The sequence below is a fragment of the Streptomyces sp. NBC_00510 genome, from assembly GCA_036013505.1.
GTDB lineage: Bacteria > Actinomycetota > Actinomycetes > Streptomycetales > Streptomycetaceae > Actinacidiphila.
In genome coordinates this window covers 7240001-7468282 of record CP107851.1, presented here as the reverse complement: position 1 = coordinate 7468282, position 228282 = coordinate 7240001, and the positions used below count along the sequence as shown (strand labels likewise).

The window sequence follows — 228282 nt, the reverse complement described above, 5'->3', positions numbered from 1 at the left end:
GAGGCGTACGGCGACCTGGCCGGGATCATGGCCGCCGCCCACGACCCCGCCTCCAAGGTCACCCCCGCGCAGCGCAAGCGGCTGCAGGAGGCCCGGGAGTACGTGGCGGTCGCGCCGAAGGTGGTGCGGGTGGCCTCCGACGTGCCGCTGCCGGAGTTCACCCCGCAGCTGCCGCGGGAGCCGCGCCGGCCCCAGGAGCTGGCCGCGCTGGCCGAGCGCTGGGGGCTGGGCGGCTCGCTGCAGCGGCTGCTCAGCGTGCTGGGGCCGGAACGGGCCGGGTGACGGCGAGGACGTCCCGGTCGGGCTGGAGGGTGAGGCCGACGGTGGGGCGGATCTCCTGGTCGCCGGTGTCCAGGTGGAAGCGGCTGCCGAGGGTGGCCAGCACGATCACCGCCTCGACCATCGCGAAGCGCGCCCCGAGGCAGGCCCGGGTGCCCCCGCCGAAGGGGAACCAGGTGTGGTCGGTGACCGGGTCGGGCGCCCCGTCCAGCCAGCGCTCCGGGCGGAACTCCTCGGGCTCCGGCCACCAGCGGGGGTCGCGGTGGGTGGCCCAGGGGCTGATCCAGACCTGGGTGCCCGCCGGGACGGGCGCACCGCCCAGGGCGGCGCCCTCCTCGGCGACGGCCAGGTTGAGCCAGACCGTGGGCCGCACGCGCAGGGTCTCCTTCACGACGGCCTCGGTCCAGCGCAGTTCCGCGTAGTCGTCGAAGCCGGGGGTGCGGCCGCCGAGCACCCGGTCCAGCTCCTCGGTGAGCGCCTCACGCGCCTGCGGGTTGCGGGACAGCAGGTGCCAGGCCCAGGTCAGGGTGGTGGCGGTGGTCTCGTGGCCCGCGTTGTAGAGGGTGACGGTCTCGTCCCTGATCTCCCTGTCGGTGAGCGGGACGCCGTGTTCGTCGACGGCGGCCAGCAACCGGCTGAGCAGGTCGTCGCGTTCGCCGCCGGTCTCACGGCGGACGGCGACGATCCGGGCGACCTCGGCGTCGAGGGTGTCGACGGCGGCCTTGAAGCGGATCCGCCCCGGGGTGCGGACCCAGTCGGGCAGCATCGCGCCCAGTCCCCGGAACTCGGCGCCCATCTGCTGCTGGGCGGCGTCCATGCAGCGGCCGATGACCTCCTCGCGGACGGCGGCGTCGGTGCCGAACACGGTCCGTACGGCGATGCGCTGGGTCAGCCCGGTCATCTCGCGGCGTACGTCGATCCGTTCGCCGCCGTTCCAGCGGTCGGCGACCTCCCGTGCGCAGTCGGCCATGGTCGCCGCGTACGCGCGCACCTGCTTGGGCCGTACCGAGGGCTGGACGAGGGAGCGCTTGCGGCGCCAGTCGGCGCCCTTGGCCACCACGACCCCCTCGCCCATCAGGTAGCGGAAGGACCAGCCGAGGTCGGGCAGGGAGAAGGTGGACTCGCGGGCCGAGAGCAGTTCCCCGATGAGCGCGGGATCATTGAGGAAGCGCGCGGGGGTGCGGCCCATGGCCCAGGTGACCTGCCCGGCCCCGCACTCGCGGAGCGCGGTGAAGAAGGCGAGCGGGTCCTTGGCGAACTGCGGGAGGTTCCCCAGCAGCGGCACCCCGCGCGGTCCTGCGGTGATCGCGGTGGCGGTGTCGGAACCCATGTGCGCCGGCCTCCCCGGTAGCGTCTGATCGCGTCCGTCCCATCAAAATCGGAGAACGGCGGATCGGAACCGGTGTTCGAAGATCTCGTGATCTTTCCGAGACCGGCTGCACGGGACGGGCCTGATGGGTTAGGCTTGCCTAACTTAGTGCGAGGAGTGTGCTCATGGCAGACCGTCCGGTGCGCAGGAAGCCGCAGCTCAACCGCGCGCGGGTGCAGCACGTGGAACGGCTGACCCCGCACATGATCCGCGTGGTGCTCGGCGGTGAGGGCCTGGCGGGATTCCCCGTGGGCGAGTACAGCGACCACTACATCAAGCTGCTGTTCCCGGTCGAGGGCGTGCGCTACCCCGAGCCGTTCGACATCCAGCAGGTCCGCGCCGAGTTCCCCCGCGACCAGTGGCCGCGCATCCGGACGTACACCGTGCGCCGGTGGAACGCACAGGCGCGCGAGCTGACGGTCGACTTCGTGTACCACGGCGACGAGGGCCTGGCCGGCCCGTGGGCCGCGCGCGTCCAGCCCGGCGAGGAGGTGCTCTTCCTCGGCCCCGGCGGCGCCTACGCGCCCGGCTCCGCGGCCGACTGGCATCTGCTCGTGGGCGACGAGAGCGCGCTGCCGGCGATCGCCGCCTCGCTGGAGCGGCTGCCCGAGGGCGCTCCCGCCCGGGTGTTCGTCGAGGTCTCCGGCCCGGAGGAGGAGCAGAAGCTCCCCACGCCCGGCGACGCCGAGGTCACCTGGGTGCACCGCGGCTCCCGGCCGGTGGGCGAGGCCCTGCTCCACGTCGTGTCCGGGCTGGAGTTCCCGCCGGGTGACGTGCAGGCCTTCGTCCACGGCGAGGCGGGCTTCGTCAAGCAGCTGCGCCGTCTGCTGCGCGTCGAGCTGGGCGTGCCGCGTGAACGGCTGTCGATCTCGGGGTACTGGCGCACCGGCCACGACGAGGACGGCTGGCAGGCCTCCAAGCCCGAGTGGAACCGCCGCATCGAGGAGGAGCAGGAGCCGCCGCGGGCGCTCGCTTCCTGACGTCGCGTACGCACGAGGCGTGACCCCGCCGTGGGGTCACGCCTGGTCGTCATACCGGCCGGGTCTCAGACGGACTTCTGGTACGAGCGGAAGGTGCGGGTCGACAGCCCGACCGCGGCGACCGCCACCACCAGCAGCGCGCCGCCGCGGGTGAGCACGTCACCCCAGTCGGGGCTGTCGGCCATCGCGGAACGGCCCGCGACGAGCGCCCAGTTCATCGGGTTGACGTCGGCGACGTGCCGCATCCAGGACGGCATCAGCGCGGGCGCCATGAAGGCGGAGGACAGGAAGGTCAGCGGCAGCAGCAGGAAGGTGTTGATGCCGATGATGCTCTCGCGCTGCCGTACCAGCATGCCCATGGCGTTGGAGAACGCCCCGACCAGCGTGCCCAGCAGGACCGACGCCAGGACGAGCACCGGCAGCCCGACGGCCCCGCCGGGGTAGTCGGCGCCGCCGAGCTTGCCGAGGGCGACGATGACGACGGACTGCAGGGCGGTGCTGAGCCCCTGGGAGACGACGTTGCCGTTGATGAGCGCGGCGCGGCTGACCGGGGTGGTGAGGAAGCGGTTGAGGGTGCCGCGCTCGATCTCCTCCAGCGTGCCCATGCCGGCCCACATGCTGGAGGACAGCGCGCTCATCACGACCACGCCCGGGACGAGGTAGTCCAGGTACGATCCGCCGCCGAAGCCGGGCAGCTCCACCACGCGGCGGAAGAGCGCGCCGAACAGGAAGAGCCAGATCACCGGCTGCACCAGGGTGATGAGCAGGTACGCGGGCTGGCGCCAGAACGCCATAAGCTGACGCTGCGTCATGTACCAGGTCTGGGTGAGCGCGACGCTCATCGGGCACCTCCGGCGGGCGCGGGGACGGTCGCGGACCCGGCCGCGGGGGTGGCGGTGTCGGCGTCTTCGAACCGGCGCCCGGCGTAGCGGAGGTACACGTCGTCCAGCGAGGGCCGGGCGACGGTGACGGAGGCGACGGCGGCACCCTCGCGCTCCAGGACGGCGAGCACCTGCGGCACGGCCGCGGCGCCGTCGTCGGCACGGGCGCTGAGCCGGCGGCCGTCCAGCCGGGCCTCGCGGACGCCCGCGAACTCGCCGAGCGCCGTCTCCAGGAGGTGGGCGTCGACCGGGCCGGCCGGCTCGCGCAGCTCCACGTGCACGGCGTCGCCGCGCAGTTCGCCCTTGAGCCCGTCGGGGGTGCCCTCGGCGACGACCCGGCCGCGGTCGACGATCGCGATGCGTTCGGCGAGCCGGTCGGCCTCCTCCAGGTAGTGCGTGGTGAGCAGGATGGTCAGGCCGTCGTCGCCCGCCAGGCGCGCGATCTCCTCCCACATCGCGGTGCGCGCCTCGGGGTCGAGGCCGGTGGTCGGCTCGTCGAGGAAGAGCACCTCGGGGCGGTGGACCAGGCCGAGCGCGACGTCCAGGCGCCGCTGCATGCCGCCGGAGTAGGTCTTCACCGGCCGCCCCGCCGCGTCGGCCAGGTCGAAGCGGGTGAGGAGCTCCCCGACGCGGCCGTCGAGCGCGGCGCCGCGCAGCCCGTACAGCCGGCCCTGCAGCCGCAGGTTCTCCGCGCCGGTGGCGACCGGGTCGGCGCCCGACCTCTGGGCGACGACACCGATGGCCCGGCGCACCCGGTCGGGGTGGCGCAGGGCGTCGTGACCCGCGACGAGGGCGGTACCGGAGTCGGGACGGGCCAGGGTGGTCAGGATCTTCACCGTGGTGGACTTCCCGGCGCCGTTGGGGCCGAGCAGCCCGAAGACGGTGCCGGGCTCCACGGTGACGCCCATCCCGTCGAGGGCGCGCACGTCCCCGGGATAGGTCTTGACGAGGTCGTGCGCCACGATCGCGGGCGCGCGTGTGCTCATGACAGATTCCTCCGCCTGCCAAGGGGGCCGTGCCTGCACGGCCCGGTGATCGGTCGGTTCGCGGGCCCGTGCCGGGCCGCGCGGTGGCCCTGGTGAACGGGCCTTCCACGAACGGCCGGACCGATCGGCGGGGGGACTGCCGGGCTATCCTGGGTGTGCCGCACCTCGATCGCCTGGCGACTGTTCCCGCAGCCGTCCGGTCCGGGGTCACCGCCCCCGGCGCGCGCTGTTCCCGCAGCGAGCGCCGGGGGCGTTCCTCATGTCGGTGTCGCGTCGGGGCCGGTCCGCCTCCGCTGCTCCTCCCTGAAGCGCCGTGCGGTGGCCGATTCCTCGGCCCCCTCCTCGGACTCCGTCCAGGCTTCGGGCATCTCACCGGTCTCATGCCAGCGCCGCCACTCGGCGGCGCCGGAGACGGTCCCCTTCCCGAGTTCGCCGAGGAAGCCGCGGATCCACTCCGCCTCGGCCTCGAGCATGTGGACCTGGTACTCGGTCTCGATCAGGAACATCCGCGGCAGGTCGTGCCGGAGCCTGGCGAGCACGCCGTGGACGCCGGCGGCCTGCACCTCCAGCTTCGCGACCCGCTCGGTGAGCAGGTCGACCACTTCGTCGGCGGGCAGCACGAGCAGCAGCGACAGCGCCGCCTCGAAGGCCGGGTACTCGCGCACCGGGACGGCGACCAGGTCGGCGAGCCAGTCGTGCAGCTCCTCCCGGCCGGCCTCGGTCAGCCCGTACAGCGTGCGCTCGGGGCGGTTGCCCTGCCGCTGCACGCCGGTGACCTCCACGAAGCCGTGCTTCTCGAGGTTCTGCACGACGGTGTAGAGCGAGCCGTAATTGATCTTGATGCTCTGCTCCTTGCCCCGCTGCCGCAGCACCTGGGCGATCTCGTACGGATGCATGGGGCGTTCCCCGAGCGTCGCCATGACGGCCAGGGCCAGCGGATTGCCGAGCTTGCGGCGCTTGGCCATGCCCGTGCACCTCCCCGCACTCGCACCCGTATATCCGTGACCGAACATATCGCGAGTCATCCACTCTGACAAGCGCGATACATCGCGAATCGCGAGGAGGGTCGCGCGCCCTGACGGCGGTGAGCACCTTGGAGCGTTGCGGACATGAACGTGACACGCGGGCGAAATGGACCACCCCTAATTTCTGTCACCCGACAGGAATCCAGCGACAGGGGTCCGCCATGACCACCACCGCACCGTCCGCGCCCTCCGCTCCCCCGCCGCCCCCGCCGGCCTCCGACGACGGCACCCTCGCCGGCTTCGGCTACCGCCAGGAACTGCACCGCAGCATGGGGCGCTACGCCTCCTTCGCCGCGGGCTTCTCCTTCATCTCCGTCCTGACGACGGTCTTCCAGTTCTTCGCCTTCGGCTTCTCCTCCGGCGGCGCCGCCTTCTTCTGGACCTGGCCCGCGGTGCTCGCCGGGCAGCTGCTGGTCGCCGCCTGCTTCGCCGAACTCGCCGCCCGCTACCCACTGTCCGGGGCGATCTACCAGTGGTCGACCCGGCTCAGCACACCGACGTGGGGCTGGTTCGCCGGATGGATCATGGTGATCGGCCAGGTGGTGGTCGTGGCGGCCGCCGCGCTCGCGCTGCAGGTCGTCCTGCCCGCGATCTGGCCGGGCTTCCAGGTCCTCGGCGGCGATCCGGCACCCACCACCGCGACCGGGGCGGCCAACGCGGCGCTGCTCGGCGTGGTGCTGCTGGCCCTCACGACCGTGGTCAACACGCTCGACAACCGGGTCATGTCGGCCGTCAACCGCGTCGGCGTCACCGCGGAGATCATCGGCGCGGGCCTCATCGTCATCCTGCTGTTCACGCACGCCGAGCGCGGCCCCGGCGTCACCCTCCACACCGGGGGCCAGGGCGGCGCCGTCGGCGCGCTCCTCGTCGGCTCCTTCACCGCCGCGTACGTCCTCATCGGCTTCGACAGCGCCGGCGAGATGAGCGAGGAGACCCGCGCGCCGCGCCGCACCGCCCCGCGCACCATCCTCACCGCCCTCGCCGCGGCCGGTGCCCTCGGCGGACTGCTCCTCCTCGGCGGACTGCTCGCCGCCCCGAGCCTCACCGACGGGCGGCTCGGGACGGAGGGCCTGAGCTACGTCCTCACCAGCAGCCTCGGCGCGGGTGTCGGGAAGGCCCTGCTCGCCGACGTCGCCGTCGCCATCGCCGTGGCCACGCTCGCCATCCAGACCGCCGGCACCCGGATGCTCTTCTCCATGGCCCGCGACGGTGTCCTCCCGTTCTCCGCCCGCCTGTCCCGGGTCTCGCCCCGTACCGGCATGCCCGTCGCGCCCGCGCTCGTCGTCGGCGTCGCGGCGGCCGCGCTCTGCCTGCTCAACCTCCTCTCCCCGGACGCCTTCCTGGCCATCGGCACCACCTGCATCGCCATGCTGTACCTGGCCTACGCCATGGTCACCGGCCCGATGCTGCTGCGCCGACTGCGCGGCGACCGCTTCGGCGCCGGCGGGACGGACGAGCGGGGCCGCCCGCTGTTCTCCCTCGGCCGCTGGGGCCTGCCCGTCAACGCGCTGGCCCTGCTCTACGGGCTGGCCATGACGGTCAACCTCGCCTGGCCACGGGCCGCGGTCTACGACCCGGCGGGCGGCCACTGGTACTTCCAGTGGTTCACCGTGCTGTTCCTGCTGGGCAGCGTGGGTGCGGGGGTCGCGTGGCGGCTGCTGAGGGCGCGTCCGGGGCGCTCGGCGGAGAACGCCCGCCTCGCCGAGGCCCTCCCGGAACCGACCCGATAACCACGGCGGTTCGACGGCACGACGCCCCTCCCCGTCTCGACCTCGGGGAGGGGCGTGCGGCACCAGTGTGGCACCGGCCACCGACAGCGGCCGGGGGCCGGCGCTGCCACACTGGCCGTATGGCCGTACCCGCACCCGAGCCGTCACCCCTGCCCGGCCTGTCGCCCGACGGGCAGCCGGCGCAGGAGCGCCCGACCGTCCTCTGCGCCGACTGCCACCGGCCCCTCACCACGCACGACGCCCGGCTCTGGGGCCGGGGCCGCGGCTGCCGGCGCAAACACGGACTCGGCACGGCACCACGGATCGGGCGCTTCGACGTCGAGCAGGAGCAGCTGCCGGGGACGTGAACACGTGCCCGGACTAAGCCGCGGGAACGAACGGCTTCTTGCACACGAGGCAGATCATCTTCCGCTGCCACTCCTCGTTCGCGCGCTTCGCGGCTTCCACCCTGGCCCGTTCCCGCAGACTCCACACGACGCCGACGACGGCCACCAGCAGCCCGGCGAGGATCGCGCCCGACACGAGCAGCGCCACCCCCAACAGGAGCAGACCCAATGGCCATGCGAAGGCACGCTCGGCCTTCGGCGGCCGTCCGAGATCAGCCTTCAACGACGAACCCGGCTCGACCGTCGCCTCGAACAACTGCAGGCTCTGCACCCGCGTCGACCCGCACGACTCGTTCGTGCACCGCAACTCCGCCATCAACGCCCCCGATCCCACAGGCAGATGACGAAAGCGTGCGGCTCACCGGCCCATGGTCACCATCCGTCGGGCGTGGGATGTGAGGCGACTCACTATTCGTCGACAAACCGACAAGGTGCCTCCCTCGCCCGGGCGCCGGGCGCTCGCGGCCCCGGGCATGTCCGCGGCCGACCCGATGCCCCGCCTGCCGTGGTGGGCGCGTACGGTACAGCCGTGGAATCCGCGCACTGGACCGCCGCCGCCGTGGTCCTGGCCCTCGCCGCGCTCGGCGTCGTCGTCGCCGCCGTCGCCGTCGCCGTCAATGTCGCCGAGGGCGATCACGCCCCGGTCGTCATCCCCTCACTGCCCATCACGGTGCTCCTGTCCGTCGGCCTCGGGCTCGGAGCCCGCCTCGCGTGGCGGAGGGCGACCGGGCGCGGCGCGCCGTCCGTCGGCGTGGAACACCAGGCATGGCCGTCGCGCGGGCTGACAAGTGACGCACCGTAAGGAACGCGCTGCGGGCGCGATCGTCGGATCGGCCGTCGGCGACGCGCTCGGCGCGCCCTTCGAGTTCGGCCCGGCGGGCGCGTTCAGCGCCCGCTTCCCCGCGCCGGGCACGGGTGACGAGATGTGCGGTGGCGGTGGCTGGGACCCCGGTGAGGCCACCGACGACACGCAGATGGCAGTGCTCGTGGCCGACTCCCTGCTGGAATCGGGCAGGCTCGACCTCCCCGACGTCTTCGCGCGATTCGTGCGGTGGGCGGCCGCCGACCCCAAGGACATCGGCTTGCAGACCGAGGCCGTCCTGACCTCCGGCGACCCCTGGGACCTGGCCGCGGCGGTGCACTTCCAGACGCATCACCGGGCGGCGGGCAACGGCGCCCTGATGCGGGCCGCCCCCGCCGCCGTCCACTTCGCCGGACACGGACGCGCGGCCTCCCTCGACGCCGCACGCAGGATCGCCGCCCTCACCCACGGCGACCGCGCCGCCTGGGAGGGCAGCGCGATCCTCCACGACCTGGTACGCGTGGCCCTCGACGGCGGCGACCCGGTCGCCCCCGCGGCCGTGGCCGATGCGCTGGCGCAGGTCCCCGAGCCCTTCCACCAGCGGTGGGCCGCCGTCCTCGCGCCCGGCTGGCACCCCGGTCTGGCCACGGAGTTCAACGGCGCCGTCTGGCCCTGCCTCGGCTCCGCGGTCTGGGCCGTGCGGACCACCGGCGGCTTCGAGGCCGCGCTGCGCGCGGCGGTCGACCTGGGCGGCGACACCGACACCGTCGCCGCCGTCACGGGGACCCTCGCCGGCGCGGTGTACGGCCTCGCGGCCGTACCCGAGCGCTGGACGGCTCACCTGCACGTGCCGGTACCGGGCTCGCCCGGCCGCGTCCTGCGCGTCGCCGACCTGATCGTTCTGGCGGCCCGGCTGACCGGGGACTGACCTCCCGGGGCCGCGTCACACCGCCAGCAGGGCCTCGCCCTCGCGGTGCAGGGCGGCCAGGCCGCCGTCCGGGCAGCCGGCGACGCGCAGCGCCGCGTCGGCGGTCGCGGAGGCGAAGGCCGGCCCGTCGGGGATCGGGCTGTCGCGCCGGATGAGGATGACGCCCTCGATGAGGCCGAAGACGAGGTCGGCGCGGACCTCGAGATCGGCGGCGCGGAGCGCGGCGCCCGGCACCGTCGCGGCCAGCAGGGCCGCGTAGGCGGCCTTCAACTCGTCCCGGGCGGCGCGGAAACCGGCGAAGCGCTCGGCACGGACCTCGGGGAGCAGGTAGAGCGCGCCGAGGTTGTGCGGCCCCCCGCACAGCAGGGCGACGTCCGCCCGGCACAGTGCCCACAGCCGGGCCTCGGCAGGCGCGTCCGTGCGGGCGACGAGCGAGTGCGCGAGGTCCAGGGACGGGCGGACGGTGCCCTCCAGGAGCGCGGCGAGGAGGTCCTCCTTGCCGCCGAAGTAGTGGTACATCGAGGCCTGCCGCATCCCGGCGCGCTCGGCGACGGCGCGGGTCGTGGTGGCCGCGTAGCCCTGTGTGCTGAACAGTTCGGCCGCGGCGGCGAGGAGTTCCTCGCGGGCGGTCAGGCCGCTGTCCGGCCGCGCCTGCGCGCGCGGCCGCCCGACGCGCCGTCCCGTGGTGCTCACGCCTCGATCCTCGCACAGCCGCCCGACCCCCCGGGGTGCCCGGCCCCCGCACGCGGGGCGGCACACGGTACGGGTGCCCCGGAGCACCGGACCGCCGCACGGCTCCGCAGCGAGCCCCGAAGTGACCGGTGCCGCCCGGCGTCCGGGCGACGCCCCGGCACACCGGGCTCCGGTCCGGCGCCACCGGGATCACGGGCCGTGCGGGCGTGAGCACCCGGTAACCGTCAGGAAACGCACGGGCAATGGCGCCGAATCCACCGCCGCCTAATTTCTGTCGGACGACAGAAATTGGAGGTGGAACGCCGTGTCGACAGGGACGCCTCACGGAGCCCGGGACCACGCCCGCGCGCAGGAGGGGACGCGGGTGGACGCCATGCCCGTGCTGCCCGCCGCGCACTGGCCGGAGCGGCCGCCGCCCGGTGTCGAGCCGCGGGACCTGGTCTGGGCGGAGACCGTGGCGGCGGGCGCGTACACGCACAAGGTGCTGGCCCGCGGCACCGAACTGCGGCTCACCGACCTGGCGGGCGACGCCTGCGCCCACCTGCTGCTGTACGTCGCCGACCGCCCCTGGGAGCGGCTCAACACCGCCGACACGGTGAAGGTGCTGTGGAACGCCTACCTCGGCGCGGGCCACCTGCTCCTGTCCGACCAGGGCCGGGTGCTCGCCTCGGTCGTGGCCGACACCGGCGGCCGGCACGACGCGCTCTGCGGCACCTCGACCGCCGTCCGCAACACCGCCCTGTACGGGGACGGTTCGGCGCACGGCCCCTCCCCCGCGGGCCGCGAGCTGCTGAAGCTGGCCGCGCTGAAGAACGGCCTCGAGCCGCGCGACCTGCCGCCGTCGGTCTCCTTCTTCCAGGGCGTCCGCGTCGTCGCCGACGGCAAGCTGGAGTTCACCGGCTCCGCGGGCCCCGGGGCGTCCGTCACCCTGCGCGCCGAGCAGCCGCTGACCGTGCTGATCGCGAACGTGCCGCACCCGCTGGACCCGCGGCCGGAGTACGTCTGCACACCACTGGAGGTGCTGGCCTGGCGCGCCGCGCCGACCGCGCCCGGGGACCCGTTGTGGGACGCCACTCCCGAGGGCCGCCGCGCCTTCCTCAACACCGCCGACCACCTCGCCGCCAGGGGGCTGCAGTGACCAGCGAGACCGCTCTCGTCCCCGCCCGCGCGCCCTGGTCCGCGGTCGTCCGCGCCGGGGAGCACCTGACCGTCACCGACCTCGGCGGCAACCAGGCCGTGGACTTCCTGGTGTACGACGCCCACGACACGGCCATCCGCTACAGCGCGCCGGACACCCTCCAGGCCCAGGGCGGCATCTTCCTGACCACCGGCAGCGTGCTGCTCTCCAACGAGCACACCCCGCTGATGACCGTCGTGGAGGACACCTGCGGCCGCCACGACACCATCGGCGGCGCCTGCTCCAAGGAGTCCAACACCCTGCGCTACGGCCACCACACCTGGTCGCAGCACGCCTGCGTGGAGAACTTCCTCGCCGAGGGCGCCAGGTACGGCCTCGGCAAGCGGGACCTGGTGGGCAACGTCAACTGGTACATGAACGTGCCCGTCGAGCCCGACGGCACCCTCGGCATCGTCGACGGCATCTCCGCCCCCGGGCTCCGGATCGTGCTGCGGGCCGAGACCGACGTCCTCGTCCTGGTCTCCAACTGCCCGCAGATCAACAACCCCTGCAACGGCTTCGACCCGACCCCGGTCGAGATGACGGTCTCCGGCGGCCGCGCATGACCCACGCCGTGAGCCACGCCGCCTTCGACACCCTCCTCGTCGCCAACCGCGGCGAGATCGCCGTCCGCGTCATCCGCACCGCCCGGCGCATGGGCCTGCGCACGGTCGCCGTCTTCTCCGACCCCGACCGCTCCGCCCCGCACGTGCGCCTCGCCGACCACGCCGTACGGCTCGGCCCGGCCCCGGCCAAGGCCAGCTACCTGGACGCCGACGCCGTCCTGGCCGCCGCCCGCGCCACCGGGGCGGGGGCGGTCCACCCCGGCTACGGGTTCCTCTCCGAGGACGCCGACTTCGCGCGCCGCTGCGAGGCCGCCGGCCTGGTCTTCGTCGGGCCGACGCCGGAGCAGCTGGCGCTCTTCGGCACCAAGCACACCGCGCGCGCCGCCGCCGAGGCCTCCGGGGTGCCCCTGCTGCCGGGCACCGGGCTGCTGGCGGACCTCGACGCCGCCCTGGAGGCGGCGCGGGCCCTCGGCTACCCGGTGATGCTCAAGGCCACCGGCGGAGGCGGCGGCATCGGCATGCGGGCCTGCCGCTCCGCCACCGAGCTGACCGGGGCCTGGGAGGGCGTGCGGCGCGTGGCCGCGGCCTCCTTCTCCTCCGCGGGCGTGTTCCTGGAACGCCTGGTGGAGCGGGCCCGCCACGTCGAGGTGCAGGTCTTCGGCGACGGGCGGGGCCGGGTCGTCGACTTCGGCGACCGCGACTGCTCCCTGCAGCGCCGCAACCAGAAGGTCCTGGAGGAGGCCCCGGCCCCCGGTCTGCCGGACGCCGTGCGCCGCCGCCTCGCCGGCAGCGCCCGCGACCTGTGCGCCTCCGTCGGCTACCGCTCGGCGGGGACGGTGGAGTACGTGTACGACGCCGCCCGCGACGAGGCGTACTTCCTGGAGGTCAACACGCGCCTGCAGGTGGAGCACCCGGTGACGGAGGAGGTGTACGGCGTCGACCTCGTCGCGTGGATGCTGCGCCTCGCGCAGGGCGACACCGGCGTGGTCACGGAGCCGGGCCCGCCGCGCGGTCACGCCGTGGAGGCCCGCGTCTACGCCGAGGACCCCAGCCGCGGGCACCGGCCCGGCGCGGGCGTGCTGACCGAGGTCGCGTTCCCCGAGGGCGTCCGCGTGGACGCCTGGGTCGAGACCGGGACCGAGGTGACCACCGCGTACGACCCGATGCTGGCCAAGGTCATCGCCCACGGCACCGACCGCGAGGACGCCCTCGACCGGCTCGCCCGCGCGCTCACCGCGACCCGGGTGGGCGGCATCGAGACCAACCTCGGCCTGCTGCGCGCCGCCGTCGCCGAGCCCGCGCTGCGCGCGGCCGCGCACACCACGGCGACCCTGGAGGGCGTCGCCGACCCGACGCCACGCGTCGAGGTGCTGCGGCCGGGCACGCTGACCACCGTCCAGGACTGGCCCGGCCGCACCGGGCTCTGGCACGTCGGCGTGCCGCCCTGCGGGCCCATGGACGACCTGTCCTTCCGGCTCGGCAACGAGGCGCTGGGCAACGACGAGGGTGCCCCCGGCCTGGAGTGCACCCTGCTCGGCCCGCGGCTGCGCTTCACGCACGCCACGACCGTCTGCGTCACCGGCGCGCCCGTCGCCGTGACCGTGGACGGCCGGCCGGTGCCGCAGTGGGAGCCGGTCACCGTACCGGCCGGCGGCGAGCTGGACGTACCGGCTCCGCAGGGGCCGGGGCTGCGGACGTACGTGCTGTTCGGCGACGGCGGGCTCGACGTCCCCGCGTACCTGGGCAGCGCGGCCACCTTCACCCTGGGGCGGTTCGGCGGCCACGGCGGCCGGGCGCTGCGCTCCGGGGACGTGCTCCACGGGGGCGGGGCCTGCGGCGGTACCACCGTGCCCGTGGACCGGCGACCGGACTTCACCACCGCGTGGCACGTCGCCGCCGTCGAAGGACCGCACGCAGCGCCCGAGTTCTTCACCGAGGACGACGTCCGCGACTTCTACGCGGCGCAGTGGAAGGTGCACTTCAACTCCGCGCGGACCGGCGTCCGCCTGGTCGGCCCGAAGCCGCGCTGGGCCCGCGCCGACGGCGGTGAAGCCGGGCTGCACCCCTCCAACATCCACGACACCCCGTACGCGGTCGGCGCCGTCGACTACACCGGCGACATGCCCGTGCTGCTCGGCCCGGACGGGCCCTCGCTGGGCGGCTTCGTGTGCCCGGCGACCGTCGTCACCGGGCAGCGCTGGAAGCTGGGGCAGCTCCGTCCCGGTGACACCGTGCGGTTCGTGCCGGTCACCGAGGACACGGCGGCCGCCCTGCGGCGCTCCCCCGCCGTCGCGCCGCGCGCCTCCCGGCCCGAGCTCGGCGACGGCGGGGTCCTCGGGCGCCTTCCGGAGGGCGAGGGCCGCCCGTCGGTGACGTACCGGCGCAGCGGCGACGACAACCTGCTCGTCGAGTACGGGCCGATGCAGCTCGACCTCGCCCTGCGGATGCGCGTCCACGCCCTCGCGGAGCACCTGGCCGCCGCCGGACCGCCGGGGGTCGTCGACCTCACGCCGGGCATCCGCTCGCTGCAGGTGCACGTCGACCCGGACGTGCTGTCCACGGCCAAGCTGCTGGACTGCGTGCGCGAGGCGGAGGGGCACCTGCCGCCCGCCGAGCGGCTGGTGGTGCCCAGCCGCACCGTCCACCTGCCGCTGTCCTGGGACGACCCCGCCACGCGCGAGGCCGTCGCCCGCTACATGGCGGGGGTGCGGGACGACGCGCCCTGGTGCCCCTGGAACATCGAGTTCATCCGCCGTGTCAACGGGCTGGAGTCGGTGGAGGACGTCCGGCGCACCGTCTTCGACGCGGAGTACCTGGTGCTGGGGCTCGGTGACGTCTACCTGGGCGCGCCCGTCGCGACCCCGCTCGACCCACGGCACCGGCTGGTGACCACGAAGTACAACCCGGCGCGGACCTGGACCGCCGAGAACTCCGTCGGCATCGGCGGCGCCTACCTGTGCGTGTACGGCATGGAGGGACCCGGCGGCTACCAGTTCGTGGGCCGCACCGTCCAGGTCTGGGGGCGGGGCGCGACGGCCGGGCGGCGGCCGTGGCTGCTGCGGTTCTTCGACCGCATCAGGTGGTTCCCGGTCGAGGCCGGCGAACTGCTGGAGATGCGCGCCGACATGGCCGCAGGGCGCCTGGAACTCCGGGTCGAGGAGGGCGAGTTCGCCCTCGCCGGACACCAGGCCTTCCTCGACGCCAACGCCGCATCCATCGGCGCCTTCCGGGCCCGGCAGGCGGCCGCGTTCGCCGCCGAGCGGGACGCGTGGGAGGCGGCCGGGGAGTTCGCCCGTGCGGAGGCGGCCGCGTCCCCGGTGGCGGGCGCGGGCACGACGGGCGTCACGGTGCCCGAGGGCGGCAGCGCGGTCGAGGCGGAGTTCCCGGCGTCGGTGTGGCAGGTCGCGGTCCGTCCGGGTGACCGGGTACGGGCCGGGCAGCGGCTGCTGGCACTGGAGGCGATGAAGATGGAGTCCCCGGTCGAGGCCCCCGTGGACGGCGTCGTGGACGCGGTCCTGGTCACCCCGGGGGACCAGGTCGACGCCGGCACGGTGCTGCTCACGCTGCGCCCCCTGTAGCCCGCCCCTGCTGCGCCTGCCTCCGGTGCTCGACGCCCGGACGTCCCGCCTTTCCCACCGGTCGCGGCCGGCCCCCGCGACCGGGGCACCCGACCGCCCGGCCGGACACCACCCCGCCGCCATCCGACCGACCGCACCCACCTCACCCACCTCACCCCGGGCGCCACACCCACGCCCTGATCGGCGCCGGTGCGGCGATCGCGGCGCCGTCCCGGGTAGGGGGGTGGCCGGGCGGGAAGACACCCGTGAAGGAGAACCCGACATGCCCACTCCGACCCCCTCCGGCACCCCCGCCCTGGACCGCGTCCGGGCCGCGTACGCGCGCATCGCCGAAGTGGACCGCCCCGAGGTGTGGATCACGCTGCGGCCGCAGGCCGAGGTGGAGGCGGAGGCCGCCGCCCTGGACGCCGCTGACCCGCTGCCGCTGGCCGGGACGGTGGTCGCCGTCAAGGGGAACATCGACGTCGCGGGGCTGCCCACGACCGCCGGCTGCCCCTCCTACGCGTACCGGCCGGACGCCGACGCACCCGCCGTGGCCCGGCTGCGCGCCGCCGGCGCGGTGGTGCTGGGGACGACCAACCTGGACCAGTTCGCGACGGGGCTGGTCGGCACCAGGAGCCCGTACGGGGCGGTGCGCAACGCGTACGACCCGGCGCGGGTCAGCGGCGGTTCGAGTGCGGGCTCGGCGGTCGCCGTGGCGCTCGGGATCGTGGACGTCGCCCTCGGCACGGACACGGCAGGTTCGGGGCGGGTGCCCGCCGCGTTCAACGGGATCGTGGGGATCAAGCCGACCCGGGGGCTGGTGCCGACGGAGGGCGTGGTGCCCGCCTGCGCGAGCCTGGACTGCGTCACGGTGTTCGCCCGCACGCTCCCGGAGGCGCAGCGGGCGCTGGGTGTCGTCGCCGACGTGCCGCAGGCTCCGCCGCCCGCCCGCCGTCCGGGGCCGTGGCGCGTGGCGGTGCCGCCCCTGGAGCAGCTCGGGGAGCTCGACCCGGGGTGGGCGGAGGCCTTTTCGTGGACGGCCGGACGCCTGGCCGCCGCGGGCGTGGAGGTGCGCCCGGTGGACCTGACGCCGTTCTCCGCCGCGGCGGCGCTGCTCTACGAGGGCGCCTTCGTGGCGGAGCGCTACACCGCCGTGGGTGGCTTCATCGACGAACACACCGGGAGCCCGGACCTGGACCCGACCGTCGCGCGCATCATCACCGCCGCACGCGACATCCCCGCGCACCGCCTCCTCGCCGACCGTGAGCGGCTGGCCGCGCTCACGGACCGCGCCATGGCCGCACTCGGCGACGCCGACGCGCTGCTGCTGCCGACGGCCCCCGGGCACCCCACGCTCGCCGAGGTCGCCGCCGACCCGGTCGGGGCCAACGCCCGCCTGGGCCGGTTCACCAACTCCGCCAACCTCCTGGACATGTGCGGGGTCGCGGTACCCGCCGGCGAGGTCGGCGGCCTGCCGTTCGGGGTGATGCTGCTGGGCCGCGCCCGCACCGAGGAGCGCCAGAGCGCCATCGCGGGCCTGCTGCGCCCCACCGTCCCCTTCTCGGTCGTCGGCGCGCACCTGTCGGGCCAGCCGCTCAACGGCGAACTGCGGTCCCTGGGCGCCCGGTTGCTCCGTACGACCACGACCGCCGCCGAGTACCGGCTGTACGCCCTGGCGACCACGCCGCCCAAGCCGGGCCTGGTGCGCGTGCCACCGGACGAGGGCGCGACCGTGGAGTGCGAGGTGTGGGAACTCCCCGCCGAGGGCCTCGGCCGGCTCCTGGCCGCGCTCCCCCACCCGATGGCCCTCGGCCCGGTCCGTCTCGCGGACGGCACCACCGTCCCGGGCTTCCTGTGCGAGCCGGCCGCCGTCACGGGCGCCGCCGACATCACCGCGTACGGCGGCTGGCGGGCGTACCTCTCGGCATAGGGGGCCGCCGACCCGGCCGGGCGCGCCGCGCGGAGGCGGCGCGCCGCGGTCGTCAGCCCACCGAGGAGTACGCCACGACGCCGCGCAGGAGTCCGTCGACGGCCTTGCGGGCGTTGCGCCGCACCGGGCTGCCCTCGGGGGCGGCGTCGGCGATCTGGCCGAGGACGTCGATGAGCTGCTTCGTCCAGCGCACGAAGTCGCCCGCCGGCATGTCGGCGTCGCGCAGCACCGCGTCCAGGCCGTGCCCGGAGGCCCAGCGGTGGGCGGCCCAGGCGAAGCCGAGGTCGGGTTCGCGCTGCCCGACGCCCTCGGCCTGGTTGATGCGGTGGTCCTCCTCCAGGGCGTCGAGGCGGCCCCAGATACGGACCATCTCGCCGAGTGCCTGCTTGGCGCTGCCGGAGGGCAGCCGCGGCGGCAGGGCGTCGTCCGCGGAGCGGGACTCGTAGACCAGCGCGGAGGCGCAAGCGGCGAGGTCGGCGGGGCCGAGGCCGTCCCAGACCCCGTCACGGAGGCACTCGCTGGCCAGGAGGTCGAGCTCGCCGTAGAGCCGGGCCAGCCGGCGGCCGTCGGCGGTGACCTTCTCGGCCTCGAGGTAGCCGAGGTCGGTGAGCAGGGCGCAGATCCGGTCGAAGGTGCGGGCGATGGTGTTGGTGCGGCCTTCGATGCGGCGCTCGAGCTGCTTGGTGTCGCGCTGGAGCCGCTGGTAGCGCTCGGCCCAGCGGGCGTGGTCCTCGCGCTCATCGCAGCCGTGGCAGGGGTGCGCGCGGATCTCGGTCCGCAGCCGGGCGATCTCGTTGTCGTCCGCGGCGGCCGAGCGCTGGCGGCGCTGCCGCTGCGGCGCTATGCCGGCCGTACCGGCCTTGGAGCGCATGGCGGAGGCCAGGTCGCGCCGGGACTGGGGGCTGCGCGGGTTGAAGGACTTGGGGATGCGCATCCGGTCCAGCGCCTCGACCGGCACCGGGAAGTCGATCTGCGCGAGCCGCTTGACCTGCCGCTCCGCGGTGAGCACCAGCGGGCGCGGGCCGTCGTGCTGGAACTGGTCGTGCCGGTTGTGGTGGCCGGGGCTGCGGCCGGCGGGCACGCCCGGGTCGAGGACCAGGGCCAGCCCCGCGAACTTCCCTGCCGGGACGTGGATGATGTCGCCCGGGCGGAGCTTCTCCAGCGCGTCCGCCACGGCCACCCGGCGCTGGTTCGCGCCCTGCCGGGACAGCTCGGCCTCGCGGTCCTTCAGCTGCCGGCGCAGCGACATGTACTCGTCGAAGTCACCGAGGTGGCAGGTCATGGAGGACCGGTAGCCTTCCAGGCCCTCCTCGTTGCGCTGCACCTGGCGGGAGATGCCGACCACCGAGCGGTCGGCCTGGAACTGCGCGAACGAGGTCTCCAGCAGCTCACGGGAGCGGTGCCGCCCGAACTGGCCGACGAGGTTGACGGCCATGTTGTACGAGGGCTTGAAGGAGGAGCGCAGCGGATAGGTGCGCGTGCCGGCCAGACCCGCCAGGTGGACGGGGTCGAAGGCGCGCTGCCACAGCACGACCGCGTGGCCCTCGACGTCGATGCCACGGCGTCCGGCACGGCCGGTGAGCTGCGTGTACTCGCCGGGGGTGACGTCGGCGTGGGTCTCGCCGTTCCACTTGACGAGCTTCTCCAGGACCACGGAGCGGGCGGGCATGTTGATGCCCAGCGCCAGCGTCTCGGTGGCGAAGACGGCCTTGACCAGGCCCTTCACGAAGAGCTCCTCGACGACCTCCTTGAAGGTCGGCAGCATGCCGGCGTGGTGCGCGGCGATGCCCCGCTCCAGGCCCTCCAGCCACTCGAAGTAGCCGAGGACGTTCAGGTCCTCGTCGGGGATGGACTTGGTGCGCTCCTCGACGATGGCCCGGACCTTCGCCCGGTTCTCCTCGCTGTTGAGCCGCAGGCCCGCGTGGAGGCACTGCTGCACCGCCGACTCGCAGCCGGCGCGGCTGAAGATGAACGTGATCGCGGGCAGCAGCCCCTCCGCGTCCAGCCGCTCGATGACCTCGACCCGGCTGGGCGTCCAGATCCTGCGCTGCTGGCGCCGCTCGCGCTCGCGGTCGGCCTCGCGCATCCTGCCGCCGCGCCGGTCGCGGCCGTTGAAGGCGCGCTGGTTCTCCGTGCGGGCCAGCCGCACCAGGTCGGGGTTGACGGCGGCGCGCTGCCCGCCCGTGCCGGTGCCCTGCTCCTCCTCGAACAGGTCGTACATCCGGCGGCCCGCCAGGACGTGCTGCCACAGCGGCACCGGGCGGTGCTCGGAGACGATGACCTGCGTGTCACCGCGGACGGTGTCCAGCCAGTCGCCGAACTCCTCGGCGTTGGAGACGGTCGCGGAGAGCGACACCAGGGTCACGGACTGCGGGAGGTGGATGATGACCTCCTCCCAGACCGCGCCGCGGAAGCGGTCGGAGAGGTAGTGCACCTCGTCCATGACCACGTAGCCGAGGCCGTCGAGGGCCTGGGAGCCCGCGTACAGCATGTTGCGGAGCACCTCGGTGGTCATGACCACGATCGGCGCGTCCCCGTTGACGCTGTTGTCGCCGGTCAGCAGGCCGACCCGCTCGGCGCCGTAGCGCTTGACGAGGTCGGTGAACTTCTGGTTCGACAGCGCCTTGATGGGGGTGGTGTAGAAGCACTTGCGGCCCTCGCGGAGGGCCAGGTGGACCGCGAACTCGCCCACGATGGTCTTTCCGGAGCCGGTGGGTGCCGCCACCAGCACGCCCTTGCCGGCCTCGAGGGCCTGACAGGCCTCGATCTGGAAGGGGTCCAGGCCGAACTCGTACAGCTCGCGGAAGCCCGCGAGTGCGGTGGCCTGCTCGGCGGCGCGGAGCCGGGAAGCGGCGTACCGCTCGGCGGGAGACATCTCGTCGTTCATCTTGAAAACGAGACTACCGGGCCGCACTGACAGCCGACATGATCTTTTTGCCGAAGCAAAACCCGAGGCGCGGAGGCCGGGCGTGTCGCGCCCGCCCCACCCCCGCGCCTCGCGCCCGGGAAACTCAGATGGTGGTGAGGTACTGCTCCACCAGCGGGACCTTGAAGGCGTCCTTCACCCCGGCCAGACCGCCGGGCACGCCCCGGTCCGGCTTGACGATGTAGCTCTGGGTGGCGCTGGGCCGCCACGGGTCGGAGAAGTCCAGGGCCGGACCCAGCCCGGGGTCGAACCCCTTCTGCCGGCGGTGCGCCGCGATGATGCCCTCCCTGCTCAGGTCCTCCGCCTCGCAGGCCGACTTCAGGTCCTGGACGGCGACGGCCATCGTGTTGTGCCCGGTCTCCAGTCCCTGGTCCAGCGGGTCCCCCGGGTAGCGGCGCTTGTAGTCCGCGACGAGCTTCCTGACCTCGGGGGTGTCGCTGGTCATCGCCGGGGTGGGGGCGACGAGCTGCAGCATCTTCAGCAGTGCCGGCGCCGCGGGGGTCTTCAGCAGCTGAGGGTCGTAGCCGACGGCGCTGCCGAGGAACGGCACGTCGAGCCCGCCCGCGGCGGCGGCGCCGACCGCCGCGGCGGTCTGCGCGGGGCTGGTGCTGATCAGGACGGCCTTCACGCCGGCCTCGCCGAGCTCGCGCACCTCCTCGGACAGGTCCTTGCGCGTCGGCCCGACCTTCTTCTCGACGAGGGTCATGCCGCGCTTGTCGGCGACGAACCTGGCCCCGCGCCGCGCGTTGCTCCCGTAGTCGCCCTCGAGGTAGATGTAGCCGACCCGGTCGCCCGGCCCGAGGCCCTGGGTGTCCGCCAGGTACTCGAAGCCGTTGATCATGTCGACGTCGTAGGTGGCGTTGATGGTCGTCAGGGTGGGCTGGCCGAGCAGGGCCGAGGAGTAGCCGAGGGACGTCGTCATGACGTCGTCGACCTCGATGCTGTCGAGCAGGGCGTTGATGATCGTCGAGCCGAGGAGGCCCGGCATCGCGGCGATCTTCGGCTCCATCTCGCCGTAGTGGACGACGGCCGTGTCGACGTCGTAGCCGTGGTCGCGGACGAGCAGCTTGAGCTTGCGGCCGCACACGCCGCCCTTGGCGTTGACCTGGTCGACGTAGAGCTTCTCCGCCTGCAGCACCGAGCGGCCCAGCGGGCCGTACGGGCCGGACAGGTCGGTGAGGACGCCCAGGGTGATGGTGGAATCGGTGATGCCGGGCCCCGTCTTCACACCGTTCGCGTCGACCGGACCGTCGTCCGCGGCGGTGCCCTTGTCCCCGCCGCAGGCCGTGAGGACGCAGGTGAGGGCGGCGGTGAGGACGACGGAGGACCTGAGGCGCTGTTTCCGGGTCACGGTGTGCTTGCTCCTGGAGGGGTGGGCCGCGGGGGGCCGCCGCGGGCGCGGCCGGGGGGCCGGCGTCCGGGGCCGGTGATGCGGGAGCTCCATGGGAAGAGATGGCGGGCGGTTCGGCGAGGGGCGGGGGCGTTTCTGGTCGCGGTTCCCAACGGCGGCGGGGCCCGGCTGTGCAGCGGCACCGCCCGAGCCGTCCCGTACGACCGCGTGTTCGGTGATGTGTGGGTTCTGTCCGGATGTCGGTCACGTTTGCGTCACCTGTCTTCCGGGGCCGGACTACCAGCCGGTAGGAATGCCGTGCGGGTGCCCGCCCACCCGGGCTCCGCGCCCGCAGAGCCGAGAGGAAGATCGGATGGCCACGCCCGCCACGACGCGTCCGATGTGCACCGCGGGCATCGCGGGCGCCCCCGGGCGGGAGCACCGCGAGATGCTGAGAGCCGCCGCGATGCAGGTGCGCGCGCAGGTCGGGCCGGTGGCGGCGGACATCGTCGAGCGGATCCGGGACCGGCACCCCGCCTACAGGGAGCCCGCTCTGGCACCGTCCGGGCTGCTGGCGGAGACCGAGGGTTCGGTCGCCGCCGTCCTCGACTCGCTCGCCGACCCGGGGCGCTCCGCGGTGTCCGCCGCGTACCTGTCGTGGGTGGGGGAGCGCCGCGCGTGGCAGGGGTTCCCCCTGGAGCCGATGATGGGCGCCTGCCGTACGGCCGGTGACGCGCTGTGGCTGGCGCTGGTCCGGGCCGGGGAGGGCCGGGGGCCCGAGGGGACGCAGCTGATCGCCCGCGCCGCCGCCGAGGTCTGGGACCTGTTCGAGCGGGACAGCCGCCTGATGGCCGACGCCTATCTGCGGGCCCGCGGCGAGGTGACGTTCCACCGGCAGCGCGGCCGCAGGGCGCTGGAGGGGCTCCTCGCCGGCCGGGTGGACGCCCCGGGCCTCGCCGAGGCCGCGGACGCCCTCGGCCTGCCCGAGCGCGGCCGCTTCACGGTCGCCGTCGTGCGCGGCACGACGGGGGCCTCGCTGCCCGTACGGCCGCGGGCCGGGGTGCCCGCCGGGGTGCGGGTGCACCGGGCGTTCCCGGTCGGCGGCGAGGTGCTCCTGGCCGACCTTGGCGACCTGACGCTCGGCGACTTCGCGGCCGCGCTGGAGGTGCCCACCGGGACGCGGGCGGGCCTGAGCCCGGAGGTGGACCGGCTGGGCGCCGTCGGGCACGCCAGGGAGCTCGCCGAGCTCGCGCTGCGCACCTGCACCCGGGACGGCGAGGTGGCCGTCCTCGACCGCCGCTACCCGGCCGGGCTGCTCGCCCGCCGCCCGGACGTCGCGAGCGAGGTCGCCGCCGGCGTCCTGGGCGGGCTGCGGGACGTGGAGGCCACGGAGGCCACCGTGCTCCTGGAGACCCTGGGGGCGTGGCTGGACACCGACGGTTCCGTCGAGAAGGCCGCGACCGCCCTGTTCTGCCACGCCAACACGGTGCGCAGGCGGCTGCGGCGGCTGGAGGAGCTCACCGGACGCTCCGTGTCGCGACCGCGCGACGTGGTGCACCTGGCGCTCGCCCTGGACGCCGAGCGGATCTCCGCGGCGCACGGTCCGGGAGCGCCCCGGTGACGGCGCGTCCGCAGCCGCAGGACGAGGCGGCCCGGGAGCTGCTGCGGACGGCGGCGCTGCGGATGAAGGAGCGGACCGGCGAGCTGTCGGAGCGGGTCATGGCCCGGCTGCACACCGAGGTCCCCGGCTTCGTGGACCACGCCGACGACCCCGACTGCTCCCTCGACGGCTTCGCGACGATGATCACCATGCACCTGGACCGGCTCGTCGACCCGGAGCGCGACGCGGACGCGGCCCGGCACATGCGGGAGGCCGGCCGCCGCCAGGCCGAGCGGGGCATGCCGCTGGAGCTGCTGGCGCACGTCTTCGGGGTGGGCGGCGCGGTCGTGTGGCAGGACCTCGTCGACACCGTCGCCGCGCACCATCCCCGCGACATCCCGCTCATGGTGCACATCGCCCCGCGGATGTGGGGGTTCCGCCGGCGCACGACCGCGATCCTGGCCGACGCCTACCGCGAGACGCCGGGCGACGGCGGGGCCGGCGGCAGCAGGCGGGCCGCCCGCGTGCTGGGCGCCCTGCTCGAAGGACGCACCGAGAGCCTCGGCGTGGGCGCCGCCGCCCAGGCCCTGGGCGTACCGGGCGACGGCCGTTTCGTGGTCGCGGTGACCAGCGTGCGGGCCTCGGCCTCCGGCACGCCCGGCGACGACGCCTTCCCGGTGGGCGCCGGCAGCCGGGTACTGCGGGCACCTCGGGGCACGGGCGAGGTCCTGGTCGTCCTGCTCGGCGACCGGTCCCCCGAGGCGCTCGCCGCGCTCCTGGGCGCCGTCCCCGGGCTACGGGCGGGGGTCAGCCCGGTCGTCCGCGGCCTGGCCCAACTGCACCGGGCCCTGACGCTCGCCGAACTGGCGCTGCCCACGTGCGCCTCCGACGGCGAGGTGGCGCTGTGGGAGGAGCGGATGCCGACGGTCGTGGCCGCCTCGGACCGGCGGCTCGCCGGCGAACTGGCCGAGCGTGTCCTCGGCCCGCTGCGGGAGCTCGCCGACGAGGAACGCGAGTCCCTGCTGGGCACCTTCGCCACGTGGATGGAGTGCGACGGCTCCCCCCGGGCCGCCGCCGAGCGCATGGACTGCCACCGCAACACGGTCCTCAACCGCCTGCGCCGCCTGGAACTCCTCACCGGCCGCCGCCTCGCCCACCCCCGCGAACTCGTCGACCTCACCCTGGCCGTCGACACCCTCCGCTCCACCCCCGCCGCCTGAGCGCCCACGACACCGTCCCCACCGTTCCTGACCACGGGTGGGGTCGCCTCCGCCGAGCCGGGCGACCGACCGCACTCGAAGGGCCCCCCGGACGCGGGCGGACACGCGCTGCGTACAGGTCACCGGACGGCCGCCGACCGCGCATGCCCGGTACGCCCGGGCCACGGCAGGCCCCGGGCCGAACCGGCCCTGCCGCGCCGCGCACGACGGTGGACACGCAACGCTCGACGCGCGCTACTGCGGCGCCAGCAGGCGCAGCGCCCGCGGTACGGTGCGCGCGGTCAGGGGCAGGGGGCCCAGCGGCTCACCGTCGGCGTAGCCGGTGATGCCGTCGGCGGCGAGGGTGATCGCGGCCGCGCGGTGCACCGTCACCACGGGGTGGCCGAGGTGGGTGCCGCGGTAGACCCTCGGGAAGACGCGCAGCAGCGTGCCGCGGCTGCACGGCCCGACCACGCACACGTCGAAGCGCCCGTCGTCGAGTTCGGCTCCGGCGCAGATCCGCATGCCGCCGCCGTACGAGGTGCCGTTGCCGACGGCCACGAGGGTCGCCTCGATCTGCATCTCGGCGCCGTCGTCGAGGGTGATCCGGTACGGGATGGGGCGCAGCGCGGCCAGTTCCGCCAGCATCGCCACGTCGTAGCGGAGCCGACCGCTGGGCCAGCGCAGCCGGTTGCCGCGGTCGTTGACCCGGGAGTCGAAGCCGGAGGCGAGGACCGTGCCGAACCACCGTTCGCCGGCGCGGCCGAGGTCGATCTCGCGGACGGTCTGCTCCTTCAGCGCCCGCGCGATGGCCTCCCCGGCCGCGGCGGGCTCGCGTATCGGCAGTCCCGTCGCCCGCGCGAAGTCGTTGCCCGTGCCGACCGCGACGACGCCGAGCGGCGTGCCGGTCCCGGCCACGGCCTGCAGGGCCAGCGACACCATGCCGTCGCCACCGACCGCGACCAGCGCGTCCGTGCCGTCCGCGACGGCCTCGCGGGCCCGCGCCAGGGCGTCGGCCGCGTCGGTGCCGACGACGGTGCGCACGCCGAAGCCCGCGCGGCGCAGTGCGTCCGCGGCCGGTCCGGCGGCGCGGGCGCCCCGGCCACGCCCCGCGGTGGGGTTGGCGATGAGGGTGATCTCGCTGGTCACGCGCGGACCCTACCGTGCGGTAGCCCACCCGTCGAGATCACCGGCACCCCTTCTTCCGGAGGCGTCGTGATCACCTCAGGGCCTGGTGCGGAACATGCCCATGACCTTCGCCGCGTCGAAGGGCGACCACTGCCGACGGCCACCTGCGCCCCATGACGACGGGGCCCCGCCCGGATGGTCCGGGCGAGGCCCCGTCGGGGGTCACGCGGCGTCAGGTCGCGTCGTCGAAGTCGCCGGAGCGGCGTCCGTCCTCGACGGGCCCGGCCTGCTCGGGCACGGAGGCCGTGACGCGCTCGCCGGTGCCGATCGACTCCGGGGTGAGGTCCAGCTCGGAGGCCTCGTCGTCGGAGAGTTCCGCGTCGGGGTTGCGCCAGCGCCGACGCCGGTCGTTGACCAGGCTGAAGGCGACCGCGCCGAAGTAGAGGACGACGATCGGACCGGACAGGGCGATCATGCTGACCGGGTCGGTGGTCGGCGTCGCGACGGCGCCGAAGACGAAGACGCCCATGACCACGGCCCGCCACCAGCCCGCCATGCGGCGGCCGCTGACCATGCCGACCAGGTTGAGCATGACCAGGAGCAGCGGCAGTTCGAAGGCGAGACCGAAGACCAGCACCATGCGGATGGTGAAGTCCAGCACCCCGTCGAGCTTCAGGAGGTTGGACGAGCCCTCGGGCGTGAAGCTGATCAGCACCTTGATGCTGACAGGCATGATCTTGTACGCGAGGAGGGCGCCGCCCAGGAAGAGCGGGAGCGCCGCGCCCACGAACATGTACGTGTACTTGCGCTCGTTCCGGTGCAGGCCGGGGGCGATGAAGGCCCACAGCTGGTACAGCCAGACCGGACTGGCGCCGATGACGCCGGCCATGAAGCAGACCTGCATCGTGAGCGCGAACGGCGCCGTCAGCGAGTCGAACGTGACGATGGCGCAGTTGCCGCCGCTGCTGACGACCCCGGGGCCGCACTTGGGTACCGGGGAGGCCAGGAACTCCAGGAGTTGCTGGCTGTAGAAGGCGGCCACGATCGCCACGACGACGATCGCGAGCACGCTCTTGGCGAGCCGGTTGCGCAGCTCACGCAGGTGCTCCACGAGGGGCATGCGCCCCTCGGGGTCCTTCGTCGGCTTACTGCGGGCAGACTTGAGCAACCCAGGTCCTCATCTCAAGCGGTGGCCGGCATCCCCGCCGGCGGCCCGTACCTGTGTCGTCGTGTCAGCTCTGCGTCTGGCGGGGCTGCTGGGTCTCGGAGACCGGGCGGGCGCTGGCGACGTCACCGGGCGCGGCCTGGATGGTCTTCGGCGCGGCCTGGGCGTCGGCGGGCGCGTCTGCCGGCGCCTGCGGGGCCGTCGCGTCGTCCGACTTCATCGCCTTCGCCTCGCTCTTCAGGATGCGCATCGACTTCCCAAGGCCGCGGGCCATGTCCGGGAGGCGCTTGGCCCCGAACAGCAGCAGAACGACGACAAGGATGAGGATGATCTCAGGGGCGCCGAGCCTGCCGAACATAAGCTTTACCTTCTCACCGAGGCGGCATGGGTTCTTGAGCAGCGGGCTCCGGGTCCGTGGACACGGTGTCCGCTCTGCCAGCGATCGTAACCTGCGGGGGTAAACGCCTGGCAATCCCCCGGCGTCCTTGCCGTTGCCGCCCCCGCCGCGCTCTCCCGGGGCCGCTTCAGCAGCGTACCTTCCTGGAGGGGGGAGGACGAGGGTGCCGCGGAGGGCGCCGACCCGGCGTCCGCGGGCACGGCCGGCGGGACGGCGTCGTCAGCGCGAGAGTTCGCCGGCGCCGCGCGCCAGCGGCTCCGCGGCCCGCCGCAGGTCCTCGGAGGCCTGTCGCAGGCGGTCGCTGCTGCGCCCCACCTGCCGGGCGAGGCCGCGCACCTCGGCGTACACACGCAGAGCGAGGACACCGAGCACGAGCAGGCCGGCGGTCGCGAGGCCGACGTACAGGTAGAGCCACCACATGGCAGCCGAGCGTAGCGGCTCAGCCGGTGTGCAGCCGCATCGTGCGGACGCCGCCGTCGGTGAGGAGCTCCACGATGCGGTCGCCCGCCGGCTTGCGGACGGAGGAGCCGCAGTCGGGGCAGGTGAAGGAGTAGAAGGTGGTCCGGTGGCTGCCGCCGATGGCCAGCCGCAGGGCGTCGGCCGACAGCTCGAAGCTGGTCCGGCACTCCGGGCAGGAGGCCCTGAAGATCACCCCGGGCAGGGTCGTGCCGGGGTCGCCGACGGTACCGAGGGTGTCGAGGGTGTCGAGGTCGTCCATGCCGGCGCTCCCCTCACTCGCCGTAGGCCGCGAGGGCCTGGGCGGCGGCGTCGCGGGCGCTGCCGGCGAGTCCGGCCGGGGAGACGATCCGCCCGTCGCGGCCGAGCCGCAGCGCGAGACGGCGCAGCGAGCCCGGGTCGGGGGTGCGCAGGGTGACCCGCAGGCCGCCGTCGGGGAGTTCCTCGGCGAGGTCGTGCGGGTAGTACTCGGCGACCCAGCGGCCGCCGGGGCCGACCTCGATCACGACCTCCGGGTCGTCGCCGGCCGGCTGCACCAGCCCCTGGGACAGGTCGCGCGGCTCGACGCGCGGCGGGTCGCTGGGCGTGTCCAGCAGCCGGATCTCGGCGACCCGGTCCAGCCGGAAGGTGCGCCGGTCCTCCGACAGGTAGCACCAGCCCTCGAAGTAGGTGTGGCCGACCGCGAACAGCCGGATCGGGTCGACCTCGCGCTCGGTGAGCTCGTCCCGGGACGGCGAGTAATAGCGGATCCACAGCCGGCGCCGTTCGGCGATGGCGCGGTCGACGTCGGCGAAGACGCTGCCCTCGGACTCGAAGGTGACCGACAGCCGGGAGGACGCGCCTGCGGCCTCGCCGGCGGCGCCCTCGATCTTGGCGGTGGCGCGCAGCAGCGCCTGCCGGTCGCTCTCCCGCAGCCCGGGCAGGTTGGCGACGGCACGGGCGGCGACCAGCAGCGCGGCGGCCTCGTCGGCGGCCAGCCGCAGCGGCTGCGCGACGTCGTCCACGTTGTGCCACCAGATCCGCTCGCCGTCGGTGTCGATGTCGAGCAGGTCGCCGCCCCTGAAGCTCGTGCCGCACAGCGGCAGCACGTTCAGGTCGCCGATCAGCTCGGCCTCGGTGACCCCGAACGCGCGGGCAACGTCGCTCACGCGGGCGCCGGGGCGCTCGCGCAGATACGTCACCAGGGACAACATCCGGCGCGTCTGGTCGATCGCGTTGGCCATCTCTCCGTACTCCCCCGCTCAGCCCTTGGCGACGGCGCGCAGCCGGTCCACGACGTCGGCCCGCAGCTCGTCGGGCCCCAGTACGACCACGTCCGGGCCGAACTCCACCAGCCAGGCGTCCAGTCCGTGCCCGTACGGGATCTCCAGCTCGTCCCAGTCGGCGTCGACCGGCAGTATCTCCACCGCGCGGGCCCGCAGCGGGTACCCGGAGTCGCGGCGCAGCCGGATCCTGGCGGTCGCGGTCGCGCCCTCCCCGGCCCAGCTGGCGACGGCGGCGCGCACGTCGACGTGGTCGGGCACCTCGGTGGTGAAGGCGCCGCCGCGGGTGCGGACCCGGCCGGTGATCCGGGAGAGCCGGAAGACGCGTACGGCGGACCGGTCGCGGTCCCAGCCGGCCAGGTACCAGTGGCCGCGCCAGCACTCCAGCGCCCAGGGCTCGACCTGGCGGGGCTCCGGGCGCACGGCGTTGGCCTTGCGGTAGTCGAAGGAGACGGGGCGGCGCTCACGGGTGGCGACCATCAGCGGCTCGAACGCCGGCTCGGGGGTGGGGATGCGGGGCTCCAGGGCACTGTGCCCGGCGGCCTCCCGCGCGCCGTCGTCGCCCTCGTCGTGGAAGGGCACGCCCGCGGCCCGCAGCTTCTGCAGGGCTCCGCTGGCGGCCTCGGCGAAGCGCGCCTGCTGCCAGACCTTCGCGGCCAGGCTCAGCGCGGCGGCCTCCTCGGCGTCCAGGGCGATCTCGGGGAGGCGGTTGCGGTCACGGCGGGCGAGGTAGCCGATCTCACCGTCGAGGCTCTCCACCGTCTCGATGACCATGCCGAGCTCGCGCAGGTCGTCCTTGTCGCGCTCGAACATGCGGTTGAACGCCTCGTCGGAGCCGATCTCGTGGTACGCCTCGATGGACGCGCGCAGCTCCCGCTTGCTGACCGGGCGCCGGGTGTTCATCAGGCACAGCGCCAGGTTCATCAGCCGCTCGGCCTTGGCAATCGCCACTCGAAGCAACCTTCTTCCGTGTTCAGCTCTCCGTCGAGACCCTATCGCGACCGGGCCGCGTGGCTGAAGCGAAGGCCGGTTCCGGTGACCGCCCCTGCCGGCCCACCGCACGACGGAGCCCCCGCCGGGCCGGCGGTGCCGGTCGGCGGGGGCTCCGGGCCGTGGTCGGGCCGGACGCCGCTCAGACGGACAGCAGGTCCACCACGAAGATCAGCGTCTCACCCGGCTTGATGAGCGGGCTCGGGCTCTGGTTGCCGTAGGCCAGGTGCGCGGGGATGGTCAGCTCACGACGGCCGCCGACCTTCATGCCCTGCACGCCCTGGTCCCAGCCCTTGATGACCCGGCCGCCGCCCAGCGGGAAGCTGAAGGGAGAGTTGCGGTTCCAGCTGGCGTCGAACTCCTCGCCGGTGCTGAAGGCCACGCCGACGTAGTGGACGGTGACGTTCTGACCCGCCTTCGCCTCGGCGCCCTCGCCCTCCCAGATGTCCCTGATCACCAGTTCGGCCGGCGGCTCACCGCCGGGGAAGTCGATCTCGGGCTTCTCGATGCTCACGTACGTGCTCCTAAAGAGGTGCGGACAACCTGCTTAGTCTTACATCACCGCGAGGATGTCGAGGCTGAACACCAGCGTGGACTTGGCCGGGATGCCCGGCTGCGCCTTGTCGCCGTAGCCCAGGTCCGGCGGCACCACGAGCATGACGCGGCTGCCGACCTTCTTGCCCACCAGGCCCTCCTGCCAGCCCTTGATCAGCTGCTGCAGCGGGAACTGGGCCAACTGGCCGTTCTTGTAGCTGGAGTCGAACTCCTTGCCGCCGTCCCACACCACGCCCTTGTACTGCAGCAGCAGGGTGTCGGTGGGCTTGACCGCCGCGCCGTCGCCCTCCAGCACGTAGTTGGCGACCAGCTTGGCCGGCGCGGCCGTCTTGGGGACCTCGATGGAGGGAGCCTGGCCGTCGGTGTTGGTGCCGACCTTGGGCAGCTTGGCGTCGTTCTGCGGGACGGCCTTGCCCTGGGCGGAGCTCTTGCCGTTGAAGGTGTCCACCACGTCGACGACGAAGACCAGCGTGTCGGTGCCCTTGATCCCGGCGTCCGGCTGCCCCTGCTCGCCGTAGCCCAGGTTCGGGGGGATCGCCAGCTCGACCCGGTCGCCGACCTTCTTGCCCACCAGGGCCTTGTCCCAGCCCTGGATGACCCGCCCGACGCCGATCGGGAAGATGGCCGGCGCGCCCCGGTCCCAGGAGTTGTCGAAGACCTTGGCCGTGTCCCAGATCTGCCCGAGGTAGTTCGCCTGGAGGTAGTCACCCGAGGCGACGGTGGTGCCGTTGCCCTGGATCACCGTCTTGACGGCCAGGTCCTTGCTCGGCTGGCCCGGGCCCTTGGCGACCGTCGGCTTCTCGCCGAACTTCGTACCGGCGGTGATGTCCGGCAGCGGGCCGTCCACGATCTTCACCGGCGCGGACGCGGACGCGGAACCCGACGGGCTGGCGCTGGTCGCGGACTTGCCGGACTTGTCGTCACCGCAGCCGGCGAGGGTGAGCAGGCCGGCAGGGACGGCGAGGAGAAGAGAGCGTCGGCGCACGGGGATCCCCATCAGGTCGATCTTGCGTTGTCTGGCGTGCGCGCCACTCTACGGCGTGGGCGGGGCCCCGTACGAACACGTACGGGGCCCCGCGTCGCCTGTGCCACCGCCGCTACATACCGGCGATGAGCTTCTCCACCCGGTCGTCCACCGACCGGAACGGGTCCTTGCACAGCACCGTGCGCTGCGCCTGGTCGTTGAGCTTCAGGTGCACCCAGTCGACGGTGAAGTCGCGCCGCTGCTCCTGGGCACGGCGGATGAAGTCGCCGCGCAGCCGCGCCCGCGTCGTCTGCGGGGGCACGGACTTGGCCTCGAAGATCTTCAGGTCGTTGCAGATCCGCTTGGCCTGACCCCGCTTCTCCAGCAGGTAGTACAACCCGCGGCGGCGGTGGATGTCGTGGTACGCGAGGTCTATCTGCGCGATGCGCGGGTGCGACATCGTGATGTTGTCCCGCGCCCGGTAACGCTCGATCAGGCGGTACTTCATCACCCAGTCGATCTCGGTGCCGATCTTGTCCAGGTCACCGCTGCCGATCGACTCCAGGGTCCGGCCCCACAGTTCGAGGACCTGTTCGATGACACCGCTGCGGATGCCGCGCCGGTCGCAGAAGTCCACCGCCTTGGAGTAGTACTCCTCCTGGATCTCCAGGGCCGAGGCCTCCCGGCCCGAGGCGAGACGGACCTTGCGCTGGCCCGTTATGTCGTGCGACACCTCGCGGATCGCCCGGATCGGGTTCTCCAGCGTCAGGTCCCGCATCACGGTGCCCGCCTCGATCATGCGCAGCACCAGGTCGGTCGCGCCGACCTTCAGCAGCATGGTCGTCTCGGACATGTTGGAGTCACCCACGATGACGTGCAGCCGCCGGTAGCGCTCGGCGTCCGCGTGCGGCTCGTCCCGGGTGTTGATGATGGGCCGGGAGCGGGTCGTGGCGGAACTGACGCCCTCCCAGATGTGCTCCGCGCGCTGACTGACGCAGTAGACCGCGCCACGCGGGGTCTGCAGCACCTTGCCCGCGCCGCACAGCAGCTGCCGGGTGACCAGGAAGGGGATGAGGATGTCCGCGAGGCGGGAGAACTCCCCGTGCCGGGCGACGAGGTAGTTCTCGTGGCACCCGTAGGAGTTCCCCGCGGAGTCGGTGTTGTTCTTGAAGAGGTAGACGTCGCCCGCGATGCCCTCCTCGTGCAGGCGCCGTTCTGCGTCCACCAGGAGGCCCTCGAGGATGCGCTCCCCCGCCTTGTCGTGGGTGACGAGTTCCGTCACGTTGTCGCACTCGGGAGTGGCGTACTCCGGGTGCGAACCCACGTCGAGGTAGAGACGGGCGCCGTTGCGGAGGAAGACGTTGCTGCTGCGACCCCATGACACGACACGGCGGAAGAGGTACCGCGCCACCTCGTCCGGGGACAGACGCCGCTGTCCCCGGAACGTGCACGTGACGCCGTACTCGTTCTCCAGCCCGAAAATGCGGCGGTCCATGATGAGACCTTACGCCTGATGCGTGGACCTCAAACCGGGTTCGACCGCGGCGATTCGATCTTTTTCTGTCCCGCTTGCCGGGTTTGGAACCGTGAGGTAGCGCCCACTGGCCAGCAGCACCACCAGCGCCGCCACCCCGCCGGCACCCGCCACGCCGAAGGCCGCCGCGGTCCCGCCGTACTGCGCGGCCGGTCCCGCGACCGCCGTGCCGACCGCCGCGCCCACCCCGAACGTGGTGACGATCCATGAGAACGCCTCGGTCACGGTGCCCACCGGGGCGTGCCGGTCGACCACCACGAACGCGCAGGCCAGCGAGGGCGCCAGGAACAACCCCGCCAGCACCGCCAGGCCCGACATCGCCGCGACACCCGGCACCAGCGCCAGCGGCAGGTAGCACACGGCCAGACCCGCCATCAGCAGCCGCAGCCGCCGCTCGGGGACCCCGGCCCACTGCCGCGCCCCGTAGAACACCCCGCCGGCCAGCGCCCCGGCGCCGATCCCCGACAGCACGTAGCTGGAGACCATCCCGCCGCCGTGGCCGTCGGCGTACGCGACGGCGGCCACCGCGATCGAGCCCAGCGCCAGCCCCACGAAGAAGAACGAGCCGACCAGCGCGCGCAGGCCCGGCGCGCGCAGCGGCCCCAGCCAGTCCGGGGTGCGCGGCTGCGTCCGCCACGCCCGCGACGGCGGCGCGGTGACCACGCTCAGCGCCCCCGCCACACCGACCGCCGCGATCCACAGCAGCGCCGCCGTCTCCGAGAACGCCGCCACCAGCAGCGTCACCAGCAGCGGCCCGACCGCGAACATGACCTCCTGCGCGGCCGCGTCCAGCGCGTAGGCCGCGTGGATCCGGTCCTCGCGCTTGAGCACGCCCGGCCACAGCGCCCGCAGCCCGCCCTCCAGGGGCGGGGTGAAGAAGCCCGCGACGAGCATCGCGGCGTACGCCAGGGGCAGCGGCCGGGGCCCGGAGAGCGCGAAGACGGCCATGCCCACGGCCGAGACCACCGCCGCCGGGAACATCACCCTCGGCTGCCCCAGGCGGTCCACCGCCCGCCCCAGCAAGGGTTGCCCCACCGCGTTGGCGAGGCCGTAGACGGCCGACAGCGCCCCCGCCAGGGCGAAGTCGCCGCCCTGCGCGCGGGTCAGCAGCACGATGCCCAGGGCCGCCGTCGCGTTCGGCAGCCGGCCGACCAGGGTGCCGGTCAGCAGCCGCACCGCGTGCCGGGCCCGCAGCAGGTCCGCGTAACCGGTCCCCATGCCCGCCCCTTTGCTAGTTGTACGTATAACGTCGTGGGTCATACGTACCATGAGCCCAGTCCACCGGTCCAGCCGCACACCCCGCCGCCACCCGCCCACCCAGCCGAAAGAGGCCCCCACGGTGACCGACACAGCGCGCCCGACCTCACGCGACGTCGCACGCGCCGCCGGCGTCTCCCAGGCCACCGTCTCCCTCGTCCTCGGCGACAAATGGCGCGGCCGGGTCTCCGAACGCACCGCCGACACCGTCCGCACCGCCGCCCGCGACCTCGGCTACCGGCCCAACCTCGCCGCCCGCAACCTCCGCCTCGGCCGCACCCGCACCGCGCTCCTGGTCGTGCCCACCCTCACCAACGAGTACTTCGCCCGCGTCTACACCGGCGCCGCCCGCGTCGCCGACGACCACGGCTTCGGCGTCGTCCTCTACCCCTCCCCCGAAGGCGTCGGCCCCGCCCGCGACCCCTTCGGCTCCGCCCGCGCCGCCCTCGACGGCATCATCGCCTCCTCCATGGCCGCCGACGCCCTCGCCGCCATCGGCGACGGCGGACTCCCCCTCGTCATGCTCGACGCCGACCCCGCCGCACCCGGCCCCGCCGCCACCGTCAACCTCGCCATCGCCGACGGCATGCGCCAGATCACCCGGCACGTCCTCGGCCTCGGCCACCACCCCCGGGACATCGCCCACCTCGCCGCCGACATCGACACCTGGACCTTCCACGAACGCGCCCAGGCCCTCACCGACACCCTCGGCACCACCCCGCCCACCGAACGCTCCCCGCTCACCTACGAGGACGCCCGCCGGGCCACCGAACGCCTCCTCACCCGGCCCGGCCCACCCCCCACCGCCCTCATCTGCGACGACGACGTCCTCGCCGTCGGCGCCTGCAAGGCACTGCGCCGCCACGGACTACGCGTCCCCCACGACGTCTCCGTCACCGGCTACGACGACTCCGCCCTCGCCACCGCCGTCGAACCCGAACTCACCACCGTCACCCTCCCCGCGGACGCCGTCGGCGCCGGAGGCATGACCGCACTCCTCGACACCCTCGCCGACCGCCCCGCCACCGGCACCGAACTCCCCGTCCGGCTCGTCGTCCGCGGCTCCACCGCCCCACCACGCCACCCCTGAAACGACCGACGCCCCGGCCGCCGCACAGGCGGGCCGGGGCGTCGGCAACGGGCCGTAACCCGTCACACGTCCTCGTCCAACTCCGGAAGGTCGTCGTCCCCCTCCACCGGAGCCGCAGGCGGAGCGGGCTTCTCCGGCTTCTCGGCCTTCTCCACCGACGGCGCCGCCCCCTCCCCCTCCAGCAACCGCGACAACTGCCGGCCCAGGATCCGCTTGAACTTGCGCTGCTGCGGCCGCGTACGGTCCAGCACCGCGACCTCCAGCTGCTCCGCCGTGAGCTGCCGGTCACTGCCGTTGTTGTCCCGGCTCAGCGACTCCACCGCCAGCTTCAGCGCCTCCGCCAGCGTCATGCCGTCACGGTGCCGCTGGTCCAGGTAACTGCCGATCTGGTCCGAGTTGCCACCGACCGCCACCGCACCGTGCTCGTCGACGATCGAACCGTCGTGCGGCAACCGGTAGATCTGGTCCTCCGAGGGGTCCGCGCCCACCTCCGCGACGATCAGCTCCACCTCGTAGGGCTTCTCCCCCACGCTCGAGAAGATCGTGCCCAGCGTCTGCGCGTACACGTTCGCCAGGCCGCGCGCGGTCACGTCGTCCCGGTCATAGGTGTAACCCCGCAGGTCGGCGTAACGCACACCACCGATCCGCAGGTTCTCGAACTCGTTGTACTTCCCCACCGCCGCGAAGGCGATCCGGTCGTAGATCTCACTGACCTTGTGCAGGGCACGGGACGGGTTCTCGGCGATGAAGACGATGCCGTCGGTGTACTGCAGCACGACGACGCTGCGCCCGCGCGCGATGCCCTTGCGGGCGAACTCGGCACGGTCGGCCATGGCCTGCTGGGGTGAGACATAGAACGGCGTCGACACCGGCTATCCGTCCCTTTCTGTCAGTAGCGAGTGCATCTCGGACGACCAGGTCAGAGCAGCCCGGCCCGCGGGCCGTCCGGCAGCTCCAGCCGCCGCTCGTGGACGGCCCGGACGATCTCCGACGTCTCGGCCTCGGTCAGCTTGCGGAAGCCCTCGTCGGTGATGACCGTGACGATCGGGAAGATCCGCCGCCCCAGATCCGGGCCACCGGTCGCCGAATCGTCGTCCGCCGCGTCGTACAGCGCCTGGATCACCAGCGTCGCCGTCTGCGACTCCGTGAGATCCGGCTTGTACAGCTTCTTCATCGAGCCCCGCGCGAACACCGAACCCGAACCCGTCGCCGCGAAACCGTGCTCCTCCGAACGGCCACCCGTCACGTCGTACGAGAAGATCCGCCCCTTCTCACGGTCCGTGTCGTAGCCGGCGAACAGCGGCACCACCGCCAGCCCCTGCAGCGCCATCCCCAGGTTCCCCCGGATCATGGTCGACAGGCGGTTCGCCTTGCCCTCCAGGGAGAGCGTGGCGCCCTCGATCTTCTCGTAGTGCTCCAGCTCCAGCTGGAACAGCTTGACCATCTCCACCGCCAGGCCCGCCGTGCCCGCGATGCCGACCGCCGAGTACTCGTCGGCCGGGAACACCTTCTCGATGTCCCGCTGGGCGATGACGTTGCCCATCGTGGCCCGCCGGTCACCGGCGAGCACCACGCCGCCGGGGAAGGCCGCCGCCACGATCGTCGTGCCGTGCGGCAGCTCCACGGCCCCCTTCACGGCGGGCAGGGTGCGGTTGCCCGGGAGCATCCCCGGCGCGTGCGCCCCCAGGAAGTCCACGAACGAGGACGAGCCAGGCGTCAGGAAGGCAGCTGGTAGACGCCCGGTGCTACGAGTGTTGGCTTCCACACGTTTCCTTCCACGTAGTCCGCTGCGCGGCGCAGCAGTTCTGGGTTGTCCTTAAACTGCCCCAGACCGCCGTTGCAGTTGAAGCAGAGCACTGATCGCACCTTACCCGTGAGGTGATCGTGATCCACATGCTGAGGGCCGGGAGTTAGGCAGATCGGACAGATGCCGAACTGCTCCTTGATCTTTGCTTCGACTTCTTCGGCCCCGAGGCCGTACCGGCGCTTCAGGTGGTAGTGACGGCTCCCACCATGCAGCCGGTCCCTGGACTCCCGGGATCTCGTGTTCTGACAGGGTTTGCAGTAGCTGGCGAAGCCGGACTTCGCGCTCCGGTTGCGGGGGAATGCCATGAGCGGCAGAACCTGCTCACAGTCCGGGCAACGCCGGTAACCCTCGGGCAGGGATTCACGCGGACCACGGGAGGGGCGCATCGTACGCCCCTCCCGTTCTGCGCGCCGCCGCGCCGACTCCGCGTTGCGCCGGCTCGCGCACGGTCTGCAGTAGTACGCCAGTCCGTCGGGCGAAGACTTGGACCGCCAGAATTCCGATGCCGCTTTCACCTGGCCGCAGTCGCGGCACTGCTTTTCCGGCGCGTCCAAGTTGATCTACTCTCCGCCCTTCTGCACGAACGAACGTACGAAATCCTCCGCGTTCTCCTCGAGGACGTCATCGATCTCGTCCAGCACGGAGTCCACGTCGTCCGACAGCTTCTCCTGCCGCTCCTTGAGGTCGGAGGCGGCCTGCGCGTCCTGCGCGGTCTCCTCGACCTCCTCGGTCGAACGCGTGGCCTTCTGCTGCCCGCCGCCGGTGTCCTTGGTAGCCATGTGTCCCTCACCCCGCTCGGTGTCCATGTCCTACAAGATCAGACCCTACAAGGAGGGTCTGACTTCGGCCCCCGGTATTGCCCAACGTCCGGGGGCCACCCCGATGATTCCCGGTTCGGACGGATTTCAGCCCTGCTCAGCCGCCCGACAGGATCCGCACCAGCTCCTCCGCGGTGCGGCAGCGGTCCAGCAGCTCCTTGACGTGGTTGCGGGTGCCCCGCAGCGGCTCCAGGGTGGGGACGCGCTGCAGCGAGTCCCGGCCGGGGAGGTCGAAGATCACGGAGTCCCAGGAGGCCGCCGCGACGTCGTCCGCGTACTGCTCCAGGCAGCGGCCGCGGAAGTAGGCCCGGGTGTCCTCCGGGGGCTTGCTCATGGCCCGGACGACCTCGTCCTCGGTCACCAGCCGCTGGATGCGGCCGCGGGCCTCCAGACGGTTGTAGAGGCCCTTCTCGGGGCGCACGTCGGCGTACTGCAGGTCGACGAGGTGGAGCCGCGCGGCGTCCCAGCCCAGGGAGTCGCGGCGCCGGTAGCCCTCGAGGAGCTCGCGCTTGGCGATCCAGTCCAGTTCGCCGGCGAGGCTCATGGGGTCACCCTCGAGCCGGTTGAGCACGTCCTCCCACCGTCCGAGGACGTCCTTGGTCTGGTCGTCGGCGTCGGTGCCGAAGCGGTCCTCCACGTACTTGCGGGCGAGTTCGCAGTACTCCATCTGGAGCTGGACGGCGGTCAGCGTCCGGCCGCTGCGCAGGGTGATCAGCCGGCGCAGCGTGGGGTCGTGGCTGACCTGGTGGAGGGTGCGGACGGGCTGGTCGACGGCGAGGTCGACGTTGATGAAGCCGTCCTCGATCATCGACAGCACCAGGGCGGTGGTGCCGAGCTTGAGGTAGGTGGAGATCTCCGACAGGTTCGCGTCGCCGATGATCACGTGCAGTCGGCGGTACTTCTCGGCGTCGGCGTGCGGCTCGTCGCGGGTGTTGATGATGGGCCGTTTGAGGGTGGTCTCCAGGCCCACCTCGACCTCGAAGTAGTCGGCGCGCTGGCTGATCTGGAAGCCGTGCTCGTGGCCGTCCTGGCCGATTCCGACGCGGCCGGCTCCGGTGACGACCTGGCGGCAGACGAAGAAGGGCGTGAGGTGCCGCACGATGTCCGAGAAGGGGGTCTCCCGCTTCATCAGGTAGTTCTCGTGGGTCCCGTAGGACGCGCCTTTGTTGTCGGTGTTGTTCTTGTACAGGTGGATGGGCTGGGCGCCCGGGAGCTGGGCGGCGCGCTCGGCGGCTTCGGCCATGATGCGCTCGCCGGCCTTGTCCCACAGGACGGCGTCGCGGGGGTTGGTGACCTCCGGGGCGCTGTACTCGGGGTGGGCGTGGTCGACGTAGAGCCGGGCTCCGTTGGTGAGGATGACATTGGCCAGGCCGATGTCCTCGTCGGTGAGCTGGCTGGTGTCCGCGGCTTCTCGGGCGAGGTCGAAGCCGCGGGCGTCCCGCAGTGGGTTCTCCTCCTCGAAGTCCCAGCGGGCGCGGCGCGCCCGGTGCATCGCCGCCGCGTAGGCGTTGACGACCTGGGACGAGGTGAGCATGGCATTGGCGTTCGGGTGGCCCGGAACGGAGATCCCGTACTCCGTCTCGATGCCCATTACTCGCCGTACGGTCATGCGGCCCTCCTTGCCCGGCTGCGGCCCGTGCTGGGCCGGTCGCTCAAGTACCGCTTCGCGATTGGCCCTCGTGCGGTACCGCTGAGCCTAGAACGCGATGGCGGTGGTGGGGAGATCATTACGCGCTTTCCTGGGTGGTGCCGGGGTGAAATGCTCCGGCTGCGGGTGCCCCTGCGTGGGCACCCGCAGCCGGAGGGTGGTCGCGTGTTACAGGTACTGGCCCGTGTTGGCGACGGTGTCGATGGAGCGACCGGTGTCGGCGCCCTGCTTGCCGGTGACGAGGGTGCGGATGAAGACGATCCGCTCGCCCTTCTTTCCGGAGATGCGGGCCCAGTCGTCCGGGTTGGTGGTGTTGGGCAGGTCCTCGTTCTCCTTGAACTCGTCCACGCAGGCGGCGAGCAGGTGGGAGACGCGCAGGCCCCGCTGGTTGTGGTCGAGGAAGGCCTTGATCGCCATCTTCTTGGCCCGGTCCACGATGTTCTGGATCATGGCGCCGGAGTTGAAGTCCTTGAAGTAGAGGACTTCCTTGTCACCGTTGGCGTAGGTGACCTCCAGGAAGCGGTTCTCCTCGGACTCGGAGTACATCCGCTCGACCACGGACTGGATCATGGCCTCGACGGTGGCCCCGGGCGAGCCGCCGTGCTCGGAGAGGTCCTCGCCGTGCAGCGGGAGGGTCGTCACCAGGTACTTGGAGAAGATGTCCTTGGCCGCCTCGGCGTCCGGCCGCTCGATCTTGATCTTCACGTCCAGGCGGCCGGGCCGCAGGATCGCGGGGTCGATCATGTCCTCGCGGTTGGAGGCGCCGATGACGATGACGTTCTCCAGGCCCTCGACGCCGTCGATCTCGGCGAGCAGCTGGGGGACGATGGTGTTCTCCACGTCCGAGCTGACGCCGGAGCCGCGGGTGCGGAAGAGGGATTCCATCTCGTCGAAGAAGACGATGACGGGGGTGCCCTCGCTGGCCTTCTCGCGTGCGCGCTGGAAGACCAGGCGGATCTGCCGCTCGGTCTCGCCGACGTACTTGTTGAGCAGCTCGGGGCCCTTGATGTTCAGGAAGTAGCTCTTGCCCTGGGGTTGCCCGGTGACTTCGGCGACCTTCTTGGCAAGGGAGTTGGCGACGGCCTTGGCGATGAGCGTCTTGCCGCAGCCGGGGGGGCCGTAGAGGAGCACGCCCTTGGGCGGGCGGAGCTCGTACTCCTTGAACAGCTCGGCGTGCAGGTAGGGCAGTTCGACGGCGTCGCGGATCTGCTCGATCTGGTTGCTGAGGCCGCCGATCTGGCGGTAGTCGATGTCGGGGACCTCTTCGAGGACGAGTTCCTCGACCTCGCTCTTGGGGACCCGTTCGTAGACGTATCCGGAGCGCGGTTCGAGCAGCAGCGCGTCGCCGGCGCGGAGGGTGCCGTCCAGCAGCGGCTCGGCGAGCCGCACCACCCGCTCCTCGTCGGTGTGCCCGATGACCAGGGCCCGCTCGCCGTCCTCGAGGATCTCCTTGAGGGTGACGATGTCTCCGATGCGCTCGAACTCCATGGCCTCGACCACGTTGAGCGCCTCGTTGAGCATGACTTCCTGGCCGCGCCGGAGGTCGTCCAGCTCTACGGACGGGCTGACGTTCACCCGCAGCTTGCGGCCGCCGGTGAAGATGTCGGCCGTCTCGTCCTCGTTCGCCTGCAGGAACACACCGAATCCGGCAGGGGGCTGTGCGAGCCGGTCCACCTCTTCCTTGAGGGCCACGATCTGGTCGCGGGCCTCGCGGAGGGTGTTGGCCAGCCGCTCGTTCTGAGCGGACACGCCTGCCAGGTTGGTCTGCAGCTCGACGATCCGCTCCTCGAGAATCCTCGTGTGCCGCGGAGAGTCGGCGAGCTTACGTCGCAGGACGGCGATCTCCTGCTCAAGAAAGGCGACCTGGCTCATGGGGTCTTCCGATCCACGAGCGGGTCGGCCGCCACGGTTGATGTCGTCGTCGTGGGCCGCCACGGTCCTCACCTCCTCCAAGGGGAGCTGGACGCTTCCAGACCCTACCTGGGCCAGTAGGGGTTGAAACCCCTAGATCACAAAGACGTCCTGGGTGTGTCCGATCTTCACCCTTGCGCACGTCCTCCCGCCAGGGAGATACCCAGCCATCACCATCCGAAAGCGGCCGGTTGTATCGTCGGTCCGGTCAACGCCCGTCAAGGGCTGTCCCTTCCCGAACGATGAACGGCAGGCGAGGTAGCGGTGAGCGAGGAAGTCGTCGAGGCGCTTGAGGTCTGGATCGATCAGGACCTGTGCACCGGGGACGGCATCTGTGTGCAGTACGCGCCCGAGGTCTTCGAGCTGGACATCGACGGGCTCGCCTACGTCAAGGGCGACGACGACGAACTCCGTCAGGCACCCGGGGCGACGGTCCCGGTTCCCCTGCCGTTGTTGACCGATGTGGTGGATTCGGCCAGGGACTGCCCTGGCGACTGTATTCATGTGCGTCGGGTTTCGGACAGTGTAGAACTGTACGGACCCGACGCGGAGTGATCTGTCACACGCTGTTCGCGAGCGGTCCGGGGATCTCGTAGTAGGTCCCGGACCTCCATTCCCAGCTGTAGTCGCGCATCTGGTCGGGGCAGCAACGGGGCACGTCGTCGGTGGAGTAGCCGAGCACGGTGGCCCGCACGGTGCGGCCGTCGATCTTCAGGTCCTTGAAGCTGCGCTGCTCCTTGGGATCGACGAGGGTCTCGACGATGCGCGGGGCGGCGCCTGTGGCGGGGTCCGCCGACAGCACGTACAGGCCACTGGGCGGGGTGCCGGTCTCGGAGTGGCAGCGGACGACGGCGACGGTCTCGGGGCGGCCGTCCCCGTCGAGGTCTCCCGACGCCTGGTCCACGACGTCCACGGGCGCCCCGGCGCATTCCAGGGGGAAGTGCGCGGCACGGGGGTCCGGGGGCGCAACGGCGGCGGGCGCGGGCTTGCCGGTCCTGGCGTCCGCGGCGGGCCTGCCCGTGGAGGCGCCGGCGGGCTGCACGAGCGCGGCGCTGCCTATGACGGCGGCGATCACCGCGGCGGTCGTGATCCAGTGCACCGAGCGGGCTCGGGTGTGCGGAAGGGCCGGCCCTGCGGATGGCTGCACGCGCCTGTCTCCTGTGGAGTTGGTCGAGCGGGGTGGCCAGCATGGTGCCACAGGTCACAGTCAGTTGGTACGACCGGGGCCCGTGTTTCGGGAGATGTCCACGGGGGTGTGACGAAGCGCCGCCGCCGGTCTTGCCGGCGACGGCGCTTCGGGGTCGGGTGGTTACGCTCCGCCGGTGGCCGGCTTGCCGCCGCCCGGGCCGGTGTAGTCCTCGCCGTACGCGCCGGGCGCGGGGCGCCTGCGCCGCATGGGGGGCTCGACGCCGTCGGCGAGACGGCGGGCGGTGAGCAGGAAGCCGGTGTGCCCGATCATGCGGTGGTCGGGGCGCACGGCCAGGCCCTCGATGTGCCAGGTGCGGACCATGGTCTCCCAGGCGGACGGCTCGTTGAACGTGCCGTGCTCGCGGATCGCCTCGACGGTGCGGGCGAGCTGGGTGGTGGTGGCCACGTAGGCGCAGAGGATGCCGCCGGGGACCAGCGCCTTGGAGACGGCCTCCAGGCACTCCCAGGGAGCGAGCATGTCGAGGATGACCCGGTCGACGTCGGCGTCGCTGAGGTTGTCCTGGAGGTCGCCGACGGTGAGCTGCCACGCGGGGTGCGGGCCGCCGAAGTAGCGTTCGACGTTCTGGGTGGCGATCTCGGCGAAGTCGGCGCGGCGCTCGTAGGAGTGCAGCATCCCCTGGTCGCCGACGGCGCGCAGCAGGAACATGCTGAGCGAGCCGGAGCCGACGCCTGCCTCCACGACGCGTGCGCCGGGGAAGATGTCGGCCATCGACAGGATCTGCCCCGCGTCCTTGGGGTAGACCACGGCGGCACCGCGGGGCATGGACAGGACGTAGTCGGGGAGCAGGGGGCGCAGCGCGAGGTAGGCGACGTTTCCCGTGGTTCGGACCACACTGCCCTCGGGGGCACCGATCAGCTCGTCGTGGGGGAAGGAACCCTTGTGGGTGTGGAAGTTCTTCCCGGCCTCGAGCGTGAACGTGTAGTGGCGTCCCTTGGGATCGGTGAGCTGGACCTGGTCCCCGACCTTGAAGGGCCCGCGTCGGCGGGCGGCACCGGTCGGTTCGGACATGCGGACAAGCCTACCGGTGTTTTTTTAGGGCTCGGTTCGCCTCCGGGGCGCTCAAGACGGTGTCGACGGTCGACCGTGCTCGGTCACTCGTTCCTCGCGACCTCCGCGCTCCCCCGGCTACCGCCGGGCGGTGCCCCCACCCTTTCGACACCGTCCGCGCCCCTTCGGCTCACTCGCCGAGGTAGCGCTTCCATGTGCTGCGCCGGAGCAAATTGCAGGGGCGGCCGGTCCCGGGGAGCCCGGGCCCATCGCGCCCGGACGGTGCACACGCGTGCCCGGCGAGTGAGCCGAAGGGGCGCGCGCCTGTCGAAAGGGAGAGCACGCGGAGGCTCCGAGGGACGAGGAGCCGAGCATGGTCGACCGTCGACAGGTGCAGAGGGCGCCCCGGAGGCGAACCGAGCCTTGAAAAAGGGGAGCGCCCCGGAGGCGAACCGAGCCTCTAAGAAGGGCGAGCCATGGCGGCGAGGAAGGCTTTTTCGACGTCGGCGGTGGACAGGACGCCGTAGACCTCGCCGGAGTTCTCGATGACGAGGTACTCCGTGGCCGGGGTGGCACGCAGGGTGTCCAGGAGGTCCTCGCCGGCGAGTTCCGCGGAGACCTTCATGCCGGGCTTGAGGTCCTGGGCGAGGCCGGAGACGGCGACCCAGGGGCGGCGGTGTTCGGGGACGCCGACGATGGCGGCCTCGCGGACGACCGCGGTGGGGGTGCCCTGGCCGTCGACGACGACGAGGGCGCGGGCGCCGGCCTCGTTGGCCCGGCGCAGGGCCTCGGACAGCGGGGTGTCGGAGGAGACCGGCAGGGCGCGCCGGGTGAGCGTGCGGGCCTGGAGTTCGGGCAGGTGCTCGCGGAGCCGCGCCATGCGCAGGCTGTTGCCCGCGCCGGTCCAGATGATGGCGGCGAGGATGGCCGCGAGCAGGGCGTCGGTGAGGGAGTCGAAGCCGGTGGCGCCGTCGCCGCCGTCGCTCATGCCGCCGGCGTACGAGAGCAGGGGCAGGCCGACGAGGACGGCGATGGCCAGGGCGCGGCCGGTCCAGGCGGCGGCGACGGTGCCGGTCATGGCCTTGCCGCTGATCTTCCAGATGACGGCGCGGAGCATCCGGCCGCCGTCGAGGGGCAGGCCGGGCAGCAGGTTGAAGACGGCCACGAGCAGGTTGCTGATCATGAGTCCGGCGAGGAGGACACCGGGGACGGTGTCGGGGTCGACGCCGTACATGCCGAGGTAGAAGACCCCGGCGAGGACGAGGGAGAGCAGCGGGCCGACGAAGGCGAGGACGAATTCGCGCCCGGGGGTCTCGGACTCCTTCTCGATCTCGGAGACGCCGCCGAAGAACTGCAGCTGGATGCGGCGCACGGGCAGCTCGAAGCGGAGGGCGGCGACGGTGTGGGCGAGTTCGTGGACGAGCACGGAGGCGTAGAAGGCGACCGCGAAGAAGAGCGAGACGAGGTAGCGGGCGCCGCCGAGCTCGGGCAGGACGCGGTCGAGCTGTCCGCCGAACACCCAGGTGATGAGGGCCGCGACGAGGAACCAGCTGGGTGCGACGTAGACGGGCACGCCGAAGAAGCGGCCCATGAGGATGCCGCCGCCGGGTCCCGGGGGACGTTTGGCGGGCCCGTCGTCGGGTCCGGGAGTCCTCTCGCCGCCCGGCGGCGGCTGCTGGCTCTCGCTCACTGGTTCCCCTCGTGTCGCTGACGCTCCGACGTCGATGGTATTGCCCGGTTGCGGGGACCCGACACCGGCTGTCGGCGCCACCCCGTAGGGTCCTGCCATGGGCACCAGCACCGAAGCCGTTCCTCCGAGGCCGCCGTCCTCCCTGTCGCCGTCGCGCGCCGCCGACTTCATGCGGTGTCCGCTGCTGTACCGGCTGCGGGTGATCGACAAGCTGCCGGAGAAGCCGAGCCAGGCCGCGACGCGGGGCACGGTGGTGCACGCGGTGCTGGAGCGCCTCTTCGACGTGCCGGCGGCGGAGCGGACGGCGGACCGGGCCCGGGCGATGGTGCCGGGCCAGTGGCAGCGGTTGCTGGAGGAGCGTCCGGAGTTGTCGGAGCTGTTCGCCGCGGCGGACGGGCAGGGGCTGGCGGAGTGGCTGGAGGAGGCGGCGCGGCTGGTCGAGCGGTGGTTCTCGCTGGAGGACCCGACGCGTCTGGAGCCGGCCGAGCGCGAGCTGTACGTGGAGACGGAGCTGGAGTCCGGGCTGACGCTGCGCGGTTACGTGGACCGTCTGGACGTCGCGGCGGCCTCGGGCGACCTGCGGGTGGTGGACTACAAGACCGGCCGGGCGCCGCGCCCCGAGTACGCGGACGAGGCGCTGTTCCAGATGAAGTTCTACGCGCTGGTGCTGTGGCGGCTGCGGGGCGTGGTGCCGCGCCGGCTGCAGTTGGTCTACCTGGGCAGTGGTGAGGTGCTGACGTACGACCCGTCGGAGGGTGAGCTGCGGGCGGTGGGCCGGAAGCTGGAGGCCCTGTGGGAGGCGATCACGCGGGCCACGGAGTCGGGTGACTGGCGGCCGCGGCCGAGCCGGTTGTGCGACTGGTGCGACCACCGGGCGGTGTGCCCCTCTTTCGGGGGGACTCCCCCACCGTATCCGCTGCCCGTGGTGGGGAAGAATGGGGAGTCCTGAGGGCGAAGGAGATCTTGTGGCTATTCGCGTCCTGTTGGTGGACGACCAGCCGCTGCTGCGCACGGGCTTCCGGATGATCCTGGAGGCCGAGGGCGACCTGGCGGTGGTCGGCGAGGCGGGGGACGGCCAGCAGGCCCTGGAGCAGGTGCGGGTGCTGCAGCCCGACGTGGTGCTGATGGACATCCGCATGCCGCGGATGGACGGGGTGGAGGCGACCCGGCAGATCACCGGGCCGGGCCGGGACGGTCCGGCGAAGGTGCTGGTGCTGACCACGTTCGATCTGGACGAGTACGTGGTGGAGGCGCTGCGTGCGGGGGCGAGCGGCTTCCTGCTCAAGGACGCTCCGGCGCACGAGCTGGTGCAGGCGATCCGGGTGGTCGCGGCGGGTGAGGCGATGCTCGCGCCGAGCATCACGCGGCGTCTGCTGGACAAGTACGCGGGGCGGCTGCCGTCGGGTGAGGAGCCGGTGCCGCAGGCGCTGCACACCCTCACCGACCGGGAGGTCGAGGTGCTGAAGCTGGTGGCGCGGGGCCTGTCGAACGCGGAGATCGCCGCGGAGCTGTTCGTGAGCGAGACGACGGTGAAGACCCACGTGGGACATGTGCTGACGAAGCTGGCGCTGCGCGACCGGGTGCAGGCGGCGGTGTACGCGTACGAGAGCGGACTGGTGCGCCCCGGGGCGCAGTAGCGTCCCCGGGGCGTTCGTCGCGTCGCGGTCCGGACCGGGTGGCCCGGACCGGGTGGCGGCTAGGAGGTCGAGGCGCCCTTCTGGATCTCCCAGAAGCGGAAGATGGTGGACGGGTCGAGGGTCCACTCCAGGCCGTTGATGTTGTCCTTGGACACCACGTACTGCTTGCCCTGCCACAGCGGGATGATCGGGACGTCGTCGGCGACGATGTTCTGGAGTTCCTCGAAGTCGGCGCTGGTCGCGGCGCGGCCGTCCTCGGCGGCGGTGCGCGGGATGAGCTCGCCGGTGATCTTCTTGTTGACGTAGTTGTTGGACAGCACGTTGCCGTCACCGAAGAACGGGGCGGTGAAGTTGTCCGGGTCCGGGTAGTCCGGCACCCAGCCACGCACGTACACGGCGTACTTGCCGGCCTCGATATCCTTGGCGTACTGGTCGGCGTCGGCGCTCTTGACGTCCACGTCGAACAGCCCGCTGTCGTTGAGCTGCTTGGCGATCGCCTTCAGCTCCGCCACGGTACCCGGCCCGAACCGCACCGGCGTCGCCCACAGCGTGAAGGACACCTTGCTCGTGATCCCCGCCTGCGCCAGCGCCGCCTGCGCCCCGGCCCGGTCGCCACCCTCGCCGTAGCGGTCGAAGAACGCGGTGTTGTGACCGGTGATACCGGCTGGCACGATCGAGTACAACGGGGTCGCGGTGCGCTGGTAGACGTCCCGGATGAACGCCTTGCGGTCGATCAGATAGGCCACCGCGCGCCGCACGGCCTTGTCGCCCACCACCGGGTCCTTGAGGTTGAACACCAGGTGCTGGACCTCGGCGCCGGTGCCCTCCACGACCTGGATCCCGGTGTCGCCGGCTATCGAACTACGCTGCAGCGAGGCGATGTCGGCGGAGTCCAGACCACGGTAGGCCAGGTCCACCGACCCGTCCTCCACCGCCTCCTTCAACGCCGGCTCGTCACCGAAGAACTTCATCGTCATGCCGGAGTTACGGATCTCCGCCGTGCCCTGGTAGTCCCCGTTGACCGAGAACACCGCCTGCTTGCCGGCCTCGTAGGAGTCCAGCTTGTACGGGCCCGAACCGGTCGCCTTGCCGTCCGTGCGCAACTTGTCCGCCGGGTACTGCGTGTGGTCCACGATCGAGCCCGCACCCGAGGCGATCTTCATCGGGAACGTCGCGTCGGAGTACTTCAGGTGGAACACCACCCGCTCCGGCGAGGGCGTGTCGATCGTCTTGATCGCGTCCAGCAGCACCGCCGGACCGTTCTCGTCATTGATCTTGATGGTGCGCTCGAAGGAGAACTTCACGTCCTCCGACGTCAGCGCCTCACCGTTGCTGAACTTCAGACCCTGCCGCAGCGTGCAGTCGAACGTCTTGCTCTCCGGGTCGGTGAACTTGCAGCTCTCCGCGGCCTCGGGATCGGGCTTGGTGGCGCCCCTGGGGAAGCTGAGCAGCGACTGGAAGACGTTGTTGAACACGATCCAGGAGCCGACGTCGTAACCGGCGGCCGGATCGACCGCGGTCACCTTGTCGGTGATCCCCATCGTGAGGGGCTCCCCGGAGGCCTCGCCGTCCGACCCTCCCGTACCGCAGCCGGCGACCACGACCGCCGTCAAGGTCGCGGAGAGCGGGAGCGCCAGTCGCTGGACTCGATTCCTCACGAGACTTCCCTCACAGCTTCGTCGTACGGGGCCGGCCCCGGCCGGGCGGACCGGGGGGAATTCCCGGGTCCGCCCAGCGGGTGGCTCATCCTGTCACACCGCGACCAATCTCCCAGAACTGGGCGGTCGAGGAGGAATTGAGGAACCATTCGGTTCCGGTGATGCCGTCGCGGCTGGCGACGTACTGCTTGTCCTGGTACAGCGGGATCATCGGGAGGTCCTGCGCCAGGATGTTCTGGATCTGCGAGAAGTCCTTGTCCGTCTTGCTGCGGTCCGCGGACTGGCGGGTGGCCGGCAGGAGCGAGTTCTTGATGTTCCCGGCCCCGTAGTTGAGGTCGAGGAACCCTTCCGCGAAGAACGGCGCGATGTAGGTGTCGGCGTCCGGGAAGTCGGGGAGCCAGCTGAGCGAGTACGCGGCCCACTTGCCCTTGACGGCGCCCGGCAGGAACGTCTTCCAGGGGCTGCCCTTGAGGGTCACGTCGAACAGGCCGGTGGCGTCGAGCTGCTTCTTCACGTTCTCGGCCTCCTCCTTGTTCGGGGTGGCCGGGCGGTCCGTCGGGTAGGAGTAGGTGATCTTGACCGGGGCGCTGATGCCCGCGGAGGACAGCACCTCGGCGGCCTTGTTCCGGTTGGGCTCGCCGTACGCGTTGAAGTACGAGTTGGTGTGGCCGGTGATGCCGGTCGGGACGGCGCCGAACAGCGGGGAGGCGGTGCGGCCGGTCACGTCGCGCGTGAGGGCGTCACGGTCGATGACGCGCGCGATGGCCTCACGGACGGCCTCGGGCTTCACGGACGGGTCGTCGATGTTGAAGAACATGTAGCGAACCGAACCACCCGGGGTCTCGGTCAGCTTGACGTTCTCGACCGTGCCCTGCTCGACCGCGTTGATCTGGTCCGGCGTGAGGGTGCGGTTCACCACGTCGACTTCGCCGTCGGTGAGCGCCTTCATCATCTCCTTGGCGGAGGCGAAGAAGCGGACCTCGATCTTGTCGTTGCTGCGGTTGCTGACCAGGCCCTTGTAGTTCGGGTTCGCGCTGAGGACGGCCTTGCCGTCCTCCCACGAGTCGAGCTTGTAGGGGCCGGAGCCCTCCATCTTCAGGCCGTTGAGCGGCTGGGTGGCGCTGTAGACCTCGCTGTCGACGATGGCCGCGGCCGGGGTCGCCAGCCGGTACGGGAACGTCGCGTCGGAGGCCTTGAGGTGGAAGACGACGGTCTTCGGGTCCTGGGCCTCGACGCTGTCGATGTTCGCGAGGAGGCTGGAGGGGCCGAAGTCGCTCTTGATCTTCAGCACACGGTCGACCGAGAACTTGACGTCCTCCGAGGTGAGGTCGTGGCCGTTGGCGAACTTCAGGCCGTCCCGCAGCGTGCAGCGGTACACCTCCGACTTGGTGTCGGTGAAGCCGCAGGACTTGGCGGCGTCCGGCTCGGGGGTGGTGGAGCTGCGGGAGTAACCGAGCAGCATCTGGAAGGTGTTGTTGAAGAAGCTGTACGTGCCACCGTCGTACGAGGTGGCCGGGTCCACGGGAGAGGGCAGCTCGTCGGACACTTCGATATGGTCCGTCGTGCCGATGACGACCGCGTCACCGCCACCGCCACCGCCGGTCGAGTCACCGCACCCGGCGAGTACGGGCGCGGCGAGGCCCAGCAGGGCCGGCAGCACCAGTAGCTTGCGATTCATCCTCGTTGTTCTCCCTCTTCCGGCCCTTGGCCGTGCAGTGTTGAGCGGGGCGACGATACCCGTAATTGCTGAGGACCGGCATTCCGGTGGACCGCCCCCGAACACGGAGAAGTTGAGCCCGCGTCACGGGCGGATAACAAGGAGCGCCGTACCGATATCCGGACAGCGGAACGAACAACCCGCCGCTCCGCAATCCGGACACAACCACCCTGACCGCACCGCGTTTTGACGGACTGAAGCACGTCCGGCGCACGCTGTCGACAGCCGTCGACGTGAAAAGTATCACGTCCCCGCGTACTGGCCGGTAAACAATTCGGCGCTCCGAATCGTCACGGAAAATAGCCGGGCAAGCGCCCAGAGTTTCCACTCAATTCACGGCGACGCTCAGTGAACGGACGTAATCAGAGAGCGCAGAAAAGGCACGTCGACCCGTTCCAGGGAGGTCACCACGGTCCGCCCGGGGGCCGGTGCGATGGCGGCGATGGACGGGACGGCCACGACCTGGCAGCCCGCGGCCTCGGCGGCCTCGACCCCGGTGGGGGTGTCCTCGACGACCACGCACCGCGCCGGGTCCGCGCCCAGCCGTGCCGCGGCCGTCAGGTACGGGTCGGGGTACGGCTTGGTCCGCTCGATCTCGTCCCCGGCGAGAGAGAAGGCGAAGTGGTGGGAGCCGAGGGAGAGCATGACGGCGTCGATGATGCGCCGGTGGGAGGCGGAGACCAGGGCGGCGGGCACCCCGTGCGCGGCCAGTTCGGTGAGCAGGCGCTGGGCGCCCGGCATCAGCGGCACGCCGCGGCCGATGAGCTCGACGAAACGCAGGTTGATCAGCGTGGACAGCTCGGCGAGCGTGGCGTCCGTGCCGGTGACCGAGATGAGGTGTCCGAGGCTGCGGGTCATGGGACCGCCGACGACGACCTCACGGTGGGTGTCGTCCAGTACGTGGCCGAGCTCCGCGAAGACCTCGACCTCGGCGTTCCACCAGAAACCCTCGGTGTCGACCAGCGTGCCGTCCATGTCCAGGAGCACGGCCTGCAGGCCTGCCTCCCGGGCCGGCCGAATCTCGGTGGCGGGAATACCGCTCGTCATGCGCCCCACTCCTCTGTGTTCAGGGGGCACAAAGGCCGGTCGCCTCGCGCCCGGGTGGTGGGGGCGTGCGACCGGCCAGGTGCCGTATCGGACCGTCCAGTGTACGACGTACGTCCGACTACCGCGCGTTGAAGTACTTCGCCTCCGGGTGATGGATGACGATCGCGTCGGTGGACTGCTCCGGATGGAGCTGGAACTCCTCCGACAGCCGGACCCCGATCCGCTCGGGCTCCAGCAGCTGCGCGATCTTGGCCCGGTCCTCCAGGTCGGGGCAGGCACCGTAGCCCAGCGAGAAGCGGGCGCCCCGGTACTTCAGGGCGAACATGTCCTCCATCGCGGCCGGGTCCTCCCCGGCGAAGCCGAGCTCGGCGCGGACCCGGGCGTGCCAGTACTCGGCCAGGGCCTCGGCGAGCTGGACGGACAGGCCGTGCAGCTCGAGGTAGTCGCGGTAGGCGTCGGCGGCGAACAGCTCGTTGGCCGCCTCGGAGATCCGGTTGCCGACGGTGACAACCTGCAGGCCGACCACGTCGGTCTCGCCGGACTCCTCGGGACGGAAGAAGTCGGCCAGGCACAGCCGGCGGCCGCGGCGCTGGCGCGGGAAGGTGAACCGGGTCCGCTCGGTGCCGTCCTCGTGGAGGATGATCAGGTCGTCGCCCTTGGAGACGCAGGGGAAGTAGCCCTGGACGACGGCGGCCTCGAGCAGCCCCTCGCTCTGCAGGCGGTCCAGCAGCCCGCGCAGCCGCGGACGGCCCTCGGTCTCCACCAGCTCCTCGTAGGTGGGGCCGCCGGTACGGGACTGCTTGAGCCCCCACTGGCCCTTGAACAGGGCGCCCTCGTCCAGCCAGGACGCGTAGTCCTTGAGCGGGATGCCCTTGACGACGCGGGAGCCCCAGAACGGCGGGGTGGGCACCGGGTTGTCGACGGCGACGTCGGAGCGGATCTGGCCCCGGTTCTCCTCGGGCTCGGGCACGACGCCCGCGCGGGCGGCCACGCGGCGCTGCTTCAGCTCGGGGAGGGTGGCGCCGGGCACGCCGCGCTTGACGGCGATGAGGGCGTCCATCAGGCGCAGTCCCTCGAAGGCGTCGCGGGCGTAGCGGACCTCGCCCTGGTAGAGCTCGTGGAGGTCCTGCTCGACGTAGGCCCGGGTGAGGGCGGCGCCGCCGAGGATGACCGGGTAGGTGGCGGCGAGGCCGCGCTGGTTCAGCTCCTCCAGGTTCTCCTTCATGATCACCGTGGACTTCACCAGCAGGCCGGACATGCCGATGACGTCGGCGGAGTGCTCGTGCGCGGCGTCGAGGATCGCCGAGACGGGCTGCTTGATGCCGAGGTTGACGACGTTGTAGCCGTTGTTGGACAGGATGATGTCCACGAGGTTCTTGCCGATGTCGTGGACGTCGCCGCGGACGGTGGCGAGCACGATGGTGCCCTTGCCGGAGGCGTCGGACTTCTCCATGTGCGGTTCGAGGTGGGCGACGGCGGTCTTCATCACCTCGGCCGACTGCAGGACGAACGGCAGCTGCATCTGGCCGGAGCCGAACAGCTCGCCGACGACCTTCATGCCCTCCAGGAGGGTGTCGTTGACGATCTCGAGGGCGGGACGCGAGGTCAGGGCCTCGTCCAGGTCGGCCTCCAGGCCGTTCTTCTCGCCGTCGATGATGCGCCGCTGCAGGCGCTCCTCCAGCGGCAGCGCGGCCAGTTCCTCGGCGCGGCCGGCCTTGACGGACTTGGTGTCGACGCCCTCGAAGAGCTCCAGGAAGCGCTGCAGCGGGTCGTAGCCCTCGCGGCGCCGGTCGTACACCAGGTCCAGGGCGACCTCGCGCTGCTCCTCGGGGATGCGGGCGATCGGCGAGATCTTGGAGGCGTGCACGATCGCCGAGTCCAGGCCGGCCTCGACGCACTCGTGGAGGAAGACCGAGTTGAGCACCATGCGGGCGGCCGGGTTGAGGCCGAAGGAGATGTTGGACAGCCCGAGCGTGGTCTGCACCTGCGGATGGCGGCGCTTGAGCTCGCGGATCGCCTCGATGGTGGCGATGCCTTCCTTGCGGGACTCCTCCTGGCCGGTGGCGATGGTGAAGGTCAGGCAGTCGACGATGATGTCGCCCTCGTCGATGCCCCAGTTGCCGGTCAGGTCCGCGATGAGCCGCTCGGCCACGGCCACCTTGGCCTCGGGGGTGCGGGCCTGGCCCTCCTCGTCGATGGTGAGGGCGATCAGGGCGGCGCCGTGTTCCGCGGCGAGGCGGGTGGTGCGGGCGAAGCGGGAGTCGGGGCCGTCGCCGTCCTCGTAGTTGACGGAGTTGATCACGGCGCGGCCGCCGAGCTTCTCCAGGCCCGCGCGGAGCACCTCGGGCTCGGTGGAGTCCAGCACGATCGGCAGGGTGGAGGCGGTGGCCAGGCGTCCGGCGATCTCGTTCATGTCGGCGACGCCGTCGCGGCCGACGTAGTCGACGCACAGGTCGAGCAGGTGGGCGCCCTCGCGGATCTGCTCGCGGGCCATCTCCACGCAGTCGTCCCAGCGGCCGTCCAGCATGGCCTCGCGGAACTTCTTGGAGCCGTTGGCGTTGGTGCGCTCGCCGATGGCGAGGTACGAGGTGTCCTGGCGGAAGGGGACGGTCTGGTAGAGCGAGGAGGCGCCCGGCTCGGGGCGCGGCGCGCGCGGGGTGACCTCGTGGCCGCGGACGCGTTCGACGACCTGGCGCAGGTGCTCGGGGGTGGTGCCGCAGCAGCCGCCGACCAGGGAGAGGCCGTACTCGCGGACGAAGGCTTCCTGGGCGTCGGCGAGGCCCTCGGGGTCGAGCGGGAAGTGGGCGCCGTCCTTGCCGAGGATGGGCAGTCCCGCGTTCGGCATGCAGGACAGCCCGATGCGGGCGTGGCGGGCGAGGTAGCGCAGGTGCTCGCTCATCTCGGCGGGGCCGGTGGAGCAGTTCAGGCCGATGGTGTCGATGCCGAGCGGCTCCAGCGCGGTCAGCGCGGCGCCGATCTCGGAGCCCAGGAGCATCGTGCCGGTGGTCTCGACGGCGACCTGGACGAAGAGCGGCAGGTCGAGTCCGGCCTCGGCGAGCGCCTGCTTGGTGCCGAGCACGGCGGCCTTGATCTGCAGCAGGTCCTGGCAGGTCTCGACGAGCAGGGCGTCGGCGCCGCCGGAGACGAGGCCGGCGGCGTTGTGCCGGAAGCCCTCCTTGAGGACGGCGTAGTCGATGTGCCCGAGCGTGGGCAGCTTGGTGCCGGGCCCGATGGAGCCGATGACCCAGCGCTGCCGGCCGTCCGCGGCGGTGAACTCGTCGGCGACCTCGCGGGCGATCCGGGCGCCGGCCTCGGACAGCTCGACGATCCGGTCGGCGATGTCGTACTCGCCGAGGGCGGAGAAGTTGGCGCCGAAGGTGTTGGTCTCCACGCAGTCCACGCCGGCGGCGAAGTACTCGCGGTGGACGGAGGCGACGATGTCGGGGCGGGAGACGTTGAGGACCTCGTTGCAGCCCTCGTGCCCCTGGAAGTCGTCGAGGGTGGGATTCTGCGCCTGGAGCATCGTGCCCATCGCCCCGTCTGCGACGACCACCCGGGTCGCCAGGGCCTCTCGCAGTGCTGCGCCTCGGGCACCGCTGTTGGACGGAAGGGACGGCTGGGCCATGGGTGTGCTCCCTGGAGTGCGACGGCTGTCGGCTTGGTGTGTGCCGGTGCTGCTGGTACACACCAGGCCAGCGTAGCCAAGACCCCGGATTCCGCCGCGGGGCATTCCGAGGGGCGGACGGCGGTGCCACACTCTTCTCTGGGATGATGACGGTCGGCATCGTCTGACAGCGTTCAGCATTGTCGAATCGACTCTGGGTCGTTCCTTACGGAGGGGTTGTTCATGCCAGGTCCCATCCAGTCGCTCTCCAGGGCGGCCGCGATCCTGCGCCTGCTGGCCGGCGGCGAGCGCAGGCTCGGCCTGTCGGACGTGGCCTCCTCCCTGGGCCTGGCGAAGGGCACGGCGCACGGCATCCTGCGCACGCTGCAGCAGGAGGGCTTCGTCGAGCAGGACCCGGTCTCGGGCCGCTACCAGCTGGGGGCCGAGCTGCTGCGGCTGGGCAACAGCTACCTGGACGTGCACGAGCTGCGGGCCCGCGCCCTGGTGTGGACCGACGACCTGGCGCGCTCCAGCGGCGAGGCGGTCTACCTGGGCGTGCTGCACCAGCAGGGGGTGCTCATCGTCCACCACGTCTTCCGTCCGGACGACAGCCGTCAGGTGTTGGAGGTCGGGGCGATGCACCCGCTCCACAGCAGCGCGCTGGGCAAGGTGCTCTCGGCCTTCGACCCGGTGGCGCACGGCGAGGCGGTCGAGCTGAAGCGCGAGCAGCTGACCGCGCGCACGATCACCGGGGACGCCGACTTCGAGGGTGTGCTGGACCTCACCCGCGCCCGGGGCTGGGGCTCGGACCTGGAGGAGACCTGGGACGGGGTGGCGTCCATCGCCGCCCCCATCCACGACCGGCACCGCATGCCCGTGGGGGCGGTGGCCGTCACCGGGGCGGTCGAACGGGTCTGTGCGGACGGCGAAATCCGGCCGCAGCTGGTCGCGGCGGTGCGTGACTGCGCCAGGGCGGTCTCCCGCGACCTGGGCGCCGGCCGCTTCTGACACTGGCCGGGACCCGACTCGGAGACCTTTCCGCAACCTGACGAACCCTTGACGCGCGTGGTTGCGCAGGAGAACACTCTCGTTCGACGGTCGACATTGTCGAACACCAGCCGACGGAGTCGGTAAGGTGGACGTAACCGTGGGACCGCCGAGGGCCTGGTGACAGGCCCACGAACTCCGGAACGGGACCGGAGTTCGCCTTCCCCTGGACGAAGGACAAAGGAGTCGCATGTCCAGCGACCACATCTTCATCGGCGAGACCATCGGTACCGCTGTTCTGATCCTCCTCGGCGGCGGCGTCTGCGCGGCTGTCACCCTCAAGAGCTCCAAGGCCCGTAACGCCGGCTGGGTGGCCATCACCTTCGGTTGGGGCTTCGCGGTCCTGGCCGGCGCCTACATCTCCGGTTCCCTCTCCGGCGCCCATCTGAACCCGGCCGTCACGATCGGCCTCGCGGTCGACAGCGGTGAGTGGAGCAAGGTCCCGGTCTACCTGGCCGGCCAGATGCTCGGCGCGATGATCGGCGCGACCCTGGTGTGGATCACCTACTACGGCCAGTTCCAGGCCCACCTGACGGACGCCGAGATCACCGGCGGTCCGGGGGCGCAGGCCACCGCGGCGGCCGAGAAGCAGACCACGGGCCCCGGCCCGGTGCTGGGCGTGTTCTCCACCGGCCCCGAGATCCGCAACGTCGCGCAGAACCTCGCCACGGAGATCATCGGCACCTTCGTCCTGGTGCTGTTCATCCTGACCCTCGGCCTCACCAAGGGCCTCGCTGTCTCCGGTACGGGCACCCTGATGGTCGCACTGGTCGTCGTCGGCATCGGCCTCTCGCTCGGCGGGCCGACCGGATACGCCATCAACCCCGCACGCGACCTCGGTCCGCGCATCGTGCACGCCCTGCTGCCGCTGCCGAACAAGGGCGGCTCCGACTGGCGCTACGCCTGGATACCCGTCGTCGGCCCGATCGTCGGGTCGGTCCTCGCGGCCGGCCTCTACAAGATCGCATTCTGAGAAGCAGCCCCCGACATCCCAAGGACCTGAGGAGCACACCGTGACCGACGCCCACACCACAGGCCCGTTCATCGCGGCCATCGACCAGGGCACCACGTCCTCGCGCTGCATCATCTTCGACAAGGACGGCCGGATCGTCTCGGTCGGGCAGAAGGAGCACGAGCAGATCTTCCCCAAGCCGGGGTGGGTCGAGCACGACGCCGCCGAGATCTGGACGAACGTCCAGGAGGTCGTCGAGGAGGCCGTCAGCAAGGCCGGCATCACCTCCGCAGACGTCAAGGCGATCGGCATCACCAACCAGCGCGAGACCACCGTCCTGTGGGACAAGAACACCGGCGAGCCGGTGCACAACGCCCTGGTCTGGCAGGACACGCGTACCGACGCCCTGTGCAAGGAGCTCGGCCGCAACGTCGGCCAGGACCGCTTCCGCCGCGAGACCGGACTGCCGCTGGCCTCGTACTTCGCCGGCCCGAAGATCCGCTGGCTGCTCGACAACGTCGAGGGCCTGCGCGAGCGCGCCGAGGCCGGCGAGATCCTCTTCGGCACCATGGACAGCTGGGTGATCTGGAACCTCACCGGCGGGGTCAACGGCGGACACCACGTCACCGACGTGACCAACGCCTCCCGCACGCTGCTGATGAACCTGCACACCCTCGACTGGGACCCCAAGATCCTGGAGTCGATCGGCGTGCCCGCCGCGGTGCTGCCGGAGATCCGCTCCTCCGCCGAGGTGTACGGCACGGCCGCCTCCGGCGCCCTGGCCGGCGTGCCGGTCGCGTCCGCGCTCGGCGACCAGCAGGCGGCCCTGTTCGGCCAGACCTGCTACGCCGAGGGCGAGGCCAAGTCCACCTACGGCACCGGCACCTTCCTGCTGATGAACACCGGCGAGAAGCCGATCAACAGCTACAACGGCCTGATCACCACCGTCGGCTACCGCATCGGCGACCAGAAGCCGGTGTACGCCCTGGAGGGCTCGATCGCGGTCACCGGCTCGCTGGTGCAGTGGATGCGCGACCAGATGGGCCTGATCAAGACCGCGGCCGAGATCGAGACCCTGGCCCTGTCGGTCGAGGACAACGGCGGCGCGTACTTCGTGCCCGCCTTCTCCGGTCTGTTCGCCCCGTACTGGCGCTCCGACGCCCGCGGTGTGATCGCCGGCCTCACCCGGTACGTCACCAAGGCCCACATCGCCCGCGCCGTGCTGGAGGCGACCGCCTGGCAGACCAGGGAGATCGTCGACGCCATGACCAAGGACTCGGGCGTGGAGCTCACCGCGCTCAAGGTCGACGGCGGCATGACCGCCAACAACCTGCTGATGCAGACCCTCGCCGACTTCCTGGACGCGCCCGTCGTGCGTCCGCTGGTCGCCGAGACCACCTGCCTGGGCGCGGCCTACGCCGCCGGTCTGGCCGTGGGCTTCTGGTCGGACACCGACGAACTGCGCGCCAACTGGCGCCGGGCCGCCGAATGGACCCCCCGCATGGACGCCGACGTCCGCGACCGCGAGTACAAGGACTGGCTCAAGGCCGTCGAGCGGACCATGGGCTGGATCGAAGAGGAGAAGTGAACCGATCATGACCACCCTGCAGCGCGTCCCGGCCCTCGGGACGCGTCCGACCGCCGGCCGTAGCCCGGGCCGCGCCGAGACCCGGGAACTGCTGAGCCGCGCCACCTACGACCTGCTGGTCATCGGCGGCGGCATCCTGGGCACCTCCGTGGCCTGGCACGCCGCGCAGTCGGGGCTGCGGGTCGCGATGGTGGACGCCGGCGACTTCGCCGGCGCCACCAGCTCCGCCTCCTCCAAGCTCGTCCACGGCGGTCTGCGCTACCTGCAGACCGGCGCGGTCAAGCTGGTGGCGGAGAACCACATGGAACGGCGGGTCCTGGCCAGGGACGTGGCTCCGCACCTGGTCAACCCGCTCACCTTCCACCTGCCGGTCTACCGGGGCGGCCCGGTCGGCGCCGCCAAGCTCGGGGCGGGGGTCTTCGCCTACTCGGCGCTGTCCGCCTTCGGCGACGGGGTCGGCAGGATCATCTCCCCGGCCAGGGCGGCGGCCGCCAACCCCGCCCTGCGCACGGAGAACCTCAAGGCCGTCGCGGTCTACTACGACCACCAGATGAACGACTCGCGGATGGCGGTCATGACGGTGCGCGCCGCCGTCGAGGCGGGCGCCGTCGTCCTCAACCACGCCGAGGTCACCGGCCTGCGCTTCACCCACGGCCAGGTCACCGGCGCCGACCTGAAGGACCGTCTGGACGGCACCGAGTTCGGCGTCGACGCGCGGCTGGTGCTCAACGCGACCGGCCCGTGGGTCGACCACCTGCGGCGCTTGGAGGACAAGGGCGCCGCCCCCAGCATCCGGCTGTCGAAGGGCGCCCACATCGTCCTGAAGCGCAAGGCCCCGTGGCGGGCCGCCATGGCGACCCCCATCGACAAGTACCGCATCACGTTCGCCCTGCCGTGGGAGGACCAGCTGCTGTTGGGCACCACCGACGAGGAGTACACCGGCGACCCGGCCGACGTGCGGGCCACCGAGGCCGACATCACGCAGATCCTGGACGAGGCCGCCCACTCGGTGCGCGACGAGCACCTGTCCCGCGACCTGATCACCTACGCCTTCGCGGGCCTGCGGGTGCTGCCCGGCGGCCCCGGCGGCGTGGAGAAGGCCAAGCGCGAGACCGTCGTCACCGAGGGCAGCGGCGGCATGCTGTCGGTGGCGGGCGGCAAGTGGACGACGTACCGGCACATCGGCCGCACCGTGATGGCCAAGCTCGCCAAGCTGCCCGGGGGTCCGCTGAACGAGGACATGGAGCCGCTGGACCACCTGCCCAGGAGGGTCCCGCTGCCGGGCGTCGCCAACCCCAACGCGGTCGCCCACCGGCTGCTGGTCGACCGGGAGCCGGGGCGGCGCCTGGACCCGCTGACGGCACGCCACCTCGCCACCCACTACGGCGCGCTGTCCTTCGACATCGCCCGGCTGGTCAACGAGGACCCGGCGCTCGGGGAGCGGATCCACCCCGACGGCCCGGAGATCTGGGCCCAGGTCGTGTACGCCCGCGACCACGAGTGGGCGCAGACGGCGGACGACGTGCTGCGTCGCCGCACCACCGTGACGGTGCGCGGCCTGGACACCGCGGACGTCCGGGAGCGGGTCGAGTCGCTGCTGGCCGGCCGGCGCGACTGACACCCCCGACCCGTGGGCCCGGGCGCCCCGGGGTGAGCGGCAGGACCTCCGCGCTCACCCCGGACGCCCGGGCCGCCGCGTTTCCACCGGGGCGTAGGCGGCCGCGAGGTCCTGGGCGTCGGCGTACGAGGGCAGTCCCGCCGGGAGCGGTGTGCCACGCTCGGCGTGCCCGGCGGTCTCCACCGCGGCGTGGAGCGCGGCACGGAAGAGCAGCGAGCCGGTGCTGACCCGGCTCACCCCGAGTGCGGCCAGTCGCGGCAGTCCGGGGCCGCCCTGCGGGAGCAGGACGTTGAGCGGGGCACCGAGGTCGGCCGCGAGCGCGGCGATGACGCTCTCGTCCGCCAGGCCGGGCACGAAGATCCCGTCGGCGCTGGCGGCGAGGTAGGCGGCGGCACGGCGGCGGGTCTCGTCCTGCGGGTCCTCCCCGGCGGTGCCGAGCCAGTAGGTGTCGGTGCGGGCGTTGACGAAGAGCCCGGGGGCGGTGCGTTTGACCGCGGCGATGAGCTCGCACTGCGCGGCCGGGTCGGTGAGGCCCGCTCCGCCGGGGCGGCCGTCCTCGATGTTGACGCCCGCGACGCCCAGCCGTTCGAGGCCTGCGGCGAGTTCGGCGACGTCCTCCGGCGTGGAGCCGAAGCCCCCCTCGATGTCGACGCTGACCAGGACGGGCAGCCGGACGAGGTCGCGGGCGAGCCACAGGGTCGTCTCGCGGGTGGCGCCGGCCGCGTCCGGCAGTCCCGCCGCGGCGGCGACGCCCAGGCTGGTGGTGCCGATCGCGGGGAAGCCGCGGGCGGCGAGTGCGGCCGCGGAGGCGCGGTCCCAGGCATTGGGCAGGAAGAGCGGGCGCCCGGCCCGGTGGAGGGCGCGGAAGGCCTCGAAGCGGTTCATGCGGTGGGTGCCTCCAGGGCGTCGGGCGCGATGCCCAGGTGGGTGTGGAGGGCCGTGCGGCCCCGCGCGGTGAGCTTCACGGCGCGACCGCTGCCGATGCGCACGCACCAGCCGGACGCGAGGGCGTGCCCGCACAGCGCGGCCCCGGCGACGCCCGCCAGGTGCGGGCGGCGCTCCGTCCAGTCCAGGCAGGGCCGGGCGAGCGGACGGCGGCCGGTGCGTGCGGCGGCCAGGTCGACGCCGAGCCCGGTGAACCACTCCACGCCCTCGTCGGTGAGGGCGAAGCCGGTGCTCTGCCGGAGCAGTCCGCGGTCGGTCATGGCGTCCGTGACGAGGATGCCCAGGCGTCCCGCAAGGTGGTCGTAGCAGGTCCGGGCGCGGGCCATGGCGCTCCCGGCACCCGCCTGCCCGAGGGTGCGGGGCGCGGCGGGCGGCGGCCCGGCGTGCGCGGCGAGGTCCTCGACGAGCTGCGCGGTACGGGCGTCGGCGAGGCGTACGTAACGGTGGCGGCCCTGGCGTTCCTCGGTGAGCAGTCCGCCCGCGACGAGCCGGCCGAGGTGCTCGCTGGCGGTCGAGGGCGCCACTCCCGCGTGGCGGGCCAGCTCGCCCGCGGTCCAGGCCCGGCCGTCGAGCAGCGCCAGGCACATCGCCGCCCGCGTCTCGTCGGCGAGCAGCGCCGCGAGGGCGGCGAGGGCACTTCCCGAGTGGTCGTCTCGCACCATGTCCCCAGCATGGCCCCCGGACGTTTCGGTGCACGCCGAAGCGTCCGGGCCGGCCGCCGCCGTCCGCGGCTTGACAGGACGTCAGTCCAGGCCCCACCCTTTCACCACTTGCTTAGTGAAAGGGTGTTTCGCGCATGGTCGAGTTCCGCATCGACCGCCGCAGCGGTGTCGCCACGTACCTCCAGATCGTCCAGCAGACCAAACAGGCCCTGCGGCTGGGCCTGCTGGAGCCCGGCGACCGGCTGCCGACGGCCCGCGAGGTCGTCGAGGCGACCGCCGTCAACCCCAACACCGTGCTCAAGGCCTACCGCGAACTGGAGCGCGAGGGCCTGGTGGAGGCGCGCCGGGGCCTGGGCACCTTCGTCCAGAAGTCGCTGGGCGCCGGCCCGGCCGACTCGCCGCTCGCGGGCGAACTGACCGACTGGATGCGGCGCGCGCGTGCCACCGGGCTCGACCGCGAGGACGCCGCGGCGCTGTTCCACTCCGTGCTCGACCAGGAGTTCTCCGAGGGGGAGAAATGAATCAGGAAGCGGCCGCCGTCGAGGCGGCCGGGCTCGGTCTGCGGTACGCGTGGGGACGGGACCCCGTCCTGCGGGACTGTTCCTTCCGGCTGCCGGCCGGCCGGATCTGCGCGCTCGTCGGACCCAACGGCGCGGGCAAGTCGACACTGCTCGCGCTGGCCGCGGGACTGCTGCGGCCCACCGAGGGGGAGCTGCGCGTGTGCGGTACGACCCCCGGCGCGGCCCGCACGCGGCTCGCCTACGTCGCCCAGGACAAGCCGCTCCACCCGCAGCTCACCGTGGCGGCGACGCTGCGGCTCGGCGCCGAGCTCAACCCGGGCCACTGGGACCGGGAGACCGCCGAACGCGTCGCGTACGGCGGCGGCCTGACGCCCCGCGACCGCGTCCGCGCCCTGTCGGGAGGCCAGCGCACCCGCGTCGCGCTCGCCCTGGCCCTGGGCAAGCGCGCCGAACTGCTGCTCCTGGACGAGCCGATGGCCGACCTCGACCCGCTCTCCCGCCACGAGCTGACCGGCGCCCTCATGGCCACGGCGGCCGAGCGTGGTACGACCATCGTGATCTCCTCGCACGTCGTCGCCGAACTCGACGGCGTCTGCGACCACCTGCTGCTCCTCGGCGAGGGCCGGGTCCGGCTGGCCGGCGACACCGACGACCTGCTGGCCGCGCACCGCCGGGTCACCGGCACCGGCGGGGACTTCGGCCCCCACACCGTCGTCGAGGAACACGTCAACGGGCGCGGACGCACCGCGCTGGTCCGCCCCGCCGGAGCGCTGGAGGACGGCGGCGACCGGCTCGTGGAGGAGCCCACCCTCGAGGAGCTGGTCCTCGCCCATCTGCGCAACCCCGGGGCGCCCGCCCTGCTCACCGCCGACGCCACGCCCGCACCCGTGTCCCGCCAGGAGGCCGTCGTATGACCGCCGTCGCCCCATCGCCGCGCCCGCCCGTCCTGCCAGGCCTGACCTGGTCGGTGGTGCGCCTGCACCGCACGGCGCTGTGGCTGTGGAGCGCCTTCGTGGCGGCCGGATCCGGCTGGCTCCTTCGCGCCCTGTGGCTGAGCGCGGGGGACCCGCGGTACGACCCCGCCTGCGCCCCGCGCTGCGTCGACCCGGAACCGTTCGACGCCTACATCCCCCTCCACCTGCAGGGCCGCGTGATGGCGCTCCTTCCGCTCGCGGTCGCGGTGTTCGCCGGTGGCGCCCTTGTCGGCCGGGAACTGGAGCGGGGGACCGCCGCGCTCGCCTGGGTCCAGTCGGTCACCCCCACGCGCTGGCTCGCCGCCAAGCTCGCCGTACCGGCCCTGCTGCTGACCGGCGGCACGACCGGCCTGACGCTGCTCTTCCGGTGGGTGTGGAGCACGGGCCACCCGCAGGAGCGCCCCGGCTGGTACGAGAACGACATCTTCCTCTCCACCGGCCCGGTCCTGGTCGCGCACGTGCTGCTCGCCCTGGTTCTGGGCGCGCTGGCCGGGATGCTGATGCGGCGCACGCTCAGCGGACTGGGCCTGGCCTTCTTCGGCACCTCCCTCGTGCTCGTCACGGCGGGGCTGTACCGCTCCGCGCTGTGGCCGAAGGTCAGGACCGGCCTGTCACACCTCGATGCCGCGGACTGGACGGCGGAACGCGTGGACAAGCCCGTCGACGGCGTCGGGTTCGGGGACGCGCAGGCGCTGGTCCATCCGGCCTCGCACTACTGGCCCCTGCAGCTCGTCGAGACCGGCATCGTGCTGGCCCTGGCCGCCCTCGCCTGCTGGGCCTGCTTCGCGCTGCTCCGGCGTCGGACGGCCTGAGCCGGGGTCCTAAGGTGATCCGCACAGCATCGTCCCGCCCGGCCCGGAGGCCCGATGACCACGGATCAGCTGCCCATCTCCCGCATCCCGCGCTCCGGGCTGCCCGCGCACGCGGTCGTCGTGGGCGACCCGGCGCGCGCGGCGGAGGTGGCCTCCCTGCTCACGGACCCGCGTGAGGTGTCGCACCACCGCGAGTACCGCACCTTCGCCGGCGCCTGGAAGGGCACCCCCGTCGTGGTGTCCTCGCACGGGGTCGGCGGGCCGGGGGCGATGTGCCTGTTCCAGGAGCTGGCGGACGCCGGCGTCCGTACCATCCTGCGCCTCGGGACGGCGGGCGCCATCCGCGCCGGGATAGGGGACGGCGACCTGGTGATCGCCGAGGCCGCTGTGCGGGACGACGGGGTCACCCAGCAGTTGCTGCCGCCGGAGTACCCGGCGTTCGCGGCGCCGGAGGCGGTGCTGGCGCTGCAGCGGGCGGCACGGGCGGCGGGGGCGCCGCACCACCGGGGCGTGGTGTGGACGCGTGCGGCCTTCCAGCCGGGTTTCCTGCCGCTGCCCGGCGCGGCGTACGCGGCGGCCGGGATCGCCGCGATCGAGATGGAGCTGTCGGCCCTGCTGGTGCTGGCCTCGACGCGCGGCCTGGTGGCCGGCGGCGCGCTCGTCGTCGACGGTGCCAACGCCGACGACCTGGTCGACGTGGAGGCCACCGGCGGCTACGACCCGCACCGGGCGGTGGTCGCCGAGGGGGTCGCCCGCGGCAGCCGGGTAACGTTGGACGCCTTGCATCTGCTGGCCACCGAGTACGGAAGCGACGAGAAGTGAGCGCTCAGGACGCCGATCTGCTGGTGCACGGCGGCGATGTGCTGACCGTCGACGCGGCGGGCACCGTCGTGCCCGGCGGCGCGGTCGCCGTCCGGGACGGCGAGATCCTCGCCGTGGGACCGACGGCGCAGGTGCGCGCGGCGTACCGGGCCGCCGAGGAGATCGACGCCTCGGGGTGCCTGGTGCTCCCCGGGCTGGTCAACACGCACACCCACCTGGCGATGACCCTGCTGCGGGGCTGCGCCGACGACGTCGACCTGCAGGAGTTCCTGGCCCGGGTGATCCCCCGCGAGGCCGAGCTGCTGTCGCCGCGGGCGGTGGCCGCGGGGGTGCGGGTGGCCGTGGCGGAGAGCGTACGGGCCGGGGTCACCACGGGCCTGGACATGTACTGGTTCCACGAGGCCGCCGAGGAGGCCGCGCGGGCGGCGGGCTGGCGGCTGCTGGCCGGTCCGACCTTCATGGACGTGCCCGGGCCGCCGGACGGCCGCCCGTACGGCGACCGCATGGCCTGGGCCGCGGCCGACCTGGCCGCGCGGACCGCCCCCATGCCGGGCACCCGCCCGGTGGTCTTCGCGCACAGCGCCTACACCCTCGACCCCGAGCAGCTCGTCGCGATCACCTCGCTCGCCCGCGAGCACGGCGCGCTGCTGCACGTCCACGCGGCGGAGAACGCGGCCGAGGTCGCGATGGTGGCCGGGGCGCACGGCAAGCGGCCGGTCGAGCTGCTGGACTCCCTCGGTGTCCTCGGGCCCGACGTGCTGCTGGCGCACGCCGTGGACCTGACCGACGACGAGATCGCCGCCCTGGCCAGGACCGGCACGTCCGTCGCGCACTGCCCGGTCTCCAACCTGAAGCTGGGCTGCGGCATCGCCCGCGTCCCGGAGCTGCTGGCCGCCGGGGTCACCGTGGGCCTCGGCACCGACGGTGTGGTGAGCTCCAACACCCTCGACGTCCTGGGCGCGGTGCGGACCGCCGCGCTGGTGCACAAGGCCGCCGGCGACCCGACCGCCGTCGGCGCGGAACAGGCGGTGCGGATGGCGACGATCGAGGCCGCCCGCGCGCTGGGCCTCGCCGACCACCTCGGCTCCCTCGAGCCGGGCAAGCGCGCCGACCTGGCCGTCCTCGACCTCGGCGGGCCGCACCTCACGCCGCGCCACGACCCCTGGTCGATGCTGGCGTACGCGGCCGCGGCCGCGGACGTACGGGACACCGTCGTCGACGGCCGGGTCCTCATGCGCGACCGTGTGCTGCTCACCCTCGACGAACCGGCCGCGCTGCGCGAGTTGGAGGAACTCGAGCTGGAGCACCCCGCATGACCTCGGCCGTCGAACCCACCCGCGGCTTCAGCGGGCGCAGCCGCGCCGCCGACCGCGACCCGCGGCTGCCGCCCGGCCAGTACGACGCCCGCGACACGTGGCCGGTCCTGTCCGCCGAGGTCACGCCCACGATCGCGGCCGGGGACTGGACGTTCCGGGTGGACGGGCTGGTGGACCGCCCGCACACCTGGGACTGGGACGCGGCCCACGCGCTGCCCGGCTCCGAGTACCGGGGCGACATCCACTGCGTGACCGGCTGGTCCAAGTTCGGCGTGCGCTTCGGAGGGGTGCCGGTCGACGCCTTCCTTGAGGCCGCGCGCCCCTCCCCCGCCGCCACCCACGTCGTCGCCTGGTCCCACACCGGCTACGCCGCCAACCTGCCGCTCGCGGACGTCACCGGCGGCCGCGCCTGGATCGTCTGGGAGTACGACGGGGCGCCGCTCGCCCCCGAGCACGGCGGCCCGGCCCGGCTGATCGTCCCGCACCTGTACTTCTGGAAGAGCACCAAGTGGATCGCGGGCCTGAGCCTGCTCGACCACGACGAGTCGGGCTTCTGGGAGCAGAACGGCTACCACCACCGGGGCGACCCCTGGCAGGAGCAGCGCTACGCCCATGACTGACCTCGCCACCCCCGCGCCCGCCCCGGCGTTCGTCCCGCCGGCCCGGTTCGCCGTGCCCGGCCGCATCGCGGTCCCCGAGGCCGCCTCCTCGGTCTGGCGGCGCGCGGTGATCACGCAGATCCGCCGCGAGACCCCGCGCACGTCCACCTTCCGACTCGCGGTGCCCGGCTGGGCGGGCCATCTGCCCGGCCAGTACCTGACGCTGCGCCTCACGGCCCCCGACGGCTACACGGCGCAGCGCAACTACTCGGTCGCCTCCGCCCCCGACGGTTCGGGCCACATCGAGCTGACCCTGGACCACGTGGCCGGCGGCGAGGTGTCCGGGCACCTGCACACCGTCGCCCGGCCGGGCGACTCCGTCGAGGTCCGCGGCCCGCACAGCGGCTTCTTCGCCTGGACGGGGGACCATCCGGCGCTGCTGCTGGGCGCCGGATCGGGGGTGGTCCCGCTGATGTCGATGGTGCGCCACCGCCGGCTGCGCGGCCTCGACGTGCCGCTGCGGCTGATCGTCTCGGCCCGCACCCGCGAGGACCTGATCTACGCCGCCGAGTACGGCCCGGAGACGACCGTGCTGCTCACCCGCGCCGAGGGCCGCCTCACCGCCGCCCACCTGGCCCCGCACCTCGCGGAGCCGCCGCCGGGCGGCTGGGAGGCGTACGTCTGCGGCGGCAACGGTTTCGCCGAGCACGCCTCGCGTCTGCTGGCCGCCGCCGGACAGCCGCTGGACCGGATCCGCATCGAGCGATTCGGCTGATCAGCGAGGTTCGGGTATCCTCCTCTGTACGTGATCTTCCGGGGCGGCGCCCCGGGGAACGTCACCGGGACGTGGCGCAGCTTGGTAGCGCACTTGACTGGGGGTCAAGGGGTCGCAGGTTCAAATCCTGTCGTCCCGACGGTGATTTCGCAGGCCAAAGGCCGTGTCCGCAGCAGCGGGCACGGCTTTTCGGCGTTCCGCGGGACGGGCGTCGCGGGAGCAGCGGATCAGACCTCCGCAGAAGGCCCCGGCTCTCGGGCCGTGCGGGCATAATGGCCCGATACATCGGATGTCCGGGGAGGCGAGGGGCTCATGGCGGTCACCGACGAGGCGATCGAGAAGATCAAGGGGATGATCGTCTCCGGCGCGCTGCGGCCCGGCGACCGGCTCCCCAAGGAGAGCGAACTGGCCGCGGAGCTCGGGCTGTCGCGCAATTCCCTGCGCGAGGCGGTCCGCGCGCTGTCCCTGATCAGGATCCTGGACGTGCGGCAGGGCGACGGCACCTACGTCACCAGCCTGGACCCGCAGTTGCTGCTGGAGGCGCTGAGTTTCGTGGTGGACTTCCACCGCGACGACACCGTCCTGGAGTTCCTCGCGGTGCGCCGCATCCTGGAGCCCGCGGCCACGGCGATGGCGGCGGCGCGCATCGCCGAGTCCCAGCTGGACGTGCTGACCGAGCAGTTGGAGGCGCTGGGGACGGCACCGTCGGTGGAGGAGCTGGTCGCGTGCGACCTGGAGTTCCACCGCGGCATCGTCCAGGCCTCGGGCAACTCGGTGCTGTGCTCCCTGCTGGACGGGCTGTCCGGGCCGACCACGCGGGCCCGGATCTGGCGCGGGCTGACGCAGGAGGACGCGGTGAGCCGCACCCTGCACGAGCACCGCGCGATCCTGGCGGCCCTGCGGGACCGGGACGCGGAGGCGGCGCGGTCCTGGGCGACGGTGCACGTCGCGAGCGTGGAGCAGTGGCTGCGGTCCACGCTCTGAGGCCCGGCGGGTCCCCGCGGGATCCCACCGGCGGGCGAACCGCCCCGAGCCTGGGTGCGTCCGGTCATTCGTCAGAGTGATCGAAAAGAGGGATCGGATGAATCCACGCCCCCGGCTGCGCCTGCGCCGCCCCTCGGCCCGTACGCTGCGCCGCGGCGCGCTGCTGGTCGTCCTCGCCGTCCTGCTCCCGGTGCTCGCCGCCGGGGTCGCCCTGCGCCTGGAGTACACCGGCGACCCCTCCGGCGCCGGCGCCGACCGTGACCGGAACGCGGTGTGGCTCGGGCACGCCTGGGTCGACGGCAGCCGCGACGACGCCGACCTCGAGACGCTGGCCCGGGAGTTGCGCGGCAGCGGCACCCGGGACCTGTACGTGCACACCGGGCCCCTGGAGTTCGACGGCCGCCTCGACGCGGGCCTCTACCCGGAGGCACGGGACATGATCCGCCGGATGCACACCGCGCTGCCCGGGGTGCGCGTCCAGGCGTGGCTCGGCCAGGTCCTGTCGCACGACGGTTCCGAGGGCCTGCACCTGGACGACGCGGCGACCCGCGCCCGGGTACGGGACAGCGCGGCCCAGGTCCTGGCGGCCGGGTTCGACGGGGTCCACCTGGACCTGGAGCCGATGTACTCCGACGACGAGGGCTTCCTCTCGCTGCTGGACTCGGTGCACCGGCTCACCGCCGCCCGCGGCGTGCCGCTGTCGGTGGCGACGCACCAGATCGACCCGCTGCCCTCCCTGCACTCGGTGAGCGGCCCCCTGTTCCACCACCCCAAGTGGTGGTCGCAGCGGTACTTCGGGCAGGTGGCCCGGCGCGTGGACCAGGTCGCGATGATGACCTACGACACCGCCCTCCCCCTGGAGAGCCTCTACGGAGGCTACGTGGCCCAGCAGACCGCCCTCGCCCTGGAGGTGACGCCGCCGGGCACCGACCTGCTCGTGGGCCTGCCCGGGTACCACACGAACAACCTGGGCCGGCACGCCTGGGCGGAGACGGTCACGGCCGCCGTGCGCGGCGCCCGGCTCGGCCTCGCCCGCGAGGCGCCCGCCCGCGAGCGCTTCGGTCTCGCCCTGTACGTCGACTTCGCCGCCACGCCGGCGGACTGGGCCGCGTACCGCTCGGCGTGGAGCGGTGGCTGACCGGACGCGTACGTCGGATGACTCTGGGGATCATCCCCCTACGAAGGCGGCGGCACCTGTCTCACGAAGCCGTAGGCTGGTGCAGCACGCGAAGGAACGGCAGCCGGCGGGGGTGGCACCATCCCCCTTCCGGCCGGAAGGAGGCGCTGGGTGATCGAGCTCGAGGGGGTTCCCGAGCTGATCGACCCGGTCATGGTGGCCGCGTTCGAGGGCTGGAACGACGCCGGGGACGCCGCCTCCGCCGCGGTCGGGCATCTGGACCGGGAGTTCAAGGGCGAGGTGTTCGCCGCGCTGGACGCCGAGGACTACTACGACTTCCAGGTCAACCGCCCCACGGTCTGGATGGACGGCGGCACGCGACGGATCACCTGGCCCACCACGCGGCTGTCCGTCATCCGCATCGAGACCCCCAAGCCACGCGACCTCGTCCTCGTACGGGGCATCGAGCCCAGCATGCGCTGGCGCTCTTTCTGCAACGAGATCCTGGGCTTCGCCCATGAGCTCGGCATCGAGATGGTGGTGGTGATGGGCGCCCTCCTGGGCGACACCCCGCACACCCGTCCGGTGCCGGTCACGGCCGTCACCTCCGACCCGGACCTGGCGACCGCGCTCAGCCTGGAGGAGTCCCGCTACGAGGGCCCCACCGGCATCGTCGGCATCCTCCAGGAGGCCTGCACCCACGCCGGCATCCCGGCGGTGAGCCTGTGGGCCGCCGTGCCGCACTACGTGTCGCAGCCGCCGAACCCGAAGGCGACGCTGGCGCTGCTCAACCGCCTGGAGGACCTGCTGGACCTGCGCATCCCGCTCGGCGAGCTGCCGGAGGACGCGCGTGCCTGGCAGGTCGGCGTGGACCAGCTCGCGGCCGAGGACAGCGAGGTCGCCGAGTACGTCCAGACGCTGGAGGAGGCCCGCGACACCGCGGAGCTGCCGGAGGCCTCGGGCGAGGCCATCGCCCGCGAGTTCGAGCGCTACCTGCGGCGCCGCGACCCGCAGTCGGGCGAGTCCGACGCGGGCCCCTACCTGCGGGACATGTCGCAGAAGCCCAAGGACGACCGGGAAGAGAAGGAGGACGGCGCCGACGGGGAGTGACCCGACCGGCACGTCATGGGATGACACGGCCCGGCCGCCGCCCCGCACAGGGGGCGGCGGCCGGGCCGTGTCCGTTCGTCAGGGGAGCCGGTGAACCGGTGGGCCGGGCGGCTCCCGCGGCGTCAGAGCGCGACGCCGAGCAGGGCGTCCACCGCGCGGGAGACCAGACCGGGGGCACCGGTGTCCGTGCCGCCCTCGGCTTCCTGCCGGGCGGCCCAGCGGTCCACGGCGGCGAGCGCGGCGGGGGCGTCCAGGTCGTCGGCGAGCGCCTCGCGGATCTCCTCCAGCAGCGCCTCGGCCGGCGGGCCGTCGGGCCGCGAGACGGCGGCGCGCCAGCGGGCCAGCCGCTCCACCGCGTCGGCGAGCACGGCGTCGGTCCACTCCCAGTCCTCGCGGTAGTGGTGGGCCAGCAGGCTGAGCCGTATGGCCGCCGCGTCCACCCCGTCGCGGCGCAGCTGGGAGACGAAGACGAGGTTGCCCTTGGACTTGGACATCTTCTCGCCGTGCAGCGCCACCATGCCGGCGTGCACGTAGGCCTTCGCCATGGGGAACTCGCCGGTGAGCACCTGGGCGTGCGAGGCGCCCATCTCGTGGTGCGGGAAGGCGAGGTCGGAGCCGCCGCCCTGCACGTCGAAGCCCATGCCGAGGTGGTCCAGGGCGATGGCGACGCACTCGATGTGCCAGCCGGGGCGGCCCCGGCCCAGGCTGCCGCCGTCCCAGCTGGGCTCCCCCTCGCGGGCGGCGAGCCACAGCACGGGGTCGACGGGGTTCTTCTTGCCCGGGCGGTCCGGGTCGCCGCCGCGTTCGGCCGACAGGACGCGCATGGCGGCCGCGTCGAGGCGGGAGACGCTGCCGAAGTGCGGGTCGGAGTCGACGTGGAAGTAGATGTCGCCGTCCAGCTCGTAGGCCGCGCCGGCCTCGCGCAGCCGCTCGACCAGCGGGACGATCCCCGGGATGGCCTCGACGGCGCCGATGTAGTGGGCGGGCGGCAGCATCCGCAGCGCGGTCATGTCCTCGCGGAACAGGGTGGTCTCGCGCTCGGCGAGGGCCGTCCAGTCCTCGCCGGTCTTGTCGGCCCGCTCCAGCAGCGGGTCGTCGACGTCGGTGACGTTCTGGACGTAGTGGACCTGGCGCTTCGTGTCCAGCCACACGCGCTGCACGAGGTCGAACGCGTTGTAGGTGGCCGCGTGACCCATGTGGGTGGCGTCGTAGGGGGTGATCCCGCACACGTAGATGCGGGCGACCGGACCGGGGCTCAGGGTTACCGGGCCACCGGTCGCGGTGTCGTGGAGGCGGAGGTCGCGCCCGGTGCCCGGGAGGGCAGGGACGTCGGAAGCGGGCCAGGCATGCATGTCATGAGATTAACCGCCCGCGTGATCCACAAACGAACGGTGGGTCCGCCCGGGACGTCCGGCCCCGATGTTCAGATGGGCGGCCAGGGGATCGCGGGCCACTCCCCCGAGGGCTCGGGATGACGTCCGGAGCCCAGCAGCGCGGCGACGCGGGCCCGCAGGGCGTCGAGCTCGGCAGGCGTGATGAGCTCGGCCAGCCGTGCCCCGAGGCCCCCGTCGGCGAGCTCCGCGGAGAGCTTGCCGAGGACCTCGGCGATCTCGTCGGTGAGCGGCTCGCCGGCCCAGCCCCACAGGAGGGTGCGCAGCTTGTTCTCCGTGTTGAAGGTCACGCCGTGGTCGATGGCGTACAGCTGCCCGTCGGCGGCCGGCAGCAGGTGGCCGCCCTTGCGGTCGGCGTTGTTGATCACGGCGTCCAGGACGGCCAGCCGGCGCAGCCGGGTGTCGTCGGCGTGCACCAGCAGCGCGGTGCGGCCCTCGCCCACCTCGGCGAAGCCGACGGCCTTCCAGCCGTCGCCGGGTTCGTCCCCCTCGACGAGGGCGAGGAGCCCTTCGCCGGCCTCCTCGGGGGTCTCGATCCACAGCTGCACCATGCCCTCGCCGTACGGACCGTCCCGCAGCACGGTCGGCGGCACCAGGCCCCAGCCGGTGGCCTCGGAGACCAGGTAGGCGGCGACCTCGCGCTGCGCGAGCGTCCCGTCGGGGAAGTCCCACAGCGGCCGCTCGCCCGCCACCGGCTTGTACACGCAGTGGGCGCGCACGCCCTCGTGCTCGACCGCGCAGTAGAGCACCGCGTTGGAGGCGTCGCGCAGCCGCCCGCGCACGGTCAGTTCTCCGTGCGCGAGCAGCTCGGCGGCTATGTCCCCGCTCAGGCCGTCGCCGACCGCCGGTACCCGTTCTGACGCGGGCATACGTGTCCTTCCGGGTCCAGGGGCAGGCTGCACAGCGGGCAGGGCGGGCGGCCGGCCGCGACGACGTCGAGAGCGCGCTTGGCGAAGGAGCGGGCCTGGGCGCCGGTCAGGCGCACCCGCAGCAGCGGCGGGCCGTTCTCCTCGTCCTGCAGGAGCATCTCCTCGGCGGCCTCGAGGTCGTCCTCGTCCTCGGCCTCGATCTCGACCAGCGCCTGGGCCTCCAGGATCATCCGTTCCTCGGCGCCGTCCCAGGCCAGGGCCATGGTGCCGACCCGGAACTCCTCCTCGACGGGGACCTCGAGCGGCCTGTTGTCGAGCAGCTCCGTGGGGGCCACGGCGGGTACGGGGGCGGAACCGCCGGTGCGGCGCACGACCTCGTCCAGCAGCTCGTCGATGCGCTCGGCAAGTGCCTCGACCTGGGTCTTCTCCAGCGCAACGCTGGTCGTCCGGCCGGCGGCGCTCGCCTGCAGGAAGAAGGTGCGTTGGCCCGGTTGGCCTACGGTGCCGGCGACGAAGCGTTCGGGCTTGTCGTAGAGGAACACCTGACGAGGCACGTCCTGCTCCGTTTTCTCGGTGTCTTCGGGGTCCGGTCCACCCTACTGCGGAAGCTGATCACGGTGCGCCCGCACCGCCTCCGACCTCCGCGTCGCCCGGGGCCGTGGTGGGCCGCTCCCTCGGGCGCAGGCTTTCCAGGCTGCCGGTGTCGCCGAGCCGGAGCAGGAAGGGCCGCTCCGGGGTGTAGCGGATCGCGGTGACCGAGCAGGGGTCGACGGCGATGCGCTGGAAGAGGTCCAGGTGCATGCCGAGGGCGTCGGCGACGACGGACTTGATGATGTCGCCGTGGGAGCACATCACGTAGAGGGCGTCGGGTCCGTGGGTCTCCTCGATGCGGGCGTTCCACTCGCGCACCGCGTCGACCGCGCGGGCCTGCATGGCGCGCACCGACTCGCCCCCCTCGCCGGGGAAGACGGCGGCCGAGGGGTAGCGCTGCACCACGCCCCACAGCGGCTCGTCGGCCAGCTCGGCGATCTTGCGGCCGCTCCAGTCGCCGTAGGCGCACTCCGAGATGCGCTCCTCGACGTGGAGCGGCACGTCGGGCAGCGCGTCCAGGAGCGGCTGCAGGGTCTCCCGGCACCGCTGCAGCGGGCTGGTGACCACGGCGGACGGCGGCAGTCCGGCCAACCGGGCGGCCAGCGCGGCGGCCTGGTCACGTCCGGTCTCGTCAAGGGCGACTCCGGGGAGCCGTCCGGCCAGCACTTTCTCCGCGTTGGCGGTGGACCGGCCGTGCCGGACCAGGATCACGGTGGGCATGACCGCCACCATACGACCCCGGGTTGTCCGGTGTGGCGCCGACGTAACGCGGAAGAAGACAGGTGTGATCGTCGACTGCGCCATTTACCGCGACGGGGAGCGCACCTCGGCCCCCGACGACCTCTCCGACGCGCTGGACGCGGCGCGGGCGACCGACGGGGCGTTCGTGTGGATCGGCCTGTACGAGCCGACGGAGAAGGAGTTCGACCTCGTCAGCCGCGAGTTCGGGCTGCACCCGCTGGCCGTGGAGGACGCGCTCTGCGCCCACCAGCGGCCCAAGCTGGAGGTGTACGAGGGCTCGCTCTTCCTGGTGCTCAAACCGGTCTCGTACGACGACGAGCGGGACACGGTCTCCGCGGGCGAGCTGATGATCTTCGTCGGGGAGGGCTTCGTCGTCACCGTGCGCCACGGCGAGGCGGTCGCACCGGGTGAGATCCGGCACCGCCTGGAGGCGGAGCACGAGGTCCTCAAGCACGGGCCGACCGCGGTGATGTACGCCATCAGCGACACCGTGGTCGACGACTACATGGTGGTCGCGGCCGATCTCCAGGCCGACCTGGAGGACCTGGAGACGGAGGTCTTCGCCCCGGAGGTCCGCAGGTCCGTCGCGCGCCAGGGCGCCGAGAGCACGGCGAGCCGGATCTACGGGTTCAAGCGCCAGCTGCTGGAGTTCCGGCGGGCGACCGCGCCCCTGATGCAGCCGATGATCCGGCTCTCGGCGGGCACGGTGCCGCACGTGGCGCCCAGCACCCAGCCCTTCTTCCGCGACGTGGCCGACCACCTGACCCGGGCCAACGAGCTGGTGGACAGCCTCGACCGGCTGCTCAGCGACGTGCTGAGCTCCCATCTGACCCAGGTCGGGGTGCGGCAGAACGACGACATGCGCAAGATCTCGGCGTGGGCCGCCATGGCGGCGGTGCCCACCATGATCGCGGGCATCTACGGCATGAACTTCCGGTACATGCCCGAACTCCACCAGGTGTGGGGGTATCCCGCGGTCCTGGCGGTCATCGCCGTGTCCGAGATCCTGCTGTACCGGACGTTCAAACGGCACGGCTGGCTCTGAGCGGTCTCCCGGCCCCACGCGGGTGCGGGCGAGGGGCCGGGAGGCGGCTCAGACCGCCGGTTCGGCCGCGGGTTCGGGGCCGCCGAGGGCGTCGAGGCGCTGGGGCATGGCGAGCCTGACCATCCGCCGCCAGCCGCCCAGGCGTTCGTAGGCGTACGCCCCGTGGATCCCGGCCCGCAGCACCGCGGCCTTCGCCCCGGACCAGCCGAGGATCCGGCCCATGTGGTCCATGACGGCGAGGCTGACGTCGCGGTAGATGCGGATCTCGGCGTGGGCGCACTCGCGCAGGACCTGCTGGATGGCCGCGCCGTGGCCGGCGTGGGCGAAGCGCAGCAGTTCCTCGTGGCAGTAGGCGAGGTGGTTGTCCTCGTCGGCGGAGATCATGCGGACCGCCCTGCCGATGTCGGGGTGGTCCGTGAAGTACCTGGTGAGCAGGGCCATCTGCTCGGAGGCACGCTGCTCGGTGACCCGGCTGTGGGCGAGGTAGGTGACGATGTCCCGCACGGTCAGGGGCTCGTCGCGGCGCAGCTTGTCGTGGGCGAGGCCGATGCCGCCGCGTTCGAGGAGCACGGTGTAGTCGGTGTCCGGGGGGACCGGGACGGGTTCGAGGCCGCGCTTGCGCATCAGGGCGTGGAAGATCCGGCCGTGCTTGTCCTCGTCGGCGCCGTGCCGGGCGATCTTGGGGGCCAGTTCACGCTGGGACTCGGGGACCAGTGCGGCGATCCTGCCGTTCTCCCAGCCGCCCTGCGACTCACCGCTGGCGGCGATCGAGCAGAACAGCCGGAAGGAGTCGTCGTTGTCGAGGATCTCCTGGAACAGACTCCGGGCGGAGAGCATGACGTACCTCCTGCGCGAATCGGGCATACGCAAAAGAAAAGTCAAGTCGCCCGCAAAGCATGAGGCAACAGGCCCGGGCGTCAACTCGGCCGAACGGATGAGAGCCGTCCGGCACCGGGCACGTAACCCCTGGCCCTTCCGAGCGTTGTGTTTGATGACGGCCGTGGCGGGGAAGACCCCCGAGCCCCCACCACGGCCGCGGAAACCGAGGGGCCCCGCCGCCGGCCGAAGTGCCCGTGATTTCATAGCCCCTCGGAGGGGTCACGACCAAGTCATGTTCAGCAAGGCGACGCGCAGCCGGACGACGGCACGCCCCGGAGGCCCGGCGGGCTCGGACTGGGCCCCTTACGCGCGCCTGGACGACGCGGCCCGCGCCTACTTCCTCCACGCGGACGTGGCCCTCGAGGCGATCGACGGCGTCCTGGGCCGGCGGCGGGTCCGCGGTTTCACCCTCGAACGCGTCGTCGACCTGACGGAGGCCGGCACCTCGGTGTGGCAGGAGGCCGCGGTCTGCGACGGCCGGCGGCTCATCCTGTGGCACAGCGAGGAGGTCGCCGACGAGGACGCGCCGGGTGGACGGGTGCTGGACTCCTCCGTGCAGGTGCTGCCCCTGGATTCGATCGGCCACGTCGGCATGCGCACCCTGGTCGGCCGCGACGAGCAGGGCCGGCGGATCGACCGCGGCGTCTTCGTGGTGCTGGCCACCGCCATGCCGCAGGAACTGAGCGCGGTGCTCGGTGACGCCGACGGCGGCGTCACCTCGGCCCGCTTCCGGCCGGAGGCCTTCCGGTTCAGCAAGTCCCTCGACGACGGCGGGCCCGGCCAGATAACGCGCCTGATCGCCTTCGGGCGGATGATGGGGCGCCTGGTCCCGGGCTGAGCCGGGACCGGCGCCGAGGGACCGGCGCCCTCCCCTACCCGGCGAGTCCGGCGCGCTCCAGCGCCTCCACGCCCGCGCGCAGCGCCGCGACCCGCTCGTCGAGGGTGAACCCGGCCGGGGCCAGGGTCAGCGTGGTGACGCCGGCGGCCGCGTAGGCCTGCATCCGGTCGGCGATCCGCTCCACGGAGCCCAGCAGGGTGGTGGAGTCGATGAGTTCGCGCGGGATCGCGGCGGCGGCGCCCTCCTTGTCGCCGGACAGGTACTTGTCCTGGATCTCGGCGGCCTCCTTCTCGTACCCCATGCGCTGCGCGAGCTGGTTGTAGAAGTTCTGCTTGCGGCTGCCCATCCCGCCCACGTACAGGGCGGTGTAGGGGCGGAAGAGGTCGGCCAGCGCGTCCACGTCCTCGCCGACGGCGAGCGGCACGGTCGGGCAGACGTCGAAGCCGTCCATGGTCTTCCCCGCCTTCTCGCGGCCCGCCCGGATGTGGCGGAGCGCGGTGTCCTCCAGGTGGGCGGCGGAGGGGAAGATCAGCAGCGCGCCGTCGGCGATCTCACCGGTCTGCTCAAGGTTCTTGGGGCCGATCGCGGCGATGTACAGCGGGATGTGCTCGCGCACCGGGTGCACGGTCAGCTTCAGCGCCTTGCCGGGGCCGCCGGGCAGCGGCAGCGTCCAGTGCTCGCCCTCGTGGCTCAGCCGCTCCCGCGACATCGCCTTGCGGACGATCTCGACGTACTCGCGCGTGCGCGCCAGCGGCTTGTCGAACTTCACGCCGTACCAGCCCTCGGAGACCTGCGGGCCGGAGACGCCCAGGCCCAGCCGGAAGCGGCCGCCGGACAGGGAGTCGAGGGTGGCGGCGGTCATCGCCGTCATCGCGGGCGTACGGGCCGGGATCTGGAAGATGGCCGAGCCGACGTCGATGCGCTCGGTCTGCGCGGCGACCCAGGACAGCACGGTGGGCGCGTCGGAACCGTAGGCCTCGGCCGCCCAGCACACGGAGTAGCCGAGGCGGTCGGCCTCCTGCGCCACGGCGAGGTTGTCGGCGTCCATCCCGGCGCCCCAGTAGCCGAGGTTGATCCCGAGCCGCATGGCGATCCCCTTACCGATGAGTAACGTCGTTGTTCCCCGGACCTTATCGCCCCGGGCGCGCGCCGGCGCCTGTCGGGTACGTCACTCCTGCCCAAAGGTCCCGGACGACCAGTAATCTCACCCCTCATGGAGCAAAGGCACCTCGGCCGTACGGGACTGCGCGTGTCCCGGCTCGGGCTCGGCACGCTGACCTGGGGGCGCGACACCGGCGAACTCGACGCCGCCGACCAGCTCAAGGCCTTCTGGGAGGCCGGGGGCACGCTCGTGGACACCGCCGACGTCTACGGGGACGGCGGCGCCGAGTACCTCCTCGGCCGGCTGGTCGAGGACCTGGTGCCCCGCTCGGACCTGGTGATCGCCACCAAGGCCGGCAGCGTGCCCGACCCCTACCGCCGCTTCGACGCCTCGCGCGGCCACCTGCTCGCCGCCCTGGACGCCTCCCTGCAGCGGCTCGGCACGGACTACGTCGACCTGTGGCAGGTGCACGCGTACGACACGACCACCCCGCTGGACGAGACGCTGCAGGCCCTCGACCTCGCCGTGAGCTCCGGCCGTGCCCGCTACGTCGGGGTGTCCAACTTCTGCGGCTGGCAGCTGGCCAAGGCGGCCACCTGGCAGCAGGCCGTGCCGACGCGCACACCACTGGCCAGCACGCAGATGGAGTACTCGCTGCTGCAGCGCGGCATCGAGCGCGAGGTGCTGCCCGCCGCGCTGGACCTGGGGGTGGGGCTGCTGCCGTCCTCACCGCTCGGACGCGGGGTGCTGACCGGCAAGTACCGGCACGGGACCCCGCTGGACTCCCGCGGCGGCTCCGAGGACATGGCGCCCTTCGTCGCCCCCTACCTGGACGAGACGGCCCGGCTCATCGTGGACGCGCTGGCCATAGCGGCCGACGGGCTGGCCGCCAGCCCGCTGCAGGTGGCGCTCGCCTGGGTGCGTGACCGTCCCGGCGTCACCGCGCCGATCGTCGGGGCGCGCAACGCCCAGCAGCTCGCTGCGGCGTTGTCAGTGGAGACCCTTAGTCTTCCGGATGAGATCTGCCAGGCGCTGGACGACGTCTCTGCGCCGGTGCACCGCTATCCGGACCACGACTGGAGCACGCTGTGATCGGGCCCCGACCGTAGTCCGCCGTACAACGGAGGCCATCGTGACCGAGGACCGCGACGACCACGACCGCGAGGACCGCGCCGAGCCCGAGGGCGCCGCCGGCGAGGAGACCCCGGCTCCCCGGCGGCCCCGGCCCTCGACCGAGGGCGTCGGTGCACAGCTCCCCGCCGAACTCACGGACCTGGCCGCCGCGGTGCGGGCGATCGAACGCGGCGAGCGCCCCGCGGCGCCCGTGAAGAGTGGCGGGCCCGCCCGTCCCGCGGCGTCGCCGCCCGCGGCCGCGCCCTCCCCCGCCCCGGCGCCGGCCCCGGTGGCGCGGCCCGTGCTGCCCGCGCAGCTCAGCGGGGACGCCGTGGCGGCCGCGCGGACGGTGCTCGCGGCGGGCGGGGCACCGGAGAGCCTCGCCGAGGCCGCCGTGGCGGCGCTGGGCGAGCGGGCCGGGGAGGCGTTGCGCGAGGACCCGTGGCAGGTGCTGGCGCTCGCCGGGGTCCGGGTGGACCAGGCCGACGGCTTCGCCAAGGCGCTGCTCGGCGGCGAGGGCGGCCCCGACGACGAGCGGCGGGTGCGCGCGCTGGTCGTCTGGCTGCTGGAACGGGCAGCCGAGCGGGGTCACACCGCGCTCGAGTGGGCCACGCTCGGTGCGGCGCTCGGGCAGAACGGGGTCACCGACGCCGAGGAGACCCTGAAGGCCGCCGTCGCGGACGGCCTGGTGCTGGTCTTCCACGTCCCGGACGAGAGCGCCGGTGCCCGTCCGGCGGCCGACGAGGAGGACGAGGAGGCGCCGGTGCGGCTGCTCCTCGGCCTGGACCGCTACGCGCTCGCCGAGGAGAGCCTCGCGGACGGCCTGAGCAGGCTCCTCAACACCTTCGACGCGGACGAGTCGCAGGACTGGGAGGGCGCGGCGGGCGCGGCCCCGTCCCCGTCCGCCGCGGCGCTGGTCCGGGCGGTCGCCGGGAGCGGGCTGGTCGCCCACACCGGCGCGGAGGCGGCCCGTGCGGAACCGGCGGCGCTGGTGGCGGCCGCCCGGTCACTGGGGCTGCGGGCCTGGGCCGTCGCGGCCACCGAGGACGGCAGGCGGCGGCTGGCCGGGTCCGTGGACGCGGAGGCGACCGCCACCCTCGCCGGGCTGCTGGCGGGCCACGAGGGCCCCGGCCGGGACGAGGACGGCGCGCTGGCGCTGGACCTGCTGGCGGTGCTGGACGCGCCCCAGCTCGACGTGGAGACGGCCGCGACCCTGGTGGAATCCGTGCCCGACGGGGCGCGCCTGGTGCTCTCCGGGGACCCGGCGGTGCTGTGGTCCGCGGGCCCCGGCCGGGTCTTCTCCGACCTGCTGGCGGCGAAGGTGTGCCCGCAGGTCGCCTCGCGCACGCCCGACCCCGGCCCCATCGGCGAGCTGGTCTCCGGGATCGGCTTCGGCGAGCTGGCCACCGTCGACGCCCCCGGGAAGGAGGTCGTGATCGTCCCGGTGCGGGACGCCGGCGAGGCCGTGCACCGCACGGTCCAGCTCGTCGCGGACTCCGTGCCCCGGGCCATCGGCGTGCCCCCGGAGCAGACCCAGGTGATCACCCCGGGGCACGGCGGCGCCGCCGGCACCCGGGCGCTCAACGCCGCGCTCAAGGAGCGTCTCAACCCCGGGCCCGGCCGCTTCGGCGGCTTCGACCCGGGCGACCGGATCGTGCACGCCCCCGTCCCCGGGACGGCCGTGCCGGGCACCGTCGTCTCCGCCGACACGGAGGGGCTGCGGCTCGACTGCGGGGGGACGCCCGTGGTGGTCGCGCCCGACGCAGTGACCGCCCAGGTGCGGCACGGCTGGGCGGTCACGGCGCACCAGGCGGCGGGCCGCCGCTGGCCGGCCGCCGTCGTCGTCCTGCCGGGGGACGCCGCCCCGGCCCTGACCCGGGCCTGGATCTACACCGCCTTCAGCCGCGGGGAGCGCCATCTGTCCGTGGTGCAGGGCGTCGACCAGGCGCTCCCCCACGCGGTGGCGGAGGTTCCCGCCCGGGACCGGACCACACGCCTGCGGGACATCCTGCGCGAGCAGGCGGCCGCCGCCGCGGCGGAGTGATCCGCCGCCCGGGCCCGGGCGGCTCCCCCGGGCCCGGGCGAGCCGCGCCCGCGCCCGGTCAGGCCAGCCGGTCGAGTTCGTCCGCGTCTGCGTCGTCGTAGACCGCGCTGACGTCGAGGCGGAAGAGCAGATGCCGCGGGTCCGCCTGGTCGAAGGGCGCGGCGAGCCACTCGCCCGGCTCGGCGGGCTCCGCCGCGGTGACCCAGAGCGTGGAGTCGCCCTCCTCCAGGCCGAACTCCTTGTGGCGCTCGGCGATCTCGTCGGGCTCGTACTCCCCGAAGAGGGCACCCACCGCCGTGCCGATGTCCCCGCCCTCGGCCGCGGCGGTCTCGGAGATCCCTTCCGCCTGCCTGCGCAGCCGCTGCGGGTCGGCCACGGTGTAGTCCCGGCGGATCAGGACGCTGATCGCGCCCGGTTCACCGGGGCCGGAGTAGTCGGGGAGGGTGTCCCCGAGCGGCACCTCGAAGGGGGTGACCTCGTCGTAGGTGTCGTAGAGCAGCTCGTCGTAGGCCTCGGCGGCCGAGGCGAGGCCCTCGAAGGCCTGGTAGACCGCGGGATCGTCCTCCCCGGTGCGGTTCTCGATCGCGTCCAGGTGGCGGTCCAGCGCGGCTTTCACCGCCTCGACGGCGGCTCGTACCTCGGCAACGGTGGACTGCGCGGCATCAGACATGCAGAAGACGCTATCCGTACCGAGGCGCTCCCCGCACAATAGATGCGATGCCTGAATACGAATTCAGAGATGTGTACGTGCCACGGGGAGTCTCCCGCAAGGAGGCTCATCGCCTGCTGACCGACCACGCCGAGTACGGTCACTGGGAGCTCGACCGGCTCCGCCTCTACCCGGACGGCAGCCGCAGGGTGCGGCTGCGCCGCCGGATCATCCGGCAGATACGCGCCACCTGGTGAGGTCGCCGACACGCCGAACGGGGCCCCGCGAACCGCGGGGCCCCGCTCGAAGGGGTGAGACCGGAAGGCTCAGTTCCTGACCGCGCGGGCGCGGCGGAAGAGCACCGCGCCGCCCAGCAGGAGACCGGCGCTGGTCAGCAGGCCCGTGGCGATGTCGCCGGCACCGGTGCGGGCCAGGGACGGACCGCCGCCGTGGCCCATGGACTGCGGCTGGTTGCCACCGCCACCGCCGCCGCCACCGCCGCCCTTGCCACCGCCGCCCTTGCCACCACCGTTGTTCTCGTTGCCCGGCTTGTGGCGGTTGCCGTGGTGCTCGGGCTTGTGGTGGTGGCCCTTGCCCTTGCCGCCGTGGTGGTAGCCACCGGTGTTGACGCAGGCGTTGCCCGTCGCCGGGTTCAGGATCCCGATGACGTCGATCGTGTTGCCGCAGACGTTGACCGGGATGTTGATCGGCGCCTGGATCACGTTGCCGGACAGGACGCCCGGAGAGCCGACCGCTGCGGCGCGCGCCGAGGCGCCGCCACCGTGACCGTAGCCGTAGCCGTCGTCACCGCTGTGGCCCTTGCCGTAGCCCTTGCCGCCGCCCTGGCCGTAGCCCTTGCTGCCGCCGTGGCCCTTGCCGCCGTCCTTGTCGCGGTAGCTGCCGCTGTCCTTCTTGCCGTAGCCCCCGCTCTCCTTCTTCCCGTAGCCCTTGCCCTGGCCGTAGCCGTGGCCCTTGCCCTGGTCGATGGAGCCGTTGACGCAGGTGTTGCCCGCCGCCGAGTTGAGGAGCCCGACGACGTTGACGGTGTTGCCACAGGCGTTGATCGGAATGTTCACCGGCGCCTGGATGGTGTTGCCGGACAGAACGCCCGGAGAACCGGCGGCGACCCCGGACGCGTGGGAGTCCGCGTAGGCCATACCGCCGGTGACGGCGAGCACGCCGCCTGTCGCGACTGCGGTGAGCAGCCCCTTTTTCGCGACTTGTCGCATTGAATGTCCCTGCCTCTTGCTTTTCCGATACGGAAACCGGCGGACAATCGCCCGCCGGGGGAATGAATGACCCCCCGGGGCCGGATAACCGGTGTCCCACCCCTAGCCGGTGCGGCGGCCCCGGAACGCGGAGATGGCGCATCCGGGACCGCCGGGATCAGGCCTGCAGCGATGCGGCCCGCCGCGGCGTCAGTTGTTGAAGCAGGCGTTACCCAGGGCCGGGTTCAGCAGCCCCACGATGTTGATCGTGTTGCCGCACAGGTTGACCGGGATGTTGACGGGCACCTGGATCACATTGCCGGAGAGGACCCCCGGGGAACCGACAGCGGCGGCCTGAGCGCCGGAGTCGGCGACGGCCACGCCGGCACCCGCAGCCACGAGCCCTCCGGTGACAGCGGCAGCAGCGACGACCTTCTTGATCATTTTTCCTCCTTGTTGGCAAAACGGCCCCGACCTCGGACCGCACACGAACCAACGACTCGGAAGAAGGCGCGCTACTGCCGCCGGGATTCATTCACTCTTTTCGGCTAAGCAGCAAGAAATGTCGATAATGCGAGCGTCGTTTCAGCAGTTCGCGAGGAACCGGTCGAGAACACGGACGCCGAACTTCAGTCCGTCGACCGGTACCCGCTCATCCACGCCGTGGAACATTCCGGCGAAATCGAGCTCCGGCGGCAGCTGCAGCGGGGCGAATCCGAAGCAGCGGATCCCCAGGTCGTCGAAGGACTTGGCGTCGGTCCCGCCGGACAGGCAGTACGGCACCGCGCGGGCGATCGGGTCCTCGGCCTTCAGCGCCGCCTGCATGGCGTCGACCAGGGCGCCGTCGAAGCTGGTCTCCAGCGCCTTGTCGGAGTGCACGTCCTCGCGCTTCACCCGGGGGCCGAGGATCCGGTCGACGTCGGCCAGGAACTCCTCCTCGTGCCCGGGCAGGAAGCGGCCGTCGACGTGCGCGGTCGCCTGGCCGGGGATGACGTTCACCTTGTAGCCGGCGCCCAGCATCGTGGGGGCCGCGGTGTTGCGCAGCGTGGCCCCGATGATCTTGGCGATGCCGCCGAGCTTGGCGAGCGTGGTCTCCATGTCCTCGGGGTCGAGCTCGGTACCGAGGGCGTCGCCCAGCTCGTCCAGGAAACCGCGCACGGACTTGGTCACCCGCACCGGGAACTCGTGCCGGCCGAGCCGGCCGACCGCCTCGCAGAGCTCGGTGATGGCGTTGTCGGTGTTGGTCATGGACCCGTGGCCGGCGGTGCCGTCCACGGTCAGCCGCATCCAGTGCATGCCCTTCTGGGCGGTCTCGATCAGGTACAGGCGCACGTCCTCGTTGACGGTGAAGGAGAAGCCGCCCACCTCGCCGATGGCCTCGGTCACGCCCTCGAAGAGCCCGGGGTGCCGGTCGACCAGGTGCCGCGCCCCGTAGACGCCGCCCGCCTCCTCGTCGGCGAGGAAGGCCAGCACGATGTCGCGGGGCGGACGGCGGCCGCTGCGCAGCATGTCGCGCACGACGGCCAGGGTCATCGCGTCCATGTCCTTCATGTCGACCGCGCCGCGCCCCCACACGCACCCGTCGGCGATCTCGCCGGAGAAGGGGTGGTGGGTCCAGTCGTCCGCGTTCGCGGGCACGACGTCGGTGTGGCCGTGGATCAGCAGGGCCGGACGGGAGGGGTCCTCGCCGGCGATGCGGGCGACGGTGGAGGCCCGCCCCTTGTGCGACTCGAAGATCTGCGGCTCCAGGCCGACCTCGGCGAGCTTCTCCGCCACGTACTCGGCGGCGGCCCGCTCACCCGGCCCGGAGTGGTCGCCGTAGTTGCTGGTGTCGATCCGGATGAGGTCGCGGCAGAGGTCGACGACCTCGTCCTCTCCGGTGGTCGTACGGGCGGCCGAGTTCGACTCACTCACGCTGTCTCCTTCGTTCGTCGGTCACGGCCATCCTCCCCCGCGCCCTCCGCGGCCCGCGAGGGCCCCGGGCAGGCCGTCACGCTCCCGTCACGGGAAGCGTGTGATCGGGGACCTCCGGATGTTTGCTATTGTTTTCCACGTCGCCGGGCCGAGTGCCGGGCGGCGAACACCTTGTCCGGGTGGCGGAATGGCAGACGCGCTAGCTTGAGGTGCTAGTGCCCTTTATCGGGCGTGGGGGTTCAAGTCCCCCCTCGGACACCACGTAGACGCCTGTGGGCGGTACCACCGGAGACCGGTGGTACCGCCCACAGGCGTCTGTGGCGTTTCCGGCGGCCCGCGCCGTCAGCCGCCGAGGATGGCGCGTTTCTGCGTCTGGAACTCCTCCTCGGTGAGGATCCCCTGCTCCTTCAGTTCGCCCAGCTGCTTGAGCTGCTCCAGCTTCCCCGCCATGTCGCCCCCCGGGGCGGGCGGCGGTTGCGGAGGCGGGGCGGCCGCGGGCGGCGGAGCGGGGGCCGTGGGCTCCTGGACCGCTGCCTGCCCGTACCCCTGCTCCGCCCACCGGCCCTGCTGCCGTCGCGCCACCCGCTGCGACACCGCGGTGGCCGTGCCCGCGACGACGGCCGTACGTACCGCTCCACGCAGTAGACCGGGCATGGTGCCGTCCCTTCCGGTGGCTCCTGGACCTCCATTCGACCACCGCGCCGGGCGGGCCGCACGCCGGCACCTGGTCCGCCGTCACCACCAGGGGGAGGGTGATTCGGCCGACTGGGCGTGCCCGGCATGACAGCGTGGGCGCTCTCGGGGCAGCGTGGCCTTCGCACCGCTCTCCGCACAGACGAGGACGCTCACCATGGCAGATCTCCGGCGGCACGGCATCCGCACCGGCGCCCTGTTCCTTCTGCTCGGCGCCGCGGGCTGCTCCGGCCTGGACTCCCAAGCGGTGGGCACGGTGGTGTACACCACCCCGGACAACAAGGTGGTGCAGCTGGACAATCCGTCGGTGGACGGCTGCCACCAGTTGCCGCCCACGGGTGCCAGGTCGATCGTGAACAACACGCTCAACGACGTGGTCCTGCACACCGGTCCCGGCTGCAAGAACCTGGAAGGCACGGAGAGCACCTACCTGGCGACGAAGACCAGCAACCCGGGCATCCCCGACGCGGAGCCGTGGATGAGTTTCACCGTGGTCGGCGGGAACGCCTGACCAGGGGTCATCAGGAGCCGGACTCCGCGGCGTCCAGGGAGGCGAGCACGTCCTGGACGGGGATCCGGCCGCCGGCCACGAGCCTGCCCCCGCCCCGGCGGATCGCGACGGCGAGGGGCGCGGCCCACAGGTTCTCGTAGACCAGGACGGCGGCGGAGCTGCCCGGTTCGAGGACGGCGGCGGCGTCCGCGAGGTCGTCCGCGCCGAGCAGGCCGGAGGAGGCGCCCTGGAAGACCTCGAGCTCGCCGAGTCCCCCGGCGGTGAGGTCGGCGATCTCCAGGCCGGCGACGCTCCCGTCCGCGTCCTTGCGGACGAAGGTCAGGTCGAGGATGCGGACGAGCCCGCGGTCCACGAGGTCGAGCAGGAGCGGGAAGGCCTCCCCGGTCATGCGGTTGCCGGGGAATTCGATCACCACGTAGTCGATGGGGCCCATCTCGTCGATCGCGTCGCTCACGGCACTGCTCCCTTCCCCCGCGCCATCCCCCGTGCCATTGGACCACCGGGAGGGGGTCATCGCACCTCGGCCCGGGCCGCCGCCCCGGCGCTGACGCGGCGCCAGATGGCGCGCTGGCACCTGAGGGTCCCGGTGCCGACGAGGATCAGCACGACGACGTTGAGCAGCAGCTGGAACAGGGAGCCCCGCGCCTCGTCCCAGGAGGCGAAGGCGAGCGAAACGCCGAGGTCGGCCCCGGCCGGGATGGTCGTCACCGAGATGAAGACGCCGAGCAGGGCACTGGTGCGGGCCTCGGTGAGGGAGACGATGCCGACGATCCCGGCGAGCACGGCCACCACGAGGGAGAAGAAGTTGGGGGTGTTGATCAGGTGGGCGACCGGCCGCACGCCCAGCCGGAAGGCCTCCGGCTGCAGGTCGAAGGCCCGTACGAGCAGGGCGAAGAGCAGCGTGGCGGCGATGGCCAGCGCGAAGCCCACGAGCAGGGCCCGGAGTCCCTCGCGGACCCGGGCGCGGTCGTGGCGGTCGATGCCGAGGGCGACGCTGGTGATGGCCCCGTACTCGGGTCCGACGACCATGGCGGCCACGATGAGGATCTGCGAGTTGCTGATGATGCCGACGGCGCCGATGATCCCGGCGATGACCAGCAGCAGGTGGAAGCTGGGCGGGTAGCGGCCCTCGGCGCGGATGCGGGCCTCGACCTGGTCCCACACCGGGGTGCGCAGCCGTGCGCCGGGGGAGGCCGCTCCGGCCCGCTCGGCGGTGTCGGAGAGGACGACGTCGACGGGGTCGAGGACGATCGATCCGCGGCGGTCGATCCCGAGTTCGCGCAGCCCGCGCAGGACGGTGTTGGCGGCGCCGGTCAGCACGTCGCACTCGATGGCGTCGCCGTCCGGGTGGCGGGCGCCGCCGCGCAGCAGGACGAGGTTGAGCACGCAGGGATCGGCACCGAGCGCGGTCAGCGCCCGGTCCGTGAGGTCCGGCGGGCTCACCGCACGGACATGGATCATGTCCACCCCTGCATTACGCCCGCGACAGGCGGGGGCGGCAACTCGGCGCGGCGCAGCGGAGACGGGCTCAGGCGGTGAGCTGGTAGAGGCTCTTGGCGACCAGGACCAGCCCGATGACCAGGCACAGCCCGATGATCGCCTGGTCCTGGTGGCCGTCGAGCCAGGTGCGCAGGACGCGCAGCCGGACGCGGGCGGAGTCGGGGGCGACGAGGGTGTAGACCTCCATCGTCAGCAGGGTGGAGCTGGCGATCAGGCAGTACGCCATGAGCGCCAGGTAGGACTCGAGGTGGGACAGGTCGGCCTCGACGACGGTCGCGGCGCCCGCCGCCACCAGTCCCCACGGCTGGAGCAGCACCGCGAGGCCCGCGGACGACCAGGCGGAGACCCGCTCCAGGCGGCTCGTCATCCGGGACGGCCGGTGGGGACGCGCCGCGCGGCGCCTGCGGTGCTCGGCGTAGCCCACCAGCCCGACGCCGACGGCGAGTTTGCCGGCGAGGGCGGCCGTCGAGGGCGAGGACTTCGGCTCCGGGGGCTTGCCCTGGGTCAGCAGCAGCACCGCCGCGACGACCGCGACCAGGCAGGCCAGCCAGGCGATGATGAAGGCCAGACCCTTCCACGCCCCGCCGCGGGTGCTCAGCACCAGCACGAACGCCATCAGCGGGAACGGGAACAGGGTGACGGCCAGCCCGATCAGGACGAGGTCAAGGACCATCGCCGCCCCCGCCGGGGGTCGGGGGCCCCGGAAGATGGCCGGCCGCGTCCATGGGGTCATGGTCACCGGGGCCGCCCGCGGGCACAACTCCGCGGCCCCGGGTCCGGCTCGCCGGGCCCATGGGCCGGGCTTACGTTTGAGGGGGCCGGCGCACCCACGCATTCCCGGCGAGTTCCGTGCGGCCCGGAGGACGGTGACCGCGATGACCGTGGACGCCCGGTGGAGTTCGCCCGGGGAGCGGGCCGCGCGCGGCAAGGCGGCCCGCAAGAGGACGCCGCGCTCCGCCCACGCGGAGTACGCGCCCGCGGCGGACCGGGCCGATCCGGTGGACGTCGTGGAGGGGCAGTCGGCCCGGCGTGTGCCGGAGCTCGTGCCGATCCGCTACGGCCGCATGACCGAGTCGCCGTTCCGCTTCTACCGCGGGGCGGCCGCGGTCATGGCCGGGGACCTCGCGCACACGCCCCGCTCGGGCCTGCGGGCCCAGTTGTGCGGGGACGCGCACCTGCTCAACTTCCGGCTGCTGGCCTCGCCGGAGCGGCGGCTGATGTTCGACATCAACGACTTCGACGAGACCCTGCCGGGCCCCTGGGAGTGGGACGTCAAGCGCCTGGCCGCCAGTCTGGTCATCGCGGGCCGTGCGAATGGCTTCTCGGCGGCCGAGCGCGCGGGGGTGGTGCGGGCGGCGGTGGGGGCGTACCGGCGGCGGATGCGCGGCTTCGCCGGGATGGGCAACCTGCAGGTCTGGTACACCCGTTTCGAGGCGGACCGGTTGCAGCAGCAGTTCGCCCCGATGATGGGCGGCGAGGACGTGGCGCGCTGGGAGCGTGCCCGGGCCCGGGCCCGTGCGCGCGACACGCTGCAGGTCTTCGACAAGCTGACCCGGGTGATCGACGGCAGGCGCCTGATCGCCCCCGATCCCCCGCTGCTGATGCCGCTGCGCGACCTGCTCGACGGCGACGCCCGCGCCGCCCTGGAGAAGGAGATCTCCCGGCTGGTCGAGCGGTACGGCCACTCCCTGCAGCCCGACCGCCGCTTCCTGCTGGAGCAGTACCGGCTCGCCGACTGCGCGCGCAAGGTCGTCGGGGTGGGCAGTGTGGGGACCCGCTGCTGGATCCTGCTCCTGCTGGGGAAGGACGACGAGGATCCGCTGTTCCTGCAGGCGAAGGAGGCCGAGGAGTCGGTCCTGGCCCCGTACGCGGGGGCCGGCCCGCACCGTACGCACGGCGAGCGGGTGGTCGCCGGGCAGCGCCTGATGCAGGCGACCAGCGACATCTTCCTCGGCTGGGAACGCCTCCACGGCATCGACGGGCGGCAGCGGGACTTCTACGTACGGCAGTTGCGCGACTGGAAGGGCATCGTGGTGGCCGAGAGCCTGGTGCCCAGGACGATGACGCTGTTCGGGGAGGTGTGCGGCGCCACGCTGGCCCGGGCGCACGCGCGGTCCGGGGACCGGATCGCGATCGCCGCGTACCTGGGAGGTTCCGACGTCTTCGACCGGGCCGTCGCCGCTTTCGCCGAGGCGTACGCGGACCAGAACGAACGGGACCACCGGGCACTCGTGGACGCCGTCCGCACCGGACGCGTCCAGGCGGAGGCCCCCTGAACCGGCACCATGGTGAAGCCTGCCGGGGTTCGCGTACCCGGCGCTCCTCAGGGGCGCGACGACGCGGGCCGTGGCGCAGTGCCGGACGCGGGCGGCCGCCCGCCGCCGGGCGGCGGCAGGGGCGGGATGTCCGGGCCCTGCGGCAGCAGTTCGGCCGCCACGAAGGCGACGACCACCGCCAGCACCACCACCGGCACCGATGCGGTGTTGCCGAGCAGGAGCACCACGAGCACCACGCTGCTCACCGGCAGGCGCATCGCGGCGGCACCCGCGGCCGCCATGCCCGCCGCCATCGCCGGTACGACCCCGAAACCCGGCAGCGGGGCGGCCAGCAGCCCGGCGGCGCCGCCGAGGAAGAGCGAGGGGAAGATCGGGCCGCCGCGCAGGCTGCCCAGGCACAGCGCGTAGCCGACGCCCTTGCACAGCAGCACCGCGACCAGGGCGCCGGCCGGCCAGGCGTGCGGGTCGGCGGCCATCTGCGCCAGCGCCTCCTGCCCGGAGGAGGCGACCTCCTCCGATGTGCGGCCCGTGGCCAGGGCGTACACGGCGGCGCACACGCCGGCGGCGAGTGCGCAGAGCACGGTGTGCGGCAGCGGCCGGCGGGAGACGAACACCGCGGCGGCCTTGCCGCCGGTGAGGATCAGGTGCACGGCCACTCCGACCGCCAGGGCGAGCAGCACGCCCCATGCCACGTCGCCCGCGTCGAGCGTGGGCGGCCGGGGCAGGCCGATGTCGAGGTGGGTGGTCTTCAGCCCCGTCCAGCGGCCGAAGCCGGTGAACACGATGTCGCCCACGCCGCTGGCGAGCAGGGCCGGCAGCATCACGGCGAACAGCTGGGGCCCGCCGACCCCGGCCACCTCCATCAGGAGCACCGCGGCCACCACCGGGTTGCCGAAGATCGTGGCGATCGCCGCCGCGGAACCGGCCGCGCCGAGCAGCGCGTTGGTCTGCGGTGTCGCCGGCGAGCGGACCAGGTCGCGGAAGAGCAGCGCCAGTGCGCCGCCGAAGGCGATGAGCGGGGCCTCGGGTCCGAGCACCGCGCCCAGCGGCAGGCCCGCCAGGGCGGCGAGGACCACGCCGGGCAGGGCGGAGGTGGCCATCCCGCCGGTGTGCAAGCCGCCGGCCGGGACGTGGCCGCCACGGCCCGGCATGCGGGTGACGACCAGGCCCACGATCGCACCGGCGAGGGTGAGCAGCGGCAGGGGCCACCACCACGGGGGCGTCTGCAGGCCGAGGTGCCCGGGCAGCACCTCCCACAGCAGCCGCTCGAGTTCGTGGAGGGCGACGAGGAACCAGAAGGCCAGGAAGGACACCGGGATGCCGATCACCGCGGAGAACACGAGCGTCCTGCGGTACGCCGGCCGGCGCAGCAGTTCGCGCAGCTGGTCGGCTTCCTGGGGCTGGTTCCCGGGAGGGCTGATCGTCGTCCTCCTCGTTCACGAATGGGGCGGAACGGGTGATGTCCGGCGAGACTACCGACGCGGGGCCGCACAGCGGCGAAGGCCACGCTGGACGTTAGGGTGAGCCGACCGCGCGAGGAAGCGCGGCCCCGACGTATCTGGAGGTGCCATGGCCGCCCCCACCTGGGTCGCCGTGCCGGACGACTCCCCCTTCGGCGTCCACAATCTGCCGTACGGGGTGTTCACCACCGCGGACCGTCCGCAGGAACGCCGGATCGGCGTCGCGATCGGAGACCACGTACTCGACGCGGGCGCCGCCGCGCGCGCCGCCGGAGCGGGAACGGCCGGGCCGGAGGCCGGGCTGCTGACGGCGCCGACGCTCAACCCGCTGCTGGCGGCCGGGCGTTCGGCCTGGACGGCGGTGCGGTCGCTGGTCACCGCCTGGCTGACCGACGAGGCCCACCGGGCGGCCGTCGAGCCGCACCTGCTGCCGCGCGGCTCCGTCACGCTCCACCTCGCGTTCGACGTCGCGGACTACGTCGACTTCTACGCCTCGGAGCACCACGCCACGAACGTCGGCCGGATCTTCCGCCCGGACGGGGAGCCGCTGCCCCCCAACTGGAAGCATCTGCCGATCGGTTACCACGGCCGCAGCGGCACGATCGTCGTGTCGGGGACGCCGGTGGTCCGGCCGAACGGGCAGCGCAGGGGCGCCGCCCTGTCCGCTCCGTCCTTCGGGCCGTGCGAACGGCTGGACTTCGAGGCCGAGCTCGGCTTCGTCGTCGGCGGCCCAACCGCGCAGGGCGAGCCGGTGCCGCTGGCTGCGGCCGAGGAGCACGTCTTCGGGGTCTGCCTGCTCAACGACTGGTCCGCCCGCGACATCCAGGCCTGGGAGACCGTGCCGCTCGGCCCGTTCCTCGGGAAGTCGTTCGCGACCTCCGTCTCCCCGTGGGTCGTCCCCCTCGACGCGCTGTCGGCGGCGCGCGTCGACCCCCCGCCGCACGACGTGGGGATCCTGCCCTACCTGGACGACCGGGACGCCGGGACACAGCCGCGCGGGCTCGACATCGCCGTGGAGGTCCGGCTGCGGGGCGAGGTCGTCTCCCGTCCGCCGTTCTCCACCATGTACTGGACGTACGCCCAGATGCTCACCCACATGACCGTGAACGGCGCCTCGTTGCGGGCGGGCGACCTCTTCGCCTCGGGGACCATCAGCGGCCCGCGGCGCGAGCAGCGGGGCGCGCTGATCGAACTGACGTGGAACGGCGAGGAGCCGCTGGTGCTGACGGACGGCACGAAGCGGACGTTCCTGGAGGACGGCGACGAACTCGCCATCTCGGCGACCGCCCCGGGGCCGGACGGCACCCGGATCGGCTTCGGCGAGGTCGCCGGCCGGGTGGTGGCGGGACCGGCCCTTTTCGTGAACTGACCTGTTCAGGGGTCTGTCCGAGTCCCGGGTCGGCGTGATCTCCTACGCCTGACGGCGCGGCGTCCGGCCACGGCACGCCGCGCCGTCGCGTACGCCACGCCATCGCGTACGCCGCCCCGAGTCGACCCGGACCCGCAGGGGAGCCATGTCCGAGACGCTGCCCTCCGCACCCGCCGAGGACGCCGGCCGAGCGTCCGCCCCGCCACTGCCCCGGCAGGTGCGGATCGGCTACGGCCTGGGATCGCTGGGCACCGGCACCTTCGGCACGGTGCCGGGCCTGATCCTGCTCTACTACCTCACCAATGTGCTGGCCGTCCCGGCGGCCGTGGCGGGCGCGGCCGTCTTCCTCCCCAAGGCGTGGGACGTGCTGGTCAACCCCCTGGTGGGCGCGGCCGCCGACCGCAGCCGGCTGCAGGGCGGCTCCCGGCGGCCGTTCCTGCTGGCCGGGGCGCTCACGCTGCCGCCGCTGTTCGCGCTGGTCTTCGCGGCGCCGCCGCTGCGCGGGGCCGCCGCCGCGGGCTACGTGGCGGTGCTCCCTGTTCCTGATGGGGATGTGGACGCTGCAGGCGCTCGCCGTGGGGATCATGCTGGCCGGGGTCCAGTACTTCGCCACGTACACCCTCGGCTCGGCGGGGGCCGTCACCCCGCTGTTCGTCTGCATGATCGGCCCGCTGGTGCTGGTGATGCCGCTGTGGAACCGGCTGGCCCGGGTGCGCGGCGTGACGTACGCGCAGTGGTGCGCCTCGCTGCTCTTCGTGGCCGGTGCCACCCTGCTGGCCCTCACCCCGTACGCGGGGCCGGGGCTCGGCTACTCGGCGGTCGCGGCCGTCGGGATCGCCTACGCGGGGCTGCAGTTGCTGCCGCTGACGATGCTCGCCGACACCTTGGCCGCGGACGCGGTCCGCACCGGGCGGCGCAGGGCGGCCACCTTCACCGGGCTGTGGACGGCCGCCGAGACGCTGGCGTTCGCGCTGGGCGCCGGGGCCTTCGCGCTGGTGCTGGCGGTGAGCGGGTTCCGTTCCTCGGACGCCGCGCACCACGTCGACCAGCCGGACTCGGCCCTGACCGGCATCACCGCCGGCATGAGCGTGCTCCCCGCGGTGCTCGCCGCCGCGAGCCTGTGGCTGCTCCACCGCTACCGGGAGGACCCCGTGGACTCCGGCCCGGCCCCGCAGACCCCCGCCCGCACCGACCCGCCCGAGGACACCGAGGACCATGCCCACTGAGCCCGTTCCCTCCCCCGCCCTCCCCCAGGGCCGCCCCGCCGGCGAGGTGCTGGCGCAGCTGCGTGAGCTGCGCGCGGACGACGCCCCCACCCGCGGCGGCCGCACCTTCGCGTACGTCTACGACTCCGGGCTGTCCGGCGTGGACGAGCTGGCCGCCTCGGCGTACGCGGCGTTCGCCACCGTCAACGGGCTGGACATGACGGTCTTCCCCAGCGTCGCCCGGCTGGAGAACGACCTGATCGCCGCCACCGTGGCGCTGCTGGGCACGCCCGGTGCCCAGGGCACCTTCACCAGCGGCGGCACCGAGTCGATCCTGCTGGCCGTGAAGACCGCCCGGGAGCACGCCCGCGCGGTGCGCGCGGTGACCGCGCCGCAGCTGGTCCTGCCCTCCACCGCGCACGCCGCCTTCCACAAGGCCGCCGCCTACCTGGGCCTGGAGACCGTGGTGGTGCCGGTGGACCGGGACACGCTGCGGGCCGACGCGGCGGCCGTGGCGGCCGCGATCACCGACCGCACGGCGCTGGTGGTGGCCTCGGCCCCCTCGTACGCCCACGGGGTGGTCGACCCGGTCGCGGAGATCGCCGCCGCGGCGGCCGGCCGCGGCGTGCTCTGCCACGTCGACGCGTGCATCGGCGGCTGGCTGCTGCCCTACCTGCGACGCGCCGGACGGGACGTGCCGGCCTTCGACCTGTCGGTGCCCGGGGTGACCTCGCTCTCGGTGGACCTGCACAAGTACGGCTACGCCGACAAGGGCGCCTCCGTGGTGCTCTACCGGGACGCCGAACTGCGCCGCCACCAGTACTTCGCCCACGCCGGCTGGCCGGGCTACCCCGTGGTCAACCCCACCGTGCAGGGCACCAAGTCTGCCGGGCTGCTGGCCCAGGCGTGGGCCGTGCAACGGCACATCGGCGAGGACGGCTACCGCGCGCTGGCCGAGCGCACCGCCGCGGCCGCCGACCGGCTACTGCCGGGGCTGCGCGCCGTCGAGGGCGTGCGGGTGCTGGGCGATCCCCAGGCAGGGCTCGTCGCGTTCACACTGCTCGGCGCCGACGGCACGCCGGACCTGAGCCTGCTCCTCCACCTCGCCGACGAGATGCGCGAACGCGGCTGGTACCTGCAGCCGCAGCTGTCCTTCGACGGGCTGCCGCCCAATCTGCACCTGACCCTGACCCCCGCGGCGGCCGGTCTGGTGCACGCGCTCCTCACCGACCTGGACGCGGCTTTGAAGGCGGCCCGCGCCCTGGACCCGGTGACGGTGGACCCGGCGGTCGCGCGGTTCGCTGCGGAACTCGACCCGGCCACCCTGGGACCGGAGGAGGTGGAGGCGGTACTGGCCTTCGCCGGCATGGGCGGCGGCACCGGGCTGCCACGCCGGATGGCCCCGGTACTGGCGCTGCTCGACGCACTGCCCGTACCGCTCAAGGAACGGCTGCTGACGGAGTTCGTCGGGGCGGTCTTCCGCGTCTGACGGCGCGGGCGCGTGTCGGCGGGCGGCGCGGGACCCCCGGCGCCTCGCGGCCGTGACGACCGGACGGCGCCCACCGGCCGCCCGGTGCGGTCCGCGTGTGCACGCGGCGCCTCCGCGTCGGGGGGCCTCGGACCCGGCCGGTCCGGACCCCATGGCCACTGCCGGGCGATCCGCGATGTCGGCCTGGGAGCCGGCGCGGGAACCGAGTCCTCGGGCACCTCACAGCCGAAGACCCCCGGATGAACAGCACCTGGGAAGGCCGCGCGGTGGGCGAGTTCGCGTGACACGCACGCCTCGGCGGGACCCACGGATCCGACCGGGCCAGGCGTGCGGCGCAGCACCAAGGCCGCACGGATCGCGAGGGGGACGCCAGGGGCCTCAGGTCTCCGCGGCAGAGCAGCACGACGCGCCCGCACCCCGCGCGGGGGCGCCGGCCCTCCAAGAGGTTCGAGGCCGGCCACAGCCGCGCAGGCCGCAAGATCGGCGCGGGTCCCTGTCGGCCGGGCGACGCCACCGCGAACCGGGCGCGCCCAGGAGACCGGCCCGGTGGGCGGGTTCGCGCACGCCTCGGGGGCCCCTTGGAACCGCCCAGGGCGACTGCGCGGCGCACCTCCGCGCAGGCCGCGACGGCGGCGCAGAGGACTGCGGGCCCCTCGCGGCCGGGCAGTATCCGGAGTACGCCCGCCGCCGCGAGCGGGGCATCGGCGTGCCGGACGTCCCAGGACGCCGAGGCGGTGGGCGAGTTCGCGGAGCGCACACGGCCGGTCAGTGCCCAGCGGGCGTCCGCCGCCGCCGCGCGCGGACCTCGGGAAACCGAACGCGCCCAGAAGCCCTGCCCGGCAAGCGAGTTCACACGGCCGCACGCCTCGGCGCGCCCCATGCAACCGGCCAGGGCGACGCCAAAGGACGCAGGCCACGCGGTCGGCACAGCGCTAACGCGCCCGCAAGGTGGGCGGAGGCGACGCGGATGCGACGCGGGCCCATCGCGGCCGGGCGACGCCCCCACGAACCGGGCGCACCCGGGAGGTCGGCCACGGAACCGGCTCGCCGCGCAGCGGTCAGCGTTCGCGTCCGCGGGGCTTGAGGGGGGTCGCGGGGAGTTCCGGGGCGAGGAGGCGGTCGCCGTCGTAGCCGTGCACGGTGCCGAAGGCGCTGCCGGTGTTCCACTCCTCGCGGGCACGGACGATCTCCTCGCCGTCGCGGGCGACGAAGTTCCACCACATGACGAGCTTCTCCTCGAACGGCTCGCCGCCGAGCAGCATCAGGCCCGCGTCGACGTCCGCGCGCAGCGGCAGTCCGGTGCGGCCACAGCCCAGGTAGAGCATCGAACCGGCCTCGACGGGCACGCCGTCGACGTCGGCCCGGCCGGACATCGACAGGACCGCGTACTCGAAGTCCCGCTCCAGCGGCAGCGTCACGTCGGTGCCCGCGGCGAGGGCGAGGTCGGCGCCGACGAGGGGCGTGTGCACGGTGCCGGGCGAGGCCGCGCCGTCCACCTCGCCGAGGATCACCGTGGCGGTGAGGCCGCTCCCGACGCCCCCGCCCCGCAGCACCGGCAGGTCGGCGTGGTGCTCGAAGGCGGGCTCGCGGTGCCGGGCCGCGTCCGGGAGGGCGACCCACAACTGGGCGCCGTGCAGGAGGCGGGCGTGCTCGCGCGGGGACTCCTCCGAGTGGGCGATGCCCCGGCCCGAGGTCATCAGGCCCAGTTCCCTCGGCCGCACGGTCTGCAGGCTGCCGAGGGTGTCCCGGTGCAGCACCTCGCCCTCGTGGAGCCAGCTGACGGTCTGCAGCCCGATGTGCGGGTGCGGGGGCACCTGCATGCCGGGCTGGTCGGCGATGTCGTCGGGACCGTAGTGGTCGACGAAGCACCAGGCGCCGACCATGCGGCGGCCCAGGTTGGGCAGCAGACGGCGTACGACGCTGCTCTCGCCGAGCGGCACGAGGCGTCCGGTGAGCAGGTCGTGGACGGGTTTCGCGGACACGTCCGCACGTCCGCCGCACGTGGCGGGCGCGGGATGGAGGTCGAGGTTGCTCATGGCGCGATCATGCCCCGCGGCGCGGCGCGGGGACGAGCACCGCGGGGATGTCGGCCTCCAGCCCGCGCAGGTACTCGCCGAGCCCCTTGGCCTGCGGGTCGGGGCGGGTGGAGGCGGCGACGCCGTCGCCGAGCAGGCCGTGGACGACGAAGTTCAGGGCGCGCAGGTTGGGCAGCTCGTAGCGGCTGACGGCGAGTTTGGCGGTCTCCGGGAGCAGGGCGCGCAGCCGTTCGACGTCCAGCCAGTCGCGCAGCCAGCCGTAGGCGGCGTCGTCGCGGGCCCACAGGCCGACGTTGGCGTCGCCGCCCTTGTCGCCTGAGCGGGCGCCGACGAGCAGGCCCAGCGGGGCGCGCACGGTGGGGCCCTCGGCCGGCCGGGCGGGCGGGGCCGGGGGCTGCGCGGGGACGCGTACCGACGTGACGGGCGGGCGCGGCACGGGGACACGGGTGCCGTCCTGCAGCACGACCTCGGGGTGGACGAGGGCGGCGGGGACGAGGGCCGGCCAGTGGACGCCGTACTCGGTGGGCCTGGGCGAGAAGTGCTCCATGTGCAGCCCGGGCGCGGTGGACAGGCCGGTGCCGACGACGGCGCCGAACAGGGCGCGGCCGACCTTGTCCTTGTCGGGGTCCTTGACGGTGAGGGTGAGCCGGGCGCCGGTGGCGGTGGCCTCGGTGCGGACGTCGTACGTCTCGAAGCCGGACGGGCCGCCGGTCGCGTCGAGCAGGGACGCCTCGGCGAACCGGACCTTGGCCTCGATGTCGGGGCCGGTGAGCACGAAGGTGGCCGTGTTGCGGTGGCCGCCGTGGTGGTTGAGGCACACCTTGAGGGTGTCGGGGGCGGGTTCGCCGCGGGCGCCGGAGACCAGGACCCGGTCGGGACCCTCCTGTTCCAGGGTCACGGTGTCGAAGCGGGTGACGACGTCGGGGTTGAGGTAGGCGGGGCGGTCGATCTCGTACAGCAGCTGGGCGGTGACCGTGTCGACGGTGACCGCTCCCCCGGTGCCCGCGTGCTTGGTGATGACGCTGGAGCCGTCGGGCCGCAGCTCGGCGATGGGGAAGCCGGGGCGCACGGGCCGTTCGACCTCGGTGAAGAAGGAGTAGTTGCCGCCGGTGGCCTGGGCCCCGCACTCGATGATGTGCCCGGCGGTGACCGCGCCGGCGAGCCGGTCCCAGTCGTCGGTGGCCCAGTCGAAGGCCCAGGCGGCGGGACCGACCACCAGGGAGGCGTCGGTGACGCGGCCGCAGATGACGACGTCGGCCCCGGCGCGCAGCGCCTCGGTGATGCCCCAGGCGCCGAGGTAGGCGTTGGCGGTGAGCGGGCGCACGTCCGCGTCGGCGAGCGGTAGTCCGGTGGCCAGGTGGGCGAACGGGTGGCCCTCGCGCTGGAGTCCGGGCAGCCGGTCGAGCAGGTCGTCGCCCTCCAGGTGGGCGACGGAGGGGGTCAGCCCCGCCAGGGCGGCCAGTTCACGGAGCTTCGCGGCAAGACCTGCGGGGTTGAGCCCGCCCGCGTTGACGACGATCTTGATGCCGCGGTCCAGGCAGGTCGCGAGGACGTCGCCCATCTGCGCGAGGAAGGACAGGGCGTAGCCGGCTTCGGGGTCGCGCTGCCGGGCCTTCCAGAGCAGCAGCATCGTCAGCTCGGCGAGGTAGTCACCGGTCAGTACGTCGATCGGGCCGCCCTCGACCATCTCGCGGGCGGCCGACAGGCGGTCGCCGTAGAAGCCGGAGCAGTTGGCGATGCGCAGGGTCTCACGTCGCTGGGTCATGTCCCTCGCCGTCAGCGGTGTCGGTGTTCAGGTGTCGGTGTTCAGATGTGGGTGGGGGCGGTGCACGTGTGGGGCGGTCAGGCGGCCGTCGCGCGCAGCGACTCGACGTGGCGGCGGATCTCCTCCGGCGAGAGGTAGATGTCGGTGACCTCGAAGTCCTTCAGCGCGGCCGGCCTGCGGGCCTGGAAGCCGGTGCGCACGAAGTCGTCCCCGGCGACGGCGTTGAGGAACCAGCCCGCGGCGGCGCGGAAGCGCGCGGGGAAGGTCCGCAGCGCGCCGAGGTGGTAGCCGCGGGCGACGACCTGGGCGGGGAGGCCGCTGAGCGGGATGCCGAGCGGCTTGGAGACCGCCTCGATCCCGCCGAGGTCGACGACGAGTCCGAGGTCCTTGTGCCGGTACGGCTGAAGGGGGCGGCCGCGCAGTGCCGCGACGACGTTCTCGGCGACGGCCTTGCCCTGCCGCATGGCGTGCTGGGCGGTGGGCGGGCAGACCGCGCCACCGCCCACGTCGAGGTCGGGGACGGCGGCCGAGTCACCGAGGGCGAAGACCCCGTCGGCGCCGGGGATGCACATCTCGGGGTCGGTGACGAGCCGGCCCTTGACGGTCTCGGTGCCCAGCGTGGTCACCAGCGGGCTGGACGCGACGCCGGCGGTCCAGATCAGGGTGCGGCAGGGCAGTTTGCGGCCGTCGGTGAAGGTGACGGTGTCGGGGGTGACCTCGGCGACGGACACGCCGAGCGAGACCTCGACCCCGCGCTCTCGGACGATCTGCAGCGCCTTCAGGCCGAGCTTCTCGCCGAGTTCGGGCATCAGACGGGGCGCGATGTCGATCAGGTGCCACTTGATGAGGGCCGGATCGAGGCGCGGGTAGCGCTTGGCCGCCGCCGTGGTCAGCCGCTGCAGGACCGCGGCCGTCTCGGTGCCCGCGTAGCCGCCGCCGACGACGACGAACTGCAGCCGCGACTCGCGCTCGGCCTGGTCCGTGGTGGCGGACGCCAGGTCCAGCTGGGCGATGACGTGGTCGCGGATGTACGCCGCCTCGGCCAGGGTCTTCATGCCGCGGCCGTACTCGGCGAGGCCAGGGATGTCGAAGGTGCGGGTCACGCTTCCGGGGGCCAGCACGAGGTAGTCGTACTCCCTGACGAGCTCCTCGTCGGTGATCTTCTTGATGACGACGGCCTTGGCGGCCGGGTCGACCCCGATCGCCCGCCCGGGTATGACCTCGCTGCGGTGCACCATGCGGCGCAGCGGGACGGCGACCGCCTGGGGGGTGAGCACACCGGCGGCGACATGCGGGAGCAGGGGCAGGTAGAGCTGGTGGCTCCAGGGCGTGACCAGGGTGATCTCGGCCTCGTCCTGGGTCAGCCGCCGCTCCAGCCGGTGCACGCACTCCATGCCCGCGAAGCCGCCGCCGACGACCAGGATCCTGGGTCGCTTCATCACTCGCCTCCCGTAGGACCGTTCGGGGCCCGTTTCCCTACCCGCGGCGTGTGCGGATACGCCTCCGGCCACGCTCGCACACGCCTCGTCGCGGCGCGAACGGAGCGGCGGCGCCCGCGTGCGGCACGCTACCGGCCCCGGCGTGCGCGGATGAAGGGTTCCGGCGGACCGGCCCCGGGGTCCGGGCGCGGTCCGGCCCGCCGGTCACACCCCCGCGCGGGGCGTGAGGCGGCAGCGGGCCGGTCCGCGGGCCTGGAGGGTGATGCCCGCGCCGAGCGGGACGTCCTGGTCGACGGCGGTGAGTTCGTGGCCGCGCAGCAGCACGGCCAGGGCGAGCACGGACTCCAGCAGGGAGAAGTGCCTGCCGATGCAGGCGCGGGGGCCGCCGCCGAAGGGGAGCCAGGCGTAGCGGTGGCGGGCGGCCTCCGCCTGCGGGGTGAAGCGGCCGGGGTCGAAGCGCCCGGGCTCCGGCCAGTGGCCGGGATGGCGGTGGATCACCCAGGGGACGACGATGACGTCCGCGCCGGCCGGGACGAGGTGGCCGCCGATGCGGGCGGCGGCGACCGAGCGGCGGCCGATGACGGGCGCGGCCGGGTACAGGCGCATGGCCTCCTTGAGGACCGCCGTGAGGTAGGGCAGGGCGTCGAGGTCCGCGGCCGCCGGGACGCGTCCACCGAGGACGCGGTCGATCTCCTCCCGGGCCCGGGCCTGATCCTCGGGGTGACGGGCGAGCAGGTGGAGGGCGAAGGCGAGCGAGGTGGCGGTCGTCTCGTGGCCGGCGAGAAGGAAGATCAGCACCTGGTCGCGGATCTCCGCGGGGTCGAGGGGACGTCCGTCCTCGTCCCGGGCCGAGGCGAGCAGGGAGAGCAGGTCCTGGCCGTCGCCGCCCTCCGCGCGGCGGCGCTCGATGATCGCGTCGCAGACCGCGTACAGCTCGGCGGTGGCGGCCGCCGCCCTCCGGTTGCCGGGGGTCGGCCAGTGGCGGGGGGTCCGCACCGGGGCGAAGCCGCGCCGCCGGACGTAGTCGTTGACGACGGGCATGCGGCGGCGGACGGTGTCGACGGCCGGCTCGATCGCGCCGCCGAACAGGACGCGGGCGATCGTGCGGAGGGTGAGGCCGTGCATCTCCTCCAGGACGTCGACGGTGCCGTCGGGCGCGTCGTGCCAGTCGGCGACGAGGGCGGCGGCCTCGGCGGTGACGGCGGTCGCGTAGCCGTCGACGCGGCGCGGGGTGAACAGCGGCTGCAGGAGCCTGCGCTGCCGCTGGTAGTCGGTGTCCTGGCTGGTGAGGAGCCCGTTGCCGAAGGACTGCCGGACCTCCTCGTAGAACGGGCTGTCCTTGCGGAAGCCGGCCGCTTCGGTCGCCAGCACCTGCTGGGCGCCCTCGGGTGAGAACACCGCGTGCACCTCGGCGCGCAGCCCCGGTGGGCCGGCGCTGAAGCGGACGAGGTCCCCGTGGTCGCGCCGCGCGCGCTCGTAGGTGTCGAGGGGCTCGCGCAGCAGGTCGAACATCGACCCGAGCAGCGGCACCCCCGCCGGGCCCGGCACCTTCGTGTGAGCGGTCGTCATGACCCCGATTCTGCGCGCGGTACGACGGCGCCGGGGCCCGGGCCGGGCAGCTTGGCCGGAACCCGCCCCGGGGCCGATCATTGGGCGCGTACCCGGCCCACGGGCACCGCGACGGACGGAGGCACCATGGAGGACGCTCCGCGCTCGGCGGACGAGCTGCTGGACATCGTGGACGAGCAGGACCGGGTGGTCGGCCGGGCGACGCGCGGCGAGGCCACCGCGCGCGGCCTGCGGCACCGCTGCGTCTTCGTCCTGGCCAGGGACGGCGAGGGGCGCGTGTTCGTGCACCGCCGCACCGCGGAGAAGCTGGTCTTCCCCGCCCTCCACGACATGTTCGTCGGCGGTGTGGTGGGCGCGGGCGAGGAGTACGACGACGCGGCGCTGCGCGAGGCGGAGGAGGAGCTGGGGGTCTGCGGTCTGCCGCGTCCGACGGCGCTGTTCAGCTTCCTGTACGAGGGGACGGGGGCGGCGGCGGGTCACACCTGGTGGTCCCGGGTGTATGAGGTGCGCTGCGACCTGCCGGTCGTGCCGCAGGCCGAGGAGGTCGCCTGGCACGACTTCGTGACGGAGGAGGAACTGGAACGCCTCCTGCCGGAGTGGGAATGGGTGCCCGACGGCCTGGAGGCCTGGCACCGGCTGCGCGACTGGCGACGACGAAGGTGACGCTGATCAGCAGCGCCCAGGCGCCGAACTTGGCGAGGGAGACCGGCACCCAGCCGTGCTCCTGGTCGGGGTAGCGCCAGGCGCCCACGTAGGTGGCGGCGTTCTCGGCGACCCAGAGGAAGAAGCCGATGAGGACGAAGGAGAGCGCGAGCGGCATCCGCAGGCGCACCCCGTCGACCGTGAAGTGCACCCAGGTGCCCGCCGTCGTCCAGAGCAGCAGGACGGCCAGCAGCCACCGCGCGTCGGGCAGCCAGTGGTGGGTGAAGAAGTTGAGGTACACCGCCGCGGCCAGGATGGTCATGGCGCGGCGGCGGTAGCCGGTCAGGCCCAGCTCGAACAGCCGCCAGGCCGCGCACACGTAGCTGCCGACGGCGGCGTAGAGGAAGCCCCCGTACAGCGGGACGCCGCCGAACTTGGTGAGCGCGGGTTCGGGGTAGCTCCAGGAGCCCAGGTGCACCTTGACGAGTTCGAAGAGCAGCCCGACGGCGTGGCACACCGCGATGACGGCGACGTCACGGCCGCGCTCCCAGCCGCAGGCCCAGAACAGCGCGCTGAGCGCCACCCCGTAGCAGAGCAGCAGGTCGTAGCGGGCGACGGGCAGCGGCGGCAGCAGCCGCGAGCCGGCCACGCCCGCCATGAGCGCGACGGCGAAGGCGCAGCAGCGTGCCTCCGTCCAGCCGAAGAGCACGAGCCTGCGGACGCCGGTGACGATCGGTCCCATGGTGAGGGGGACACCGCCGGGCGCCGCCCCGGTTCCGGGCGGGTCCGGCGCGTTCAGTCCAGGGAGCGCAGGGCGGTCCCGACGGCGTCCTCGACGAAGGCCCGGCCGAGGCGGGCCCGGCCCACGACGCGCAGGCCCTGGACGAAGGTGGTGAGGAAGCGGGCCAGTTCCACCGGGTCCTTGTCGGCGGACAGCTCCCCCCGGGCCTTCGCCTTCTCCAGCGCCGCCGCGAGGGCGGACTCCAGCAGGCGCATGGTGACGGTGACGCGGTCGACGGTGTCGGGGTCGTCGCCGCGCTCGGTGGCGGCGTTGACCAGCAGACAGCCCCGTTCGGGGTCCTCCAGGTCGGCCTCGGCCATCTGCTCCAGCGCGGTGCGGACGGCGGGGCGGATCTCGTCCGCGTTCTCGAGCAGTTCGACGAGGCCTCCGGCGTACCGGGAGCAGTAGCGCTCCAGGGCGCGGGCGTAGAGCTTGTCCTTGGAGCCGAAGGCGGCGTAGAGGCTGCCGCTGCCGATGGAGAGCTCGGCCAGCAGGTCCTGGAGCGACGTCGCCGCGTAGCCGCGGCGCCAGAACAGGTCCATGGCACGGTCGAGAGCCTGGTCGATGTCGAACTCCCTGGTGCGCGCCATGGCGCGAGCCTACCATTTCTGGATCAGTTGATACACTACGGCGGCCGGAGGCCCGTCCCAGGACGCGCCCACCGCGATGGCGCTCGGTACTGTGGGGCCGTGATCAAGCGTGTGCGGGCCGCGGCCGGGGCGGTCGCCCTCTGGTTCGCCCCGGCACGGGTGCGGACCGAGGGGACGACGCCGGACTACCGCTTCTCGCTCGCCAACGAGCGGACCTTCCTCGCCTGGCTGCGCACCGCGCTCGCGCTGGTGGGCGGCGGCTTCGCGGTCGACCAGTTCCTGCGGGACCTGCGCCGCCCGGTCCGGGTGACGCTCGCGGTGGTGCTGGTGGTCGGCGGCGCGATGTGCGCGGTCCGCGCGGTGAACCACTGGGTGCGCTGCGAGCGGGCGATGCGGCGCGGGGAGGACCTGCCCGTCTCGCGCTTCCCCGCCCTGCTGGCGGTGCTGGTGGCCCTGGTGGCCGTGGCGATGCTGCTCACGGTGACGCTGGGGTGGGCGGGCTGATGACCGCCCCCGGCGGCGACACCCCGCGGGACCCGGGCCTGCAGCCCGAGCGGACCCGGCTGGCCTGGCGGCGCACCACGCTGGCCTTCGCGGTGGCGGCGCTGCTGGCCGGACGCGAGGCGGTGCTGCACGGGGCGCCGCCGGCCGGGCTGCTGGGGCTCTCGCTGTGCGCGCTGGTGTGGCTGGCGTTCACCGTCACCGCCCAGCGGCGGATCGCCGCCCTGGACTCCGCGCGGCCCGCCGCGATGACGCCGGGGACGGCGGCCTGGGCCGTGCTGAGCGTCCTGGTCCTGGCGGTCGCGGGAGCGCTGCTGGTCTTCCTCACGCCCCGCTGAGGGCGCGCCGCCCAGGCAGGGGCAGCGCGCGGGGCCGACGCTTGAAGACGTCAAGCTAATGATTTACCATTTCAAGCTTTTGAGTACACTCGCAGACATGAGCGCCCCGACCGCCGCGACGACCGCGCAGCCCACCAAGATCGAGCTGCTGGAGCTGCTCGCCGCCATCGGCACCGCCCAGTGGCAGGACTTCGCCGCCGCGGCCGCCCGGCACGGGCTGACCTCCATGCAGGCCAAGGTGCTCGCCCAGCTGGGCGGCCCGATGCCCATGCGCGGCCTGGCCGAGCGGCTGGTGTGCGACGCGTCCAACGTCACCGGCATCGTCGACCGTCTCGAGGCGCACGGCTTCGTCCGCCGCGAGGTGAGCGCCAGCGACCGCCGGGTCAAGAACGTCGTGGCCACCGATCTCGGGCGCGAGACCATCCGCCGCGTCCGCGACGAGATGCAGGCCACCCACGGGGCGCTGGACACCCTGGACGCGACGGAGCAGGCGGCCCTCTACGCACTGCTGGAGCGGCTCCGCCCGGTCATGGAGGCACGCGGCAAGGACCGCTAGGCGCGGCCTACGCGCGGCCTACGCCCGGCGCCGGGCGGGCCGGGCGCGGGAACCGGCACGAGGACGGGAGCGGGGCGGCGTCAGGCCGCGCAGTGGGGCGAGCAGGGCGCGGACCTCGCGGTCCGCGAAACCGGGTTCCCCCGCGATCACCCGCACCAGTTCCTCGCGCACCGGGCGTCCGCGCCCCGCCTGGACCAGGGCCAGCGACTCGGCCAGCGCCGCCGGGAGGTCCGGTCCGTGCCAGGGGTCCGCGGCGTAGGCGTCGAACCAGCGCGGCGGCGGGAAGGACGGCTGCAGCTTGGCCTGCTCGTTCCCGAGGTACGACCACACCCAAGGGTCCAGGGACACCCCGACGACGTACCCGGCCGGCAGGGCCCGGGCCCAGTCGCCCGCCGTGTGCTGCTGCCAGCGCCAGGTGTGGGGGCTGGTCCGCCGGCGGGCCGTCACCCCGACGAAGCGCAGCTTGCGGCGGATCACCGGCCACGGCTCGCGGCTCTCGCGCGCCCAGTCGGCGAGGGCGGCGAACAGCGTGTCGTAGGTGCCGCCCTCGGAGACCAGGTCGACCAGTGCCACCGGGCGAGTGCGGCGGGCCAGGGCGTGCGGCGCGAGCCCGGCGCGGGCAAGGTGCTCGCGCAGGCGGGCCGTGTGGGCGGGCGCCGGAACCGGGCCCGGGCGCAACGACAGTGGCAGGCGCAGCAACCGCCCTTCCCGGGACGAGCCTTCGAAGGCGCCGGTCAGCAGGTCGTACATGCTGTCCAGGGAGCGGCCGACGAAGCACAGGTCGGCGCCGCCAGTGCCGGCGAGCACCTTCCCCGTGCACGCGGCCAGTTCGGGGAGATACCACAGGCGGGGGCGCGCGGCGCCCTCGGTCAGGGTGCCGAGCCGGTCCGGCGGCGCACCGCCGCGGGCACGCGTCAGCGCCCAGCGGTACGGCTGGGGCGGCGGGCCGGCCGGCACGGTGGACATGATCCCCAGTGCACCATCCGCCATCTTGGCCGGTCACCTGGTTTTCGGTCCGCCGAAACGTTCCGCTTGACGTGTCTCGAACATAGAGTCGCCCTGGGCGCCGCGCGGCGCCCGGCGGGGTGACGGAAAGAGCAGAGCGGTGAGGTGCGAGCGATGTTCCTGATCACCGGGATCCCCGCAGCGGGGAAGTCGACCGTGGCGCAGGCACTGGCCGAGCGGCTGCCCCGCTCGGCGCACGTTCGGGGCGACGCGTTCCGGCGGATGATCGTCGGCGGGCGGGCCGAGGCGCTGCCCGGCGACGGCTCGGGGGACGTCGCGGGCCTGACCGAGGAGGCGCTGCGGCAACTGCGGCTGCGGCACTCCCTGGCGGCGGCGAGCGCGGACGCGTACGCGGCGTCCGGGTTCACCCCCGTCCTGCAGGACGTCATCCTCGGCGACGAACTGCCGCGCACGATAGCCCTGTTGCGCACCCGGCCGCTGCACGTCGTGGTCCTCGTCCCCTCGCCGGAGGCGATCGCCGCCCGCGAGGCCGGCCGGGCCAAACGGGCCTACGGCGCATGGACCCCCGCCGACCTCGACCGCGCCCTGCGCGCGGGCACCCCGCGGATCGGCCTCTGGCTGGACACCTCCCGCCAGACCCCGGAGGAGACCGTGGACGCGATCCTCCGCCACGCCGGCCCCACCGGCTGACCCCGTGCCCCCCGCCCCCGGCACCGCACGGGCGCGGTCAGGGGGCCAGGACGTCGAGTTCGCGCAGCGCGCCGACGCAGATCTCGCGCATCAGGCGCTCCGCGGACCGCGCGTCGCGGGCGCGGACGGCCTCGGCCACGCGGACGTGGAGGGTGACCGCCTCGGGGTCGGGGGCGCTGAACATGACGTGGTGCTCGGTGCGCCCGGTGAGCACCTCCGCGACGACGTCGCCGAGGCGGGCGAACATCTCGTTGCCGGACGCGGTGAGCATCACGCGGTGGAAGGCCACGTCGTGCACCAGGTACTCGGCGAGGTCGGCGGCCCGTCCGGCCGCGGCCATCTCGGCGGCGAGGACGGTCAGTTCGCGGCACTGCTCCGGGCTCGCGGAGGCCGCCGCGAGCCCTGCGGCGACGGGCTCGACGGCGGTGCGCAGCATGGTGAGCGAGCGCAGTTGCCGGGGCCGGTCCGCGCCGGCGAGGCGCCAGCGGATGACGGCCGGGTCGAAGACGTTCCACTCCTCGGTGCGGCGCACCGTGATGCCGACCCGGCGCCGCGACTCGACGAGGTGCATGGCCTCCAGGACGCGTACGGCCTCGCGGACGACGGTGCGGGAGACGCCGTACTGCCGCTCCAGCTCGTCGATGCGCAGCACGGTACCGGGCGGATACGCGCCCGAGGCGATGGCGGGGCCGAGTTCCGCCAGTACACGGGCGTGCAGGCCGCCGTGCTCTCCCTGCCGATCCATGGGCGACAGCCTATGCGGCGATTCCATCGTATGACGATTTCATCTCAGGCACTTGAATAAGTAGTACCTATGGCGTTTCCTGGGGCGGTCATGCGGACGAGGAGGTACCTGTGATGACCGAGGCTGGCCCGGAAGGCCCGCACCGCCCCCTGGTGGTGGTGATGGGCGTGTCCGGTTCGGGCAAGTCCACCGTCGGGGGGCTGCTCGCCGAGCGACTGGGCGTCCCGTACGCCGAGGCGGACGACTTCCACCCGCCCGCCAACATCGCCAAGATGTCGGCCGGGCACCCGCTGGACGACGAGGACCGGGCGCCGTGGCTGGACGCCATCGCGGCGTGGATCGTCGAGCGCGGCGACCGCGGCGGCGTGGTCAGCTGCTCGGCGCTGCGGCGCCGCTACCGCGACCGGCTGCGCAAGGACGCCCCCGGGCTGTTCTTCCTCCACCTCGACGGGCCGGAGGAGCTGATCTCCGCGCGCCTGGCGGCACGGATGCAGCACTTCATGCCCGCGGGCCTGCTGCACTCCCAGTTCGCGACGCTCGAACCGCTGGAGCCCGGTGAGGCCGGTGCCGTCGTCCCCGTCGACGGCAGTCCCCGGCAGATCACCGAGCGCGCCCTGGCCGCGCTCCCCCGCTGAACCCCCTCCTGACCACCCGTCCTCCCCTTCCCCCTACCCCCTCTCCCCCCACGGAGTAGAACGTGTCTGCACTCAGCGCCGAGTTGCTGGCCGCGGCGCCGGCGGCGACGGAGCCGATCACCAGCGCGGGCGACACCCAGCTCGCCCTCGCCGCGCTCGCCGGCATCGCGGTGATCGTCCTGCTGATCACCCGCTGGAAGATGCACGCCTTCCTCGCCCTCACCATCGGCACCGGTGTCCTCGGTGCGGTCGCGGGCGCCCCCCTCGCCAAGACCATCACCAGCTTCACCACCGGCCTCGGCACGACCGTCGCGGGCGTGGGCGTCCTCATCGCGCTCGGCGCGATCCTCGGCAAGCTGCTCGCCGACTCCGGCGGCGCCGACCAGATCGTCGACACGATCCTCGCCAGGACCAGCGAACGGCGGCTGCCGTGGGCGATGGCGCTGATCGCCGGCCTGATCGGGCTGCCGCTCTTCTTCGAGGTCGGCATCGTGCTGCTGATCCCGGTCGTGCTGCTGGTGGCCCGGCGCGGCAACCACTCCCTGATCCGGATCGGCGTCCCGGCGCTGGCGGGTCTGTCCGTGATGCACGGACTGGTGCCGCCGCACCCCGGCCCGCTCGCCGCGATCGACTCCATCCACGCCGACCTCGGCACCACCCTCGCGCTCGGCGTGCTCGTCGCGCTGCCCACCGTCGCGATAGCCGGCCCGCTCTTCGGGCGGTTCGCCGACCGCTGGGTGAAGGTCACCCCGCCCGAGCACCTCACCCCCACCCGGGCCTCGGACGACCTGGACAAGCGTCCGGGCTTCGCCGCCACCGTGGCCACGATGCTGCTGCCGGTGGTGCTGATGCTCGGCAAGGCGCTGGTGGACGTCCTCGTCGACGACCAGGGCAGCCTGGTCTTCCGGATCTTCGACGTCATCGGCTCGCCGCTGATCGCCCTGCTGTCCGCCGTGGTCCTGGGCATGTTCACCCTGGGCCGGGCGGCCGGCTTCACCAAGGAGCGGATCTCCACGACGGTGGAGAAGTCGCTCGGCCCGATCGCCGGCATCCTGCTGATCGTCGGCGCGGGCGGCGGCTTCAAGCAGACCCTCATCGACGCCGGCATCGGCAACATGATCCTGAACTGGTCGGACGGCTGGAACATCTCGCCGCTGCTGCTGGCCTGGCTGATCGCCGTCCTGATCCGGGTCGCCACCGGCTCCGCCACCGTGGCCACCATCTCCGCCGCGGGTCTGGTCGCGCCGCTGGCCGAGGGCATGACCTCGACGCACGCCGCGCTGCTGGTGCTCGCCGTCGGCGCCGGCTCGCTGTTCTTCTCGCACGTCAACGACGCGGGCTTCTGGCTGGTGAAGGAGTACTTCGGGATGAACGTCCCACAGACCCTGAAGTCCTGGTCCGCCATGGAGACCGTGATCTCCGTCGTCGGCATCGTCTTCGTCCTGCTGCTCTCGCTCGTCTTGTAGGCGACGCCCCCGCGTCGCCGTCCGGACGCCCTTCCCTGGTACGTTCCATGCGTCTGACCAGGGAAGGGCGTCAAAATGTCACAGCTGCACACCGAGCACCCGTTCACCGTGGAGGTCGCTCCCGGGGTCCACGCCTACGTCCAGCCGGACGGGGGCTGGTGCCTCAACAACGCGGGCTGGGTGACCGACGGGCACACGACGCTGCTGGTCGACACCGCCGCCACCGAGCGCCGGGCCCTGATGCTGCGCGAGGCCCTCGTCGCCTCCGGCGCGCCGATGCCCGCGCACGTGGTCAACACCCACCACCACGGTGACCACACCTACGGCAACGCCGTCTTCGCGCAGGGGGCCCGGATCGTCGGGCACTCCGCGTGCGTCACCGAGCAGGTCGCGGCCGGGCACCAGCTGCACGCGATCTGGCCGGACGTGGAGTACGGGGAGGTGCCGGTGCTTCCGGCGACGGTCACCTACGAGGACCGGCTGACCCTCCACGTCGGCGAGGAGGAGGTCCAGCTCCTGCACCCCGGGGTGGCCCACACCCTCGGCGACACGATCGTCTGGCTCCCGGGGCGCAAGGTCGTCTTCACCGGCGACCTGGTCTTCAACGGCGGCGCGCCGTTCGTCCCCATGGGCTCGCTGGAGGGCTCGCTGCGTGCCCTGGAGGTGCTGCGCTCGCTCGACGCCGAGGTCGTCGTGCCGGGGCACGGCGGCGTCTGCGACCCCTCGGTCTACGCCACCGTCGAGGGCTACCTGCGCTTCGTGGCCGAGCTGGCGGCCGAGGGCCACAAGGCGGGACGGACGCCGATGGAGGTCGCGCGGGCGGCCGACCTCGGCGAGTTCGCGACGCTGCGCGAGCCGGAGCGGCTGGTCGCCAACGTGCACCGCGCGTACGCGGAGCTGGACGGCCTGCCGCTCGGCTCGCCGCTGGACCTGATGCCCGTGATCACCGACATGGCCGTGCTGAACGGCGGCCGGATCCCGGAGTGCCTGGCCTGAGGCCCGCCCGGGTCACCAGCGGCGGGTGACCCAGCCGGGCTCGGCCTTGCGCATGGCGGCGGCGTCGTCGCGCTCGTGGAAGGTGCCGTCGTCGTCCAGCCAGCGCCGGTGCAGGGCGTCCAGGGCCGTACGGTCCACTCCCACCCCGAGTCCCGGGGCGTCGGAAACGTTCAGCCGGCCGCCGCGGAACTCGTGGCGGCGGGTGATGACGTCCTCGGTCTGCCAGGGGTAGTGCGAGTCGCAGGCGTGGTGCAGCCCGGGCACGGTGGCGGCGACATGGGTCATGGCGGCCAGGCTGATGCCCAGGTGGGTGTTGGAGTGCATCGACAGGCCGACCCCGAAGGTGCGGCAGATCGCGGCCAGTTCGCGGGTGTTGCGCAGCCCGCCCCAGTAGTGGTGGTCGGAGAGCACGATCTGGACCGCGTCCTTGGCGAAGGCCTCGGCGATCTCGGGGAAGGTCGTCACGCACATGTTGGTGGCGAGCGGCACGTCGGTGCCGGCGGACACCTCGGCCATCAGGGCGGTGCCCGTGGCCGGGTCCTCCAGGTACTCCAGGACGTCGCCGAGCTCCCGCGCCACGTGCAGCGAGGTCTCCACCGACCAGGCGCCGTTGGGGTCCAGCCGCAGCGGCTGCTCGGGGAACGCCTGCGCCAGTGCCCGTACGGCGGCGATCTCCTCCTCCGGCGCGAACACCCCGCCCTTCAGCTTGAACGAGGTGAAGCCGTGCTCGCGCACCAGCCTGCGGGCCTGCGCCACCACTCCGGCCGGGTCCAGCGCGGCGTCCCAGTCGTCCTTCTCGCCCTGGCCGCCGGGGTGTTCGGCCCAGCGGTAGAAGAGGTAGGCGCTGTAGTCGACGGTGTCGCGGACCTTCCCGCCGAGCAGGGCGTGCACGGGCAGCCCGAGCACCTTGCCGAGGGCGTCCAGGCAGGCCACCTCGAAGGCCGATACCACCGAGAGCAGCAATTTGTCGGCGGTCTGGACACCGCGCAGTCCGCCGGCGTCCACCGCGTCGGAGGTCCCCTCGGGGGGCGCGCACACCAGCGCCGCGAGCGACGGCAGGTTGTTGAGGTCGTCGACGCGGCAGCCCGGCAGGGCATCCGCCAACTGCCGGGCGAGTTCGAGGTAGCGGGTGTCGCCGTAGGTCTCCCCGACGCCGCTCACGCCGCTCGCGGTGGTCACCTCGACGATCAGGCGTGGGGTGTAGGCCTGGTGCACGCCTTGGGTGTTGAGCAGCGGCGGGTCGGAGATGAGGACGGGGGTGAGACGCACCCCGGTGATCGTCAGGTCCCTGTGCTGTGTCACTGCACGCCACCCCTCGCGTTCATCACGTTCACATATGTGAATTCCATACGTCCACCAGAACGCGACCCTAGGCGGCGTCCGGATGCCCGTCAAGAACGCGCAGGTCGGCGGCGCTACTCCGGTCCGCCGGACGGCGCCGGAACCCAGTCCGGCAGCGGCTCCAACGCCGCACGCCAGGCGGGCGGCAGCGAGGCGACACCGGTGCGGGCGGCGATGACCCCGCCGGCGATGGCACAGGTGGTGTCCATGTCGCCGAACCCGGCGACGGTGTGCCACAGGCCGCCCTCCAGGTCGTCCAGGTGCCGTGCGGCGCACCACAGCGCGAAGGGCACCGTGTCCTGCGCCGAGACCCCGTAACCGGAGCCCAGGACCTCGGCCGCGTGCCGCACCGAGGTGCCCTCGGGGAAGCGTCCCGCGGTGCGCAGGCCGGAACGCACGTCGCTGTCGGGGAGCCGGTCGGCCACCGCCGTCAGCAGGCCCTCCGGGGCCGGGCCGCCCCGGCTGCGGGCCGCGAGGGCGGCGGCGAGCGCGACGGCGACGGCTCCGGCGGCGGCCTCGGGGTGATGGTGGGACACGGCCGCCTGCGCGGCGGCGGCGCCGGCGGCACCCTCCAGGTCGGCGGCGAGCCAGGCGCCCAGCGGCGCGACCCGCATCGCGGCTCCGTTGCCGTACGAGCCCTGCCCGCCGAACTGCCCGCCCACGACGTCCGCCCAGGGCTCCCCGGCGCCGATGCGGCGCAGGACGTCGTGCATGGAGGGGCCGTACTTGCGGTACGGGTCGGCGGCGTAGGCCCCGGCGAGACCGGCCGCGAGGGCGTCCTGTCCGACGGTTCCGCCGTGCGCCGCGAGGTGCCCGAACAGCGCCAGGGCCTGGGCGGTGTCGTCGGTCCAGTACCAGGGAACGTCCTCGGGGGTGATCCTCCGCGCGATGCCGCCCTCCCGCTCCTCGTGGGAGACGAAGAACCAGCGGTCGCCGAAGGCGTCGCCATGGGCCAGTCCGTACAGCGAGTCGAGGGCGGCGGGCGGGATCATGGCGTCAGTCTCGCAGCGCCGGGAACGGTGGGCACCTGCTTTTCGCGGCGGACTGGGCGGCGGACTGGACGACATACCGACTGGTCGGCATGATAGCCGGGACAGCTATGGCAGTGGCGAGGAGCAAGGATGAGCGGGACGGAGAACCCACCGGGACTCGACCTGGAGCGGCTGCGGCGGCACCTCGACGCCGAGCGGCCCGGCCTGGTGGCGGGCGCGCTCGACGGCGAGCTCATCGAGGGCGGCCGGTCGAACCTGACCTACGCGGTGACCGACGGCGTCTCCCGCTGGGTCGTCCGGCGCCCGCCGCTCGGCCACGTCCTGGCGACGGCGCACGACATGACCCGCGAGCACCGGGTCATCAGCGCCCTGCACGACACCCCCGTCCCCGTCCCGGGGGCGGTGCTGCTCTGCGAGGACCCCGAGGTCATCGGCGCGCCCTTCTACGTCATGGACTTCGTCGAGGGCACGCCCTACCGCACCGAGGGACAGCTCGCGGCGCTCGGGCCGGAGCGCACCCGGGACATCGTGCTGCGGCTGGTGGACACCCTGGTGGCGCTGCACGCCGTGGAGCCGCGCACGGTGGGACTGGACGACTTCGGCAGGCCCGAGGGCTTCCTGGAGCGGCAGCTGCGCCGCTGGGGCAAGCAGCTCGACGCCTCGCGCAGCCGCGAGCTGGCGGGCATCGACGAACTCGCGGCGCTGCTCGGCACGCGCCTGCCCGCCTCCGCTCCGGCGGCGGTCGTGCACGGCGACTACCGCCTCGACAACGTCCTGATCGGCGCCGACGACACCGTCCGCGCCATCCTCGACTGGGAGATGTCCACCCTCGGCGACCCGCTCACCGACCTCGGGCTGCTGCTCATGTACAGCGAACTGCGCCCCACCCCGGGCACCCCCGTCTCCGTCACCGGGGGCGCGCCCGGTCACCCCTCCCCCGCCGAGCTGGTCGAGCGCTACGCGGCCGGCTCCGGCCGGGACGTGTCCTCGGTCGCCTGGTACACCGCCTTCGCCTACTTCAAGCTCGCGGTGATCCTCGAGGGCATCCACTACCGCTACACCCTCGGCCAGACCCTCGGCGCCGGCTTCGACCGGATCGGCGCCCTGGTCCCGGCCTTCATCGACAACGGCCTGCGGACGCTTCAGGAAGGCTGAGCCATGGATTTCGCGTACGACGCCAGGACCGGGGAACTGCGCGAGCGGCTGCTCGCGTTCATGGACGAGCACGTGTACCCGGCGGAACCGGTCTTCCACCGGCAGCGCGAGGAGGCCGAGGGCGAGGCCGTGTGGTCGGCGCCGCCGGTCGTGGAGGAGCTGAAGGCCACGGCGCGCGAGCGCGGGCTGTGGAACCTCTTCCTCCCCGGCGAGCGCGGCGCCGGGCTCACCAACCTCCAGTACGCGCCGCTGGCCGAGATCACCGGCCGCAGCCCGCACCTCGCCCCGCCGGCCCTCAACTGCGCCGCGCCGGACACCGGCAACATGGAGGTGCTCAGCGAGTTCGGCAGCGAGGAGCAGCGCAAGACCTGGCTGGAGCCGCTGCTCGCGGGCGAGATCCGCTCGGCCTTCGCGATGACCGAGCCCGACGTCGCCTCCTCCGACGCGACCAACATCGAGACGCGGATCGAGCGGGTCGGTGACGAGTACGTCATCAACGGCCGCAAGTGGTACATCTCCGGCGCGATGAACCCGCGGTGCCGGATCTTCATCGTCATGGGCAAGACCGACCCGGCCGCGGACCGGCACCGCCAGCAGAGCATGGTCCTGGTGCCGCGCGACACCCCCGGCCTCGAAGTGCGCCGCGGCATGCGGGTGTTCGGCTACGACGACGGCGACCACGGCGGCCACGCGGAGGTCGTCTTCCACGACGTGCGCGTCCCCGCGGAGAACCTGATCGGCGAGGAGGGCGGCGGCTTCGCCATCGCCCAGGCGCGGCTGGGCCCGGGCCGTATCCACCACTGCATGCGGCTGATCGGCATGGCCGAGCGGGCGGTGGAGCTGATGTGCCGGCGTGCCACGGGGCGTGTCGCCTTCGGCACGCCGCTGGCGGCGCAGGGGGTCGTCCAGGAGTGGATCGCCGAGGCCCGGGTGGAGATCGAGCAGTTGCGGCTGCTGGTGCTCAAGACCGCCTGGCTGATGGACACCGTCGGCAACCGGGGTGCCCACACCGAGATCCAGGCCATCAAGATCGCCACCCCGCAGAAGGTCGGGCTGATCCTCGACCGCGCCATCCAGCTGCACGGCGCGGGCGGCGTCAGCCAGGACTTCCCGCTGGCCGAACTGTACGCGGCCGCCCGCACCCTGCGGCTGGCCGACGGCCCCGACGAGGTCCACAAGCGCTCCCTGGCCCGCCGTGAACTGAAGCGGTACGCCGAGAACGCCTGACGCGGCACGGACGACGGCGGCTCCCCCGGGCTCCTGCCCCCGGGGGAGCCGCCGCCGTACGCGGCCGGTACGCGGGCGTCGCCAAGGTGGTCCCGTCGCGGTGCCCGGCATCGGTTGCCCGCGCGGTGCGCGATCAGCCGGGCAGGACCACCACGCGGCCGGTCGTCGTGCCGTCGGCGACCCGCTGGACGGCGTCGGCGGCACCCTCCAGGGCGACGCGCTCGCTGACGAGGGGCTTGATCGCGCCCTCGGCGGCGAGACGGGTGAGCTCCTCGTGGCAGCCGCGCACGGCGGCGGGGTCGTGGGTGTTGTACAGGCCCCAGTGCAGGCCGACGATGGAGTAGTTCTTGACCAGCGCGTGGTTCAGGCCGGGGCTGGGGATCGTGCCGCTGGTGAAGCCCACGACCAGGATGCGGCCCTCGAAGGCGATGCACTTGGTGGACCGGGTGTAGGCCTCGCCGCCCACCGGGTCGTACACGACGTCGGCGCCGCGTCCGCCGGTGGCCTCCTTGACGACGGCCACGAAGTCCTCGCTGGTCCGGTCCACGACGAGGTCGGCGCCCAGTTCGCGGGCGGCCTTGGCCTTCTCGGGCCCGCCGACCACGCCGATCACCGTGGCGCCCGCCGCCTTGCCGAGCTGGACGGCGGCGCTGCCGACACCGCCCGCCGCGGCGTGCACGAGCAGGGTCTCGCCGGCCCGGAGCCCGGCCCGCCGGTGCAGCCCGAACCAGCCGGTCTGGTAGCCGATGTGGAGGGCGGCGGCCTCGGCGTCGTCCAGCGCGGGGGGCGCGGGCAGCACGCTCGCGGCGGGGACGACGGCGAGTTCGGCGAAGGCACCGCCGGGCAGCGCCGCCGGGGCGATGACCCTGTCACCGGCGACGTGCCCGGTGACCCCCTGGCCGGCCGCGACGACCTCACCGCAGAACTCGACGCCCGGGGTGAACGGCAGCGGCGGCCGCACCTGGTAGTGCCCGCGGCAGAGCAGCGCGTCGGGGAAGTTGACGTTGGCCGCGCGGACCTTCAGGAGCAGTTCACCGGGGCCCGGCTGCGGGTCGGGGACCTCGTCCAGGCGCATCGCCGCGCGCGGCTCCCCGTTCTCGTGCACTCGCCATGCCTTCATGCGGTCTGCTCCCGGTTCGGTTCAGGGCTGCCGCACGGAGTGCAGCAGCATGTCTGCGAAGTCGGCGGCGACCTGGTCGGCGGAGAGCGGCCCGTCCTCCCGGTACCAGGTGCCGAGGTGGTGCACGGCGCCGAAGAAGAAGTCGACGACGAGATCCGGCCGGACCTCCTGCCGGAACACGCCCTCGCGCTGCCCCTCCTCGACCAGTGCGCGGAACTTCTCGTGGTAGCGGCGCCGGTCGGCCCGCACCGCCTTCTGCTTCTCCGGGCTGAGCTGGTGCATCGACCGGAAGAAGATCTTGGTGTCGTCGAGGTTGCCGATGCTGGTGACGACGACGTCGGCGGCGGCCTCGACCAGGCGTTCCGCCACCGGAGCCGTCTCCTTGCCGGCGATCGCCTCCAGGCGCTGCATCTGCAGCCGCAGCACGCGCCCGTAGATCTCGTGCAGGAGGTCGTCCTTGCTGCCGAAGTAGTGGTAGAGCGCACCCTTGGTGACGCCGGCCGCCTCGACGATCTCCTGCACCGACGTCCGGTCGTATCCGCGCTCGGCGAAGAGGCGGGTGGCCTCGGCGAGCAGCCGCTGGGGGACCGCGGTCGTGGTCGCCTTGGGTGGGGTGGTGCTCCGTGCCATGGCCTGCCCTCTCTCCGTACCGGTGCGCCCGGACAGCATACCGACCGGTATGTGACTCAATCCCGCCGTGCGCGCAGCTCCCTGCGGAGGATCTTGCCGCTCGACGTCTTGGGCAGCTCGGGCAGGACCTCGATCTCGCGGGGGTACTTGTACGCCGCGAGGTGCTCCCTGCAGTGCCCGATCAGCTCGGCCGGGTCCGCCGCGGCCCCCGGCCGGAGGCTGACGAAGGCCTTCACCGACTCGCCCCGGTAGGCGTCGGGGACCCCGACCACGGCCGCCTCGCGCACGGCGGGGTGCGTGTACAGGACGTCCTCGACCTCGCGCGGCCACACCTTGAAGCCGGACGCGTTGATCATGTCCTTCTTGCGGTCGACGACGTAGAGCCAGCCCTCCTCGTCCATGAAGCCGATGTCGCCGGTGCGCAGCTCGCCGCCGGGCAGGGCCTCCCGCGAGGCCTCGGGCCGGTTCCAGTAGCCGGGCACGACCATGGGCCCGCGGACGGCGATCTCGCCGTGCTCGCCGAAGGGCACGTCGACGCCCTTGTCGTCGACGATGCGCACCAGCGTGCCCGGGCCGGGGACGCCGACCGAGAGCGTCCCGGAGACCGGGTCGACCGGGGCCTCCAGACCGGCCGGGACGCTGGCGCAGGGAGCGGTGCACTCGGTGAGGCCGTATCCGTTGCGCAGGTAGTGGCCGAAGCGGTCGCGGAAGGCGGTGACCAGCGCGGGTGGCACAGGGGCGCCGCCGGAGTAGAGCAGGTGGAAGGAGGAGAAGTCCTCGGCGGTGGCGTCGGGCCGGGCCATGAGCGCCATGTAGGCGGTGGAGGGGCCGACCATGTACGCCGGACGGTGCTCGCGCAGCGCGTCGAGGACGACGCCCGGCTCGAAGCGGTAGGCCAGCGCCACGGTGGAGCCCGCGGCGAGGCCGGCGGCCAGCTGGCAGACCATGCCGGTGATGTGGAACAGCGGGGCGAGCGCGAAGAGCGTGGCGCCGTCGGGCAGGACGCTGTGCGCGCGCTGCCGGTCGGCGTTGTAGCTGATGTTGCCGTGGGTGTTCATCGCGCCCTTGGGGACGCCGCTGGTGCCCGAGGTGTAGCTGATCAGCGCGATGTCGCCGGCGGTCAGGCCGGGGTCGGGCAGCGCCGGGCCTGCGGCGCCCGCGTGGGCGGCGGCGAGCAGGTCCTCCGCGTCGTCCGCCGGTGTGCGCCGCTCCGGCAGGACGCGCGCGTCGTTCCGGGTCTGCAGGTCGAGTTCACTGGTCGTCAGCGGGATCCGCACCGGTGAACCGGCCGCGGTCCGGCGGATGTGCGTGTCCCAGGCGCGGTCGGAGCAGACCAGGGCGGTCACCCCGGCGTCCTCCAGTACGTGGGCGAGTTCGCGCTCCTTGTACATGGGGTTGACGGGCACGACCGTACCGCCGGCCTTCCAGGCGCCGAGCAGGGCGACCGCGAACTGCGGCACGTTCTGCAGGACGATCGCCAGCCGGTCGCCGCGCGCGAAGCCGCGGGCGGCCAGGTGCCGGGCGAGCCCGTCGGACAGCTCGTCGAGCGCGCGGTAGGTCAGCCGGCCGTCGAAGTACGCGAGCGCGGTGCGGCCGGGGACGCGGGCGACGACCTCGCGGAACGCGTGCAGCAGGGTGACCGGCGGGTCGGGGAGGGTGTGCAGCTCCTCGGCGAAGTGCCGCAGCCAGGGCTTGCCGTCGTACGGGCTCACGCGTCGCGCCCCTCCTCCAGCTTCCGCTGCACCCGGTTCATGCCGTCGATCCAGCGGTCGGTGTCCCCGGCGCGAGCGGTGTAGTAGGCGCCCGCCTCGGGGTGCGGCAGGATCAGGAAGCGCTCGTCGGCGATGCCCTGGAACACGGCCTCGGCGACGTCCTCCGGCTCGATGGCGGTGGGGGCGAGCACGAGGTCGCCGGCGTGCCCCGCCGCGCGCAGCATGTCGGTGCGCACGCCCTGCGGGCAGACGGCGTGGACGCGCACGCCCCGGTGGCGGTAGGTGACGGCGAGCCACTCGGCGAAGGCGAGGGCGCCGTGCTTGGTGACCGAGTAGGGGGCGTCGCCGACCATCGTCAGCAGCCCGGCGGCGGAGACGGTGGCGATGAAGCGGCCCTCGCCGCGCTCCAGCCATTCCGGGAGCAGCGCGCGGGCGGCGCGCACGTGCGCCATGACGTTGACGTCCCAGACCCGTTCCCAGACGGCGTCGTCGGCCTCGGCCCCGGCCATGGCGCCGATGCCGGCGTTGGCGCAGAACACGTCGATGCCCCCGCCGAGCGCCGCGCGGGCCGGCTCGACGACCGCCGAGGCGTCGCCGGGGACGCAGATGCCGCCGATCTCGTCCGCGACGGTCTTGGCGGCGTCCTCGTTCAGGTCGTTGACGACGACGCGCGCGCCCTGCGCCGCGAATCTCCGGGCCAGCGCCGCCCCGATCCCGCCTCCGGCACCGGTGACCACCACCCGGGCATCGCGCAGCGCTTCCATCGCGTCTCCTTCGACTCGGAACGGCTCCGGTCGGCATACTAAGCGGTCGGTCACACCTTGGGAAGGGCGCGCCACACAGGTGCCGGAATTCCCCCCGCGCGGTGTATGGCCGCATCCTCGCCGGATTGGGATGATGCGACCGCATCGGTCCGGGCGAGCCAGGGGGGACGGTCATGCCGGAAATGAGTGTCGAGCCGTACTGGGAGATGACCTTCGACGCGGACGGCGATCCCGACCGGGCGCAGCGCGACCGGCTCACCGCGGGCGTCGGCGCGAAGGGCGTCACCGACCTGCTGGTCTTCTCGCACGGCTGGAACAGCGACCGCTCCGGCGCGACCAGCCTCTACGACCGTTTCCTCGCCCCCGTCCCCGGACTGCTCGCCGGCCGCGCCCGGCCCGGCACGGTCGTCGGCTACGTGGGCGTGCTGTGGCCCTCCATGCGCTTCTCCGACGAGCCGATCCCCGACTACGACGCCCTCCTGCCCGGCCCGGAGCCGCGGCGGCCCGACCCGGCGCTCGACGCGGCCACCCGTGACGCGCTCGTGGCGGTCTTCCCCGGCCACGAGGACGAGATCCGCCGGATCGCCGAACTGCTGGAGGAACGCCCCGACGGCGAGGAGCCGTTCGCGGAGTTCGCCGCCCTGGTGCGGCGGCTGACCGGGGTGCCGCCGCAGGCCGTGGCGGGGCTGTGCGCGGACGACACCTCCGACGCGGCGCCGGGGGCCGAACCGGCCGCCCTGTGCGGCGACCCCGTGGCCGCCTGCGAGGAGTACGCGGCGGCCCTGGAGGGCGGCACCGGGCTGCCGCTGGCGGGCGGCGGCTGGACGCGGCTGTGGAACGGCGCCAAGGAGATGCTGCGCCAGGCGACGTACTACGCGATGAAGCGGCGGGCCGGGACGGTGGGCGAGCGGGGACTCGGCCCCCTCCTGGGCCGGCTCGCGCGTGCCCACCCCTCGCTCTCCGTCCACCTGGTCGGGCACAGCTTCGGCGGCCGGCTGGTCTCCTACGCGCTGCGCGGACTGCCCGACGGGGTACGCGCCGTGAAGTCGGTGACCCTGCTCCAGGGCGCCTTCTCGCACTACGCGTTCGCGTCCCGGCTCCCCCACGACGGGGCGCACGGCGGCGCGTTGAGCACCGCCCGGCTCAAGGTGTCGGGCCCGGTGGTGTCCTGCTACTCCCGGCACGACACGGCGCTCGGCACGATGTACCCGATCGCCTCCCGGCTGGCGGGTGACGACCGGGGGTTCGGGCCCGACCTCGGCGACCGCTGGGGCGCGACGGGCCACGACGGCATCAAGGCGGTCGACGACACCATGGACGTGCCGCTGGCCGAGGCGCTGCGCGGGGCGTTCCCCCGGGCCGGGTGCGTGAGCGTGGACGCCTCGGCCGTGGTCCGCCAGGGGGGTCCGCCCTCCGGGGCGCACAGCGACATCTGCCACCCCGAGCTGGCGCGGATCGTGTTGCGCGCGGGCCGGCTCCTGGCCTGAGGCCGTGGGCCGGGCGCCGGCCCGCGCGGGCCGTGCACGACGGGTCAGCGGTGGGCGGGGAACTCCACGACCTGCTGGTAGGTCGGGCGGTTCTGCCAGCTGATCTTGCCGTGCTTGATGCCGCCGAGGGTCCGGTGGATGACCGTGTCGGCGCACCACTGGTCGCCGGCCGAGCAGTTCTCGTCACCCGGGTACACCTGGGCGGCGGTCCTGGCGGCGGCCTGCTTGAGGGTGCCGGTCAGCACGTCCCGGCAGGCCGCGAGGTCGCCGCCGCCGCAGTACGTGCGCGCCAGGGCGCCCTGCACGGGTTCGCCGAGCACCGTCCGTATGTCCTTGTCGACATAGGACCACCAGCCGTACTGGAAGGAGCTGCCGGCGTGCGACCCGGTCGGGCCGTGCCCGGCCGAGGGCGCCTCGTCGACGGTGAGGTTGGCGGTCAGCGCCGCGTACAGCTCGCTGCCCAGGCCCGGTTCGAACTCGGCCTGGACCAGCAGCGGCCACCACGCGTCCATGATCCGCACCGCGTCGGCGTTGGCGTAGGCGTGCGAACCCGGCGAGGTCTCCCGGCGCTTGGCGCCGGCGGCCACCCAGTCGGAGAGCTTGGTGACGGCCGCGGACACCGCGGGGTCGGAGACCGTGCCGCTGCGCAGCACCTTGAGCAGGTCGGGCAGCACGTCCTCGCCGCGCAGGTCGGTCAGGGCCGCGTCGGCCATCGCCCTGGTCAGCTGGGCCCGCGTGACTCCGCCCGCCGCGACCAGCTTCTTCACCCGGTCGTCCAGGAGGTTGCCGCGGTGCACCGAGCCGTTGCCGAACCCGGCCGCGTCGTAGTCCTTGGCCTGCCGGTTGTTCCAGGAGACGTAGTAGTCCTGGCCGACGGACTGCGGGTGCTCCGAGGCGGGCGTGTAGTCGGCGGTGTTGTGGGCGGGGTCGAAACCGCGCCATTCGTAGGCGGGCTCGGCCCGGACCGGGAAGGTCGGGTCGACGTCCGCGGCCCGCACCGGGTTGGCGCCGCTGTTGAAGTAGGCCGCCTGCCGGGAGTCGGCGTAGAACCAGTTGAAGGTGTAGTTGATGTGCTGGACGGCCTGCTGGAAGGAGGCCGCGTCGGTGACGGCGGCCGGATCGTTGAGCATCTGGAAGCCGACGACCGAGTCGGCCTCGTGCATGTAGGAGCTGCGCAGCGACACGTAGGCGACCTTCTTGCCGCCGACCGTGGCGCGGTGCGTCACCGGGCCGTACTCGGTGCGGTAGATCTGCATCCGGTAGGAACCGGCCGCGGTGCCGTCGGCGGTCGTGGGCTTCCAGGAGTTGCTGCGCTCCAGCTTCTCCATGGCCGTGCAGGTGCCGCGGTAGAGGTAGTGGACGTCGTCCTGGCAGAGCTCCACCGTGTAGGTGTCGGTGATGTCCTGGGCCGAGGTGGTCGCGCTCCACGCGTAGTCCTGGCCACGGCCCAGCTCCACGTACATGCTCAGCCCCGCGAAGGAGGCGCCGCGGGCGCTGATGCCGGGGCCCTGGATCTCCTGGAGCATCAGCAGCTGTGGCGCGAAGTAGCCGGTCTGCGGGCCGAAGACGGCGATCGGGTGGCCGCTCGCGGTGTGCGCGCCGCTCACCAGCAGCGCGTTGGACATGCCCCGGGTGTTCGCGGACAGGGCCGTGGTGGTGGCGCTCTTCGAGGCCGCGGACGCCTTCGCGGTGCCCGCGCTGCCGGTGCGGTCGTAGACCAGCGGCTCCACCGTGACGCTCCCGGTGTCGGGCAGCGCCCTCCCCTGCGGGTCCTCCGGCCGGACGGCGTACGGGAAGCTCCGGCCGTCGTGCACGGTCAGGGCCGCCTCGGGGTCGTTGCGCTCGCGGAAGGACTCCCAGACCCTGGTGCCCTCGGTGACCCCGTACTTCTGCTGGGCGGCCAGCAGGGACAGGGCGTTGGTCACCTCGCCACCGCCTCCGGTGCCGAACAGCGCGCCGATCACGGATGCCAGGGCGATCAGGTCGGTGGACTTGAACCGCTCGATGGTGCCGGCGTTGGTGATGGCGTCCTTGTGGCCGGTCAGCACGTACTCACCGGGGAAGTAGCGGCCGCTGTCGGAGGCCGCGATGTAGGCGTTGATCCCGTCGACGTAGGCGTTGACGTCGGCCAGCGCCTGCCGGCCGCGCTCCCCGTTCTGCGTGGCGATCCAGTCGATCTGGGCCTGCAGGTCCTCCTCGGTGTACGGCGCGGCACGCCAGAACTCCTGCTCCAGCCCCTGGTTCGCCGGGGCGCCGCCGGCGAAGGAGGTCAACTGGCCGCGTCCCACGTGCCGGAACAGGTCCATCAGCCAGAGCCGGTCCTGCGCCGCGGCGTACCCGGCCCCGAACTCGGTCCCGTACCGCGTCGTGCCGGAGATGTGCGGCACCCCGGTCTTCTTGTCCCGGGTGATCGTCACGTCGCTGCGGGGCGAGGTCGTCGAGGCGACCTGCCCGGACGGGACGCCGAAGGAGGCGTCGTTGAAGAAGTTGTTGATCGTGGCGTCGGTGAGGTTCTGGTACCCGCCGGCCAGGTTCGCGTACGGCCCGAGCTGGTCCTCCGCGTGCTCCGGCTGGGTGCCGAAGATCTGGTTGAGCAGGATCTGGGCGAGGGTGGCGTTGCCGTTCTCACCCGGCGGCAGGATGTCCGAGCACCGCCCCTGGCAGTAGTCGGTGACGGGGGCGGCCTGCGCCGCCATGGGCAGTGGCGCGACGAGGCTCGCGCCCAGGGCGAGGACCGCCGCCGCGGCGGTCGTTCTGATTTTTGTCCTGAACCTGCCAAATCTGGCTCGCATGACCACTCCTCACGAAGCGCGGTGTGACGCAGGTTACTTCGAAATATGACCCCCCAGTAAGGTGAACATGCGTCACGTTTCAGCTACGCCATCCCGGCTGGAACTCGCCGCCGCGGGGATGGATCCGGAACGCCGTCCGTTACGTCCATTCGACAGCGATGCGACACCGACGACGGAGGTGGCACACACCATGGCCGGATTCCGGAGCCTCGCCAGACAGGTGCGCGATCCCCGGCGCTCCCCCACCCAGCGCCGCACCTACCTGCGCAGGTGCCTCGAGCGCTTCGCTCCGTACGGGCACCGCGCGACCTGGGACCACCTGTGCGCCGGCGCGGGGATCGCGCCCGACGACCGCGAGCCGGACCCGGTCCGGCTCGTCACGGCCCTCGCGGAACTGGAGGAGGCGCGGGCGGTCTGGCTCACCTACGAGGGGGAGTTCGCGGCCCGCCGCAAGGAGGAGAAGTTCTACGGCATCCGGCAGCCCGGCGCGCTCGACGACTGGCACCGGCGCACCTGGGGCGGCAACGGGGTCGCCTGGTGCGAGGACCCCCGCGTCCACCCCGACGACCGGCTGGCCGACGTACTGCGGCGCATCATCGCGGCGATCGACGCGGGGCCCGGTACGGGGTGCCCGGTCTGCGGCGAGTCGCACCTGCGGTGGCGGAACGGGCTCAACCACTACCCCGGGGCGGGGCCCGTGTGCGGGCGGTGCGGGATCGTGGTCCCGGTCCCGGTCCTCTGCGAGGCCGCGCTCGCGGAGGCGCGCGGTGCGCTCGCCCCCACGGGGTGAGCCTGCGGCGCGCCCCGGTTGCGGCCCGGGGTACCCCTCGCGGCCTGTTCTTGATTCGGCACCGCGTTCGCCGCTCGTCTCCCCCAGCCTTCGGCCGGGGGGACCCCCATGGGCGCACCCCGCCACACCCTCTCCGGTTGTCGGGGCGCATGACGGCCGGTGGGGGTGAGTAAGGCACCTGCGGCAACCCCGGACCGCTCTCTGACCCCCCACCGGCCGTTAGTCGCCGCACGACACGGAAGGGGCGGGGGAGTTGGGGGCACCCCCGGCCGAAGGCTGGGGGAGGGTGGGCGTTCTGGACGCTGACGTGTATTTGTTGTGCGGCACAGACGGCACGACCTGGACCGCCCGCCATGCACATAAATATGCGGTACAGATGCCCAGCCCCGGAGGCCCCGACCCCGGCCCACCATGCACGCGTGCAGCCCGCACCAATCGCGCCGGGCAATCGGGCGGGAGGGCGGGAAACCGCCCGCCGCAGGCGCAAACAACCCGCACACGAGGCACCGGGCCCCACAGAGACACCGCGCTACTGACACCCCGCCGCCGTGGTGCGACGATGCCACCCCAGGCAACGCACACCCTCGCGCGATGGGACGGGACCGGCACATGGCGGAGCTGCACGATCTGACGGCGCTGGAGCAGGGGAAGGCGATCAAGGCCGGGGAGGTCTCCCCGACGGAACTCGCCGAGCACTATCTGGACCGCGTCGACCGGCACAACGACACCCTCGGGGCGTTCATCACCGTGACCCCGGAGATCGCCCGCAAGCAGGCCGCCGACGCCGAGTCGGAGGCGCTCGCGGCCCGCCGCGAGGACCGCCAAGGGCAGCTGTCGCCGCTGCACGGCGTCCCGGTCCCGGTCAAGGACCTCAACTTCGTGGCCGGCGTGCGCTGCACCCTCGGCTCGCAGGCGTACGCCGACCACGTGCCGGACGTCGACGACCACGTCGCCGCCAAGCTGCGCGCGGCCGGGACGGTCCTGCTGGGCAAGACCAACACCCCGGAGTTCGGGCTGCCCTGCTACACGGAGAACCGGCTCGCCCCGCCCGCCCGCACCCCGTGGGACCTGGAGCGGTCCGCCGGCGGCTCCAGCGGCGGCGCGGCGGCCGCGGTCGCCGCGGGGCTGGCGCCGGTCGCGCAGGGCAGCGACGGCGGCGGCTCGATCCGCATCCCCTCCTCCGTCTGCGGCCTGTACGGCATCAAGCCCAGCCGCGGAAGGGTGAGCGCGGGCCCGGTGCAGCACGACGTGAGCGGTCTGAGCGGCAGCGGCCCGATAGCCCGTACGGTCGCGGACGCGGCGGCCCTGCTCGACGTCCTGGCGGGCCCGATGCCGGGCGACCCGTACGGTGCGCCGTCGTTGCCGCCCGGTGAGTCCTTCTCCTCGTACGTCACCCGTGAGCCGGGAACGCTGCGCGTGGTGGGGCTGCCGCAGCCCCCCGTGCCCGGGGTCGAACTGCACCCGGACTGCCGTGCCGCGTACGAGGGGACCGCGGAACTGCTGCGCGGGCTCGGCCACCAGGTGGACGAGATCGAGCTGCCCGTCGACGACGCGATCCTGCACGCGTTCACCCGGGTGTGGGGCGTGATGGCCACCGTCTACCCGGTGGCGCCGGAGCAGGAGGAGCTGCTGATGCCGCTCACGCGGCACCTGCGTGCCGAGGGCGGCAAGGTGAGCGGCCCGGACTTCGCGGAGGCGCTGTACGCGTTCCGGGCGCTGGGGCAGCTGATCGCTGACGCGCTGCTGTCCTCGTACGACCTGGTGCTGACCCCGACGCTGGCGCAGCCCCCGGCGTTCGTCGGGAGCGCGGGCCTGCGGGACGACGACGACCCGGCCGCGGAGTTCGCGGGGCTGGCCGCCTACACGCCGTTCACCCCGATCTTCAACGCCACCGGCCAGCCGGCCGTGAACGTGCCGCTGCACTGGACGGAGGACGGGCTGCCGATCGGGGTGATGTTCGGCGGCCGTTACGGGGACGAGGCGACGCTCATCTCGCTGTCGGCGCAGTTGGAGGCGGCCCGTCCGTGGGCCGGCCGCAGGCCCCCGATCTGGTAGCGGGGGCGGGGCGCGGCGGCTCCGTACCGAGCAGCCGCCGCGCGCCCGGCCCCTGGTCGCCGAGCGTGTCGCCGGGGTTGGACAGGGCGCAGCGGTCCAGGGAGAGGCAGCCGCAGCCGATGCAGTCGTCGAGGCTGTCGCGGAGCGCGGTGAGCCGGTCGATGCGGGCGTCGAGTTCGGCCCGCCAGCCCGCGGAGAGCCGGGCCCAGTCGGCCCGGTCCGGGGTGCGGCCCTCGGGCAGGCCGTCCAGCGCCTCGCGGATCGCGGCGAGCGGCATGCCGACCCGCTGGGAGGCCCGGATGAAGGCGACGCGGCGCAGGGTGTCGCGGGTGTAGCGGCGCTGGTTGCCGGCTGTGCGGCGGCTGCGGATCAGGCCCTGGGCCTCGTAGTAGTGCAGCGCGGAGACGGCGGCCCCGCTGCGCCCGCTCAGCTGGCCGACGGTCAGTTCGCGGTGCTCGCCCGGGATCCTCGCCACGTCCCGACTCTACGGGAGCTCGGCGAGCCGCTTGCGGTGCGGAACGCTCGTGCGCCACAGCCGGACGCAGGAGACGAGCGCGGCGGCGACCAGCAGCGCGTTGCGGACGGCGACGATGGCGGCGCCCTGCCAGGTGGCGGCGGTGACGTCCGCGAAGAACAGCGGGTAGTCGACCGTGGTGACGGCGGTGGCGAGCAGCACGAGCGCGGCGACCGGCCGCTGGGTGGTCTGCCGCATGGTGAGGCAGACCGCGCCGAGGCCGATCAGCCAGACCAGGTACTGGGGGCTGATGACCCGGCTGGTGACGGTGAACAGGAGCACGGCGGTCAGCGCCGCGTCGTACGGCGTGGCCGGGGTCCAACGGGCCGCCCTCACGCGCCACATCAGCAGCCACACCAGGGCGGTCCCGGTCAGCAGCAGGGAGGCGGTGGTGATCTCGGCGACGTACGGGCCGGTGAACTCCAGCGACCCGTAGTGCGCGACCACGCGCCCCGGCCAGCCGAACATCTCGGCGACGTGCAGGAAGGTGCCGCCGAGGGACTCGATCTCGACCCCGCGGTGGTGCTGCGCGGACAGGAAGCCGAGGGCGCCGCGGAACGCGGTGCACAGCACCAGCAGCAGCCCGCCCGCGGACACGGCGAGCGCGGTCCAGGTCTGCCGGGTGGTCCGGCCGCGCGGGGTGCCGAGCACGGTCAGCACGGGCCAGAGCTTGATCAGGGCGGCGAGCCCGGCGAGCGCGCCGCCGAGACGCGGCCGCGCGGGCAGTGCGAGCAGCGCGCCGACGGCGACGACGGTGACCATCAGGTCGTACCGGGCGTAGGGCAGCTGCATCAGCAGCGGCAGGGCGAGCGCCCACAGCCACGCACCGGCCGTGCTGCGTCCGGGCCGGCCGCTCCCGGCCCGCAGCAGGAGGAGCAGGACGACGGCGTCGGCGGCGAGCGACAGCAGGACGAAGCCCTGGAAGTAGCTGAGCCCGGGCAGCAGCGCCGGGGCGAGCATCACCAGCGCGGCGCCGGGCGGGTACTGCCAGGTCACGTCGCCCACGGGGAAGGTCCCGTGCGCGAAGCCCTCGCTCCAGCGGCGGTAGAGGAAGTGCACCTCGCGGGCGATGTCGCCCTGCCCGCTGCGCAGCAGGGCCAGCATGACCACCCGGCTGGCGAGCCAGTAGACGGCGAGGGCGAGCCAGGTCTGGGGCCAGGTCGCGGGGCGCAGCAGGACGGTGCGGACGGCCGCCGGGGAGGGGGTGCCGCCGCCGCTCCGGACCTCCACCGGGTGCCAGTCGGACGGGCTGGTCTCCGTGGGGGCCTCGGCCACTTCCGTCTCCTCCACCGGCGCGAACAGGGGCATACGGAGATGAAAGATAGTCACAAACCGGATGAACGGCCCTTGATACGCGCCGGGTGCGGGGCGTTGACACGGATCCTCCGCGGAGACCATGCTGAGCAAGCGCTTGGACAGTACGGGAGGCATGACATGGGACAGCCCAGGATCTTCACCTCGGTCGGCGAACTGAAGGACGCCATCGGGGAGGACCTCGGGACGACCGGCTGGCTGGAGGTCGACCAGAAGCGGATCGACCTGTTCGCCGACGCCACCGGGGACCACCAGTGGATCCACGTGGATCCGCAGAAGGCGGCCGAGGGCCCCTTCGGCACCACCATCGCGCACGGCTACCTGACCCTGTCGCTGATCCCGTCCCTCACCCCGGAGCTGCTGCGGGTCGAGGGCGTGAAGATGGGCGTCAACTACGGCGTGAACAAGGTCCGTTTCCCCTCCCCCGTGCCGGTCGGCTCACGGCTGCGGGCCGGCGGCCGGATCGCCGAGGTGAGCGAGGTGCCCGGCGGCGCCCAGCTCGTCGTGGCGATCACCGTGGAGCGGGAGGGCGGCGACAAGCCGGTGTGCGTGGCCGAGACGGTCGTCCGCTTCTACCTCTGACGGGGCGCGTACCCGACCATGCGCAGGGCGAGATCGGCGTACAGCGCGCCGATCCCGTCCGGCGTCCGGCGCCCGCCGGGGTTGAACCAGCGGGCCACGTCGATGCAGAGCGACAGCAGCGCGACGGTGGTCCCGGAGACGTCCGGCACGTCGAAGTCCCCGGCCTGCACGCCGTCGTGGATGACCGAGCGGACCGCGGCCTCGCTCTCCCGGCGCAGCTCCACCACCTCGGTGTAGTGCTCGGGGCCAAGCGCGCCGAGCTCGTACTGCACGACTCGGCCCGTGGTGTGGTGCTCCGCGTGCCAGCGGACGAAGGAGCGCACGGCCGTGGCCAGCCGTTCGGCGGGGTCGCCCCCGCCGTTCGCGGCGTCCTGGAGCAGCCCGAGGGAGAGCCGGTGCCCGACCACGCTGATCTGGTAGAGCAGCTCTTCCTTGGTCTTGTAGTGGATGTAGAGCGCCGCGGGGCTCATGCCGGCCCGGCCCGCGATGTCGCGCGTGGTCGTCGCGTGGTAGCCGCGCTCCGCGAACGCCTCGACCGCGGCGATCACCAGCCGCCTGGCGGCATCAGGGGTGATGCCGGTCCACGCCTCGGTCCGCTCCGACTGCTCCGCCTCCACGTCCATGGCGGACACCCTACATGGACGCTGAGCAAGCGCTTAGATACCGAGCGGTCGGTCGGCGCCGGCCGGCCCCGTCAGAAGGCCGCGATCCCCGTCAGCTCCCGGCCGATCAGCAGTTTCTGGATCTGGCTCGTGCCCTCGTAGAGGGTCATCACGCGGGCGTCCCGCAGCAGCTTGCCCACGGGGTACTCGTCGATGTAGCCGTAGCCGCCGAAGACCTGCAGCGCGTTGTTGGCGCAGCGCACCGCCGCCTCGCTCGCGAAGAGCTTCGCCTTGGACGACTCCGCCGCGAAGGGCCGGCCCCGGTCGATGAGATCGGCGACCCGCCAGGTCAGCAGCCGGGCCGCGTCCACGTCCAGGGCGATGTCCGCGAGCAGCTCCTGCACCAGCTGGTGCGCGGCGATCGGCTTGCCGAACTGCACGCGGTCCTTGGCGTAACCCACGGCCGCGTCCAGCGCCGCCTGCGCGATGCCCACGCACCCGGCGGCGACCGACATGCGGCCCTTGGCCAGGGCGGACATCGCCACCGAGAAGCCCTTCCCCTCGGGCCCGAGCATCGCCGAGGCCGGCACGCGCACGTCCTCCAGCACCAGCTCCGCCGTGGCCTGGCCGCGCAGCCCCAGCTTCCCGTGCACCTCGTGCCGGGCGAGGCCGGGGGTTCCGGTGGGCACGAGGAAGGCGCTGACGCCCTTGTGGCCGGGGAGGTCGTTGGTGCGGGCGAAGAGCAGGACCACGTCCGCCCAGGTGCCGTTCGTGATGAACATCTTGGCGCCGTTGATCACGTAGTCGCCGCCCTCGCGCCGGGCCCGCGTGGTCAGACCGCCGGCGTCCGACCCGGTGCCGGGCTCGGTCAGCCCGAAGCAGCCCACCGCCTCGCCGGAGGCCAGCCGGGGCAGCCAGGCCCGCTTCTGCTCCTCCGTGCCCCAGTGGGCGACGGACTTCGCCACGAGCCCGAGCGAGACGGAGACGATCCCACGCACGGACGAGTCACCGCGCCCCAGCTCCTCGGTGACCAGGCAGTACGCCAGGTGGTCGCCGCCCGAGCCGCCGTACTCCTCCGGGATGGTCAGCCCGAGGAAGCCCACGGCACCCAGCTTCTTGACGATGCCCCGGTCCACGCTCTCCGCCCGGTCCCACGCGGCCGCGTGCGGCACGATCTCGCGCTCGGCGAACTCGGCGGCCAGCGCACGGACCGCGGCCTGCTCCTCGGACAGCTCAAGATTCACGGCGCACCTCGGTTCGACTTTAAATTATCACTGCTAGTTTCCTGGCGGCAGCCTCTACTATGTGCCGCATGGCCCGCCCCCGCAAGCCCCTGCTCAGCCGCGAACGCATCGTCGCCACGGCTCTCGCGCTCGTGGACGGGGAGGGACTGCAGGCCGTCTCCACGCGCCGTCTCGCGGCGGAGCTCGGCGTCAGCGGGCCGAGCCTCTACAACCACTTCACGACGAAGGACGGGATCCTTGACGCGGTCGCCGACGCGGTCGTCGGCGAGGTCGACCTCTCCATGTTCGACGACGGCCGCGACTGGCGCGACGCCCTGCTCGCCTGGGCCCGCTCCTACCGCGCCGCGCTCGCGGCCCACCCCCAGATCGTCCCGTTCCTCGCGCAGGGCCCCGGCCGCCGTCCGGCGGGCCTGCGCATGGCCGACGCGGTCTTCGGCGGCATGACCGCCGCCGGCTGGCCCCCGGCCCACGCCACCCGCGTGGGCGCGCTCATGCGGTACTTCGTGGCGGGTTCGGCGCTGGGGTCCTTCGCGCGGGGGTTCGTCGACGACCCGTCGGCGTACGACCCGGCGGACTACCCGCACCTCGGGCAGGCCCACCTGCTCGCGGAACGGCAGCAGCAGGTGGACGAGGGCGCCTTCGAGACGGGCCTGCGCGCCCTCGTCGACGGCCTCGCGGTGCAGTTCGCTGCGCTGGGCCGAGCGCCGGCCCCCGAGGCCCAGTAGGCCTCACAGCTCGCAGGGGGCCGCGAAGCAGACGGGGTGCGTGCGCCAGTCGTCGTCGGTGTCCACGCCGCCGCCGTAGCCGTCCCCGTCGTGGTCACCGCGGCCCGGGTCCCGGTGATCCGGGTCCCAGCCGTCGGACCCGATCCAGCCGCCGGAACCGTCCTGGCTCATGTCGTCGGTGTAGAGGAGCGTCGAGTACGACCCGGAATCATCGGCGAACGCGGTCGTGGGCAGCAGCGCGCCACCCGTCACGAAGGCGGAGGCGGCGGCGAGCGCGAAGAAGCGGCGGGTCAGGATCTTGTGCGGCATGGGAGTTCCCCTCGGGCGGGGGCCGCCTGTGCGGCCCGCGTATCTGGACTCCCTCCAGTAGGCGGTGCCGGCCCCTTCCCGGTCACGCCCCTTCATTTCGTGGCTTGACGCGCGGGACATCCCTGTGCGGGTTGTTCGCGCCTGCGGCGGGCATCCCCCGCCCTCCCGCCCGATTGCCCGGCGCGGTTGGTGCGGGCTTCGCGCGGTTCGTGGTGGGCCGGGGGCGGGGCCTGCGGGGCTGGGCATTCTGGACCGCATATTTCTGTGCATGACGGGCGGCACTTGTTGTGCCGTCTGTGCCGCACAACAAATACACGTCAGCGTCCAGAACGCCCACCCTCCCCCAGCCTTCGGCCGGGGGTGCCCCCACTTCCCCCGCCCCCTCCGCCGGTTCCGCGACCAACGGCCGGAGGGGGTGAGGAAGCGGTCCGGGGTCGCCGCAAGTGCCTCACTCACCCCCCACCGGCCGTCAGTCGCCCACACAGCGGGAGGGGGTGTGGCGGGGTGCGCCCATGGGGGTCCCCCCGGCCGAAGGCTGGGGGAGGGAGGGTGGGCGGGGGATGCCCGCCGCAGGCGCAAACGACCCGCAGACGGCGACGAACCGGTCAGAAGACGACCAGCGCCCGCCCGCCCCTCCCCGCGAGCATCGCCGAGAACGCCCCCGCAATCCCCTCCAGCCCGATCCGCTCCGTGACCATCGCCGACAGGTCGAGCCGCCCCGCCCGCACGTGCTCGGCCAGGACGGGCAGGTCCCGCGCCGGGTCGCTGTTCCCGTACACGCACCCGGACAGCGTGCGCCCGAAGTGGAAGAGCTCCAGCGCGGAGAAGGAGACCAGGTCCCCCTTCCCGCCGATGCCCACCACCGTCGTGCGCCCGCCGCGCCGCGTCGAGGACCACGCGGAGCGGATCGTCTCGCCGCGCCCCACGCACTCGATGGCGACGTCCGCCCCGTGCCCGCCGGTCAGCGCGCGGATGCGCTTCGCGACGTCCTCCCCCGCGAGGAGGAACTCCGTGGCACCCGCGGCCCGCGCCAGGGCCTCCTTCTCCGGGGAGACGTCGACGGCCACGACGGCGCCCGCCCCCGCGATGCGGGCGGCCTGGAGGACGGCGAGGCCGACGCCCCCGACGCCGAAGACGGCGACGGACTCCCCGGGGCGCACCCCGGCGCTGTGGTGGACCGCTCCGTACCCGGTGAGCACGGCGCACCCGAGGAGCGCGGCCTCCGTGAGCGGCACCCCGTCCGGGAGGGGCAGCACCGCGGACGCCGGGACCACGGTCTCCTCGGCGAACGCGGCCGTCCCGAGCCCCGGGTAGAGCTCGTCCCCGCCGCCCACGAGCTTGGCGTAGGGCACGCCCGCCGCCGCGCCCGCGGCGGCGCAGAGCCAGGGCTCGCCGAGCCCGCAGTAGTGGCAGGCGCCGCAGGAGGGCGCCCAGTTGAGGATGACGCGGTCGCCCGGGGTCACGCCCGTGACGCCCTCGCCCACGGAGACGACCGTGCCGGCGCCCTCGTGCCCGAGGACGGCGGGCACGGGCTGCCGCAGCGTCCCGTTGGACAGGGACAGGTCGGAGTGGCACACCCCGGCCGCGGCGAGCCTGACCCGTACCTGGCCCGGCCCGGGTTCGGGCAGGTCGATCTCGGCGAGGGTCAGGGGCGCGTTGACGGCGGGCAGTACGGCGGCGCGGACCACGGTGTTTTCTCCTGCGCTCAGAACTGGAGGGACTTGGTCTGGAGGTACTCGGTGAGGCCGTGCGGGCCGAGCTCGCGCCCGACGCCGGACTGCTTGTACCCGCCGAACGGGGCCAGCGGGTTGAAGCGGCCGCCGTTGATGTCGACCTGGCCGGTGTCCATGCGCCGGGCGAAGGCGACGGCCGTCGCCTCGTCGGCCGCCCAGACCGCCCCGGCGAGGCCGTAGACGGTGCCGTTGGCGATGCGCAGCGCGTCCTCCTCGTCCTCGTAGGCCAGGATCGACAGGACGGGGCCGAAGATCTCCTCCTGGGCGATCGTCATCTCCGGGGTGACGTCGGCGAAGACGGTGGGGCTGACCCAGTAGCCCCGCGCCCGGGGGGCGTCGGTGCCGCCGGCGACGAGGCGGGCGCCCTCCTCGACGCCCTTGGCGATGTAGCCGCGGACGCGCTCGTGCTGCCTGGCGTTGACGACGGGGCCGATGCGCTCACCCGGCACGTACTTGGCGGCGGCCGTCACGGCGAGGGCCACCGCCTCCTCGTACCGGTCCCGGTGGACGAGCATGCGGGTCCAGGCGCTGCACGTCTGGCCGCTGTTGGACATGACGTTGGCGACGCCGACGTTGACGGCCTTGGCGAGGTCCGCGCCCGGGAGGATGACGTTGGCGGACTTGCCGCCGAGTTCCAGGGCGACGCGCTTGACGGCGGCGCCCGCGGTCGCGGCGATCTGCCGGCCGACGGCGGTGGATCCGGTGAAGGAGACCAGGTCGACGTCCTCGTGGGCGGCCAGGGCCTGTCCGGCGACCGGGCCGAGACCGGTGACGAGGTTGAACACCCCGGCGGGCACGCCCGCTTCGTGGACGGCCTCGGCGAAGAGCTGGGCGACCAGCGGGGTGTCCTCGGCGGGCTTGAGGACGACCGTGCAGCCGGCGGCGAGCGCGGGGGCGACCTTGGCGACGATCTGGTGGAGCGGGTAGTTCCAGGGGGTGATCGCGCCGACCACGCCGACGGGCTCGTGGAGGACGGTGGAGTTGCCGATCCGCTCCTCGAAGGGGTGGCCGGCGGCGAGTTCGGCGTACGAGCCCGCGACCGCGATGGGGAGCCCCGCGTGGACCGCCTGGCTGAACGGCAGCGGCGCGCCCAGTTCGGCGGTGACGGTCTCGGCGATCTCGTCGCGGCGCGCGGCGAGGGCGTCGCGCAGCGCGGCGATGCGGGCGGCGCGTTCGGCGGGCGGCGTGGCGGCCCAGCCGGGGAACGCGGCCCGGGCGGCGCGGACCGCCGCGTCGACGTCGGCGGCGGTGCCCGCGGGCACGGTGGCGAACACCTGCTCGTCGGCGGGGTTGACGACGTCGATCGTCTCCGTGCCGGCGGCGGGCCGCCATTCGCCGTCGATGTACATCCCGTCGTGCGGCTTCATCCCTTGTCCTCCCGGGCGGACCTGCCGTGGCCCGCCCAAACTAGCGCCGATAGTTTTCTGTTTCCAGGGCGGCACCCCGTGCGGTGGGTCACGCCGGGGCGACCTGGACGGGGAATCCGTTGAGGACGGCCGTGCCCGACAGCGGGTCGAGCAGGGTGCCGTCGAGCAACTGGTTGAGGTTGGCCCCCGGTTCGCGGGACGCGACCGTCAGCCGGGTACCCGCGCGGTCGTGGCCCCAGCCGTGCGGCAGGCTCACCACTCCGGGCCGCACCGCGTCCGTGACCTCGACCGGGGCCTCGATCTCGCCGCCGTCGCCCTTGATGCGGGCGGGCGCCGCGTCGGTGAGGCCGAGGCGGGTGGCGTCCTCGGGGTGCACCTGGAGGGTGCAGCGGTTGCTCCCGCCGGTGAGCGCGGGCACGTTGTGCATCCAGCTGTTGTTGGAGCGCAGGTGGCGGCGGCCGATGAGGACCAGCCCGTCCCCGGACCGGCCGGTGACCGCCGCCAGCAGCCGGGGCACGTCGGCGGTGAGCGGCGCGGGCGCCAGTTCGATCGTGCCGGAGGCGGTGCGCAGCACCTCGGGGACGCGGGGGCGCAGCGGGCCGAGGTCGATGCCGTGCGGCCGGTCGAGGAGCCCGCGCAGGGTGAGGCCGCCGGGGTCGGCGCCGAAGCCGTCGCCGTACGGGCCGAGCCGCAGCATCATGTCGAGCCGCCGCTCGTAGCCGGTGCCTCCGGTGAGCGCGGCGGCCAGTTCGGCGGGGTCGCGGCCGTGGACCGCGGAGTGCGGGTCGGCGGTCTCCTTGGCCAGGCGGTGGGTGACGGCCTGCTCGTCGACGAGCGCGGGGTCGGCGTCCGGGCCGAAGCCGCCGAGGAGGAGGGCGAGCCGGGCGAGGATCTCCGGCTCCCCGGGCCTGCCGTCCTCCAGGGGGATCGCGGGCGGGCTGTACCGGGCGTTGTTGCGCACGGAGAAGTTGCCGAACGCGAAGTCGTAGTGGGCGCTGCGCGAGGGCGGGGGCGGCGGCAGGACGACATCCGCGTGGCGGGTGGTCTCGTTGAGGTACGGGTCCACGCTGACCATGAAGTCCAGCCCCGCCAGGGCCCGGTCGAGGCGGGCCCCGTCGGGGGCGGACAGCACGGGGTTGCCGGCGATGGTGACCAGGGCGCGGAGTTGCCCGTCGCCGGGGGTGTCGATCTCCTCGGCGAGTGCGGCGGCGGGCAGTTCGGAGGCGACCTCCGGGTGGCCGGAGACCCGGCTGCGCCAGCGGCCGGTGGTGAAGCCGCGGCCGGGGCCGGCCGGGCGCGGGGCGCGTGCGGTGGCCGGCAGCGGGAACATCGCGCCGCCGGGGCGGTCGAGGTTGCCGGTCAGGATGTTGAGGACGTCGATCAGCCAGCTGGCGAGGGTGCCGAAGCGTACGGCGGTGCTGCCCAGGCGTCCGTAGACGGCGGCGCTGGGGGCGGCGGCCAGGTCGCGGGCGAGGGTGCGGATGCGCTCGGCGGGGACGTCGCAGTACGGGGCGACCGCCTCGGGGGTGAAGTCGCGGGCCAGTGCGCGGACCTCGTCGACGCCGGTGACGTGGCCTTCGAGGTGGCCGAGGCCGGTGAGTCCCTCCTCGAACAGCACGTGGACGACGGCGAAGAGCAGCGCGGCGTCGGTGCCGGGGCGCGGCGCGATGTGGAGGTCGGCGCGTTCGGCGGTGCGGGTGCGCTTGGGGTCGATGACGGTGAGTCTGCCGCCGCGGCGGCGCAGCGCCTTGAGCTTGCCGGGGAAGTCGGCGGCCGTGGCGAGGCTGCCGTTGGACACCAGGGGGTTGCCGCCGATGACGACCAGGTGGTCGGTGCGGTCCAGGTCGGGCACGGGGACGGCGAGCGCGTCCCCGTAGAGGTGGCCGCACGCGGCCTGCTTGGGCATCTGGTCCAGGGTGCTGGCGGAGAACAGCGCGCGGGTGCCGAGGGCACGGATGACCATCGGCGGGTAGAGCCCGCCGGCGATGGTGTGCACGTTGGGGTTGCCCAGGTAGACGCCGGTCGCCGCGGTGCCGTGGGTCTCGCGGATGCGGGTGAAGCCCTCGTCGACGGCCGCGTACGCCTCGGCCCAGGTGGCCTCGGTGAGCGCGCCGTCGCGGCGTACGAGCGGGCGGGTGAGCCGGTCGGGGTCGCCGTCGACATCGCCGAAGGAGGCGCCCTTGGGGCAGATGAAGCCCGCGCTGAAGACGTCGTCGCGGTCGCCGCGGGCGCCGGTGACCCGGTCCGCGTCGATGGTCAGGGTCAGTCCGCACGTGGCCTCGCACAGCGGACAGATACGCAGGGCGGTACGACTGCTGGCCATCGGGCCTCCAGGGCAAGGGCGCTTCCTCGTGTGCGGCCACCATACCGACCGGTATGCATGTCGGGATAGCACTCGCGGCGCTATGGCTCCAGAACGCCTGCGAGGTACGCGCGGAGCAGTACCTTCGTCTCGGCGATGAGCGCGGCGTCGCCCTGCGGCTCGGCGCGGAAGGCCATCTTGAGCAGGGCGTCGGCGGCCTCCACGCCCACCACGAAGGCCGTCCGCAGTCGCCGGTCGTCGGTCACGGCCACGCCGGCGGCGCCGAGCGGGGCGATGAGCAGGGCCCGCAGCCGGTCGGCGACCAGGTGGTTGGCCAGGTCGTTCACGGCGGGACCGGGAGCCGGGCCGGCGAAGCTGACGAGGGCGAAGCCGGGCACGGTGCGCCGCATGGCGACGTACTGGTCGACGACGACGTCGATCAGCCGGCGCCAGTCCCCGGTGCCGGCGGGGGCCGTATCACCCGGGGCCGCCACCTCGCCCGGGGCCGCGCCGAGGGCGTCGAGGCGGTCGGTGACCCCGGCGAGGTACTTGTCGAGGTTGCGGCGGGCGAGGGCGTCGGCCATGGCGCGCTTGTTGGAGAAGAAGCGGTAGACCGAGCCGATCGGCACGCCCGCGCGGGCGGCCACGTCCCGCGTGCTCAGCTCCTCGTAGCCGCCCTCGTCGAGGATCGCCGCGGCCGCGTCGAGGATCCGGGCGAAGCGTTCGGCGCTGCGCTGCTGGACGGGTACGCGCCGGAGACCGTTGCCGCTGCTGTGCACGAGGTCCATCATGCCGGTTTTCCACAGGGACCGGCCGATCCCTTGCGGGGTTGATTCCTATGGACAACCATAGGAATCGTGACCAGCACAGAGATCGCCAGCACAGAGATCCAGGCCGGCAAGGACCTCGCCTACCTCCCCGGCTTCGGCAACGAGCACATGAGCGAGGCGGTCCCCGGAGCGGTTCCGGTCGGCCGCAACTCACCGCAGCGCGCCCCGCTCGGCCTCTACGCGGAGCAGCTGAGCGGCACCGCCTTCACCGAGCCGCGCCATCACAACCGCCGCTCGTGGCTGTACCGCATCCGCCCCTCGGCGGCCCATCCGCCGTTCCGCCGCATCGCCAACGGACGGCTGCGCAGCGCGCCCTTCACGCAGGCCGAGCCCGATCCCAACCGGCTGCGCTGGAGCCCGCTGCCGCTGCCGCAGGAGCCGGCCGACTTCGTGGACGGCCTGGTCACCGTCGGCGGCAACGGGGACGTGCTGCGCCGCGAGGGCATCGGCATCCACTGGTACGCGGCCAACCGCTCGATGGACAGCCGGGTGTTCTCCTCCTCCGACGGCGAGCTGCTGATCGTGCCGGAGCGCGGCCGGCTGCTGATCCGTACCGAACTGGGCGTCCTGGCCGCCGGGCCGGGCCACGTGGCACTGGTGCCGCGCGGGGTGCGCTTCCGCGTCGAGCTGCCGGACGGGGAGGCGCGCGGCTACGTCTGCGAGAACTACGGCCAGTCCTTCCGGCTGCCGGACCTCGGTCCGATCGGCGCCAACGGCCTGGCCAACGCGCGGGACTTCATGGCGCCGGTGGCGGCGTACGAGGACCGCGAGGAGCCGGTGGAGGTGGTGAACAAGTTCGGCGGCAACCTGTGGGCCGCCGAGTACGGCCACTCCCCCCTCGACGTCGTCGGCTGGCACGGCAACCTGGTGCCGTACGTCTACGACCTGCGGCGCTTCAATGTGCTCGGTTCGGTCAGCTACGACCACCCCGATCCGTCGATCTACACCGTGCTGACCTCGCCCTCCGACACCCCGGGCCTGGCCAACGCCGACTTCGTGGTCTTCGCGCCGCGCTGGCTGGTCGGCGAGGACACCTTCCGCCCGCCGTACTTCCACCGGAACGTGATGAGCGAGTTCATGGGGCTCGTCGAGGGCGCGTACGACGCCAAGGCGGAGGGCTTCGTCCCCGGCGGGGCGTCGCTGCACAACATGATGTCGGCGCACGGCCCGGACCGGGCCACCTTCGACAAGGCGAGCGCCGCCGAGCTGGTCCCGCAGAAGGTGGACGACGGGCTGGCCTTCATGTTCGAGACGCGCTGGCCGGTGGTGGCGACCCCGGAAGCGCTGGGGGCGGAGCACCTGCAGCGGGACTACGACGGCGTGTGGCGGGGGCTTGAGCGACACTTCAGGCCATGACGACGAGCCCGAGCAGCACCTTCGCCCCCGACTCGCTGGTCCTGAACCGCAAACTCCCCTTGTGGTACCAGGTCTCGCAGTCCCTGCGCGCCTCGATACTCGGCCGTCGTCCGGACGCCCCGCTGCGGCTGCCGACCGAGGACGCGCTGGCGGGGCACTACGGCGTCAGCGTGCTCACGATGCGGCAGGCGCTGAAGGAACTGGAGGAGGAGGGGCTGATCAGCCGCCACCGGCGGCGCGGCACGTTCATCGAACCGGCCGCGCGGCGCGGGGCTCCGGTGCGGCTGCTGGGCTCGGTCGACGCGATCGTCGCCCAGCAGTCCGGGGACCGCACCAGCGTGCTCGGTCACGGCCCGGCGCCCGTGCCGCCGGAGTTCGCCGAGTACTTCCCCGGACTGCCGGAGACCGTCGCCTACCGTCGGCTGCGCTGCGACGAGTCGGGTGAGCCGACCAACTGGGCGGAGAACTTCGTCCTGCCGGAGCTGGCCGCCCGGATCGACCTCGCGGACCTGGCGCGCTGGCCGATGACGAAGGTGCTCCGGGACGCCCTCGGGGTACGGATCAGCCGCATCACCGACACCGTCGAGGCGCGGCTGGCCGACCCGGACACCGCCCGGCTGCTGGAGGTGCCCCTGCTCAGCCCGATCCTGCACTACACGGGGGTGACCTACGACGACACGGGCCGCACGGTCGACGTGGTGCGCATCCGCTACCGGGGCGACCGCTTCTCCTTCACCGTGACCGTGGAGGCACCCTGAGGGCCCTCAGTAGCATGCCCACAGTGAGCGATGTGAGCGATGAAGCGCCGACGCTGGCCGACCTGATGCCGTGGTCCGTCCCGCCCCTGCGCCTGGGGCGGAGCTGGGTCATGGCCCCCGAGGCGGCGACCCTCACCTCGCGCTGGGACCGGCTGGTGAAGGCCGGGGGCGCCGAGCGCGAGCGACTGTTCCATCCGACCCGGGCGCGCACCCCGCAGACCGCCGTCGCCCAGCTGCCGGGCCACCCTGCGCCCACCACCCGGCTGGAGCGCGAGGAGGGCCCCTGCGCGGAGCCGGTGCGCGTGCTCCACGGCCCGTACGACCAGCAGTGGCTCATCCCCGACCAGCGCCTGATCGACGCCGCCCGCCCCGAGTTGTGGCGGGTCGCCGACGAGGACCGGCAGCTGTACGCGGTGGAACTGGCGCGCCTGCCGCAGGTCCCGGGGCCGCCGCTGGTCTTCTCCGCGCTACTGCCCGACGGCCACTCCCCCGCCGGCCGGCCCGGCCGGATCCGGCCGTTGTTCCGCCGCCCCGGCGGACGGGACCCGAACCTCGCGCCGGGTCTGCTGGACCGGCTCGCCCGTCGGCTGGACACCCCGGTCGGCGCGGAGGACGTGCTCGCCTGGGTCGCCGCGCTCGCCACGGGCTCGCCCGTCGAGGTCCCGCTCACCGCCGATGCGGCGCTGTGGGCGGAGGGCGTCGCGCTGGGCCGCCGTCTGCTGTGGCTGCACACCCGGGGCGCCCGCTTCGCCGATCCGGCGGAGGACCGTCCCGCGGGGCATCCCCGGCTGCCCGGCGGCCGGCGCCCCTACGTCCGGGCGGCGCTGCCCGACGTGCCGGGGGAGGCGCCGTCGTACGACCCGGAGGAGGCGGCGCTGGTGCTGGGGAGCGGGCGGGTGGCGCCGGTGCCGCAGGCGGCCTGGGAGTTCCACGCCGGGGGGACGCGGGTGCTGGAGACCTGGTTCGAGCGGCGGCTCCCCGCCGGGGCGGCGGAGGGACTCGACGCGGTCCGGCCCGCCGCCTGGCCGCGGGCCAGGACGACCGAACTGCTGGAGCTGGTCAGTGTGCTGGCCCTGCTGGCGGAGCTGCGGCCGTCCCGCCGCGCGCTCGCCGCCCGGGTCGCGGACGGCCCGCGGATCAGTGCCGCCGAGTTGCGCGCGGCCCGCGTCCTGCCGGTGCCGGATTCGGCGCGCCGCCCGGCCTCCGTGCTGGATCACCACGAAGAGGGACCGGACGGGCAGTTCGCCCTGCTGTGACCACAAGTCGACACGACAACAGGCTCGGACGGAGCACACCGACGCGCCGCATCACGCAGCGCGGTGCCGGGACGGTGTACTGCGCCCGAGCCTGTCCGCTGAAGGAACGCCGAGAACGCCTCCGGTCAGCCGCGGCTGCCGAAGAGCGAACGGCGCAGCCGCCGCAGCGGCGCGAACAGCGACACACGCGCCCCGCGGCTGGCGTTCGCGCGCACGTGGTCGCGCGAGGTCAGCTCGCGCATCAACAGCGTGGCCTCCTCCGCCTCCCGCTGCGGCACGGCGGGGCCGGCCAGCACCGAGAGATGGCGGTCGAGACGCGCGCTGGACGCGCTGCTCCCGCACGTGACGGCAGGCACTCGCGGCCTGCTCCGCATTGCTATCTGATCCATGACACTCCCCACCCGTTCGAGGGCACCCGGCACCGGGCAGGGTAACCCTATCGTCCTGCGGCGTCACCTATGCATCCGCGTTCCCGGATTCACCTTCCCGTCAAGGGGGTTGACGGTCACGAACCGATCCCCAGCGCGAGCAGGGGAAGTTGCACCATGGGATCCGAGGTCGGCACCACGGATCCGCCAGTCGGCTCAACCGTCACGGTGAACGCGTACGACCGCTCGTTCAGCCCGTCGGTCACGATCGGCCCGGGCGTGCCGTCCGCCGCCGGATCGGCGCCCAGCACGGCGAGGGAGCGGAAGGACGTCGGGCGCTCGCTCACCAGCCACAACTGGTAGACGTTCCGCCCCTCCAGGCGCGGCAGCCCGTGCACCGTCACCACGGCGCGGCGCAGGTCCCGCGACACCACGGCGGTCACCCCCCGTCCATGGTCGTCGCTCGCGTAGGCGGGGCGGGCGTCGGCGGCCGTCAGAACCTCGTTCACCGCACGCGCGTTCCCCCGTTCCCGGTCCAGTTGGGTGGCGGTCCGCAGCAGCAGGGCGCCCAGCACCGCGCAGGCCAGGAGGGCCGCCCCGGCGCCCGTCGCGGCCAGGCGCGCCGCGGAAGGCCGGCGCCACGCCTCCCACCAGCGGCCCGGCGCCAGGGCCTCCAGGGGTTCCGGGGCTTGCGGCGCTTCCGGATCCCCCGGCACCCCGTCCACCGGCACCTCGTCCACCTGCAGCGGCACCATCGGGGGCGGCGGCGCGGCGGAACCCCGGTTGCCGAGCCGCACGGTGTCCCCGGCCAGATCCCGCACCCGCTCGGCGCACGCGTCGCAGCGCATCAGATGCCGCTCGAATCGGCGCAGTTCCCGCGACGCGAGGGTGTCCAGCGCGTACGCCGCGGCCAGTTCGTGCACGGAACCTCTCATGGGTCGCCCCGTTTCCCTCCCCGGTGCACGCACCGTCCGGCCGGGCCTATATCACGTTACAACCCTGTGACACAAATTCTCCCCGGTCCGCCAATCCGCCATCCGACCGGCCCCGAACAACCCACGCAGGACCTCTTCCAAGGGGGAGGGGCCAGACTCGCGAAGGACCGACGCGATGACCGCACACAGCAGGAACAGGCTCACGGCCCGGTTCGGGCGATCGCGCACGATCGCCCTGCTGGCCGCCGGCGCACTGGCCGCGGGGGGGCTCGCCGCGGTGGGCGTCACCGGACTGGAGCCGGGGACGGCACAGGCGTCCAGCCACCGGGAGGCACCGCTGATCTCGGGGCAGCCGCAGTACGACACCACGGACGTCTACGCGTTCGTCAGCCCCGACCGCCCGGACACCACCACGCTGGTGGCGAACTGGATACCGTTCGAGGACCCGGCCGGCGGCCCGAACTTCTACAAGTTCGCCGACGACGCCCAGTACGACATCCACATCGACAACGACGGGGACGCCCAGGGCGACTACCTCTACCGGTGGACCTTCCGCGACCACCTCCGCAACAAGAAGACGTTCCTCTACAACACCGGCCCGGTCACCAGCCTCGACGACCCGGACCTGAACTTCTTCCAGACCTACGACATCGACCTGTTCCGGCTGCACAACCAGCAGGTCACCGGCCGCTACAAGGTCGCGGACGACGTACCCGTCGCGCCGTCGAACGTCGGCAAGGCCTCGATGCCGGACTACAACGTGCTGCGCCAGCAGGCCGTCAAGGACCTGGGCCGCGGCACCACGGCCTTCGCCGGCCAGTCCGACGACCCGTTCTTCCTCGACCTGCGGGTCTTCGACCTGCTCTACGGGGGCAACCTCTCCGAGGTCGGCGACGACACCCTCAAGGGCTACAACGTCAACACCATCGCCCTGCAGGTCCCGACGGCCGCGATCCGCCAGTCGGCCAAGCAGCCGGTCGTCGGCATCTGGTCCACCACGCAGCGGCGCACCGCGAACGGCGACTGGGCACAGGTCTCGCGCCTCGGCATGCCGCTGGTCAACGAGGTGGTCAACCCGCTCAAGGACAAGGACCGGTTCAACGCGTCCTCGCCCTGGAACGACGCCCAGTTCCTCAAGAACGTGACGCACCCCGAGCTGCCCAGGCTCATCGAGGGCATCTACAAGATCAAGGCGCCGGCCACCCCGCGCGACGACCTCGTCCAGGTGTTCCTGACGGGTGTGCCCAAGCTCAACCAGCCGCCGCACGTCCGCCCGTCGGAGATGCTGCGGCTCAACACGGCCGTCCCGCCCACCGCCAAGCCCAAGCGGCTGGGCGTCCTGGACGGCGACAACGCCGGCTTCCCCAACGGCCGCCGGCTCGGTGACGACGTCGTGGACATCGCGCTGCAGGTGGTGGAGGGCGAACTGGTCGGGTCGAAGAACGACCTGGGCGACGCCGTCAACGCCAACGACCAGGCCTTCGGCGCCAGCTTCCCGTACGTGGCCCTGCCGGCCTCCGGCTCGGACGGCCCGCTGGCCAAGCCGGCCACCAACTCGGCCCAGACCAACGGGGTCACCCAGCTCAACGGGGGCGGCCTGCTCACGGGCGGCGGTGACGACAACACCGTGCTGATCGCCTCCGCGGCCTCCGGCGGCGCGGGCGTGCTGCTGATCGGAGCCGCGCTGCTGTGGTGGCGGATGCGCCGCAGCCCCGCCGGCCGACGGGCGCACGGCCGGGCCTGAGGCACCGCTGCGCCGGGCCCGACGGCCCGGCGGAGGCACACCGCACGGCACCCGGCCGGGGCGCACCGCGAGCGCCCCGGCCGGGCTCCACCCCATCATCCCGAAAGGCAGCAGCCATGGACGTACCGGCCCCGGGCCGACTGCGCGCCGCCGTCCTGTACGCGGCGCTGGTGCTCGGCCTCGCGCTGGCGCTCACCGCGGGCGCGCTGGTCCTCGGCGGGTCCCCCGCCCCGCGGGACGCCGCGCGGACCGCGGCACCCGCCGCCGACGCCCCGCTGGACCGCCTCGCCGAGGGCGACCTCGCGGGCGGCATCGCGGCCCTGCAGACGCATCTGCGGGCCCAGCCCGACGACGCCCCGGGGTGGGCCGCGCTCGGCGCCGCCTACGTCGAGCAGGCCAGGACCAGCGGCGACCCGACCCGCTACCCGCAGGCGCAGGCGGCCTTCACCCGCTCGCTGCGGATCTCCCCCCGCGACAACGACGCCGCACTCGCCGGGCGGGCCGCGCTCGCCGCCGCCCGCCACGACTTCCGCACCGCCCTCACCGAGGCGGACCGGGCGCTGAAGGTGAACCCGTACGGGGAGCGCGCCCTCGCCGTCCGGGTCGACGCCCTGGTCGAACTCGGCCGCTACGACGAGGCGCTGCGCGCCGCCGAGCACGCGGACGCGGTGCGTCCCGGCATCCCGGTCTTCACCCGCCTCGCCTACGTCCACGAACTGCGCGGCGACCCGGCCGGTGCCCGCCGCATCCTGACCCGCGCCCTGGACTCCGCCGCGGCCCCGGGCGACACCGCCTACGTCGCCACGGCGCTGGGCCAGCTCGCCTGGAGCCAGGGCCAGTACCCGGCCGCACTGCGGCACTTCGCCACCGCGCTGCGCGCCGACCCCGGCTACCTGCCGGCGGTCGAGGGCCGCGGCCGTACGTACGCGGCGCGCGGCGACCGGGAGAAGGCCCTGCGCGACCTGGGCCGGGTCGTCGACCGCTACCCGCTGCCCGCGCAACTCGCGGAACTGGGCGAACTGTACGAGGCCACGGGCCAGGACGAGCGGGCGGAGCAGCAGTACGCGGTGGTCGGCACCTGGATCGCCCTCGCCAGGGCGAACGGCGTCGCCACCGACCTCGACGCGGCGCTGGTCGCCGCCGACCACGGGGACGCCGTGGAGGCGCTGCGCGCGGCCCGGGCCGAATGGTCGCGCCGGCAGACCGTCCACACCGCCGACGCGCTCGCCTGGGCCCTGCACGTCAACGGCCGTGACCGCGAGGCCCTGACGTACGCCGGACGCTCCTTGGCGCCGGGCTACCGCAACGCGGCCTTCCTCTACCACCGCGGCGTCATCGAGGCGGCCCTCGGCGAGCGCGCGGCCGCCAGGACGTCGCTGGCCGCGGCGCTCCGTCTCAACCCCGGCTTCTCCCCCACCGCCGCCCCCGCCGCCCGCCGTGCGCTGGCACGCATCGAAGGAGACCCGTCATGATCCGGCGCAGGACGGCCGCCGCGGCGGCCGCGGCAGCGGCGGGAGCGGCCCTCGCGCTGCTGCCCGCGGGACAGGCGCAGGCGCATCCGCTGGGCAACTTCACCGTCAACCGCTACGACGGCCTGGTCGCCGCCCCCGGTGTGCTGCGGATCGACCACGTCGAGGACCTCGCCGAGATCCCCGCGGCCCAGGCCGTCCCCGCGATCGACCGGGACGGCGACCGGGCGCTGGGCCACGCCGAGTTGGCGGACTGGGCGGGGGCGCGGTGCGACGCGGCCGCGGAGGGCGCGCGGGCGTCCGTCGGCGGTCGCCGCGAACCGGTCACGGTGCGCCGGGCCACGGCGACCGTACGGCCGGGGCAGGCCGGGCTGACGACACTGCGCGTCGAGTGCCGGATGACGGCGCGCCTGCCGGACGGCAGGTCCGCGTCCCTGACGTACCGTCCGGCGGACATCGGTGCCGGGCCGGGCTGGCGGGAGATCACCGCGCGCGGCGACCGGATGACGCTCCACGACGCCGACGTGCCGGGGACGTCGGTGTCGCGGCGGCTCACCGCGTACCCGAAGGACCTGCTCTCCTCGCCCGCCGACGAGCGCGCGGCCGGTTTCCGGGTGACCCCGGGCGGCCCCGCGCTGGCGGCGGAGGAGGACGCCCCCGCCGCCGGTGTGCTGCCGCGCGGCGCGGACCGCTGGACCCGGGCCCTCACCGACCTGGTGTCACGGCACGCGCTCACCCCGGGGTTCGCCGCCCTGGCCCTGCTCACGGCGCTGGCCCTGGGCGCGATGCACGCGCTCGCGCCCGGGCACGGCAAGACGCTGATGGCCGCGGCGGCCGCCGCGGGCGGCCGGCGGTCGCGCCGGGACATGGTCGCGCTGGGAGCGTCGGTGACGGTCACCCACACCATGGGGGTGTTCGCGCTGGGCCTGCTGGTGACGACCGGTTCGGCCGCGGCGCCCTCGGTCATCGGCTGGCTGGGCGTCGCCAGCGGGGTGCTGGTCGCCTGCGCCGGTGCGGCGCTGCTCCGCCGCGCGTGGCGGCTGCGGGGTCAGCCGCACGGCCACGAGCACGGACACGGGCACGGGCATGACCACGGGCACGGGCATGACCACGGGCATGACCACGGTCACGACCACGGGGGCGGCCACCGCAGCCACGGTCCTCACCACCACGGCGAACACCACGTCCGCCCGCGCCGCCCCGCGCCCTCACCCGGGAGGGTGGCACAGGGCGCGCCCTCGGCCGTCCTCACCGCCGAACGCCCCGCCCCCGAGCGCCACGTGCACGTCCACCCGCACACCCACCCGCACCCGCACACACACCCGCACGAGCCGCGGCCCACGCTCCGGGGCACGATCCTGCTCGGCTTCGCCGGCGGTCTCGTCCCCAGTCCTTCCGCGGTGGTCGTCCTGGTGGGCGCCGCGGCACTGGGCCAGGCCTGGTTCGGCTTCCTGCTGGTGCTCGCGTACGGCGCGGGTCTGGCGATCACGCTCACGGCCGCCGGTTTCGCCGTCGTGCGCCTCGGGCGGCTGGCCGGGAAGGCGTCGGCACTGCGGGCCCGCGGCCGGCTGTTCACGGCGGCACGGCGGCTCGCGCCGCTGGCCACGGCGTCCGTGGTGCTGGTGCTGGGCTGCGGTCTGCTGCTCAGGGCGGCGCTGACGCTGACGGCTTGAGGGAGCTTTCCGTCGAAAGGGTCCGTTCGGGAGGAAGTTCGGTCATGCTGGGCTGCGGGCGGCACGAAGGGGGGACACGCCGATGACACGGCTCGTGGCGGGGCGCTACCGGCTGATCAGCGAGCTGGGCCGGGGCGGCATGGGTGTGGTCTGGCTGGCCCGGGACGAACTGCTGGGCCGCGAGGTGGCGGTCAAGGAGGTCAAGGCCCCGCCGGGCCTGGAGGACGGGGAGGTCGAGCGCCTGTACGCGCGGCTGCAGCAGGAGGGCATCGCGGCCGCGCGGGTCGAGCACCCCAACGTCATCAAGGTGTACGACGTGGCCATGGCCGAGGGCAGCCCGTGGATCGTCATGGAGCTCGTCCGGGGCGTGACGCTCGCCGACGTCCTCGACGCGGAGGGCCCCATGGACCCCCGGCGCGCCGCGGGGATCGGCGGCAAGGTGCTGGCGGCGCTGCGCGCCGGCCATACGGCCGGGGTGCTGCACCGCGACGTAAAGCCGGGCAACGTGCTCATCGGCAACGACGGGCGGGTCGTGCTCACCGACTTCGGCATCGCCATGATCGAGGGCTCCTCGGCGATCACCCGTACCGGCGAACTGGTGGGCTCACCGGAGTTCCTGGCCCCCGAGCGGGCGCTCGGCCGCCGTCCCGGCCCGGCGTCGGACCTGTGGTCGCTCGGGGTGCTGCTGTACGTGGCGGTGGAGGGCGGTTCGCCGTTCCGCCGCGACACCGCGCTGAGCACGATGCGCGCGGTGGTGGACGAGGAACTGCCCGAGCCGCGCAGGGCGGGGCCGCTGGCCCCGGTGATCACCGGGCTGCTGCACAAGGACCCGGCGGCCCGGATCCCGGGCGACGAGGTGCAGCGGCGGCTGGACGCCCTCGCCGCCGGGCGCACCCCGCCGGGCGCCGGAACGGCCTACGCCACCACCCAGGCCGCCGTGCCGATGCCGCCGGGGCCGGACGGCACACCGGTCCGGTCGACACCGGTCTCCTCGACTCCCGTCTCCTCGACACCGCTCGGGCCGACGACGCCCGTCGGCACCGGATTCGGCCCCCCGTCAGGTGGCCCCCCGGCCCGGCCGCGCCGCGCGGCGGTGGCGATGGCGGCGGGCGTGCTCGCCCTCGCCCTGGGCATCGGGGGCGTGGCCTACGCCCTGCTCGACGACGGCTCGCCCGGGGGTTCCGGCCACGGCACGACCGCCGGGAACACCCCGGGCGGCGACGGGACCCCGTCCGCCACCGGCTCGCAGGACGACGACGACACGGACGCCAGCGGCTACGAGGCGACGGCCGGCGGCGGTGACTCCGCGTCCCCGCACACCTCGGCGCCGCCCAGCACCCCGGCCCATGTGAACGTCCACGTCACGGTGTCGGCCGTGCGCGACACCTACACCGGGGACTGTCCGCCGCCCGCGGAGCAGGCGCCGTCCTTCTCGGCGGTCGTCACGGTCGACCGCACCCCGGTGACGGTCACCTACCGCTGGAAGACGAGCGGCGCCGGTTCCGACCATGGCTGGCAGACGCTCGACTTCCCCTCGGGCGGCCCGAAGAGCCGGACGGTCGAGTACACCGAGCCGTCCTACGAGCCGGACGGCACGATCGAGGGCTGGGTGGCGGTCGAGGTGCGCAGTCCGGTGGGGACGGAGTCCGCGCATGTCCCGTTCACGGTCACGTGCCGGGCGCCGAGCCCGTCGCCGAGCGGCTCCGACGGGACGGCGACGACCCCCTGAGGCAGCGCCGGCACGGGCGAGGGGTGCCGGGCGGTGGCCCGGCACCCCTCGTCTCACGTCGTCCGGGTGCTCCGCGCTGCCGTGCCGCGGGTCACGCGGCGGAGGTGAACACCGGCAGGTAGCCGCCGGACTGGCCGGAGGCGGTGGGGTGGTAGGACTCGTAGACGGGGAGGGTGAGGCTGTGCAGCCAGGCCGAGCCCGAGCAGAGCTCGTGCCCGGTGAAGGTGCCGCGGACGTCGGCGAAGGCGAAGCCGTGGTCGGCGGCGCGCTTGGCGGTGACGGTGTCGAGGAGGTCGGCCGCGTCGTTTATGGCCCTGCGCTTGGTCTCGCTGAGGCCGATGCAGGTGGCGCCCAGCTTGTAGAAGCGCGGGTAGCCGAGGACGACGACCCGGGCCGAAGGGGACCTGGAGCTGATGGCGTTGTAGACGGAGTCGAGCCGTGCGGGCAGTTGGTTGTTGGCGAAGTCCCTGGCCTGGTTGATACGGCTGAGGCAGGTGCTGTCGGAGCTGAGGACGCAGGTGGTCATCACGTCGGCGAAGCCGGCGTCGTTGCCGCCGATGCTGATGCTGACCAGGGTCGTCGAGGCGTTGAGCGGACCGAGCTGGTTGTTGAGCACGTCGGTCGTGGTCGCTCCGGAACACGCGGTGAAAGAGAACCCGGACGGGCTATGCGCGTTCGCCCACAGCCGGGGGAACGCCTTGCTGCTGCGATAGCAGCTGCCGCTCGAGCCGTCGTAGCTGCCGGACCCGACGCCGGCGGAGTACGAGTCGCCCAGGGCCACGTAGACGGGGCCGGCGGCTCGGGCGGAACCGGCACCAACCAGGGCGAGTACGGCGGTAAGGAGAAGTGCGGATGCGGCTGACACGAAACGGGACAGTCTCATGGAACCTCCCTTAGCAGGATCTCTGCCGCATCTTTCGTACCGCGCAGTAACACGTTCGGGAAGTGTCCATGCCAAGATTTCTTGACATGGACATTCTGCGAGCTGTCCGTGATCGCCGCTGCGTGCACCGGAAGTGACGCCGTCTCGGCCGGTGGGCTCTACTCCCGTAGTTGGCACGCCCTTTAGGGGCGCCGGCGGCGGCACCGCCCGAACACACCACCCCGGGCTGGACGCCCGGTACCTCATGAACCGCCGCTGTGCCCGGATCGGCCCGGTTTCACCGGGCGTTCAGGGATTCCCAGGGATTCCGCCACTGCGCGAAAACCCGGTGCGGACGCGGACCCCGTGCCGGATCATGAGCGACATGCCCGACGCAACGCCCCCGCATCGCGCCCTGTCCATCCGTCTCGGCATGAACGACGACGACTCGCCGTCCGATGCCATCGACGCCCTGTTCCTGAGCCGCTTCGTCACCGGCGAGCAGCCCTACTCGTGCGGCACGTCCCTGGACCGGGTCAAGTCGGGACTGACGCTCGTCCCGGGCGGCGGGTCGGTGCTGCGCTCCGCGCGGGACAAGGACCGCGGCGCGACCCTCGCCGAGGGCGACGGCTGGACGATCCTCGTCTCGCGCTGGCACCGCCGTGCCGACGTGACGGTGACGGCGGTCACCGAGGAAGTGGCGCAGCGCGTCCTGGCCGAGGCCGTCGAGGACGCCGAGGACCAGCCGGAACCGCAGCCCGACGACGTGACCATGGGCTTCTGGTACGTCGCCCCGCGCCGCGGGCCGCACCGCATCACGCGGCAGATCAGCGCCGCCCCCTGGGACGACGTGCGGGGCAACTACACCGCGCCGGTGGCGGAGGCCATGGACGGGCTGATGAAGCTCACCGCCGCCGACGTCAGCGGCCGGCTGCTGCTCCTGCACGGCCCGCCGGGCACCGGCAAGACCTCCGCGCTGCGCACGCTGGCCCGCGCCTGGCGCGACTGGTGCCAGGTGGACTGCGTCCTCGACCCCGAGGTGCTCTTCAACGACGTCGGCTACCTGATGGAGATCGCCATCGGCGAGGACGACACCGAAGGGCCGGGCCGCTGGCGGCTGCTGCTGCTGGAGGACTGCGACGAACTCATCCGCGGCCAGGCCAAGCACCAGACCGGCCAGGCGCTGTCCCGTCTGCTCAACCTCACCGACGGCCTGCTCGGCCAGGGCCGCAACGTCCTGGTCGGCATCACGACCAACGAGGACCTGGAGCGGCTGCACCCGGCGGTGGTCCGCCCCGGGCGCTGCCTGGCCCGGATCGAGGTGGGCCCGCTGACCCGCACCGAGGCGACCGGCTGGCTCGGCACGTCCGAGGGCATCGGCCGGGACGGTGCCACGCTCGCGGAGCTCTACGCCCTGCGCCGCGGCGCCTCCTCCTCCGGCGGCACCGCGCTCCCCCACCAGACGACCCCGGCCTCCGCCTCCGGAGGCCTCTACCTCTGATGGCCGGGGGTCCCCCCGGCGGCGCGAAGGGGAGGATACGGACCCGCACCCCGGCGGAACTGCGCCGCAGTCGCCGCCCGCGGTCGCACGACTGCTGGGACCACCTGTACGCGGCGCCGCTGTGGCCGCTGCACGGCGCCAACCTGGGGACGCTGCTGCGCACCTGCGACGCCGTCGGCGCGTGCCTGGTCGTCCCGCGCTTCCCCTGGGTGCCGGAGGCGCTCGCCCGCGGCAACACCCTGCGGCGGCCCGCCTGCGTGCACTGGACCGGCGATCCCCTGGGCTGGCTGCAGCGGCAGCGCGACCGCGGAGCGCACGTCGTCGGGGTCGAACTCGCCGACGAGGCGGTCCGGCTGGCGGACCTGCCGGCCGCGCGGCGCACCACGGTCGTCGTGCTCGGGCACGAGCGGCAGGGCATCCCGCCGGAAGCGCTCGACCTGCTCGACCTCGCCGTCGAGATCCCCATGGTCGGCATGGGCGCCAGCCTCAACGTCGCGGTCGCCGGTTCGCTGGCGCTGTACAAACTCGCCGGACTGCTGTGAGCGGCGCGCGCTACGCCTCGTACGCGGCGCGCAGCGCGTCCCGCACGGCTGCTTCGGCGGCGGCGCGGTCCAGGCCGAGGCGCCGCACGCGCTGGGCGTAGGCCGACGCGGCGGCGGCCGCCTCACGGGTGGCGGCGTCGCCCGCGGCCGCGACGAAGGTGCCGTTGCGGCCGCGGGTCTCGATCACACCGTCCGCCTCCAGGGCGCGGTAGGCCTTGGCCACGGTGTTGGCCGCCAGGCCGAGGTCGTCCGCGAGACCGCGGACGGTGGGCAGCCGGTAGCCGACCGGGAGGGCCCCCGAACGGGCCTGGTCCGCGATCTGCTCGCGCAGTTGCTCGTAGGGCGCGGCGGCCGCGTCCGGCCTGACGGTGATCTTGAGGCTCACGGTGTGTCGTCCTCCCGGCGGGACGGGGCAGCGCTGTTTGTCGCGGCCATTGTGCTGCACGCACCGTCCGCGAGGACGACGGCGCGGCCGGGCCCCGCCGGGTCGTGGGCGATCGCGTCCCCCGGCTCGTGCAGGTGCAGCACGAAACGCTCGCCCGCGCGGTACGCCTCCAGGCCCGCCCTGCAGTACGCCACCATGTCGTCCGGCAGCGCGTCCAGGGGGAACCAGCCGAGCTCCGAGCACTTCTCCGGCTCGCGGTTGACCGGCTCGTGGACGCCGCCGTCCGCCTCGAAGAACCAGCCGATGCGCTCGCCCCCGCCGGGCGCGCGGTGCTGCATGACCAGGGCGACGGCGACGTCCTCGGGGCGCAGCACGACGCCCACCTCCTCGTGGGCCTCGCGGACCAGGGCGGTCAGGACGTCCTCGTCGTCCTCGACGTGGCCGGAGGGGGCGTGCAGCAGCCCGTCGGCGTAACCGGTGTTGACGCGGCGGCCGAGCAGGACCTCGTCGCCGCGGCGGAGGACGAGGTGGACGTCGACGATCTCCGTGTGCCTGCGGGGCTGCTTGATCCGCACGACCGCGGCGTAGCGCTCGTCGCGGACCGGGCCGCCCCACAGCGCGGTGTCGTGGGCGAGCTGCTCGACCTCGGTGTGCTCGGCGAGCGGCCGTACCATCGCGGCCAGTTCGGCGGCGCGGATGCCCACCGGCTCGGCCTCTCCCCAGCGCCCCTCGACCAGCACGAGGCGTCCGCCGCGGCGCAGCAGCCGGGCCCAGCGGCGCAACGCGGCCACGGGGTCGGGCAGCGCCCACAGCAGGTGCCGGACGAGCACCACGTCGAACCGGCCCGGCGCGACGGGCGGTTCGGTCGCGTCCCCGAGCAGGACGCGGGCCCCGGTGCCGGCCAGCTTCGCCCGGGCGAGCGCGGCCATGCGCGGGGAGCGGTCGACGGCGGTCACCCGGTGCCCCTGCTCGGCGGCGAGCCGCGCGAGGCTGCCCGTGCCGCACCCGAGGTCGAGCACGTCCGCCGGGGTGCCGGGCAGCCACGTCCGCAGCCGCGCCGCCCACGCCTCCCGCACGGCGGGGTCCCGCAAGCCGTGGTCGGGCTCCTCGTCGAAGCGGTCGGCCACGGTGTCCCAGTACGTGTCACTGCTGAGTTCGCCCACCCCGTGATCCTTCCACCCCCCACTGACAAAGCCCCGTGCTTCCCCGCCGGGACCGGCGGACGCGGACGGGCGGTCCGCCACCGAAACGGCCGGGTCAGGTCCGCATCACGACGGCCTCGTGGCGATCCCCCGAGGAAGGCGCGGCAGAACCCACCACGTCCTGAGCGGAACCACCCCCACCGTCCGCGGACGCCAACGCCTCCCGCACGGGGCCACCCTCCACACCGGCACCACCGGCTTCCCCCGGCCCGGATCCCCGCCCCCTCGGCGCGGAACGTCTCCCGCGGAAGGAGCGTCAGCCCAGGCCCAGGTTCCGGTAGCGGGTACGGCGGGCGGCGAGGCGGACGGCACGGGGGTGGGCGCGCAGGGCCGCGAGTTCGGCACCCAGGACCGCGCCGAGGCGGGCCAGGAACGCCTCGGGCTCGTCCGCCGCGTCGGGCGTCTCCTCCACCACCCGGTCGACGATCCCGTGCGCCGCCAGGTCCGCCGACCGCACCCCCTGACGCCCGGCCACCTCGTACGCCCGTTCCGTCGTCCGGTACAGGATCGCCGAGGCCCCCTCCGGCGGCAGCGGGGAGAGCCAGGCGTGCCGCGCGGCCACCACCCGGTCCGCGGGCAGCAGCGCGAGCGCGCCCCCGCCGGCGCCCTGTCCGAGCAGCAGGCACAGCGTGGGCGCGGGCACGGTCATCAGGTCGGCGAGGGAGCGGGCGATCTCGCCCGCCAGGCCGCCCTCCTCGGCCTCCCGGGACAGCGCGGCACCCGCGGTATCGACCACGGACAGCAGCGGCAGGTCCAGTTCCGCCGCGATGCCCATGCCGCGGCGGGCGACCCGCAGGCCGGCGGGGCCGAGCGCGGGCGGCCGCCCGTCGGCGGTCTCCCGCCGGTCGTGGCCGAGGACGACGCAGGGCGTGCCGCCGATCCGGGCGAGCGCGAGCAGGAGTCCGGGGTCCCGCTCCCCGGCGCCGGTGCCGCTGAGCGGGGCCACGTCCCGGGCCGCCGCCGCCAGCAGGGCGCGCAGCCCCGGCCGTTCGGGCCGCCGTGAGCGCCGGATGGACTCCGCGGCCGGAGGGGCGGGGACGCCGGGCGCCGGATCGGGCCCGGCCCCGCCGGTGTCCGGGACACCCGCCGTGTCGCCGCACAGCACCCCGAGGACGCGTGCCGCGGCGTCCGCGAGTTCCGCGGAGGGCAGGACGGCGTCCACGATGCCGTTGGCCAGCAGGTTCTCCGCGACCTGGACGCCGGACGGGAACTCCTCGCCGTACAGGGCCTCGTGGACCCGCGGGCCGAGGAAGCCGATGAGCGCGCCGGGTTCGGCGGCGGTGACGTGTCCGAGGGAGCCCCAGGACGCGAAGACCCCGCCCGTGGTCGGGTGCCGCAGGTGGACCAGGTACGGCAGGCCTGCGGCCTTGTGGTCGGTGATGGCCGCCGCGACCTTGACCATCTGCAGGAACGCGATGGTGCCCTCCTGCATCCGCGTCCCGCCCGAGGCGGGCGAGGCCAGCAGCGGCAGCCGCTCGCGGGTGGCCCGTTCGACGGCCCGTACGAGGCGTTCGCCCGCGGCGACGCCGATCGAGCCGCCCAGGAAGCGGAACTCGCCCACGACGACGGCGACCCGGCGGCCGCGGATCCTGCCCTCGCCGGTGACGACCGACTCGTCGAGCCCGGTGCGCTCCCGTGCCCGGGCGAGGTCGGCTCGGTACCCGGCGTCGTCGAGGTAGCCGGGCAGGGCGGTCACGGGCTCGTCCCAGCCGTGCCAGGTGCCGGGCTCGACGACGGCGTCGATGAGCTCCAGGGCGGCCGCGCGGCGGCGCGTCGGTTCGGTCATGGCGTCACCCTAGGGTGCCCGCCGGTGCCTGTGGCCAGGGCCAACACCTCACGGAACACGGGGCGGAGGTCACTCGTACGGCGCAACTCCATCACGGGGCGGGGGTCGTTGTGGGGATGTGGTCACAGTCGATTCCCAGAACGCACCAGGTGCGCCGGCCGGGAACGAGGTCCCCCGGACGGTTCCGGCGCCCATCCGCCGCAGCCGTCCGTACCGCCCGAGGGAGGGTGTCCCCCTCGGGGAATGGGTCTTCGTCCCGGGAACGGCGGGATTCTTCGGCCGGAGTCCGGACGCCTACATCGAGCGTGGCGAGGAGCGTATTCCACTCGTGTACTGCTCTTCGGAACTGGAACAGTTCACCAACGAAATGGTCGGCATCGAGGGGGATTTCATCCGCCGCTGCTCCGGCATCGATCTGGATGCGCGGTATTAGGGCGTGCATTCGCCGTATCCCCCGCCCACGCCCGGCCCCGACAGGAATTCCTTCATGCCGCCTTTGCAGGACCGTTTCCGCTTCGAGAACGACATGCCGTACGAGGACCACCTCAGCGGCCACACCATTTACAGTCCCCGCCAGGCCCCGGACGACACTTCGGGTAACGGCTACTTTTCCGCTCCGGACTACGACGTCCTGAACGGGGCGTGGACGTCCGAGGAGGAATTGGCCCAGCTCCTCGAACCCCCTCAGGCGGAGGAGGTGGACGACTACGAGGAGGACGACGACGTCTTCGCCGCGCCCTCCCCGGAGTCCGCGACCCACGAGCTGCCGCTCACCCGGCACCGGCACCGCAGGATCCGCCGGGCGGCGCTGCGGCAGAAGGCGGCCCGGACCCAGACGCTCAGCTTCGTCGTCGCGGCGGTCGCGGCCACCATCGTGGCCATGGTGAGCGTGCTCGGCGGGATGGTCGCCCACGACCCGTTGCGCCACATCGCCGCCACCAACGGGGCGTCGGGGCTGGCGGGCTGGTGGCCGCTGCTGGTCTACGGCCCCTGGATGGTGGCCTCGTTGTCGATCCTGCGGGCCGCGCTGCACCAGCGCCGGGCCCCGCACTCCTGGGCGGTCGTGCTGCTCTTCTCGGCCTTCGCGATCCTGTTCTGCGTCGCCTCCGCCCCCCGGACGATCACCGACTGGACCGTCGCCAGCCTCCCCGCCGTCGCGGCGCTGTCCTGCTTCCACCAGCTCGTACGGCAGATCACCCTCACCCACCCTCCGCGGCGCACCCCCCGCAGCCGGCACGCCTCCTGAGGGGACGGCACGGCGACGCCGCCCATGATCCGCATCATTGACGTGTCCATTGCGACGATGTGAGGATGCCGGTGATCCGGTCGTGCAACGAGCTCTTCCTGGAGGGGACATGAACAAGCGCAGGGGCGCCTCGGTCGCCGTGGCCGTGGCCGCGACGCTCACCGGGATGCTGGCGCTCGCCGCCCCGGCGAACGCGAGCGTGCCGTACAAGGTGTACTCGACGAGCGCGGCCTGCAAGACGGCCGGCCAGAAGTTCGTCGACTCCGGCCAGGCCTACCAGTACACGTGCACGTGGGACAGCCCGGGCTACCTCCTGACGCTCTGGCTCGGCTGACGCCGGCGGAACACCCGCGAACAGGCGGGCGAGCGGCGCCGGACAGGACTCCTGTCCGGCGCCGCCGTCGCGCCGGGGGAACCCGGGCCGCACCGGCGACCGGCATCCTCAGCCCCCGCTTAGCGATGCCTTAACGCCGCCATAAAGATCGCCCACAGGTCCTCCGAACAGGGGTTCCGCCCGTGCGGCGCGGCTAGCGTGCTGGTTCGCCGGCGCCCGTCGGCGCCGCGCACGGGGGCGGCGCCGGCAGGGTCCCGGTACCGCGCACCGGGCCACCGCCGAAGGAGAACCCCACCATGACCGCACGCCGCAGGGCCGCCCTGGCCGCCGTCCTCGGGATCGGACCGCTCGCGCTGACCGGCCTGGCTGCGGGACCGGCGAGCGCGCACGGCACCATGGGCGGCCCGGTCAGCCGGGTGCTGACCTGCTACGCGGAGAACCCCGAGAACCCGGCGTCGGCCGCGTGCAGGGCGGCGGTCGCGGCGGGCGGCACGCAGGCCTTCTACGACTGGAACGGGGTGCGCATCGGCGACGCGGCCGGACGTCACCGGCAGGTGATACCGGACGGCAGGCTGTGCAGCGCGGGCAACGAGGAGTTCAAGGCGCTGGACCTGGCGCGGGCCGACTGGCCGGCGACGAGGATGACGCCGGGACGGCAGGACCTGGCATACCGGGTGACGGCCCGCCACAAGGGCTCGTTCGAGCTGTACATGACGAAGGCGGGGTACGACCCGTCGCGGCCGCTGACGTGGTCGGACCTGGAGGCGCAGCCGTTCGCGAAGGTCACCGACCCCCAGGTCCGGGACGGCAGTTACGTCCTGCCGGTGGACGTGCCGGCCAGGTCGGGGCGCCAGCTGGTCTACGCGATCTGGCAGCGCTCGGACAGCCCGGAGGCCTTCTACTCCTGCTCCGACGTGGTCTTCGGCGCGGACACCGGGAAGGCCCCCGGGGCGCCCGCCGCGCCCGCGACCTCGGCCCCGGCCGGGACCGGGACCCCCGCCGTGGCCACGACCGCCCCCGCGCCCGCCGCCTCCGTGCCGGACGACGCGCGGATCGCCGCCGGAGCGGACCGGTCGACGGTGCGCCACCACCACGCGCACACCGCCGCGGACGGCTCCGCGAGCGGGCTCGCGGAGCCGTCCGCGACGGCGGACACGTCCTCTTCCGGCGCGGACCTCGCGGAGACCGGAAGCGGCAGCACCGGCACGACCTCGCTGATGGTGGCGGGGGCCGCCGCCGTCTCGCTCGGTGCGTCGGTGCTGCTGCTCGTCGCCCGCGGGCGCCGGACGCGGGTCGGCTGACGGGGGACGTCAGCTGAAGATGTCCCCGCAGTCGGTCGCCGTGGCGTGCGCCGGGTCCAGGGCGTTGGCCGCCTCGTGGAACACGATGCGGTCGGCCAGCCCGACGAAGACGTGCTCGGACAGGTCGAGCGGGCACAGGTCCTGCAGCACCACGTTGCGGACGTCGGGGCCGGACAGGAACTGCGAGGTGTACGGCGTGACGACCTCGTCGTACTTGGTCGCGATCACCGTGTAGCGGACGCCGGGGAGGGTGTCGCCACCGGCGTTCAGCTTGGTGAGGAAGGCCGATCCGGCCATCTGGTCCGTCAGCCCCTGCGGGCTGAGGTGCTCGATGGCCTCGGCCGCCCCGGGGAAGTACGGCAGCAGCTTGAGCAGCCCGTTGAGATCGGTCCCGTGGTTGCTGGGCGCGATGCCGACGAGCGCGTTCACCTTGGGGGCACCGCCCAGGAACTTCATGTAGTAGCGCGGCATCATGCCGCCCTGGGAGTGCCCGACGATGTCGACCTTGCCCGCGCCGGTGGCCGCGAGGACCCGGTCGACGTAGTCGGCGAGCTGCTGGGAGGACGCGGTGATGGAGCCGAGACCGTAGAAGAGGGGCACGCCGGGCAGCTGGCCGTAGTCCAGGGAGTAGACGCAGTAGCCCCGCTTGACCAGGTAGGGCGCGAGGCCGAGCCAGTTGTCGATGGAGTTGCCGAGGGTGCCGTGGACGAGGACGACGGGCCGCGGGTGGGCGGCGGACGGCTTGCAGGACCAGTTGTTCCAGCCGCTGCTCGCGGTGGCGCCGGCGGTGGTGGTCGCGGCGGCGACGGTCGTGGTGGCGTGGGTGTCGGACGCGGAGGTCTTCGCCAGTGCGGTGGTGGTGCTGTCCACCAGGACGGGGGTGGCGAAGAGGGCGGCGGTGAGAGTCAGCGCGGAGAGGAGCCGGAGCGCTGATCGCGGTCTGATGGGCAGCATCGAGCGATCTCCTCGCAGGTGGGGGAATGACTGGCTCCCGTGCAGCCTGTGATCCGGATCACCAGAGTGCTGAGCTTCCGTCAATTTACGGAGGAGTAACAAACGTCGCTAGCTACCGGTGGGTAAAGAATTCATCACGCCGGCTTCACGTCGCTGTGATAATGGACCGTCAGGCCGCACCCGACAGTGCCGCGGGCATCAGCGCCCGCGGGCCGAAGCGGGCCCGCGCCCGGTCCGCGACCGCCTCGATCCGGCGCGCCTTCTCGTCCCCCGGGTCCAGGCTGAGCTGCAGCGTCGCCAGACCGGCGTCCGTCAGCCCCTCCGCGCGCAGCGCGAGGCCGCGCACCCGGGCACGCTGCAGCCCCAGCCCCTCGTAGAGCCGGTACGCGGCCTCGGCGAGGGCGGTGCCGTGGCCGGTCGGCTCGGGCAGCCCGCGGGTGCGGGTGGTCGTGGAGCGGTCGGCGTAGCGGACGGTGAGGGTCAGTGAGCGCGCGACCCGGCCCGACGCGCGCAGCGAGGAGCCCAGTTCCTCGGTGAGCGACAGCAGGGCGCGGCGGTGCCGCACCGGGTCCAGTTCGTCGTGGCCGAAGCGGCGCTCGGCGCCGGCCGAGCGGGCGGGGGCGTTCGGGACGACCGGGGCCGGGTCGATGCCGCGGGCCCGCTCGTGCGTCCTGCGGCCCGCCGCGGCGCCCAGGATCCGCTGCAGGGTGCTCAGGGGCGCGGCCGCGACCCGTCCCACGGTGTCCAGGCCGTACGTGCCCAACTGCCGTGCCGTCGCCGGGCCGACGCCGTGCAGCGCCGCCACCGGGCGCTCGGCGAGGAAGGCCGCCACGGCCGCGGGGTCGGTGGGGGCGGCGCGCACCGCGCCCTCCGGTCCGCCCTGCGCCGCCATCCGGGCGAGCAGCGGGTTCGGGCCGACGCCGATCGTGCAGTCCACACCGTGGAGCGCGAGCAGCCGCACCCGCAGCAGCGTGGCCAGTTCCGCGGCGTCGCGCCCGAAGTAGCGCAGCGCCCCGCGGACGTCGGCGAGCGCGGCGTCGGGCGGGAGCGCCTGGACGACGGGGGTGAAGCCGCCGAGCAGCCCGAGGAGCTGCCCGTACAGCGCCTCGGTGGCGTGGAAGTGCACGTACAGCACGTGCAGGTCGTCCGTCATCGCCCCGCGCTCCCCGGACTGGAGTGCCACAGCTTGCGGCCGGTCGGAGCGCCTTCGCCCGCGGGCCGCAGATCGGCCCAGGGGTGCATCTCGTACCCGGTGGACATGCGGACCCGGCGGCCCCCGGGCGGGGGCGCGGGGAGGCCGGCGGGTTCGCCCGGGGTCTCGGCCAGGCGTGCCGCGACCGCCTCCAGGCCGCCCTCCCTGCGCAGTTCGACCAGTTCGGCCAGGTTCCAGGCGGCGGCGCCGACGACGGACAGGCTCTGCGGTCCGCGGCGCTGGACCACCCCGCGGACCAGCAGCAGCCAGGAGTGGAAGACGGTGTGGGCGCAGGCCTCGTGGCTGTCGTCGAAGAAGGCGAGGTCGACCAGGCCGGTGCCGTCGTCGAGGGTGGTGAAGATGACCCGGCGCCCGGAGCGGATGGGCGGGGTCTGGGTGGCCGCCTTGGCCCCGGCGACCAGCACGGTCTGGCCGTGCCGCACCTCGCGCAGCCGGTTCGCCGGGATCGCGCCCAGCTCCTCCAGGAAGGCGAGGTGGTCGTCCATCAGGTGGCGGGAGGCGTCCATGCCGAGGACGCCGAGTTCGGCGCCGAGCCGCTCGCCGTCGTCCATGTCGGGCAGGCCGGCCGGCGCGAACGCGGGCTCGCCCTCCCCACCGGTCAGGGTGAGCTGGCCGTCGTACGCGGAGGCCCGGCCCTGCCGGTGCACTTCGGCGACCTGGAGCAGCATGTCGCGGCGGTTGCCCCCGAAGGGGTCCAGCGCGCCGACCTGGACCAGGCGTTCGGCGGCGGCACGGCCCGGGCGGGCGCGCTCCCACAGGTCCTGGAGGGAGGAGTAGGGCTGTCCGGCGGTGATCCGGGCGACCTCGGCCTCGCTGATGCCGTGCACCTCGGAGAGCGCGAGCCGCAGCCCCCACACCTCCCCGTCCACCTCGCCACCCCCGTCACCGGACACCAGTTCGATTCGGTAGGCCGCGCCCGACCGGTTGACGTCCAGCGGCAGCACCGGCACCCCGCGCCGCCGCGCGTCCGCGAGCAGCAGCCGCTTGGGGTACATCCCGGGGTCGTGGGTGAGCACCCCGGCGTAGAAGGCCGCCGGATGGTGCGCCTTGAGCCAGGCGGACTGGTAGGTCGGCACGGCGAAGGCGACGGCGTGCGCCTTGCAGAAGCCGTACGCGCCGAAGGCCGAGACGATCTCCCAGGTGCGCCGGATGACCTCGCGGGAGTAGCCGCGCCCCCGGGCCGCGTCCGCGAACCAGGCCCGCAGCCGTCCCTGCCGGGCCTCGTCCGACAGCGCGCGCCGCGCCTCGTCGGCGAACCCCCGGTCGCAGCCGGTCATGACGCTCATGATGTCGATGAGCTGCTCGTGGAAGACGACGACCCCGTGGGTCTCGCGCAGCACGGGCTCCAGGTCGGGGTGCGGGTAGTGGACGGGCTTGCGGCCGTGCCGGGCGTCGATGAAGGGCCGCACCATGTCGGCGGCGACCGGCCCGGGACGGAACAGGGAGATGTCCACGACCAGGTCGTGGAAGGTGGCCGGCTGCAGCCGCCCCACCAGGTCGCGCTGGCCCGGGGACTCGATCTGGAAGCAGCCCAGCGTCTCGGCGGACCGCACCAGTTCGTACGTCGCAGGGTCGCCCTGCGGGATGCGGTCCAGGTCGATCCGGCCGCCGCCGGTGCGTTCCACCTCGTCCAGGGCGTGCGCCATCGCGGACTGCATGCGCACCCCGAGCACGTCGAGCTTGAGCAGCCCGAGGTCCTCGACGTCGTCCTTGTCGAACTGCGACATGGGGAAGCCCTCGCCGCTGGTGGGCACGACCGGTGTGCGCTCCAGCAGCCCGGCGTCCGACAGCAGCACCCCGCAGGGGTGCATGGCGACCCCGCGCGGCAGCGCGTCCAGCGCCTCGACCAGCTCCCACAGCCGGCCGTGGTCCTCCCCCGCCACCTGCCGCAGCTCGGGCAGCTCGGCGAGCGCGGCCCGCGCGTCGCGGGCCCGGATGTGCGGGAAGGCCTTGGCCAGCCGGTCGGTCCGCTCCGGGTCCATCCCGAGGGCGGTGCCCACGTCGCGCACGGCGTGCCGGACGCGGTAGGTCTCGGGCATGGCGACGGTGGCGACCCGCTCGCCGCCGAAGCGGTCCAGGATCCGCCGGTAGACCTCCAGCCGGCGGGCCGACTCCACGTCGATGTCGATGTCGGGCAGCGAGGCCCGCCGCCCGGACAGGAAGCGTTCCATGAGCAGGTCGTGCTCGACGGGGTCGGCGGCGGCGATGCCCAGCAGGTGGTTGACGAGCGAGCCGGCGCCCGAGCCGCGCGCGGCGACCCGGATGCCCATCTCCCGTACGTCGGCGACCACCTGGCCGACGGTGAGGAAGTACGAGGCGAAGCCGAGCCCCTCGATGATCCGCAGCTCGTGGTCGAGCCGCGCCCAGTACTCCGGCTCCCGGTCGTGGCCCTCACGGACCATCCCGGCCGCGCAGCGCGAGCGCAGCACGCGGTCGGCGGTGCGGGCGCCCGCGCCGACGACCTCCGGCTCGGGGAAGTGCACCTGCCCGAGCCCCAGGTCCTCCTCCGGGTCGACGGCGCAGCCCGCGGCGGTCTCCTCGGTGGCCCGCAGCAGCCGGTGGGCGTCGCCGCGGGCGAACCCGGCCGCCTCCATGACCCGCTCGGCGGTGCGCGCCATGTCCCCGGCGTCCTTCAGCCAGCGCTCCCCGCTGTCCAGGCCCCCCGCGTCGCGCACGTCGATCGGCACCAGCCGGCGCGCCGAGTCCAGGACGTCGGCCACCTCCCCCTGGCCGGGGTCGGCGTAGCGGACGGCGTTGGTCAGCACCGGGACGACGCCCTGCTCGACGGCGAAGCCGACGGTGCGGGCGGCGAGCCGCAGCGAGCCGGACCCGGTGCCGGTGCGGCCGTGGTGCACGGCCTCCAGGCGCAGCGCGTCCCCGTACACCTCGCGCCAGGGGCGCAGCAGCCTGGCGGCCCGGTCGGGGCGTCCGGCCGTCAGGGCGCGGCCGACCTCGGAGTCCGCGCCGAGCAGCACGTACAGCCCTTCCCGCCCCAGGTCCTCCCAGCCGATGCCGCCGTCGGTGTGGGCGGCGCTGACCAGCCGGCACAGCGCGCCCCAGCCGCGGCGGTCCCGGGCGAGGAAGACCGCCCGGTCGGTCGCCTCCGGCACGAAGGCCCCGCCGCGCACCGGGGTGCGCCGGCGGGCGGCCGGCGGACCGGCCTGAAGGGCGGCGCCCTCCCCCGCGTACGCCGCCGGCACCGCCAGGGAGGCGCCGAACAGCGGCCGCACCCCGGCCCGCGCGCACGCCTTGGCGAAGCGCACCACGCCGGCCACCGTGTCCCGGTCGGTCAGCGCCAGCGCGTCCATCCCCCGTTCGGCGGCGCGCTCGGCGAGCCGCTCGGGGTGCGAGGCCCCGTACCGCAGCGAGAAGCCGGAGACGGTGTGCAGGTGCGTGAATCCCGGCATACGCACCTCCGACCGCTCACGTCTCCCCCCTTCCGGACCCTCCGCCACCCACCATAGACCACTTGTCGAACATGTGTACGAAGACACGCCGGATCCCTGTCCTCCGCCACCCTCCGCGTGGTTTCATGCACACGACGTCACCGACGCTCACACCCCGATGGGGAGTCGCCATGCCGATGCTGCTGGTCAAGGGCTCTTTCCAGATAAAGAACACCGAACCGGACGGGGACACCGTGGGCTTCACCCCCACCCGTCACCCCGACTGGAACCGCGTCAGGGGCGGGCTCGGGCTCGACCTCACCAACTCCTGCCGGGGCAAGCTGCGCCTGGACGCCGTCGACGCGCTGGAGACCCACTACGGGCCCACCTCCGCCCCGGCCCACCAGCCGCTGCCCTTCGCCCACGCGGCCCGGGACGAGCTGCTGCGGTGGCTCGGCTTCACCGCGGTGGAGCGCGAGCCCGGCGGCGAGCGGGTCGTCGCCGCCGACCCCGAGGGCGTCCCCGGCTGGATCCTCACCGGCGGGGTCGACGTGCACGGCCGCTGCGTCGCCCTGGCCGGCCGGGGCGCGCCGCCGGAGGGCACGAAGAGCGGCCAGGAGGTCACGGTGGGCGTGCCGCTGCTGCGCGCCACCGTCAACCACCACCTGGTCGCCGAGGGCCTGGCCTACCCGACCTTCTACAGCAACCTCTACGAGGACCTGCGCCGGGAGCTGACCGACGTCGCCCGGCAGGCCCGCGAGGCGGGCAGGGGGCTGTGGCCCGGCGACGTGAGCACCAGCGGCGCGAAGGTCACCGGGCTCTCCTCGCTCACCGACGACGTGGTGCTCGTCCCCAAGCTCTTCCGGCGGCTCTTCGACTACCTCGCGCTCGGCGAGCCCTCCCTCGCCGCCTTCCGCGCCTACCTGGCCGGGGCGGCCGACACCTACCGGATCCTGTCCTCGGACACCCCGCGCACGCAGGTGCGGGGACTGCACCACGTCGTCGAGGTGACCGGCGACCACACCGTGCGGATGACCGTCCCGGTCGAGGACCTGGTCTTCACCGAGGCATGACGACCGGGGCGAACTCCGCCGCCCACCGCAGCAGTTCCTCGTCCTCGCCGGGGCGCCCGACGACCTGCAGACCGAGCGGCAGGCCGTTCGCGGCGTACCCGGCGGGCAGACTCACCGCGGGGAAGCCCGCGTTGCTCCACGGCAGGCACATCACCGAGTCCCCGGTGCTGACCAGGCCGAACGGGGCGGGGCCGGTGGCGGACGGCGCCAGCCAGACGTCGACCTCCCCCATGGCCGCCAGCAGCCGCTCGCGGAAGACCCGGCGCTCGCCCACGGCCCGCTCGTAGTCGTCGCGGCCGACGGCGTGGCCCTCGCGGATGGCGGCGACCGTCTGCTCGCGGTACAGCCGGCCGTGCCGGGGGAACCAGTCGGCGTGCGTACGGGCCACCTCGTAGCGGTTCATGACGTACAACTGCCGCACGACCGCCTCGAACTCACCCGGGCCCGGCATCAGCGGCACCTCGCGCACGGTCCAGCCCGCCGCCTCCAGCCGCTTGGCCCGCGCCGTGAAGGCCTCCCGCGCCTCCGTCCCCGCGCGGTCCAGGTACGGGCCGACGGGGACGCCGAGCACCGGCCGGCCGTCGCCGGCCGCCGGCTCCCGCCAGTCGTCGCACAGGACGGACGCGCCGCGCGTCGCCATCGCGACGTCCGCGGCGAGCACCCCGACCGTGTCGAAGCTCGGGGCGTTGGCGATCACCCCGTCCACCGGGACGCGCCCGAAGGACGGCTTGAAGCCCACCACCCCGCAGTAGGCCGCGGGCCGGACCACCGAGCCGACGGTCTGCGTCCCGACCGCCAGCGGCACCATGCCCGCCGCCACCGCGGCCGCCGAGCCGCTGCTCGAACCACCGGGTGTGTGGGCGGTGTTGTGCGGATTGCGGGTCGGCCCCGGCGCGGTCACCGCGAACTCGGCCGTCACCGTCTTCCCCGCGACCAGCGCCCCTGCCGCCCGCAGCCGGTCCACCAGTGGTGCCTGCGGCCCGGCCAGCACCTCCGGCGGCACCGCGGACCCGGCCCTGGTGTCCATCCCGTCGATCCGGACGATGTCCTTGACGCCCACCATCACCCCGGACAGCACGCCCGGCGGTGCCGCGGCTGCCTCCGCCGCCAGCCGGCCCCGCCGGTCCGGTTCCCGTACGAACGCCTTGATCCGGGCGTCGAGCCGGTCGATGCGGTCACAAGTCCGTGCCACCAGATCCGTCACGGCGGCCACGCTACGCCGAAAAGCTCTGGCCTTCCTCAAACAGCGCGTCATCGCCGCGCCCGCGGGCACACCGACCACAGGGGGTGGTGCGACATGTCATGGCTCACATGGACATATCCGGTGGCCGAGGTGGCGCTGCTCGTCACGGCGGGGGTGTTGCTGCGCGCACCGCGCGCCGCGGCGTACGAGCTGACGGACCCCCACGAGGCGGCCTACCTGCGCGACGGCCACCACGGCACGGTGGTCGTCGCATTGGTCGCGCTGCATCTGCGCGGCACGGTGGACGCCGGCGCGCACCGCACCGCGCGCATCTCCGGGCCGCTGCAGGGGCTCGCGCAGCCGCTGCAACTGGCCGTCCACAAAGCCCTGTACCGGCCGGCGGGGGTGAACACCCTCGCCACGTCGCGGCCGGTGCGGCGCGAGCTGGACGTACTGTGCGGGCGACTGGCCGGCGCGGGGCTGGTCCGGGGCGGCCGGCGTCGCCGCACGGCCCGTGCGCTGCTGTGCGCGGCCGTGCCGACCGCGGCCGCGGACCTGGTGTCCGGCACCCTGACGGCCTGGAACTCCCCGTTCCGGGCGGCCGTCCCCGCCCTCACGGTGGCCGCCGCCGTCGCCCTGTGGAGGGTGCCGCGGCACACCCGGGCCGGCCGCCGGGTCCTGCGGCGGGCCCAGGAGCGTTTCCCGCGCCCGCGCACCCGCAGGGCCTCGCCCGAGTCGGTCCTCCTGGCGGTCGCCCTGCACGGCGGGCCGGCGCTGCGGCTGGCCGTCCCGCACTTCGCCAGGGAGGCCGGGCTGCTCGCCCACCACGACAAGACCGAGAGCCTCTACGGCGTCAACCACTGGCACAGCGGCGGCGGCGGCACGCCCACCTCGTGCGCGAGCTCGGGGGCGGGCGGCTGCGGCTCGGGAGGGGTGTGAGGGTACGCGTCCTCCCCGACGACCCAAACACCGCATCGGTGCGAGATTCGTCACGTCCCGGTGTCACGTGGGTGCTCCCACGTCCCGTACGTCAACCCGTGTCACGCGCGCGTCACCCCGGTGGCTACTCAGGGGTTGCGAAGGCAAGGGGACGGCACGATTTACTGACCGCCATGACGGCGACCGACACCACCTCCAGACCCGTGGCGCACCCCGGCCGGCTGCGCATGGTAAGCCACCTGCGCCGCCTCGCGGCCGCCGGTCTGGTGGAGCCGCCGTGCGGCGCACGGCCCCTGCGGGACCCGGAGGACGAGGACGCCGAGGTCTGGGACGACTTCCGGCACCGGCTGGCGGCCCTGCTGGTCGGCCTGCACGAGGAGGCCCGGGCGCCCCGCCCGGCGCATCGGGCCGTGCACGTCGGCGCGACGGTGACGGCCTTCCCCCTGCACCGCCGGTTCAGCTGATCCCCCGGCCGCCGGATCCGCTGGATCCGGCGGCCCGCCCGCACCACGTGGACGTCAGCCGAGTTCCGCCCCGACCGCGGCCAGCGCCGTGGTCACCGGCTGGAAGAAGGTCTCCCCGCCCGCCTGGCAGTCCCCGCTGCCGCCGGAGGTGAGGCCGATCGCGCTGCCGTCGCGGCCGAACAGCGCGCCCCCGCTGTCGCCCGGCTCGGCGCAGACGTCGGTCTGGATCAGCCCGGTGACGGTGCCCTCCGGGTAGTTCACCGTCGCGTCGAGCCCGAGGACCGTGCCCCCGTGCAGCCCGGTGGTGCTGCCCATCCGGAACACCTCCTGGCCCACGGCCGCCTCCGCGGCCCCGTTGATCGCCAGGGCACGGCCGTCGCCGAGGTTCACCTGGCCGGGCGCCTCGGTGTTCGGGTCGTCGTACGTCACGAGGGCGAAGTCGCCGGCACCCGGGAAGGTCGCCTGCCGCACGGTCGCGACGGGCGCCCCGCCCTGGCTGTCCGACCAGTTCGCGAACGCGACCCCGCAGTGGCCCGCGGTGAGGAAGGCCGGGGCGCCGTCCTTGACGACGTTGAAGCCCAGCGAACAGCGCGCCCCGTCGGCGAAGATGGCGTCCCCGCCGGCCACCAGGGGCTTGAACTCGCCCGCGGACTTGTGGATCCGGGCCATGCCGCCACCCAGGGACCGCACGGTGGACTCCAGGGTGTCCCACCTGCCGCCGGTGACGGTGCGGTCCGCGGTGACCAGGATCCGGTTGGTCCGGGGGTCGACGGCCCAGGCGGTGCCGGGGATCGTGGCGCGCTGCTTCAAGGTCTGTGCGGCGGAGCTCAGTTCGGCGGCGCTGTTCTCGACCGTCCGGGTCGCGGCGCCGGCCTTCCCGGCCTGCGCGGCCACGTCGCCGCCGTCCCCGGCGACCACGTTCACCACGAGCTGCCTGCTCGCCGCGTCGTAGTACGCCCCCGCGATGGACGGACCGAACTGCGAGCCGAGCCGCGCGGCGAGTTCCGCGGCGGCCGCGGCGGTGAGCCGCTTCGGCGAGGGGGCCTGCGGGCCCTGCGCGGCGGACTGCGACGCGTTGGCGTTGGGCAGCAGTACGGCCGCTGCCGCGATGGCGGCGGCACCGGCCGTGACGAACACGATCTTCCGCTTGGCTATCTGTTTGTGCTTCAACTCGTGACCTCCTGTGGGGGGATACAGGCCGGATCGTCGGGCGCAAGGGGAAAGCGTCGTTCCGTCTGACATACGCAGCCCCGCCCCGTCGCGTTCACCACGGCGGATCCGCTCGCGCCCGGGGTCGCGGTTGTGGTGGAATCCGCCCGATGAGCACTTTCGACCCCTCCCTCGTGGCGCTGGAGTACCGCGCCGCCTACGACCGGCAGTTGCGCGCCCGTGTGCCCGCCGACCTCTCGCGGTACGAGTCGGTGGAACGCGACGGCCCGCTGCTGCGCAAGACCTACCGGCACGGGGAGGCGGGGTTCCTCGACTACCGCGACCTCGGCGGGCTGGACGGGCCCGGGCTGGACGCCCTGATCGCCCGGCAGCGGGACCACTACGCCGCGCTGGGCATGCCGGTGGAGTGGAAGTACCACGCGCACGACCTGCCCGCGGGACTGCCGGACCGGCTGGTCGCGGCCGGCTTCGTGCCGGAGGAACCGGAGACGGTGCTGGTCGGCGAGGCGCAGGCGCTGACGGCCGCCCCGGTGCTGCCGGAGGGCCTCGTACTGCGGGAGGTCAGCTCACGGGCGGACTTCGAGCGCATCCGGGAGATGGAGGAGACGGTCTGGGGCGTGCCCCACGACTGGCTGCCGGGGATGCTGGAGAGCGAGGTGTCGGGGCCCGGCGACCCCTGCGCGGTGGTCGTCGCCGAGACCGCCGACGGCACGGTGGTCTGCGCCGGCTGGGCCCGCTTCCACGAGGGCACCGACTTCGTGTCGCTGTGGGGCGGCTCCACCCTGCCGCAATGGCGGGGGCGGGGCGCCTACCGGGCGACGGTGGCGCACCGGGCCCGGCTGGCGGTCGCGGCGGGTCACCGCTTCGTACAGGTCGACGCGTCCCCGGACAGCGCCCCGATCCTGGCCCGGCTGGGGCTGCTGCCGGTGGCGGTGACCGTTCCGTACGTGTGGCGGCCGGACGTGCCGCGGGCGGAGGGCGGGCTCAGCTGACGTCGGAGGGCCGCTGCGGCCGGACGGTGTCCAGCAGCGGGTCCGCCGAGAGGGCCTCGCGCAGGTCGGCGGGGAGCTCCTCGGCGGGCTCCACCAGCGGCGCACCGGCAGCCGGCGCGTCGGCCGCGGCGGCCCGCGGTGCGGGCCCGGGGGGAGGCGCGGCCACCACCGGGGGCCCGGGGGCCGGCTGCTGTCCGACGGCCGGGTAGGGCGCCGGCTGGGCGCGCTCGAGGAAGCGCAGCAGTTCCACCGGGAAGGGCAGGACCAGGGTGGAGTTCTTCTCTGCGGCGACGGCGACGACCGTCTGCAGCAGGCGGAGCTGGAGCGCGGCGGGGGTGTCGCTCATGACCGCCGCGGCGTCGGCGAGCTTCTTGGAGGCCTGGAACTCCGCGTCCGCGTTGATGATCCGCGCCCGGCGCTCCCGCTCGGACTCGGCCTGGCGGGCCATCGAGCGCTTCATCGTCTCCGGCAGCGAGACGTCCTTGATCTCGACGCGGTCGATCTGCACGCCCCAGCCGATGGCCGGGCTGTCGATCATCAGCTCCAGCCCCTGGTTGAGCTTCTCGCGGTTGGAGAGCAGGTCGTCCAGGTCGCTCTTGCCGATGATCGAGCGCAGCGAGGTCTGCGCCATCTGCGAGACGGCGAAGCGGTAGTCCTCGACGTTGATGATCGCGTCGGCCGCGTGGACGACCTTGAAGTAGACCACCGCGTCCACCTTGACCGTGACGTTGTCGCGGGTGATGCCCTCCTGGGCGGGCACCGGCATCGTCACGATCTGCAGGTTCACCTTCCGCATCCGGTCGACGATCGGAACGATCATGGTGAATCCGGGGTTCCGCACCCCGCCCCTGACCCGGCCGAGCCGGAACACCACGCCCCGCTCGAACTGCTGCACCACACGGGCCCCGGCCACGAAGTACAACGCTCCTGCCGAGAGCACGGCGGCAATCAACTCGACGACCATCACGGCCCCCTGGGGTCCGGAATCGCAGTACTTCCACGGTACCTCGCGGGTAACCCGCCGGATACGGGCCGGGATGCCCGGTTACGGGCCCGGTGCCGGCCTACCGCGGCGCACCCGCCGCCCGGGCGAGGCGGTCCGCGACGACCCGCAGCCGTTCGGCCAGCTCAGGGGGCTCCCGCACCTCGAAGTCGACGCCGAGCATGCCGATGTAGACGGCGAGCGCGTCGAGGGACTCGGAACCGGTGCGCAGCACGCAGCTGTCCGGCCCGGTGGACTCCACGGTCGCGTACCAGCCGGCATACTCGACCACGGTCTCGGCGGGGGCGTGCACGACCACGACGGCCTGGTGGCGGTAGGCCCGCGAGGTGACGCCGCGGGCGACGTACGACGCGGCGTCCGCCGGAGGCCGCCGGGGCGTGAAGCGGGGGCCGGTCGGGGACTTGGGGTCCATCCGGTCCACGCGGAAGGTACGCCAGTCCTGCCGGTCGGTGTCCCAGGCGAGCAGGTACCAGCGGCGGCCGTGGTGGACCAGGCCGTGCGGCTCCACCGTGCGGCGGCTGACGGTGCCGCCGTGCGCCCGGTAGTCGAAGCGCAGCCGTTCGTGGTCGCGGCACGCGGCGCCGATCGCGGTCAGCACGTCCTGGGCGACGGCGCCCGGCACGGTCGCGGGCCGGGCGACCGCGACGGCCTCCATGGCCTGCGCCCGGCGGCGCAGCCGGGAGGGCAGCACCTGTTCCAGTTTGGCCAGGGCGCGCAGCGAGGTCTCCTCGATGCCCTCGACGCTGCCTCCGGCGCCGGTGCGCAGGCAGAGCGCGACCGCGATCGCCTCCTCGTCGTCGAGCAGCAGCGGGGGCAGCGCGGCACCCGCGCCCAGCCGGTAGCCCCCGGCGGTGCCGGGGGTGGCGTGCACGGGGTAGCCGAGGGCGCGCAGGCGCTCCACGTCGCGGCGCACCGTCCGGGCGGTGACCTGGAGGCGTTCGGCGAGTTCGGGCCCGGTCCAGTCGCGCCGGGACTGGAGCAGGGACAGCAGGCGCAGCAGTCGGGCGGAGGTTTCCAGCACGGCACCAGTCTGGCAGCCGTCGCGGACGGTTCCTGACCGCATTCCGCCCTACCGTGACGCCCATGGAGACGATCCCCGAAGGCACCGTCCTGGATCGCCGGACGCTCAACCGCTCCCTCCTGGCCCGGCAGTCGCTGCTGGGCCGGGTGCGCGCCGGCGCGCAGGAGATGGTCGAGGCTCTGGTGGGACTGCAGGCGCAGGAGCCGCAGGACCCGTACGTCGCCCTGTGGTCCCGGATCGAGGACTTCGCGCCGGAGGAGCTGTCCGGGATGCTGGCGGACCGGCGGGCGGTGCGGATGTCACTGATGCGGTGGACGGTGCACCTGGTGACGGCACGGGACTGCATGGCACTGCGGCCGGTGGTGCAGGACGTGCTCGAGCGCCGCCTGCTCGGGCAGTTCCGGCGGCAGCTGGCGGGGCTGGACCTGGCGGAGGTGGCAGGGGCCGGCCGGGCGCTCCTCGAGGACGGCCCGCTGTCCCCGAGCCGGCTCGGGGACGCCCTGCGGGGACGCTGGCCGGACCGCGAGCGGCTGCCGCTCAGCCTGGCCGTCACGGCCCGGGTGCCGACCGTGCAGCCGCCGCCGCGCGGCCTGTGGCGCACCTCGGGCGCGGCCCTGCAGACCCCGGCCGACCGGTGGCTCGGCCGGGACTTCGACTTCGCGGCCGGCTCCGTGCCGGACGCGGCCGTCCTGCGCTACCTCGCCGCCTTCGGCCCCGCGTCGGCCGGGGACGTCGCCGTCTGGTCGGGGCTGACCGGGCTCCGCGCGGTCCTGGACCGGCTCCGCCCGGGGCTGCGGGTCTACCGCGACGAGAAGGGCACCGCGTTGTACGACGTGCCGGACGCGCCCTTCCCCGACCCCGGGACGAAGGCGCCGCCCCGGTTCCTGCCGCAGTACGACAACATTGCCCTGTCGCACGCCGACCGGACACGGATCATGCTGCGCAACCCCTACGCCGAGCTGCCGCTGCCCGGCAGCGGCAGCAACCGCGGCTTCTTCCTCCACGACGGCTTCGTCCACGGGCTGTGGCGGATCCAGGCCACCCGCGGCACGGCCGTGCTCCACGTCCAGCCCTACGCGCCGCTGGACGCCGGGGCGCGGGAGGCCGTCGCGGCCGAGGGCGCGCGGCTGCTGGCGTTCGCGGTGCCGGAGGCCGCCGCCCGGGAGGTGCGCTTCGCGGGGTGACCGGGGCGCGCGTACCGGGCGGCGGCCGCGGAAGGCTCAGTACACGCCGACCCCGTACGCCGCGAGGACCGCGGGCAGCGGCTGGAAGAAGGTGGTGCCCCCCTCGGTGCAGTCGCCGCTTCCCCCGGACAGCAGCCCGAGGGCCTTGGTCCCGTCGTACAACGGGCCGCCGGAGTCGCCGGGTTCGGCGCAGAGGTCGGTGCGGATCAGGCCGCGGACGATGTCGCCGTCGCCGTAGTTGACGGTGTAGCCGAGCCCGGTGACCGTGCCGCTGCGGACGCCCGTGGTGGAGCCGTCCCGCTTCACCGTCTCCCCGACGCGGGCCCGCGCGGCCTTCTTGATGTCCTGCCGTCCGACCTTGCCGGGCCGCGCGACGGAGCCGGTGTAGCGGACCAGTGCGTAGTCGTTGTACGGGAAGCTGAAGCCGGTGGTGGTGCCCAGCGTCCTGGTCCGGGCGGGATCGCTGTACCAGGTCGTGGCGGCGCGGCCGCAGTGACCGGCGGTCAGGAAGTAGTAGGTGCCGGCGGCGCGGACGTTGAAGCCGACCGAGCAGCGGAAGCCGCCGCCGTGGACGGCGTCGCCACCGGCGGCCATCCGTGCGAAGGAGCCGCCGACGCGCTCGAAGCGGACCGTGCCGCCGTACCGTCCGGCGGCCCGTTTCAACGCGGTGAGCCCGCTGCGCGGGACGGTGTCGTCGGTGGCGATGACCAGCGCGCCGCTCTTCGGGTCGACCGCCCAGGCACTGCCCTCGACGTCCGCCGACGCGGCCGCCAGACCCGCCGCCGCCAGGTGCGCGGCCGCGGTCCCGCTGCCGCTGGCGGCCCGTGCGTCCGGTACGGCGACCGCGGTCGCGGCCACCAGACCGAGGAGCGCCGCTCCGCGCAGCGCTGCGCCTCGGGCGAGGCCGCCGCGCGGAGTGGTGCGCTTGTTCCTCATATGTTCCCCCTACGAGGTTATGCGGTGCCTCGCGGAGTATTGCGACGATCAGCCCGGCGGACAAGAGGGCCATACGGGACGTGCCCGGCGGCCGTGGGGCCGCCGGGCACGTCCGTGACGGAAGGGAGGGCGTGGACCTCCCGGAGGGTCAGAAGACGCTGACGCCGTAGACGCTGAGCGCCTCCGTCACCGGCTGGAAGAAGGTCGTCCCGCCGACGCTGCAGTTGCCGCTGCCACCGGAGGTCAGACCCAGCGCGATGCCGCCGGAGGTGTACAGCGCGCCACCGGAGTCGCCGCCCTCGGCGCACACGTTGGTGCGGATCATCTGGTAGACCACGTCGCCGCCGCCGTAGTTGACGGTGGCGTTGAGGCCGGTGACCGAGCCGCTGTGGATGCCGGTGGTGGAGCCGTCACGCAGGACGGCCTGGCCCACGAAGGCGTTGCCGGCGCTGGTGATGTCGGTGTTGCCGGCCGTGCCGCTCTTGGTCACGGAGGTGTTGCTGTACCGGACCAGCGCGTAGTCGTTGGTCGGGAAGCTGTAGCTGACGTTCGAGCCCAGCACGGTGGACTGGCTGGAGTTGGAGTACCAGGTGGACGCGACCTCACCGCAGTGCCCGGCGGTCAGGAAGTAGTTGGTGCTGCCGCTGCGCACGTTGAAGCCGAGCGAGCAGCGGTAGCCGCCGCCGTAGATGGCGTCGCCGCCGGCGATCAGCCGCTTGAAGGTGCCGGCCGTGCGGCGGAAGGTGACCGCGTCGCCGTAGGAGGCGGTGGCCTTCTGCAGCGTGGCGAGCTCGGCGCCGGTGACCGTGCTGTCGGCGGTGACCTCGAGGCGGTTGGACTTCGGGTCGACGACCCACGAGGTGCCCGCGATGTCCGCGGCGAGGGTGGCCTTCCCGGCCTTCTCCAGCTGGGCGCTGCTGTGCGCCACGAACTTCGGGACCGCGCCGGCCGCGCTGACGGCCTGGGCCGCCTTGTCGTTCGTGACGTTGACGACCATGGTCTTGGCCTTGGCGTCGTAGTACGAACCGGCGGTGGAGGCGGTGCCGAGGGACGTGGTGAGCGCGGCCGCGGCCTCGGGGGAGGCCTTGGGCGCGGGAGCGGCCTGGGCGGCGGGCAGGGTGAGCGCGGTGGCCGCCAGCAGACCGGACGCCACGGCGATCAGCCGTGCGCGTCTCGGGACGGGGGTGTGGGTGGTGCGCTTGATCCTCACGCTTTTTTCCTCCTGTGGGGGAACGGAAGTTGACCCGCGTAGCGCGGGCCGGTGAGGCGCAGCGAGGGCGCCGCCGAACTGTGGGGGTGGCGTGCCCCTGACAAGTGCTGCGCACACGGGAGTATTCAGAGTCATGCACAAGCGCACAAGGGCGGGTTTCGGCCGCGTCACGCACCCGAAACGCCCCGGCGGCTCCCCCGGGTCAACCGCTGTGACGGTGTATCACCTGGTGGGCCCACCGCCCCCGCCCCCCGTCGGCCACCCCCGCGCCCCACCCCCGGTTTGGCGCGAACGGGCGGCTGCGCCGCGACCCGCCCCCACCCCGTCAGCAGTCGCAGCCGCAGCAGTCGCAGTCGCAGCAGCAGCCGTCCCCGCAGCCGCAGTCGCAGCCGGAGCAGTCGCAGTTGGAGCACCAGCCTTCGCGCCGCTTGCCGCTCCAGGGGTCGTCGTAGTGGTCCCGGCAGCAGATCTGGCAGGTGCAGCAGAGCCCCGTGAACACCGCGCAGCCCGTGAGCGGCCCGCGGCGGGGGCCCGGCTGGTGCGGGGGGCCAGGCGTCAGCCAGGGCGACCGCACCGGCCCGCCGGGCCCGACCGGGCCCGGGTGGTGGGCGCATGAGGCACCGAACGCGCGGTCCACGGAACGGCGCAGTTCGTGGGCGAGCAGGACGTGGGCGAGCGCGCCGTCGGTGAACTCCACGTCACGCAGCGCCAGCCGGACCCCCTGAACGGCGTCGTCGCACAGCCGTCGCGCCTCGTCCGCGCTCGTCCCGGTGGCGGTCAGCGGGTTCCACGCGCCCGCCGCCGCGTCGGCGTCCAGGTCCTCCACCGCGTCCAGCAGGTGGGCGAGGCGGCCGAAGAGCCGGCCCGCCTCCTCCAGCGGGGCGCGGTTGCCGGGGCGTCCGGCCAGCACCGCCGTGTGCCCGAACGCGGCGGCGGTGGCGGTCTCGGTGGGCTCGGTGACGGTCAGCAGGGAGGTGCCGGGCCCGGCGGCCGCCTCGACGGCTGTCTGCCGGCCCACGGCGTCCACCAGCACCGCGGTGTCGAAGCCGAGCCCCGAACCGGTCACGGCCCCCGCCCGGTCCCAGCGCCGGGCGACCGTGCGCGCCGCCGCGGCGACCGGACGGCGCGCCAGCAGACCGTCGCCGTCCGCCATGTGGTCGCGCATCTTCGCCGAGGCCAGCACCAGCGAGACCGCCGCTGCCAGCCGCGCGCCCTCCCCCTTGGCGACCGGCGCGGTCCGCATCGCGCGCAGCGGGCACGGCCCGGCGGTACGGCGTCCGTCCTCCGTCCGCCCGGCCTGGGCCTCGACGAGCACCGAGACGATGAGCCCGTCGTAATTCGTGGCGACCCTGGCCAGTTGCCCGTGGCCGTCCCTCAGGGCGAGGCAGAGGCCGCACAGATGGGCCGTCCACGCTATGGCCAGCTTCTCCGGCAGACGGTGCCGGCATGGTCTGACGATTCCGAACATCACAATCCCCCGTACGTCATTCGCAGCAATGGAACACGTCATCGGCTGGTCGTTCTGTACGCCGCCCGTTCGGCTGTCCGGCGGTGAGGCATCACTCTACCGAGCGAGACCCTTTCCGATGATCCGTCAGGAGCCGTATTCCACGGGGTACCTGGGGGCCACTAGTGCGATTTATGCACCAGGTCTGTCACGAATCCACCCCACGGTGGGTATCCGCTTGGCGCATCATCCGCATCATGGACGACCATAGGGGTGCGGACGGCAAACTGACCGCGTGCGAGAGGAGGCGTCCATGGGATCGGTACGACGGGCGAGCGCCTGGCTGGGACTCGTCGACGACAACAGCGCCGAGGAGTACTACGACGAGGACTACGCCGATTACGGCGACGGCGCCGAGACGTCCTCCCCCGACTCCTGGGTCACCGACCCCCGCGTGCGCGTGGCCTCCGATTCGGCGGAGGAACAGGGCCGCCGGATCGCCACGGTCACCCCGGACGGCTTCCGGGACGCCCGCGGCATCGGCGAGCTGTTCCGGGACGGCGTCCCGGTCATCGTCAACCTGACGGCGATGGACCCCGCCGACGCCAAGCGCGTCGTCGACTTCGCGGCCGGCCTCACCTTCGGTCTGCGCGGTTCGATCGACCGCGTGGCCAACCGGGTGTTCCTGCTGACCCCGCCCGACTACCTGGTCGTCAACGCCGACAGCAAGCGCGGCGGCGACGGCTTCTTCAACCAGAACTGACCCGTGGCATCGGCGCCGGAACCCGGCGCCGATGCCACGGCCCGCCTGCCTGCCTGCCCGCCTACCGGAAGGCGTCGAGGCCGGTGAGCGCCTTGCCGAGCACGAGCTGGTGCATCTCGACGGTGCCCTCGTAGGTGAGCACGGACTCCAGGTTGGTCGCGTGCCGCATGACGGGGTACTCCAGGGAGATGCCGTTCGCGCCCAGCACGGTCCGGGCCGTGCGGCAGATCTCGATCGCCTCGCGCACGTTGTTGAGCTTGCCGAAGCTGACCTGCTCGGGACGGAGCGTGCCCGCGTCCATGCGCCGCCCGAGGTGGTGGGCGAGGAGGATGCCCTTGTGCAGTTCGAGCGCCATGTCGGCGAGCTTGGCCTGGGTCAGCTGGAAGCCGCCGATGGGCCGGCCGAACTGCTCCCGGGTGCGGGAGTACTCCAGGGCGGCCTCGAAGCTGCTGCGCGCGGCGCCCATGGCACCCCAGACGATGCCGTAGCGCGCGTGGTTCAGGCAGCCGAGCGGGCCGCGCAGGCCGGTGACCTCGGGGAGCACGGCGTCGGCGGGCAGGCGCACGTCGTCCATGACCAGCTCGCTGGTGACGGAGGCGCGCAGCGACCACTTGTGCTTGATCTCGGGGGCGGAGAACCCTGGGCTGTCGGTGGGCACGACGAATCCGCGGATGCCCTCGTCGGTGCGGGCCCACACCACGGCGACGCCGGCGACCGAGCCGTTGGTGATCCACATCTTGCGGCCGTTCAGGACCCAGTCGGAACCGTCCCGCTTGGCATGGGTGCGCATGCCCGCCGGGTCGGAGCCGTGGTCGGGCTCGGTGAGCCCGAAGCAGCCGATGACCTCGCCGGCGGCCATCGGGGGCAGCCACCGCTGCTTCTGCTCCTCGGAGCCGTACCGGTGGACGGCGTACATCGCCAGCGAGCCCTGCACGGAGACGAGCGAGCGGATGCCGGAGTCGGCGGCCTCCAGCTCCAGGCAGGCGAGGCCGTACTGGACGGCGGTGGCGCCCGCGCAGCCGTAGCCGGTCAGCGACATGCCCAGCGCGCCGATCGAGCCGAGCTCGCGGGCCAGCTCGCGGATCCCGGGCAGCTCGCCGCGCTCGTACCAGTCCGCCACGTACGGCAGCACGCGGTCGGCGGCCCAGCCGCGCACGGTGTCCCGCACGGCACGGTCCTCGTCGTCGAGCAGGTCGTCGATGCCGAGCGGGTCGTACGGGTCGAACTGCGGCTTTCCAGCGGACATCGTCGTCCTCTCCGGTGATCACTGCGCTTCGCGGACGAAGCTACTTCCGTGGCGGGGGCGGGTAAAGCCCCCGACGGTGTGCTCAGCGCGACACGTCGGCCCCGGCGAGGGCGTGCTCGCGCGGTGCCGGGATACCGGGGGCGGCGGACCGCTGGGGTGCCTCCGTGCCGCACTCCATGCGGCGGGGCAGCCGCAGCGCGGCGACCGCGCCGAGCAGCAGCAGACCGGCGCTGACCACCAAGGTGATGTGCATGCCGTGGACGAAGGCGTGCCGTGCGGCGTGCCGCAGGGAGGCCCCGGCGGTACCGCCGAGGTGGTCGGAGACCTCGTAGGCCTCGCCGAGCGACTTCCCGGCCGAGACGCGGGCGTCCGCCGGCACCCCGGGGACCCGGGCGACGCCGGGGGCGTAGGCGGCGTTCATGACGCTGCCCAGCAGCGCGATGCCGAGGCCGGCACCCAGTTGGTAGGAGGTCTCGCCGATCGCGGCGGCGCCGCCCGCCTGCTCGGCGGGGGCGTCGCTGAGCATGGACTCGTACGCGCCGAAGAGCGTGGTCTCCAGCCCGAAGCCGAGCAGGACGAAGCCCGTGGTCAGCACGCCCGGCCGGTCGTGCTGGCCCATGAGGGTCAGCACGAGCACCGCGCAGGCGGTGAGGACGAAACCGGAGCTCACCATGACGCGCGGCCCGAAGCGGCCGAGCATCCGGGAGCCCAGGAGGCCGGCGCCCATGGCCGCGAGGGTGAGCGGCAGCAGCCGCAGCCCCGTCTGCAGGGGGCTCAGGCCGAGGACCAGCTGCAGGTACTGGACGGCGATCAGTTCCAGGCCGACGAGGGCGAGCAGCGCCAGCACGATGCAGCCGACGGAGGTGCCGAAGGCGGGCCTGACGAACATGCGTATGTCGATGAGCGGGTGTTCGCGCCCGCGCTGCCGGCGCACGAACAGCGCCAGCAGGGTCAGGCCCACGAGCAGCGGGACGAGCGCGGAGGGCTCGTACGGGGCCGCGCCGCCGCCGACCCTCTTGACGCCGAGGATGGCGCCGAGGATGCCCAGCGCGGCCATGACCGCGCCCAGGACGTCCCAGGGGCCGTCCAGCTCGCCGCGGGACTCCGGCAGCAGCCAGCGGGCCACCGGAAGGATGACGGCCATCAGGGGGATGTTGACCAGGAAGACCGAGCCCCACCAGAAGTTCTCGACGAGGAAGCCGCCGAGGACCGGCCCGACGGCGGCGCCGACGGCCGCGACGGCGCTCCACACGCCGATGGCGACGGCCCGCTCACGGCGGTCGGGGAAGACCTGCCGGAGGATCGACAGCGTGGCCGGCATGATCATCGCGCCGCCGACGCCGAGCAGGGCGCGGGCCGCGATGAGGACGCGCGGGTCGGGTGCGAAGGCGGCCGCCGCCGAGGCGGCCGCGAAGATCGTGCAGCCGAGCAGCAGGATCCGGCGTCTTCCGACGCGGTCGCCGAGGGTGCCGAAGAGGATGAGCAGGGACGCGGCGACGAGCGGATAGGCGTCGACGATCCACAGCAGCTCTATCGCGCCGGGGCGCAGGTCCTCGCTCACCGCCGGAACGGCGACGTGCAGCACGGTCGCGTCGAGGGCGACGAGCAGCAGGCTGACGCAGAGGACGATCAGCACGGTCCAGCGGTTGACCGGCCGAGTGTGCCGTGGGACGGCGGCCGGCCCGGGAATGCCGGCCGAGGACGTCCCTGTCATGTACGTACCTCCCAGCGGTGCGCTCGCGGTGTCCCTGGGCAGGACGAGGGGAACGGTCCCGGGGGAACCCAGCGACGAGGGCGAGTGAAGTCGTCAGACTACGCGAGTCCGCGCCGATGGTGGGTGGCGCGGGTCACGTTCCGACGTGGCCGTCGTCACGTGACGGCCATCCACCGGAGACCTGCCGGACATTTCCGGTACCGCGGCACCGGGCCTCCCGCCGGGAACGGAACGACCCCGCCCGCCGACTCGGTGGCGTGTACCCGCCCGTTCCGGTCGTATGCACCGCGAGCGCGGGGCGCGCGGTCCAACGCGTACGCCCGCCGCATGCGTTCACGCGCCCGCCGATCGGGAATCTCCCAGGTCACGGCTGCGATCCGGTGCCGCGACGGACGGCGCGCGGGGAACCGGACCGGCCTGCCGGAAGGGCAGGCGAACTCCAGGAGAAGTGACGGGTAATCAAAGATAAACAGGGCATGCGGAAATCGAACGCGTGATTTCCCGAGATCCTCCGCATGCACTTCGAAACATAAAATCAAGGAGTTCCCGCATTCGGCTCAATGTGCACGTCCGCACTACGGCCAATGGGTGGAGTGAGACGCAGTCCACATCACATCGTCATTACGAACCCGGCCTTCCGGCCGAACTCCGCCATCACACGCTGTAACGTCGATTGAGTGCGTACCGATGACAAGCTTCGCCTCATGGAGGAGCCCGAGACAGCCCAGGCGCCACCGGGCATGAGCCGGACACGCGTGCTGCTGTTCGGTTCGACGCTCGTGGCCTATGTGGCCATCGTCGTAGCCGTCCTGACCACGTCCAAGCTCGTGACCCTGGACTGGCAGGTCATGATGTGGCGGCCCTACAAGCAGTGGCCGCAGATCCACGCGTTCCTGGACTACTTCGTGGTCCTGGGCCAGCGCGGCCCGACGGCCGTGATCGTCGCCTCCTGGCTGGGCTGGCGCGCCTGGCGCCACCGCACCCTGCACCCACTGCTGGTGCTGGGCACGTCGCTGCTCCTGCTGAACGTCACCGTGGGTTCGGTGAAGTACGGCCTCGGCAGGCTCGGCCCGCACTACGCGACCAGCGCCGGATCGGCCGAACTCTTCGCCGGCGGCGATATATTTCCCTCCGGTCACACCGCGAACGCCGTGGTGACCTGGGGAGTCCTGGCCTATCTGGCCACCACCCCATGGGTCCGCCGGGTCACCTCCGTGATCGCGGCGCTGCTGGCGCTGGGCGTCGGCATGACCACCATCTACCTCGGTACCCACTGGGTCAGCGACGTCCTGCTCGGCTGGGCGGCCGGCCTGCTGATCCTGCTGGCACTGCCCTGGTTCGAGCCGTTGATGGCCTCGGCCGAGCAGCGGATCGCGGCCGCCTGGGCGCGCCGCCGCGGCACCCGCACGGCGTCCGCCACGGCCCCCGCCGCGAACACGGCGCTGGCCTCCGTGCAGCTCTCCGACAACCCGGACGGCGTACTCGAGCCCGTCGTTCTCAGCGGCCGCGCGACGACGCCCGCGTCCGGCGTACCTCACCATCCGGCACGTCCGCACACCACCCGTCACGAACGCACCCCGGTCACCCCGGCCGGCAGCCGCCGCCCGCCCGCAGACCGGCCCGGCCGCCCGGCACCGATCGGCCAGGCCGGCGTGGCCCGCGGCCGCGGCGCCACCGGCTGACGGCCCGCGGGGCAGGTACGCACACCTCCCGCCCCGCCCGTGCCCGTACGAAGGCCCCGGCCGCCCCTCTTTGGGGGCGGCCGGGGCCTTCGTCGTGCGGGGATGTGGGGAGAGGGGCCTTCAGCCGCTCCAGCAGCGGGTCACCCGGCCGCCCTCGACGGTGAAGTTGAGCCGGCCCACCCGGTACTCCATGGTGATGACGGCGCCCGGCGGCAGGGCGCGCACCATGCTCCAGCCACGTTCGGTGGCCCGGCGCTCGGCCTCGTCGGCGCCGAGGCCGACGTAGGTGTCCGGTTCGTCCTGCGGTTGCCGTGCGGCACTCGGATCGGTTGCCATGAGAGCAACCGTAGGCGCACACGAGCCGTGACGGAAGGCGGCGGCCGACTTGATCGTCACACTTCTGTCACAGAATCCAGGGCAGCGTTTGGCGTGCACCGTTCACTCTTTGGGGGCGACTTTTCCAATCACCCGCCGAATTCGCGGACCCGGCCGCCGAAAAGCGGCCGGACCGGCCGCCACGGAATTCCGGGAAACGGTCCACACACTTCCCTCACATCACATCCCCAGCGTCGACAGCTCTTCATCCGTCAGCAACCGGGACCGAATGAGGAACCGGTTGCCCGTCGGCGCCTCCAGCGAGAAGCCGCTGCCGCGCCCGGGCACCACGTCGATCGTCAGATGCGTGTGGCTCCAGTAGGCGAACTGGTCGCGCGACATCCACACCGCCACCGGGTCGATGCCCAGGACGTCGAGGTCGCCGAGGTGCACGTCGGAGTCCCCGGTGAGGAACTCCCCCCGCGGATAGCACATGGGCGAGCTGCCGTCGCAGCAGCCGCCGGACTGGTGGAACATCAACGGGCCGTGCTGGTCGGCGAGACGCCGCAGCAGCCCCGCGGCCTCCTCGGTGACGGCGACCCGGCCGGCCCTCGGTGCGATAGAGGTCATGGGGTCAGAGTGCTCCCGCCGAGCGCCGCCCGCCAGACCCCCGCAGGACGTGCCGGCGGGCGGAGCCCACCGTCGACTCCGCCTCGCGCTCCGACAGGCCGGTGCTGACGGCCGCCCCGACCATCTCCGCGGCGACCCGGTCGCCGTGGCCGTTCTCGAACGCCCGGCAGGCGGCCCAGAACAGCCGCTCGTTGCGCTCCCCCACCGACGAGCCCAGCACGAAACGGATCAGCGGCTCGGCCGTGCCCCCGCCCGTCCCGGCACCCGACCCCGCGCCCGCCGTCGCGCGCGCGGCACGACGCTGGGGGGTGGTCAGCAGCAGCCGCAGCAGCCGCTTGGGCACGGCGGCCGGCGGCATCGAAGCCGTCGGCGGGTCCCAGCGGTAGAGCCCGGCGGTGGTCACCGAGCCGGGTCCCACGAGGTAGCCGCCGCTGCCGCGCACGTCGATCCCGTTGCCGAGCCGGCGCACGGAGTTGGGCACGATCGCCTCGGCCGGGCCGCGCAGCCACAGGTGCCGGCCGCCGCTCGGGGTGATGACCGTGCGCGTCCACGGCACGGCGAAGCCCCACCGGGCGGCCAGGTCCACCAGGTCGGTCACGCCGTCGACGCCGTCCTTGCGGTCCAGGTCGAGGCCGATCAGGTAGTGCGGTGAGCGCCCGCACGCGATCCCGTACCCGGTGGCCCAGGGGGCCGCCGCGAACAGCTCGGCTATCCGGGCGGGCTCGGTGGCGGCGTCGTGCACGCCGTGGCCGAGCCGCCCGCACTGGCCGCGGCACATCCCGCGCCCGGTCTCCCCCCGGTGCGGCGAACGGACCGCCGGGAGCTTGCTCCGCGACAGCGGGATGACGGGGAAGCCGCGCCGCGCGGCGGCGAGCGCGCACTCCAGCGCGCGGTCGTGGTCCGGATGCGTCACGGGGTGCCCCCTCGGTGCGCTACGGCATGGCCCCTTTATCGTACTTTCGTTCGACCCTCCACTCAATGGCGCGCCGACGGCGCGCGGCACGTCCGTTCCGTCCCGGTCCAGCACATGACGGGTCGTCTGCCCGAGACTGTACGGAAGATACGAGTACGGAAGATACGAGTACGGAAGACCGAGTGCCGGCAGGATCTCCTACCGCGAGGGAACGCGCCGATGGGGACGTACGCAGCGCAGACCGCGGCCGATCGGGCGGCGGCGCCCCGGCGGCCGGGACGGCTGCTGGTGGACTGGCTGACCACCACCGACCACAAGAAGATCGGGCACCTCTACCTGATCACGTCGTTCGGCTTCTTCCTCGCCGCGGGACTCATGGCGCTGCTGATGCGCGCCGAGCTCGCCCGCCCCGGCCTGCAGCTGATGTCGAACGACGGCTACAACCAGCTGTTCACGATCCACGGCACGGTCATGCTGCTGCTCTTCGCCACCCCGACCTTCGCGGGCTTCGCCAACGAGATCATGCCGCTGCAGATCGGCTCGCCCGACGTCGCCTTCCCCCGGCTGAACATGCTGTCGTACTGGCTGTTCCTCTTCGGCGGCCTGATCGTGCTCGGGAGCCTCCTGACGCCGACCGGGGGCGCCTCCTTCGGCTGGTTCGCCTACGCGCCGCTGAACAGCCTCACCCGCTCGCCCGGGATCGGCGCCGACATGTGGATCATGGGGCTGGCACTGTCGGGCTTCGGCACCATCCTCGGCGCGGTCAACTTCGTCGCGACGATCGTGGGGATGCGCGCGCCGGGCATGACCATGTTCCGGATGCCGATCTTCACCTGGAACGTGCTCTTCACCTCGGTGCTGGTGCTGATGGCCTTCCCGGTGCTCGCGGCGACGCTGCTGGTGCTGGAGGCGGACCGGCGCTTCGGCTCGCTGGTCTTCGAGCCGGGCAACGGCGGGGCCCTGCTGTGGCAGCACCTGTTCTGGTTCTTCGGCCACCCGGAGGTGTACATCATCGCGCTGCCGTTCTTCGGCATCATCACCGAGGTCATCCCGGTGTTCTCGCGCAAGCCGGTGTTCGGCTACGCGACGCTGGTGGGCGCGACGACGGCCATCACCGGGCTGTCGATGGTGGTGTGGGCGCACCACATGTTCGTCACCGGCGCCGTGCTGCTGCCGTTCTTCTCGCTGCTGTCGTTCCTGATCGCGGTGCCGACCGGGGTGAAGTTCTTCAACTGGATCGGCACGATGCTGCACGGCTCGCTGTCCTTCGAGACACCGATGCTGTGGGCCGTCGGCTTCCTGGTGAGCTTCCTGTTCGGCGGCCTCACCGGAGTCATCCTCGCCTCGCCCCCGCTGGACTTCCAGGTCAGCGACTCGTACTTCGTGGTGGCCCACTTCCACTACGTGGTCTTCGGGACGGTGGTCTTCGCGATGTTCGCCGGCTTCTTCTTCTGGTGGCCGAAGTTCACCGGCAAGATGCTCGACGAACGGCTGGGGAGGATCCAGTTCTGGACGCTGTTCGTCGGCTTCCACACCACCTTCCTCGTCCAGCACTGGCTGGGCGCGGAGGGCATGCCCCGGCGGTACGCCGACTACCTGGCGGCGGACGGCTTCACCGTGCTCAACACGATCTCGACGATCGGGGCGTTCCTGCTGGGCCTGTCCACCCTGCCGTTCCTCTACAACGTGTGGCGGACCGCCAAGTACGGCCGGCGGGTGGAGGTCGACGACCCCTGGGGCTTCGGCCGATCGCTGGAATGGGCGACCTCCTGCCCGCCACCACGGCACAACTTCTCGACGCTGCCGCAGATCCGCTCCGAGTCCCCCGCCTTCGACCTGCACCACCCGGAGGTCGCCGCCCTCGACCAGGCACGCTCCACCGGCCGCCGCGACGCCGTCGAGCCCGGTGCCGGCGGCCAGGACTGACGAAGCGGGGCCGCGGCACCGGCAGCACCGTCACCCGCCCGGGGTCCAGCCCTTCCGCGTCCGCCCGCCGAGCCGCCTGCGCACCGCGGCCCGCAGCTTCTTGCGCAGTCTGCGGGCCCGGCGCTTCGCCGCGCGGGCGAGGTCCTTGCCCGCGTACACCACGCCCATCCCCACTCCGCCGACGTGGCGCCCGGCCGCGCGCAGCCGCCCCGAGGGGCCCGCCCGGCGGGCCAGCAGCTCCTCCAGCAGGCGTTCGCAGCTCCTGGCGATCTCCGCGGGGTCGTACCTGGCGCCCTTGTCCAGGGCCGCCCGGCCCATCCGGCGGCGCAGTTCGTCGTCGTTGATCAGCCGGAGCATGGCCGCGGCGAGGGCGTCGACGTCACGCGGCGGCACCAGCAGGCCGTCGACCCCGTCGCTGATGATCTCGCCGGGACCGAGCGGGCAGTCGGTGCTGACCACCGGCAGCCCCACGCGCATCGCCTCGACGATCGTCATGCCGAACGACTCCATGCTGGAGGAGACCGCGAGCAGCGAGCCCTTGGCCATCTCCGGCTCGATCGGCGTCGCCATCCCCATCATCGTCACCCGGTCGCCGAGTTCCAGGCGCTCGATGAGCTGTTCCAGCTTCTCCTGCTGCCCACCGGTGCCGTATAACCGCAGGCCCCAGTCCGGGCGTTCGACCGAGACCTTGGCGAAGGCCCTGATGAGGTCGCCGTAGTGCTTGACCGGGGCCAGCCGGCCCGCCGCGACCACGTACTTGGCGTCCAGGGCGCTGGGCGCGACACCCGGGTCGGGGACGCTGTTCGGCAGGGCGAGCACCCGTACGCCGGGCAGCCACAGCCTGCGGCGGTAGGAGACGGCGTCGGCCTCGGTCGTGGTGGTGACCGCGTCCAGCCGGGGGTAGAGCCGGCGCAGCCTGAGGACCAGCGCCAGCGAGTGGGCGTCGAGCGTCAGGTGCTCCTGTGCGATCCGGACCACGTGACGCGGCGCCTGCAGGGCGATGTGGACGTTCAGCCCGGGGCGGGTGCCGATGACGACGTCGGCGTCGAGCGCCGCGAGGTGGGCGGCGATCCGCTGGTCGGTGAGGGCGCTGTACTGCTCGTAGCGGTTCTCACCGGAGGGGAAGACCTTCGCCGGCCGGTGGTACAGCGGGTCGTCGAGGTCGCATGTGGCGCTGCCCCTGCGCAGGTCCACCAGGTGCCGCAGCCGGATCCGGGGGTCGAGGGAGAAGGCAGGTTCGTGGCGGTGGCGGTACACGGAGACGATCTCGACCTCGTGGCGCTCGGCCAGGGCGCCGGCCAGGTTGTAGGTCGTGCGGATGGTGCCACCGACCCCGTAGGCGTTGTGAATCAGTATGGAAATGCGCATGCGTCCCCGTGTTCTCCCGCTCCCCGCGGACTCCCGCCCGCACCTAGTGCAGGCAAGACGACGGCCTCGGCCCTTAGGTTGCGTTCGTCCACCTTCCCTGCCCCTCGCCGTGTACGCATTGTGATGTCCTTGTGACCGGTCGGTATCCTTCCGGATCGCGCCCGTCAGGCACGGTGGCTCAGCTGTGGCACGTCGAAGCAATTGCGCGCCATGTCGCCTCCCTCCGTCACCCAGCCGCCCCGGCGGCCGCTCGCCGCGTCACTCCACCGGGCTACGGACGGACGGGCCCGACGGGTGACGGACGGTTCGGCGAGCACCCAAGAACGCGGCGGGACCGGCGGGCCGCACGCATCGCGGCTCGGGGCGGACGGACCGTTCAGGGTATTGCCGCCCACGGCGCATTTCTACTAATCGGCTGACATGGCCATAAGATGACATGAATTCAGGCACATCGTGACCAGGACCCGCCGTTCCCGGCCGGGGTCCACCGGGCTCAGCGCGGCAGGCGCAGCAGTGTCCCGGGCGTGAGCTGCCGGGTCGGGTCGGAGCCGATGACGTCCTGGTTGAGCCGGTACAGCTCGGCCGCGCCGCCGCTGACGTTGAAGCGCCGGGCGACGCCCTCCAGGGTCTCGCCGGACTGGACCGCGTGCGCCCGGCCGGCCAGCCGCAGGCGCTGCGCGCAGGTCGGCCAGGCCTCCCAGCCCTGGTTGCGGAGGATCTCCTCGGCGACGGTCATCTGCTGGTCGGGGGTCGCACGGTCGGGCCTGGCGGCCAGGTCGAGACCGCCGTGCTCGACCCAGGTGGGCTGGAAGATCTGCAGCCCGCCGTAGAAGCCGTTGCCGGTGTTGGTCTTCCAGCGGTTGCTGCTCTCGCAGGTCGCCAGTTCCAGCCAGACGGGGGCGTGCCCGTCGGCCCGCGCTCCGGGAGCCAGGGCCGCCCACGTGGCGAGCAGAGCGATAGCGGTCACCGCGAGACGGCGGGGACGGGACATGCGGGCCAGGCTAGGCGCGGCGCGGCGGGCGCCGTCGCCCGCCGCGCCGTGCGCGCCCCCGGCCCACCCGGTCGGAGCACGGCCGCCGGGAGGGCCGGGAGTGCGCGGGAGGTCAGATCGACAGCCGCTGTCCCGGGTAGATCAGGTTGGGGTCGGCGCCGATCACGGACCGGTTGACGGCGTACAGCTTCTTCCAGGTCGTCCCGTGGGCGGCCGCGATGCCGCTCAGGGTGTCGCCGCCGCGGACGCTGTAGTTGCCGTGCCCCTTCGCCCGGCTCTGGCCGCGGTCGGCGTGACCGCCGCTGCCGCGCGACTGCTTCGCGGGCGCCGGGGCGGTGTGCCGCTTCGCCTTGGGCGCGGCCGGGGCGGTGCCGCGGGCGGGTGCGCTCCCGTAGGCGCCGGCGCGGGCGGAGCAGGTGGGCCAGGCGCCCCAGCCCTGCGCCCGCTGCACCTTGGCGGCGACGGCGATCTGCTGCTCACGGCTCGCCCGGTCGGCGGTCGCCGCGTACGCGGTGCCGCCGTAGGCGCGCCAGGTCCCGGCCGAGAACTGGAGTCCTCCGTAGTACCCGTTGCCGGTGTTGATGTGCCAGTTCCCGCCGCTCTCGCAGCTCGCGATGCGGTCCCAGACCCCGCCGTCGGCGGCCTTCGCGGGCCCCGCGACGGCCATGAGGGCCAGCGGGGTCAGCACGGTGACGCCGGCTACGACTGCGGACTGACGGTACTTGGCTGATACGGCCATGGAATCCCTCTCCACGGACCCGGGGTTCCCCCATGGCGCCGTACCTCCGGTACGGCACCCGACGGACGGGGTTCCCACGCATCCGGCGCGGCCCCCGTCCCCTTCGCTCGCCGACCGATGGATTTCGGATCCACGGTCGCCCTCCGTGCGAGCCCTCCCGGGTGGTGCTCTCTGCACACGGCGGGCAAATCTAGGCAGGGTCGCGTTCCGTCACCAAACAAACCCCTTACGCCGCAGGCCACTTGAGGGTTACCGGGAGTAAAGACCTATTTAGGACACCGGATTGATGGTGTTTTTTGCGGCATATCCGCACAGCGCATATGCGCCATGTGACCCGACTCATAGGCACGGAGGCTTCCCGGGGTGAAAGGTGGGACTTGGAGTGACCGGCTCCGCACCGCCGCTCACCCTCCGCACGCGGACGCACGAGCACGCGCCAAGAAGGCCGTGACTCCCGCCACAGATCGGCCGTTGTCACTATGTGCCGGGCGAGGCCCGGCAAAGGAGCCCGTAGCCGTACATTTCAAGGAGGCTTCAGTGCCGCCCATGCTCGACGTCAGCGACGAGGTACGAGCCGAGATCGGCGATGAGGAGGCGGCACGCCTGCTGGCGGGCGACAGCGCGCCCGGCACGTACGACTGCACCTCCTGCCGTACCCCGGGGGACACCGCCACGGAGCGCACCAGCACGGTGCTCTTCGTCGGCGAGGAGACCGCCGTGCTCGCCTTCGCCCACGCGACCTGCATCCCCTCCCAGGTCGTGCCCGTCTCGGAGGAGCAACTGCAGGGCGCGGTGCAGAGCATCGCGGGTGAGGAGCCGACCGGCGCCGCGTCGGCCGCCGCTCCGCGCCAGGCGGTGCTCGGCATCACCTGCGGCCTCGTCCTCATCAAGGAGGAGGTGTGCCCGGCCCTGGTCATCGAGCCCACCGGCCCGATCGCCCGCCCCGGCGACAGCGGCCCCGGCGACGACTTCCTGCCGATCCTCATCGAGCAGGGCTTCCTCCCCGTGAACGACCTGTCCACACCGCCCTCCCCGCTGCCCGGCTGGTCCGTGCTGCTGGCCATGGGGCAGCTGCACGCCATCCTGCAGCCCGGCTCCGCCGGCGCGTGGTGGCAGGCGCACCAGCCGCTCGCGGTGAGCGAGGGATGGCGCCAGGCGGTCAACAGGTCCAACGAGGTGTACGTGTACGCCGCCCCGCACGGCACCATCGGCCAGCAGCCCCGCGAGGACCTGCTGCGCGACGCCCTGGAACGCGCCTGCGGGCACGGACTCCTCGTCGCGGCGACGATGCCGCTGTCCGGCACCTGATCCCCCCGGCTCCGGCCAAAGGCGCGTACGGCTGCCCGTACGCGCCTTTGGCCTATGGCAGTGCATATGCGTGATTCATCCGTACGACCCGCATCCCCGCAGATGAGCCGCTCGTTGCCACGACGTGCACACCTTTGACGCTTCCTCACGAGCCCAGTACCGCAGCCCCATCCCCCCCATGCGCACCGCGCAGGAGGCGTCCGTGAGCGAGGGCACGCCGATCTACGACGCGCTCTACTCCGAGTACCGCAGGCTCTTCCGCACCCTCCCCGGCGACCGCACCGGCGAGGAGGACCTGCAGTTCAACGGCTTCGCCGACCGCGGTGGTGTCAACTCCCCCTACCGCTCCGGCCGCCACCGCGGCGACCTCCCGGCCCTCCCCCCGGGCCTCGCGGAGAACCGCATGCACGGCGGTCTCTGACCCACCCCGCACGGCGAACCGCCCGCCCGATCGCCCCCCTGGGGAGGCGACCCGGCGGGCGGCACCATGTCCGGCCCCGGCAGGGCTACTTCTTGCGGCCGCGCTTCTCCCGCACCCGCACCGACACCTGGATCGGCGTCCCCACGAACCCGAACTCCTCACGCAGCCGCCGCTCGATGAAGCGGCGGTAGCCCGCCTCCAGGAAGCCGGAGGCGAAGAGCACGAAGCGCGGGGGCTTGGTGCCGGCCTGGGTGCCAAAGAGGATGCGGGGCTGCTTGCCGCCGCGGATCGGGTGGGGGTGGGCGGCGACGAGCTCGCCCAGGAAGGCGTTGAGACGGCCGGTGGGGACCCGGGTCTCCCAGCCCGCCAGGGCCGACTCGATGGCCGGGACCAGCTTCTCCATGTGCCGGCCGGTGCGGGCGGAGACGTTCACCCGGGGCGCCCACTGGACCTGCACGAGGTCCTTCTCGATCTCGCGCTCGAGGTAGTAGCGCCGCTCCTCGTCCAGCAGGTCCCACTTGTTGTAGGCGATGACGATGGCGCGGCCCGCCTCGACGGCCAGCGAGATGATGCGGGTGTCCTGCTCGGCGAGGGTCTCGCCGGCGTCGATCAGGACGACGGCGACCTCCGCCTTCTCCAGGGCGGCCGCGGTGCGCAGCGAGGCGTAGTAGTCCGCGCCCTCCTGGAGGTGGACGCGGCGGCGGATGCCCGCGGTGTCCACGAACTTCCAGATCTTGCCGCCGAGCTCGATGAGCTCGTCGACCGGGTCGCGGGTCGTGCCGGCCTGCTCGTTGACGACGACGCGCTCCTCGCCCGCCACCTTGTTCAGCAGCGAGGACTTGCCGACGTTCGGGCGGCCGATCAGCGCGACCCGGCGCGGGCCGCCGATGGCGTTGGCGAAGGACTGCATCGGCGCCTCGGGGAGCGCCTCCAGCATCGCGTCCAGCAGGTCGCCCGTGCCGCGGCCGTGCAGCGACGAGACCGGGAAGGGCTCGCCGAGGCCGAGGTTCCACAGCATGGCGGCGTCCGCCTCGCCCGAGGGGCCGTCGACCTTGTTGGCGCACAGCACGACCGGCTTGCCGGCCTTGCGGAGCAGCTTGACGACGGCCTCGTCGGTGTCGGTCGCGCCGACCGTGGCGTCCACCACGAAGACCACCGCGTCGGCGGCCTCGATCGCGAACTCGGCCTGCGCGGCCACGGACGCGTCGATGCCGAGGACGTCCTGCTCCCAGCCGCCGGTGTCGACGATCTTGAAGCGGCGGCCGTTCCAGTCGGCCTCGTACGTGACGCGGTCGCGGGTGACGCCGGGGCGGTCCTCGACGACCGCCTCACGGCGGCCGATGATCCGGTTCACCAGCGTCGACTTGCCGACGTTCGGGCGGCCGACAACCGCGACGACCGGCAGCGGGCCGTGGCCCGCGGCCGCGAGGTCGCCCGCGACCTCGTCGAGGTCGAAACCCTCCTCGGCGGCGAGCTCCATGAACTCGGCGTACTCGGCGTCGTCGAGCGCGCCGACTTCGCCGTACTCGTTCTCGATGTCCATGAAAGCTTCTCCGTCGATCGTCAAATGTGCGGGGGCTTGCACGCCCCAGTGTGGATCAGGCCGACGCTAGGAGGCGCGGCCCGTGGTGCGCCGGGCGTACTCGAGGTGTCCGCTCAGGTGCTTCTGGATGCGCACGGTGGCGGCGTCCAGTGCCGTACGCGTACGGCGTCCGCTGCCGTCGCCGGCGTCGAAGGGGTCGCCGAAGACGATGTCGACCCGGCCGCGCACCGGCGGCAGGCCGCGGATCAGCCGTCCCGGCCGGGACGTGCCGAGGACCGCGACCGGCACTATGGGCGCGCCGGAGCGCACCGCGAAGTACGCCAGGCCCGCCCGCAGGTCGGCGAAGTCGCCCTCGCCCCGGGTGCCCTCGGGGAAGATCCCCAGGACCCCGCCGCGCTCCAGCACGCCGAGCGCGCTGGTCACCGCGGTGCGGTCGGTGCTGTGGCGGTCCACCGGGAGCTGGCCGATCCCACGCAGGAACGGGTCCAGCGGCCCGATGAACGCCTCCTTCTTGATCAGGAAGTGCACCGGGCGCGGGCAGGTGCCCATGAGCACCGGCCCGTCCACGTAGTGCGAGTGGTTCACGGCCAGGATCACCGGCCCCGAGGCGGGCAACCGCCAGGCGCCGAGCACCCGGGGGCGCCAGAGGCTGTTGATGATCCCGATGCCGAGGCGGCGGCCGACGGCCGCGCCCCTCGGTCCCGGAACCGCGGAGGAGTCGCTCACGAAGCCGCCCGCTTCTCCTCGATGAGGGTGACGACGCACTCGATGACCTGGTCGAGGGTGAGCTCGCTGGTGTCGACCTCCATGGCGTCGTCCGCCTTCGCCAGCGGGGAGGTCTTGCGACCGGAGTCCGCCGCGTCGCGCCGTACGAGGGCCTCCCGGGTCGCCACGAGGTCGACCTGGGCGCTGCCGGTGGCCTTCAGCTCGCCGCCGCGGCGGGCGGCGCGGGCCTCCGGGGAGGCGGTGAGGAAGATCTTGACGGTGGCGTCCGGAAGCACGGTGGTGCCGATGTCCCGGCCCTCGACGACGATGCCGGCGGGCGCGGCAGTGGCCGCGTCGCGCTGCAGCCCGACCAGGCGGCTGCGCACCTCCGGCACCGCGCTGACGGCACTGACCGCCGCGGTGACCTCCTGGGTGCGGATCGGTCCGGAGGCGTCCACGCCGTCCACCGTGATCGTGGGCGCCGCCGGGTCGGACCCGGAGACGATCACCGGCTTCTCGGCGGCGGTCGCCACGGCGGCGGCGTCGTTCACGTCGACGCCGTTGCTCAGCATCCACCAGGTCATCGCCCGGTACTGCGCTCCGGTGTCCAGGTAGCTCAGGCCGAGCTTGGCCGCGACCGCCTTCGAAGTGCTGGACTTGCCAGTGCCCGAGGGGCCGTCGATCGCGACGATCACCGGATTCGACACAGTCGGGGGACCTTCCTTGTGCATGGAGCAGGTACACGGCTGGCGCAATGCCATCCCCACAAGGTTACCGGCCCACCCATTCGGCTCCGTACCACGAATTCCCAGGCCCCCCGCTCAGGCGCGCAGCGACCAGCCACGCTCCCGCAACGCCGCCGACAAACGCGCCGCCGCGGCCGGCTCCACCATCAACTGAGCCAGACCCGCCTGCTGCCCCGTCGAATGCTCGATCCGCACGTCCTCGATGTTGACCCCCGCCGCCCCCGTGTCCGCGAAGAGCCGCGCGAGCTCCCCCGGCTGGGCCCGATCCCCGACGCCGCCCTCGCACCACTCGGCCCCGAGCGGGCCTCCCGGGCTTCGCACGGCTGCGCCGGACTCCGTCCGCCGGCCCCCGCTCAGGCGCGCAGCGACCAGCCACGCTCCCGCAACGCCGCCGACAAACGCGCCGCCGCGGCCGGCTCCACCATCAACTGAGCCAGACCCGCCTGCTGCCCCGTCGAATGCTCGATCCGCACGTCCTCGATGTTGACCCCCGCCGCCCCCGTGTCCGCGAAGAGCCGCGCGAGCTCCCCCGGCTGGTCGCCGATGAGCACGGCGACGACGTCGTAGGACTTGGGGGCGGAGCCGTGCTTGCCGGGGACCTTGGCCCGGCCGGCGTTGCCGCGGCGGAGGAGGTCCTCGATGCCGGCGGTGCCGTCGCGGCGCTTGGCGTCGTCCGCGGACTGCAGGGCCCGCAGGGACTCGACGGTCTCCGTCAGGTCGGCGGCGAGCTCGGCGAGGACGTCGGCGACCGGGCCGGGGTTGGCGGAGAGGATGTCGATCCACATGCCGGGCTGCGAGCCCGCGACCCGGGTGACGTCGCGGATGCCCTGGCCGCACAGGCGCACCGCGCTGTCCTCGGCGTGCTGCAGGCGCGCCGCGACCATGCTGGAGACCAGCTGGGGGGTGTGCGAGACGAGGGCGACGGCGCGGTCGTGGGCGTCGGCGTCCATCACGACCGGGACGGCGCGGCAGAGCGCGGCCAGCTCCAGGGCGAGGTTGAGCACCTCGGTCTCGGTGACCGGGGTCGGGGTGAGCACCCAGGGGCGGCCCTCGAAGAGGTCGGCGGTCGCGGCCAGGGGGCCGGAGCGCTCGCGGCCGGACATGGGGTGCGTGCCGATGTACGAGGTCAGGTCGCAGCCGAGCGCCTCCAGGTCGCGGCGCGGTCCGGACTTGACGCTGGCGACGTCGAGGTAGCCGCGGGCGAGCCCGCGGCGCTGGGCGTCGGCGACGGTCGCGGCGACGTGGGCCGGCGGCACGGCGACGATCGCGAGGTCGACCCGGCCGGACGGGGGTTCGTCGGTGCCCGCGCCGAGCGCGGCGGCGGTGCGCACCACGGCGGGGTCGTGGTCCTCCAGGTGGACCTCGACGCCGCGCGCGGCGAGCGCGAGGGCGGCGGAGGTGCCGATGAGGCCGGTGCCGATGACGAGGGCGGTTCTCACTGGGCAATGTCCTTGCGGAGGGCGGCCGCGGCGCCGAGGTAGACGTGGGAGATCTCGCCCTTGGACAGGCCGGACTCGACGTGGGCGAGGATGCGCACGACCCGGGGCATGGCGCCGGCGATGTCGAGTTCCTGCGCGCAGATCAGCGGCACGTCGGTGATGCCGAGCTTGCGCGCGGCGACCGCCGGGAAGTCGCTGTGGAGGTCCGGGGTGGCGGTGAACCACACGCTGATCAGGTCGTCCACCGCGATGCCGTTGCGCTCCAGGATGGCGGTGAGCAGCTCGGCGACCTGCTCGTGCATGTGCTCCGCCTCGTCCCGCTCCAGCTGGACGGCTCCGCGGACCGCTCGTACCGCCACGTCATCGCTCCCTGTGTTGCTGCGCGCACGTACCTGGTCAGCGTAGTCGGGGCAGACGGAGCGCGGCGGACACGCCCGCCCTGCGAGACGCCGGGGGTGCTGCGGTACACCATGAAGCATGATCTTCCACCTTGTTCCGCTGGACGACTGGCTGCGCGACCCGGACCGTCCGTACGCGCCCTCGTCGCTCGCCGAGGACGGGTTCGTGCACTGCGCGCCCGACGAGGCGGTTGCGCTCGCCGTCGCCGACGCCTTCTACCGGGGCACCCCGGGCCCGCTGATGGTGCTGCTGATCGACGAGGAGGCCCTGGAGGCCCGTGTGCTGTGGGAGGACGCCGATCCGGTGCCGCCTCCGGGGGTCCCGCAGGAGACGCGCTTCCCGCACGTGTACGGGCGCATCAACCGCAGCGCGGTGGTCGGGATGCTGGAGGTGCAGCGGGACGCGGAGGGCCGCGCGGTGGCGCTGGCGGTGTGGTCGTGAGCGCCGCTTCGTCCTGACACGCCCCTGGACGCGGGGCGGGCCGTCCGCTTCGATGGTGCCCTGACCGCGCGGCCTCGGGGGAGGCGGACATGAAGCGTTCCGGACCGCTCTACACGCTCCTCGCGGGGCTGGCACTCGCGCTGATCATGCTGTCGCTCAACGCGACGACGGAACCGCCGCAGGTGGGGACGAAGGGCGGCGGCCCGCCGGCCGCGAGCCGGACGCCGTCCGCCGCCCCGCCGTCGTCGGCCCCCGCGGTCTCGCCGTCCCGCAGCACCGCGGTCCCCCGCCCGGACGCGGACTACGCGGGCCGCACCGGCGACGACGCGGCGAGCGTCGCGATCGCGCTGCGCGACGGCAAGGCCGTCGCGTACGTCTGCGACGGGCGCACCAAGGAGGCCTGGCTGCGTGGCGACGTCCGGGACGACGGCGGCATGCGCCTGACCGGTGACCGCGGCGCCTCGCTGGAGGGCACCCTGGAGGGCGGCCGCGTCACCGGCGAGGTGCGGCTGCCCGGCGTGGAGCAGCCCTTCACCGCGCAGCGCGCGGTGAAGCCGTCCGGTCTGTACCGGGCGACCGCCTCGGTGCGCGGCGCGCGGGTCGTCGGCGGCTGGATCGTGCTGCCGAACGGCAAGCAGGTGGGGATCGTCTCGCGCGACGGCGAACCGTCGGCGGCGCCCGCCATCGACCCCGCCACCGGCGCCGTGACCGTCGACGGCACCCAGCTCACCGCACGGCCGATCCCCTGACCGTCCGCCCGCAGGCAGGAGCAGGAGCGCCCCATGAACGCGGACCCGAACGCCGCCACCACGTCCTTCCCGGCCCCGTCACCGCGCCCCCGGCGGCGGGTCGCCGTGTTCCTCGTCCCCGCGGTCGCCGCCGCGGCGGTCGCGGTCGCCCTCGGCGCGTACGGCAGGGTGCACGACCCGGCCGGCACCGCCTTCAACCTGGCCGGTTTCTCCAGCACGGGCGCGGTCAAGTCCTGGCTCGCCACGGCCGCCTTCGCCTTCGCCGTGGTGCAGGCGGTCTCGGCGCTGGTGATGTACGGCAAGGTGCCGGGCGTCCGCGCCCCCTCCTGGACCGGCGGGCTGCACCGCTGGTCGGGCCGGATCGCGTTCCTGCTGGCCGTCCCGGTCGCCGTGCACTGCCTGTACGCGTTGGGCTATCAGACGTACAGCAGCCGCGTGATGTGGCACTCGCTGCTCGGGTGCTTCTTTTTCGGGGCATTCACCGCAAAGATGCTGCTGCTGCGGGCCGAGCGACTGCCGGGCTGGCTGCTGCCGGTCGTCGGCGGGCTGGTCTTCACGGCGCTGACGGTGCTGTGGCTGACGTCCGCGTTGTGGTTCTTCAGAACGGTCGGGGTGACGACATGAAGCGACGCATGGTGCTGCTGTCCACTGCAGCGCTGGCGGGTTGCAGCAAGTACGGCGAAGAGAGCGCGCCGCCCGCGGCGGCGACCTCCGCGCCACCACCGGCCTCGGCGCCCGTCTCCGCGCCGACCTCGGCACCGGCCTCCGCTCCCCCGTCCGGGGAAGGCGAGGTGCTGGTGAAGGCGGCCGACGTGCCCGTGGGCGGCGGCACGGTGATCACGGACAAGAAGGTCGTGGTGACCCAGCCCCAGGCCGGCGAGTTCAAGGCCTTCTCCGCCGTCTGCACCCATCAGGGCTGCCTGGTGAACACCGTCTCCGACGGCACCATCAACTGCCCCTGCCACGGCAGCAAGTTCCGCATCACCGACGCCTCGGTGGCCGCGGGACCGGCCAAGAAGCCGCTTCCCCCCAAGGAGATCACCGAAAAAGACGGCGAGATCCTCCTCGTGTAGCCCGTACGATCCCGGTCCATGCGCGACCACGACCTCGTACGCCGGCACACCGTCTACGCCTGTGTGATGGGCTCACGCGCCTTCGGCCTGGCCACGGACGGCAGCGACACCGACCGTCGCGGGGTGTACGTGGCGCCCACGCCGCTCTTCTGGCGCTTCGACAAGCCGCCCCGCCACGTGGACGGCCCGGAGCCCGAGCAGTTCTCCTGGGAGCTGGAGCGGTTCTGCGAGCTCGCGCTGCGCGCCAACCCCAACATCCTGGAGTGCCTCCACTCCCCCCTCGTCGAGCACGTCGACGACACCGGGAAGGAACTGCTCGCCCTGCGCGGCGCCTTCCTGTCCCGGCACGTCCACGAGAGCTTCGCGCGCTACGCCACCGGCCAGTTGCGGAAGCTGGAGGCCGACGTCCGCACGCACGGCGCGCCCCGCTGGAAGCACGCCATGCACCTGCTGCGCCTGCTGATCAGCTCCCGCGACCTGCTCCGCACCGGCGAACTGCGCATAGGGGTCGGCGACCACCGGGAGCGGCTGCTGGCGGTCAAGCGGGGCGAGGTCGGCTGGGCGGAGACGGAGTCCTGGATGCTCCGGCTGCGCGAGGAGGCCGACGCCGCCGCCCCGCGCAGTCCGCTCCCGGACGAGCCGGACCGGGCCCGCGTCGAGGACTTCCTCGTCCGGGTCCGGCGGGCGTCAGCCGCCGTCGCCGTCCCAGAGGGCGCCGAGGGCCAGTAGTTCGTCACGGTGCTCGAGCCGCTCCACCCAGGCGTCCGGCCAGGCCGCCAGGCCGTGGTGCGCGCCGGCGAAGGCGCCCGTCAGGCAGGCGATCGAGTCGGAGTCCCCCGAGGAGCACGCCGCCCGGCGCACCGCGGTGACGGGTTCGTCCGGGAAGAGCAGGAAGCACAGCAGGCCGGTCGCGAACGCCTCCTCGGCGATCCAGCCCGCGCCGCCGGCCAGGCACGGGTCGGCCTCCCGGTCGGGCGCCGCGAGGGCCTCGTCGAGGCGGTCGAGCACCCCGAGGCACTCGTCCCAGCCGCGCCGGACGAAGGCCACCGGGCCGTGGTCCTGGGCACGCAGCCACAGGTCGCCGAGCCACCACTCGTGGTACGTGTCGCGCTGCTCCATCGCGTAGGCGCGCAGCAGGGCGGTCAGTTCCGCGGGGGCGGCGCCCCGCGCGAGCAGGTGGACGGCGTGCGCGGTGAGGTCGGAGGCCGCGAGCGCCGTGGGGTGGCCGTGGGTGAGCGCGGACTGCAACTGGGCCGCCCCCGCCCGTTCCTCGGGGCGCAGGCCGGGGACGAGGCCGACCGGGGCGACCCGCATGTTCGCGCCGCAGCCCTTGGAGCCTGTCTGGCTGGCCTCCTGCCAGGGCCGGTCCGGGTGGTCCAGCTTCTCGCAGGCGACCAGGCAGGTGCGGCCGGGGGCACGGTTGTTGTCGGGCGAGTGGTACCAGTCGACGTACTCCTCGCGCACCGGGCGGGCGAGCCGGGACGGCGTGAGGGGGCCTCGTTCCATCGCCGTGCGCAGCCCGCGGCCGAGGGCGAGCGTCATCTGCGTGTCGTCGGTGACGAAGGCCGGGCGGGGCAGTTCCATCTCCCGCCACGGACCGCACTTGGCGAGGATCGACGGGACGTCGTTGAACTCCGTGGGGAAACCGAGCGCGTCACCGATCGCCAGCCCCGTCATCGCCCCCGAGGCGGCCCGTCTCACGCCGCGGCCACCCGGGTGCGGACGACCAGGTCGTGGAGGGCGTCGTAGGCCGCCGGCTCGCCGGGCAGCCGGGTGTCCCGCTGCGCGTCGTCCAGACCCGCGTGCAGGGCCTCGACGTCGGCGTGGACGCGGCGCGGGTCGAGGTCCATGGCGAGGCCGTGCTCGGCGACGGCCTTCTCGTCGATGAGTTCGCGGACGTACCCGGGGGCGGTGACGTGCTCCAGCAGCGTCGGCAGGTGCGCCTCGACGGTGCCGGTGCGCATCAGGTGGATGCCGGTCAGCAGCACCCGGAAGGTGTAGAGCAGCGGCTTGAGCTCGCCGGTCTTCTCGTACAGCTCCCACTGGGTACGGGCGAAGCCCCGGTAGTGGTGGGCGTGGTGGCTGGTGATGACCCCGGGTGCCAGGTCGACCAGTTGGGCGTGGACGCCGCTGGTGTGCACCACGAGCGGGGACAGCAGCTGCTCCAGGACGTAGCCGTTGCGCCGCAGCATGAGCCGGGCGAACTTCAGCAGGTCGTGGGTGACCAGGTCGAGTTCGAGGCCGTCCTGCTCCCACATGCGGGTCTGGGTCTCCTCGCCCTCCCGCAGCCCGATCAGGTCGGACAGCGGGAGGAGGTGGATGCCGCGCAGGTCCACGTCGGAGTCGCGGGACGGGAAGCCGTACAGGTGCGCACCGGAGACGGTGGCGAACAGCAACGGGTGTCCCTGCTGGGCGAGGGCCGGGGAGAGTTCGGGCAGCCCGGCCCCGCGCAGACGTTCGGCGTGGATGGTCATTGCGCCATCCTTCCCGGAACGGCGTCCTCCGGGAAAGTCCTTATCCGATGAGAAGCCGGTCAGAAAACCGGTCCGGCAGGGGGCGCGGACCGGCCCGTGACGGCGGGGACCGGACGGCTCAGAGGTCGACCTCGCGCATGAGCATGCCCACCTCGGTGTTGGTGAGCCGCCGCAGCCACCCCGACTTCTGGTCGCCGAGCGCGATCGGGCCGAAGCTGGTGCGGACCAGCTTGTCGACCGGGAAGCCCGCCTCGGCCAGCATGCGGCGGACGATGTGCTTGCGGCCCTCGTGCAGGGTCACCTCGACGAGGTAGTTCTTGCCGGTCTGCTGCACGACGCGGAAGCTGTCGGCACGGGCCCAGCCGTCCTCCAGCTCGATGCCGCTCTTGAGCTGCTTGCCGATGTCGCGCGGCAGCACGCCGTTGATCGCGGCGAGGTACGTCTTCTGCACGCCGTAGCGGGGGTGGGTGAGACGGTGGGCCAGCTCGCCGTGGTTGGTGAGCAGGATGATGCCCTCGGTCTCGGTGTCCAGCCGCCCGACGTGGAACAGCCGGGTCTCGCGGTTGGTGACGTAGTCGCCGAGGCACTGGCGGCCCTCGGGGTCCTCCATCGTGGAGACGACGCCGGCCGGCTTGTTCAGGGCGAAGAACAGGTACGACTGCGTGGCGACGGTCAGCCCGTCGACGCGCACCTCGTCCTTGTCCGGGTCCACGCGCAGGCCCTGCTCGGTGACGATCTTGCCGTTCACCTCGACGCGGCGCTGCTCGATCAGCTCCTCGCACGCGCGGCGCGAGCCCATGCCCGCCCGGGCCAGCACCTTCTGCAGGCGCTCGCCCTCCTGCTCGGCGCCGGGGAAGGTCTTGGGGAGGTTCAGCTTGGGCTTGCTGTGCCGCTCGCGGTTGCGCTCCTCGATCTGGGCGTCGAGTTCGCGCGGGCGCGCGGGTGTGGACTTGCGGGGCTTGCCGGAGGCACCGCCCGGCTTGCCACCGGTGCCGCCCGGCTTGCCACCGGTGCCGCGCCTGGCGGCTCCGCCCGCTCCACCGGGGCCGCCGGAGCTGCCGCCGACGTCGTAGCGCCGCTCCTCCGGACGGGGCCGGCCCGCGCGCTTCTGCTGGTCGTCGCGCTGCCCCCCGGTCCTGGACCGGGACGTGCCCCCATCGGCACCCCGGGGATTCCGGTTGCCGCCGCTGTTCCTGCCGCTGCCGCTACTGCTTCGCATCAAGTATCCGTCGTCGAGTCCGGGTCGAATGAGGGGACGCCCTCCAGGGAGTCCGCCTCGACGGCGGCCGCCTCCGGGAGGAACGGGGCGAGCTCGGGCAGCTCGTCCAGGCCGCGCAGGCCCATCCGCTCCAGGAAGTAGTTCGTCGTCCTGTACAGGATCGCACCTGTCTCGGCTTCCGTCCCACACTCCTCCACCAGACCCCGCTGAAGAAGGGTGCGCATCACGCCGTCGCAGTTGACCCCGCGCACCGCGGAGACCCGGGACCGGCTCACCGGCTGCCGGTACGCGACGACCGCCAGCGTCTCCAGCGCGGCCTGGGTCAGCCGGGCCTGCTGGCCGTCCAGGACGAACTTCTCGACGGCCGCGGCGTACGCGGGCCGGGTGTAGAAGCGCCAGCCGCCCGCGATCAGGCGCAGGTCGAAGCCGCGGCCCTGCGCGGCGTACTCCTCCGCGAGGTCGTGGAGCGCGGTGGCGATCTCCCGGCGCGGGCGCTCCAGCACCTTCGACAGGGTCTCCTCGGTGACGGGCTCGTCGACGACCATCAGGACCGCCTCCAGGGCGGGCCTCAGCTCCAGCTCCGCCACGGACAGCAGCCCCGCGGGCGTGCCCTCCGCCGCCTCACCGGTCCCCTCGACCGCCCCGGTCACCCCGGTCATCCCGGTCACCTCCGTCACGTCAGCCATCCTTCCCGTCCTTCGCGGCGGCCGGCACCTGGTCGAATTCATCGGTCACGAGCGGCTGGGCCGGTGCCGCCTCGCCGCCCGTCCAGCGGACCCGGAGCGTGCCCAGGGCCTCCTCCTGGTCGAGCGCGACCGCCTTCTCCCGGTACAGCTCCAGGAGGGCCAGGAAGCGCGCGACGACCGTCAGGGTGTCGGGGGCGTCGAAGGTGAGCTCCGTGAAGTTCGCCTCGCCGCGCTCGCGCAGCATCGCGATGACGTGCTCCGCCTGTTCGCGGACGCTCACCAGCGGCGCGTGGATGTGGTCCACGTACACCTGCGGCTTCGGCTTCGGCTGCATCGCCTTGACGGCGAGCTGCGCGAAGCGTTCCGGACCGATGCTCAGCACCACCTCGGGCAGCAGCTCGGCGTGCTGCGGCTCCAGTCCCACGGTGCGGGGGTGGTGCAGCGCCTCGGCCTCCAGCCGCTCGGCGAAGATCGCGGCGATCTGCTTGTAGGCGCGGTACTGGAGCAGCCGGGCGAAGAGCAGGTCCCGGGCCTCCAGCAGGGCGAGGTCCTCCTCGTCCTCCACCTCGGCGGCGGGCAGCAGGCGCGCGGCCTTCAGGTCCAGCAGCGTCGCGGCGACGACCAGGAACTCCGTGGTCTGGTCCAGGTCCCAGTCCGGTCCCATGGCGCGGATGTGCGCCATGAACTCGTCCGTCACCTTGGACAGGGCGACCTCGGTGACGTCGAGCTTGTGCTTGGAGATCAGCTGCAGCAGCAGGTCGAAGGGGCCCTCGAAGTTCGCCAGCCGGACGGTGAACCGGCCGTCGTTCGCGGCGGCGCCCTCCTGGGCACTCCCCTCGTCGCCCGGCTCGCCGGCAGACTGCGCCTGCCCGTCCGGCGCGGCCGGGGGTTCGTCGTCCCCCGCCTCCGGTGCGGGCGGCGGGTCCGCGACGAGCAGGTGCCCCTCGGGCTGCGGGACGGCCTCCGCCGCGGCCTCGACGCCGTCGGGTGACGGCGCCGCCGCGGACATGGTGTGGCCGAACTCACCGCCCGCGTCGCCCGCGCCCTCGTCGGCCACGGCCGGGGGCGGCACGGGGTTCGCGCCGGGGCCGCGGCCGAGGAGGCGGCGGGAGCGCTGCGGGCTGGCGGTGTCGTCGGGGGGCATGGGGGTCCAGATGGTGCTGACGGGGCCGTACGGAGGACGGCACCGTATCGCGCGGAGCGCGTCAGCGGCCGCGCAGGCGGCGTACGAGGATGCTCGCGTCGCCGCGGGACTCGAGGTCGGCCAGGACCACCGCGACCGCTTCGCGGACGATCCGCCCGCGGTCCACGGCGAGCCCGTGCTCCCCACGCAGGACGAGGCGGGCGTGCTCGAGGTCCATGAGCTCCTCGGCGGAGACGTAGACGGTGATCTTCTCGTCGTGGCGCTCGCGCCCGCTGGGCCGTCTGGGGGCCCGGCCGGACTTGCGGCGCGGCTGCGGGGGCTGCGGCGGCTGCGGGGCCGCCTGGGGGCCCGTGGAGCCCGTTCCGGGGGCCTGCAGGCCGCGCCGGACGGTCGGACCGGACGGGCCCGCCTGCTCGGGGACGGAGCGGGCCGCGGGGGCGGACGCCGTGCCGGCGTCGGTGCCGGCGTCCCGTCCGCCGTGCTCGGCGGCTTCGGAGGGCGCCGCGGACTCGCTGACGGGCGCCTCCTCGGGCGCCGGCTCCTCGGCGGGGGCAGGCACGGGCCGCAGCGGGCGTTCGCCGGGCGCGCCGGAGTCCGTGCCGGGGCCGCCGCCGGTGCCCGCGCCGGGAGTCTCGCCGTTGGCGTGCTGCCGCGGCGTCGCGGACTGGAGCCCCCGCCCCCCGGTGGTGCGGAACAGTTCGTCGGCCCCCGGGAGACTCACTCGGCGTGACACCGGGCGAGCACCTCCCTGGCGAGCTGGCGATAGGCGGCGGCGCCGACCGAGTTGGAGGCGTAGGTGGTGATCGGCTCACCGGCGACCGTGGTCTCCGGGAAGCGGACGGTCCGTCCGATGACGGTGTGGTAGACGTGGTCGTCGAAGGCCTCGACGACACGCGCCAGGACCTCGCGGCTGTGCACGGTGCGCGAGTCGTACATCGTGGCGAGGATGCCGTCCAGCTCCAGCTCGGGGTTGAGCCGTTCCCTGACCTTCTCGATGGTCTCGGTGAGCAGCGCGACACCGCGCAGCGCGAAGAACTCGCACTCCAGCGGGACGATCACCTGGTGGGCCGCGGTCAGGGCGTTGACGGTCAGCAGGCCGAGCGAGGGCTGACAGTCGATGATGACGTAGTCGTAGTCGGGCAGCAGCGGCTTCAACGCGCGCTGCAGCGAGGACTCGCGGGCCACCTCGCTGACCAACTGGACTTCCGCGGCCGACAGGTCGATGTTGCTGGGCAACAGGTCCATGCCGGGCACCGCGGTCTTCAGCAGCACCTCGTCGGCCGAGAGCCCGCGTTCCATCAGCAAGTTGTAGACCGTGACGTCCAGTTCCATCGGGTTGACGCCGAGGCCGACGGAGAGCGCGCCCTGCGGGTCGAAGTCGACCAGGAGGACGCGGCGGCCGTATTCGGCCAGCGCGGCACCGAGGTTGATGGTGGACGTCGTCTTGCCGACGCCGCCCTTCTGGTTGCACATGGCGATGATCTTCGCCGGGCCGTGGTCCGTCAGTGGGCCGGGGATCGGGAAGTACGGCAACGGGCGGCCGGTGGGGCCCACGCGCTCTCGGCGCTGCCGCGCCGCGTCGGGTGCCAGCGTGGCCGCGTACTCGGGGTCGGGTTCGTACTCCGCGTCGGGGTCGTAGAACTGACCGTCCTGCAGCTCTTCTTCGTAGTGCGCCATGGGGTTCGCGTAACGCGTCTCGTTGTCTGTCCCGGTCCTGCGCGCCTCGAACGTCCGGACGGCCACGGAGGCCACCGGTTCGAGCCGTGCGGAGCCGTCGGTCTGCACGGTCATTCCTGGCTGACCACCCCCGGGAGCAAATGTCGACTCATTCACAAGTCGTCTTACCTCCTTGGTGACCAGGAAACTTCTCAATAGGTCAGCGTTGCAGCATGCCGACGGTTGGCGACTCTATGGCGTGTCGGTGGTTCACAGCAACACAATCCACCGGACACGGCACGATGTGTCGGCAACCGAACGTCTCGCTGTCAAGGGTGTAACGACGACGCCGGGGATGTTTCGCGGGGGGACGAATCGGCAAAACAGTATGGTTCCACGCGAACGGCCGGGCCTTGGGACTCAAGACCCGGCCGTGCGTACCGGATTGGCGACAAGTTGACGCCAACGCGAGAAAAATCGATCAGTCGACCAGCCTGCGTCAGCCGAGGACGGTGGCCAGGTCGACCGCGTCCAGGCCGTGGGCCTCGGCGACCGGGCCGTAGACGACCTGGCCCTCGTGGGTGTTGAGGCCCTTGGCGAGCGCGGCGTCACGGCGCAGCGCCTCGCGCCAGCCGCGGTTGGCCAGCTCGACGATGTACGGCAGCGTCGCGTTGGTCAGCGCGTAGGTGGAGGTGTTCGGCACCGCGCCCGGCATGTTGGCGACGCAGTAGAAGACCGAGTTGTGCACCGCGAAGGTCGGCTCGGCGTGCGTGGTGGGACGGGAGTCCTCGAAGCAGCCGCCCTGGTCGATCGCGATGTCGACGAGCACCGAGCCCGGCTTCATCCGGGAGACCAGCTCGTTGGTGACGAGCTTGGGGGCCTTGGCGCCCGGGATCAGGACCGCGCCGATGACGAGGTCGGCGTCGAGGACGGCCTTCTCCAGCTCGAAGGCGTTGGAGACGATGGTCTGCACCTTGGTGCCGAAGATCTTGTCGGCCTCGCGCAGCTTGTTGATGTCCCGGTCGAGCAGGGTGACGTGGAAGCCCATGCCGACGGCGATCTGCGCGGCGTTCCAGCCGGAGACGCCGCCGCCGATCACGACCGCCTTGGCCGGGGCCACACCCGGGACGCCGCCGGGGAGCACCCCGCGGCCGCCGGCCGAGCGCATCAGGTGGTACGCGCCGACCTGCGGGGCCAGCCGGCCGGCCACCTCGGACATCGGGGCGAGCAGCGGCAGCTGGCGGTTGGCGAACTCGACGGTCTCGTACGCGATCGCGGTGGTGCCGGACTCCAGCAGCGCGTCGGTGCACTCGCGGGACGCCGCCAGGTGCAGGTAGGTGAAGAGGGTCTGGTCCTTGCGGAGACGGTGGTACTCCTCCGCGATCGGCTCCTTGACCTTCAGCACCAGGTCGGCGGCGGCCCACACCTCGTCGGCGGTCGGGAGGATCGTCGCACCGGCGGAGACGTACTCCTCGTTCGGGATGGACGAGCCGACGCCGGCGTCCTGCTCGACGAAGACCTCGTGGCCGCCTCGGACGAGCTCGTGCACGCCGGCGGGGGTGATGGCCACGCGGAACTCGTTGTTCTTGACCTCGCGGGGGATGCCGACCTTCACGTCGATCACGGTCCTGTTCACGGGAGTGGAGGGTTTGTGCAGGTCTCCGGACATGTCACCCCATAACGGAGTACGTCGGACCTGACCGCGTTGTGCTGCGGTGTGACCAAGTGTAGTGAAGGAAGAGTCACTGTCCAGCCTTACAAAGTGACTACTTTCAGCGAAGGCATTGGCAGTTTCGTAGGTACGGCCCGCGAACGGCGTGATCTGAGGGCCCCCGGTGGGCCCTTGGGCCCGGAAACAGAGGGGCTCAGTCCTCCTCGGGCTGCGGAATCTCCTCGGCGGGCAGCAGACGGCGCGCCGCGGCCCGCTGGAGCCGGGCGCCCGCCGGGTCCCCGAGCCGGTCCAGGGTGTCGGCCATGCGCAGCAGCACGGCGCCCTCCAGCCGCCGCTCCCCCGCCTGCCGGGCCCAGTACAGGGCGTCGCGGCAGGTCCGCAGGGCGTCCTCGGGGTGGCCCGCGTACTCCTGGACCCGGGCCACCTCGCTGAGGGCGCGGGCCTGCGCGGGCAGGTCCTTCAGCCGGCGGTGGGCGGCCGCCGCGGCACGCCACTCGCGCAGCGCGTTGCCGTAGTGGGCGGCGTAGGTGAACAGGGCGCCGAGCCTGGAGTGCAGCCGCGCCTGGTGGACCACCTCGCCCCGGGCCTGCCGCAGGGCCAGCGCCCTGCCGTACCAGTCGGAGGCGCGCTGCGGGTCGTCCAGCTCCAGGTAGGTCCCGGCGATGGCCTCCAGCGCGCGGCCCTCGGCGTCACCGTCGTAGGCCTCCCGGGAGGCCACCAGCGCGGCCCGGTAGCGGTCGAGGGCGTCGAGCGGGCGGGCCGCCTCCACGTCCAGGTCGCCGATGTTCAGCAGGGCCGCCGCCTTCTCGCGGTGCAGCCCGCGCCGCTCGGCCACGTCCAGCACCAGGTGGTGGAGCCGGTAGCGCTCCGGCGCGGTCGCGCCGCCGTCGGGGTCCGCGGCGAGGGCCCGGACGAGCCCGGCCATGAGGCGGCGGGCCAGGGTGTCCAGCTCGCCGTCCGCGACCGCCAGCCGTGCGGAGGCCAGCAGGACCGGCAGCCGCAGCCGCAGCCACCCGGCCGCGACCGGACGGCTGGGGAAGCGCAGCGACTTGGGCAGCCCGTCCGGTTCCGTCTCGCCCTCCAGGCACATCCGGCACGCGTGCAGCAGCCGTACCGTGCGCTCCAGCATCCGGGCGCGGGCGAGCTGCACCTCGGACGGCTTCTCCGTGCTCTCCAGCAGTGCCCGCAGCGGCGGGGTCAGCCAGCCCGGCACGCGGTACTGCGCCGCCAGGTCGCCGGCCGCAGGCTCGGGGTGCAGCAGCCCGCAGCCGGCCAGGTCCGCGAGCGTGGCCTGCGCGGCCTCGACCGAGCAGCCGCCCAGGGCGGAGGCGGTCTGCGCGTCGGTCAGGCCCGAGGGGGCGAGCGCGAGCAGGCGCAGCATGCGGGCCACGGCGGGCGACAGCGCTCCGTAGACGAAGCGGAAGGCGCGCAGCAGCTCCGGCGCGGGGGTGGCGCGCGGGGTGGGCGGCGGGGCGGCGTTCCCCTTCTCCTCCGCTCCCCCGGAACCGTCGGCGTCCCGCGCGCCGCCGGGCTTCCGCGCGGTCGGGTCGGCGGACGTGCCCGCCCGGCGCAGCACCCGCGCCTGCCCGTCCGCGGCCAGGCCGCGCAGCGCCTCCGGCAGCGGGCCGCTGCCCGTGCGGTACCCGACGTCGGCGCGGAGCGTGCCGTCGCCCCGGGTGGCCGTGCCGCCCTCGGAGGCCGCGGGGGTGGCCGGTCCCGCGGCCGGCTCGGTGGCGTCGGCGTGCAGCCTGCGGGTGGCCTCGGCGACGGAGGTGCGGGGCTGGGCGGCGAGCCACGCGGCGACCAGGCGCAGCGCCGCGGGATGGCCGCCGCACTCCTGGGCGAGGCCCTCCGCGGCCCGGGGGTCGTTGGTGATCCGCACCCGGCCCACGGCCTCGGCCAGCAGGTCGACGCACGCCACCGGGTCGAGCCCGCCCAGGGTGCACGGGCGTACGTCGTGGACGCCGGGCAGCGGCCCCTCGGCCGTGGCGACCAGCAGGTTCCCCGAGCCTTTGGGCATCAGGTCCAGCAGTTGGCGGGAGTCCACGACGTCGTCCAGGACGAGGACGGCCTTGCGCCCGTTCAGGGCGGTGCGCAGTGCGGCCTGCAGTTCCTCGCGCTCCGCGGCCGGCTCGACCTCGACGTCCATCGCGCGCAGCAGCGAGCGGGCGGACTGCTCGGGCGGCACCGGCCGGCCGTCGTTCTCGCTGAGCCGTACGTAGAACTGGCCGCCGGGGTAGCGGTCGGCGACCTCGTGGGCGAGCCGCACGGCCAGCGCCGTCCGTCCCGAGCCCGGCCGGCCGGCCACGAGGAGCACGCGGCTGCCGTCGGGCGTCTGGCCGCGCAGGGCCGCCAGGCCCGGCCGGTCGATGTCGGCGCGCAGTTCCTCGAGCTCGCGGCGGCGGCCGACGAACCCCGGCAGGCCGGGGGGCAGCGTGCCGTGTGCCGGGGTCTGCGACGCCGGCCCCCACGGGCCGTCGTCAGAGGCCGCCGCCGATGCGTCGGCGTCCAGCACGTGATCCGCCACGGGCCCACTCCCGTTCTCCTACGAACGGCAAGAGCCTAGTTCACGGTATGGGTCCAACCCCCCTGCGCGACGCGGCGGATCCGCTCAATGATCACCCTCTCGGACGATCGGATGGTCAGACCGAACGGGTCACACGGAGAACGGTCGCGCGGGCCACTCGGCCTCGGCGGGGCGCAGCGCCTCCAGGCCGTCCCCGGCCCGGGCGGCCTGCAGCGCGAGCACGCCCACCACGAGGCAGTTGTTGTGCAGTTCCCCCGCGAGGACGCCGCGGACCAGCTGGTCCACCGGGACCCGGGCGAACTCCATGTCGGCCTCTTCCTCCGACACCTCGAAGCGCTCGCCCTCCACCTCGGACAGGCCCCGCGCCAGGAAGATCCGCACGGCCTCGTCGCAGCCGCCGGGCGTGGTGTACACGTCCGTGAGCACCCGCCAGTCCTCGGCCTTGACGTGGGCCTCCTCGTACAGCTCGCGCTGGGCGGCGTGCAGCGGGTTCTCGCCGGGGACGTCGAGCAGCCCGGCGGGGATCTCCCACAGCTTCATCCGCACGGGGTGGCGGTACTGCTTGAGGACCAGGACCCGGTCCCGGTCGTCGAGGGCGAGCACGGCCACCGAGCCGGGGTGGACCTGGTAGTCGCGCCGGGCGACGCCGCCGTCGGGCATGACGACGTCATCGGTGCGGACGCTGGTCTTCTTCCCGGTGAAGGGGGTGGCGGTGGCGGTGACCCGCCACTCCTCGGGAGTGTCCTTCAGCATGCTGCCCTCCGTGCGCGGTACCGGGGCGGGCCGTTCGCCGGCCCGCCCCCGCAACCGTATCGATCAACCCTTGAGGCGCTCGACGGCGGCCGCGACCAGACCCGCGAACAGGGGGTGCGGACGGGTCGGGCGGGACTTGAGTTCCGGGTGCGCCTGGGTGGCCACCAGGTACGGGTGCACGTCGCGGGGGTACTCGACGTACTCGACCAGCGTGTTGTCCGGGGAGGTGCCGGAGAACACCAGGCCGGCCTTCTTCTCCAGCTCGCCGCGGTAGGCGTTGTTCACCTCGTAGCGGTGGCGGTGCCGCTCCTCGACGTAGGGCTCGCCGCCGTAGACCTCGCGGACGATGGAACCCTCGGCGAGCTTCGCCGGGTACAGGCCCAGCCGCATGGTGCCGCCGAGGTCGCCCTGGCCGGCGACGATGTCGAGCTGCTCGGCCATGGTGGAGATCACCGGGTGGGCGGTCGCGGCGTCGAACTCGGTGGAGTTGGCGTCCGGGATGCCGGCCAGGCTGCGGGCCGCCTCGATGACCACGCACTGCAGGCCCAGGCACAGACCCAGCAGCGGGATGCGGTTCTCGCGGGCGAAGGTGATCGCCGAGACCTTGCCCTCCACACCGCGGTCGCCGAAGCCGCCGGGCACGCAGATCGCGTCCACGTCGCCGAGCTGTCGGGCCGCGCCGGCCGCGGTCTTGCACTCGTCCGAAGTCACCCACTTGATGTTGACCTTGGCGTTGTTGGCGAAGCCGCCGGCGCGCAGCGCCTCGGTCACCGACAGGTAGGCGTCCGGCAGGTCGATGTACTTGCCGACGAGGGCGACCTTCACCTCGTGCTCGGGCTGGTGGACCCGCCCCAGCAGGTCGTCCCACTGCGCCCAGTCGACGTCGCGGAACGGCAGGTTCAGCTTGCGGACCACGTACGCGTCCAGGCCCTCGGTGTGCAGCACCTTGGGGATGTCGTAGATCGACGGGGCGTCGATCGCCGCGACCACGGCCTCCTCGTCGACGTCGCACATCAGCGAGATCTTGCGCTTGATGGAGGTCGGCACCTCGCGGTCGGCGCGCAGCACGATCGCGTCGGGCTGGATGCCGATGCTGCGCAGCGCGGCCACGGAGTGCTGGGTCGGCTTGGTCTTCAGCTCGCCGGAGGGGCCGATGTACGGGAGCAGTGAGATGTGCATCACGAAGACGTTGTCCCGGCCGACCTCGTGCCGGACCTGCCGCACGGACTCCAGGAAGGGCAGCGACTCGATGTCGCCGACGGTGCCGCCGACCTCCGTGATCACCACGTCCACGTCCTCGGTCGCCATGCGCCGGATGCGGGACTTGATCTCGTTGGTGATGTGCGGGATGACCTGCACGGTGTCGCCCAGGTACTCGCCGCGCCGCTCCTTGGCGATCACCGAGGAGTAGACCTGCCCGGTGGTGACGTTGGCCGAGCCGGCGAGGTTCACGTCCAGGAAGCGCTCGTAGTGGCCGATGTCCAGGTCGGTCTCGGCGCCGTCGTCCGTGACGAACACCTCACCGTGCTGGAACGGGTTCATCGTGCCCGGGTCCACGTTGAGGTACGGGTCGAGCTTCTGCATGGTGACGCGCAGACCCCGGGCCTTGAGCAGTGCGCCGAGGCTGGAGGCCGTCAGGCCCTTGCCGAGCGAGGAGGCGACACCCCCCGTGACGAAGAGGTGCTTGGTCGTCGTGGATTTGGGCGGCAGTGCCAACAGGGGGCTCCCGTGGTCGCGAGGTGGTGGTCGGGACGGCACCATGGTGAGGAAGAGGGGTGTCGTCGCGGCGGTTCAGTGGTTCAGGCCACCGGCCCACGGGCTACCAGGGTATCAGTGACGCGCACCAGACGGTGCGGGCGGCTCTCTGACGAAAAACGCGGTCACCGGGAGTTTGGTACGACAAAATGCACCCGACCGGCCCAGCGGGGGCGGTCGTCGCTTCCGCACAGCCCGCGTTGTCGTCGTATCCTGCTCGGACACATCGATTCGATGCGAGTGAACCGGCACGGCACTACCCCGCCCGCTCCCGGGAAAGAGCTCGTCGACAGATCCACAGACCGCAATCACCGCCCCAGTCCCAAGGGGCGCCGCCGTCGTTCGACTGGGAGACCTACGTGGCCGGGCGTATCGAGGATTACGCACTCATCGGCGATATGCAGACCGCCGCCCTGGTGTGCCGGGACGGCACGGTCGACTGGCTGTGCCTGCCCCGCTTCGACTCCCCCGCGATCTTCGCGGGCCTGCTCGGCACCGAGGAGCACGGCTACTGGCGGCTCGGCCCCGCCCACGCGAACGGCACCCCGTCCCCGGCCGCCACCCGGCGCCGCTACCGGGGCGACTCCCTGGTGCTGGAGTCCGAGTGGGACACCCCCCGCGGCACGGTCCGTGTGATCGACTTCATGCCGCCGCGTGACGGCGCCCCCCAGCTGATCCGGATCGTCGAGGGCGTCAGCGGCCGGGTGCCGATGCGGTCCGCGCTGCGCATGCGCTTCAGCTACGGCTGGGTCGTGCCGTGGGTGCACAAGGTGGGCGAGCGCACCGTCGCCGTCGCCGGCCCGGACTCCGTCTGGCACGACACCGATGTCGAGACGTACGGCAAGGACCTGACCACCTACGCCGACTTCACGGTCTCGCCCGGCGACCGCATCGCCTTCACCATCAGCTGGCAGCCCTCCCACAAGGAGCCGCCCCCGCTCGCCGAGCCCGAGGCCTCGCTGGAGGCCACCGAGGACTTCTGGCGCGAGTGGGTCGCCCAGTGCACCTACCACGGCCCCTACCGGGACGCCGTGGTCCGCTCCCTGATCACCCTCAAGGCACTGACGTACGGGCCGACCGGCGGCATCGTCGCCGCGCCCACCACCTCCCTGCCCGAGGACATCGGCGGCGTCCGCAACTGGGACTACCGCTTCACCTGGCTGCGCGACGCGGCGATCACCCTGTCCTCCCTGCTGCGCACCGGCTACCGCGACGAGGCCCGCGCCTGGCGCGAGTGGCTGCTGCGCGCGGTCGCCGGCGACCCCGAGAACCTGCAGATCATGTACGGCATCGCCGGTGAGCGCGAGCTCGGCGAGACCGAGCTGGACTGGCTGCCCGGCTACGAGAACTCCATCCCGGTCCGGGTCGGCAACGGCGCCGCCCACCAACTCCAGCTCGACGTCTACGGCGAGGTCACCGAGGCCCTGCACCTGGCGCACATGACCGGCCTGGCCCGCAACGACTACGCCTCCCTCCTGCAGATCCGGCTCATCCAGTACCTGGAGGACCACTGGGACGAGCCGGACGAGGGCATCTGGGAGGTCCGCGGCCCGCGCCGGCACTTCGTCCACTCCAAGGTCATGGCCTGGGTCGCCGTCGACCGCACCGTCAAGCTCATCGAGTCCGGCGAGGTCGACGGCCCGCTGGAGCGCTGGCGCGACCTGCGCGACGAGATCCACCGCGACGTGTGCGAGAAGGGCTACGACAAGGAACGCAACACCTTCACGCAGTCCTACGGCTCGCGCGAGCTGGACGCCTCGCTGCTGCTCATCCCGCAGGTCGGCTTCCTGCCGCCGGACGACAAGCGCGTCATCGGCACCATCGAGGCGATCCAGCGGGAACTGTCCACCGAGGACGGCTTCGTGCTGCGCTACCCGACCGACGCCCCGCCCGGCGGCGAGAACCTGGACGGCCTCCCCGGCGACGAGGGCGCCTTCCTCGCGTGTTCCTTCTGGCTCGCCGACGACCTCGCCATGATCGGCCGGGTCGACGAGGCCCGCAGGCTCTTCGAGAAGCTGCTCGCGCTCCGCAACGACCTCGGCCTGCTGGCGGAGGAGTGGGACCCGCGGCTGCAGCGGCAGGTCGGCAACTTCCCGCAGGCCTTCAGCCACGTGCCGCTGATCGACACGGCGCTGCGGCTCACCGCGAGCGGCGCGTACGGCGGCTGACCGCACCGCCGCCGCCCGCGAAGCGGCCCTCAGGACGAGGTCAACTCGTCGTAGATGCTGAGCACTTGGGCGACCGTGTCATCCTCGGTCGGCCATGTGGCGGCCTGCACGGGACCGGCCGCGGCGAGCCCCGCACGCCGCGCCGGGTCCCCCAGCAGACGCGCGACGGTGTCCGCGAGCGTCTTCGGATTGCCGTAGGGCACCAACACCGCCGCCTCGCCGACGAGTTCGGGCGTACCGCCGACGGAGGTCGCCACCAGCGGCGCCCCCGCGTGCAGCGCCTCCTGCGCGATCAGCGACCGCGCCTCCCAGCGCGAGGGCAGCACCACGACCTCGGCGGCGGCGAGGAGTTCGGGCACGTCGTCACGGCGGCCGAGCAGCCGCACCGGCAGCTCCTCGGTCTCGATCCGCTCCTGGAGCTCCGTACGCAGCGAGCCCTCGCCCGCGACGACCAGCAACGGCGCCGGGTCGAGCCCCGCCCAGCCGTGGGCCGCGTCCAGCAGCAGGTGATACCCCTTGCGCGGCTCCAGACGGCCCACCGCGAGCAGCAACGGACGCTCCCCCACGGCGAATTCGTCCCGGGTCTTGTGCCGGCGCCGCTCCGCCTCCGCCACCGCCTCCGGGGACGGCGCGACCCGCGGCGGCGCCGGCACCCCGATCGGCCCGAGCCGGGCGTCCCGGGCCCCGGCCGTACGGGCCCGGTCCACCAGGTCCGACGAGGCGCCCAGCACGACCGCCGCCGCCCGCGCCACCCGGCGCTCCAGCAACCGCAGCACCCGCCCCCGCGCGCCCTCGGCCAGCACCGCGCCGTGCCAGGTCACCACCAGCGGCGTACGGCGCCCGCTCAGCGCCATCGTGGCGAGCAGCCCGGCCCGCAGCCCGTGCGCGTGCACCACGTCCGCCCCGGCGCAGGCCGCCCGCAACGCCGTCACCACGGCCGCGTCCGCCCTCGGTTGCGCGCGCCGCGTGATCTCGACCGGCGCGAACCGCGCTCCCGCCGCACCGAACCCGTACCGCTCCTCGGCCTCGGTCGGACCGCAGACCGTCACCTGCACGCCGCGCGCCACCAACCCGCCTGCCACGGAGGCGACATGGGCCCGCGCCGTCTCGCCCAGCACGTGGACGGCGTGCAGCTGCCCGTGCAAGGGGCTCGGTGAACTGCTCACGCGGAGTAGGGCTCCTGACTCGGCATCGTGCGGAGGGCGGCGGGGTGCTCCCTCAAGGATGCCAGGCCGATAGGCCATCCAGGGAGCGATGCCCCACCCCCACCCGGCCACACGTACGCGGGACCACCCTTACGAGTGCCCCCCGCTCCCCCATCACGCCGACCCCGCACCCGCAAGCGGGGGTACCCGCCCTCGGGCGTGGCACGCGCCGGCGCACGGCCACGGCCGGGACGGCGGTGCCCCCGACGGACCGGCCACGGACCGGCCGGCGGCGTTGCCGACCGCCTCCGCCCCGAGTGCGGTGCGCGCAAACCCCTCCCGGGGGTCTGCCGGACGGCGCCCGGCAGGCGGGAAGGGCACCCCGTCACACCGGGGACGGCGGTCGGCCACCCGCCGCGGCAAGGCCGCACCCCCAGTGGCGAAGGCGAGCCCCGCGACCCGCACACCCGGTGGCCGGAGCGACGGCCCACCCGGCCCGGGGCCCACGACAGCGGCCGCGCCACCGGGCACACGGGCCCGGTGGCGCACCGCGTACCCGCGGTCCCGGCGCGCGTCAGCGCGCTTCGCGGGCCGCGGCCAGCAACTCCTCCGCGTGCGCCCGCCCGAGCTCCGAGTCCTCCAGCCCCGCGAGCATCCGCGACAGCTCGCGTACCCGCTCCTCACCCTCCAGGACGCGCACCCCGCTCCGCGTCACGGACCCGTCGTTCGTCTTCTCGACCAGCAGCTGCCGGTCCGCGAACGCGGCCACCTGGGGCAGGTGCGTGACGACCACGACCTGCGCGGTCCGCGCCAGACGCGCCAGGCGCCGGCCGACCTCGACCGCCGCCTTGCCGCCGACGCCCGCGTCGACCTCGTCGAACAGGTACGTCGGCACCGGGTCCGACCCGGCGAAGACGACCTCGACGGCGAGCATCACCCGGGACAGCTCACCGCCGGAAGCACCCTTGGCGATCGGCCGGGCCGGGGCGCCCGGGTGGGGTGCGAGCTGCAGCTCGACCTCGTCCGCGCCGGTCGCGCCGTAGGCGACCCGGCGGCCGCCGACCTCGATGCCCTCCTCGTCCTCCGTCTGCCGTAGGGCGACACCGACCCGGGCGTGCGGCATGGCGAGCTGCGCGAGCTCCGCCGTGACGGCCGCGGCGAAACGGTCCGCCGCCTCCCCCCGGGCGTCGGTGAGGGCCTGGGCGAGGTCGCCGAGCTCGGCGCGCAGCGCGTCGCGCTCCCCGGTGAGCTCCCCGATCCGCTCGTCGTCGCCCTCCAGCTCGCCCAGCCGGGCCGCGCCCTGCTCGGCCCACGCCAGGACGGCGTCGATGGACTCCCCGTACTTGCGGGTGAGGTGGGCGAGGACGGCCCGCCGCTCCTCCACGACCGCCAGGCGCCGGGGATCGGCGTCCAGGTCGTCGGCGTACCCGGCGAGCTCGCCGGCGACGTCACCGAGGAGGATGCCGATCTCGCCGATCCGGTCCGAGAGCGCGGCCAGCGCCGGGTCGTGGGAGCGGACGGCGTCCAGCGCGCGCTGGGCGCCCGCGACGAGCATGCCCGCGTCGACGCCCTCGGGGTCCTCGGGGTTCCCCGCGAGCGCGGCGTGCGCCTGGGTCGCGGCCGACGCGAGCGCCTCGGCGTGGCCCAGCCGCTCGGCCTCGGCGGCCAGGTCGGCGTCCTCGCCGGGCAGCGGCTCGGCGGCGGCGACCTCGTCCAGGCCGAAGCGCAGCAGGTCCGCCTCCTGGGCCCGCTCCCGGGCCCGCGTGGTCAGCTCGTCCAGCTCGCCCGCGACCTCGCGCAGCCGCCGGTAGGCGCCCGCGTACTTGGCCAGCGGCACGGCGACGGCGTCGCCCGCGTACCGGTCCAGCGCCTCACGCTGGCGGGCCGGCCGCAGCAGGCCCTGCTGGTCGGTCTGGCCGTGTACGGCGACCAGCTCGTCCGCCAGCTCGCCCAGCAGCCCCACGGGGACCGAGCGCCCGCCCACGAAGGCCCTGGAGCGGCCCTCCGCCGAGACGGTACGGCTGATGAGCAGCGCACCGTCGTCCAGCTCGGCGCCCGCCTCCTCGGCCCGCACGGCGGCGGGCGCGCCCGCCGCCAGCGTGATCCGCCCCTCGACCGACGCCGATTTCGTACCGATCCGGACCAGACCGGGATCGGCACGGCCGCCCAGCAGCAGCCCGAGACTGGTGACGACCATGGTCTTGCCCGCGCCGGTCTCGCCGGTCACCGCGGTGAAGCCGGGCGACAGCTCGACCACGGCGTCCTCGATGACTCCCAGCGACCGGATCCGCATTTCCTCCAACACGGATACGACCATACGAGGTTTGCGGGCCGCCGCGCGACGGGCCTCACCCCTGAGGGCAAACTCAGTGCGGCGCGCCCCGCCAGCCGGCCACCGGCAGCGCGAACTTCGCGACCAGCCGGTCCGTGAAGGAGGCGTGGTGGAGCCGCGCCAGCCGCACCGGCACCGCGCCCCGCCGGACCTCCACGCGGGCCCCGGCCGGAAGGTCCACCGAGCGCCGCCCGTCGCACCACAGCACTCCGTGCGGAGTCTTCGGCTGCACCTCCACCGCCAGCACCGACTTCGGGGAGGTCACCAGCGGCTTCGCGAAGAGCGCGTGCGCGCTGATCGGCACCATCAGCAGCGCCTCCACCTCGGGCCAGACCACCGGCCCGCCGGCCGAGAAGGCGTACGCGGTCGACCCGGTCGGGGTCGCCATCACCACCCCGTCGCCGCCGAAGCGGGAGACCGGACGGCCGTCCACCTCCGTGACGACCTCCAGCAGCCGCTCGCGCGCCTGCTTCTCCACCGACGCCTCGTTCAGCGCCCAGTCGGTGTGGACGACCCGGCCGTCGTTGCGCACCAGGACGTCGATCGTCATGCGCTCCTCGACCTCGTAGTCGCGGGTGACCACGCGGTCGACGACCTTGTCCAGGTCGTCGCGCTCGGCCTCCGCGAGGAAGCCGACCCGGCCCAGGTTGACGCCGAGCATCGGCACCCCGGAGGCGCGCGCGAACTCCGCGCCGCGCAGCAGCGTGCCGTCACCGCCCAGGACGATGATCAGCTCGCAGTCCGCGACGGTCTCCGGGCCGATCTCCTGCACCCGCTGCACCCCGCCGTCCCCGGGCAGCGTCAGGTCCTCGGCCTCCTCGGCCAGCACCCGTACGCCGATGTTGCAGCGCTTCAGCCCCTGGACCACCCGCTCGGCGCTGCGGATGGCCGCCGGCCGCCCGGTGTGGGCGAGGAGGAAGACGGTGCGGCCGGACGTCCCGTGCACCTCGTGCGTCTCGTGCGTCTCGCTCAACGGGGCCCCTCCGCCACAGCGCGGTCGACATCCGCCGGGTCCAGTTCGGGCGCCCCGGCGCGCAGCCACAGAAAGTACTCCACATTCCCCGACGGTCCCGGCAACGGGCTCGCGGTCACGCCCAGCACCCCCAGTCCCAGTGCGGCCGCCTGTCCGGCGACCTGTCGTACGGCCTCGGCGCGCAGCTGAGGGCTGCGGACGACACCGCCGCTGCCCAGTCGCTCCTTGCCCACCTCGAACTGCGGCTTGACCATCAGGACCAGGTCCGCGTCGGGCGCGGCGCAGCGTACGAGGGCGGGCAGGACGAGCCCGAGCGGGATGAAGGACAGGTCGCCGACGACAAGGTCCACCGGCTGGTTGTCGATCTGCTCGAGCGTCAACTCGCGCACGTTGGTACGGTCCTTCACGGTGACGCGTTCATCGCTCTGCAGCGACCACGCGAGCTGCCCGTAGCCGACGTCGACGGCGACGACGTGCGCCGCGCCGTTGCGGAGCAGGACGTCGGTGAAGCCGCCCGTGGACGCCCCGGCGTCCAGCGCGCGGCGCCCCTCCACGAGCAGCCCGTGGGGCACGAACGCCGCCAGCGCCCCGGCCAGCTTGTGGCCGCCGCGGGAGACGTAGTCCGGGTCCGAGGCGTCATCGGCGACGACGACCGCGGCGCTGGTCTCCACCTGCGTGGCGGCCTTCGTCGCGGTCGTCCCGCCCACGGTCACCCGGCCGGCGGTGATCAGCTGCCCGGCGTGCTCCCGCGAGCGGGCCAGGTTCCGGCGCACCAGCTCGGCGTCGAGTCGGCGTCGTGCCACGTGAGGTTCAGCTCCTGTTGTCGGCGTCGAGTCCCGTGAGCGTGTCGCGCAGCCCACGGTGTACATCCTCGTACACCTCGACGTGATCCTCGGTGGGAAGCAGGTCGGCATCCCGCAGGCGGACAAGGACGGCGTCCACCTCGGTATTCCCCGTGGCGTCCAGCACGACCCCCAGCGGACGCGGCCCCGCGTCGGCGACCGCCTCCGCCGGGACCGAGGCCTCCGGTGCGGGCGCGGGTGCCACGCCCTCGAGCCCGGCCTCAGTCACGTCCCTCCACCTCCTGCGTGCGGCCCGCCGCCTTCTTGGCGGTGGTGGCCTTCTTGGCCGCGGACGCGGTGCCGGAGGCGGTCGCCTTCTTCGCCGGGGCCGTGGTCTTCGCCGGGGCCGCCTTCTTCGCGGGAGTGGCCTTCTTGGCCGCCGTCGTCCTCTTGGCCGGGGCGGTGGCAGCGGTGCCGGACACCGCGGCGGTCTTCCTGGCGGGGGCGGCCTTCTTGGCCGCCGTCGTCTTCTTCCCAGGCGCAGCCGCAGCCGCGCCGGGCGCTGCCGCGGTCTTCTTGGCAGGGTCGGCCTTCTTGGCCGCGGACGCGGTGCCGGAAGCGGTCGCCTTCTTCGCCGCGGCCGTGGTCTTCGCCGGGGCCGCCTTCTTGGCCGGGGCGGTCCGCTTCGCGGCAGGGGCCGCCTTCTTCGCCGCGGGCGACTTCGGCGGGGCCGCGTTCTTCCGCGCGACCGGCACGGCAGCCGTGCCCGGGGCCATGTCGGGCTCCGGAACCACAGGAACCTCAGGCGTGGCGGGAGGCTGCGCCGGCGCGGCGTTCTTGCGCGCCACCGGGGTGGCGGCGGCAGCGCCCGTCCCCGTGGGCTTCTTCGCGGCCGCGGGCGCGGGCGCGGACCTGGCGACCGGTGCGTGCTCCACCGGCGGCTGCGGCGGCACGTACAGACCGGGGTCCGGCTCCTCGTCCGTCAGGTCGGCCCCGGCCGGCTCCCGGTCGTCGTCCTCCAGGTTCCGGATGCGGCGTTCCAGGGCCTCCAGGACGACTCCGACCTTGGTGACCTCGTCCGCGAGCCGCCCGACCCGGCTCATCGCCTTGTCGATCTCCTCGCGGATGAGACCCACGAGCAGGTCGCGGTTGGCCCGTCCCGACGCCAGCAGCTCGTCCGCGAGCGTCTGCACCTCGGGCGGGATCCGCTCGCCGATGCTCCGCTGGACCGCGTCGACGTCTATCCCGGTCTGGTCGAGCAGTTCCTTGGCCGCCCCGACCGCCCGTCGCCGGGTGGCCTCGGTCAGGCCGCCCGCGATCTGCAGACAGGTCCGCAACGCGTCCCGCATACGCCCTCACTCCTCGCCTTCGCCAGTTCCCCAGAGTTCGTCGGTCACGACGCTACCGCCTATGGCGCCGCGTCTCCCCGACGGTCCCCTGCGGTACGGTCGATCAGCACCAGCACGAGCCACGTCCGAACGGGAGACGCACAGCCCATGGCGACCATCGAGGAGTGCCGCAGCGCGCTCGAGCGGCTGTCCGAGAACCTCGCCGGGACCGAGGGCGACCTGCGCAGCGCGGCCGCGCTCGACCGCTCGCTGAGCTGCCGCATCACCGATCTCGACGTCACCTTCGTGGGACGTCTGGTGGACGGCCGCATCCAGGACGTGGTCACCGTGCAGGGCCCGCCGGCCGAGCGCGCCGAGATAAGGCTGACCATGGCCGGTGACGACCTCATCGCGCTCGTCGACGGCAAGCTGCACTTCGCCAAGGCGTGGGGCAGCGGCAGGGTCAAGCTGGAGGCGGGCTTCCGCGACCTGCTGCGGCTGCGCAAGCTCCTCTAGAGCCCCAGCCGGTCCAGCGCCTTCTCCGCGTCCAGGTCGCAGGAGCCGTCCCCGGCCCGTGTCCAGGCCGCCGCGCACAGCGCCCGCAGTCCGTCCATGGGCTCGCCGTCGCCGTCCAGCAGCAGCGCCCCGTCGCCCGCCGAGGCGGTCCAGCCACCGCAGCGGTACGCGCCCCCACCGGCGTCCGTGACCTCGGGCTGCGGGGTGAGCAGGCCGCGCAGGTCGGCGTCGACGTAGGTGGGCCGGTGCTCCGGCGGAGCGGCGAGCAGCAGTGCGGGAGTGGTGACCCCGGTGAGCACCAGCAGCGAGTCGACGCCGCCCGCGTGGGCGCCCTCGATGTCCGTGTCGAGCCGGTCGCCGACCACCAGCGGCCGTCGCGCGCCGGTCCTGATGACCGTCTCCCGGTGCATGGGCGGCAGCGGCTTGCCCGCGACCTGCGGTTCGCCACCGGTCGCGATCCGGACCACCTCGACGAGCGCGCCGTTCCCCGGTGCCGTGCCACGGGCGGTCGGGATGGTCAGGTCGGTGTTGGAGGCGAACCACGGCACACCGCGGTTGACCGCGTACGCCGCCTCCGCGAGCTGCTCCCAGCCGACCTTGGGCGAGTAGCCCTGCACGACCGCGGCCGGGTCGTCGTCGGCCGAGGCGACCGGCTGGAGCCCGCGTTCACGCAGCGCCTCCACCAGCCCCTCGCCGCCGATCGCCAGCACCCGTGCGCCCTCCGGGACCTGATCCGCGATCAGCCGGGCCACCGCCTGGGCGGAGGTGATGACCTCTTCGGCCTCGGCCGGCACGCCGAGCCGCGTCAGGTGCTCCGCGACGGTCCGCGGCGTGCGGGCGGCGTTGTTGGTGACGTACGCCGACCGCATGCCGTGGGCCCGCGCCGAGCCGAGCGACTCCACGGCGTGCGCGATCGCGTCACCACCCGCATAGACCACTCCGTCCAGATCGAGCAGGGCGGTGTCGTACGCCTGGTCAAGGGGGCTTTCACTGCCGGCCGGGCCGGTCCTGTGGGTCATCGGGCGGTCGCTCCTCGTATGTCGTCGATCACTCGGCACACTTCGCGGACATGACCCGCGTAGCATGCCCGGATGAGCAATTCCGGACCCGCTGTACGGGGCTTGCGGCTGGCGCCGTTCCGCGCGCTCCGCTACGTCCCCGAGCGGGTCGGCAGCCTGGCCGCGGTCACCTCGCCACCGTACGACGTCGTCGTCCGGCCCGAGGAGCAGCGGCACCTGGAGACAGCCGACCCGCACAATGTCGTGCGGCTCATCCTGCCCACCGCCGAGCCCCCGGACGGCCGGCATCGCAAGGCCGCTTGGGCGCTGTTCCAATGGCAGGAGGAGGGCGTCCTGGCCCTCGACCCCAAGCCCGCCCTGTACGTGTACGAGCAGCGCGAGGGCGATCAGGTGCAGCGCGGCCTCATCGGTGCCCTGCGCCTGACCCCGCCCGAGGAACGGATCGTGCTGCCGCACGAGGACGTGATGCCCGGCCCGGTCGCCGACCGCGCGGCGCTCATGCGTGCCACGGCCGCCAACCTCGAACCACTGCTGCTGGCGTACCGGGGCGACGACGGGGAGGCGGCCGAGGTCGTCGAACGCACCGTCGCGGGGCCGCCCTTGCTGGCCACGACGACCGAGGACGGCATCCACCACCGTCTGTGGGCGATCACCGACCCGGGGGCGATCGCCGCGGTCGACGCCGACCTGTCCCGGCACCAGGCCGTCATCGCCGACGGCCACCACCGCTGGGCCACGTACCTGCTGCTGCAGGCCGAGCACGAGGCCCCCAGCCCCTGGGACTACGGCCTGGTGCTGCTGGTCGACACCGCCCGCTACCCGCTGCGGGTCCGCGCCATCCACCGCGTGCTGCCGCAACTGCCCGTCGCGCGGGCCGTCGAGGCGGCCCGCCACGCCTTCCGCGTACAGGAGCTGCCCGGCCCCCTCCCGGAGGCCCTGGCCGCCCTGGAGGCCGCGGCGGCCGAGGGCAACGCCTTCCTGCTCACCGGCGACGGCCGCTTCCACCTCCTGGACCGGCCGGACACCGAGGCCCTCGACCGGGCCATCCCCACGGACCGGCCCGAGGAATGGCGGCAGCTGGACGCCACCGTGCTGCACAACCTGCTCCTGGACCGGATCTGGGAAGTGCCCGACGCCCCAGAGCACATCCACTACATCCACGACACCCAGGCCGCGGTCGAGCACGCCGAGCAGTATGGCGGCACGGCCGTGCTCATCCACCCGGTGCGCGAGAGCGTCGTGCACGACCTCGCCAAGCAGGGCGTGACGATGCCGCGCAAGTCGACCTCCTTCGGCCCGAAGCCGGCGACCGGCCTGGTGCTGCGCAGCCTGGAACTCGACGGCACGCCGGCCTGAAGCCGCACAACGCGAAGGGCGGCACCCGCGTGACGCGGATGCCGCCCTTCCCCTTGCTCCGGCGATCAGTCCTCGGTGCCCTTGGCGGGCTCCTTGAACGGGTCGTCCAGGAACGCCGTCGGGTCGGCCTCGTCGGTCAGGTCGACGTCCGACTCCCCGGCGTCACCGGCCTCGTGGTCCTCGTGCTCCTCGTCGTCGGAGGCCTCGGCATCCGCGGAGTCCTCGGCGGCCGCGTCGGTGTCGTCGCCGTCGTCGTCCCGATCCGCAGTGACGGGCGCGCCGGCCCCGGCGCCCTCGTCCGCACCCTCGTCCAGCGCGTCCACGAAGGCCACGCCGTCCAGCTGCGCCAGCCGGTCGGAGGCGTCCGTGCTGCCGCTCTGGTCGGCCTCCAGCGCCTTGGCGAACCACTCCCGGGCCTCGTCCTCACGGCCCGCCGCGAGCAGCGCGTCGGCGTACGCGTAGCGCAGTCGCGCCGTCCACGGGTGCACGGCGTTGGACGCCAGCTCCGGGCTCTGCAGGGTGACGACGGCGGCCTCGTTCTGGCCCATGTCGCGCCGCGCACCGGCGGCCACCAGGCGCATCTCCACCTGACCCGCGCGGTCCAGCTTGTGCACCTCCGGCGCGCCCGCCATCTCCAGCGCGCGCTCCGGGCGGCCCATGCCCCGCTCGCAGTCCGCCATGACCGGCCACAGGTCGACCGTGCCCGTCATCCGCCGGCAGGCCCGGAACTCGGCCAGCGCCTCGGCGTACCGCTCCGTGGCGTACGAGGCGAAGCCGGCCGCCTCACGCACGGCGGCGACACGGGACGCGAGTCGCAGGGCGACCCTGGAGTAGCCGTAGGCCAGGTCCGGGTCCTCGTCAAGCAGCCGGGCCACCATGACGAGGTTGCGCGCCACGTCCTCAGCGAGCGTCTTCGGCAGGCTCATGAGCTCCTGACGCACGCTGGGGTCGATCTCCTGACCCGTCACGTCGTCCGGGATGGGCAGCCGCTTGACCGGCTCCCGCTCCTCACGGCGCTCGTCACGGCCCCGGGTGTTCTCGAACCGCCCACGCCCCTGCACGTACGGCCGCCTGCCGCCGCCCTGGCCCCGCTCGTCATCACGACGCGGGCCGCGGGGACGCTCGTCCCGACGGTCGTCGCGACGGTAGCCACCACGGTCGTCGTCCCGGCGCGGCCCACGGGGCGGGCCGTCACGACGGTCGTCACGCGGACGATCGTCGCGGGGACGGTCGTACCGCGGCCGGTCGTCACGACGGAACCCACCGCGGTCGTCCCGACGGTCATCGCGGGGACGATCCTCACGGGGACGGTCGTACCGCGGCCGGTCGTCACGACGGAACCCACCGCGGTCGTCACGCCTGTCGTCACGCGGCCTGTCCTCACGGGGACGGTCATAGCGCGGGCGATCGTCGCGACGGAACCCACCACGGTCATCGCGGGGCCGGTCCACACGAGGCCTGTCCTCACGGGGACGGTCATCGCGACGGAACCCACCGCGGTCGTCCCGACGCTCATCACGCGGCCTGTCCACACGGGGACGATCCTCACGGGGACGGTCATAGCGCGGCCGGTCATCGCGACGGAACCCACCGCGGTCGTCCCGACGCTCATCACGCGGCCTGTCCACACGGGGACGATCCTCACGGGGACGGTCATAGCGCGGCCGGTCGTCACGACGCGGCCCACCGCGGTCATCCCGCGGCCTGTCGTACCGCGGCCGGTCCTCGCGCGGACGGTCGTCACGGGGACGATCCTCACGGGGACGGTCGTACCGCGGCCGGTCATCGCGACGGAACCCACCGCGGTCATCGCGCCGGTCATCACGCGGCCGGTCGTCGCGACGAGGCCCACCGCGGTCGTCACGACGGTCATCACGACCCCGGTCCTCGGACCGCCCACGCGGACGGTCGTCGCGGCGGTAACCGCCGCCGGCCCGGTCGCCTTCGCGCCGGGGGCCGCCGCTGCGGTATCCACCCCGGTCGCCGCCCTGGCGCGGAGCGCGCCGCTCAGGCCGATCAGGCCGTTCCTCGGGCGAGTTGGACATCGACGTGACTCCTGTCGTTTGTGCTGCCGTAGTGCCAGTCTCTCGTACCAGTTCGCGAACTGTGCACCACGCTAAAAAACAAAAGGACCCCCGGTCCCAGCGCTTTGGCCAGGACCGAGGGTCCACAAAGATTGTTCGGCGGCGTCCTACTCTCCCACAGGGTCCCCCCTGCAGTACCATCGGCGCTGAAAGGCTTAGCTTCCGGGTTCGAAATGTAACCGGGCGTTTCCCTAACGCTATGACCACCGAAACACCATCGGGTGTTAGGCGAACAAGCACACTTTTCAGTTAAGTGACTGGTTCAACCGGTGCGACCGTTCGCAACCCGGGAACCAAACAGTGGACGCGAGCATCTGAGGACAAGCCCTCGGCTTATTAGTACCGGTCAGCTCCACCCATTACTGGGCTTCCACATCCGGCCTATCAACCCAGTCGTCTACTGGGAGCCTTAACCCCTCAAGGGGGTGGGAGTCCTCATCTCGAAGCAGGCTTCCCGCTTAGATGCTTTCAGCGGTTATCCCTCCCGAACGTAGCCAACCAGCCATGCCCTTGGCAGAACAACTGGCACACCAGAGGTTCGTCCGTCCCGGTCCTCTCGTACTAGGGACAGCCCTTCTCAAGACTCCTACGCGCACAGCGGATAGGGACCGAACTGTCTCACGACGTTCTAAACCCAGCTCGCGTACCGCTTTAATGGGCGAACAGCCCAACCCTTGGGACCGACTCCAGCCCCAGGATGCGACGAGCCGACATCGAGGTGCCAAACCATCCCGTCGATATGGACTCTTGGGGAAGATCAGCCTGTTATCCCCGGGGTACCTTTTATCCGTTGAGCGACGGCGCTTCCACAAGCCACCGCCGGATCACTAGTCCCTACTTTCGTACCTGCTCGACCCGTCAGTCTCACAGTCAAGCTCCCTTGTGCACTTACACTCAACACCTGATTGCCAACCAGGCTGAGGGAACCTTTGGGCGCCTCCGTTACTCTTTAGGAGGCAACCGCCCCAGTTAAACTACCCACCAGACACTGTCCCTGATCCGGATCACGGACCGAGGTTAGACATCCAGCACGACCAGAGTGGTATTTCAACGACGACTCCACAATGGCTGGCGCCATCGCTTCACAGTCTCCCACCTATCCTACACAAGCCGAACCGAACACCAATATCAAGCTGTAGTAAAGGTCCCGGGGTCTTTCCGTCCTGCTGCGCGAAACGAGCATCTTTACTCGTAGTGCAATTTCACCGGGCCTGTGGTTGAGACAGTCGAGAAGTCGTTACGCCATTCGTGCAGGTCGGAACTTACCCGACAAGGAATTTCGCTACCTTAGGATGGTTATAGTTACCACCGCCGTTTACTGGCGCTTAAGTTCTCAGCTTCGCCCCACCGAAATGGAGCTAACCGGTCCCCTTAACGTTCCAGCACCGGGCAGGCGTCAGTCCGTATACATCGCCTTACGGCTTCGCACGGACCTGTGTTTTTAGTAAACAGTCGCTTCTCGCTGGTCTCTGCGGCCACCACCAGCTCAGGGAGCAAGTCCCCTCACCAGCAATGGCCCCCCTTCTCCCGAAGTTACGGGGGCATTTTGCCGAGTTCCTTAACCACAGTTCACCCGAACGCCTCGGTATTCTCTACCTGACCACCTGAGTCGGTTTAGGGTACGGGCCGCCATGAAACTCGCTAGAGGCTTTTCTCGACAGCATAGGATCATCCACTTCACCACAATCGGCTCGGCATCAGGTCTCAGGCTATGTGCCAGGCGGATTTGCCTACCTAGCGCCCTACACCCTTACCCCGGGACAACCACCGCCCGGGCTGGACTACCTTCCTGCGTCACCCCATCGCTCACCTACTACTGGATAGGTTCAGCGGCTCCACCACTCCCCATCACTCCGAAGAGATCAAGGGCGGCTTCACGGCCTTAGCATCACCAGATTCAGCGCTGGCGCTTCAAAGCGGGTACCGGAATATCAACCGGTTGTCCATCGACTACGCCTGTCGGCCTCGCCTTAGGTCCCGACTTACCCTGGGCAGATCAGCTTGACCCAGGAACCCTTAGTCAATCGGCGCAAGAGTTTCCCACTCTTGT

At 73.3% G+C, this 228282-nt stretch carries 203 protein-coding genes, 2 tRNA genes, 2 rRNA genes and 6 pseudogenes (2 of these 213 only partly in view); 87 read left to right on the top strand and 126 right to left on the bottom strand.

Going from position 1 to position 228282, the window contains the following annotated elements; translation table 11 throughout:
• A protein-coding gene (locus OG937_33760) for a 5'-3' exonuclease (GenBank protein WUD78975.1) crosses the window boundary here: on the top strand, positions 1–282 show its end. 636 nt of this gene lie to the left of the window's left edge; only the last 282 of its 918 coding nucleotides appear in the window; its start codon lies beyond the left edge, outside the window; the stop codon is at positions 280–282.
• Here the strand turns inward: OG937_33760 and OG937_33755 are convergent.
• Positions 251–1609, bottom strand: coding sequence for a cytochrome P450 (locus tag OG937_33755; GenBank protein ID WUD76305.1), 1359 nt, complete (start codon positions 1607–1609; stop codon positions 251–253). The genes OG937_33760 and OG937_33755 overlap by 32 nt on opposite strands.
• 164 nt (positions 1610–1773) lie before the next feature.
• Here OG937_33755 and OG937_33750 point away from each other — a divergent pair, with 164 nt between their 5' ends.
• Positions 1774–2628 carry a siderophore-interacting protein gene (locus tag OG937_33750; protein ID WUD76304.1) on the top strand — a complete coding sequence of 285 codons (855 nt, stop codon included), beginning with the start codon at positions 1774–1776 and terminating at the stop codon, positions 2626–2628.
• A 65-nt stretch (positions 2629–2693) separates the two neighbouring features.
• Here the strand turns inward: OG937_33750 and OG937_33745 are convergent, their stop codons facing one another.
• The 3 genes from OG937_33745 to OG937_33735 all read right to left on the bottom strand — a co-directional run bounded on the left by OG937_33745 (position 2694) and on the right by OG937_33735 (position 5460).
• Positions 2694–3470, bottom strand: coding sequence for an ABC transporter permease (locus OG937_33745; GenBank protein ID WUD76303.1), 777 nt, complete (start codon positions 3468–3470; stop codon positions 2694–2696).
• The gene (locus OG937_33740; GenBank protein ID WUD76302.1) at positions 3467–4495 is read right to left on the bottom strand and encodes an ATP-binding cassette domain-containing protein; all 1029 of its coding nucleotides are present in this window, start codon (positions 4493–4495) and stop codon (positions 3467–3469) included. Before OG937_33740 ends, OG937_33745 begins: the two co-directional genes overlap by 4 nt.
• A 257-nt stretch (positions 4496–4752) precedes the next feature.
• Positions 4753–5460, bottom strand: a complete 708-nt coding sequence (locus tag OG937_33735; GenBank protein WUD76301.1) for a PadR family transcriptional regulator — start codon at positions 5458–5460, stop codon at positions 4753–4755.
• 221 nt (positions 5461–5681) lie between these two features.
• Here OG937_33735 and OG937_33730 point away from each other — a divergent pair, with 221 nt between their 5' ends.
• Entirely contained in the window at positions 5682–7250 is a 1569-nt protein-coding gene (locus tag OG937_33730) for an amino acid permease (protein ID WUD76300.1), read from the top strand.
• A 119-nt stretch (positions 7251–7369) separates the two neighbouring features.
• Positions 7370–7597, top strand: coding sequence for a DUF6011 domain-containing protein (locus OG937_33725; GenBank protein ID WUD76299.1), 228 nt, complete (start codon positions 7370–7372; stop codon positions 7595–7597).
• Between the two features lie 13 nt (positions 7598–7610).
• Here OG937_33725 and OG937_33720 read toward each other — a convergent pair whose 3' ends face one another.
• Positions 7611–7907 carry a hypothetical protein gene (locus OG937_33720; protein ID WUD76298.1) on the bottom strand — a complete coding sequence of 99 codons (297 nt, stop codon included), beginning with the start codon at positions 7905–7907 and terminating at the stop codon, positions 7611–7613.
• A gap of 258 nt (positions 7908–8165) precedes the next feature.
• On the opposite strand from OG937_33720, the gene OG937_33715 reads away from it, so the two are divergent.
• Together OG937_33715 and OG937_33710 are read left to right on the top strand one after the other, a co-directional pair.
• On the top strand, positions 8166–8438 hold the full coding sequence (locus OG937_33715; protein WUD76297.1) for a hypothetical protein: 273 nt from the start codon (positions 8166–8168) through the stop codon (positions 8436–8438).
• Positions 8425–9366: an ADP-ribosylglycohydrolase family protein gene (locus OG937_33710; GenBank protein WUD76296.1), complete on the top strand. Its 942-nt coding sequence runs from the start codon at positions 8425–8427 to the stop codon at positions 9364–9366. The genes OG937_33715 and OG937_33710 overlap by 14 nt, the downstream gene beginning before the upstream one ends.
• A gap of 15 nt (positions 9367–9381) precedes the next feature.
• Here the strand turns inward: OG937_33710 and OG937_33705 are convergent, their stop codons facing one another.
• Complete coding sequence (locus tag OG937_33705) at positions 9382–10059, bottom strand: TetR/AcrR family transcriptional regulator (protein WUD76295.1); 678 nt, start codon at positions 10057–10059, stop codon at positions 9382–9384.
• Between the two features lie 304 nt (positions 10060–10363).
• Between OG937_33705 and OG937_33700 the strand changes: the two genes are divergently transcribed.
• The 4 genes from OG937_33700 to OG937_33685 all read left to right on the top strand — a co-directional run bounded on the left by OG937_33700 (position 10364) and on the right by OG937_33685 (position 17292).
• Positions 10364–11197 carry an urea carboxylase-associated family protein gene (locus OG937_33700; protein WUD76294.1) on the top strand — a complete coding sequence of 278 codons (834 nt, stop codon included), beginning with the start codon at positions 10364–10366 and terminating at the stop codon, positions 11195–11197.
• The gene (locus tag OG937_33695) at positions 11194–11802 is read left to right on the top strand and encodes an urea carboxylase-associated family protein (protein WUD76293.1); all 609 of its coding nucleotides are present in this window, start codon (positions 11194–11196) and stop codon (positions 11800–11802) included. The genes OG937_33700 and OG937_33695 overlap by 4 nt, the downstream gene beginning before the upstream one ends.
• Positions 11799–15380 (top strand): urea carboxylase, encoded by a 3582-nt coding sequence (uca, locus tag OG937_33690; protein WUD76292.1) that lies wholly within the window; start codon positions 11799–11801, stop codon positions 15378–15380. Before OG937_33695 ends, uca begins: the two co-directional genes overlap by 4 nt.
• A 262-nt stretch (positions 15381–15642) precedes the next feature.
• Positions 15643–17292 carry an allophanate hydrolase gene (locus tag OG937_33685; protein ID WUD76291.1) on the top strand — a complete coding sequence of 550 codons (1650 nt, stop codon included), beginning with the start codon at positions 15643–15645 and terminating at the stop codon, positions 17290–17292.
• A gap of 52 nt (positions 17293–17344) precedes the next feature.
• Here OG937_33685 and OG937_33680 read toward each other — a convergent pair whose 3' ends face one another.
• Both OG937_33680 and OG937_33675 read right to left on the bottom strand, forming a co-directional pair.
• Positions 17345–20179: a DEAD/DEAH box helicase gene (locus OG937_33680; protein WUD76290.1), complete on the bottom strand. Its 2835-nt coding sequence runs from the start codon at positions 20177–20179 to the stop codon at positions 17345–17347.
• 124 nt (positions 20180–20303) lie between these two features.
• Positions 20304–21569: an ABC transporter substrate-binding protein gene (locus OG937_33675; protein WUD76289.1), complete on the bottom strand. Its 1266-nt coding sequence runs from the start codon at positions 21567–21569 to the stop codon at positions 20304–20306.
• 352 nt (positions 21570–21921) lie between these two features.
• On the opposite strand from OG937_33675, the gene OG937_33670 reads away from it, so the two are divergent.
• Together OG937_33670 and OG937_33665 are read left to right on the top strand one after the other, a co-directional pair.
• Positions 21922–23169 (top strand): helix-turn-helix domain-containing protein, encoded by a 1248-nt coding sequence (locus OG937_33670; GenBank protein ID WUD76288.1) that lies wholly within the window; start codon positions 21922–21924, stop codon positions 23167–23169.
• Complete coding sequence (locus OG937_33665) at positions 23166–24368, top strand: helix-turn-helix domain-containing protein (GenBank protein WUD76287.1); 1203 nt, start codon at positions 23166–23168, stop codon at positions 24366–24368. The genes OG937_33670 and OG937_33665 overlap by 4 nt, the downstream gene beginning before the upstream one ends.
• A gap of 234 nt (positions 24369–24602) precedes the next feature.
• Here the strand turns inward: OG937_33665 and OG937_33660 are convergent, their stop codons facing one another.
• The 11 genes from OG937_33660 to OG937_33610 all read right to left on the bottom strand — a co-directional run bounded on the left by OG937_33660 (position 24603) and on the right by OG937_33610 (position 34016).
• The gene (locus tag OG937_33660; GenBank protein ID WUD76286.1) at positions 24603–25496 is read right to left on the bottom strand and encodes a diacylglycerol kinase; all 894 of its coding nucleotides are present in this window, start codon (positions 25494–25496) and stop codon (positions 24603–24605) included.
• Between the two features lie 211 nt (positions 25497–25707).
• The gene (tatC, locus tag OG937_33655) at positions 25708–26595 is read right to left on the bottom strand and encodes a twin-arginine translocase subunit TatC (GenBank protein ID WUD76285.1); all 888 of its coding nucleotides are present in this window, start codon (positions 26593–26595) and stop codon (positions 25708–25710) included.
• A gap of 112 nt (positions 26596–26707) precedes the next feature.
• Complete coding sequence (tatA, locus tag OG937_33650; GenBank protein ID WUD76284.1) at positions 26708–26998, bottom strand: Sec-independent protein translocase subunit TatA; 291 nt, start codon at positions 26996–26998, stop codon at positions 26708–26710.
• Positions 26999–27256: 258 nt separating this feature from the next.
• Positions 27257–27457 (bottom strand): hypothetical protein, encoded by a 201-nt coding sequence (locus OG937_33645; protein WUD76283.1) that lies wholly within the window; start codon positions 27455–27457, stop codon positions 27257–27259.
• Between the two features lie 19 nt (positions 27458–27476).
• Complete coding sequence (locus OG937_33640; protein ID WUD76282.1) at positions 27477–27755, bottom strand: hypothetical protein; 279 nt, start codon at positions 27753–27755, stop codon at positions 27477–27479.
• Between the two features lie 13 nt (positions 27756–27768).
• Positions 27769–28716: a WYL domain-containing protein gene (locus tag OG937_33635; protein WUD76281.1), complete on the bottom strand. Its 948-nt coding sequence runs from the start codon at positions 28714–28716 to the stop codon at positions 27769–27771.
• An 18-nt stretch (positions 28717–28734) separates the two neighbouring features.
• A complete protein-coding gene (locus OG937_33630) occupies positions 28735–29706 on the bottom strand; it encodes a WYL domain-containing protein (GenBank protein WUD76280.1) in 972 nt (323 codons plus the stop codon).
• Positions 29707–29887: 181 nt separating this feature from the next.
• The gene (locus OG937_33625) at positions 29888–30259 is read right to left on the bottom strand and encodes an FKBP-type peptidyl-prolyl cis-trans isomerase (protein WUD76279.1); all 372 of its coding nucleotides are present in this window, start codon (positions 30257–30259) and stop codon (positions 29888–29890) included.
• Between the two features lie 39 nt (positions 30260–30298).
• Positions 30299–31285: an FKBP-type peptidyl-prolyl cis-trans isomerase gene (locus tag OG937_33620; GenBank protein ID WUD78974.1), complete on the bottom strand. Its 987-nt coding sequence runs from the start codon at positions 31283–31285 to the stop codon at positions 30299–30301.
• A gap of 112 nt (positions 31286–31397) precedes the next feature.
• Entirely contained in the window at positions 31398–32759 is a 1362-nt protein-coding gene (gene pafA, locus OG937_33615; protein WUD76278.1) for a Pup--protein ligase, read from the bottom strand.
• A gap of 9 nt (positions 32760–32768) precedes the next feature.
• The gene (locus OG937_33610; protein WUD76277.1) at positions 32769–34016 is read right to left on the bottom strand and encodes an MFS transporter; all 1248 of its coding nucleotides are present in this window, start codon (positions 34014–34016) and stop codon (positions 32769–32771) included.
• A 121-nt stretch (positions 34017–34137) separates the two neighbouring features.
• Between OG937_33610 and OG937_33605 the strand changes: the two genes are divergently transcribed.
• The gene (locus OG937_33605) at positions 34138–35145 is read left to right on the top strand and encodes a LacI family transcriptional regulator (GenBank protein ID WUD76276.1); all 1008 of its coding nucleotides are present in this window, start codon (positions 34138–34140) and stop codon (positions 35143–35145) included.
• Positions 35146–35207: 62 nt separating this feature from the next.
• Here the strand turns inward: OG937_33605 and prcA are convergent, their stop codons facing one another.
• From prcA to arc, 6 genes are all read right to left on the bottom strand, one after another.
• Positions 35208–36014, bottom strand: a complete 807-nt coding sequence (gene prcA / locus OG937_33600; protein WUD76275.1) for a proteasome subunit alpha — start codon at positions 36012–36014, stop codon at positions 35208–35210.
• A 50-nt stretch (positions 36015–36064) separates the two neighbouring features.
• Complete coding sequence (gene prcB, locus OG937_33595; protein ID WUD76274.1) at positions 36065–36910, bottom strand: proteasome subunit beta; 846 nt, start codon at positions 36908–36910, stop codon at positions 36065–36067.
• Positions 36862–37506, bottom strand: a complete 645-nt coding sequence (locus tag OG937_33590; GenBank protein ID WUD76273.1) for an endonuclease VII domain-containing protein — start codon at positions 37504–37506, stop codon at positions 36862–36864. Before OG937_33590 ends, prcB begins: the two co-directional genes overlap by 49 nt.
• 6 nt (positions 37507–37512) lie before the next feature.
• Positions 37513–37731 (bottom strand): ubiquitin-like protein Pup, encoded by a 219-nt coding sequence (locus tag OG937_33585; protein ID WUD76272.1) that lies wholly within the window; start codon positions 37729–37731, stop codon positions 37513–37515.
• 136 nt (positions 37732–37867) lie between these two features.
• Positions 37868–39361, bottom strand: a complete 1494-nt coding sequence (gene dop / locus OG937_33580; GenBank protein ID WUD78973.1) for a depupylase/deamidase Dop — start codon at positions 39359–39361, stop codon at positions 37868–37870.
• A 225-nt stretch (positions 39362–39586) separates the two neighbouring features.
• Positions 39587–41353 (bottom strand): proteasome ATPase, encoded by a 1767-nt coding sequence (gene arc / locus OG937_33575; protein WUD76271.1) that lies wholly within the window; start codon positions 41351–41353, stop codon positions 39587–39589.
• Between the two features lie 240 nt (positions 41354–41593).
• On the opposite strand from arc, the gene OG937_33570 reads away from it, so the two are divergent.
• The gene (locus OG937_33570; GenBank protein WUD76270.1) at positions 41594–41884 is read left to right on the top strand and encodes a ferredoxin; all 291 of its coding nucleotides are present in this window, start codon (positions 41594–41596) and stop codon (positions 41882–41884) included.
• A 4-nt stretch (positions 41885–41888) separates the two neighbouring features.
• Here the strand turns inward: OG937_33570 and OG937_33565 are convergent, their stop codons facing one another.
• The 3 genes from OG937_33565 to OG937_33555 all read right to left on the bottom strand — a co-directional run bounded on the left by OG937_33565 (position 41889) and on the right by OG937_33555 (position 45216).
• The gene (locus OG937_33565; GenBank protein ID WUD76269.1) at positions 41889–42476 is read right to left on the bottom strand and encodes a hypothetical protein; all 588 of its coding nucleotides are present in this window, start codon (positions 42474–42476) and stop codon (positions 41889–41891) included.
• 162 nt (positions 42477–42638) lie between these two features.
• Positions 42639–43547 carry a tRNA (adenine-N1)-methyltransferase gene (locus OG937_33560; GenBank protein ID WUD76268.1) on the bottom strand — a complete coding sequence of 303 codons (909 nt, stop codon included), beginning with the start codon at positions 43545–43547 and terminating at the stop codon, positions 42639–42641.
• A 439-nt stretch (positions 43548–43986) separates the two neighbouring features.
• Positions 43987–45216 (bottom strand): site-2 protease family protein, encoded by a 1230-nt coding sequence (locus OG937_33555; protein ID WUD76267.1) that lies wholly within the window; start codon positions 45214–45216, stop codon positions 43987–43989.
• Between the two features lie 97 nt (positions 45217–45313).
• Here OG937_33555 and OG937_33550 point away from each other — a divergent pair, with 97 nt between their 5' ends.
• On the top strand, positions 45314–46165 hold the full coding sequence (locus tag OG937_33550; GenBank protein WUD76266.1) for a PD-(D/E)XK nuclease family protein: 852 nt from the start codon (positions 45314–45316) through the stop codon (positions 46163–46165).
• Positions 46166–46181: 16 nt separating this feature from the next.
• Positions 46182–46853 (top strand): response regulator transcription factor, encoded by a 672-nt coding sequence (locus OG937_33545; GenBank protein ID WUD76265.1) that lies wholly within the window; start codon positions 46182–46184, stop codon positions 46851–46853.
• 59 nt (positions 46854–46912) lie between these two features.
• Here OG937_33545 and OG937_33540 read toward each other — a convergent pair whose 3' ends face one another.
• The 4 genes from OG937_33540 to metH form a co-directional block, all read right to left on the bottom strand.
• A complete protein-coding gene (locus OG937_33540; GenBank protein ID WUD76264.1) occupies positions 46913–48511 on the bottom strand; it encodes an ABC transporter substrate-binding protein in 1599 nt (532 codons plus the stop codon).
• Positions 48512–48596: 85 nt separating this feature from the next.
• Positions 48597–50189, bottom strand: a complete 1593-nt coding sequence (locus OG937_33535; GenBank protein ID WUD76263.1) for an ABC transporter substrate-binding protein — start codon at positions 50187–50189, stop codon at positions 48597–48599.
• Positions 50190–50573: 384 nt separating this feature from the next.
• Positions 50574–51275: an HAD family phosphatase gene (locus OG937_33530; GenBank protein WUD76262.1), complete on the bottom strand. Its 702-nt coding sequence runs from the start codon at positions 51273–51275 to the stop codon at positions 50574–50576.
• A gap of 118 nt (positions 51276–51393) precedes the next feature.
• The gene (metH, locus tag OG937_33525; protein ID WUD76261.1) at positions 51394–54900 is read right to left on the bottom strand and encodes a methionine synthase; all 3507 of its coding nucleotides are present in this window, start codon (positions 54898–54900) and stop codon (positions 51394–51396) included.
• A 222-nt stretch (positions 54901–55122) separates the two neighbouring features.
• Between metH and OG937_33520 the strand changes: the two genes are divergently transcribed.
• The 4 genes from OG937_33520 to OG937_33505 all read left to right on the top strand — a co-directional run bounded on the left by OG937_33520 (position 55123) and on the right by OG937_33505 (position 60084).
• Positions 55123–55887 carry an IclR family transcriptional regulator gene (locus tag OG937_33520; GenBank protein ID WUD76260.1) on the top strand — a complete coding sequence of 255 codons (765 nt, stop codon included), beginning with the start codon at positions 55123–55125 and terminating at the stop codon, positions 55885–55887.
• A 229-nt stretch (positions 55888–56116) separates the two neighbouring features.
• Positions 56117–56899, top strand: a complete 783-nt coding sequence (locus OG937_33515; GenBank protein WUD76259.1) for an aquaporin family protein — start codon at positions 56117–56119, stop codon at positions 56897–56899.
• A gap of 40 nt (positions 56900–56939) precedes the next feature.
• The gene (gene glpK, locus OG937_33510; protein ID WUD76258.1) at positions 56940–58466 is read left to right on the top strand and encodes a glycerol kinase GlpK; all 1527 of its coding nucleotides are present in this window, start codon (positions 56940–56942) and stop codon (positions 58464–58466) included.
• Positions 58467–58473: 7 nt separating this feature from the next.
• A complete protein-coding gene (locus OG937_33505; GenBank protein ID WUD76257.1) occupies positions 58474–60084 on the top strand; it encodes a glycerol-3-phosphate dehydrogenase/oxidase in 1611 nt (536 codons plus the stop codon).
• 54 nt (positions 60085–60138) lie between these two features.
• Here the strand turns inward: OG937_33505 and OG937_33500 are convergent, their stop codons facing one another.
• The gene (locus tag OG937_33500) at positions 60139–60969 is read right to left on the bottom strand and encodes an isocitrate lyase/phosphoenolpyruvate mutase family protein (GenBank protein ID WUD76256.1); all 831 of its coding nucleotides are present in this window, start codon (positions 60967–60969) and stop codon (positions 60139–60141) included.
• Complete coding sequence (locus tag OG937_33495; protein ID WUD76255.1) at positions 60966–61691, bottom strand: winged helix-turn-helix domain-containing protein; 726 nt, start codon at positions 61689–61691, stop codon at positions 60966–60968. The genes OG937_33500 and OG937_33495 overlap by 4 nt, the downstream gene beginning before the upstream one ends.
• Before the next feature lie 134 nt (positions 61692–61825).
• Here OG937_33495 and OG937_33490 point away from each other — a divergent pair, with 134 nt between their 5' ends.
• The 11 genes and pseudogenes from OG937_33490 (at position 61826) to OG937_33440 (ending at position 70619) form a co-directional block, all read left to right on the top strand.
• Positions 61826–62212 (top strand): GntR family transcriptional regulator, encoded by a 387-nt coding sequence (locus OG937_33490; protein WUD76254.1) that lies wholly within the window; start codon positions 61826–61828, stop codon positions 62210–62212.
• On the top strand, positions 62209–63126 hold the full coding sequence (locus tag OG937_33485) for an ABC transporter ATP-binding protein (protein WUD76253.1): 918 nt from the start codon (positions 62209–62211) through the stop codon (positions 63124–63126). Before OG937_33490 ends, OG937_33485 begins: the two co-directional genes overlap by 4 nt.
• On the top strand, positions 63123–63998 hold the full coding sequence (locus OG937_33480; protein WUD76252.1) for a hypothetical protein: 876 nt from the start codon (positions 63123–63125) through the stop codon (positions 63996–63998). The genes OG937_33485 and OG937_33480 overlap by 4 nt, the downstream gene beginning before the upstream one ends.
• A 54-nt stretch (positions 63999–64052) precedes the next feature.
• Positions 64053–64820 (top strand): purine-nucleoside phosphorylase, encoded by a 768-nt coding sequence (locus tag OG937_33475; GenBank protein ID WUD76251.1) that lies wholly within the window; start codon positions 64053–64055, stop codon positions 64818–64820.
• A complete protein-coding gene (locus tag OG937_33470; protein WUD76250.1) occupies positions 64817–66136 on the top strand; it encodes an amidohydrolase in 1320 nt (439 codons plus the stop codon). The genes OG937_33475 and OG937_33470 overlap by 4 nt, the downstream gene beginning before the upstream one ends.
• Positions 66133–66756 (top strand): sulfite oxidase-like oxidoreductase, encoded by a 624-nt coding sequence (locus tag OG937_33465; GenBank protein ID WUD76249.1) that lies wholly within the window; start codon positions 66133–66135, stop codon positions 66754–66756. The genes OG937_33470 and OG937_33465 overlap by 4 nt, the downstream gene beginning before the upstream one ends.
• The gene (locus OG937_33460; protein WUD76248.1) at positions 66749–67510 is read left to right on the top strand and encodes a ferredoxin reductase; all 762 of its coding nucleotides are present in this window, start codon (positions 66749–66751) and stop codon (positions 67508–67510) included. The genes OG937_33465 and OG937_33460 overlap by 8 nt, the downstream gene beginning before the upstream one ends.
• Positions 67511–67575: 65 nt before the next feature.
• Positions 67576–67649, top strand: a tRNA-Pro gene (locus tag OG937_33455).
• Between the two features lie 173 nt (positions 67650–67822).
• Positions 67823–68494, top strand: a complete 672-nt coding sequence (locus OG937_33450; protein ID WUD76247.1) for a FadR family transcriptional regulator — start codon at positions 67823–67825, stop codon at positions 68492–68494.
• A 97-nt stretch (positions 68495–68591) separates the two neighbouring features.
• Complete coding sequence (locus OG937_33445) at positions 68592–69632, top strand: glycoside hydrolase family 18 protein (GenBank protein ID WUD76246.1); 1041 nt, start codon at positions 68592–68594, stop codon at positions 69630–69632.
• Between the two features lie 150 nt (positions 69633–69782).
• Positions 69783–70619, top strand: a pseudogene (locus OG937_33440) (PAC2 family protein).
• A 224-nt stretch (positions 70620–70843) separates the two neighbouring features.
• Here the strand turns inward: OG937_33440 and mshC are convergent.
• The 4 genes from mshC to OG937_33420 form a co-directional block, all read right to left on the bottom strand.
• Complete coding sequence (gene mshC, locus OG937_33435) at positions 70844–72073, bottom strand: cysteine--1-D-myo-inosityl 2-amino-2-deoxy-alpha-D-glucopyranoside ligase (protein ID WUD76245.1); 1230 nt, start codon at positions 72071–72073, stop codon at positions 70844–70846.
• A 71-nt stretch (positions 72074–72144) separates the two neighbouring features.
• Entirely contained in the window at positions 72145–72981 is an 837-nt protein-coding gene (locus OG937_33430) for an SCO1664 family protein (protein WUD76244.1), read from the bottom strand.
• Positions 72939–73535: a DUF3090 domain-containing protein gene (locus OG937_33425; GenBank protein WUD76243.1), complete on the bottom strand. Its 597-nt coding sequence runs from the start codon at positions 73533–73535 to the stop codon at positions 72939–72941. Before OG937_33425 ends, OG937_33430 begins: the two co-directional genes overlap by 43 nt.
• Positions 73536–73593: 58 nt before the next feature.
• Positions 73594–74292, bottom strand: a complete 699-nt coding sequence (locus tag OG937_33420; protein ID WUD76242.1) for an MSMEG_4193 family putative phosphomutase — start codon at positions 74290–74292, stop codon at positions 73594–73596.
• A gap of 64 nt (positions 74293–74356) precedes the next feature.
• Between OG937_33420 and corA the strand changes: the two genes are divergently transcribed.
• Complete coding sequence (gene corA, locus OG937_33415; GenBank protein WUD76241.1) at positions 74357–75358, top strand: magnesium/cobalt transporter CorA; 1002 nt, start codon at positions 74357–74359, stop codon at positions 75356–75358.
• Positions 75359–75406: 48 nt separating this feature from the next.
• On the opposite strand, the gene OG937_33410 is transcribed toward corA, so the two are convergent.
• Entirely contained in the window at positions 75407–76195 is a 789-nt protein-coding gene (locus OG937_33410; GenBank protein WUD76240.1) for a ferritin-like domain-containing protein, read from the bottom strand.
• 274 nt (positions 76196–76469) lie between these two features.
• Between OG937_33410 and OG937_33405 the strand changes: the two genes are divergently transcribed.
• On the top strand, positions 76470–77075 hold the full coding sequence (locus OG937_33405; GenBank protein WUD76239.1) for a hypothetical protein: 606 nt from the start codon (positions 76470–76472) through the stop codon (positions 77073–77075).
• A 34-nt stretch (positions 77076–77109) separates the two neighbouring features.
• Here OG937_33405 and OG937_33400 read toward each other — a convergent pair whose 3' ends face one another.
• Positions 77110–78162: an LLM class F420-dependent oxidoreductase gene (locus OG937_33400; GenBank protein WUD76238.1), complete on the bottom strand. Its 1053-nt coding sequence runs from the start codon at positions 78160–78162 to the stop codon at positions 77110–77112.
• 126 nt (positions 78163–78288) lie between these two features.
• Between OG937_33400 and OG937_33395 the strand changes: the two genes are divergently transcribed.
• Both OG937_33395 and OG937_33390 read left to right on the top strand, forming a co-directional pair.
• A complete protein-coding gene (locus OG937_33395) occupies positions 78289–79269 on the top strand; it encodes an aldo/keto reductase (GenBank protein ID WUD76237.1) in 981 nt (326 codons plus the stop codon).
• Positions 79270–79309: 40 nt separating this feature from the next.
• Entirely contained in the window at positions 79310–81334 is a 2025-nt protein-coding gene (locus tag OG937_33390; protein ID WUD76236.1) for an ATP-binding domain-containing protein, read from the top strand.
• Positions 81335–81392: 58 nt separating this feature from the next.
• On the opposite strand, the gene OG937_33385 is transcribed toward OG937_33390, so the two are convergent.
• Positions 81393–82004: a hypothetical protein gene (locus tag OG937_33385; GenBank protein WUD76235.1), complete on the bottom strand. Its 612-nt coding sequence runs from the start codon at positions 82002–82004 to the stop codon at positions 81393–81395.
• 47 nt (positions 82005–82051) lie between these two features.
• Between OG937_33385 and OG937_33380 the strand changes: the two genes are divergently transcribed.
• On the top strand, positions 82052–82240 hold the full coding sequence (locus OG937_33380) for a DUF5703 family protein (protein WUD76234.1): 189 nt from the start codon (positions 82052–82054) through the stop codon (positions 82238–82240).
• Positions 82241–82606: 366 nt separating this feature from the next.
• Here the strand turns inward: OG937_33380 and OG937_33375 are convergent.
• The 4 genes and pseudogenes from OG937_33375 to OG937_33360 all read right to left on the bottom strand — a co-directional run bounded on the left by OG937_33375 (position 82607) and on the right by OG937_33360 (position 85105).
• Positions 82607–82791: pseudogene (locus OG937_33375) on the bottom strand (chaplin).
• 184 nt (positions 82792–82975) lie between these two features.
• Positions 82976–83212, bottom strand: a pseudogene (locus OG937_33370) (chaplin).
• Between the two features lie 189 nt (positions 83213–83401).
• On the bottom strand, positions 83402–83635 hold the full coding sequence (locus OG937_33365) for a chaplin (protein ID WUD76233.1): 234 nt from the start codon (positions 83633–83635) through the stop codon (positions 83402–83404).
• A gap of 141 nt (positions 83636–83776) precedes the next feature.
• Positions 83777–85105, bottom strand: coding sequence for a M20/M25/M40 family metallo-hydrolase (locus tag OG937_33360; protein ID WUD76232.1), 1329 nt, complete (start codon positions 85103–85105; stop codon positions 83777–83779).
• Positions 85106–85278: 173 nt separating this feature from the next.
• Here OG937_33360 and OG937_33355 point away from each other — a divergent pair.
• A tRNA-Leu gene (locus tag OG937_33355) sits at positions 85279–85366 on the top strand.
• 81 nt (positions 85367–85447) lie between these two features.
• Here OG937_33355 and OG937_33350 read toward each other — a convergent pair.
• Positions 85448–85759: an SHOCT domain-containing protein gene (locus OG937_33350; GenBank protein WUD76231.1), complete on the bottom strand. Its 312-nt coding sequence runs from the start codon at positions 85757–85759 to the stop codon at positions 85448–85450.
• Between the two features lie 196 nt (positions 85760–85955).
• Between OG937_33350 and OG937_33345 the strand changes: the two genes are divergently transcribed.
• Positions 85956–86309: a hypothetical protein gene (locus tag OG937_33345; protein WUD76230.1), complete on the top strand. Its 354-nt coding sequence runs from the start codon at positions 85956–85958 to the stop codon at positions 86307–86309.
• A gap of 10 nt (positions 86310–86319) precedes the next feature.
• Here the strand turns inward: OG937_33345 and OG937_33340 are convergent, their stop codons facing one another.
• The 3 genes from OG937_33340 to OG937_33330 form a co-directional block, all read right to left on the bottom strand.
• Positions 86320–86763 carry a DUF6325 family protein gene (locus OG937_33340; protein WUD76229.1) on the bottom strand — a complete coding sequence of 148 codons (444 nt, stop codon included), beginning with the start codon at positions 86761–86763 and terminating at the stop codon, positions 86320–86322.
• A gap of 56 nt (positions 86764–86819) precedes the next feature.
• Entirely contained in the window at positions 86820–87776 is a 957-nt protein-coding gene (locus OG937_33335) for a DUF389 domain-containing protein (GenBank protein WUD76228.1), read from the bottom strand.
• A gap of 61 nt (positions 87777–87837) precedes the next feature.
• A complete protein-coding gene (locus OG937_33330) occupies positions 87838–88482 on the bottom strand; it encodes a GAP family protein (GenBank protein WUD76227.1) in 645 nt (214 codons plus the stop codon).
• A gap of 202 nt (positions 88483–88684) precedes the next feature.
• Here OG937_33330 and OG937_33325 point away from each other — a divergent pair, with 202 nt between their 5' ends.
• Positions 88685–90085, top strand: a complete 1401-nt coding sequence (locus OG937_33325; GenBank protein WUD76226.1) for a DUF2252 domain-containing protein — start codon at positions 88685–88687, stop codon at positions 90083–90085.
• A 47-nt stretch (positions 90086–90132) separates the two neighbouring features.
• Here the strand turns inward: OG937_33325 and OG937_33320 are convergent, their stop codons facing one another.
• The gene (locus tag OG937_33320) at positions 90133–91425 is read right to left on the bottom strand and encodes a chloride channel protein (protein WUD76225.1); all 1293 of its coding nucleotides are present in this window, start codon (positions 91423–91425) and stop codon (positions 90133–90135) included.
• 229 nt (positions 91426–91654) lie between these two features.
• On the opposite strand from OG937_33320, the gene fahA reads away from it, so the two are divergent.
• From fahA to OG937_33305, 3 genes and pseudogenes are all read left to right on the top strand, one after another.
• Complete coding sequence (gene fahA, locus OG937_33315; GenBank protein WUD76224.1) at positions 91655–92914, top strand: fumarylacetoacetase; 1260 nt, start codon at positions 91655–91657, stop codon at positions 92912–92914.
• Positions 92915–93059: 145 nt separating this feature from the next.
• Positions 93060–94140, top strand: a pseudogene (locus tag OG937_33310) (MFS transporter).
• Positions 94130–95608 (top strand): aminotransferase class V-fold PLP-dependent enzyme, encoded by a 1479-nt coding sequence (locus tag OG937_33305; protein ID WUD76223.1) that lies wholly within the window; start codon positions 94130–94132, stop codon positions 95606–95608. The pseudogene OG937_33310 and the gene OG937_33305 overlap by 11 nt, the downstream one beginning before the upstream one ends.
• Before the next feature lie 1058 nt (positions 95609–96666).
• Here OG937_33305 and OG937_33300 read toward each other — a convergent pair.
• The 4 genes from OG937_33300 to OG937_33285 form a co-directional block, all read right to left on the bottom strand.
• Complete coding sequence (locus OG937_33300; protein WUD76222.1) at positions 96667–97644, bottom strand: pirin family protein; 978 nt, start codon at positions 97642–97644, stop codon at positions 96667–96669.
• A 7-nt stretch (positions 97645–97651) separates the two neighbouring features.
• Positions 97652–99409, bottom strand: coding sequence for a DUF1446 domain-containing protein (locus OG937_33295; protein WUD76221.1), 1758 nt, complete (start codon positions 99407–99409; stop codon positions 97652–97654).
• Positions 99410–99486: 77 nt separating this feature from the next.
• Positions 99487–100848 (bottom strand): NAD(P)/FAD-dependent oxidoreductase, encoded by a 1362-nt coding sequence (locus OG937_33290; protein ID WUD76220.1) that lies wholly within the window; start codon positions 100846–100848, stop codon positions 99487–99489.
• A gap of 204 nt (positions 100849–101052) precedes the next feature.
• A complete protein-coding gene (locus OG937_33285) occupies positions 101053–102417 on the bottom strand; it encodes a cytochrome P450 (GenBank protein WUD76219.1) in 1365 nt (454 codons plus the stop codon).
• A 126-nt stretch (positions 102418–102543) separates the two neighbouring features.
• Between OG937_33285 and OG937_33280 the strand changes: the two genes are divergently transcribed.
• Complete coding sequence (locus OG937_33280; protein ID WUD76218.1) at positions 102544–103080, top strand: NUDIX domain-containing protein; 537 nt, start codon at positions 102544–102546, stop codon at positions 103078–103080.
• Here OG937_33280 and OG937_33275 read toward each other — a convergent pair.
• A pseudogene (locus OG937_33275) lies at positions 103055–103801 on the bottom strand (DUF817 domain-containing protein). The gene OG937_33280 and the pseudogene OG937_33275 overlap by 26 nt on opposite strands.
• A 53-nt stretch (positions 103802–103854) precedes the next feature.
• Positions 103855–104430, bottom strand: a complete 576-nt coding sequence (locus OG937_33270) for a TetR/AcrR family transcriptional regulator (protein WUD76217.1) — start codon at positions 104428–104430, stop codon at positions 103855–103857.
• 99 nt (positions 104431–104529) lie between these two features.
• Between OG937_33270 and OG937_33265 the strand changes: the two genes are divergently transcribed.
• From OG937_33265 to OG937_33255, 3 genes are all read left to right on the top strand, one after another.
• Positions 104530–104934, top strand: a complete 405-nt coding sequence (locus OG937_33265; protein WUD76216.1) for a DUF202 domain-containing protein — start codon at positions 104530–104532, stop codon at positions 104932–104934.
• Positions 104934–105269, top strand: a complete 336-nt coding sequence (locus tag OG937_33260) for a DUF202 domain-containing protein (GenBank protein ID WUD76215.1) — start codon at positions 104934–104936, stop codon at positions 105267–105269. Before OG937_33265 ends, OG937_33260 begins: the two co-directional genes overlap by 1 nt.
• 97 nt (positions 105270–105366) lie before the next feature.
• Positions 105367–105825 (top strand): MarR family transcriptional regulator, encoded by a 459-nt coding sequence (locus tag OG937_33255; GenBank protein WUD76214.1) that lies wholly within the window; start codon positions 105367–105369, stop codon positions 105823–105825.
• Positions 105826–105843: 18 nt separating this feature from the next.
• On the opposite strand, the gene OG937_33250 is transcribed toward OG937_33255, so the two are convergent.
• On the bottom strand, positions 105844–106791 hold the full coding sequence (locus OG937_33250) for a hypothetical protein (GenBank protein WUD76213.1): 948 nt from the start codon (positions 106789–106791) through the stop codon (positions 105844–105846).
• Between the two features lie 153 nt (positions 106792–106944).
• Here OG937_33250 and OG937_33245 point away from each other — a divergent pair, with 153 nt between their 5' ends.
• Positions 106945–107481: an AAA family ATPase gene (locus OG937_33245; protein WUD76212.1), complete on the top strand. Its 537-nt coding sequence runs from the start codon at positions 106945–106947 to the stop codon at positions 107479–107481.
• Between the two features lie 37 nt (positions 107482–107518).
• Here the strand turns inward: OG937_33245 and OG937_33240 are convergent, their stop codons facing one another.
• Positions 107519–108226: an FCD domain-containing protein gene (locus tag OG937_33240; GenBank protein WUD76211.1), complete on the bottom strand. Its 708-nt coding sequence runs from the start codon at positions 108224–108226 to the stop codon at positions 107519–107521.
• Between the two features lie 113 nt (positions 108227–108339).
• On the opposite strand from OG937_33240, the gene OG937_33235 reads away from it, so the two are divergent.
• The 3 genes from OG937_33235 (at position 108340) to OG937_33225 (ending at position 111323) form a co-directional block, all read left to right on the top strand.
• A complete protein-coding gene (locus OG937_33235) occupies positions 108340–108861 on the top strand; it encodes a gluconokinase (protein WUD76210.1) in 522 nt (173 codons plus the stop codon).
• Between the two features lie 62 nt (positions 108862–108923).
• Positions 108924–110327, top strand: a complete 1404-nt coding sequence (locus OG937_33230; protein ID WUD76209.1) for a GntP family permease — start codon at positions 108924–108926, stop codon at positions 110325–110327.
• Positions 110328–110402: 75 nt separating this feature from the next.
• Positions 110403–111323 (top strand): MBL fold metallo-hydrolase, encoded by a 921-nt coding sequence (locus OG937_33225; protein ID WUD76208.1) that lies wholly within the window; start codon positions 110403–110405, stop codon positions 111321–111323.
• Between the two features lie 12 nt (positions 111324–111335).
• On the opposite strand, the gene OG937_33220 is transcribed toward OG937_33225, so the two are convergent.
• Positions 111336–112625, bottom strand: coding sequence for a glucarate dehydratase family protein (locus OG937_33220; protein ID WUD76207.1), 1290 nt, complete (start codon positions 112623–112625; stop codon positions 111336–111338).
• A gap of 113 nt (positions 112626–112738) precedes the next feature.
• Positions 112739–113656, bottom strand: coding sequence for an ADP-ribosylglycohydrolase family protein (locus tag OG937_33215; protein WUD76206.1), 918 nt, complete (start codon positions 113654–113656; stop codon positions 112739–112741).
• A 129-nt stretch (positions 113657–113785) separates the two neighbouring features.
• Between OG937_33215 and OG937_33210 the strand changes: the two genes are divergently transcribed.
• Positions 113786–114811: a phosphotransferase family protein gene (locus OG937_33210; GenBank protein WUD76205.1), complete on the top strand. Its 1026-nt coding sequence runs from the start codon at positions 113786–113788 to the stop codon at positions 114809–114811.
• A 3-nt stretch (positions 114812–114814) separates the two neighbouring features.
• Positions 114815–116038, top strand: a complete 1224-nt coding sequence (locus tag OG937_33205; protein WUD76204.1) for an acyl-CoA dehydrogenase family protein — start codon at positions 114815–114817, stop codon at positions 116036–116038.
• 133 nt (positions 116039–116171) lie between these two features.
• Here the strand turns inward: OG937_33205 and OG937_33200 are convergent, their stop codons facing one another.
• The 4 genes from OG937_33200 to OG937_33185 are packed head-to-tail and all read right to left on the bottom strand — an operon-like array spanning position 116172 to position 120264.
• A complete protein-coding gene (locus OG937_33200; GenBank protein WUD76203.1) occupies positions 116172–117158 on the bottom strand; it encodes an NADPH:quinone oxidoreductase family protein in 987 nt (328 codons plus the stop codon).
• 21 nt (positions 117159–117179) lie between these two features.
• Complete coding sequence (locus OG937_33195) at positions 117180–117788, bottom strand: TetR/AcrR family transcriptional regulator (protein ID WUD76202.1); 609 nt, start codon at positions 117786–117788, stop codon at positions 117180–117182.
• A gap of 56 nt (positions 117789–117844) precedes the next feature.
• Positions 117845–119473, bottom strand: coding sequence for a long-chain fatty acid--CoA ligase (locus tag OG937_33190; GenBank protein ID WUD78972.1), 1629 nt, complete (start codon positions 119471–119473; stop codon positions 117845–117847).
• Positions 119474–119496: 23 nt separating this feature from the next.
• A complete protein-coding gene (locus OG937_33185; protein WUD76201.1) occupies positions 119497–120264 on the bottom strand; it encodes an SDR family oxidoreductase in 768 nt (255 codons plus the stop codon).
• Between the two features lie 182 nt (positions 120265–120446).
• Here OG937_33185 and OG937_33180 point away from each other — a divergent pair, with 182 nt between their 5' ends.
• The gene (locus OG937_33180) at positions 120447–121751 is read left to right on the top strand and encodes a serine-threonine protein kinase (protein ID WUD78971.1); all 1305 of its coding nucleotides are present in this window, start codon (positions 120447–120449) and stop codon (positions 121749–121751) included.
• A 44-nt stretch (positions 121752–121795) separates the two neighbouring features.
• On the opposite strand, the gene OG937_33175 is transcribed toward OG937_33180, so the two are convergent.
• Positions 121796–124543, bottom strand: a complete 2748-nt coding sequence (locus tag OG937_33175) for a penicillin acylase family protein (GenBank protein WUD76200.1) — start codon at positions 124541–124543, stop codon at positions 121796–121798.
• Between the two features lie 190 nt (positions 124544–124733).
• On the opposite strand from OG937_33175, the gene OG937_33170 reads away from it, so the two are divergent.
• Both OG937_33170 and OG937_33165 read left to right on the top strand, forming a co-directional pair.
• The gene (locus OG937_33170; GenBank protein ID WUD76199.1) at positions 124734–125333 is read left to right on the top strand and encodes a hypothetical protein; all 600 of its coding nucleotides are present in this window, start codon (positions 124734–124736) and stop codon (positions 125331–125333) included.
• Positions 125334–125942: 609 nt separating this feature from the next.
• Positions 125943–127388, top strand: coding sequence for an amidase (locus OG937_33165; GenBank protein ID WUD78970.1), 1446 nt, complete (start codon positions 125943–125945; stop codon positions 127386–127388).
• Here the strand turns inward: OG937_33165 and soxR are convergent.
• Positions 127321–127863, bottom strand: coding sequence for a redox-sensitive transcriptional activator SoxR (gene soxR, locus OG937_33160; GenBank protein WUD76198.1), 543 nt, complete (start codon positions 127861–127863; stop codon positions 127321–127323). The two genes, OG937_33165 and soxR, sit on opposite strands and share 68 nt — an antisense overlap.
• A 9-nt stretch (positions 127864–127872) precedes the next feature.
• The gene (locus tag OG937_33155; GenBank protein WUD76197.1) at positions 127873–129210 is read right to left on the bottom strand and encodes a glycosyltransferase 87 family protein; all 1338 of its coding nucleotides are present in this window, start codon (positions 129208–129210) and stop codon (positions 127873–127875) included.
• A 126-nt stretch (positions 129211–129336) separates the two neighbouring features.
• Here OG937_33155 and OG937_33150 point away from each other — a divergent pair, with 126 nt between their 5' ends.
• Positions 129337–129798, top strand: a complete 462-nt coding sequence (locus OG937_33150) for a MaoC family dehydratase (GenBank protein ID WUD76196.1) — start codon at positions 129337–129339, stop codon at positions 129796–129798.
• Here the strand turns inward: OG937_33150 and OG937_33145 are convergent.
• Positions 129789–130421 (bottom strand): TetR/AcrR family transcriptional regulator, encoded by a 633-nt coding sequence (locus tag OG937_33145; protein ID WUD76195.1) that lies wholly within the window; start codon positions 130419–130421, stop codon positions 129789–129791. The two genes, OG937_33150 and OG937_33145, sit on opposite strands and share 10 nt — an antisense overlap.
• 71 nt (positions 130422–130492) lie before the next feature.
• Positions 130493–131644, bottom strand: coding sequence for an acyl-CoA dehydrogenase family protein (locus tag OG937_33140; GenBank protein ID WUD76194.1), 1152 nt, complete (start codon positions 131642–131644; stop codon positions 130493–130495).
• Positions 131645–131712: 68 nt separating this feature from the next.
• On the opposite strand from OG937_33140, the gene OG937_33135 reads away from it, so the two are divergent.
• Positions 131713–132369, top strand: coding sequence for a TetR/AcrR family transcriptional regulator (locus OG937_33135; protein WUD76193.1), 657 nt, complete (start codon positions 131713–131715; stop codon positions 132367–132369).
• A 3-nt stretch (positions 132370–132372) separates the two neighbouring features.
• Here OG937_33135 and OG937_33130 read toward each other — a convergent pair whose 3' ends face one another.
• From OG937_33130 to OG937_33110, 5 genes are all read right to left on the bottom strand, one after another.
• The gene (locus OG937_33130) at positions 132373–132678 is read right to left on the bottom strand and encodes a hypothetical protein (GenBank protein ID WUD76192.1); all 306 of its coding nucleotides are present in this window, start codon (positions 132676–132678) and stop codon (positions 132373–132375) included.
• Positions 132679–133283: 605 nt separating this feature from the next.
• Complete coding sequence (locus tag OG937_33125; protein ID WUD76191.1) at positions 133284–134366, bottom strand: zinc-binding dehydrogenase; 1083 nt, start codon at positions 134364–134366, stop codon at positions 133284–133286.
• A 17-nt stretch (positions 134367–134383) separates the two neighbouring features.
• Positions 134384–135778: an aldehyde dehydrogenase family protein gene (locus tag OG937_33120; protein ID WUD76190.1), complete on the bottom strand. Its 1395-nt coding sequence runs from the start codon at positions 135776–135778 to the stop codon at positions 134384–134386.
• Positions 135779–135866: 88 nt separating this feature from the next.
• Positions 135867–138101 (bottom strand): molybdopterin oxidoreductase family protein, encoded by a 2235-nt coding sequence (locus OG937_33115; GenBank protein WUD76189.1) that lies wholly within the window; start codon positions 138099–138101, stop codon positions 135867–135869.
• A gap of 80 nt (positions 138102–138181) precedes the next feature.
• Positions 138182–138871, bottom strand: a complete 690-nt coding sequence (locus OG937_33110; GenBank protein ID WUD76188.1) for a TetR family transcriptional regulator — start codon at positions 138869–138871, stop codon at positions 138182–138184.
• A gap of 81 nt (positions 138872–138952) precedes the next feature.
• On the opposite strand from OG937_33110, the gene hmgA reads away from it, so the two are divergent.
• Genes hmgA through OG937_33095 form a run of 3 tightly spaced genes read left to right on the top strand, consistent with a single transcriptional unit; the run spans position 138953 to position 142280 of the window.
• The gene (gene hmgA, locus OG937_33105; protein ID WUD78969.1) at positions 138953–140266 is read left to right on the top strand and encodes a homogentisate 1,2-dioxygenase; all 1314 of its coding nucleotides are present in this window, start codon (positions 138953–138955) and stop codon (positions 140264–140266) included.
• Positions 140263–141024 carry a GntR family transcriptional regulator gene (locus OG937_33100; GenBank protein WUD76187.1) on the top strand — a complete coding sequence of 254 codons (762 nt, stop codon included), beginning with the start codon at positions 140263–140265 and terminating at the stop codon, positions 141022–141024. Before hmgA ends, OG937_33100 begins: the two co-directional genes overlap by 4 nt.
• 14 nt (positions 141025–141038) lie before the next feature.
• On the top strand, positions 141039–142280 hold the full coding sequence (locus tag OG937_33095) for a DNA methyltransferase (protein WUD76186.1): 1242 nt from the start codon (positions 141039–141041) through the stop codon (positions 142278–142280).
• A 125-nt stretch (positions 142281–142405) separates the two neighbouring features.
• On the opposite strand, the gene OG937_33090 is transcribed toward OG937_33095, so the two are convergent.
• The gene (locus OG937_33090; GenBank protein ID WUD76185.1) at positions 142406–142669 is read right to left on the bottom strand and encodes a hypothetical protein; all 264 of its coding nucleotides are present in this window, start codon (positions 142667–142669) and stop codon (positions 142406–142408) included.
• Positions 142670–142785: 116 nt separating this feature from the next.
• A complete protein-coding gene (locus tag OG937_33085) occupies positions 142786–143583 on the bottom strand; it encodes an anti-sigma factor (GenBank protein WUD76184.1) in 798 nt (265 codons plus the stop codon).
• A gap of 175 nt (positions 143584–143758) precedes the next feature.
• On the opposite strand from OG937_33085, the gene OG937_33080 reads away from it, so the two are divergent.
• The 4 genes from OG937_33080 to OG937_33065 all read left to right on the top strand — a co-directional run bounded on the left by OG937_33080 (position 143759) and on the right by OG937_33065 (position 150198).
• Entirely contained in the window at positions 143759–145327 is a 1569-nt protein-coding gene (locus tag OG937_33080; protein WUD76183.1) for a DUF4331 domain-containing protein, read from the top strand.
• A gap of 116 nt (positions 145328–145443) precedes the next feature.
• Complete coding sequence (locus tag OG937_33075; GenBank protein WUD76182.1) at positions 145444–146799, top strand: tetratricopeptide repeat protein; 1356 nt, start codon at positions 145444–145446, stop codon at positions 146797–146799.
• Positions 146796–148469, top strand: coding sequence for a nickel transporter (locus OG937_33070; GenBank protein ID WUD76181.1), 1674 nt, complete (start codon positions 146796–146798; stop codon positions 148467–148469). The genes OG937_33075 and OG937_33070 overlap by 4 nt, the downstream gene beginning before the upstream one ends.
• Before the next feature lie 82 nt (positions 148470–148551).
• Positions 148552–150198 (top strand): serine/threonine protein kinase, encoded by a 1647-nt coding sequence (locus OG937_33065; GenBank protein WUD76180.1) that lies wholly within the window; start codon positions 148552–148554, stop codon positions 150196–150198.
• A 91-nt stretch (positions 150199–150289) separates the two neighbouring features.
• Here OG937_33065 and OG937_33060 read toward each other — a convergent pair whose 3' ends face one another.
• Positions 150290–151081, bottom strand: a complete 792-nt coding sequence (locus tag OG937_33060; protein WUD76179.1) for an SGNH/GDSL hydrolase family protein — start codon at positions 151079–151081, stop codon at positions 150290–150292.
• A 364-nt stretch (positions 151082–151445) separates the two neighbouring features.
• Here OG937_33060 and OG937_33055 point away from each other — a divergent pair, with 364 nt between their 5' ends.
• The gene (locus OG937_33055; protein ID WUD76178.1) at positions 151446–152561 is read left to right on the top strand and encodes a DUF5925 domain-containing protein; all 1116 of its coding nucleotides are present in this window, start codon (positions 151446–151448) and stop codon (positions 152559–152561) included.
• Positions 152561–153103, top strand: a complete 543-nt coding sequence (locus OG937_33050) for a TrmH family RNA methyltransferase (GenBank protein WUD76177.1) — start codon at positions 152561–152563, stop codon at positions 153101–153103. The genes OG937_33055 and OG937_33050 overlap by 1 nt, the downstream gene beginning before the upstream one ends.
• Before the next feature lie 10 nt (positions 153104–153113).
• On the opposite strand, the gene OG937_33045 is transcribed toward OG937_33050, so the two are convergent.
• From OG937_33045 to OG937_33035, 3 genes are all read right to left on the bottom strand, one after another.
• A complete protein-coding gene (locus OG937_33045) occupies positions 153114–153488 on the bottom strand; it encodes a GntR family transcriptional regulator (GenBank protein WUD76176.1) in 375 nt (124 codons plus the stop codon).
• Positions 153485–154651, bottom strand: coding sequence for a methyltransferase domain-containing protein (locus OG937_33040; GenBank protein ID WUD76175.1), 1167 nt, complete (start codon positions 154649–154651; stop codon positions 153485–153487). The genes OG937_33045 and OG937_33040 overlap by 4 nt, the downstream gene beginning before the upstream one ends.
• Positions 154652–154946: 295 nt before the next feature.
• Positions 154947–156476: an acetyl-CoA carboxylase carboxyltransferase subunit alpha/beta gene (locus OG937_33035; GenBank protein WUD76174.1), complete on the bottom strand. Its 1530-nt coding sequence runs from the start codon at positions 156474–156476 to the stop codon at positions 154947–154949.
• Positions 156477–156963: 487 nt separating this feature from the next.
• Here OG937_33035 and OG937_33030 point away from each other — a divergent pair, with 487 nt between their 5' ends.
• From OG937_33030 to OG937_33020, 3 genes are all read left to right on the top strand, one after another.
• Positions 156964–157722, top strand: a complete 759-nt coding sequence (locus OG937_33030; protein ID WUD76173.1) for a DUF2637 domain-containing protein — start codon at positions 156964–156966, stop codon at positions 157720–157722.
• Positions 157723–157831: 109 nt separating this feature from the next.
• A complete protein-coding gene (locus tag OG937_33025; protein ID WUD76172.1) occupies positions 157832–158056 on the top strand; it encodes a hypothetical protein in 225 nt (74 codons plus the stop codon).
• 296 nt (positions 158057–158352) lie between these two features.
• Entirely contained in the window at positions 158353–159357 is a 1005-nt protein-coding gene (locus OG937_33020) for a lytic polysaccharide monooxygenase (GenBank protein WUD76171.1), read from the top strand.
• 9 nt (positions 159358–159366) lie between these two features.
• Here OG937_33020 and OG937_33015 read toward each other — a convergent pair whose 3' ends face one another.
• The 3 genes from OG937_33015 to OG937_33005 all read right to left on the bottom strand — a co-directional run bounded on the left by OG937_33015 (position 159367) and on the right by OG937_33005 (position 164931).
• Positions 159367–160311: an alpha/beta fold hydrolase gene (locus OG937_33015; GenBank protein WUD76170.1), complete on the bottom strand. Its 945-nt coding sequence runs from the start codon at positions 160309–160311 to the stop codon at positions 159367–159369.
• Positions 160312–160480: 169 nt separating this feature from the next.
• Complete coding sequence (locus OG937_33010; GenBank protein ID WUD76169.1) at positions 160481–161464, bottom strand: hypothetical protein; 984 nt, start codon at positions 161462–161464, stop codon at positions 160481–160483.
• A complete protein-coding gene (locus tag OG937_33005; protein WUD76168.1) occupies positions 161461–164931 on the bottom strand; it encodes a DNA polymerase III subunit alpha in 3471 nt (1156 codons plus the stop codon). The genes OG937_33010 and OG937_33005 overlap by 4 nt, the downstream gene beginning before the upstream one ends.
• Positions 164932–165101: 170 nt before the next feature.
• Between OG937_33005 and OG937_33000 the strand changes: the two genes are divergently transcribed.
• Positions 165102–165983, top strand: a complete 882-nt coding sequence (locus tag OG937_33000; protein ID WUD76167.1) for a nuclease — start codon at positions 165102–165104, stop codon at positions 165981–165983.
• Here OG937_33000 and OG937_32995 read toward each other — a convergent pair.
• The gene (locus OG937_32995; protein WUD76166.1) at positions 165970–167196 is read right to left on the bottom strand and encodes an amidase; all 1227 of its coding nucleotides are present in this window, start codon (positions 167194–167196) and stop codon (positions 165970–165972) included. The genes OG937_33000 and OG937_32995 overlap by 14 nt on opposite strands.
• 84 nt (positions 167197–167280) lie before the next feature.
• Here OG937_32995 and OG937_32990 point away from each other — a divergent pair, with 84 nt between their 5' ends.
• On the top strand, positions 167281–168105 hold the full coding sequence (locus OG937_32990; GenBank protein ID WUD76165.1) for a TIGR04222 domain-containing membrane protein: 825 nt from the start codon (positions 167281–167283) through the stop codon (positions 168103–168105).
• Positions 168106–168278: 173 nt separating this feature from the next.
• The gene (locus OG937_32985) at positions 168279–168569 is read left to right on the top strand and encodes a hypothetical protein (protein ID WUD76164.1); all 291 of its coding nucleotides are present in this window, start codon (positions 168279–168281) and stop codon (positions 168567–168569) included.
• Positions 168570–168626: 57 nt separating this feature from the next.
• Here OG937_32985 and OG937_32980 read toward each other — a convergent pair.
• Positions 168627–169739, bottom strand: a pseudogene (locus tag OG937_32980) (S1 family peptidase).
• Between the two features lie 149 nt (positions 169740–169888).
• Here OG937_32980 and OG937_32975 point away from each other — a divergent pair.
• The gene (locus OG937_32975) at positions 169889–170731 is read left to right on the top strand and encodes a GNAT family N-acetyltransferase (GenBank protein WUD76163.1); all 843 of its coding nucleotides are present in this window, start codon (positions 169889–169891) and stop codon (positions 170729–170731) included.
• On the opposite strand, the gene OG937_32970 is transcribed toward OG937_32975, so the two are convergent.
• On the bottom strand, positions 170724–171695 hold the full coding sequence (locus tag OG937_32970) for a slipin family protein (GenBank protein ID WUD76162.1): 972 nt from the start codon (positions 171693–171695) through the stop codon (positions 170724–170726). The two genes, OG937_32975 and OG937_32970, sit on opposite strands and share 8 nt — an antisense overlap.
• Positions 171696–171795: 100 nt before the next feature.
• Positions 171796–172755 (bottom strand): YafY family transcriptional regulator, encoded by a 960-nt coding sequence (locus OG937_32965; protein WUD76161.1) that lies wholly within the window; start codon positions 172753–172755, stop codon positions 171796–171798.
• 62 nt (positions 172756–172817) lie between these two features.
• On the opposite strand from OG937_32965, the gene OG937_32960 reads away from it, so the two are divergent.
• Positions 172818–173939, top strand: coding sequence for a winged helix DNA-binding domain-containing protein (locus OG937_32960; GenBank protein ID WUD76160.1), 1122 nt, complete (start codon positions 172818–172820; stop codon positions 173937–173939).
• A 36-nt stretch (positions 173940–173975) separates the two neighbouring features.
• Here the strand turns inward: OG937_32960 and OG937_32955 are convergent, their stop codons facing one another.
• From OG937_32955 to OG937_32945, 3 genes are all read right to left on the bottom strand, one after another.
• Entirely contained in the window at positions 173976–174875 is a 900-nt protein-coding gene (locus OG937_32955) for a S1 family peptidase (protein ID WUD76159.1), read from the bottom strand.
• Positions 174876–175023: 148 nt separating this feature from the next.
• On the bottom strand, positions 175024–176085 hold the full coding sequence (locus OG937_32950; GenBank protein WUD76158.1) for a S1 family peptidase: 1062 nt from the start codon (positions 176083–176085) through the stop codon (positions 175024–175026).
• Between the two features lie 325 nt (positions 176086–176410).
• Positions 176411–177553 (bottom strand): DUF5685 family protein, encoded by a 1143-nt coding sequence (locus tag OG937_32945; protein ID WUD76157.1) that lies wholly within the window; start codon positions 177551–177553, stop codon positions 176411–176413.
• A 292-nt stretch (positions 177554–177845) separates the two neighbouring features.
• Between OG937_32945 and sepF the strand changes: the two genes are divergently transcribed.
• On the top strand, positions 177846–178295 hold the full coding sequence (gene sepF, locus OG937_32940; protein ID WUD76156.1) for a cell division protein SepF: 450 nt from the start codon (positions 177846–177848) through the stop codon (positions 178293–178295).
• A gap of 61 nt (positions 178296–178356) precedes the next feature.
• On the opposite strand, the gene OG937_32935 is transcribed toward sepF, so the two are convergent.
• Both OG937_32935 and OG937_32930 read right to left on the bottom strand, forming a co-directional pair.
• Positions 178357–179541: an acyl-CoA dehydrogenase family protein gene (locus OG937_32935; GenBank protein WUD76155.1), complete on the bottom strand. Its 1185-nt coding sequence runs from the start codon at positions 179539–179541 to the stop codon at positions 178357–178359.
• An 82-nt stretch (positions 179542–179623) separates the two neighbouring features.
• Entirely contained in the window at positions 179624–181255 is a 1632-nt protein-coding gene (locus tag OG937_32930; protein WUD76154.1) for an MFS transporter, read from the bottom strand.
• A gap of 677 nt (positions 181256–181932) precedes the next feature.
• On the opposite strand from OG937_32930, the gene OG937_32925 reads away from it, so the two are divergent.
• Positions 181933–182937 (top strand): phosphatase PAP2 family protein, encoded by a 1005-nt coding sequence (locus OG937_32925; protein ID WUD76153.1) that lies wholly within the window; start codon positions 181933–181935, stop codon positions 182935–182937.
• A 120-nt stretch (positions 182938–183057) separates the two neighbouring features.
• Here the strand turns inward: OG937_32925 and OG937_32920 are convergent, their stop codons facing one another.
• The 3 genes from OG937_32920 to OG937_32910 all read right to left on the bottom strand — a co-directional run bounded on the left by OG937_32920 (position 183058) and on the right by OG937_32910 (position 184795).
• Positions 183058–183273, bottom strand: a complete 216-nt coding sequence (locus OG937_32920; protein WUD76152.1) for an I78 family peptidase inhibitor — start codon at positions 183271–183273, stop codon at positions 183058–183060.
• 219 nt (positions 183274–183492) lie between these two features.
• Positions 183493–183882, bottom strand: a complete 390-nt coding sequence (locus tag OG937_32915) for a DUF779 domain-containing protein (GenBank protein ID WUD76151.1) — start codon at positions 183880–183882, stop codon at positions 183493–183495.
• A gap of 4 nt (positions 183883–183886) precedes the next feature.
• Positions 183887–184795: a bifunctional DNA primase/polymerase gene (locus OG937_32910; GenBank protein WUD76150.1), complete on the bottom strand. Its 909-nt coding sequence runs from the start codon at positions 184793–184795 to the stop codon at positions 183887–183889.
• A 219-nt stretch (positions 184796–185014) separates the two neighbouring features.
• Here OG937_32910 and ctaD point away from each other — a divergent pair, with 219 nt between their 5' ends.
• Positions 185015–186721, top strand: a complete 1707-nt coding sequence (gene ctaD / locus OG937_32905; protein ID WUD76149.1) for a cytochrome c oxidase subunit I — start codon at positions 185015–185017, stop codon at positions 186719–186721.
• A 30-nt stretch (positions 186722–186751) separates the two neighbouring features.
• Here the strand turns inward: ctaD and OG937_32900 are convergent, their stop codons facing one another.
• The 3 genes from OG937_32900 to OG937_32890 form a co-directional block, all read right to left on the bottom strand.
• Positions 186752–188089 (bottom strand): glycosyltransferase family 4 protein, encoded by a 1338-nt coding sequence (locus OG937_32900; GenBank protein WUD76148.1) that lies wholly within the window; start codon positions 188087–188089, stop codon positions 186752–186754.
• A gap of 493 nt (positions 188090–188582) precedes the next feature.
• On the bottom strand, positions 188583–189080 hold the full coding sequence (locus tag OG937_32895; protein WUD76147.1) for a LysM peptidoglycan-binding domain-containing protein: 498 nt from the start codon (positions 189078–189080) through the stop codon (positions 188583–188585).
• 112 nt (positions 189081–189192) lie between these two features.
• Positions 189193–189819 (bottom strand): transglycosylase family protein, encoded by a 627-nt coding sequence (locus OG937_32890; GenBank protein WUD76146.1) that lies wholly within the window; start codon positions 189817–189819, stop codon positions 189193–189195.
• A gap of 546 nt (positions 189820–190365) precedes the next feature.
• On the opposite strand from OG937_32890, the gene OG937_32885 reads away from it, so the two are divergent.
• Both OG937_32885 and OG937_32880 read left to right on the top strand, forming a co-directional pair.
• On the top strand, positions 190366–191127 hold the full coding sequence (locus tag OG937_32885; protein ID WUD78968.1) for a hypothetical protein: 762 nt from the start codon (positions 190366–190368) through the stop codon (positions 191125–191127).
• Between the two features lie 178 nt (positions 191128–191305).
• Positions 191306–191548, top strand: coding sequence for a hypothetical protein (locus OG937_32880; protein ID WUD76145.1), 243 nt, complete (start codon positions 191306–191308; stop codon positions 191546–191548).
• Between the two features lie 85 nt (positions 191549–191633).
• On the opposite strand, the gene der is transcribed toward OG937_32880, so the two are convergent.
• From der to aroH, 6 genes are all read right to left on the bottom strand, one after another.
• Positions 191634–193091, bottom strand: a complete 1458-nt coding sequence (gene der, locus OG937_32875; GenBank protein WUD76144.1) for a ribosome biogenesis GTPase Der — start codon at positions 193089–193091, stop codon at positions 191634–191636.
• A gap of 66 nt (positions 193092–193157) precedes the next feature.
• Positions 193158–193817 (bottom strand): 1-acyl-sn-glycerol-3-phosphate acyltransferase, encoded by a 660-nt coding sequence (locus tag OG937_32870; GenBank protein WUD76143.1) that lies wholly within the window; start codon positions 193815–193817, stop codon positions 193158–193160.
• On the bottom strand, positions 193814–194527 hold the full coding sequence (cmk, locus tag OG937_32865) for a (d)CMP kinase (GenBank protein ID WUD76142.1): 714 nt from the start codon (positions 194525–194527) through the stop codon (positions 193814–193816). Before cmk ends, OG937_32870 begins: the two co-directional genes overlap by 4 nt.
• A 90-nt stretch (positions 194528–194617) precedes the next feature.
• Positions 194618–194863, bottom strand: a complete 246-nt coding sequence (locus tag OG937_32860) for a hypothetical protein (GenBank protein ID WUD76141.1) — start codon at positions 194861–194863, stop codon at positions 194618–194620.
• Positions 194864–194895: 32 nt separating this feature from the next.
• Positions 194896–195981, bottom strand: a complete 1086-nt coding sequence (locus tag OG937_32855; protein WUD76140.1) for a prephenate dehydrogenase — start codon at positions 195979–195981, stop codon at positions 194896–194898.
• Positions 195978–196340 (bottom strand): chorismate mutase, encoded by a 363-nt coding sequence (aroH, locus tag OG937_32850; GenBank protein WUD76139.1) that lies wholly within the window; start codon positions 196338–196340, stop codon positions 195978–195980. The genes OG937_32855 and aroH overlap by 4 nt, the downstream gene beginning before the upstream one ends.
• 118 nt (positions 196341–196458) lie before the next feature.
• Here aroH and OG937_32845 point away from each other — a divergent pair, with 118 nt between their 5' ends.
• The 5 genes from OG937_32845 to OG937_32825 all read left to right on the top strand — a co-directional run bounded on the left by OG937_32845 (position 196459) and on the right by OG937_32825 (position 199372).
• Entirely contained in the window at positions 196459–196821 is a 363-nt protein-coding gene (locus OG937_32845) for a DUF952 domain-containing protein (protein WUD76138.1), read from the top strand.
• Positions 196822–196910: 89 nt separating this feature from the next.
• Positions 196911–197570 carry a hypothetical protein gene (locus OG937_32840; GenBank protein ID WUD76137.1) on the top strand — a complete coding sequence of 220 codons (660 nt, stop codon included), beginning with the start codon at positions 196911–196913 and terminating at the stop codon, positions 197568–197570.
• A 33-nt stretch (positions 197571–197603) separates the two neighbouring features.
• Positions 197604–198194 carry a DUF6529 family protein gene (locus tag OG937_32835; GenBank protein WUD76136.1) on the top strand — a complete coding sequence of 197 codons (591 nt, stop codon included), beginning with the start codon at positions 197604–197606 and terminating at the stop codon, positions 198192–198194.
• A complete protein-coding gene (locus tag OG937_32830; protein WUD76135.1) occupies positions 198191–198643 on the top strand; it encodes a Rieske (2Fe-2S) protein in 453 nt (150 codons plus the stop codon). The genes OG937_32835 and OG937_32830 overlap by 4 nt, the downstream gene beginning before the upstream one ends.
• Positions 198644–198661: 18 nt before the next feature.
• Entirely contained in the window at positions 198662–199372 is a 711-nt protein-coding gene (locus tag OG937_32825; GenBank protein ID WUD76134.1) for a nucleotidyltransferase domain-containing protein, read from the top strand.
• Here the strand turns inward: OG937_32825 and OG937_32820 are convergent.
• From OG937_32820 to OG937_32770, 11 genes are all read right to left on the bottom strand, one after another.
• Positions 199331–200320: an ADP-ribosylglycohydrolase family protein gene (locus tag OG937_32820; protein WUD78967.1), complete on the bottom strand. Its 990-nt coding sequence runs from the start codon at positions 200318–200320 to the stop codon at positions 199331–199333. The genes OG937_32825 and OG937_32820 overlap by 42 nt on opposite strands.
• A 20-nt stretch (positions 200321–200340) precedes the next feature.
• Entirely contained in the window at positions 200341–201117 is a 777-nt protein-coding gene (locus OG937_32815) for a nucleotidyltransferase domain-containing protein (protein ID WUD76133.1), read from the bottom strand.
• A 118-nt stretch (positions 201118–201235) separates the two neighbouring features.
• A complete protein-coding gene (locus OG937_32810) occupies positions 201236–202336 on the bottom strand; it encodes an rRNA pseudouridine synthase (protein ID WUD76132.1) in 1101 nt (366 codons plus the stop codon).
• Positions 202336–202995, bottom strand: a complete 660-nt coding sequence (gene scpB, locus OG937_32805) for an SMC-Scp complex subunit ScpB (protein WUD78966.1) — start codon at positions 202993–202995, stop codon at positions 202336–202338. The genes OG937_32810 and scpB overlap by 1 nt, the downstream gene beginning before the upstream one ends.
• A 19-nt stretch (positions 202996–203014) precedes the next feature.
• Positions 203015–204166 (bottom strand): segregation/condensation protein A, encoded by a 1152-nt coding sequence (locus OG937_32800; protein ID WUD76131.1) that lies wholly within the window; start codon positions 204164–204166, stop codon positions 203015–203017.
• A gap of 61 nt (positions 204167–204227) precedes the next feature.
• A complete protein-coding gene (locus tag OG937_32795) occupies positions 204228–204899 on the bottom strand; it encodes a hypothetical protein (GenBank protein ID WUD76130.1) in 672 nt (223 codons plus the stop codon).
• On the bottom strand, positions 204884–205957 hold the full coding sequence (locus OG937_32790; GenBank protein WUD76129.1) for a ParA family protein: 1074 nt from the start codon (positions 205955–205957) through the stop codon (positions 204884–204886). The genes OG937_32795 and OG937_32790 overlap by 16 nt, the downstream gene beginning before the upstream one ends.
• 364 nt (positions 205958–206321) lie before the next feature.
• Positions 206322–207437, bottom strand: coding sequence for an alanine dehydrogenase (ald, locus tag OG937_32785; protein WUD78965.1), 1116 nt, complete (start codon positions 207435–207437; stop codon positions 206322–206324).
• A gap of 250 nt (positions 207438–207687) precedes the next feature.
• Positions 207688–210021 (bottom strand): NB-ARC domain-containing protein, encoded by a 2334-nt coding sequence (locus OG937_32780; protein ID WUD76128.1) that lies wholly within the window; start codon positions 210019–210021, stop codon positions 207688–207690.
• Between the two features lie 129 nt (positions 210022–210150).
• Positions 210151–210774: an NUDIX hydrolase gene (locus tag OG937_32775; protein ID WUD76127.1), complete on the bottom strand. Its 624-nt coding sequence runs from the start codon at positions 210772–210774 to the stop codon at positions 210151–210153.
• 63 nt (positions 210775–210837) lie between these two features.
• The gene (locus tag OG937_32770) at positions 210838–212490 is read right to left on the bottom strand and encodes a CTP synthase (GenBank protein WUD76126.1); all 1653 of its coding nucleotides are present in this window, start codon (positions 212488–212490) and stop codon (positions 210838–210840) included.
• 398 nt (positions 212491–212888) lie between these two features.
• Between OG937_32770 and OG937_32765 the strand changes: the two genes are divergently transcribed.
• The gene (locus OG937_32765; GenBank protein WUD76125.1) at positions 212889–214697 is read left to right on the top strand and encodes a glycoside hydrolase family 15 protein; all 1809 of its coding nucleotides are present in this window, start codon (positions 212889–212891) and stop codon (positions 214695–214697) included.
• Between the two features lie 29 nt (positions 214698–214726).
• On the opposite strand, the gene OG937_32760 is transcribed toward OG937_32765, so the two are convergent.
• The 6 genes from OG937_32760 to OG937_32735 all read right to left on the bottom strand — a co-directional run bounded on the left by OG937_32760 (position 214727) and on the right by OG937_32735 (position 221278).
• A complete protein-coding gene (locus OG937_32760; protein WUD76124.1) occupies positions 214727–215863 on the bottom strand; it encodes a glycosyltransferase family 4 protein in 1137 nt (378 codons plus the stop codon).
• Between the two features lie 553 nt (positions 215864–216416).
• Positions 216417–218159 carry a DNA repair protein RecN gene (recN, locus tag OG937_32755; protein WUD76123.1) on the bottom strand — a complete coding sequence of 581 codons (1743 nt, stop codon included), beginning with the start codon at positions 218157–218159 and terminating at the stop codon, positions 216417–216419.
• 49 nt (positions 218160–218208) lie between these two features.
• Entirely contained in the window at positions 218209–219147 is a 939-nt protein-coding gene (locus OG937_32750) for an NAD kinase (protein WUD76122.1), read from the bottom strand.
• Positions 219144–219950 (bottom strand): TlyA family RNA methyltransferase, encoded by an 807-nt coding sequence (locus tag OG937_32745; GenBank protein ID WUD76121.1) that lies wholly within the window; start codon positions 219948–219950, stop codon positions 219144–219146. Before OG937_32745 ends, OG937_32750 begins: the two co-directional genes overlap by 4 nt.
• 7 nt (positions 219951–219957) lie before the next feature.
• The gene (locus tag OG937_32740) at positions 219958–220194 is read right to left on the bottom strand and encodes a hypothetical protein (protein WUD78964.1); all 237 of its coding nucleotides are present in this window, start codon (positions 220192–220194) and stop codon (positions 219958–219960) included.
• Between the two features lie 16 nt (positions 220195–220210).
• Positions 220211–221278 (bottom strand): histone, encoded by a 1068-nt coding sequence (locus OG937_32735; GenBank protein ID WUD76120.1) that lies wholly within the window; start codon positions 221276–221278, stop codon positions 220211–220213.
• Between the two features lie 147 nt (positions 221279–221425).
• Here OG937_32735 and OG937_32730 point away from each other — a divergent pair, with 147 nt between their 5' ends.
• The gene (locus OG937_32730) at positions 221426–221773 is read left to right on the top strand and encodes an SCP2 sterol-binding domain-containing protein (GenBank protein WUD76119.1); all 348 of its coding nucleotides are present in this window, start codon (positions 221426–221428) and stop codon (positions 221771–221773) included.
• Here the strand turns inward: OG937_32730 and OG937_32725 are convergent.
• Positions 221770–222792 (bottom strand): HAD-IIA family hydrolase, encoded by a 1023-nt coding sequence (locus OG937_32725; protein ID WUD76118.1) that lies wholly within the window; start codon positions 222790–222792, stop codon positions 221770–221772. The genes OG937_32730 and OG937_32725 overlap by 4 nt on opposite strands.
• A gap of 72 nt (positions 222793–222864) precedes the next feature.
• On the opposite strand from OG937_32725, the gene OG937_32720 reads away from it, so the two are divergent.
• On the top strand, positions 222865–224148 hold the full coding sequence (locus tag OG937_32720; protein ID WUD76117.1) for a DUF1015 domain-containing protein: 1284 nt from the start codon (positions 222865–222867) through the stop codon (positions 224146–224148).
• A gap of 65 nt (positions 224149–224213) precedes the next feature.
• Here OG937_32720 and OG937_32715 read toward each other — a convergent pair whose 3' ends face one another.
• From OG937_32715 to OG937_32700, 4 genes are all read right to left on the bottom strand, one after another.
• Entirely contained in the window at positions 224214–225089 is an 876-nt protein-coding gene (locus OG937_32715) for a tetratricopeptide repeat protein (GenBank protein WUD78963.1), read from the bottom strand.
• A 23-nt stretch (positions 225090–225112) separates the two neighbouring features.
• Entirely contained in the window at positions 225113–226021 is a 909-nt protein-coding gene (locus OG937_32710) for a hypothetical protein (GenBank protein WUD76116.1), read from the bottom strand.
• Between the two features lie 305 nt (positions 226022–226326).
• Positions 226327–226443, bottom strand: a 5S ribosomal RNA gene (rrf, locus tag OG937_32705).
• 105 nt (positions 226444–226548) lie between these two features.
• Positions 226549–228282 (bottom strand): 23S ribosomal RNA (locus OG937_32700); it runs 1389 nt beyond the window's last position.

Excerpts from the sequence above, each read along its gene's own strand:
- OG937_33755 (WUD76305.1), bottom strand. The coding sequence starts at position 1,609 with ATGGGTTCCGACACCGCCACCGCGATCACCGCAGGACCGCGCGGGGTG.
- OG937_33750 (WUD76304.1), top strand. The coding sequence starts at position 1,774 with ATGGCAGACCGTCCGGTGCGCAGGAAGCCGCAGCTCAACCGCGCGCGG.
- OG937_33745 (WUD76303.1), bottom strand. The coding sequence starts at position 3,470 with ATGAGCGTCGCGCTCACCCAGACCTGGTACATGACGCAGCGTCAGCTT.
- OG937_33740 (WUD76302.1), bottom strand. The coding sequence starts at position 4,495 with ATGAGCACACGCGCGCCCGCGATCGTGGCGCACGACCTCGTCAAGACC.
- OG937_33735 (WUD76301.1), bottom strand. The coding sequence starts at position 5,460 with ATGGCCAAGCGCCGCAAGCTCGGCAATCCGCTGGCCCTGGCCGTCATG.
- OG937_33730 (WUD76300.1), top strand. The coding sequence starts at position 5,682 with ATGACCACCACCGCACCGTCCGCGCCCTCCGCTCCCCCGCCGCCCCCG.
- OG937_33725 (WUD76299.1), top strand. The coding sequence starts at position 7,370 with ATGGCCGTACCCGCACCCGAGCCGTCACCCCTGCCCGGCCTGTCGCCC.
- uca (WUD76292.1), top strand. The coding sequence starts at position 11,799 with ATGACCCACGCCGTGAGCCACGCCGCCTTCGACACCCTCCTCGTCGCC.
- OG937_33685 (WUD76291.1), top strand. The coding sequence starts at position 15,643 with ATGCCCACTCCGACCCCCTCCGGCACCCCCGCCCTGGACCGCGTCCGG.
- OG937_33680 (WUD76290.1), bottom strand. The coding sequence starts at position 20,179 with ATGAACGACGAGATGTCTCCCGCCGAGCGGTACGCCGCTTCCCGGCTC.
- OG937_33670 (WUD76288.1), top strand. The coding sequence starts at position 21,922 with ATGGCCACGCCCGCCACGACGCGTCCGATGTGCACCGCGGGCATCGCG.
- tatC (WUD76285.1), bottom strand. The coding sequence starts at position 26,595 with ATGCCCCTCGTGGAGCACCTGCGTGAGCTGCGCAACCGGCTCGCCAAG.
- tatA (WUD76284.1), bottom strand. The coding sequence starts at position 26,998 with ATGTTCGGCAGGCTCGGCGCCCCTGAGATCATCCTCATCCTTGTCGTC.
- OG937_33645 (WUD76283.1), bottom strand. The coding sequence starts at position 27,457 with ATGTGGTGGCTCTACCTGTACGTCGGCCTCGCGACCGCCGGCCTGCTC.
- OG937_33640 (WUD76282.1), bottom strand. The coding sequence starts at position 27,755 with ATGGACGACCTCGACACCCTCGACACCCTCGGTACCGTCGGCGACCCC.
- OG937_33635 (WUD76281.1), bottom strand. The coding sequence starts at position 28,716 with ATGGCCAACGCGATCGACCAGACGCGCCGGATGTTGTCCCTGGTGACG.
- pafA (WUD76278.1), bottom strand. The coding sequence starts at position 32,759 with ATGGACCGCCGCATTTTCGGGCTGGAGAACGAGTACGGCGTCACGTGC.
- OG937_33610 (WUD76277.1), bottom strand. The coding sequence starts at position 34,016 with ATGGGGACCGGTTACGCGGACCTGCTGCGGGCCCGGCACGCGGTGCGG.
- OG937_33585 (WUD76272.1), bottom strand. The coding sequence starts at position 37,731 with ATGGCTACCAAGGACACCGGCGGCGGGCAGCAGAAGGCCACGCGTTCG.
- dop (WUD78973.1), bottom strand. The coding sequence starts at position 39,361 with ATGGGCATCGAGACGGAGTACGGGATCTCCGTTCCGGGCCACCCGAAC.
- OG937_33560 (WUD76268.1), bottom strand. The coding sequence starts at position 43,547 with ATGTCCGAACCGACCGGTGCCGCCCGCCGACGCGGGCCCTTCAAGGTC.
- OG937_33550 (WUD76266.1), top strand. The coding sequence starts at position 45,314 with ATGGGCACCAGCACCGAAGCCGTTCCTCCGAGGCCGCCGTCCTCCCTG.
- OG937_33535 (WUD76263.1), bottom strand. The coding sequence starts at position 50,189 with ATGAATCGCAAGCTACTGGTGCTGCCGGCCCTGCTGGGCCTCGCCGCG.
- OG937_33530 (WUD76262.1), bottom strand. The coding sequence starts at position 51,275 with ATGACGAGCGGTATTCCCGCCACCGAGATTCGGCCGGCCCGGGAGGCA.
- metH (WUD76261.1), bottom strand. The coding sequence starts at position 54,900 with ATGGCCCAGCCGTCCCTTCCGTCCAACAGCGGTGCCCGAGGCGCAGCA.
- OG937_33520 (WUD76260.1), top strand. The coding sequence starts at position 55,123 with ATGCCAGGTCCCATCCAGTCGCTCTCCAGGGCGGCCGCGATCCTGCGC.
- OG937_33515 (WUD76259.1), top strand. The coding sequence starts at position 56,117 with ATGTCCAGCGACCACATCTTCATCGGCGAGACCATCGGTACCGCTGTT.
- OG937_33505 (WUD76257.1), top strand. The coding sequence starts at position 58,474 with ATGACCACCCTGCAGCGCGTCCCGGCCCTCGGGACGCGTCCGACCGCC.
- OG937_33500 (WUD76256.1), bottom strand. The coding sequence starts at position 60,969 with ATGAACCGCTTCGAGGCCTTCCGCGCCCTCCACCGGGCCGGGCGCCCG.
- OG937_33495 (WUD76255.1), bottom strand. The coding sequence starts at position 61,691 with ATGGTGCGAGACGACCACTCGGGAAGTGCCCTCGCCGCCCTCGCGGCG.
- OG937_33490 (WUD76254.1), top strand. The coding sequence starts at position 61,826 with ATGGTCGAGTTCCGCATCGACCGCCGCAGCGGTGTCGCCACGTACCTC.
- OG937_33485 (WUD76253.1), top strand. The coding sequence starts at position 62,209 with ATGAATCAGGAAGCGGCCGCCGTCGAGGCGGCCGGGCTCGGTCTGCGG.
- OG937_33480 (WUD76252.1), top strand. The coding sequence starts at position 63,123 with ATGACCGCCGTCGCCCCATCGCCGCGCCCGCCCGTCCTGCCAGGCCTG.
- OG937_33475 (WUD76251.1), top strand. The coding sequence starts at position 64,053 with ATGACCACGGATCAGCTGCCCATCTCCCGCATCCCGCGCTCCGGGCTG.
- OG937_33465 (WUD76249.1), top strand. The coding sequence starts at position 66,133 with ATGACCTCGGCCGTCGAACCCACCCGCGGCTTCAGCGGGCGCAGCCGC.
- OG937_33460 (WUD76248.1), top strand. The coding sequence starts at position 66,749 with ATGACTGACCTCGCCACCCCCGCGCCCGCCCCGGCGTTCGTCCCGCCG.
- OG937_33450 (WUD76247.1), top strand. The coding sequence starts at position 67,823 with ATGGCGGTCACCGACGAGGCGATCGAGAAGATCAAGGGGATGATCGTC.
- OG937_33445 (WUD76246.1), top strand. The coding sequence starts at position 68,592 with ATGAATCCACGCCCCCGGCTGCGCCTGCGCCGCCCCTCGGCCCGTACG.
- mshC (WUD76245.1), bottom strand. The coding sequence starts at position 72,073 with ATGCATGCCTGGCCCGCTTCCGACGTCCCTGCCCTCCCGGGCACCGGG.
- OG937_33430 (WUD76244.1), bottom strand. The coding sequence starts at position 72,981 with ATGCCCGCGTCAGAACGGGTACCGGCGGTCGGCGACGGCCTGAGCGGG.
- OG937_33420 (WUD76242.1), bottom strand. The coding sequence starts at position 74,292 with ATGCCCACCGTGATCCTGGTCCGGCACGGCCGGTCCACCGCCAACGCG.
- OG937_33410 (WUD76240.1), bottom strand. The coding sequence starts at position 76,195 with ATGCTCTCCGCCCGGAGTCTGTTCCAGGAGATCCTCGACAACGACGAC.
- OG937_33405 (WUD76239.1), top strand. The coding sequence starts at position 76,470 with ATGTTCAGCAAGGCGACGCGCAGCCGGACGACGGCACGCCCCGGAGGC.
- OG937_33400 (WUD76238.1), bottom strand. The coding sequence starts at position 78,162 with ATGCGGCTCGGGATCAACCTCGGCTACTGGGGCGCCGGGATGGACGCC.
- OG937_33395 (WUD76237.1), top strand. The coding sequence starts at position 78,289 with ATGGAGCAAAGGCACCTCGGCCGTACGGGACTGCGCGTGTCCCGGCTC.
- OG937_33385 (WUD76235.1), bottom strand. The coding sequence starts at position 82,004 with ATGTCTGATGCCGCGCAGTCCACCGTTGCCGAGGTACGAGCCGCCGTC.
- OG937_33380 (WUD76234.1), top strand. The coding sequence starts at position 82,052 with ATGCCTGAATACGAATTCAGAGATGTGTACGTGCCACGGGGAGTCTCC.
- OG937_33365 (WUD76233.1), bottom strand. The coding sequence starts at position 83,635 with ATGATCAAGAAGGTCGTCGCTGCTGCCGCTGTCACCGGAGGGCTCGTG.
- OG937_33350 (WUD76231.1), bottom strand. The coding sequence starts at position 85,759 with ATGCCCGGTCTACTGCGTGGAGCGGTACGTACGGCCGTCGTCGCGGGC.
- OG937_33345 (WUD76230.1), top strand. The coding sequence starts at position 85,956 with ATGGCAGATCTCCGGCGGCACGGCATCCGCACCGGCGCCCTGTTCCTT.
- OG937_33330 (WUD76227.1), bottom strand. The coding sequence starts at position 88,482 with ATGGTCCTTGACCTCGTCCTGATCGGGCTGGCCGTCACCCTGTTCCCG.
- OG937_33325 (WUD76226.1), top strand. The coding sequence starts at position 88,685 with ATGACCGTGGACGCCCGGTGGAGTTCGCCCGGGGAGCGGGCCGCGCGC.
- fahA (WUD76224.1), top strand. The coding sequence starts at position 91,655 with ATGGCCGCCCCCACCTGGGTCGCCGTGCCGGACGACTCCCCCTTCGGC.
- OG937_33305 (WUD76223.1), top strand. The coding sequence starts at position 94,130 with ATGCCCACTGAGCCCGTTCCCTCCCCCGCCCTCCCCCAGGGCCGCCCC.
- OG937_33300 (WUD76222.1), bottom strand. The coding sequence starts at position 97,644 with ATGAGCAACCTCGACCTCCATCCCGCGCCCGCCACGTGCGGCGGACGT.
- OG937_33295 (WUD76221.1), bottom strand. The coding sequence starts at position 99,409 with ATGACCCAGCGACGTGAGACCCTGCGCATCGCCAACTGCTCCGGCTTC.
- OG937_33290 (WUD76220.1), bottom strand. The coding sequence starts at position 100,848 with ATGAAGCGACCCAGGATCCTGGTCGTCGGCGGCGGCTTCGCGGGCATG.
- OG937_33285 (WUD76219.1), bottom strand. The coding sequence starts at position 102,417 with ATGACGACCGCTCACACGAAGGTGCCGGGCCCGGCGGGGGTGCCGCTG.
- OG937_33280 (WUD76218.1), top strand. The coding sequence starts at position 102,544 with ATGGAGGACGCTCCGCGCTCGGCGGACGAGCTGCTGGACATCGTGGAC.
- OG937_33270 (WUD76217.1), bottom strand. The coding sequence starts at position 104,430 with ATGGCGCGCACCAGGGAGTTCGACATCGACCAGGCTCTCGACCGTGCC.
- OG937_33260 (WUD76215.1), top strand. The coding sequence starts at position 104,934 with ATGACCGCCCCCGGCGGCGACACCCCGCGGGACCCGGGCCTGCAGCCC.
- OG937_33255 (WUD76214.1), top strand. The coding sequence starts at position 105,367 with ATGAGCGCCCCGACCGCCGCGACGACCGCGCAGCCCACCAAGATCGAG.
- OG937_33250 (WUD76213.1), bottom strand. The coding sequence starts at position 106,791 with ATGTCCACCGTGCCGGCCGGCCCGCCGCCCCAGCCGTACCGCTGGGCG.
- OG937_33245 (WUD76212.1), top strand. The coding sequence starts at position 106,945 with ATGTTCCTGATCACCGGGATCCCCGCAGCGGGGAAGTCGACCGTGGCG.
- OG937_33240 (WUD76211.1), bottom strand. The coding sequence starts at position 108,226 with ATGGATCGGCAGGGAGAGCACGGCGGCCTGCACGCCCGTGTACTGGCG.
- OG937_33235 (WUD76210.1), top strand. The coding sequence starts at position 108,340 with ATGACCGAGGCTGGCCCGGAAGGCCCGCACCGCCCCCTGGTGGTGGTG.
- OG937_33225 (WUD76208.1), top strand. The coding sequence starts at position 110,403 with ATGTCACAGCTGCACACCGAGCACCCGTTCACCGTGGAGGTCGCTCCC.
- OG937_33215 (WUD76206.1), bottom strand. The coding sequence starts at position 113,656 with ATGATCCCGCCCGCCGCCCTCGACTCGCTGTACGGACTGGCCCATGGC.
- OG937_33210 (WUD76205.1), top strand. The coding sequence starts at position 113,786 with ATGAGCGGGACGGAGAACCCACCGGGACTCGACCTGGAGCGGCTGCGG.
- OG937_33205 (WUD76204.1), top strand. The coding sequence starts at position 114,815 with ATGGATTTCGCGTACGACGCCAGGACCGGGGAACTGCGCGAGCGGCTG.
- OG937_33200 (WUD76203.1), bottom strand. The coding sequence starts at position 117,158 with ATGAAGGCATGGCGAGTGCACGAGAACGGGGAGCCGCGCGCGGCGATG.
- OG937_33195 (WUD76202.1), bottom strand. The coding sequence starts at position 117,788 with ATGGCACGGAGCACCACCCCACCCAAGGCGACCACGACCGCGGTCCCC.
- OG937_33185 (WUD76201.1), bottom strand. The coding sequence starts at position 120,264 with ATGGAAGCGCTGCGCGATGCCCGGGTGGTGGTCACCGGTGCCGGAGGC.
- OG937_33180 (WUD78971.1), top strand. The coding sequence starts at position 120,447 with ATGAGTGTCGAGCCGTACTGGGAGATGACCTTCGACGCGGACGGCGAT.
- OG937_33175 (WUD76200.1), bottom strand. The coding sequence starts at position 124,543 with ATGCGAGCCAGATTTGGCAGGTTCAGGACAAAAATCAGAACGACCGCC.
- OG937_33170 (WUD76199.1), top strand. The coding sequence starts at position 124,734 with ATGGCCGGATTCCGGAGCCTCGCCAGACAGGTGCGCGATCCCCGGCGC.
- OG937_33165 (WUD78970.1), top strand. The coding sequence starts at position 125,943 with ATGGCGGAGCTGCACGATCTGACGGCGCTGGAGCAGGGGAAGGCGATC.
- OG937_33155 (WUD76197.1), bottom strand. The coding sequence starts at position 129,210 with ATGCCCCTGTTCGCGCCGGTGGAGGAGACGGAAGTGGCCGAGGCCCCC.
- OG937_33150 (WUD76196.1), top strand. The coding sequence starts at position 129,337 with ATGGGACAGCCCAGGATCTTCACCTCGGTCGGCGAACTGAAGGACGCC.
- OG937_33145 (WUD76195.1), bottom strand. The coding sequence starts at position 130,421 with ATGGACGTGGAGGCGGAGCAGTCGGAGCGGACCGAGGCGTGGACCGGC.
- OG937_33135 (WUD76193.1), top strand. The coding sequence starts at position 131,713 with ATGGCCCGCCCCCGCAAGCCCCTGCTCAGCCGCGAACGCATCGTCGCC.
- OG937_33130 (WUD76192.1), bottom strand. The coding sequence starts at position 132,678 with ATGCCGCACAAGATCCTGACCCGCCGCTTCTTCGCGCTCGCCGCCGCC.
- OG937_33120 (WUD76190.1), bottom strand. The coding sequence starts at position 135,778 with ATGAAGCCGCACGACGGGATGTACATCGACGGCGAATGGCGGCCCGCC.
- OG937_33115 (WUD76189.1), bottom strand. The coding sequence starts at position 138,101 with ATGGCCAGCAGTCGTACCGCCCTGCGTATCTGTCCGCTGTGCGAGGCC.
- OG937_33110 (WUD76188.1), bottom strand. The coding sequence starts at position 138,871 with ATGATGGACCTCGTGCACAGCAGCGGCAACGGTCTCCGGCGCGTACCC.
- OG937_33100 (WUD76187.1), top strand. The coding sequence starts at position 140,263 with ATGACGACGAGCCCGAGCAGCACCTTCGCCCCCGACTCGCTGGTCCTG.
- OG937_33095 (WUD76186.1), top strand. The coding sequence starts at position 141,039 with ATGCCCACAGTGAGCGATGTGAGCGATGAAGCGCCGACGCTGGCCGAC.
- OG937_33090 (WUD76185.1), bottom strand. The coding sequence starts at position 142,669 with ATGGATCAGATAGCAATGCGGAGCAGGCCGCGAGTGCCTGCCGTCACG.
- OG937_33085 (WUD76184.1), bottom strand. The coding sequence starts at position 143,583 with ATGAGAGGTTCCGTGCACGAACTGGCCGCGGCGTACGCGCTGGACACC.
- OG937_33080 (WUD76183.1), top strand. The coding sequence starts at position 143,759 with ATGACCGCACACAGCAGGAACAGGCTCACGGCCCGGTTCGGGCGATCG.
- OG937_33075 (WUD76182.1), top strand. The coding sequence starts at position 145,444 with ATGGACGTACCGGCCCCGGGCCGACTGCGCGCCGCCGTCCTGTACGCG.
- OG937_33070 (WUD76181.1), top strand. The coding sequence starts at position 146,796 with ATGATCCGGCGCAGGACGGCCGCCGCGGCGGCCGCGGCAGCGGCGGGA.
- OG937_33065 (WUD76180.1), top strand. The coding sequence starts at position 148,552 with ATGACACGGCTCGTGGCGGGGCGCTACCGGCTGATCAGCGAGCTGGGC.
- OG937_33060 (WUD76179.1), bottom strand. The coding sequence starts at position 151,081 with ATGAGACTGTCCCGTTTCGTGTCAGCCGCATCCGCACTTCTCCTTACC.
- OG937_33055 (WUD76178.1), top strand. The coding sequence starts at position 151,446 with ATGCCCGACGCAACGCCCCCGCATCGCGCCCTGTCCATCCGTCTCGGC.
- OG937_33050 (WUD76177.1), top strand. The coding sequence starts at position 152,561 with ATGGCCGGGGGTCCCCCCGGCGGCGCGAAGGGGAGGATACGGACCCGC.
- OG937_33035 (WUD76174.1), bottom strand. The coding sequence starts at position 156,476 with ATGACCGAACCGACGCGCCGCCGCGCGGCCGCCCTGGAGCTCATCGAC.
- OG937_33030 (WUD76173.1), top strand. The coding sequence starts at position 156,964 with ATGCCGCCTTTGCAGGACCGTTTCCGCTTCGAGAACGACATGCCGTAC.
- OG937_33025 (WUD76172.1), top strand. The coding sequence starts at position 157,832 with ATGAACAAGCGCAGGGGCGCCTCGGTCGCCGTGGCCGTGGCCGCGACG.
- OG937_33020 (WUD76171.1), top strand. The coding sequence starts at position 158,353 with ATGACCGCACGCCGCAGGGCCGCCCTGGCCGCCGTCCTCGGGATCGGA.
- OG937_33015 (WUD76170.1), bottom strand. The coding sequence starts at position 160,311 with ATGCTGCCCATCAGACCGCGATCAGCGCTCCGGCTCCTCTCCGCGCTG.
- OG937_33010 (WUD76169.1), bottom strand. The coding sequence starts at position 161,464 with ATGACGGACGACCTGCACGTGCTGTACGTGCACTTCCACGCCACCGAG.
- OG937_33005 (WUD76168.1), bottom strand. The coding sequence starts at position 164,931 with ATGCCGGGATTCACGCACCTGCACACCGTCTCCGGCTTCTCGCTGCGG.
- OG937_33000 (WUD76167.1), top strand. The coding sequence starts at position 165,102 with ATGCCGATGCTGCTGGTCAAGGGCTCTTTCCAGATAAAGAACACCGAA.
- OG937_32990 (WUD76165.1), top strand. The coding sequence starts at position 167,281 with ATGTCATGGCTCACATGGACATATCCGGTGGCCGAGGTGGCGCTGCTC.
- OG937_32985 (WUD76164.1), top strand. The coding sequence starts at position 168,279 with ATGACGGCGACCGACACCACCTCCAGACCCGTGGCGCACCCCGGCCGG.
- OG937_32975 (WUD76163.1), top strand. The coding sequence starts at position 169,889 with ATGAGCACTTTCGACCCCTCCCTCGTGGCGCTGGAGTACCGCGCCGCC.
- OG937_32970 (WUD76162.1), bottom strand. The coding sequence starts at position 171,695 with ATGGTCGTCGAGTTGATTGCCGCCGTGCTCTCGGCAGGAGCGTTGTAC.
- OG937_32960 (WUD76160.1), top strand. The coding sequence starts at position 172,818 with ATGGAGACGATCCCCGAAGGCACCGTCCTGGATCGCCGGACGCTCAAC.
- OG937_32955 (WUD76159.1), bottom strand. The coding sequence starts at position 174,875 with ATGAGGAACAAGCGCACCACTCCGCGCGGCGGCCTCGCCCGAGGCGCA.
- OG937_32945 (WUD76157.1), bottom strand. The coding sequence starts at position 177,553 with ATGTTCGGAATCGTCAGACCATGCCGGCACCGTCTGCCGGAGAAGCTG.
- sepF (WUD76156.1), top strand. The coding sequence starts at position 177,846 with ATGGGATCGGTACGACGGGCGAGCGCCTGGCTGGGACTCGTCGACGAC.
- OG937_32935 (WUD76155.1), bottom strand. The coding sequence starts at position 179,541 with ATGTCCGCTGGAAAGCCGCAGTTCGACCCGTACGACCCGCTCGGCATC.
- OG937_32930 (WUD76154.1), bottom strand. The coding sequence starts at position 181,255 with ATGACAGGGACGTCCTCGGCCGGCATTCCCGGGCCGGCCGCCGTCCCA.
- OG937_32920 (WUD76152.1), bottom strand. The coding sequence starts at position 183,273 with ATGGCAACCGATCCGAGTGCCGCACGGCAACCGCAGGACGAACCGGAC.
- OG937_32915 (WUD76151.1), bottom strand. The coding sequence starts at position 183,882 with ATGACCTCTATCGCACCGAGGGCCGGCCGGGTCGCCGTCACCGAGGAG.
- ctaD (WUD76149.1), top strand. The coding sequence starts at position 185,015 with ATGGGGACGTACGCAGCGCAGACCGCGGCCGATCGGGCGGCGGCGCCC.
- OG937_32900 (WUD76148.1), bottom strand. The coding sequence starts at position 188,089 with ATGCGCATTTCCATACTGATTCACAACGCCTACGGGGTCGGTGGCACC.
- OG937_32895 (WUD76147.1), bottom strand. The coding sequence starts at position 189,080 with ATGTCCCGTCCCCGCCGTCTCGCGGTGACCGCTATCGCTCTGCTCGCC.
- OG937_32890 (WUD76146.1), bottom strand. The coding sequence starts at position 189,819 with ATGGCCGTATCAGCCAAGTACCGTCAGTCCGCAGTCGTAGCCGGCGTC.
- OG937_32885 (WUD78968.1), top strand. The coding sequence starts at position 190,366 with ATGCTCGACGTCAGCGACGAGGTACGAGCCGAGATCGGCGATGAGGAG.
- OG937_32880 (WUD76145.1), top strand. The coding sequence starts at position 191,306 with ATGCGCACCGCGCAGGAGGCGTCCGTGAGCGAGGGCACGCCGATCTAC.
- der (WUD76144.1), bottom strand. The coding sequence starts at position 193,091 with ATGGACATCGAGAACGAGTACGGCGAAGTCGGCGCGCTCGACGACGCC.
- cmk (WUD76142.1), bottom strand. The coding sequence starts at position 194,527 with ATGCACAAGGAAGGTCCCCCGACTGTGTCGAATCCGGTGATCGTCGCG.
- OG937_32845 (WUD76138.1), top strand. The coding sequence starts at position 196,459 with ATGATCTTCCACCTTGTTCCGCTGGACGACTGGCTGCGCGACCCGGAC.
- OG937_32840 (WUD76137.1), top strand. The coding sequence starts at position 196,911 with ATGAAGCGTTCCGGACCGCTCTACACGCTCCTCGCGGGGCTGGCACTC.
- OG937_32835 (WUD76136.1), top strand. The coding sequence starts at position 197,604 with ATGAACGCGGACCCGAACGCCGCCACCACGTCCTTCCCGGCCCCGTCA.
- OG937_32830 (WUD76135.1), top strand. The coding sequence starts at position 198,191 with ATGAAGCGACGCATGGTGCTGCTGTCCACTGCAGCGCTGGCGGGTTGC.
- OG937_32825 (WUD76134.1), top strand. The coding sequence starts at position 198,662 with ATGCGCGACCACGACCTCGTACGCCGGCACACCGTCTACGCCTGTGTG.
- OG937_32820 (WUD78967.1), bottom strand. The coding sequence starts at position 200,320 with ATGACGGGGCTGGCGATCGGTGACGCGCTCGGTTTCCCCACGGAGTTC.
- OG937_32815 (WUD76133.1), bottom strand. The coding sequence starts at position 201,117 with ATGACCATCCACGCCGAACGTCTGCGCGGGGCCGGGCTGCCCGAACTC.
- OG937_32810 (WUD76132.1), bottom strand. The coding sequence starts at position 202,336 with ATGCGAAGCAGTAGCGGCAGCGGCAGGAACAGCGGCGGCAACCGGAAT.
- scpB (WUD78966.1), bottom strand. The coding sequence starts at position 202,995 with ATGACCGGGGTGACCGGGGCGGTCGAGGGGACCGGTGAGGCGGCGGAG.
- OG937_32800 (WUD76131.1), bottom strand. The coding sequence starts at position 204,166 with ATGCCCCCCGACGACACCGCCAGCCCGCAGCGCTCCCGCCGCCTCCTC.
- OG937_32790 (WUD76129.1), bottom strand. The coding sequence starts at position 205,957 with ATGACCGTGCAGACCGACGGCTCCGCACGGCTCGAACCGGTGGCCTCC.
- OG937_32775 (WUD76127.1), bottom strand. The coding sequence starts at position 210,774 with ATGCTGAAGGACACTCCCGAGGAGTGGCGGGTCACCGCCACCGCCACC.
- recN (WUD76123.1), bottom strand. The coding sequence starts at position 218,159 with ATGGTCGTATCCGTGTTGGAGGAAATGCGGATCCGGTCGCTGGGAGTC.
- OG937_32735 (WUD76120.1), bottom strand. The coding sequence starts at position 221,278 with ATGCGGGACGCGTTGCGGACCTGTCTGCAGATCGCGGGCGGCCTGACC.
- OG937_32730 (WUD76119.1), top strand. The coding sequence starts at position 221,426 with ATGGCGACCATCGAGGAGTGCCGCAGCGCGCTCGAGCGGCTGTCCGAG.
- OG937_32725 (WUD76118.1), bottom strand. The coding sequence starts at position 222,792 with ATGACCCACAGGACCGGCCCGGCCGGCAGTGAAAGCCCCCTTGACCAG.
- OG937_32720 (WUD76117.1), top strand. The coding sequence starts at position 222,865 with ATGAGCAATTCCGGACCCGCTGTACGGGGCTTGCGGCTGGCGCCGTTC.
- OG937_32710 (WUD76116.1), bottom strand. The coding sequence starts at position 226,021 with ATGACCGTCGTGACGACCGCGGTGGGCCTCGTCGCGACGACCGGCCGC.